The following is a 229,444-nucleotide window of genomic DNA, read 5'->3' as shown; positions in this document are numbered from 1 at the left end:
TGTCGAGCAGCTGGCCTCATGGACAAGGAGAGTCGACGAGCCCGCGACCGCTGCAGCGCTGTATACCACTCTCGTGGACGCCCACACCACCATCAACGGACCCGATCATCGCGATACTCTCACCGCTCGGCATGACGAGGCCCACTGGGCGGGGAAGGCAGGGGATCCGGTCAGGGCCGCAACGCTGTTCTGTTCGCTGGTCGCGGATCTAACGCGCTTGTACGGCGCCGATGACGTGCAGACCCTTCGAGCAAAAGCGAATTTGCCGCAATGGATTTCGTTGCTTCCCGATGTGGTGGTCTGGCTCGAACTGCTGGTGGCCGCCCATATGGTGGGTCGTCCGTCGCCGGACCCCGATCGACCGTGGCTCAGGGAATTGACGACGCGGTTTCCGATCGACTCGCTGCGGACTGCGGTCGATCGACAAATTCGGGCCGCGATCGATGCGCAATACCCGTATACCTCCGCGCGGTATCAGCCTACCGAGCTGGCCGATCACCTCATCGCGCGAGCGATGGGTTATCTCACCGGGCATGCGATTCGCTGCGATGGCAATGAGGTCGAGTGGCACACGCCGGACTATCTGCGCTACACCGAGGTCTTCTCGGGGTCGATCGCGGCGTTGAATCAGAATCCGGATCCAAGTGAGCGTTTCCTCAGCGCGACCGAGTGGCTCAATCTGACGACTACCTGGCCACTCATCGCCTTCAAGATCCAGAAGAACGATTAGCAGCCGCCGTGCGTGATGGTCAGGTGTCCCTGTGCTTCGCGCGCTCGGCGTCGCGGTAGCGGAGGTAGTCGGGGTTGACGCGGACAGCCAGTTGTTCGAGGGGGACCTCGGTGCCGTCCGCGCTGCGGAGTTCGGCGCGGACGGGTTCGCCCGTGGTGACGTCGACGCGATGCAGGGGTGCCGGGCCCGGCTGGAGGTAGGTGTCGCCCCACTGCCACAGGGCGACGACCGCCGGGAGCAGGTCGCGGCCCATCGGGGTGAGCACGTACTCGTTCCGGGTGCGCTTGCCTTCTTCCTGGTAGGGGCGCTTTTCCAGGAGCCCGGCCGCGGTGAGTTTGCGCAGCTGGCTCGCGGCGGCGGCGTCGGTGATGCCGACGCGGCGGGCGAAGCCGTCGAAGCGGGTGGTGCCGTAGTAGGCCTCGCGCAGGATGAGCACCGCCGAGCGGGTGCCGATCAGGTCCATGGCCCGCGCGATCGAACAGCCCTCGGTACCCCACTTGCTCAGATCGGCCAGTGGCCCTTCCATCACGGCTGCCATGACCGACATCATACCCATCTCTGACTTGAGGAGATGATAGTTAGGGCCTACTCTGACTATTGTTGGATAGAGCCAGCGTTGGCTCACCGTCGAAAGAGGACTCCCATGCGAGACGCGGTCATCGTCGAAGCGGTACGCACCCCCATCGGGCGGGGCAAGCCGAACGGCGCACTCCACGACGTCCATCCCGTCGACCTGCTCGCGCACAGCCTGCGCGCGGTGGTCGACCGCAGCGGCATCGACCCGGCCCTGATCGACGACGTCATCGGCGGCATCGTCACCCAGGTCGGGGAACAGGGTTCGAACATGACCCGGCGGGCCGCCCTCGCCGCCGGGTATCCCGAGTCGGTGGCGGCCACCACCGTCGACCGGCAGTGCGGCAGCAGTCAGCAGGCCATCCACTTCGCCGCCCAGGGCGTGATCGCGGGCGCGTACGACATCGTCGTGGCCGCCGGGGTGGAGTCCATGGGGCGGGTTCCCATGGGCGCCAATCTGATCGGGGCCACCGACCTGTCCGGCGTCGCCTTCGCCGAGCGCTACCCGGACGGGCTGGTGCCCCAGGGGATCAGCGCCGAACTGATCGCCGCGAAGTGGGGGCTGACCCGCACCCAGCTCGACGAGTTCACGCTCGGCAGCCACGAGAAGGCCGCCCGCGCGACCAAGGACGGACTCTTCGCCGCCGAGCTGGCGCCGCTGCACGGGCTCGACACCGACGAGGGCATCCGGGTCGGCTCCACCCTGGAGACCCTCGGCAAGCTGAAGCCCGCCTACTACGACCCGGCCATGGCGGCGCGCTTCCCGCAGATCGGCTGGGAGATCACGGCGGCCTCGGCCAGCCAGGTCAGCGACGGCAGCGCCGCGGTGCTGATCATGTCCGGCGAACGCGCCGCCGAGCTGGGCCTGCGCCCGCTGGCCCGGCTGCACAGCTTCGCCGTCGCGGGCGACGATCCGCTGCTCATGCTCACCGCCGTCATCCCCGCCACCGAGAAGGTGCTGCGCCGGTCCGGCCTGACCCTCGACGACATCGACCTGATCGAGATCAACGAGGCCTTCTCCCCGGTCGTCCTGGCCTGGGCCCAGGAAACCGGCGCCGACCCGAGCAGGGTGAATGTCAACGGCGGCGCCATCGCCCTGGGCCACCCCCTCGGCGCCTCCGGCGCCCGCCTCACCACCACCCTCGTCCACGCCCTGCACCAGCGCGGCGCCCGCTACGGCCTCCAGACGATGTGCGAAGCAGGCGGCCTCGCCAACGCCACCGTCATCGAACGCCTCTGAACCCCCGCCCGTGTCGGCGCGCCGGACGCCGACACGGGCACGGTTCAGCCCCAGCTGGCGACCTCACCACCGATGCAGAACGTGACGAGCATGAGGAGGGCACCGGCGAGGGGGACGTAGCCGACGCGATGGCCCTTGGCGATCCCGATCGCGATCCAGATCAGGGAACCGGCGACCGAAATGCCGGCACCGGCCCACGCGATGTAGACGCCGGGGGTCACCCAGCGGGTGTAGCAGCCGCCGTAGTACCCGCAGGTGTGGTTCGAGACCTCGAAGTAGGCGGCCAGCATCGCCACCGCTCCCGCGCACGGGACGAGTGCCACGAGCAGTGTCAGGGCGATGATCTGGTCGATTACGCGGCGGGCGGGAGCGGTCATGACTCCAGGATCGTGCGGAACGACGCGTGGCGACGCCGTGGAACTACTTAGAGTGAGGGGGCGGGACTACCCGGGTTCTACGATCGGGGCGTGGGCGCCGAGATGTTCGTTTATGCGATTCCGCTGCGTACGCGGTTTCGGGGGATCACTGTGCGGGAGGGGATGTTGGTTCGGGGGGAGTTGGGGTGGGGGGAGTTCTGTCCGTTTCCGGAGTATGGGGATCGGGAGGCGGTGGGGTGGTTGGCTACCGCGGTCGAGCAGGCGATGGTGGGGTGGCCCGCGCCGGTACGGGAGCGGGTGCCGGTGAATTGCACGGTGCCCGCCGTCGATGGGGAGCGGGCCGGGCGGATCGTGCGGGAGTCCGGGTGTGCGACAGCGAAAGTGAAGGTCGCTGATCATCCCGGGTCGTTGGCGGAGGATATGGCGCGGGTCGCCGCCGTGCGGGAGGCGATCGGGCCCGATGGGGCGATTCGGGTGGACGCCAACGCGGTGTGGGATGTGGATACCGCGGTGCGGCACATCGGTGAGATCGACCGGGCCGCTGGTGGATTGGAGTATGTCGAGCAGCCGTGCCGGACGGTCGAGGAATTGGCCGAGGTGCGGCGGCGGGTGGCGGTGCCGATCGCGGCGGACGAGTCGATCCGGCGGGCCGAGGATCCGCTGCGCGTCGCGGTGGCCGGGGCCGCCGATGTCGCCGTGCTGAAGTGCACTCCGCTGGGCGGCGTTCGGCGGGCGCTGGCCGTCGCCGACGCGGCGGGACTGCCGACGGTGGTGTCGTCGGCGCTGGAGACGAGCGTCGGGCTGGCCGCCCAGATCGCCCTGGCAGGCGCCCTGCCGCAGCTCGAGTTCGCCTGCGGGTTGGGGACCCTCGCCCTGTTCGAGGGCGACCTCGTGGCCGAATCGCTCCGGCCGGTGAACGGCTGGCTGACCGTCCCGACCACCGCACCCGAACCCGACCCGGCCCTGCTCGACAAGTACCGGCACCCCGACCCGGACCGCACGGCCTGGTGGCTGGACCGGTACGCACGCGTCAGCGCACTGCTCGACGCACCCGAAGCCGAGTAGTCGACTACCCGCGACCCACCCGCCCGTCGGCGGCAGGCTCGAAGAGTGATCACCCTGCACGCGGCACCGTGGAGGCGAGCGGTGCACGACGACGATCGAGGGACCGAGCTGCGCGCCCGGCTGTGGAACGACCCGGCGCCCGGCCGGGAGCCCGACGACCGCGCCTATGACAGCGCCGTGCTCGAGCAATACCGGCTCTACGTGGAGATGGCCGACCGCGTGAGCGCGCGGCGCGGGCTGGCGAACTCGTTCTTCCTGACGCTCAATACCGGCATCTTCACGCTGGTCACCGTGTTCGGGAAGTCACCGCCCCCGGATACCGCGAGGTGGCTGGTGATCCCGTTGATCGCGGTGCTCGGGCAGTGTTTCGCCTGGTTCTACCTGGTGCGCAGCTACCGCTTGCTGAACGGCGCGAAATATCAGGTGGTGGGGGCGCTGGAGGAACGGTTGCCCGCGTCGCCGTTCTGGAAGGGCGAGTGGTGGGCGCTCGGCGAGGGGCGTGATCGGGCGCGGTATTGGCCGCTGTCGCATATCGAGCAGTGGGTGCCGGTGCTGTTCGGGGTGGCGTACGTCTCGGGGTTCCTCGCCGTCGCCTTCCACTGAATGGTTGTGCACAACTTAATTGTGGGCTACATTGTTGACATGACCGACGGACTCACCCTCGACGAGCAGCTCTGCTTCCCGCTGTACGCCGCTTCGCGGGCGATGACGGCGGTCTACCGGCCGAAGCTGGAACGGCTCGGGCTCACCTATCCGCAGTATCTGGTGATGCTCGCGCTCTGGGAGCGCGACGGGCGCAGCGTCGGCGAGCTCGGCAAGACGCTCGAACTGGACTCGGGAACGTTGTCTCCGCTGCTCAAGCGGCTGGAGGCGACCGGGTTCGTCGAGCGCAGGCGGGCGGCCGACGACGAACGTCGCGTCGACATCGTGCTCACCGACCACGGCCGGAACCTGCGCGCCGAGGCGTGCCGGATACCGGTCGAGATGGCCCAGATCGCGGGACTGTCCACCGACGAGGTCACCGCACTGCGCGGACTACTCCGCAAACTCACCGACACCCTCACAGAGAAATGAGAGCTCCCATGCAGGTCCTCTACACCGCCGAAGCCCTGGCCAGCGGCGAAGGCCGCACCGGCACCGCGCGCACCACCGACGGCAAGCTCGACGTCGTGCTCGCCCCGCCGAAGGAGATGGGCGGCGACGGCGCGGGCACCAACCCCGAGCAGCTGTTCGCGGCCGGTTACGCCGCGTGCTTCCACTCGGCGCTGCGCCTGGTCGGCAAGAAGGCGGGGGCGAACATCGCCGATTCCGCTGTCGGCGCGCAGGTCTCGATCGGCCCGAACGACAACGGTGGTTTCGGGCTGGCCGTCACGCTCGAGATCACGCTGCCGCACCTGTCCCGCGAGGAGGCGCAGGCGCTGGCCGAGCAGGCCCACCAGGTCTGCCCGTACTCCAACGCGACGCGCGGCAATATCGAGGTCGACCTGCGGATCGCCGAGGACTGATCGACTCTCCCGAATCCCGTCGGCGCTGTGGCACCGGCGGGATTCGCCGTGTCTGCGCCGCAACCCGCCCACCGCGCGGCCACGTAGTCGGCGGCCGTGCGGCAGGCGGCCTATAGACGGACCGGCGGTCGCGAAACGCAACGGCGGCGAGCCAGATCTCAGCCGAAGCGAACCCCACAGCCCGCGAACGTCGCGCGGACCAGCAAGGCCGCCTCGGGACCGATGACACCCTCGACCAATTCGGCGTAGCGAGTGCAGAATTCGGGGCCGTGCGGCGCCTCCCCCTCGACGGGCGCGAGATGGTGCGCGAGCTCGTGCAGCACCACCAGCTCCCGCAGGGCCCACGCCGTCGCGCCCGTGTGCAACGGCACGGCCAGCACCGCGTGGGCGGGTTCGTAGTGGGCGGCCGACGCGCCCGCCCGCGCGCGGACCCGGACCGGCACCCCAGCCCTGTCCCACTGCGCGCGCACCCAATTCAGCGCCAGCACCTTGTCCGCGTACGACTGCACCGACTCCACGGACGCGAAGCGGCGCTCGACCGGCAGCGTGAGCTGCGACCCGTAGACCTCGACCGTGCGGTGCCCGAACTCCTGCGCGCGATCGAACACACCCCGGACCAGCTGCTCGGCGTCGTAGACCTTGGCCCGCTGGGCATCCCGGCGACGACCGGGATCAGGCGATGCCACTGCGCGCTCCGGACGACGTCCTGTCCATGCCTGCGGGCGACTCGGAGACGAGCGAGCCGACCAGCCGCGCTGTCATCGGCCGAGTTTCGCCCGGGCGGCGGGCAGTTCCGGTGCGGTGCCCAGTCTCGCCGCGCGCCCGGCCCGATCACCGGCGCGGCGAGCGGCGACGGAATGCCCGGTGGACGTCTGCGGTCCGCGCCAGGTGCCGCGCGCCTCCGAGGTGGCCGTATAGAAGTCGGTGAGGGCTACTTCCTTGTCGCGCAGGGCCAGCGCGGTGCCGGTCGACGCGGCCGGGGCCTGCTCGGCGACGACCTCGGCCTGCACCTCGGCCAGGCGGGCGCCGACGCGGGCGGCGAAGGCCATCTGGAAGTTCAGCCGCGCGGTGACGCCGGCCACCGGCGCCTCCACCTTGCGGCGGACGGTGCGCCCGAAGCGCTTCTCGGCGACGATCTTGATCACCGTCGCCTCCCGGTACGCGCCGGACTTGATGTAGTGATCGGACGCGCGCACCATCTGGATCAGCAGGCTCGCGTACAGCGCCTCGCAGGTGTCGATATCGGCCGCGAAGCCGTAGGCGTAGACCTGCGCGGAGCTGCGGGCGACATCACAGCGCACATCGTTGGCGGCGGCGATCGCGACGAACAGCTGGACGTAGGTGCGCAGTCCTTTTCGCCCCGGTTCGCCGATCGGGATGATCCGCTGCACCGGCGCGGACCTGCGCTCCCGGTCGGCGACGTGCGATCGCGCCACCGCCAGGTCGATCGAGGATTTCGTGGCCAGCCGCTGGGCCGCGGCCAGGAACGCCTCGGCCTCGTGTTCGTTGTCGGTGGCCTCGGCCTTGCGCAGCAAACCCCCGATGCGCGAGAGCATCCGGTCGGGCGTCGACGGCGATGGACTGGTCACCCCGTCGAGGGTAGGGCACCCCACCGACTGTGATCCGTTCGCGAACTGACCGGAAAGTATGTGATTGGACAGGACGATCGGACGTGACACCCACCCACCATGTATGTTGACCCGTGCACCGCACGGGTGTGCTGCTGCTCACGTCTCGACCCTGGAGTGTCTGCGATGGCCTTGAAGTTTGTCCCCAGAGCGACGATGGCTGCTGCCTCGATTGCGTTGCTTACCGCATCGTTCGCCAGTGCCTGCTCGAGTGACAACGGCGGCAACGCGCTCGACCAGAACCTGACCGGCCGCGGCCCGATCACCTACGTCGAGGGTAAGGACACCACCGAGACCGGTGTGGTCAAGCAGCTCATCGACCGCTGGAACGCCGCGCACCCGAACGAGCAGGTGACGTTCAAGGAGCAGTCGGCCGACGCCAACCAGCAGCACGACGACCTCGCCGAGCACTTCCGCGCCAAGCAGGACGGCTACGACGTCGTCGCCCTCGATGTCCCGTGGACCGCGGAATTCGCCGCGAAGGGCTGGATCCAGCCGCTCAAGGACACCTTCGCCATCGACACCGCGCCGCTGCTCGCGCCGACCGTCGCCAGCGCCACCTACAACGGCACCCTGTACGCGGCCCCGCGCAACACCAACGGCGGCCTGCTGTACTACCGCAAGGACCTGGTGCCCAACGCGCCGCGGACCTGGAGCGAGATGCTCGGCCAGTGCCAGGTGGCCCGCGACAACAACATCGGCTGCTACGCCGGTCAGCTCGCCCCCTACGAGGGCCTGACCGTGAACACCTCCGAGGTCATCAACGCCTTCGGCGGCAGCTTCGTCGGCGCCGACGGCAAGACCCCCACCGTGAACAGCCCGGAGTCGAAGGCGGGCCTGAAGGTCCTCGTCGACGCCTACAAGAGCGGTGACATCCCCAAGGAAGCCATCACCTTCAAGGAGGGCGAGAGCGCCAGCGCGTTCGAGTCCGGCAAGCTGCTGTTCCTGCGCAACTGGCCGTACCTGTACGCCCAGGCCAACGCCGACACCTCCTCGGTGAAGGACAAGTTCGGCGTGGCCCCGCTGCCGGGCAACACCGGCGTCGGCGCGTCCACCCTCGGTGGCTACAACGCCGCGATCAGCGCGTTCTCCAAGAACAAGGCCACCGCGGCCGATTTCGTGCGCTACCTGATCAGCGAAGAGGCCCAGCAGATCATCGCCTCGGGCGCGCTGCCGTCCGTGCGCGCCTCGCTCTACGACGACCCGGCCCTGATCGCGAAGATGCCGTACCTGCCCGCGCTGAAGGAATCCATCGCCAGCGCCGTGCCGCGCCCGGTCACCCCGTTCTATCCCGCGGTGTCGAAGGCCATCCAGGACAACGCCTATGCTGCCCTGAACGGCACGAAGTCCGTCGACGACGCTGTCGCCGGCATGCAAAAGGGCATCGAGACCGCCGGTTCGTAGCGGAGCGCGCAGCGGACCCGACCAGACCGTAGGAGAGTAGAAACGGTGTCGGATCCTTCGGGAGCCAAGCAGCGCGGGCTAGCGCTGGAACTGCGACAATCCGGCAAGGCGTGGCTGTTCGTCACGCCCGTGCTCGTCGCGCTGGCCGTGGTCATCGGGTATCCGGTGGTCCAGGCGATCATCATGTCCTTCCAGAAGGACTCCGGGATCGACCCGGCCACCGGCATGTTCGTCGAGGGCGGCGGCGCCGGGCTGAGCAACTACACGCACTGGCTGCTGCAGCAGTGCAACACGCTCAGCGGCACCGTCGCCTGCCCGACCGGCACGCTCGGCTCCCAGTTCTGGTCGGCGGTCGGGGTCACCCTGTTCTTCACGGTGGTGACCGTGACGCTGGAAGCGGTGCTCGGCCTCGGCATGGCCATCGTGATGGGCAAGACCTTCCGTGGCCGGGCCCTGCTGCGTGCCGCCGTGCTGATCCCGTGGGCCATCCCCACCGCCGTCACCGCGCGGCTGTGGGAGTTCATGTTCCAGTACGACGGCGTGGTGAACCGGGTGCTCGGCACCCACATCCTGTGGACCTCCGACGTCTGGGCCGCACGGTTCGCGGTCATCATCGCCGACGTGTGGAAGACGACCCCGTTCATGGCGTTGCTGATTCTGGCGGGCCTGCAGGTCATTCCGGCCGACGTGTACGAGGCCGCCAAGGTCGACGGCGCGTCGGCGTGGCAGCGGTTCGTGCACATCACGCTGCCGCTGCTCAAGCCCGCGCTGCTGGTCGCGGTGCTGTTCCGCACCATGGACGCGCTGCGCATGTACGACCTGCCCGCGATCATGACGCTGGGCAACCCCGCGACGAACACCCTGTCGATCCTGGTGGTCGAGCAGGTGCGCCAAGGTCCCAACAGCGCCGCCGCGCTCTCGACGATCACCTTCCTGCTCGTCTTCGCTATCGCGTTCGTGCTGGTGAAGGTGCTGGGCGCCAACGCCGTTCGCACGCAGGAAGAACAGCGGAAGGCGAACTGATGAGCATCTCGATGACGAAAGAGGCGCCCGTCGAGCGCGCGGAAGCGCCCGTGCAGCCGGTGTCGTGGCGCCAGCGGATCGGCACCGTGCGGATGTACCTCGGTGTGCTGATCGTGCTGGTGTGGGGCCTCGGCCCGTTCTACTGGATGACGGTCGTCGCGTTCCGCGATCAGGCCTACACCTTCGACAGCACCCCGTGGCCGACCCACGTGACGCTGGACAACTTCCGCAACGCCTTCGACACCAGTCGCGGCAACAACTTCGGGCAGGCGCTGCTCAACAGCGTGATCATCGGCGCCGCCACCACCGCGGTGGCGCTGCTGCTCGGCGTGCTGGCCGCGTACGCGCTGGCCCGGATGGCGTTCGCGGGCAAGTACCTGGTCTCCGGGCTGATCCTGTCGGCCTCGATGTTCCCGGCCGTCGTGCTGGTGACGCCGCTGTTCCAGCTGTTCACGGATCTGGGCTGGATCGGCCACTACCAGGCGATGATCATCCCGAACATCTCCTTCGTGCTGCCGATGACGGTGTACATCCTGGCGTCGTTCTTCGCCGAACTGCCCTGGGAGCTCGAGGAAGCCGCGCGGATCGACGGCGCCACCAAGTTCCAGGCGTTCCGGCTGATCATGCTGCCGCTGGCGGCGCCCGCGGTGTTCACCACCGCGATCCTGGCGTTCATCGCCTCGATCAACGAGTACCTGCTGGCCCGGCTGCTGTCGGGCGAGAAGACCCGGCCGGTGACGGTGGCGATCGCCCAGTTCTCCGGCAACGATCCGCTGGTGCAGCCGTACGCGGCGATCATGGCGGCGGGCGTGATCGTCACGGTGCCGCTGGTGATCATGGTCCTGGTGTTCCAGCGCCGGATCATCTCCGGTCTGACCGCCGGTGGTGTGAAGAGCTGATCGTGCGGGGCGGCGCGTTCGCCGCCCCCACGCGCTCCTCCCTGGTTCCACGACACCCGGCGGGTAGAGTCTTCCGAGTCGATGGCACGTCGGTACAGGTGGGTTCTTCCCCTCGCTCCGGAAGGAGATGGTCGTGGCCTCCGAGGGCGGGCGCAGGCGTTCCGGATCGGACGCGCCGTACACCTCGATCGCCGGTTTCAAGGACCCGCTCGGCCGGGACCAGCCACCGCGCAAGGGCTCGGCGCGCCGCGCCCAGGCCGCCCGGCTGGCCGCCGACGGTGACGGCGAGGAACCCCGCGCCCCACGCACCAGGGGCCAGAAGATCCGGCGGTTGCTGCTGGCGCTGTTCGTGATCTTCGTCTGTGTGCCGGCGCTGCTGTTCTTCGCGATCTACTGGAGCTCGGAGATCCCCGAGCCCGCCGAGGTCGCGGTCGAACAGCCGGCCACCGTGCTGGCCGCCGACGGCACCACCGTGCTGACGAAATTCATCCCGCCGCGCGGCAATCGGATCCCGATCCCGCTCACCGACGTGCCGATGCCGGTGCGCGATGCCGTGCTCGCCGCCGAGGACCGCAATTTCTACACCAACCCCGGCTACTCGACGAGCGGGTTCCTGCGCGCGGCCCGCGACAATCTGCTCGGCCACGACAACGCGGGCGGCGGCTCGACGATCACCCAGCAGTACGTGAAGAACGCCTTCCTCACCTCCGAGCGCACCGTCACCCGCAAGATGCGCGAGCTGATCATCGCGGCGAAGATGTCGCGGCAGTGGAGCAAGGACGAGATCCTCGCGGCCTATCTGAACACCATCTACTACGGGCGCGGGGCGTACGGCATCGCCGCGGCGGCGAAGGCCTACTTCGACAAGCCGGTGCCCGAACTGACGCCGGCCGAGGGCGCCGTGCTCGCCGCGGTGATCCGCTCGCCCTCGGTACTCGACCCGGAGACCCACCTCGACCAGCTGAAGGCGCGCTGGCAGTACGTGCTCGACGGCATGGTGGAGATGAAGGTGCTCGCGCCGGGCGAGCGCGACGCGACCGTGTTCCCCGCGATCATCCCGCTGCCCGACCTCCCGGCCGAGCCGGTGCCGCTCGGGCCGGAGGGCCACATCCGCACCCAGGTGCTGCGGGAGCTGCGCGCCGCCGGCCTGACCGACGCCGACATCAACACCGGCGCCTTGCAGATCACCACCACCATCGACCCGGTGGCCCAGGCGGGCGCGGTCGACACCGTGCGCCAGCGGCTGGAGTGGCAGCCACCGGAGCTGCGCGCCGCCGTCGTCTCGATCGACCCGCGCAGTGGGGCCGTGCGCGCCTACTACGGCGGTGAGGCCGGCACCGGCTTCGACTTCGCCCAGGCGCCGTTGCAGACCGGGTCGTCGTTCAAGGTGTTCGCGCTCGTCGCCGCGCAGCGCCAGGGCATCCCGCCGACCAGGGCGATCGACAGCTCCCCCGTCGTCGACCGCGGCACCACCATCACCAACGCCGACGGCGACTCCTGCGGCCGCTGCACGCTCACCGAGGCGCTCAAGCGCTCGCTGAACACCAGCTTCTACCGGCTCACGATGACGATGGCCGACGGCCCGCGCTCGATCGCCGAGGCCGCCCATCTGGCGGGCATTCCCGAGCACATCCCCGGACTCGACGTCGAAACCCTCACCGAGGCAGGCGAAGCGCCGCTCAACGGAATCGTGCTCGGGCAGTATCTGGTGCGCCCCTTGGACATGGCCTCGGCGTACGCGACGCTGGCCGCGTCGGGCGTCTATCACCAGCCGTACTTCGTGCAGCGCGTCGTCACCGGTGACGGCCGGGTGCTGATCGATCGTGGCCCGCCGGAAACCAGGGTGGGCGCACAACTTCCGGAACCGGAGCAGCGGATCACGGCGGGTATCGCCGACATCACCACCCAGGCGATGACCCCGATCGCCAACTACTCCAACGGGCACGGGCTGGCCGAGGGCAGACCGTCGGCGGCCAAGACCGGCACCACCCAGCTGGGCGAGACCAAGGACAACAAGGACGCCTGGATGATCGGCTACACGCCGTCGCTGTCGACGGCGGTGTGGGTGGGCACCGAACAGCCACAGCCGCTGCGCGGCGGGCGCGGTGGCGCGATCTGGGGATCCGGCCTGCCGTCCGACATCTGGAAGCAGGTGATGGACACCGCGCTGGCGGGCACGCCGGTCGAGCAGTTCCCCACACCGGCGATGACCGGTGGCGGCGGGCTGATCCCGGGACCGGCGCCCGCGCCCGGCGACAGCAATCCCTACGACATTCTCAACCCGCCCACCAACGCACCGCGCAGCCCGGCACCGGATCTCATCACCCCGCCGTCGACGACGCCACGCAACCCCACGCCGGAGCTCGGCCCCTCACCGTCGACCACACCGCGCAATCCGGCGCCGGTGATCATCATCCCGCCCGCGCCACGCCCGGCCACGCCCGGCGAATTGTTCCCCGGACTGGGTGGTGACGGCGGTCGATAGATCACGGATTGGCCACCCGGACCACACACCCCGGCGGACATGGCAACATCGTTGGCCAGAGCGCGAACCAGCCCGACCAGTCGGCACCGCCGGTTTGCCGCGACGCGACAGCGCGTCGAACGATCCCGGCGCCAAACCTGTCATATCGATGCGGGAAGATATGCGCTCGAGCGACGACGAGACTAGACATAGGGGCTACGCAGGTGGATTTCAATGTCGTTGACCGTCCCGAGACGCTGATCGCGGGCACGGTGCTCCGCAGTCCGGCGCTCGCCGTGGAGGGGCCACGCCGCGCCAAGGTGGTGGAGGCGTGGCAGCACCTGCTGGCGAGACCGCAGTTACCGGGACCGATCGCGACGGGGTACGTCGATTTCGCGGCGGAGATCAATTCCTACCTGACCCACATCGTCGGCTACGAGTGCAAGACCCTCGCCGATCTCCAGGTCGGTGACGTGCTCGCCCGCATCCCGGCGGGCCGCTACGCCCGTTTCGTCGCCACCGGCGACAACCGCGGCGACACCATCGTCGCGCTGTGGCGCCAGATCTGGGACGCCGAGGCCGCCGGTGAATTCGAGCGCGCCTACGCGGGCGACTACGAGCAGTATCCGGACGAGCGCACGGTCGAGATCTACGTCTCGCTGATCGCGGAGCAGGGGGGCGAATAGCCATGGCTGTCGATTTCGAGATCGTCACCCTCGAGGACGGGCTGATCGCGGGCCTCACCGTGCCGCTGGCCGGTCGCGAGGTGACCGCGCGCGACCTGGACCTGGTGAACTTCACCTGGGACCGGTACCTATCCAGGGAGAAGACGGTGCCGCGCGCCGCGGCCTACATCGGCCAGAACGACCACGCGGTCGCCGTGCTCGGCTACGAGGTCGCCGAGCTCGACGACATCGACGAAGGCGACGTGCTGACCCGCATTCCCGCGGGCCGCTACGCGAAGTTCGTCGTCTCCGACAAGCCCTACGACCTGCTGCGCACCGCGTGGGCCCAGGTCATCAAGGCGGAGAACGCGGGCACCATCACCCGCTCGCACACCGCCGAACTGGAGCGCTACACCGGCCCGACGAGCGTCGAGGTCTACGTCTCGCTCGACTGAGCGGGCACCACGAACACAAAGGCCGGGCCACACGGAATCCCGTGTGGCCCGGCCTTGTCGGTTCGCCCGAACTACTCGGCGCCGATGATGAACGCCTCGAGCTGGGTGCGCGCGACGTCGTCGGCGATCTGCTCCGGCGGGGACTTCATCAGGTAGGCCGAGGCCGGGATGACCGGTCCGCCGATGCCGCGGTCCTTGGCGATCTTGGCGGCGCGCACGGCGTCGATGATGATGCCCGCCGAGTTCGGCGAGTCCCACACCTCGAGCTTGTACTCCAGGTTCAGCGGCACGTCACCGAAGGCGCGACCCTCGAGGCGGACGTAGGCCCACTTGCGGTCGTCGAGCCACTCCACGTAGTCCGAGGGACCGATGTGGACGTTGCGGTCGTGCACCTTGCCCGAGAGCGGGCCGTTGAGGTTGGAGGTGACGGCCTGGGTCTTGGAGACCTTCTTCGACTCCAGCCGCTCGCGCTCGAGCATGTTCTTGAAGTCCATGTTGCCGCCGACGTTGAGCTGGTAGGTGCGGTCGAGCACCACGCCGCGGTCCTCGAACAGCTTGGCCATCACGCGGTGGGTGATGGTCGCGCCGACCTGGGACTTGATGTCGTCGCCGACGATCGGGACACCGGCGTCGATGAACTTCTGCGCCCACTCCGGGTCGGAGGCGATGAAGACCGGCAGCGCGTTGACGAAGGCGACGCCCGCGTCGATGGCGCACTGGGCGTAGAACTTGTCGGCCTCTTCCGAGCCGACGGGCAGGTAGGAGACCAGGACGTCGACCTCGGCGTCCTTCAGAGCCTTGACCACGTCGACCGCGGGAGCCTCGGACTCCTCGATGGTCAGCGCGTAGTACTTGCCGATGCCGTCGAGGGTCGGGCCACGCTGGACGTTCACGCCGGTGGGCGGCACGTCGGAGATCTTGATCGTGTTGTTCTCGCTGGCGAAGATCGCCTCGGCCAGGTCGAACCCGACCTTCTTGGCGTCGACGTCGAACGCGGCGACGAACTTCACGTCCTTGACGTGATAGGGACCGAACTTGACGTGCATGAGGCCGGGAACGCTGGCGTTCTCGTCGGCATCCTTGTAGTACTGCACGCCCTGCACCAGCGACGATGCGCAGTTGCCCACACCGACGATCGCGACGCGAACCTCGCCGGACCCAACCTTGTTGACATCACTCATGGCCGCTCTTTCCCTCTTTCTGTGGTGCCGCCTTCGTCGATTGCTCCGCCGCAATCAACTCGTTGAGCCAGCGCACTTCGCGCTCGCTTGATTCCAATCCGAGCTGGTGGAGCTGGCGGGTGTAGCGATCCAGCGAGCCGCTGGCCTTCTTGATCGCTTCCCGCAGTCCCTCTCGGCGCTCCTCGACCTGGCGTCGCCTGCCCTCCAGGATCCGCATCCTCGCCTCGGCGGGGGTGCGGCTGAAGAAGGCCAGGTGAACGCCGAAGCCGTCATCGGTGTAGTTCTGCGGACCGGTGTCGGCGAGGAGTTCGTTGAAACGTTCCCGCCCGACCGGCGTCAGCCGGTAGACGCGGCGCGCACGGCGCGCGGTCGCGCCCTCCGGAATCTCCTCGGCGATCAACCCGTCGGTCTGCATCCTGCGCAGCGTCGGGTAGAGCGAACCGTAGGAGAAGGCCCGGAACGCTCCGAGCAGGCCCGTCAGCCGCTTGCGCAGCTCGTAACCGTGCATGGGCGCGTCCAGGAGAAGGCCGAGAATCGCCAATTCGAGCACTGCCGACCTCACTCCCTGACTATGTCGGCCTGACAGACCGAGCGGACCTAACCGATGGATGCGACTACCAACTATATCGGAGCGATATAACAAGACATAGGGCAATGACGCACATCACTGCGTCATCGCTGGTGAGAGGGCCTGGTCAGGGGCTAGACGGGGTACACGGCGATGGGCTCACCGTTGAGCCGGATCTTCAGATAGCCGCTCTGTTCGGCCTCGTTCTTGACGTAGATGCTGATCTCCGGCTCGGCGTCCTTGCCGCCGCCGGGCGGGTACCGGACGAGCACGTGCGAGACCCAGCCGTTGGGGACCCCGGCGGTCTGCGAGGCACCGGATATCAGCCGGGCGTAGCGGGCGATGTCGACGCCCGCCAGGTCGAACGACTTGGTGTCGGGCGGGCGGCTGCCCTGCGAACCCCACGCCTTGAAGTCACCGCGGTATTGCAGCTCGTCCTGCTTGCCCGGCCGCCCGGAATCCCGCTCGACCAGGGCGTATTCCGGGTACAGCGTCAGTTCGTCGGCCACGGTGCTGCCGTATTCGGAACGGTAGGCGGCGAGGAAGTGCGCGAAACCGTTGCCGGTGGTGAGGTCGGGCAGCGGGTCGCCGAAGACGGCGTCGCCCGTGGCACGGACGACCAGGCCTGCGCCCGCGCCGAGCAGCGCGGCCAGGACGACCGCGCCGGCCGGGATCCACCAGCGCCGGGGTGCGCGCGGGACGCCGCGGGCGACGGGGCGCTGCGCCAGGTTGCCCGGGATCTGCAGGTCGTCGACGAGGCGATCGAGGGCGCCGAAGGTCTCGGCCCGCATGGCGGTCGCGGTGCGCTTGTCGTGTTCGGTGGCGGTCAGCTGACCGTCGGCCAGGGCGGCGTCGAGCAGGGCGCACACGTCGGCGCGGTCGGCGTCGCGGGCGCGCAGGTTCTTCGCCGGGGACGGGGTCTTCATCGCTCGGTCATCCTTTGTACGGGTAGGTCTTCAGCACTTCGCCCGACAGCGCGAGGACGAAATGCCCCGACTGGCCGACCTCGTTGCGCACGAAGATCGTGATCCCCGGCCGCCCCACCGAGCTGTCGTCGGCGATCCGGAAGTGGGTGACCGCGCCGTTGGGCACCTGGACGGTGGCGGCCGCGTTCGTCAGCGCGGCCCCGAGGGCCTCCGCGTTCACCTGCGCGAGATCGATGTCGATCTTCTCGCGCTGACGGGTGCTGATCTGCGCGTTCGACCGGCCGAAGCCGCCACGGTAGGACCAGTCGGCGGTCCAGTCGGCATTGCCGGCCTCGCGCCGGACGGCCGAGGCGTGCTCGTCGTGCAGGACGGCCTCGTCGACGAGGGTGTCGCCGAACTTCACCCGGTAGTCGTCGCGGAACTGGACGAAACCGATGAGCGTGGTGAGCCGCGGGGTGGGGATCACCAGGGGTGGCGCGGCGTTGTAGTTGATCGCGGCGGCCGCGACCACGGCGGGTGGCGGGTCCTCGCCGCGCACCGTCCAGGCGAAACAGCCGATTCCGACCACCGCGACCGCCGCGATGGTGGCGATTCGGAAGGTGTTGCGCGCCTTCGGCTTCACCGGCGCCACCGGCCGCTGCTGCAATTCGGCAACCAGGGTGGACAGATCACCGAGAGTGCGCGCTTCCGAGGCCAGTTCGGTGAACGCGGTGTGTTCGTCGGCGTCGAGCTGGCCGTCGGCGCGCGCCGCGTCCAGCGCCGCGGTCGTGCGGGCCCGGTCGGCGTCGCGGGCCCTGGTCCGCGCCGGGTACTCGCCGGAGTGTCTGCGGCCGAAACGCTTCCTTTCGACGGCCGCCGTACCACCGAAAACCGCAGGTGACTGCAGGTCCGCGGTCAGTCTTTCCAGCTCGCCCAGGGTCCGCGCCGTCCCGGCGCGAGCCGTGCGGTCGTGGTACTCGTCGGCACCCAGCTGGCCCTCGGCATAGGCCGCGTCAAGCACGGTCGACACCTGCGCGCGATCGATATCACGCGCCCTCGTCACGGAATCGGCGGCGCCGCGCGCCCGCCCGGAATCAGCCATCGCTCTGGCTCGCCTCACCTGCGTAAATACCCGGGCCGACCCCGGTATCGGGAGTTTACGACGAGAGCGCGGATGCAGCGGTGCCACCGGCACCGCAAATCAATCCCGGCTACTCTGGTGATCGTGCGAATTCAGCGGCAGGTAGTCGACTATGCGCTCCGGCGCAGGTCGCTGCTCGCTGACGTCTACGCGGGCCGGGTCGGTGTCGCCGAGGTGTGCGACGCGAATCCGTACCTGCTCCGGGCCGCCAAGTTCCACGGCCGGGGTAGCGAGGTGACCTGCCCGATCTGCCGGAAAGAGCAGCTGACCTTGGTGTCGTGGGTGTACGGGGACGGACTCGGCCAGGCGGCCGGCTCCGCGCGGACGCCCGAGGAGCTGATCCGGATGGCAGAGTCGAGCGAGGAGTTCTCGGTGCATGTCGTCGAGGTGTGCCGCTCGTGCAGCTGGAACCACCTGGTGCAGTCGTATGTGCTCGGTTCGGCGCCCGCGCCGGCCCGGCGACGGACGAGTTCGCGAGCGGGGCGGCGTTCTGCGGCCGAGTGACGGGGCTGCCGGGCACCGCTCGAGGCGCCACAGTTCGGGGTGCAAGGTATCCGCGCCGGTTCTCCGGCGCGGATGTCGTGTGCCGGTTGAACCTTACGAGTTATGGAGATCTGGTCAGTGAGTTCGCCCTACGAGTCCTCCCCCTTCGGCGATGATCCGCACGGCGGCCGTCCGGCTCGGGGTTCACAGCCGGGTCTCCCTCCCCAGCCGGGTAACCGGCAGGGCCCGCCGCCGCGCCGGCCGATGCCGCCCGCCGGGCCGGGCCCCCAGAACGGACGCGGTCCCGCGCCCGGTGGGCGTGGTCCGCAGGGCGGACCGCCGCCGAACCGGCAGGCGCCGCCGCCGGGCGGCATGCCGCCGCGTCGTCCCGGGCCGCCGCAGCAGCGCCCCGGTGGCCCGCAGGGCGGATCGAACCAGGGCAGGCCGCCGCAGGGCAGGCCCGCGCAGCCGGGTCGCCCCGCCGGGCCGCCCGCGGCCGGCGCCACCCAGAAGCTTCCGCGTCCCGGACACGACGAGTCGACCACGCGGGCGAGTCATCCCGACGGCGGCAGGCCCGTCCGTGACGACCTGAACCGGGGCCCCCGCACGGGTGCCTCGGCCGCGACCGCGCGCCCCGGCGCCGGTCGCCGTCCCGGTGGGCCGACCACCGGCGAACGCCGCGCCACCGGCGCAGGCGGCACCCCACCGCCGAGTGGGCCACGCAACCGCCGCGATGGTGGCGGGGGCGACGACGGCTCCGGTAAGGGTGGTTCGGTGAGGAAAATGCCGTGGCGGGCCATTCGCCGGACCATGTACGTGCTGATGGCGCTCGCCATCGTCGTACCGAGCGCGGTGTTCCTCGTCGCCTACACCACGGTTTCGGTACCCAAGCCGGGCGATCTGGAAACCAATCAGGTCGCGATGATCTACGCCAACGACGGTTCCACCGAGATCAGCAAGGTGGTCCCGCCGCAGGGCAACCGCACCGAGGTCTCGATCGATCAGATCCCGCCGCACGTGCGCAATGCCGTGATCGCGGCCGAGGACCGCGACTTCTACACCAACCCCGGCTTCTCGGTGTCGGGCTTCGCCCGCGCCGCCCGCGACAACATCCTCGGCAAGGAAAGCGCCGGTGGTGGCTCCACCATCACCCAGCAGTACGTGAAGAACGCGCTGGTCGGTGACGAGCGGTCGATGACCCGAAAGATGCACGAGCTGGTCATCTCGGCCAAGATGGCCCGCCAGTGGAGCAAGGAAGACATCCTCGCCGCCTACCTGAACACCATCTACTTCGGTCGTGGCGCGTACGGCATCGACGCGGCGGCCAAGTCCTACTTCGGCAAGCCGGTGCAGGAGCTGACCGTGGCCGAGGGCGCCGTGCTGGCCGCGACCATCCAGCTACCCTCGCTGCTCGACCCGGAGAAGAACCCCGAGGGCGCCAAGACCCGCTGGAACTACGTGCTCGACGGCATGGTCAGCGGCAACAACCTGAACGCGACCGAGCGGGCCTCGATGCAGTACCCGCAGGTGGTCACGCTGGCCTCGCTCAACGAAGGCGACCAGGACGAGGGTCCGGGCGGCCTGGTGAAGAACCAGGTGCTCAAGGAGCTGTCCGCAGCGGGCATCAGCGAGCAGCAGCTCAACACCGAGGGCCTGCAGATCACCACCACGATCGACCCCAAGGCGCAGGCGGCCGCGGTCAACGCCGCGCAGTCCAAGCTGCAGGGCGAGCCGGAGAACCTGCGGACCGCGGTGGTCTCGGTCGACCCGCGCACCGGCGCGGTGCGCGCCTACTACGGCGGTGAGGACGGCCAGGGCTTCGACTTCGCCAACGCCGGCCTGCCGACGGGCTCCTCGTTCAAGGTGATCGGCCTGGCCGCGAACCTCGAGCTGGGCATCCCGCTCTCGCAGCTGTACGACAGCTCGCCGATCACCGTCAACGGCATCCAGATCGGCAATGTCGAGGGCGAGTCCTGCGGCATGTGCACCATCGCCGAGGCGCTCAAGCGGTCGCTGAACACCAGCTTCTACCGTATGCAGCTGGACATGCAGAACGGCCCGCAGAAGGTCGCCGACATGGGTCACAAGCTCGGTATCCCCGAGGAGCTGCCCGGTATCGGCAAGACCCTGACCGAGCCCAACGGCGCAGGCCCGAACAACGGCATCATCCTCGGCCAGTACCAGTCGCGGCCGCTGGACATGGCGTCGGCCTACGCCACGCTGGCGGCCTCGGGCATGTACCACGCCCCGCACTTCGTGCAGCGGGTCGTGACCGCCGACGGTCAGGTGCTGCTCGATCGCGGCGAGCCCGCCGGTGAGCAGCGGGTGAGCGCGGCGGTGGCCGACAACGTCACCGCGGCGATGAAGCCGATCGCGGCGTACTCGCGCAACCACAACCTGGCGGGCGGCCGCGAGTCGGCCTCCAAGACCGGTACCCACCAGCTCGGCGACACCGGCAACAACCGCGACGCCTGGATGGTCGGGTACACCCCGTCGCTGTCGACCGCGGTCTGGGTCGGCACCGAGCAGGGCGATCCGCTGCGCAACTACGGCGGCGGCAGCATCTACGGTTCCGGTCTGCCGTCGGACATCTGGAAGGCGACGATGGACGGCGCGCTGTCCGGCACGCCGAACGAGTCGTTCCCCAAGCCCGCCCCGATCAAGGGCCAGGCGGGCGTGCCGGAATGGTCGGCGCCCTACACCGCCCCGTCGACCACCGCGCCGACGCTCGCCCCGCCGGTGATCGTGCCCTCGCAGGTCGAGATCCTGCCCGGCATCCGGATTCCGGTGCCCGGCGTGCAGCAGCCCGCCGGTCAGCAGCCCTCGCAGCAGACCCCGGAGACGACCACCGGCCCGCTGCCGGGTCAGCCGACCGCGCCGGCGGACGGCTCCCCGCCGACCAACAGCAACGGCAACGGCAACGGCAACAGCACCCGGCCGGGCGCCGGCGCGAACGGCACCGAGGGCGGCGGAGGCACCACGCCGACCAGATCCCGGTAGCCTCGGATGTCGTGACCGATCAGCAACTCGCGGACCAGCCGGCGTCGAGTGGTACCCGGCCGGGCCGCGAAGTGCAGTACGTCGCGCCCGCCCAGCTGGCCCCCGATCTGCGCTCGATCGACGCGCGAGACCGGCCCAGCCGCAACGATTCGCTGACCGCGCAGCTGTCGACCGTGATCGGCGGCCCGGTCGGCGATCACGCGCTGATCGGCCGGGTGCGGTTCTGGACGCCGCTGCGGGTGATGTTCGCCTTCACCGTGGTGTTCCTCGCCCTCGGCTGGACGGCGAAGGCGGGCTGCATCCAGCAGACCTCCGACGGCGCGGGCGGGCTGATGCTCGACTGGAACAACGGCCGTCAGTACGTGGCCATGTGCTACTCGGACACGGTGCCGCTCTACGGCGCCGAACGGCTCAACGAGGGCGCGTTCCCGTACAAGAAGTCCTGGACCGAGTCCACCCCCGACGGCGGCACCGAGACCAGATACATGGAGTATCCGGTGCTTTCGGGCCTGTACCAGTACGTGGCGATGCAGCTCGGCAATGTCTGGGACCACCTGCCGCTGCCGGGCGCGCTGTCGGTGGTGGTGTATTTCAACGTCGTCGCGCTCGGGCTGTCGGTGGGCTGGCTGATCACCGTGTGGGCGTCGTCGCGACTAGCCGGGCGGCGGGTCTGGGACGCGGCGCTGATCGCGGTGTCGCCGTTGGTGATCGTGCACGCGTTCACCAACTTCGACGCGCTGGCAACGGCTTTCGCGGCCACCGGCCTGCTGGCCTGGGCGCGGCGCAAGCCGGTCCTGGCCGGCGTGCTGCTCGGTCTCGGCGGCGCCGCGAAACTGTATCCGCTGCTGCTGCTCGGCCCGATCCTGGTGCTGTGCCTGCGCGCCGACCCGATGCAGCGCCAGCCCGCCGCCCGCGCGGGTCTGCGCCTGCGCGACGTCGACAGCATCGACAGCGCCCGCACCTGGATCCGGGAGACCCCGGCCAGGACCCATCTGTTCGCGCTGCGCCCGGTCGGCGCGGCCGTGCTGGCCATCCTCGCCGCGGCCGGGACCTGGATCGCGGTGAACCTGCCGATCGCCGTGCTGTACCCGGACGGCTGGCGAGAGTTCTTCCGGCTCAACACCACCCGGCACGCCGACCCGGACTCGATCTACAACGTGATCACCTCGTTCACCGGCTGGGGCGGGTTCGACGGTGAGCTCGCGCACGGCGAACCGCCGACGGTGCTCAACACCGTCTCGCTGCTGCTGTTCCTGCTCGCCTGCGCGGGCATCGCCTATCTGGCGCTCACGGCGGCCCGCCGTCCGCGCGTGGCCCAGCTGTGCTTCCTGGTCGTCGCCGCCTTCCTGCTGACGAACAAGGTGTGGAGCCCGCAGTACTCGCTGTGGCTGGTCCCGCTGGCCGTGCTCGCGCTGCCGCATCGGCGCATCCTGCTGGCCTGGATGACGATCGACGCGCTCGTCTGGGTGCCCCGGATGTACTACTACCTCGGCGAGGACGCCAAGGGCCTGCCCGAGCAGTGGTTCACCGGCACCGTGGTGCTGCGCGATCTCGCCGTCCTCGGCCTGTGCGCGCTGGTCGTGCACGAGATCCTGCGCCCGCAGGACGACCTGGTGCGCCGCGACTTCGTCGACGATCCGGCGGGCGGCGTGCTGGACCGTGCCCCCGACCCGCTGCTGCCGTGGCTGCCGGAGTTCCTGCGCCCCCGGCAGGCGTGCACCAGTTCGCGGCCCGCCGCGATGGTCGAGTGACCGGCTACATCCGCAGGTAGCGCGCCTGGAGTTCGGGTTCGGCCGGGAGCATGTCCAGGTCGAGTTCCCAGGCGTTGCCGGTCCACGGATCGAACAGCGGGGTACCCGGCACCGTGGGCAGGTGCCTGCACGATTGCGAGAGCAGCGTGAGCGGCCCGTCGCCGAAGTCGCCGGAACCGCTGCCGACGATCACCAGCGACAGCCCGATCAGGTCGCCGCGCACCATCAGCTGGCCGAGGCGCACCACGTCGGCGGCCTGATAGCCGTGCGGGAAGTCGGCCGCGACGAGAATCCGGTGCTCGGCGGGCGGCACGGCTTGGCCACTGTTGTACGCGATCTCGGCGAGCTCGGCCGCGTGCGCGAGTTCACCGAGGCGCGCCGGGATGTCGGCGTGATCGCCGATCACCGGTCCGGCGAGCAGCGGCGCGAGCGGCGCGGCGAGGCCGCGCAGACCGCCGGTGAGGTCGATCAGGTCGACCCGGGTCGGCTTGTCCGGCTGCGCCGCGACCAGCCGGGCCACCAGGGCACCGACCACGCGGGACGCGGCGGCGCTGGATTCGGTGTCGACCCACAGCGGCCGATTCAGCGGCACCGGAACGCAATACGGCACGCGCAGCGCGCCGCGATCGAGGGCATACAGCTCGCCGAGCCGGATGCCGTCGCTGCGTACGGCTTTCGTGGTCCAGGCCGGGGCCAGCCAGGACGCCAGCGCGGCGGGCATCACCGCGTCGGCCTCGGCGATCTCGCGACCGAGCTGGTCGCTGTCGCGCCGATGGTTACCGTCGGCGACCCCGACCAGCTCGTCGTGGCGGCGCTGCGCGGCGGTGCGCGCGGCGTCGGCGGCCGGGGTGTTGCGGGTGGCCGGGTTCGACACCGCGTCGGACAGTTCCTGATCCAGCCGGTTCGCGGCGTAGTCGCGAGCGGAGAGCAGGGCGGCCGCCGAGCGGGCCGCGTCCTCGAAGATCATCCACATCCGCTGCAGGCCGTGGTCGACCTCCAGCGGCACCCCGGGCGAGGCGGGGGCGGCGGGCCGCTCGACCGTCTCGGTCGGCGCGGTCGCGCGCGGGGTCACCGGGGCGGGCACGCCGTGCGCGGGCAGCAGCTGCGCCGCCCCGCCGTCGTACCCCTGACCCAGTGCGCGCAGCTTCCAGCCGCCACCGCGCCGGTACACCTCGAGGCAGATCAGCGCGCTCTCCCCCGCGGTCGGCGCGATCACGAATTCGGCGGTGGGCGAACCGTTCTCGGCCAGCGTCGCGGTGACGCCGCCGAGCACGTGCCCGGCGGTGACGTAGAGCAGCACGGCGTTCGCGTCCGACCTGACCTGCGTCAGCGCCAGGTCCACCGCGCCACCGGTGAAGGTGACGCCGGGAGCCTCGGGCCGCGACGCGCACACGTGATCGTGCTCGTCGCGCACCCGCAGGTTCTCGTCCACCACCAGCGCGCCGAGTTCGACGGTGCCGGTGGTCTGCGCGGTGAAGCGCACGGTGCCGGCGGACAGCGCGATGTTCTGCCCCGCCTTCAGGTGAATCAATATTTCACTCTCTGCCGAGGAACCGGCCGAGCTGCGGCACGGCTTCGCCGGGATGCTTGGCCTGGAAGCCCTCACCCAGCGCTTGCATCTTCCAGTCGGCGCCGACCCGGTACACCTTGGCCATCGCCATCGCCGTGAACGGCATGCCGCCCGCGAGGGTGTAGCGGGCGAGCTCGCCGTTGTTGGCGCCGTCGATCAAGCGGCAGAACGCGTTCTGCACCTGCTCGAAGGTGTGCCCCTTGTACGAGGTGACGATGAACAGCAGCGTGGAGATGTGCGCGGGAATCCTGGTGAGGTCGACCAGGATCATCTCGTCGTCGCCCTCGCCCTCACCGGTCAGGTTGTCACCCTGGTGGCGCACCGAGCCGTCCTTGGACGACAGCTGGCCGTAGTAGGCGACGTCGACGAGGTTGTTGTCGGCGAACAGGCAGACCGAGGCGTCGAGGTCGATGTCGACCGTGCGGTTGCCGAACATGCCGCGGGTGCGCACCGGGTCCCAGCCGAGGCCCATCTTGACGAAGGTGAGCGCGGCGCCGCCCTCCTTGCGGAGCGTGACGCGCTGTCCCTTCTGCAGGCTGACCGGGCGATCCTTGCTCAGGCTGACCTCACCGGCCGGCTGCTGCGGTGGCGCGGCCTGCGCCGGCGGCGGGTAGCCGGGGCCCGGGCCGGGCGGCGGCGGGTAGCCCGCGCCGGGCGGCTGCTGCGCCGGGCCGGGCGGCGGCGGGTAGCCACCACCGGGCGGCGCGTAGGCGGGGGCCTGCTGCGGCGGGTAGCTCGGCGCGGCCTGCGCCGGGTAGGCGGGCGGCGGCGGAGCTTGCTGCGGCGCGGCCTGCTGCGGCGGCGGAGCCTGCTGCGGCGCGGCGGCGGGCGCGGGCGAATCGTCCACCTGCACACCGTGATCGGTGACCAGCGCGGCGAAGCCACCGGCGTAGCCCTGGCCGACCGCACGGACCTTCCAGCTGCCTTGACGGCGGTACAGCTCCAGCGCGATCACGATCGACTCGGCGGCGAGCCCGTCGATCCGGTACTCGAACAGCTGGTTACCGGCGGCGTCGGAGACGATCGCGGTGGGCGGCGCGAACCGGCCGAAGTTGCTGTTCGCGTCGTCGAGGGTGATGACCGCGCGGATCTGGTCGATGTCGGCGGGCACCGCGGGCAGCGAAACCGCAAGGGAGGCCGCCTGACCCGCCGGTCCGGGGCGCAGGTCGACACCGGGCCCGCTCGGCTGGTTGTAGAAGACGAAGTCGGCATCCGTGCGGACCTTGCCCTGCTCGGTCACGAGCAGCGCGGACAGATCGGCCGGTGCCGTGAGCTGGAGCGAGATCACCACGTCACTGACGGCCAGTGGACCGTTCTGGCCCTTGGCGAGTGTTGCAGACAAGTTCGACCCTTCGCTTGTCGGTGCGGTCGTCTGCCACTCTACGAGAAAGCGGCGACGAGCGTCCGCGCTCCGCAGCCACGGCGCGTGCCCGATCGATCGGTTAGGGTGTCCACGCAGTACGTATCGGGCATTCCACCCGCCTGTTCAGAGGGGACCCCAGGGCCGTCATGGCGCAGCTGTTCGAACAATCGAAGAAGGTGATCGAGGCCCACCTCGCGGGGACCAGCATCCGCGCGATCTCCGGCTCGATGGTCGCCTACGAAGGCAATGTGCAGTTCAAATCGGCCGGGTTCGGCGGGGGCGAGGGCGTGCTGTCCGGCCTCAAGCGCCGCGCCACCGGCGAGAAGCTGTCCCTGATGGAATGCACCGGCAACGGCCGCGTCTTCTTCGCGGTGAACGGCCAGAACGTCACCGTGGTCGACCTGAACAACGACACGCTGCAGGTCGAGTCGCAGCAGTTGCTCGCCTTCGCGGGCAATCTGCGCACCGACGTGCGCTTCGCCGGCGTCGGCGGGATGTCGGCGGGCAGCGGCCTGTTCACCACCACCGTCAGCGGGCAGGGCCAGGTGGCGCTGCTGTCGGCGGGCGGCCCGCTCATCCATCTCGAGGTCTCGCCGCAGTACCCGCTGATCGTGGACCCGGACGCGTTCGTCGCGGCCCGCGGCAACCTCAACCAGTCCTTCGTCACCGATGTCTCCTGGCGCACCATGGTCGGCCAGGACGCGGGCGAGGCCTTCTCGCTGCGGTGGGACGGCCAGGGTGTCGTGCTGATCCAGCCGGCGGAACGGTAGGCAACGGCGATGTTCGAGAAGATCAACGGCAAGGTCGTCAAGGTCGACGTCGGCCAGGCGGGCGGCGTCGTCGCCCGGACCGGCGCGATGCTGTTCTACCAGGGCCAGGTCGCGTTCGCGCCGCACCAGATCCCCGGCGCAGGTCCCGGTATGGGCGGCGGCGGCCTGATGCGGATGGCGGGCGCCATGATGGCGGGCGAGCACGAGCGCACCATGCTCGCGCGCGGAAACGGCACCGTCCATTACGGATTCGCCGGGCTCGAGGTGCACGTGGTGCAGATGCAGCAGGGCGCGGTGCTGCGGGTCGAGGCGTCGCGCCTGCTGGCCAACACCGCGGGGCTGCAGTCCTCGGTGGTCTCGGTGGCCAGTTCCGGCGGTAGCGGCGGCGGAGGCGGTGGCGGCCTCATGGGCGCGCTGCGTGGCGCCGCGGCGGGTGTCGTCACCGGCCAGGGCATGTTCACCACCCAGCTCAGCGGCCAGGGCGCCGCGGTACTGCTGGCGCACGGCGGATTCCTGGAACTGCAAGTGGGCGGGCCGAATCCGGTCATCGTCGACCCGCAGGCCTTCGTCGCGGCGTACGGCAATGTGCAGACCGAGCTGAAGTCGGCGATGAGCTGGCGCGACGCGGTCGGCCGTGGCGCGGGCGAGGCGATGCAATTGCATTGCCACGGACAGGGTGTCGTATTCGTGCAGGCCTCCGAAGAGAAGTTGTGAGCCGATGAGCCAGATCCATTCCCCGATGACTCTCGGTGCCAGCGACAACATTCCGGGCAACAGCTACGCCTACTGCATCGACCTGACCGGCCCGTGGTTCATGCGCAAGGGCGCGATGATCGCCTACTACGGCCAGATCCAGTTCCAGATGCTCACCCATGGCCTGCAGGGCAACATGATGCACATGGTGAGCAGCCAGTTCTCCGCGCCGCTGTTCGCCGGTGACTACGTGGTGGCCGAGGGCCACGGCAAGCTGATCATCGGCGACCGCGGCTACGACATCAATTCCTATGACCTCGAGGACGGCAACCTCACCATCCGGGGCGCCAACCTGCTCGCCTTCGAGCCGGGCCTGGCGCTCAAGCAGTCGATCGTGCCCGGGTTCCTCACCCTGATCGGCACCGGCAAGTTCCTGGCCTCCTCCAACGGCCCGGTGATGTTCGCCGAGCCGCCGCTGCGGGTCGACCCGGAGGCGCTGGTCGGCTGGGCCGACTGCCCCTCCCCCAGCCACCACTTCGACCAGGGCTGGATCGGCAGCTTCCTGGCGGCGGGCGCGGCCAGGATGGGCGCGAACTCGGGCGAGGAGCGCCAGTTCGACTTCACCGGCGCCGGCACCGTGCTGATCCAGTCGTCGGAGAAGGTGATGAGCGACCAGGCCCTGGTCCGGACGATCGAGGGCCAGCTCCAGAGCGGCATCACCGTCGGCGGATTGCAGCGCATCCAGGGCGTGATCGCCCAGCAGCTGCAGGGCCAGCAGCAGCACTACTGAGTCCACCCCCGCAATTCTGAAACGAGAACGCGCCAAAACCTGACGGCGGGTCCCACCCGGCCGCTACGGTGGGCACCGCCGAGAGAACGGGTCGGCACGAGCTCGATCAGAGGAGTGGGCGCAGTGCAGCGTCGCAGCATCCGACGGATCGTGGCGGCGGCACTGTGCGCCGTCACCGCGTCGATCATCACCGGCATCCCGGCGACGGCGGCGCCCGCCACCGCACCCGGCGTCGACATCGACGCGGTGACCGCGCCCAACGGTTCCTTCATCGAGAAGATGGAGGTCACCGACGCCCGGCACCTGCGCCTGTACGTGCACTCCGCGGCGATGGACAAGACCTTCCCGGTCGACATCCAGCGCCCGGCCGACACCTCCGTCCCCAAGCCCGCGCTGTACCTGCTCAACGGCGCGGGCGGCGGCGTCGACCGCGCCTCCTGGCAGCTGCGCACCGACGCGCTGAGCTTCCTGGCCGACAAGGACGTCAACGTCGTCCAGATCATCGGCGGCGCGTGGACGTTCTACACCGACTGGATCAACCCCGATCCCGTGCTCGGCGTGAACAAGTGGCAGACCTACATCGCCGAGGAACTGCCGCCGCTGATCGACGCGGCGCTGGGCACCAATGGCGTCAATGCCATCGCGGGCCTGTCGATGTCGGGCATTCCCGTGCTGAACCTGGCGATCGCCAAGCCCGGCCTGTTCCGCAGCGCCGCGGTGTACAGCGGGCTCACCCAGGTCAGCGACCCGGCGGGCCAGCAGGCGGTGAAACTGACCGTCGAGCTGTACGGCGGCGGCGACGCCGAGAACATGTGGGGCCCGGTCGGCGGACCGCTGTGGGTGGCCAACGACCCGCTGGTGAACGCCGAGAAGCTGCGCGGCACCCATCTTTTCGTCTCCACCGGCACCGGCATCCCCGGCATCCACGATCAGCCGGGCGGCCCGTTCCGGATGGAGAAGCCCGCCGACACCCCCAAGACGGTCGCGCTCGGCGCGCTGATCGAGGGCGCGATCTTCGTGTCCTCGCACAACCTGCAGTCGCGGCTGGATCAGCTGGGCATCCCCGGCACCTTCGTCTACCGCGATACCGGGACCCACTCGTGGGGCTACTGGCAGGACGATCTCAAGACCTCCTGGCCGGTGCTGGCGAAGGGCCTGTTCCCCGAGTCCTAGCGTCGACGAGACCCGGGTGCCGCTGCGGCACCCGGGTTTTCGCGTCTCAGACCGGGTCGGCGGCGAGCGCCGAGCGTTCGAGCGCGGCGTGGAACCACTCCAGGATCTCCACCCCGGCGAGAATTCCCGCGGTCGTGGTCACCGTGAGGTTCGACGCCGTGAAGTCCAGCTCCTCCAGTTCGCCGTGCCGTGGCCGGATCGCGGCGTCGGCCGCGGCCAGCATCGGCGCGTCCAGCGCACCGTCGCCCGCGGTGAACAGCGTCGCGCCCGTGCTCACCGCACCGGCGTCGGTCAGCCTGCGACGAACCTCGGCGACGGCCAGACTCTTGCAGACCGCGTCCGGCATCGTGTAGATCTTGCGGCCCTGCTGCGAGGCCGACCAGCCGCGCGCGCGGCACCAGGCGTCCCATTCGGCGAGGAAGCCGGTGGGCACCGCCTCGGGGCGAACCACCAGGTAGCAGAACAGCTCGTCGGCCTCCCGGTACTTGGTGACCCAGGAATCGTCGATGCGGGAACACCATTCGGCGCCGATCTCGGCGAGGGTGGCACCGGACGCGCGCACCTTGTCGTCGATCCCGGCGCGCCAGGTCGGGTCGGGCAGGCCGTCGACCAGGATGTTGCCGCCGTTGCTGGTGATGGCGTAGCGCCACGGCGCGCCCGGCAGATCGATCCGCTGGAACTGCTCGATCGTGCGGGTCGTCGTCGGGATCACCGGGGCGCGGCCGGCCAGTTCGGACAGCAGGGTCACGGCGGTGGTGGTCATGTACGACAGCGGTTCGCCCTCGTAGTACTCCACACACAGCTTCGCCACCGCGTCGGCGCCGCCGAACCCGTTGCGCGAGTAGATCATCGTGCGATCGAGGTCAGTGGCGAACAACGCGTCGGCGGTCACTGATCGAGCTCCTTGATCAGGCCCATGCAGCTGTAGGCCAGGTCGGGGACCACCTCCACCGGGACATTGCGCGCGGCCGCGAGCAGGCGGATGTGGGCGTGCTCGGGAGCATCCGCTTCGCGAACCAGCACCCGCCACGGTACCCGGCGCAGCAGCACCCGGGTCGTCTCGCCGACCCCCGGCTTCACGAAATTCACTGTCGCGACACCGTATTCGGCCCGCACCCGCTCCACCGAGGCCCAGCCCGACCAGTCGGGGGTGCGGTCGGAGGCCTGGATCGCGGCGACCGCGGCGGGCACCTGATCGCGCACGGCGCCGAAGGCGGCCGTCACCGCGTCGAGCAGCTGGTTCGAGACATCGACGTCGGCGAGTTCGCGATAGAACTTCGCGCCGTGGAACTCGCCGGGGCCGATCAGGGTGTCGTTGAGGACGGTGCGCGAGACCAGGCCGGACACCGTGGAATTCAGGCACGCGGAGGCGATCAGGAAATCGTCGCGAGTGCCGTAGGTGCGCACCGAGTTGCCCGGATCGGCGAGCACGACCAGCTCGTCGTCGAACCGGGCGCCGCCGGCGGCGTGATAGGCGTCGAGCGCCTCGGTGAGCTCCTTGGTGATGGCGCCCTTGCCGGTCCAGCCGTCGACGAACACGATCGAGGCCGGATCATGGTGCCGGGCCAGATAATCCAGCGCCACCGCGTCGATGCCGCGATCACGCACGATCGACACCGCGTAGTGCGGCACGGTCAGACTCGGCCTGCCGACACCACTGGCCAGCCACCGCCGCATGAGCACACCGACCGGCGTACCCGCTCTGGCCAGCGACACCAGCACGATGTCCTCGCCGCGCTCGGCGACGACCAGCTCGGCCACCGTCGCCACCGCGAGCGCCAGCCGCTCCGCGCTCTCGGCCAGCACCCGGTCGAACAGCTCCCGATACTCGGCGTCGGGCTGGTATTCGACGGGCAGCGATTCCGCGTAGTGGGCGACACCCGCCTGGATTCGCCGTTCGCGCTCGGCGACATCGGCTTCCAGGTCGGCGCCGGACAGATCCTTGATCAGCCACGACACCTCGTCGGCGGCGTAGGAGCCGAAGTCGGGGCCGTGCAGCGGTCGCGGGAGGGCATGCTGCTCTGATCTGCCGTCCGCCGACGCGGGCTCCGCGGACGCCCTGACGGTGTGCAGCGCTCGCGGGTCGGCGCCGGGCAGCACCGCGATCAGCACATCGGCGCCCGACGCGGTGAGCACGTCGACCAAACCGTCGGGGGCGACGAGCTGGTCGGTGTCGGCGGGTGGATCGATGACGACCAGCAGCACCGGCGCCGCGTCGCTGTCTCGCCACTGCGCGTTGTACAGGTAGCGCTGAGCGGTCGCGTCGGGCTCGGGCGCGTGGAACCGGAAGCCACGTCGCAGCGGGTAGCCGGGCTCGTCGAGCACGTAGGCCGGTGAGCGCGTGGTGGTCTGGAAGCGGGTGGGGGTACCCGCGTCCGCCAGCTCGGCGGCCAGCCGCAGCGGCAGGTACATCAGTTCCTCGTGGCCGAGCACGATCACCGGACGACCGGCGAACTCGGCGTCGAGGCGCGCACGCACCTGCTCGGTGGCCGCCGTCAGCGCGACGTCGAACGCGGCGACATCGGAGTTCAGGATGCCGTGCCGTCCACCTTCGGGAACATCGGCGGGCCAGGACAATTCGATCCGGCCCGACGAACCACGGTGGGCCGCACGCGGATTGAGCTGCGGTTCCGGCAGCGCGGTGACGGTCTCGATCAGGCCGTCCGGCAGTTCGGTGCGGCCCGCCACCAGGCACACGGTGTCGATGCGGGCGCCGAGTTCGGCGGCGAACGCCTCGAACTTGGCGCGGTCGTCGGCGGTGCGCATGTCGACCAGCGAGGCGAGCACGTAGTGCGAGCGCGGCGCGAACGCGTGCAGGGCGCGCACGGCGTCGATGGCGGTGTCGCCGGTGGAGATCTCGTCGTCGACCAGCACCAGCGGCAGGTCGTTGACGAAGATGTCGGCGGGCGCGGGCTGGAGCAGGTGCGAGGTGGCGTGCGAATGCCCCTCCTCGAACCCGGTCAGCGTGGTGGCCCGCTCGACCTCGCGGCGGGTGGAATGCAGGTAGCAGCCCGCGCCGATCCGCGCCGCCACGCAGTGGCCGAGACCCGTCGCGGTCTCGGCGAAGCCGAGCACGACGGGTTCGCGGTCGCCGAGCACCGCGCGCACGAGGTCACCGAGCCGGTTGCCCGCGCCGATCACCACGCGCGGGTCGGTGGGCAGATGCTTGCCGAGCACGGTCGACACCAGCAGGTGCGCCCGGCGCGGATTACGGCGCAGGCCCGGCTGGACCAGCGCGGCGATCGAGAGTTCGCCCGGCAGCGCGTCCTCGGCCGCCGACGCGGCGAACGACTCGCCGTGCCGCAGTTCGATGCCGAGATTCGCGGTCGCCCACGGTGTTTCGAGATCGAGGCCGAACGTGCTCATTCGGCGATCATCGCTGTCAGCAAATCCACGAAGGACACTCCCTTGTTCGCGACCCCGAACGCGCGAGCCCGGACCAGCGTCTGGCGGGCCCAACTGCGGTGCGGGCGCATCTCGTTCATCTTGTTGCGGTACTCCGAGGCCGCGACGCCGCCGACGTCGGCCTCCATGATGTGCAGCGCGTCGGCGTACTCCTCGTGCGTCACCACCGACAGCGCGTGCACCGCCGCCACGTGCGACGGGTGGATCACCGTCTTGCCCTGGATGCCGTTGGCGCGGTCCAGGGTGATCTCGCGCAGCAGGCCGTCCAGATCGCGGCTGACCAGGTACTGCCGGAACGGCACCGCGTCGGACTCCTCGAACGGCGCGGTCCGCAGCAGCGGCCGGAACATCCGCTCGTGATCGGCGAAGTACTCCCACACCGGTCCGGTGATGATGAAACCGGTCCCGTCGGCGCGACCCAGGTAGTTCACGATGTCGGCGATCACGTCGGCGACCACGCGCACGTCGTAGATCGTGAGATCGCGGTCGCGGCGGATGCCGAAGGTCGAGCACATGTCGGTGGCGCCGATGCGCACCGCGAGCAGCTGGTCGCGGTGTTCGGCGAGCAGCTCGGCGATCCGCGAGAGCTGCTCGTCGCGGGTCTGGCGGTGCACCAGGTTCGCCGATTCGAGCACCGGCATGCCGTAGATCGGGCGGTCCAGGGTGCGCCGGGCGTCGTCGAGGGCGGCCAGGTAGGCGGGCCCGGTGACGGCGTCGAATTTGGGGAAGACGAACCCGGTGAGCACCTCGGCGCCCGGCCCGAGCGCGCCGACCAGCTCGGTGACGGTCTGCGGATCACGCACCCGGACGAACAGCATCGGGTTCGGTTCCTCGCTGCGCGCGAGCAGATCCAGCGTCGCCACCGCGTGCTGCTTGGCGGCCTCCACCTGGTGGTCGGCGACGGCGTCCTCGAGGTCGATCACCATCGAGCAGACGCCGCGCGCCGCCCGTCTGCTGATCGTGGCGGCCAGATCGGGGCGGGTGGCGGGCACATACAGCGTCGCGCCGAGCGCGGTCGCCAGTAGATCCCGGTCGTCGGTGCCGACGATCGGCTCCGGTTCGACCAGGAAGAGTTCGCGGGACCTGGGCCCGCACAACTGCCGAAAATGGCGCAGCGGAACCTGCTTACGCAGGCAAATCTCCGGCGCGACGGCGTACCCCGCGGTCATTCCCCCCACCTCATTTTCCGGGCCATCTCATGTTCTGGGTTCCTACGTGCTGTCGGTTCGTGCGGTTTTTCTCATGCGGTCGACCACGCCGGCGATGAACGCCGCGACGGTATCCAGTTCGGACACGTACGCCCAATAGTCTGGATGACGACCCGTCAGTCCGGAAATGATGCGGTCGAGACGTTCGGCCTGCGCGTCGAGGACCGAGCCCCACTCGCCGACCAGTCCACGGTCGACCGCGAGCATCTGCGCGTCCCGCAGCCGGAATCGTACGGTGCGGACGTGCGCATCGGGGTCGGCACGCACCTCGCGCAACAGTTCGAGGCGCCGGGTGACGGCGTCGACCAACTGCTCGGCCTCGGCGAGATGCTGGCGCGCGGTGGCGGTCAATTCAAGGGCGGTCTCCGGGTCGTGATCGGCAGCCGCGACACGCGCGCCCACCAGCGCCGTGTCCGCGGCGTCGATGCCGCGCCGGCTTTCCCGCTCATTGTTGGTCAAGTCCGCCGAACTCGCAGCGTTGAACTCCCGCAGCAGGGCCGAGTAAGCCGGGCCGAGCGCGTCGGCCCGGTTGCGGACGGCGGCCAGCCTGGTCGTCACCGAGGCGATCGCGTTCGCCGCGGCCGACGCGCGAGAAGGGGCTTGCGCCAACGCATCCGACAGCTCCGCCGTCGCCTGCTGCACCTCCGCCGCGACCGTGCGCGCGGCCGCCACCGCCGCCAGCGGATCGGTTGTCGACGCTGTGATCAGAGCCTCATTCAGTCGCCTTACACCGGCCTCGATCGAGGGGTACGCGGCGTAGCCCGAGGACGCCGCCGACGCGAGCACGGTCTCGGCCTCGCCGCGTACCTGCGCCAGCAGCTGGGGCACCGCCGAGCGCACCCGGGCCGCCTCGGCCAGCTCCGCGCTGCGGGCGTGATAGAACTCGTCGACCCCGCGCGCGGCCTCGTTGAGCTGGCGGACCAGCGCGTCGGCCCTTGCCGGGCCGTCGGCGACCGGCGTCCCGGCGGCCTCGGCGGCGTCGAGTTCGTCGGTGAAGCTCAGGTACGCGCCCGCCGCGGCGTAGCACCGCGCACGCACCGGGTCCCAGAGCGCGCCGACCCGGCGGTCCGGGAAGACCTGATCGCTGGCCACCACACCCGCCTCCGCCGCCGTCTGCCGTCGATCCATGTCGAGGAAGGCGGCCGACGCCGCGGCGCGCGCCCCACTGATCCACTCATGGTCCGCCCCCGATCTGAACCAGCCGCGTCTGCGAGGTGTCACCGGCACATCCCCTTTCCGAACCGCGCGGCGACCCGCCCACGCACTGCCCCGATGGTAGGAGATTCCCCGCGTTCACCAGGGCTCCAGCTCGTTCCTACGCAAGATCCGCGAAACCTATTACTGTCGTAGCCGTACCCGGCGATTCGGACATGCTGGGAAACGACACACCGGACTAACCGAAGGGATTCCCGCATGGGTGTCAGTCTGTCCAAGGGCGGCAATGTCTCGCTGACCAAAGAGGCCCCGAACCTGACCGCGGTCGCGGTCGGCCTCGGCTGGGACGTGCGCACCACCACCGGCACCGACTTCGACCTCGACGCCAGCGCGATCGCGACCGGCGCCGACAAGAAGGTCGTCTCCGACAAGCACTTCGTGTTCTTCAACAACCTGAAGTCCCCCGAGGGTGCCATCGAGCACGCCGGCGACAACACCACCGGTGAGGGCGAGGGCGACGACGAGGTCATCAACGTCGACCTGGCCAACACCCCGCCGACCATCGAGAGCATCTTCTTCCCCGTCTCGATCTACGACGCGGAGACCCGCTCGCAGTCGTTCGGCCAGGTGCGCAACGCCTACATCCGCGTCGTCGACCGGGCCAACGGCAACGAGCTCGCCCGCTACGACCTGTCCGAGGACGCCTCCACCGAGACCGCTATGGTCTTCGGCGAGCTGTACCGCAACGGCGCCGAATGGAAGTTCCGCGCCATCGGACAGGGCTACGCCTCCGGCCTGGCCGGTATCGCCCGCGACTACGGCGTCAACGTCTAGTCATCGTCGCGAACAGGGGGCTCGTCTGATGGGCCCCCTGTCCGTGTGACACAGAAAGGTCCCTCCGCGTGATTACGCGCATCTTCGGTATGTCGGTCGTCATCACGGTCCTCTCGCTGGTCGTCGCCTTCCTCTACGGTGGCCCGACCGCGCTGGCCCTGTGTGCGATCCTCGGTATTCTCGAGGTCTCGCTGTCGTTCGACAACGCCGTCATCAACGCCACCGTCCTGGAACGGATGAGCGAGTTCTGGCAGCGGATCTTCCTGACCGTCGGCGTCATCATCGCCGTGTTCGGCATGCGACTGGTGTTCCCGCTGGCCATCGTGTGGATCACCGCCGGGCTCGGTCCGATCGAGGCGTTCGATCTGGCCCTCAACCCGCCGCCGGACGACGCCGCCTACTTCCCCGACGGCAGCCCCAGTTACGAAACCCTGCTGACCGACGCGCACCCGCAGATCGCGGCGTTCGGCGGCATGTTCCTCGCGCTGCTGTTCCTGAACTTCATCTTCGAAGAGCGTGAGATCACCTGGCTGAGCTGGCTGGAGCGCCCGCTGGCCAAGGCGGGCAAGCTCGACATGCTCTCGGTGGTCGTCGCGGGCACCGGCCTGATCCTGACCGCCGAGTTCCTGGCCAAGGACGAGGATCGCTCGACCGTGCTGGTCGCGGGCCTGCTCGGCATGATCGTCTACATCGCGGTCGACGGCCTCGGCTCGATGTTCCACACCGAGGACCTGGACAGCTCCGGCCCGTCGACCCTGGTCAAGGCCACGGGCAAGGCCGCGTTCTTCATGTTCCTCTACCTCGAGGTCCTCGACGCGTCGTTCTCCTTCGACGGCGTGATCGGCGCGTTCGCCATCACCTCCGACCCGATCATCATCGCGCTCGGCCTCGGCTTCATCGGCGCCATGTTCGTCCGGTCGATCACGGTGTACCTGGTCCGCCAGGGCACCCTGTCGGAGTACGTGTACCTCGAGCACGGCGCCCACTGGGCGATCGGCGCGCTGGCCGCGATCCTGCTCGTCTCCATCGGCATCCACGTCGACGAGCTCATCACCGGCCTGATCGGTGTCGCCTTCATCGGCGCCGCGTTCATCTCGTCCATCATGCGCAACCGCAAGAACGAGCCCGACGCGATCGACGAGTCGAAGGAAACCGCCCCGGTCAGCTGATCGAGCAGCGGCAGTACCGAAGCGACAGCGGCGGCGGATCCCGGATCGGGACCGCCGCCGCTGTCGTCGGCTCAGGCGACCGGTTGCAGTTCGCGTGCGGCGGTGGCGGTTTCGACGGGCGCCGGGGTGCGGCGGCCGCGCAAGGCCGCGCGCAGGAACAGGAAGAACAGGGCGATGAGCAGGGCGGTGCGGAGCCAGACACCGAACTGGACGATGCCCTCCATCAGGTCGACGCCCTCGCCCTCGCCGAGCGCGGCGAAGTAGCGGAAGACGCCGATGCCGACCGCCGCGTCGGCGACGAGGTAGGCCGCGACCAGTGACCACGGGACCTCGAGCAGGACCAGGAACGGAATTATCCACAGGGTGTACTGGGGTGAGTGGACCTTGTGGAAAAGCATGAATCCGCACAGCATCGCGCCGCTCACGCCGACCCACGGGAACGGCGAGGTGGGTGTCCAGCGGCGCACGCCGAGCCACATCGCCAGCCCGAAGGACGCCAGGATCAGCGCCGGTGAGGCGACGGCGACCATGTCGTGCCACGTGGTGGTCGTCTCGGCGTCGCGGCCGAAGATCAGCGGGTGGCCCCAGTACCAGATCGAATTGGTGGTGATGTCGGCCTGGCGCAGCTGCTGGAAGGTGATCGAGGCGCGCCACCCGTCGACCCCGGCCACCATGAACGGCAGATTCACTGCCGCCACCGTGCCCATCGCCGCCAGCAGCGTCTGCGCGGCGCCCGCCACATCGAGCTCACGCAACCTGCGCGGGCCGCGCGGCGCGCCCTCGGTGAGCACGTACATCGCCAGCGGGAGCACGAAGATGCCCGGATAGAGCTTGAGGCAGAAGCCCAGCCCGAGCAGCACCGCGGCGATGATCCCGCGGGTGCGCACCGACAAGCCGGTCAGCATGGTCATCACGTAGACCGCGGCGACCGCCGTGCACACCACCGGCAGTTCCCAGTTGTGGAAGGCGTAGAGCACCAGCGGCGGCCCGATCGCCCACAGCAGCGCGGCCGGGCCTGCCAGCCGGGCCAGCATCCAGGCCGTGAGCAGGGCGAACGGGGTGAGCAGCAGCGCCGAGTGCCAGAGGAAATCGGCGTCGTTGGCGACCCCGATCGCGCCGGCCCACATGAGCACGCCGCTGAGCACCGGGTACTCCACCGCGCCGCCGGTGAGCGCGCCGTCCTCGGTGATCCCGCCGTCCACGTACGGGAAGACGTGGTTGTCGATCTCCCGGCCGAGCCAGAGGAACTGGATATCCGAATAGCAGACATCCGAATCCTTGCGGACATCGAATATCAGGCTGCGACCGGATTCATCGATCGCGCCGCCCGCGCACCGCGCCTTGTTGGCATAGGCCAGCGCGAGGGTGAGCCCGCACAGCAGCACGACGAGAAATGTCAGCGCCGTGGCCCGCGCCGCGCCGCGTGCTGCGCGCTGCTGCGAGTCGGCGGCTGTGGTCATGGCGACCACAGTATGCGGCGACACGCCGATCACCGGTGCACACCCGCGACGAAGATCGATTTCGCTGCTCAGGGCCCGCTCATGTAGCCTTACCGGGTTGCTGACGCAACGAACCCTCCTGCCATGGAAAGTCCATGGCCGTTTCCTAGTCCACAGGAGGTGATTGGTCCGTGCGTCATTATGAAGTGATGGTCATCCTCGACCCCAGCCTGGACGAGCGCATCGTCGGGCAGTCCCTGGATAACCTGCTCAACGTCGTCAAGACCGAGGGCGGCAAGGTCGACAAGGTCGACATCTGGGGCCGTCGTCGGCTCGCCTACGAGATCGCCAAGCAGGCCGAGGGCATCTACGCGGTCGTCGAACTGACCGCGACCCCGGCCACCGTGAGCGAACTCGATCGCCAGCTGGGCCTGAACGAGACGGTGCTGCGCACCAAGGTTCTGCGCAACGACAAGTAGTCCGCAGAGCAAACTCTCGTTTTCGTCGGTGCCTGTCTTTAGGCTCTAGCGCGACAGCGAGACGCGGACTGCACCCCGAGCAGGAGGAACCCCCATGGCAGGCGACACGGTCATCACCGTCATCGGAAACTTGACGGCAGACCCTGAGCTTCGTTTCACGCCCGCGGGCGCAGCGGTGGCGAATTTCACCGTCGCTTCGACTCCCCGCGTGTTCGATCGCAATTCGAACGAATGGAAAGACGGCGAGGCCCTGTTCCTGCGCTGCAACATCTGGCGTGAAGCAGCGGAGAACGTCGCCGAGAGCCTGACCCGAGGCGCTCGCGTGATCGTGAGCGGACGGCTCAAGCAGCGCTCCTACGAAACCCGCGAGGGTGAGAAGCGCACGGTCGTCGAACTCGAGGTCGACGAGGTCGGCCCCTCGCTGCGCTACGCGACGGCCAAGGTCTCCAAGGCCGGTCGCGGCGGCGGAGGCGGTGGCTTCGGTGGCGGTTCCGGCAATGCCGGTGGTGGTGCAAGCGCAGGCGGCTACAACGCCAACAACGGCGGCGGACAGTCGGGCGGCGGAAACGCCGGCAACGACGATCCGTGGGGTAGCGCGCCCGCGGCCGGCTCCTTCGGGGGCGGCGGCCGCATGGATGACGAACCGCCGTTCTGAGGAACGGCACTCATAGTACGGAGAGAAGACCATGCCTAAAGCGCCCGCGCGCGAAAAGGTGCTGAAGAAGAAGGCTTGCACTTTCTGCAAGGAGAGCAAGTCCGGAATCGTCAATATCGATTACAAGGACACCACGCTGCTGCGTAAGTACGTCAGCGATCGCGGCAAGATCCGCGCCCGCCGCGTCACCGGCAACTGCGTCCAGCACCAGCGTGATATCGCTGTCGCCGTCAAGAACTCGCGTGAGGTGGCCCTGCTGCCTTACGTGTCGACCGCTCGCTGAGAAAGGGAGTCAGACAGATGAAGCTCATCCTCACCGCTGATGTCGACAACCTCGGTGCCCCGGGCGATCTCGTCGAGGTCAAGGACGGCTACGGCCGCAACTACCTGCTGCCCCGCGGCCTGGCCATCGTGGCCACCCGTGGCGCCCAGAAGCAGGTCGAGGGCATCCGCCGGGCGCAGGACGCCCGCAAGGTGCGCGACCTCGATCACGCCAACGAGCTGAAGCAGGCCATCGAGGGCCTCGAAGCGGTCTCGCTGGCCGTGAAGACCGCCGACAGCGGCAAGCTGTTCGGTTCGGTCACCACCGCCGATGTCGCCGCCGCCATCAAGGCCGCCGGTGGCCCCGTGGTGGACAAGCGCAGCATCGAGCTGCCGAAGTCGCACATCAAGGCGACCGGCAAGCACGGCATCGTGGTGCACCTGCACCCCGATGTGGCTGCCAAGTTCAACCTCGAGGTTGCCGCGAACTGAGTTCGCTGAGAACCACCCCCGTGTTCGACACGGGGGTGGTTTCTCGTTGCCTTTTTACGGCCGGTTTCGCGATAACTGACCGATAGCCGAAGATCGCTCCTGTGCAGGTCACCGGAGGCGGCCGACGGTCGGCAATCCGCTGACCTCCCGTTATTCGGCCTGTGGATGGTTGCGGAAACCGACCGGCAGATTTGTGACTCCAGTCATAGCCTGCACCATCGCTGTTTACCCAACACGCCCGGCCGTTCACCTTGACCGACACGCCGGAACTTCTTTCATCCACAGGTGGAGGGTTGGGTAAAACGGGGCCTAGCAGGGCGTTCCACCGCACTGACCTGGGTTTTCCCCACGTTTTCCACAGGAGCTGCACAACACTGGGTGAACTACCCCCAAGTTATCCACAGTTGTGTGCACATATCGGGTTGGCGACGCCCGGAAACGTCGCTTAGGTTCGTCGCATCGCCCTGCGCGCGGCCCCGGGAATCACGCAGGCAACCGATTGCTGACATCCGTGTCGGTGCCCGGGAGTACAACGAGTTCATCGATGTGAAACCCCCGGTTCTGCGGGCAGAGAGGACGGTCGATTCTGGTGACTACCACCGGTGACCGCGCGCATACGGACTTCCCGCCCGAGCCCCCCGGCGAGGACTTCGGCCGCCAGCCCCCGCACGACATGGCCGCGGAGCAGTCCGTCCTCGGCGGCATGCTGCTGAGCAAGGACGCCATCGCCGACGTGGTCGAGGTGCTGCGCCCCGGCGACTTCTACCGCCCCGCCCACCAGGCCGTCTACGACACCATCCTCGACCTGTACGGCCGCGGCGAACCCGCCGACCCCGTCACCGTCGCGGCCGGTCTCGACCGCCGCGGCGAGCTCAAGCGCATCGGCGGCCCGCCGTACCTGGTCACCCTGACCCAGACCGTGCCCACCGCGGCCAATGCCGGCTACTACGCCGAGATCGTCGCCGAGAAGGCCATCCTGCGCCGCCTCGTCGAAGCGGGCACCCGCATCGTCCAGTTCGGCTACGCCGGCGCCGACGGCCAGGACGTCGCCGAGGTCGTCGACCGCGCCCAGGCCGAGATCTACGAGGTCACCGAGCGCCGCACCACCGAGGACTTCACCCCGCTGGAAGAACTCCTCCAGCCCACCATGGACGAGATCGACTCCATCGCCTCCCGCGGCGGCATCTCCCTCGGCGTCCCCACCGGCTTCACCGAACTCGACGAACTCACCAACGGCCTCCACGCCGGCCAGATGATCATCGTCGCGGCCCGCCCCGGTGTCGGTAAGGCACTGGCGCTGGACACCCCGCTGCCGACACCGACCGGGTGGACGACGATGGGCGAGGTCCGCGTCGGTGACGAACTGCTCGACGCCGACGGTCACCCCACGCGGGTGGTCGCGGCTACCGAGGTCATGACCGACCGGCCCTGCTACGAAATCGAATTCTCCGACGGGACAGTGCTCGTCGCCGACGAGCAGCACCAGTGGCTCACCGACACCCGGGAATCCCGGCGTTCCGCGCAGGAAGCGGCAGCGGGCCGACCGCGGCGCCATCCGGTCACCCCCGGGGTTCGCACCACCGCCGACATCGCGAACACGCTGCGCTGCACGACCGCGGACCGGCGACTCAACCACTCCGTCACCAACACCCGGCCGCTACAGCTGCCGACAAGGGACCTGCTGGTCCCGCCGTACACCCTCGGCGCCTGGCTCGGCGACGGCACCTCCGCAGCCGCGCAGCTCACCTGCTTCGACCCGGAGATCGTCGCGCGGATCGAGGGCGAAGGCATCGTCGCGACGCCCTCGCCGTCCGCACCCGGCCGCTACCAGCTGACGCTGCCCGCCCCCGAACCGGTGCTGGGCGACAAGCACATCCCGAGCGAATACCTGCGCGCTTCCGAAGCGCAGCGCCGGGCGCTGCTGGCCGGGCTGCTCGACACCGACGGGACCGTCACGCACGGCGGGTCCGTGCAGTTCGCCGTCACCGACGAACGTCTGTTCCGTGACGTCGAGGAACTCGTCGTCGGCCTCGGTTACCGCTGCGGAGTCACCACCAGGCGGGTGCGCGGGCGATCCGAACAGTCCTCGACCTGCTACACCCTCACCTTCGCCACCGACGACGAGGTCTTCGGCCTGTACCGCAAGGCGCTGCTGCACAAGGAGCGTCGCGCCTCACACAGCACCGCCCGGTCCGATGCGCGGTACATCGTGGACGTACGCCGCGTCGAATCCGTCCCGGTGCGCTGCGTCGAGGTCGACAACGCCGATCACCTGTATCTGGCGGGCCGCTCGATGGTGCCGACCCACAACTCCACGCTCGGCATGGATTTCATGCGGAGTTGCTCGATCAAGCATGGGATGGCGAGTGTCATCTTCTCGCTCGAGATGAGCCGGACCGAGATCGTCATGCGTCTGTTGTCGGCGGAGGCGAAGATCAAGCTCGGTGATATGCGGTCGGGGCGGATGAGTGACGACGACTGGACCAAGCTGGCTCGGCGGATGAGCGAGATCAGTGAGGCGCCGTTGTTCGTCGACGATTCGCCGAACCTGACCATGATGGAGATCCGGGCCAAGGCGCGACGGCTCAAGCAGCGGCACGATCTGAAACTCGTGGTGGTGGACTACCTCCAGCTGATGAGCTCGGGCAAGAAGGTCGAATCGCGACAGCAGGAAGTCTCGGAATTCTCGCGACACCTCAAGCTGCTGGCCAAGGAACTCGAAGTTCCGGTGATCGCGATCTCGCAGCTGAACCGTGGTCCGGAACAGCGAACCGACAAGCGCCCCATGGTGTCCGACCTCCGCGAGTCCGGCTCGCTCGAGCAGGACGCCGACATGGTCATCCTGCTGCACCGCCCCGACGCCTTCGAACGCGACGACCCCCGCGGCGGCGAGGCCGACCTCATCGTCGGCAAGCACCGTAACGGCCCCACCGCCACCATCACCGTCGCCCACCAGCTGCACCTGAGCCGCTTCGTCGACATGGCCAGGGGCTGACCCGGGCCCAGATCGTGGCCCGCCCGACGAGCTACGTCACCGTGAAGTCGGCCATCATCGCCATGTCCTCGTGTTCGAGATTGTGGCAGTGCAGCATGAACGGGCCGGGGTAGTCGGTGAAGCGGACCGCGACTTCGACGGCTTCGGCTGGGCGGACGTCGACAGTGTCTTTCCAGCCTCTGTCGAAGGGTCCGGGTGGGCGGTTGTTCCGGGAGACGACCTGGAACGGGTCGAGGTGGACGTGTACCGGGTGGTGGAAATCGGTGATGAAGCGCCAGATTTCAACGGCGCCCAGGCGTGGTTGCGCCAAGGCACGGCCAGGCTGGTAGGGCGCGCCGTTGATCGACCATCCGGCCGGGCCCAACTGGAACAGGAAGGTGCGTTCGGCGACGGCAGCAGCCGGATCCAGTCGCTCCAAGGGGGCGAGCTGATCGGGGACGGTGGTGTCATCGCGGCGCAGTGAGCCGGTGACGTCGAAGCGCATGATGTCGGCAGCCGGGCCGGTGTCGAGGATGTTGCGTAATCGGACCGATGTGCCGGGCGAGTACGCGCTGAAGTCGATGATCACGTCGAATCGTTCAGCGGGGGGAGATGTCGATGTGGCTGTGGCGGATCGACCGGTCGAGCAAGCCTCCGAGGCGAACGAGCCGTCGACAGCGAAGGAGCGGTCGCTGATGAGCAGGGGGATGTCACGGTCACCGCGCGGTAGCGGCAGGGCGTCTTCGATGTCGTCGCCGATCAAGTGGAATCCGGCCAGGCCACGCCAGACCGCCGGCCCGGTGAAGCTGTGCCGGTGGTCGTGATACCAGAGCGATGCGGCGCGTTGACGGTTCGGATACAGGTAGGTGCGTTCGCCGTAGGCGGGCGCGGCCGTCGTGCCGGTGGTGCCGTGGCCGTGGCTCCGCTGGGGTGTGGTGGTCGTGCCGATAGGGAGGATCAGGTCCATCGGGTAGCCGTCGCTGTCGGCGGGTGTGTGCCCGCCGTGCAGGTGCACCACCGTCGGGTGGGGCAGTTCGTTGCGGTGGCGCACCGAGGTCGCCCGTCCGGATCTCGCCCGGATGGTCGGTCCGGGGAAGGTTCCGTGGTAGGTCCACGCTTCGGTGCGCAGGCTCGGCAGGATGTCGAGCTGCGCTGTGCGCTGGATGATTTCGTAGTGGTCGGTGGTTGCATCGGAGTAGACGGGAGCCAGCTATGGTCAATCCCACCGCGAGCGGAATGTGTATCGCCAGCACACGTTCCGCGCCGAGCGGGATCAGCGCCCCCGCGATCGATAACTGAACGACCGCGGCCCGGGCGGGCCACGCGGGGGCACCGCCCTTGCGCCACAGCAGCACCGCGCACCCGAGCTGAACTCCGAACACCAGTGTCACCAGGGTGCCGTTGCGGCTGTGCGTGGCCAAGGCCTCGAAGTGTCCGGCCAGGAAGCCGCCGGCCAGGGCGGCTTGGGCGAAGACCAGCACCGCCGCAGTCGTCACGATTGCCCGGAACAGCGGTAGCGGCCACCGGGGGACATTGCTGATGCGGGTACGCATCGGAGCTCCTGTCAGGGATGGAAGGAAGGATTCGTCCGATGCTCAGTTGGCGACGGAGATGACCTGGCCGATCGAGGCCGGATTGCCTGCGGCGTCGAGCATCGCCGTGGCGAGATTCGCCCTGCCGATCTGGAAGCCACCCAGGACATTGCGGTCCACCGCGCTGCGATAGCGGCCCTTGCCCTGCCCGTCGGTCAGCCGGCCGGCGCGCACGACGGTCCAATCCAGGCTCGAATTGCGCAGGTGCAGTTCGGCTTCGGCCATGTCGGCAAGCGCGCCTCGCAGCAGCGGGCGCAGGATCAGCGGTTTGACGACGAAGCGGGTGAACGAGTCGTCGCCGGGCCCAGGGGCCATGGCGCTGTTGCTGACCATCACCAGTCGGCCGCGGGCGCCCAGTGCGGCGATCACCGCGCGGATGCTGTCGGCGCAGACGCTGGTCGGCGCACGCATCTCACGACCGCCGATAGCCGTAAGGACGACATCGCGGCCTGCCACAGCGTCGCGAAGGTCGCCGGCGTTCATCGGATCAGCGGTGACGAGGTCGACTCGGTCACGAAGGTCGCCGGGCATTTTCGCGGGGTCGCGAACAACGGCCGTCACGTCATGACCGGCCGCCAGTGCCTGGTGGACGATCTCGGTGCCTGTGCCGCCGTTCGCGCCGAGCACGGTGATCTTCATGGGTTTCTCCTCGCTAGGGGTTAGTGAATATTCACTAACCTCTATGATGGTGAGCGTTCACTAACCTGTCAAGAGGAGAGCTTTGATGAGTGCGCGGGAACGGATCCTCGACGCGGCCGCGGAAGCCATGCGGACGCGAGGTGTGGCCGGAACCACCACCAAGGAGATCGCCAGGGTGGCCGGGTGTTCAGAACCTTTGATCTACAAGTACTTTCGCGACAAGGACGAGCTGCTCAAGTTCGTGCTGAGCGAGCGCATGCCGGCCTTCTCCGGTGCGCCGACCCCGGGCGCGGCAACGGTGGAAGCCAACCTGATCGACGTCGTGCACGGCGGCCTGCGGTTCTATCAGCGAGGCTTCCCGATGATGGCCTCGATCGCGTCGCAGCCCACACTCATGGCCGCCACCCGTGACGGCATGCGCAAGTACGACGCCGGTCCCCATGCTGTCGTCGAGAACTTGGCGAAGTACCTGCGCGCCGAGCAGGGTCTGGGGCGGGTCGCGGCCGACGCGGATCCCGACGCCGTGGCCGCGCTCCTGATGGGCGCCTGCTTCCAGCAGGGATTCCTGCGCTACGTCGCCGACGACCCCGAAGCTCCCCAGTCCGCCGCCGAGGCCCTGGTGCGCCCGCTGCTCGCGCACTTGGATCCGACTCCGAGCTGAGCGCAGGCCGTCACGGCCGGGCAGATCGTGTGCTCCCGGCGGTTAGCGTGGCGGTATGGAATCCGCTTCGGGGGTGCACGAGGTCTGTGATCGGTATGTCGCGGAGTACGCGGCTGCCGATCCGGTGCAGGCGACGCTGTTCGGGATCGCCGGGTACGCGGATCGGCTGACCGACTATTCGCCCGCGGGGCATCGGCTGCGGGCGGAGGTCGCCCGGAAGGCGTTGGGCGACATGGCCGCGATCGACCCCGGCTCCGACAGCGAACGGGTGGCCAAGGCGGTGTTCTGTGAACGCCTGGGGAGCGAACTCGAGGTGCAGGATGCGGGGCTGCGGGCGGCCTCGCTCAATGTGATCGCCAGTCCGGCGCAGGACATCCGGATGGTGTTCGATCTGATGGCCACCGAGACAGCCGCGGAGTGGGCGGTGATCGCCGCGCGGATGGGACAGGTGCCCGACGCTCTTCGCGGAGTGCGGGCTTCGCTGGTGGCGGCGGCCGAGGACGGCCGGATCTCCGCGCGGCGGCAGCTCGACAAGACCGCCGAGCAGGCCGAAACCTGGGCGGGCCGCCGCGGTGACCTCGGCTTCTTCACCGGCTTGATCGCCCCCGCTCGCGAGGTGGCCGGTGCGCCGGTCGATGAGCTGGAACAGTCTGCGCGCGCGGCCGATTCGGCCTATGGCGAGTTCGCCGACTTCCTGCGGAACGAGCTGGCACCGCGGGCGCCTGTCGCGGACGCGGTGGGCGAGCGGACGTATCGGCTGTGGTCACGGTATTTCACCGGCGCCGATATCGATCCGCGGGAAGCCTATGACTGGGGATGGCGCGAGTTCTCCGAGATCGAAGCCGACATGCGCGCTGTCGCCGCTCGGATCGCGCCGGGGAAGACGCCGGCCGAAACGGCGGCGGTGCTCGATGCCGATCCGAAGTACTGGATACACGGTGCCGCCGCGTTCGAAGCGTGGTTACAGCGCACCGCCGACGCGGCGCTGACGGCATTGCGCGGCACGCATTTCGACATTCCCGCGGCGGCGGGCCCGCTGGAGTGCAGGATCGCGCCGCCGGGCGGGGGCGTCGGCGCGTATTACCTCGGGCCGAGTGAGGATCTGCGGCGGCCGGGGCGCATGTGGTGGTCGCTCGAGGCGGGCAAGGAGCAGTTCAGCACCTGGCGGGAGGTCAGCGTCGTCTATCACGAGGGGGTGCCGGGGCATCATCTGCACGCGATCACCGTGCTCACGGCGGACGGGCTGAACAGATATCAGCGCATATTGTCGTTCGTCGACGGGCACAGCGAGGGGTGGGCGCTATACGCCGAGCGGCTCATGCGCGAACTCGGCTATCTGAGCGATGACGGTGACCTGTTCGGGATGCTGACCGAACAATTGCTCCGTGCCGCACGGGTGATCGTGGATATCGGCATGCATCTGGAGTTGACGATTCCCGCGGGCACCGGATTCCACGAGGGCGAACGGTGGACCCCCGAGCTCGGTCTGGAGTTTCTGCTGACCCGCGCGCTGACCGAACCGGCCAGGGCACGTTTCGAGATCGACCGCTATCTGGGCTGGCCGGGTCAGGCGCCGGCGTACAAATTGGGTGAGCGCGGATGGCTCGCCGCTCGCGAGGAGGCGCGGAGCCGTGCCGGAGAATCGTTCTCGCTGAAAGAATTCCACACCCGCGCGTTACGCATGGGCGGCATGGGGATGGATACGCTGCGCGCGCAGCTCGCCGCGAGCGAAGGCTGACGATCACCGGCCGGACAGTCCGATCGCTACTATCCAGTGGGAGGATCGGCCGGTTGCCGATGACGGAAATCAGGGTGGGGATGAAAACGCTGTTCAGCCCGGTCGTGCCGGTGTATTGGATCGTGTCGGCGCTGGCCGCCGCGCTGTACTTCTCCGGCGTGCTCCGGGTCGCGATGATGCTCGCGCGGTGGGCGGACGAGTCCGTCGCGGTGGTGTTCGGGTTCCTGGGCGGGATGCTGTTCGCGCTCCTCACGTGGCCGCTGGTCCTCGCGATCGTCTGGCAGGCGCGGCGGGCGTATTTGCGCAGGACGGCCGCTTCGGTGATCGCGACGGTGACCGATTCCGGTCACCGGGTGACGCGCGCCAACAACAATCCGTTCGCCACTCATCGCGTGCATATCGAGGCGACGTTCACCCACCCGGAAACAGGGGCCGAACACCGGCTGCGAAAGCGGTTCGCGATGAACGAGTTCCGGCGCTCGACCGCGAAAGAGATGGTGCGGCGGTACGCCGTCGGTGCTGAGATACCGGTGCTGGTGCGCGGGCGCGCGGCCGGATTCGATGTGCCGCAGCGGCCGCAGTGGGTCGACCTCTGGTGATACCGCCCGGGGCGCTTATTCGTTCGCGCGGCGCGTGAGTTCGGCCCGCATCTGCAGGAATCGGAACAGGCCGGGCCTGCCGATGACGGCCTCGTAGCGGTCGACGACCTCGTGCACGAAAGCGGGGACGTCGGCGGCGGGGAGGCGGGCGGTCCAGTCCGCGAAACCGACGGTGCACCAGCGGGTGAAGGCGTCGCGGGAGCCGAAGTCCCATTCCCGGTCGGTGACGGATCGCGCGGTGACGTCGAGGTCGGCGCTCGCCGCGATCGCGGGGAGCGCGTCGGGGTCGATGTGCACGTAGGGGCGCGGGAAATCGGCGAAGGCCGCCGACCACCGCGCGTCGGCGGTGACCGCCATAGCGACGGACTCGACGCTCGGGCGTCGGCCTGCGCAGACGTACTGCACCAGGACGCGTCCGGCGGGGGCGAGCGCGGCGGCGATGTGACGGTAGGCGGTCTCCTGGTCGACCACCCAGTGCAGGGCGTTGAACGAGACGACGAGGTCGAATTCGTGGTCGAAGGCCATGGTCGTGACGTCGCCGACCTGGAAATCGACGTTCGTGAGCTGGTCGTCGGCGGTGCGGGCGACCTCGATCATCCGTGGCGACGGGTCGACGCCGAGGACGGAACCTTCGGGAACCCGGGTCGCGATCAGGCGCGACACGTAGCCGTCGCCGCACCCGACGTCGAGCACGCGCTCGGCCCCCGCGACCGTGACGGACTCGACCGCTGCCGTCGCCATCGTCCGCTGGAGCGCGCTGATGTGGGCGTAGCCGGCGCCGTCCCAGTCGGCCATCGGCTACGACCCGCCCTGCGCTGGCGCGTCCTGCTTGACCGGTGGGGCGTCGTCGGGCGCGAGGTACGCGCCGATCTTGCGGAACAGCGCGTCACCGCCGTTGGCGTAGCCGCCGGTGGCGCTGAACGCCTCGGGCAGGAAGGTGACGGCGACCGCGATCGCGATCTTCTCCGACGGCAGGTAGGCGTTGACCGCGGCGCCGCCGTAGAACAGCGGGTTCTGGAAGGACCAGTCGCCGGTGAGCCAGAGGCCGAGGCCGTAGGTCTGGAAATCGTCGAGCGGGCGGCAGTTGACGCAGCCGGGAACCGCCGTGGTCTTGCCGCGCAGGTCGGTGGTCGTCATCGCCCGGTAGGACTCGTCGGAGAGCAGTTCGCCGCTGCCGATGGCGACGGCGCTGCGTTCGAGGTCGTGGATATCGCTGGTCTGGATGGCGCCGTGGCTGATCGTCCACGACGGATTCCAGTAGGTCGACTCCTCGTAGAAGGGGATATCGGCAGGCAACGAGAAGTACTCGCGGCGCTCCGAGGTGAACGTGTGCAGGACCGGCTCGGGGATATAGGGGGTCAGGTTCGGCACGGTGTTCTTCAGGTCGAGCGGGCCGAGTACTTTCTCCTGCAACGCATCCGCGAGCGACTTACCGGTGACCTTCTCCAGCGCCAATCCGAGCAGGACGTAGTTGGTGTGCGCGTAGGCCCAGTTGGTTCCCGGTTCGAACCACAGGGGGTCGTCGATCGCGAGCGCGAGCTGGTCCTGGGTGGTCCACGCCTTGTAGGGATCCGCGTAGGCGATCTCGGCGAATTTCTCGTTTCCGAGCACGAAATCGTGATAGCCCGAAGTCATCTGGGCCAGCTGTCGCAGATTCACGCGGTCGGCGTTGGGAATATCGGGCAGGTATTTCGAGAGTTTGTCGTCGAGGCTCAGTTTTCCCTCGTCGGCCAGGATCAGCAGGAGCGTCGACACATAGGAGATCGCGACGGCGCCGTTGCGGAAATGCATGTCGGTGGTGGCGGGCACGCCGGTCATCGACTCGCCCCTGGCCGCGGTGACGATCTCCTTGCCGTCGATCGTCACCCGGACGATCACCGACTTGAGGTGCGCTTGCGCCATGTAGTCGTCGACGATCTTCATGATGGCATCGGCTTTGGCCGGGTCATCGCTGGAGAATGTCGGGCGGGCGGTCGCGGTCGAATCCGGCGCGGTGTCGTTCGACGAACACGCGGCCAGCAGACCCAGCGTGCAGACGAACACCAGAACATTCCGAGAAACCGACATTGGTCACCTTCCTGAGTACCTGGAAAATTTGCTTGTTCTGGTGTCCTCCGAAATGTGGTGCGAGCGAACAGCCAATTCTATGGCGACCGCGGCGCCGCGGCGAGACCCCGCGCGGCGCGGTATCAGCGGGCGCGTCAGCCGGGTGTCAGGTCGGTGTCAGGTCGGCTCGCGACAGTTGTCGCAATCAACGAGCACGAACCGAGAGGGTGATCCCGAATGACCGCACGACACACGAACCCCACCGCCTGGACCGGCATGGTGGCCGTCGACGACACGGAGCTGGCCGTCACCGATACCGGCGGCGACGGGATCGCGGTGCTGTACCTGAACGGGCAGTTCGCCACCCAGGGCTACTGGCGCAAGACCATCGCCGAGCTGGGCCCCGGGTTCCGGCACATCACCTTCGACGAGCGGGCGCGTGGCAAGAAGTCGAAGCTGTCCGCCGACTACTCCTTCGAGGCCGCCGTGCGCGATGTCGACGCGGTGCTGGCGGCCAGGGGTGTGGAGCGGGCGCTGGTGGTCGGCTGGTCCTACGGCGCCGTCGTCGGCGCGCACTGGGCCGAGCGGAACCCGGAGCGGGCCATCGGCGCGGTGCTGGTCGACGGCGCCTTCCCGTACGACTGGCTCGACGACGCCATGGAGGAGCGGATCCGCACGCTGTTCAAGCGGTTGAGCTGGTTCATGCCGCTGATGCGCCCGACCGGCCTGGCCCCGCGGATGACGGCGGCGCAGCAGGCCGAGAGCAATATCGAGCTCGGCAAGCTGTCGCGGACCAGCGAACTGGGTCCGGTGCTGGACGCGATCACCGTGCCGGTGCGCTACGTGGTGGCCTCGGGCACCTCGTTCGGCAGCAAGCGCGACGAGCAGGAGAAGATCCGCAGCGGACTCGACGCGGCGACCACCCGCAATCCGAACATCCGGATCGGCGCGAAGGTGCCGAGCAACCACGGTGCCATCCTGCGCAAGGACTTCCGGGCCATCGCGGACTCGGTGCGCGAGGTCGCGGAACTGGACGGGTGACAAGGACGGGATGCGGTGATCTAGTCACGGGTATGACCGCACTACTGCACCAACGGTTCGGCGAGCTCCGCGACACTCTGCCGCATCTGCGGCTCGGCACCGGACCGACCCCGTTGCGCCCGCTGCCCGAACTCGCCGTCGGCCGAGCCCAGCTGTGGCTCGCGGACGACGGCGAGTTCGGCGACGGCGGCTGGGGCGGGAACAAGATCCGCAAGCTCGAATGGCTGCTCCCCGATGCCCGCAGGCGGGGGCGGCGCACGATCCTCACCGTCGGCGGGCTCGGGACGAACTGGGGCCTGGCGACCGCGCTGTACGCCAGGGAGCACGGACTGCGCACCGCGCTGGCGCTGGTCGATCAGCCGATCGACGACCATGTGCGCGCCCAGCTGGCGCGGCTCGAACGCAGCGGGGCCACCCTGCATTTCACCCACACCAAGGCGCGCACGATCGCCGCGGTGCCGTACCTGCTGGCACGGCACTCGTCGGGCGGCAAGCTGCCGTATCTGTTGCCCGCGGGTGGGTCGTCGACGGTCGGGGTGCTCGGCTATGTCGAGGCGGCGCTGGAACTCGCCGATCAGGTGGCCGCGGGGGTGGTGCCGGAGCCGACGCACATCGTCACCGCGATCGGTTCGGGCGGGACCGCCGCCGGGTTGCTGCTCGGACTCGAGCTGGCGGGGTTGTCGACGCGGGTGGTCGGCGTTGTCGTCAACGATCAGCTCCGGCTCGACGCGAAAACCCTGCTGCGCTCGGCCCGCCGGACCGCGGCGCTGCTGCGGGCGCGCGGTGCGCGGCTGCCGGAGCTGACGCTGTCGGCCGACCGCTTGATCCTCGTCGAGGACCAGCTCGGCGCCGGCTACGGCCACCCCACCGCGCAGGGCGCGCGGGCCGAGGCGCTGGCCGCCGAGGCCGGGTTGCACCTCGAACCCGTCTATACCGCGAAGGCGATGGCGGCGACGCTCGCGCTCGATGCCGACGGCGCGCTCGGGGACGGCGTCGTGGTGTTCCTCAATACCAACGGTCCTCGCTGAGACGGCTCGAGTGAACGGCTCCTACCAGCACGAAGTCCGGGAGCCGGGCCGGATGCCCCGGAATCGGGGGCACCTTATTCCTGTTCGCGGCAGTAACGATCTTCCGAGGTGGGACGACAAAGGTCGTGACAAACGGCCCGTCGGGGGGCCTGCCCACCTGTAGGTCATTCGAACGGGATCACACCATGAATCTGCGCGAGTTCCTTGCGAAACATCGCATCGCTTCGGCTGTCGCCGCACCGGCGGCGCTGGGTGTCGCGGCCATCGTCGCCGCGTCGTTCGCGGTGACGTCGCAGCCCGAGTCCCCCTCCTACCAGCTGACCACCTCGGTGACCGAGTGCCGCGAGATGGTGACCATCTCGGTGGCGGGCCGCAACGACACCCCCGTCGAGGGGACGACGGCGATGCTGCTCGACGCGAACGGCAACCCGCTGCCCGCGGCGCTGTCGGGCGATCACAGCAGCGTGTGGGTCGACCCGGTGGTGAACGCCCCGCGCGACGACCTCGCCGAGGGCCAGTACGCGGCCATCTACATCGCCTACCCGGCGGACATGCGGACCTACGAGGACGCGGTCAACCAGGGCGTGGCCAACACCCAGCAGGTGATGCGCGAGATCTCCGCCGCCTGCCCGGACACCAAGTTCTCCATCGTCGGCTACAGCGAGGGCGCCGACGTGGTGCGCCGCGTCGCCGAGGGCATCGGCAACGACAACCCCGCCGACGGCTACTCGGTCGTCGACCCCGACGACGTGCTCGGCGTGGTGATGTTCGCCGACGCCGGTCGCAAGGCCGGGGAAGGCCCGTTCATCGGCGCCGAGGACCCCTTCGCCAACCCGGACGGCTTCGACCAGAAGTACCAGAACGGCACCAAGCCGGTCTCGGGCCAGGGCGTGACCACCGGCGGCGGCTTCGGCGCGCTGAACGGCAAGATCGCCTCCTTCTGCTCCGAGGGCGACCTCACCTGCGCGGCGCCGGAGAACATCTCCCTGCTCCAGCTGGCCGCCAATGTCGGGCGGCAGATCAACGTCGACGACCTGCAGCGCGACGGCCTGACCCCGGCCACCGGCCAGGACATGGCCTTCACCCTCGGCCGGATCGCGATGGCCGCCTTCTCCGACATCGCCGCCAACCCGAACTGGATGGCCAGCGACGAGACTTTTCTCGATGTGCTGCTGAAGGTGTCGGACCCGGACTACAAGCCGGGTGAGACGAAGGCACCGGCCAAGGCCGACACCATCGCGGCCGAGCAGGTCTCGCCGCTGGCGTACCTGCCGCAGAAGGTGTTCAACGAGATCGTCGGGCTGATCGTGACGAACCAGAACACCATCCCGGTGGCGATGAGCGACCCGTACCAGCTGACGCTCGGCCCGAACGGCACCGGTCATCACTTCGACTACTGGCGTGACTCCGACGCCGCCAACGGCAAGCCGATGACCTCGGCCGAGTACGCCGCGGCGTGGCTGACCCACCTGGCCAAGCAGGCGCAGGCGGGCGAGACGGTGAACACCAAGTCGGCGCCGACCGATGCCGACGTGACCGCCGCGCTGGCCGCACCGACCAAGCCGGCCACGACCACCACCACGGCGGCGGCGGCGAGCACAACGACGTCGAAGTCGGCGACCAGCACCGCCAAGACGACGACGCCGACCACCACCTCGTCGACCGGGACGACGACCACGCCGAGCACCACGACGCCGTCGACCACCGCGCCGTCCACCACGACGCAGGCCCCGGAACCGGTGACCAACCAGGCCGAGGCCCCCGCGCCGAAGGCCACCACCACCACGGCGCCCGCGCCGACCACGACGGTGGCACCGACCACGACCGTCGCGCCGACGAGCACCACGACCACCACGGCGCCGGCGAACTGATCTGACCGGACGATCCCCGGTGGGCAGCGTTTTCGTTGCCCACCGGGGATTTTCGTGTCAGGAGGTGGGTTCGGCGACCGGTTCGGGGAGCGCGTCGCGCACCCGCGCGGTCCGCCGGGTGCCGATGATCGATCCGATGACGACCAGCGGGAATCCGATCGCCATGCCGATCGTCAGCGGTTCGCCCAGCGCCGCGACGCCGAGCACGATGGCGACGGCCGGATTGATGTAGGTGATGACGGTGGCGCGTGCCGGGCCGACCTCGGCGATGAGCGCGAAGAAGACGAGAAACGCGGTGGCCGTGCAGATCACGGCCAGGCCGAGAATCGACCAGGCGGCGTCGGCGGGGATGTGGGCGGGCCAGGACGCGGCCGTGAACGGGGTGTAGACGAGGGCGGCGAGCAGCAGCGACGCGGTGACCACGCCGAGCGCGGGCAGGTCGGCGAGGGTGCGGTCGTAGATGATCGGGCCGATCGCGTAGCCGACCGTGGTCACCGCGACGGCGGTCAGCGCCATCGGGTCGGTCAGGTCGAGGTCGAGGCCGACCAGCGCGGCGACGCCGGCGAAGCCGATGAGCAGGCCGACGGTGCGGCGGCCGTCGAAGCGGTCGTGGCCGAGCAGGGTCACGATGACGATCGCGATCAGCGGCACCGCCGCGACGAGCAGGCCGACGGTGGAGCTGTGCAGGGTCTGCTCGGCGTAACCGAGCAGTACCCACGGGCCGACGATCTCGATCGCGGTGTAGGCCAGCAGCATTCGCCAGCGAGCGAGCACGCCGCGGAAGGCCTTGGTGTACAGGGCGATCGGCAGCAGGAGCAGGCCGCCGATCGCGGTGCGCCCGAAGGCGACGACCACCGGGTCGACGCTCTCGACCGCGATCCGGATCATCGCGTAGGGCACGCCCCAGATCACGCCGAGCGCCAGGAACAGCACCCATCCGCGCTTACTCACCGATCACCACCGTTTCGTTCCGCGGCGAGGTCCACTCTCGCCCGGGTCATCCTATGATTTGGCACGGTGGTCGGCCGAGTGGCCGGAGTGACATATTTCGTCAACATCCGGCCACCGCGACTAGACCGCGACGGACTCCCGGACCGCGGGCGCCGCGGTGCGCGGGCCGCGGGTGGCCGCGATCAGCACGACCAGCCCGGTGGCGGCGAACCCGGCACCGACCCACAGCGGCGAGACCCAGCCGAAGCCCGCGCCGATCGCCAGCCCCGACAGCCAGACGCCGAGGAAGTTGCCGACATTGAACGCGGCGATGTTCGCCGAGGACGCGAGCGTCGGCGCGGCGGCCGCGTGGTCGAGCACGCGCATCTGCAGGCCGGGCGTCGCGCCGAAGCCGAAGAAGCCCATGGCGGGCAGCAGCAGGAGCGCGGCGAGCTTGTGGTCGGCGAGCAGCGCGAAGGCGACCAGCGCGAGGCCGAGGGCCAGGGTGAGCGCGAGCAGGGTGCGGGTCAGCGCGCGGTCGGCCCAGCGGCCGCCGAACAGATTGCCGAAGAACAAGCCGACACCGAAGAGCACCAGCAGCCACGGGACGACGCCGTCGGAGAACCCGGTGACCCGCGTGAGCAGCGGCTCGATGTACATGAACGCCCCGAACATGCCGCCGAAGACGAGCACGGTCATCGCCAGCGAGTACCAGACCTGACCGTTGCGGAACACCGCCAGCTCGGCCCGCAGATCCGGCCGCGCGCTCGCCGCGGGCGCGTCCGGGACCAGCGCGGTGATGCCGGCCAGCGCGACCAGCCCGACGACGGTGATCACCGCGAAGGTGGCCCGCCAGCCCCACTGCTGACCGATGAACGTGCCGAGCGGAACGCCGAGCACATTGGCGATGGTGAGCCCGCCGAACATGATCGAGATGGCGCCCGCCTTCTTCGCCGGCGCCACCAGTGAGGCCGCCAGCACCGCGCCGATACCGAAGAACGCGCCGTGCGCGAGCGCGGCGAGCACCCGTCCGCCGAGCAGCGCCGCGTAGCCGGGCGCCAGCGCCGAGGCGGCGTTGCCGACCGTGAACAGCACCATGAGCAGCTGCAATGCCCGCTTGGGCTGCCACCGGCTGACCACCGGGGTGAGCGCGAGCGCGCCGACGACGACGGCCAGCGCGTAACCGGAGATGAGGTAGCCGGCGGTCGGCACGGAGACTGCCATGTCGTCGGCCACCGCCGAGAGCAGACCGGCGATGACGAACTCGGTGAGTCCGATGCCGAAGCCCCCGAGCGCGAGGGCGATGAGACCGAGTGGCATGTGAGCGCTTCCTTCCGTTCTACGCCGATATCACGCGTATGCAACTAACTCTAGGCGACGATAGTTGCACACGCGCTCTATTGCAACCGCCAGCTATACTCGGCCCATGGGTATTGCGGATGACGCCGTCGAGGTGCGGGCGACCGGCTGGCGCACCCTGGCCGCACTGCACGGGCACATCGAGAGCGCGCTGGAGCGCGAGCTGGTGCGCGAGCACGAGCTGTCGGTCGTCGAATACACAGTCCTCGACGCGCTGGCCCGCCAGGACGGCTGGCACATGCGCATCTCGCAGCTGGCCCGCGCGGCGGCGCTGTCGGCCAGCGCGACGACCCGGCTGGTGAACCGGCTGGAGGATCGCGGCTTCCTGGTCCGGGTGCTGTGCGCGGACGACCGGCGCGGCATCTACACCGAGCTCACCGAAACCGGAAGGGCCGCCTACGAAAAGGCCCGCCCGACGCACGATCGGGTACTGGAACAAGCACTTTCGGACGCCGAGCAGATCCCCGAACTGGCGCCGCTCGTCGGCTTCCTGCACCGGGTTCCGGCACCCCGCTGACCGCGACACTCCGTACGACATCGCCAGGCAACGCGCCGATCATGGTGACTGTGCGGTGCCTCGGTGCAATGATCGGCGGGTGACTCAGTGGCTCCCACTCCTCGGTTCGCTCGTCGTCGCCGCCGCAGTTCTGGTCGGTGTCATCGCCAACAACCGCACCCACCGCGAGGGCATCGCGGCGGCCGACGAGCGCGGCAGGCAGGCACTCGACGCCGCGCAGCGCAATGTCGAGCTGTCGAACATGGTGGGTGACCAGCGCGATCACGAGGCGTGGCGCCGGGAGGCGGTGCTCGCCGCGGTCGCCGCCATCCTCGAGACCTCGGCCTCGGTGCGCGCCGATCTGACCAGCTGCGGGGAGTGGGACCTCGTCACCGCGGAGGAGATCGACGGCGTCGGCGCCCAGATCCACAAGGTGATCTGGGACCGCCCGACCGCCATGCTGACCCGGCTGCGGGTCGTGGCGCACCGCCGGATCCCGAACAAGTGCGAAGACCTGCTGCGCACCCTGACCGCCGCCCAGCACATCACCATGCAGCGGCTGAAGCTGCACATCGATGTGGAGGCCACGGTCGAGGAGCTGGAGGAGATGGCCTCGCTGTGGCAGAAGGCCATGCGGCACGCGGCCGAGCAGGAGCGGGCGCTGGTGGAGACGACCAGGGTCGAGCTCGGCATCGACATCGCCACCACGAAAGGCCCTGCGGTCGCGCCCGTTCCGGCGCCCGAGCCGCAGGTGGCCGAGCCGGTCGCGGAGCCCGTCGCCGAGGCGGCCGCCGAGCCGGTCGTCGAAACCCCCGTCGAGGAAGCGCCTTTCGAGCAGCCGGTCGAGGAGCACACCGCCGTGCTGCGCCTGGCCGACGCCGTCGAGCCCCCGGCCGAAGCCCGCCAGGCCGAGCCGGCGAAGGTCTGACCCGAACCCGGAAACACCGCCTGATCTGCGCGACCGTCCAGTTCGCTGGGTGGAGCGCACAACCGTGTCGGACGTGCGGCGGTGTCGCCGTTCACCTGACGCCGGCGGGATGGGGCAGGTAACTTGGGAGGCGGCACGTGATGCGTCACAGTGCCGACCCGACAGCGTGGTCGATCGTCTACAGACTTGCACCGAACCACTCTCGTCAGGGGGCGATCTGTTATGGAGTTCATCGCGCCGTTGGATGCGCTGTTCCTGCTCGCGGAATCCCGTGAGCACCCGATGCATGTGGGCTCACTGCAATTGTTCGAGCCGCCCGAGGACGCGGGGCCGGACTATCTGCGCGAGTTCCGCGAAATCTTGCTCGCCGACAAGACCTTTCGGCCGACCTTCCGCAAGCGCCCCGCCACCTGGCTCGGCGCACCGCAGCTGGCCTGGACCCAGGACGACGACGTCGACCTGGACTTCCACCTCCAGCGCAGCGCGCTCCCCGCGCCGGGCCGGATCGAGCATTTGCTCGACCACGCCTCGACCCTGCACAGCGCCCTGCTCGACCGGCACCGCCCGATGTGGGAGATGCATTTCGTCGAGGGCCTGGCCGACGGCCGGTTCGCGCTCTACTCGAAGATGCACCACTCGCTGATCGACGGCGTCTCCGCGCAGCGATTACTGCGGCGCACGCTCACCACCGATCCCTTCGCGACCGAGATCAAGACGCCGTGGAACCTGCCGCGTAAGCAGCGAAACGCCGCGCCGCGCGAACAGCGCTCCCGGCTGGGCGGACTGCTCGGCGGCCTCGGCTCGGCGGGTTCCTCGACCGCGGCGCTGATGAAGGCGACCCGCACCGGACTGCTCCAGCAGCAGTTGACACTGCCGTTCGAGGCGCCGCGCACGCTGTTCAACGTGCCGATCGGCGGCGCCCGCAAATGCGTGGTGCGCACCTGGTCGATGGACCGGGTCAAGCAGGTGAAGAAGGCGACCGGCACCACCGTCAACGATGTGGTGCTGGCGATGTCGGCCGGCGCGCTGCGCGCCTACCTGCTCGAGCGCGACGCCCTGCCGGACAAGCCGATGATCGCGATGGTGCCGATGTCGCTGCGCGACGAGGACGACACCGACACCCAGGGCGTGAAGATCGCGGCACTGCTGTGCAACCTGGGTACCGATGTCGCCGATCCGCTGGAGCGGCTGCGGGTGGTGAGCGAGTCGACCCGGCGCAACAAGGAGGTCTACCGCTCGCTGACGCCCGCCCAGACACTCGCGGTCGCCGGGGTGATGCTGAGCCCGATGGCGGCGATGCTGCTGCCCGGCTTCGCCTCGATGGCGACGCCGCCGTTCAATATCGTCATCTCGAATGTGCCGGGCGCGCGGGAGCCGCTGTATTGGAACGGCGCGCGGCTGGACGCGAGTTATCCGCTGTCCATCCCGCTGGACGGCCAGGCCGTGAACATCACCCTCACCTCGAATGGCGACAATCTCGATTTCGGTTTGGTCGGCTGCCGCCGCACCCTGCCCGACCTGCATCGACTGCTCGATCACCTGGAGGATTCGCTGACCGAACTGGAGGCCGCGGCGGCCTGAAAATTGGCCCTTATCGAGCAAAATAGAACGTGTTACAGTTCGGTATGCGTACCGAATTCTGCGAACAGCTCGGCATCGAGTTCCCCATCTTCGCCTTCACGCACTGCCGCGATGTCGTGGCAGCGGTGAGCAACGCGGGCGGACTCGGCGTGCTCGGCGCCGTCGGCTTCACCGCCGAACAGCTCGAAGTGGAGCTGGCCTGGCTCGACGAGCACGTCAACGGCATCTACGGCGTCGACCTGGTGATCCCGTCGAAGTACGAGGGCAAGGGCGTGGAAGGCCTGACCCCCGAACAGCTGGAAAAGCAGCTGGCGCAGATGGTTCCGCAGGGCCATCGCGACTTCGCGCAGAAGATCCTGGCCGACCACGGCGTGCCGGCGCTGCCCGACGGTGAGCACCACAACGAGCTGCTCGGCTGGACCGCGACCACCGCGGGCCCGCAGGTGGACGTGATCCTGAACCACCCGAAGGCGAAGCTGGTCGCGAACGCGCTCGGCACCCCGCCCGAGGACGTCGTCAAGCGCATCCAGGACTCCGGCCGGGTGATCGGCGCGCTCTGCGGTTCGGTCAAGCACGCGATGAACCACAAGGCGGCCGGGCTGGACTTCGTGGTCTGCCAGGGCACCGAGGGCGGCGGCCACTGCGGTGAGGTGTCCTCGCTGGTGCTGTGGCCGCAGGTGATCGAGGCGATCGGCGACACCCCGGTGCTGGCCGCCGGCGGCATCGGCAACGGCGCGCAGGTCGCGGCGGCGCTGGCGATGGGCGCGGCGGGCGCGTGGACCGGCTCGCTGTGGCTGACCGTCGAGGAGGCCAATGTGCCGCCCGCGCAGATGGACACCTACCTCGAGGCCACCAGCCACGACACCATCCGCTCGCGCTCCTGGACCGGCAAGCCCTGCCGCATGCTGCGCAACGACTGGACCGACGCGTGGGAGGACACCGAGAACCCCGACCCGCTGCCGATGCCGCTGCAGATGATGGTCGCCCTCGACGGCGTGAAGCGCGGCCACCGCTACCCCGAAGCGGCCAAGGATGTGAACTTCAACCCGGTCGGCCAGGTCGTCGGCATGATGAACAAGGTCGAGCGCAGCGCCGACGTGGTCAACCGTCTGGTCGAGGAGTACGTCACCGCCTACGACCGGCTGACCAAGCTCAACGGCTGAGCACCGGGGCTCGGGTAACCTTTCAGCTACCGGCTACCCGGCCCCGAAGAGCACGACCCCGCACGCCCCGACCTCGCGGAGGGGCAGGCCGACGCAGTCGGCCGTCGCGGCCGTCCCGCCGGTCAGGCGCCGTTGCCTGACCGGCGGGACACCAGGGGCCGCGACTCGAGCGCGCCAGCGCTCCGAAACACTGCGGGCGGTGACATGGCTTCGGACGGCAAGGGTTCCTCCTGGACGGCGACGCGGCGCAGGGTCGCCCGCGCCATCGCCAGGGTCAGGGCCGACTACGCGGCGGGCGCGCCGTCACCACCGCATCCGGACGAGCCACCGGTGCCCGCCGAGCTGCTGAGTCTGCTGTGCCGCATCGGCGTCGCGCTCGTCGGCGCCAGCGAGACCTCGGCGCGGGTGCAGGAGATCCTCGACAAGCTGTCCAGGCGCTACGGCACCGACAACATCCACTTCATGGTGCTGCCCACCGCGGTGTTCGTGCGGGTGCGCACCGCGGAGGGATCCGCGATCGACATGCTCGACGCCTCGGTCGGCACGCTGCCGCTGGACCAGATCGCCGGGCTCTACCGGCTCATCGACCACATCGAGGCGGACGCGCCGCCGCCACGGGACGCGGCGAGGGAACTCGACGCGATCCTGTCGGCGAAACCGGGCAGCCCACCGTGGCTGATCCTGCTCGGCCAGGTGGTACTGACCGTCGGGCTGGGGATGATGCTCAATCCGGCGGCCAGGGCGCTGGTCGGGTACGTGGTGCTCGGGCTGGTCGTCGGCGCGCTGACCCAGCTCGCCGACAAGGTCCGGCTGCTGTCACTGGCCCTGCCGGTGATCGCGGCGGCGCTGGTCGCGGTGCTGGCGTTCGGCTTCCCCGGCACGCTCTCGGGTGGGCAGCCCACCCAGTTGGTGATTCCGGCGATCGCCACGCTGCTGCCCGGCGCGATGCTTACCAACGGCACCATCGAGCTGGCGACCGGGTCGATGGTCGCGGGCGCGAGCCGGGTGGTCTACGGCATCAACATGCTGTTCCTGCTGGCCTTCGGGCTCTACGTGGGCATCAGTGTGCTCGGACCGCTGTCGAATCCGGCGGTCAGCCAGGCCCAGCTGGGCTGGTGGGCGCCCCTGATCGGGGTGCTGCTGATCGGCTTCGGGCACTCGTGGCGCTCGAGCGCGCCGCAGAACTCGGTGGGCTGGCTGCTGCTCGTCCTCTATGTCACCTACCTGGCCCAGTTCGTCGGCAAGACGCTGTCGGGGCCGCTCACGGGCGCCTTCCTCGGCGGCCTGATGGCGGTGCCCGCCGCCTATCTGATCCAGGGGCGCAAGCACGCGCCGCCGCGGCAGGTGGCGTTCCTGCCCGCGTTCTGGATGCTGGTGCCCGGCGGCATCAGCCTGACCGGGGTGTCCGAGGTCGTCATGCACACCACCGGCACCACCGCCGCGAGCGGACTCGAGGTGGTGGTGTCGGCACTGCTGTCGGTGATGTCGATCGCGCTCGGGGTGATGGTCGGCTCGGGTCTGTCCTCGACGCGCACCCCGAATGTGGGCCCGATCATCGATTCGATGCTGCCACAGGGCCGGCACCTGCCCTGGCAGCATCAGGCCGAGGCCGCCGAGCGTTCCGACCCAGACAGCTGAGGCAATTCGGTCAGGCGGTGGCGGCCGTGGCGTCGGCCGGTGTCGCGCCGACGAGTTCGTCGAAGCGGGCGATGACCTTCTCGTGGTAGAGCGCGAACAGGTCCTCGAACAGGGCCAGTTGCGCCTCGGTCGGGTCCGAGTCGGCGTCCCACACCGCGAGCAGCGCGCGCCAGACGAGCACGTGCAGATCGGCGGCGACGGCGAAGTAGGCGGCGACCGCCTCGGGCACCTCGACGACCATGTCGGCGACCGAGTTCAGCACGGCGCGTTGCATGCTCATCCCGAGCACGCCGAGCACCCTGCGCACCAGCGCGATCTCGGCGGTGATGATCCGGACGTGGTCGGGCACGCTCTGCCGGGCCATCGCCTCGAGCTCGTCGACGGCCGCGGCCAGCTCGGCGGAATCGAGGACCTTCTCGGCGGCGGTGTAGCCGAGCAACGCCTCGAGCACGATGCCGCGCTCCACCTCGACGATGTCGGTGAACATCTCCGCGGCCACAGCGGGCGCGGTGACGGAGAACCGGAACAGATGCCGGTAGACATCCATGCCGCCCTCCTCTCGGACATCGCGGATGGTGAAGCCCTTGCCGCGGCGAGCCTCGACGAAGCCGTAGGACTCGAGCCGGCCCAGGGTGAGTTGCGCGGTGGCCCGGTTCATCCCGAACTCGTCGGCGACCTGGCGGACCGACGGCATCAGATCGCCGGGCCGGTACTCACCGGTCGCGACCCGGCGCGCCAATTCGTCGGCGACGTCGGCGACCACCGTCCGGGATCCCATCGAAACAACACCTCTCGGTCATCATCCGGCTACGTCCCAGACAGTTTATGCGCTCGAACCGCACCCCGCACGTACCAGCGGCGGCTGTGGGGCGGTTCACGTCCGACGGCCGATCGCCCATTGGAACCGACCGTACGGCCTGATCGGCAAGCCACCGGCAACACCAGGAATTCCCGGTAGCGCGCGGGCACGGCGGGGAAAACACGAGGCGCCGCTCCCCCGCGTGGATCAGACAGCATTGCGCGCCACCATGATTGAATACGCCAGCAACTGGGGAGTTAAACATCTACTGGAGGTTGGCGTGAAACCCACTCGGCTCGCGACCACCGCCGCCGCCGGACTCGTCGTGCTCGCGGGCCTGTCCGGTTGTAGCGACAACAACGACGACCACGCCGCACCCGCGACGAGCACGACGATGACGACGGCCGCACCCACCACCACCCACGCGGACCCCACCGGCACCTCGATCGCGCCGCCGCCATCACCGAGCCCGACACCGTCGCCCTCCCCGGAACCACCCCCGGTCACCACCACCAGCGATGTCGCGCCCACGCCATCGCCGCTGCCCGTGGACGTGGACTGCGGCCCGGTCACCGACGCGGGTGGACACAGCCGCACCGTCATCGCGGTCGGCAACGCGGCGGGACGGCCCGGCTGCACCGTGGCGATCAACGTCGCCACCAGCTACGTCACCACGATCAGCCCGTCGGATTCGGTCGTGGTCGACGGGTGGCAGTGCAATGCCCAGCCCGACGCCGCCACCCCGTCGGTGTGCACCAAGGACGGACTGGTGATCGCCCTGCGCGCGGACTGATCGCTCAGATCATCTGCTTCTCGCCCATCCAGCGCATGATCGGCCAGCCGAGGGCGACGGGAATCCAGCAGGTCAGCACGCGGTAGAGCAGTACGGCGGGCACCGCGATCTCGGCGGGAACGCCGAAGGCGGCCAGACCACCGATCAACGCCGCCTCGACCGCGCCGACGCCACCCGGTGTCGGCGCGGCCGAGGCCAGCGTGCCACCGATCATGGTGACGATGGTGACCGCGACGAAATCGGTTCCGCCACCGAAGGCCTCGACGCTGACCCACAGCGCCAGCGCCTGTCCGAGGGTGATCGCGCCGCAGCCGCCGACGATCATCGAGAACCGGACGGGATTGCGGGCCAGGTCGACGAGCTCGCCGAGGACTTCCTTGAGCTGCGGGCGCACCGACTGATTCACCCAGCGGCGCAGCGTCGGCACGAACATGAACGCGCCGATCAGGCCGACCCCGACGCCGGCGGCCAGGTACAGCACGGTCGCGTCCGGCACGATGTGCGCGAGGTTGGTCGACGTGCCCGCCACCACGCTGAAGACGACGAGCAGCACGAGATGGGTGATGACCTGCACCGATTGCTGTAGCGCCACCGCGGCGGTCGCCCGCATGGTCGTCATCCCGGCCTGCTGCAGGAAGCGCACGCTCAGCGCCAGCCCGCCGACGCCCGCGGGCGTGGTGGTCGCGACGAAGGTGTTGGCCAGCTGTTCCAGGAACAGGTCGCGGAACCGCACGACCCAGTCCGCGCAGGCGCCGAGCGCCACGGCCGCGCCGACATAGGTGAGCGCCGAGATCACCAGGCCGAGCAGCGCCCACCACCAGTTCAGCGTGCGCAGCTGGCTGAAGAAGGTCGGCACCTGGCTGAAGAACGGATACGCCACGTAGACCAGGGCCACCAGCAGCACCAGCTGGATGATCTGGTTGCGGGTGAAGCGGGTGAGCTGTTCGGGGCGGATCCGATCGTGGCCAGTCTGCTCGCGGATCTCCTCGCGCGCGGTCGCCATGACCTTGGTCCACTGTGGTACCGACTTGCGGATGCCGGTCGGCATGGCCGATTTGGTGAGGCGCCGGGCCGCGGTGATCACCGTGGCCTCACCGAGCACCTCGATCGCCGCCGACACCGCCTCGTGCTTGCCGTAGAGCGAGGTCGTCGCGACCAGCAGCTGGGCGATGTCGGTCTGGCGCTGCGCGTCGGCCGCGCCGAACTCGGCGAAGGCGAAACCGCCGAACAGGGTGTCGCCCTGGTGGACTCGCACATTGTCGGGTTGCAGATCACCGAGGCTGATCTGGTTCTCGTGCAGGCGCAGCAGCGAACGCCACACCCCGGGCAGCACCTGCGCGGACAACTTCCGGATCGGGGTGCCGTGCGGGACGGTGTGCGCGTACAGCATCCAGCCACGGTCCAGGCCGGCGACGGCGACCTGGTGACAGTCGGCCATGCCGACGTCACCGATGGCGATGCCCATCAGCGCCCGGTGCTCCACCGCCCGATGCATCGAACCGTGCAGCGGGGCGGTCTCGCTGGAACGGAAGGTGATCCAGCGCCACAGCTGTCTGATCGCGCCGAAGCTGCGCTGATCGCGGCCGTACATCTCGACGACGATCTCGGACTCCGGCCCGTCGACCTCGGTCCCCAGCAGCAGCGGACCGCGCCCGGCGGGCCGGTCGACCCGGAAGGCCCGCACGGTATAGCCGCGCCGGGCCAGCACCCGCACCGCCGCTTCCAGCGGCACCTCCAGCGCAGGGGTGCCGACCAGCCAGACGATCACCGCGCCGACCAGCCAGCCGACCACCAGGCCGAGCATGGCCCGCGCGGGCACCACCGAGCTGACGACCAGGTGGATGGGCGCGAACATCAACAGCAGGAACCACATCCACCGCCGCGGCCGCGGCGGCAACCACGGGCTGGAGACGGTGAGCATGGCCGCGAGCATCGCGATCCAGCGCGGGTCGTCGAGGAACTGCGAGAGGAAGGTGTCGAAGCGATCCGGCACCGGCATATGCCATTTCGGCGTGGAGATGCCGGACCCGGTGATCGAGAGCGCGAGGACCGCGAACATCCCGGCCGCGGCATAGCCCGCCAGCAGCTTCCACTGCCTGCGCAACACCAGTTCGATCAGGATCGCGAACGGCAGCGCGAGGATGAGCATGCCGTAGACCAGGTACACCAGGGTGGACTGATCCGGGCTGAGGAAGTCGACGATTCTGGACACCGAACGTTCCAGCGCCAACCACTCCGGCCGGGTGATCAGCGAGCCCGCGATCACCACACCGACCCCGAGCGCGGCCAGCACGACCCGGATGATGTCGCTGGTACGTCGGATCAGCGGCTGCAGGAGACTTCCCGTGACCGGGATCTCCCGACCGTCGACTCGCATGAGCCGCACGATACACACCGACACGCCGTCGACCCGCCGTGACATCGGCCCAATTCCCGGTCACCGTACACCGGGTGAAGCCCGTCACAGACCGTCACATCGCCGCGGCCCGATTCGTCCAGGAAGCAGGGAAACACTCACTCCGCCGGAAGGAACTCCCATGCAGGTTCTGCTCGCAGGCGCCACGGGCGCCATCGGTCGTCCGCTGATCCGCGCGCTGACCGCGAACGGGCACCAGGTCTCGGCCATCGTGCGCAGTCCCGGCGCCCATCCGCTGGTGCGCGAACTCGGCGCCGAGCCGGTCACCGCCGACGTGCTCGATCGCGACGGGCTGTTGCGCGCGCTCGACGGGACCGCGGCCGACGCCGTGATCCACGAGGCGACCGCGCTGCGCGATGCAAAGGTGCAGCGCCGGATTCCCGCCGACGACCCGACCGGTCTGCTGCGCACCGCAGGCACGGCCAATCTGCTCGCCGCGGCCGAGCTGGTCGGCGCCGGCCGCTTCGTCACCCAGTCGCTGATCCTCGGCTACGGCTACCTCGATCACGGTGACCGGCCGCTGACCGAGAGCGATCCGTTCGGGGTGTGCACCGGCGGTGTCGCCGACGAGGTGGTGCGCGCGACCGTCGCTGGCGAGCAGCAGGTGCTCGAGACGCCGGGCGTGGACGGCATCGCGTTGCGGTACGGGTTGTTCTACGGGCCCGGCGCGTTCAGCGACCTGTTCGCCGACATGATGCGCAAGCACACGCCGGTCGGGCCGCTCGGGTCCGGCGGCGTCAACAGCTGGATCCACGTCGAGGACGCCGCCGCCGCGACCGTCGCCGCGCTCGAACGCGGCACCCCGGGCCGGGCCTACAACCTGGCCGACGACACCCCGATCACCTGGCGCGAATTCCTCACCGAGGTCGCCCGCAGCCACGGCACGCCCCGCCCGATCCGGCTGCCCGCGTGGCTGATCCGGCTGGCCGTGCCCTATATCGGGGCGCTGATGACGGAGACGTCGATGCGGATCTCGAGCGCGCTGGCCCACGAGGAACTGGGCTGGCGGCCGCGCTACCCGAGCGTGGCCGCCGGCCTGGCCGCGCGCTGAGGCTCAGCGCGGCGCGCGGGCGGTGACGGCGGCGCGATCGTGGCCGGGGATCAGCTCGATGTCTTCGGGCAGCGCGTGCAGGCGGTGCAGGGTCTCGAAGGCGGCGTCGCGATCGTCGTCGAGCAGGTCGCCCGGCAGCGGGGCCTTCTCCCGCAGCAGCTCGACCTGCAGGGTGCTCCACACCGCGTCGCCCGCCAGCAGCACCCGCGACCCGTCGTCGACGGCGAGCAGCACGCCGATGCTGCCCGGCGTGTGCCCGGCCAGGTCGACCAGCACGACCGAGCCGTCGCCGAACAGGTCGTGGCTGCGGGTGAAGGTGAGCACCGGCGGTCCGTCGAGCTCGTAGAGGTCGAAGACGCGACCGCGCAGCGGACCCCTGGCGACCCCGAGCGGGGCCTGCGATCCACCCATCGCCCACTGGTATTCGACGCCGGGCACCCGGATCGGCACCCAGCCGGGCAGCTCGTAGAGCCCGGCGACGTGGTCCCAGTGCAGGTGCGTCGGCAGCACGAAATCGATGTCGGCGCCGGTCAGCTCGTGCGCGGCGAGCACCTCGCTCAGGCCGCGGACCGGCTGATCGGGCGCGACCAGCAGCGGGACGGGGAACGGCAGCTCGGGCAGCACCCGCTCGTGCACGCCGGCGCAGATCGCCGGATCGACCAGGAAGGTGGCCGACGGGTGCCGCACCAGGAAGGTCGACATGGTCAGCGGCGTCGACCGCAGCGTCCGCGCGCCCTCCGCGACGATCGCTGTGGGCGCGGACATCTCGGCCTGGACGAGCGCGGTGAGGGCGACGGTCGCGCGCGCCTTCGGCAGCGGCGCCGACTCGAGCGCGGCCAGGAACGCGTGGTCGGCGGCACGCGGCCACAGCAGCCGCGGCACCGTCGCGACGACAGCGACACAGCAGGCGAGAAGCGTCGATAACATCGTCCTGCGCTCACCCATAGTTGCCACCGTAGGCGATCGCCCACAACCCGACCACCGCGTACTTTTCGGGGCCGGGCGCCCGGATACCGATCGCGCAAACAAACGACAACATCCAGCGACTCTCCCGCTAACCGGGCACCAGCGGCGGATGATGATTCGATGGCAGACCAAATCATCCAGGTGCAGTGGAAGGCCACCCCGGAGGAACACGACTACCCGGCCGCCGCCGACTATCTCGAGCTGCTCGGCGACGCGACGGTGGTCGAGGCGATCGTCGCCGATCTCCGCAGCGCGCCGGTGGTCGTGAAGAAGGCGAAGGACATCCTGCGCGCCTCCCAACTCGAGGCCCTCACCCCGGACAACCCGCACGTGCGCAAGGACCTGCTCAAGATCAACGAGGGCAAGAAGCTCTCGCCGATCCTGCTGGTCCGCGGTGACTGCCGCAAGAACGTGCCGATGCTGATCGCCGACGGGTACCACCGGGTCTGCGCGCTCTACTTCGCCGACGAGAACGCCGAGATCCCCGCCAAGATCGCCGCGATGCCGTGACCTTCGCGACCCTGGCGCTGATCGTCGCGCTCGGGGTGATCGGGCCACTGCTCGCGCTGCCGAAGCGGCTGCATCTGCCGGTCATCCTCGGTGAACTGCTGGCCGGGATCATCTTCGGTACGACGGGTTTGCAGATCCTGGACGCGAGCGATCCGATCTTCATGTTCCTGGCCGACATGGGATTCGCGCTGGTGATGTTCGCGGCGGGCACGCACGTGCCGGTGCGCGACCCCGCCGTGCGCGGCGCGCTCGGCGCCGGCGTGGTGCGGGCGGTGCTGGTCGGCGTCGTCGCCGCGGTCGCGGGCTGGGCCATGGCGCAGGCGTTCGGCATCGGCCACGCCGCGATCTACGCGGTGCTGATGGCGTCGTCCTCGGCGGCGATGGCCTTGCCGATCATCGACTCGCTGAAGCTGAGCGGGCCACCGGTCCTCGCCCTCACCGCGCAGGTCGCCATCGCCGACACCGCCTGCATCGTCGCGTTGCCCCTGGTGATCGATCCGGACAACGCGCTGCGGGCCGCGATCGGTGCGGTGGTCGTCGCCGCCTGCGCCGGCGTGATGTTCCTGATCCTGCGGTATCTGGAGAAGACCGGTGCGCGGCGGCAGGTGCACGAGGTGTCCGAGGAGCGCAAGTTCACCCTCGAACTGCGGGTGAGCCTGGTGCTGGTCTTCCTGCTGTGCGGCGTGGCCAGCACGATGCACGTCTCGATCATGCTCGGTGGCTTCGCGGCCGGGCTGGCGGTGGCCGGGATCGGCGAGCCACGGCGAGTGGCCAAGCAGGTGTTCGCGATCAGCGACGGGCTGCTGGCACCGCTGTTCTTCGTCTGGCTCGGGGCGCGGCTGGATCTGCGCGAGCTGGGTGCGCATCCGGAGCTGATCCTGCTCGGGATCGCGCTCGGCGTCGGCGCGGTCGTGGTGCACTGGACGGCGCGCCTGGTCGGTCAGCCGCTGGCCTACGGCACGCTGGCGGCGGCGCAGATCGGGGTACCGGTCGCCGCGGTGACGGTGGGCAGCCAGCTGGGCGTGCTGGTGCCCGGCGAGGGGTCGGCGATCATGCTGGCCACCCTGTGCACGATCGGCCTCGCGACGATCGCGGCGAGCAGACTGGCGGCGAAGGCACCGCGTAGCGCTGAGTCAGAGTCGCGCTAGTCGGTACGGCCCATCAGTCGATCCGTTTCGCGGCGTTCGCGTTTCGTCGGCCTGCCCGCGCCGCGCTCGCGCTGCGGGATCGAGGCGAGGACTTCCTTCGGCGGTGGCGGCGGGCTGCGGTCGATCATGCACTGCGCGGCGATCGGTGGTCCGACGCGCTTGTGGATGATCCGCTCGACCACCACGATGCGCTCGAGTCCGGCGTGCCGGATCCGCACCTCGTCGCCGAGCTTCACCTGCTGCGCGGGCTTGACGGTGACGCCGTTGATCCGCACGTGTCCGGCGCGGCAGGCTTCCGCCGCGGCCGAGCGCGTTTTGAACAATCGAACCGCCCAGGTCCAGGAGTCCACACGGGCCTGGGTGGTGGAACGTTGTTCTGCGGGGGTCACCCCTTAGACGATACGGCGAGCCGTGACGACGTCGTCGGCGCTGAGGTGGGTGTAGGACACCGGGGTGCCCGACTGCACCGCGTTCAGCAGCTGACCGTTGCCCGCGTAGATGCCGACGTGGCCGCCACCGTTGGTGATGACGATGTCACCGGCCTGCAGGTTGTCGAAGGACACCGGCGCGCCGACGTGCGACTGCTCGAAGCTGGTACGCGGCAGCTCGATACCGGCCTGGCGGTACGCCCACTGCACGAGGCCGGAGCAGTCGAAGCTCGACGGGCCCGCGGCACCCCAGCTGTAGACCGCGCCGAGCTTGGTCCGCGCGGCGTCGAGCGCGACGTTGCCCGCCGACTGCTGCTGCTGGAAGGGGTTGTCGAAGGTGACGCTCGGCAGCTGCGGGGCGGCCTGGCCCTGCGGCGCGACCATCGCCTGAAGCTGCTTCTCCACCTGCTGCGCGGGCTGCTCGAGCTCCGGCGGCAGATCGAAGTTACCGAGGCCGGGAATGTTGATCGTGGCGGCCTGCGAGATCGCGGGCATCGCACCGGTCGTGGCGGCCACCGCACCCATGACGAGGGCACCCTTGACGGAATTCGGCAGACGAGAATCCCGCTGCAAGCTGTGTTTACCCACCGAGACGAGTCTCCCTCTTGCTGCTCCACCACCGGTCGTCGGAATCGCTTGGCGACGACAACTATTCGGCGGTGACTCAATGGCGCCGTTTCTCTGACGAAGCGACAGACTCCACTAAGTCACGAGAAGATTACGGCCTGTGATGGAAGCTGTCCAGCGAAGCACGCAAGTTGTTTTCCCGCATCCGCGAAAGCCCTGAACAAGAGCCTTCTGCCGGCGTGTCGCCACGGGTCACGAGTCGTTACACCCGCGCGCCGATCGTTATCAGCGGTGTCCGTCGCGGCGTCCGAGCGCCCGTTCCAGCTCGGCGACGCGGGTGCGCGCGTCCGCCAGATCGACCTCCAGCCTGCCGACGGCGATCAGCAGCGGACCCAGCGCCATGGCCGACATCGTCTGCAGGTCGTCGGCACCCGGCTCGGAGACGGCGGCGCGCAGGAACACCCGGATCGACTCGGTCAGGTGCGCGTCCGGTGGCAGCCGCAGCGCGTCGAGGTAGGCGGCCGTCGACGTCACCATCGGCTCACCGTGCGCGTTCCGCTGGGGTTCCTCGGCCATGCCGCTCCGTTCGCTGTCGACTCGATGTCTCCGGTTCGCTAGCAGTATCTAGGACACAGCCCAGAGTTACCGAGATTCCCCTGCCGATCCGCGCTACGGTTGTCCGGCATGGACCCCGTGCGCAATCCCTACGCTCCCGGCGCCGGCCAACGTCCACCCGAATTGGCCGGGCGCGACAAGCAACTCGCCGCCTTCGACATCGTGCTCGAGCGGGTGGCCAGGGGCAGGCCGGAGCGCAGCGTGATGCTCACCGGACTGCGCGGGGTCGGAAAGACCGTGCTGCTCAACCAGCTTCGTTCGGCGGCGATCTCGCGCGGCTGGGGCACCGGCAAGATCGAGGCGCGGCCGGACCAGGATCTGCGCAGGCCGCTGTCCTCGGCGCTGCACATGGCGGTGCGCGCGATCGCGATGGCGCATCGCAATCCCGAACACGTCGACGACTTCCTCGGCATCCTCAAGGCCTTCGCCCTGCGCGCCACCGCCGACAAGGGCATGCGCGAACGCTGGCAGCCCGGCATCGACGTGCCCGCGGTGACCGGCCGCGCCGATTCGGGCGATATCGAGATCGACCTGATCGAGCTGTTCAAGGAGGCGGCGGCGCTGGCCGCCGACATCGGCGTCGGGATCGGCATCTTCATCGACGAGATGCAGGATCTCGGCCCGGCCGACGTGTCGGCGATCTGCGGCGCCTGCCACGAGCTGAGCCAGGACGGCGCGCCGCTGATCGTCGTCGGCGCCGGGCTGCCGCATCTGCCCGCGGTGCTGTCGGCCTCCAAGAGCTATTCGGAGCGACTGTTCAGTTATCACCGCATCGACCGGCTCGACCGGCAGGCGGCCGACCTCGCGCTGATCGCCCCGGCCGAGCGCGAAGAGGTGAAGTTCACCGAGGACGCGCTCGACTCGCTCTACCAGAAGGCCGACGGCTACCCGTATTTCGTGCAGGCCTACGGCAAGGCGGCGTGGGACCAGGCACCGGACAGCCCGATCACCGCCGAGGACGTCGAGGTGGCCGCGCCCGCCGCCGAGGAGGAACTGGCGGTCGGGTTCTTCGGCTCCCGGTACGAACGCGCGACACCCGCCGAGCGCGAGTACATGCGCGCGATGGCCGACCTGGCCGGCGACGACGGCCCGGTCGCCACCTCGGCGGTCGCCGCCGAGCTCGGCCGCAAGCCCGCCTCGGTCTCCCCCGCGCGCGACGGCCTGATCAAGAAGGGCCTGATCTACTCGGCCGAGCGCGGCACGATCGGGTTCACGGTCCCGCACTTCGGCCGGTATCTCCGGAGCGTATAGCTCTCTGCCGCTTTCTAGCAGTTTCGACAGAAAGCCGAAGACAACCCTGTCGACGATGATCTACGGATTTCTAGCCTGAGGACTAGATACCCGAAGAATCTCCTGCATAACGGCGAGTGGTCGCCCGGATTCGGTTGCGCATCGGCTGGATAACGCCAGGATTGGCGGGCTAACGGGCCGGAAATCAGAGTCGAAACACTCAGTACGCGGCCCACCTCCCCGGCGGGCCGCGGCCAGCGCTCCAGAACCGCGGGAGGCCGCTATGTCGAAGTCGTTCGCCACCACCGATCTCGTCGGCCGGCGCGCCACCGTCGTCACCGACGACGGTGTGCCGATCGCGGTCCGCACCTTCGGAGCCGCCGACGCTGCGCTGACCGTCGTCTTCGTCCACGGCCACTGCCTGCACACCGAGTCCTGGGCGTTCCTGCGCGAGCACCTGCTCCGGCACTGGGACGCCGAGACCAGGATGGTCTTCTACGACCACCGCGGCCACGGCGAATCCGGCCACGCCGACCACGCGACCTACACCATCGATCAGCTGGCCACCGACCTCGACGCGGTGCTACGGGCGATCGCGCCGAACGGCCCGGTGGTGCTGGTCGGGCACTCGATGGGCGCGATGGTGCTGCTGGCCTACGCCCGGCTGTTCCCCGCGGCGATCGGCACCAGGGTCGCCGGGATCGGGCTGATCGCGGGCGCGGCGGGCGGGATCACCGAGGTCGGTCTCGGCCGGCTGCTCAACCGGCACGCCGTAGCCTCCCTCCAGCACGCGGTGCTGCGCGCGCCCCGGGTGATGCAGGCCTCGAAGCGCTTCTCGCGCTGGATCTTCGGGCCGCTGATCCGTGAGGCGGCCACCGGAACGCGCCGGGTGAATCCCCGGGTCGCCGCGGTCGCGACCGCGATCCTGAACGAGACGCCGCTGCTGACGATGTCGGGGTTCCTCAGCTCGCTGCTGACCTTCGACGAGGCGCGCACCCTGGCCCGGCTGGGCGACCTGCCCGCGCTGGTGCTGGCCGGCTCGGCCGATCTGATGGTGCCGTTCACCCACTCGGTGGTGCTGGCCTCGCAACTGGCGGGCGCCGAGCTGGTGCGGATCGAGGGGGCGGGACACAGCGTCATCCTCGAGCGCGCCGAGGAGGTCGCCGGGTCGATCGCGGCGCTCGTCGAACGCGCCGCCGCGGGGGTCCGCAAGCACTACGCGGTCGCGGGCTGAGACCCGGAGTTACCGGACGGCAATCGTGCGATCCGGGCCAACTTCGGGCGCAAACCGAAAAGCTCGGTTATTGTGGTGGAGATCACGTTGTGTGGTGAGTCACACGGCTCGGTGCAGTGCGGCCCGGGAGTTCACGGGCGTGCCAGGTGATCCGACGAGTCGGTATGCCCGCCATATACACAGGAGGTAACGATGACACGCAGCGATATCGCGGAACTGCGCTACGCGGTCGGCCAACTCCGGCAATCGATCGGCGCACTGCGCTCCAACTACGGCGACGCGGCCACCGTGCGCCGGCTGGAGAACGACCTGGAGCGGCTCGTCATCGATGCCGAGGAGTTCGAGCAGGCGCCACCGCCGGAGCTCGCCGTCCCACGCAGGTCCGAACCGATCTACGTACCGGACAGCAAGTCCGACGAGGCCGCCTGGATGGGCGCTCAGGACGAGGGCCTGGGTTTCCACTCCCGGCCGAGAACCAAGTAAACAGTCAGACCTGTTCACCGGCGCGGCGGTCCTGCCACCCAGGGTCGCCGCGCCGACCCCTGTCAGGCGCGATGCCTGCCGAACCGGCGCCCGGGACGCACGCCGTGGAACCTGGCCCCGCGCGGGGTCTCCGTCGGCTCGTCGGAATCGGCCGATTCGAACAGCGCCGCGATGCCGTGGTCGTGGCCGAGCGCGATGGCCTCCAGGCCGTAGCGGCCGCCGGTGCGGCCCAGCTCGTGCAGCATCGTCGTCATGATCCGCAGGCCGGTGGCGCCGACCGGGTGCCCGAGGGCGATATCGGAGCCGTTCACATTCAGCCGGTCGTGCGGATCGATCTCCCATTCGGTGGCCAGGGCGAGCACCTCCACCGCGTAGCCCTCGTTGATCTCGAGCAGGTCGACCTCGTCGAGCGAGCAGCCGGTGCGGGCCAGCAGCTTCGCCACCGCGGGCGCCGCGCCGAGCGCCGGGCCCTCGCTGTCGCAGCCCGCGGCGGCCCAGCCCGCCAGGAACGCCATCGGGATCAGGCCGAGGTCGGCCAGCCGGTCCTCGGCGACGACCAGGCAGGCCGACGCGCCGAGCCGGTGTGTACTCATATTGCCCACGGTGACGACGCCGTCGGCGAGCAGCGGCCGCAGCCCCGCCAGCGTGTGCGTCGACAGGTCGTCGCGAACGCCCTCGTCCCGGCGGATCTGATGCTCGAGCGACCCCGCGGCGACGCCGACCGGCACCACCTCGGCGCCGAACGCGCCCTGCCGCCAGGCCCGCGCCGCCTTCCGGTGACTCGCCACGGCGAACTCGTCGGCGGCATTGCGGTCGATGCCGTAGTAGTGCGCGAGCCGCTCGGCGTTGTGCAGGCCCTCCCGGCCACCCGGCAGCCCGGCCTGCGCGGGCGCGCACTCGACGCCACCGGCCACCACCACATCGGCCGCGCCGGTCTGCACCATCATCGCCGCGGTGATCACCGCCTGTAAGCCGCTGCCACCGTGCCGGTCGGTGAGGAAACCGGGCACCGCGAACGGCAGCCCGGCACCGCGCGCGGCCAGCGCGCCGATCGCGGGCACGTCGGAGAGACCGCCGTCGACACAGGCCATCGCGACGTCCTCGATGCGTAGCGGGTCGATCCCCGACCGCTCGATCACGGCCGAGAGGACCGTGGTCGCCAACCACTCGGCGGGCATCCCGGACAGCGCACCGCCCTCCACGCCACTCGGCGTGCGGACGGGCGCCACGATCGCGGCTCTTCTCATCGTCACAGGGCACCACAGGTTTGTTGCACGGGCGTGACCGGCTGTCACGGGAGTTATTGCTGTGACAGAGATCACCGGAGGGTGAAACGGTCGGTTGAGTGAGACCCGGCTCGAGCGGCGAGAACACAGGCGTATGGTGCTCCACATCACAATCCATCGCGGTGGGGAATGATCAACCGCCGCACGGCCTAGATCAGCGAGGCATCCACCGTGAGTGCCGCACCGACCACCAGCCCGTCGTCCGGGACGGGCGTGTTCAGCAAGACGAGGGCCCGCATCGCCGCGCGGACCCTGCGCACCGACCGCTGGTGGCTGCCACCACTGCTCACCGCGATCGGGCTCGGCGCCTTCATCGTCTACGCGACGATCAGATCCTTTGTGCGCACGGCCTATTGGGTGCCGCAGTACCACTATCTGACGCCGTTCTACTCCCCCTGCCTGAGCGACTCCTGCGTTCCCGGCTCGAGCCACTTCGGCACCCCGTTCGGCGAGCTGCCGATGTGGATCCCGCTCGGCTTCGTGGTGCTGCCGTTCCTGCTCGGCTTCCGGCTGACCTGCTACTACTACCGCAAGGCCTACTACCGGTCGGTGTGGTTCTCCCCGCCCGCCTGCGCCGTCGCCGAACCGCACGCGCGCTACACCGGCGAGTCGCGGCTGCCGCTGATCATCCAGAACTCGCACCGCTACTTCTTCTATGTGGCGCTGGTGGTCTCGCTGATCAACACCTACGACGCGATCACCGCGTTCCACGGGGAGACCGGCGGTTTCGGCTTCGGCCTCGGCAATATCGTGCTGCTGGTCAACGTGATCCTGCTGTGGGCCTACACGCTGTCGTGCCACTCGTGCAGGCACATCGCGGGCGGCAGGCTCAAGCACTTCTCCGCCCATCCGGTGCGGTACTGGTTCTGGACCCAGGTCTCCAAGCTCAACACCCGCCACATGGCGCTGGCCTGGACCACCCTCGGCACCCTCGTGCTCACCGACTTCTACGTGATGCTGGTTGCCAGCCAGACCATTTCGGACCTGCGGTTCGTCAACTGAATCGCGTCGACTCCAGGAGCTAGTTCGAATGTCAGATGTGGAACGGCACGACTACGACGTCGTGGTGATCGGGGCGGGCGGCGCCGGGCTGCGCGCGGTGATCGAGGCCCGCGAACAAGGGCTCTCGGTGGCGGTGGTGTGCAAGTCGCTGTTCGGCAAGGCGCACACCGTGATGGCCGAGGGCGGCTGCGCGGCCTCGATGGGCAACGCCAACGAGAAGGACAGCTGGCAGACCCATTTCAAGGACACCATGCGCGGTGGCAAGTTCCTCAACAACTGGCGGATGGCCGAACTGCACGCGCAGGAGGCCCCCGACCGGGTGTGGGAGCTGGAAACCTATGGCGCGCTGTTCGATCGGACGCCGGACGGGCGGATCAGCCAGCGCAACTTCGGCGGCCACACCTACCCCCGGCTGGCCCATGTCGGCGACCGCACCGGCCTGGAACTCATCCGCACCATGCAGCAGAAGATCGTCTCGCTGCAGCAGGAGGACTTCGCGGCCACCGGTGACTACGAGGCCAGGATCAAGGTCTTCGCCGAGTGCACCATCACCGAGCTGCTCACCGACGGCGGACGCATCGCGGGCGCCTTCGGCTACTGGCGCGAGTCGGGCGGCTTCGTCCTGTTCACCGCGCCCGCGATCGTGCTGGCCACCGGCGGTATCGGCAAGTCCTACAAGGTGACCTCGAATTCCTGGGAGTACACCGGCGACGGCCACGCACTGGCGCTGCGCTCGGGCGCGACGCTGATCAACATGGAGTTCCTGCAATTCCACCCCACCGGCATGGTCTGGCCGCCGAGCGTGAAGGGCATCCTCGTCACCGAGGGTGTGCGCGGCGACGGCGGCGTCCTGAAGAACTCCGACGGCAAGCGCTTCATGTTCGACTACATCCCACCGGTGTTCAAGGGCCAGTACGCCGAGACCGAGGCCGAGGCCGATCAGTGGTTGCGCGACAACGACTCCGCGCGCCGCACCCCCGACCTGCTCCCCCGCGACGAGGTCGCCAGGGCGATCAACGAGGAGGTCAAGGCGGGACGCGGCACCGAGCACGGCGGCGTGTACCTCGATATCGCTTCCCGGATGTCCGCCGACGAGATCGTGCGCAGGCTGCCCTCGATGCACCACCAGTTCAAGGAACTGGCCGATGTCGACATCACCGCCGAGCCGATGGAAGTCGGCCCGACCTGCCACTACGTGATGGGCGGTATCGAGGTCGACCCCGATACCGGCGCCGCGGTGGTGCCCGGATTGTTCGCCGCCGGTGAGTGTTCCGGCGGCATGCACGGCTCGAACCGGCTCGGCGGCAACTCGCTGTCGGATCTGCTGGTGTTCGGCCGCCGGGCCGGACTCGGCGCGTCGGCCTACGTCCAGCAGCTCACCGACCGGCCCGCACCCGCCGAGACCGATATCGAGGCGGCGGCGAAAACCGCTCTCGCGCCGTTCGATCCGCCCGCCTCGGGCACGGGCGAGAACCCGTACACCCTGCACAGCGAGTTGCAGCAGACGATGAACGACCTGGTCGGCATCATCCGCAAGGAACACGAGGTGCGCGAGGCGATCGAGAAGCTGGCGCAGCTGCGGGCCAGGTACGCCCAGGTGACCGTCGAGGGGAAACGGCCGTTCAACCCCGGCTGGCATCTGGCGCTCGACCTCGCCAACATGCTGCTGGTCAGCGAATGTGTCGCCGAGGCCGCGCTGCTGCGCACCGAGAGCCGCGGCGGCCACACCCGTGACGACCACCCCGGCATGAATCCGGACTGGCGCAACAAGCTGCTGGTCTGCGCGGTCGACCCGGCCACGCGGGACCGGCAGGTCCCGGCGGTCACCGTCACTCCCGCCGATCAGACACCGATGCGCGATGACCTGCTCGCCCTGTTCGAGCTGAGCGAACTCGAGAAGTACTACACCGAGCAGGAATTGGCCGAACATCCGGCGGCCGGCTCGACCGAGGGAAAGGCGTAGCGATGGGGTACGACGCCCGGTTCCGGGTCTGGCGCGGTGATCTCGACGGCGGTGGCCTGGAGGACTACACGGTGCTGGTGAACGAGGGCGAGGTGGTGCTCGACATCATCCATCGCCTGCAGGCCACCCAGGCACCCGACCTCGCGGTTCGCTGGAATTGCAAAGCGGGCAAATGCGGTTCGTGTTCGGCGGAGGTGAACGGCCGACCGCGGTTGCTGTGCATGACGCGGATGTCGACTTTCACCCAGGACGAGGTGATCACGGTGACGCCGATGCGCACCTTCCCGATCATCAAGGATCTCGTCACCGACGTCTCGTTCAACTACGAGAAGGCCAGGGAGATCCCGTCTTTCACGCCACCGGCGGACCTGAAGCCCGGCGATTACCGGATGAAACAGGTCGATGTGGAGCGCTCGCAGGAGTTCCGCAAGTGCATCGAGTGTTTCCTGTGCCAGAACACCTGTCACGTGGTCCGCGATCACGAGGACAACAAACCGGCCTTCGCCGGCCCGCGCTATCTGATGCGCATCACCGAACTGGAGATGCACCCGCTCGACACCGCCGATCGCCGTGAAATGGCACAGGAGGAAGCGGGTCTGAGCTATTGCAATATCACCAAATGCTGCACCGAAGTGTGCCCGGAACACATCAAGATCACCGACAACGCGCTCATTCCGTTGAAAGAGCGCGTCGTCGATCGCAAATACGACCCGATTGTCTGGCTCGGCAACAAACTGTTCCGCCGGTAGGCGGTGACGCCGCGGGGTACGTGCTCTGCGTACCCCGCGCGTCACTGTCTACAGCACGGCGACAGTCCCCATCGCGACCAGTCCGACCAGTAATCCGATGAACAGCGCCGAGAGAAACGAGCCGGTGAGCACATAGATCCCGATCGCCGATACCGCGAACAGCAGTATCACGATCAGGCGCTCGACCCCGTCCTCAGGCGCCAGCCTCCGGTACCGGGGCGGCATTTTCTTCAACCCTCGGTCCATATACCTGGGCTACCCGCCGCGTCTTGATCCAAACGTGATCAAGGGCGATCGAACTCGCCGTCGTGCACGCCCGCGGTGAACGCGGTCCACTCGCTCGGGGTGAAGATCAGCACCGGACCGTCGGGATTCTTGCCGTCGCGCAGCGCCACGTACCCGTCGGGCAGCATGGCGACCTCGACGCTGCTGCCCTCCCCCGCCGTCCCGGCGCGCAGCCAGGTCGCGCCGGTGGTGTCGATGGTGCGCTTGCTGTTCACCGCGCGCCCAGAGCGCAGGCGAACGCGCCGTTGTCGATGCCCTGGGTGAAGGCGTCCCAGCTCGGGCCGTCGAAGACCAGCGCGGGTCCCGCCGGGTTCTTGCTGTCGCGCACGCCGACGCGTCCGCCGAACAGGAACGCCACTTCGACGCAGTCCTTGCCCGCGCCGCTGCGCGTGCTCTTGAACCAGTGTGCGTCGACGAGATCGAAACTCATGCCACATACTCCTTCGCGACCTGCCGCAGCAGGTGTCTACTCGGTTGAATATCCAGCGCATGACGCTGGAGGCACTCGTGAGCCCGGTCGTACCTTCTGACATCCGCGCGTCGTTCCAGGTAGAGATCGCCGGTGAAGCCTTCGGCGTACACCACCGGTGGTTCGACCGGTTGCCCCTTGCTGTCGGTGCCGAACTCGAGAACCGTGAAAGGTCCGGTGGAGACTCCGAGTGGAACACCGGCGGCAAACGGCAGGATACGCAGTGTCACATTGCTTCGGGTGCTCGCGTCGGCAAGATGTCGCAACTGCGCAGCCATCACCTTTGCATCACCGACGATGCGATGCAATACCGATTCGTGCAGAACCACATCGATCTCGGCGGGCGAATGCTTGCGGGTGATCAATGCCTGCCGTTGCAGCCGTAACGCGACCCGGCGATCGAGCTCGTCGACCGAATCCTTGGGATAGCCCAGTTGATTCAGCGCACGCGCGTAGTCGGCCGTCTGGAGCAGACCGAGGACCAATTCGGACTGATAAGCCCGCAGCCGATGCGCCGACGCCTCCAAACCCACATAGACATCGAAGTTTTCGGGAATCAGATCGCCGTAGGCGTGCCACCAGCTCTTGACGGCCGCCTGCTGCGCGAGGCCGGTCAGGCCCTCGGCGAGATCGTCCGGGATGCCGTAGATCCGGCACAGCTCGTGGATGTCGATCGTCCGGATCCGGTCGGCCTGGCCCTTTTCCAGGCGCTGCAACGTACTGGCGCCCCATTCCATCAACTTGGCGGCCTCGGCGATGGTCAGACCCGCCTGGGTCCGCCAGTCGCGCAGATAGCGGCCGAGCTGACGGCGCGGCAGCGTCGAGGAGACTCCTGCCGCCGGTCCACCCGCTCCGGTCGATGCGTTCGCTGCCACAGCCCCACTCCTTCTGTGCTCGCAACCCGCCACAGCCCACAGCCCCGCCTATGGCGGTGGATTTCGTCCACTATGGGGAATCCTGCACTCCCCGTTGGATGCCGTGCTGGGAATTCGCCGCTAAATATCGGGATCGGCGCGTACCGGCCGTTAGCCGAACGGTTGCGTGCTCTCCTGGAGACATGCAATTGAGCGATGTGAACATGCATATTGCCGCTGCACTACTCGGTTGCGGCACCGATCCGGGCCCGATGGACGCCGAACAAGCCCATGCCGCAATGCAATTGCACCTCGACTGCACGGTCGACGAGTGCCGGGTCCGCCGCAGGGCGCGCACCACCCTCGTCGACGCCGGGCACTGCGTGCTCGACCAGCGCGCGATCCGCTAGCGGTGCCGGTGGTCGGTGATCGGCGTGCGCGGCCCGAACTTCGGTTTGTGCGCCTGCCCGCTCAGTGCGAGCAGGCGCACCGCGCGGTAGCGATGCGGCCGTAGCGGTTCCAGGTACTCGATCATCGCGTCGTCGTCGATCGGCCTGCCGAGCAGGCTCCAGCCGACCGTCGCGGCGAGGTGGTAGTCCCCGACCGAGAGCGCGTCGGCGTCGCCGAAGGCGCGCTGCGCGGTCTCGGCAACCGTCCAGACACCGATGCCGGGCAGGCTGCGCAGCCGTCGCGCGGCCTCGGCGGGCGACAGCTGCGCGGTGCGCTCGATCGAGTCGGCCACCCTGGCCGCGCGCACGATGGTCTGCGCCCGCTGCGGGCCGACATTGGCCCGGTGGTACTTCCACGACGGGATGCGCCGCCAGGTCTCGGCGTCGGGGGCGACCATCAGCCCCGCCGGCGCCGGCCCCGGCGCCGCGGTGCCGAACTCACGGACCAGGCTGCGCCAGGCCGCGAACGAGGACTTGGTGTGCACCTTCTGCTCGAGGATCGCGGGCACGAGCGATTCGAACACCAGCCCGGTCCGCAGCATCCGCAGGCCGGGCACCACGCGATGGGCTTCGACCAGCTTGGGGTGCTCGGGCGCGAAGTCGGCCAGGTCTTCCTCGAGGCACAGCATGCGGTCCAGCCCGGCCAGGAACTCCGCCGCGCCGGGGCCCCAGGCGCGCGCGTGCGCGCCGTCGCGGCCGTCCTGGACGAGTCGATAGGTGACCACCCCGGTCGGCATCCGGGAGGCGTGCCAGTGCGCGCCCGCGGCGTCGACGTGGTGGCACGGATCGCCGCCACCGCGCCGCAGCGGCACGACGGTGAGCCCGACGTCGAACGGTCGGCTCGACCGGACGGTCCTGGACAGCCCGGCCGTCGTCAGGCCGGGGTCGAGGGTCTGATCGCGCACCAGACCATTGTGCGCGACTGCTATCGCGACGATGCCCATTCGTAATATTCGCCACGTTCACTGCGATGTAGGGCATGTTGGCAAACAGCCAGGCATCCTTTCGATGCAGGAGGTACCCCGATGATCACCAACGCACTCAACTGGCTGCTGGCGGCGTGGGGCAGCGGATCGGCGGGCAGCTCGGGGTACCACATCGCGCCAGGCACCTTGCCCGGCGGTAGCTGAGGGGCGGGCGCCGGTCAGCCGCCGAGCAGGAACGTCGCCAGGGGCACTCCCCGGACGTTCGCCAGCTGCGCCGCCTGCGTCCGGCAGGAGAAGCCGTCCGCCAGGAACGTCGTCCCGTCCGGGGCGGCGCGCAGGGCTGGGAGCAGGGCGCCCTCGGCGACCGCGACCGACACCTCGTAGTGCCCCTGCTGCATGCCGAAGTTGCCGGCCAGCCCGCAGCACCCGGCCAGCTCCTCGACGCTGACGTCCATCGCGGCCAGCAGCTCGCGCTCCGCCGCGAACCCGCCGACGGCGTGCTGATGACAATGCGGCTGCACCACGACCCGCTCCCCCGTACGTCGTGGCGGCCGCCATCCCGGCTGGTCGACGAGGAACTCGGCCAGCGTCCGAACCGCGCCGGCGACCTGCGCCGCCCGCGGATCCTCGGCCAGCAGTTCCGGCAGGTCGGACCGCAGGGCGGCGGTACACGACGGTTCGAGCCCGACGACGAGTCCACCCGCGGCCACGTGGCCGGCCAGCGCCGCCACGGTGGCCCGCAGCCGAGCGCGCGCGCCGTCGAGCTGCCCGGTGGTGATCCACGTCAATCCACAGCAGACCCGAGCCGTGGGGATGCGAACCCGATAACCGAGCCCTTCGAGCAGCACCGTCGCGGCGATCGCGTTCGCCGGAGCGAAGGTGTCGGTGAAGGAATCCACCCACAGCAGCACCGTGCGCTCGCTCCCCGCCGCCGGCCCGGTCGACGGCGCGGGCCCGGTGGCGGCGGGTGTCAGTGCGTCGCTCGTGGTCGCGGGGGTGTCGGCCCGGGAGTGCGAAAGTAGGTGGTGGTGGCGGGTGCGCGAGAGGGCGGTGACCGCGGGTTCGGTGCGGTGGTTGCCGCCGATGTCCTGCCAGATACGGCGGAATGGGGTCGGCGCGAGGACCGGTGCTTCGCGACGGGGATCGATGCCGACCGCGCGCATGGTGGTGCGGCGGAGCAGGGGGCGGGCGGCGAGGGTGTTGGCCAGACGTGGGAAGCGTTGGGCGACAAGGAGCCAGCGGGGGAGCTGGCCGAGGATGTAGTGGTCGAGGGGACGGAAACGGCCTCGGTAGCGGCGGTACAGGGTCTCGGATTTGTAGGTGGCCATGTCGACGCCTGCCGGGCAGTCCGATCCACAGGCCTTGCAGGACAGGCAGAGATCCAAGGATTCCTCGACTGCCGGTGCGCGCCAGTCGAGTTCACCGCGGACGACTTCTTGGAGGACGCGGGCGCGACCCCGGGTGCTGTCCTTCTCGTCGGCGGTCGCCGCGTACGACGGGCACATGAAGCCGCCGGAGACGCGAGTGTCCGCCCGGCACTTGCCGATTCCTACACATCTGTGCACAGCTGTGGACAGATCGCCGGAGTCGTCGGCGAGCGCGAAGCCACCCGCCGAGGCCAGCGGCCGGAGACCGGCGACGCGCAGGTCGGCGTCCACCGGCGCCGGGGCGACCAGCACGCCGGGGTTGAGCACGTCGTCGGGATCGAACAGCGCTTTGAAGCCGGCGAAGGCGGCACGGGCGGCGGGGGAGTACATCACCGCGAGGAGTTCGGATCTGGCGCGGCCGTCGCCGTGTTCGCCCGACAGCGATCCACCGTGGCGCACCACGAGTTCGGCGGCGTCGAACAGGAAGGACCGGAAGCGCCGCGGCGCGTCGGTGATCGGGAAATCGAGGCGGACGTGGATGCAGCCGTCGCCGATATGGCCGTACAGCAGCCCATCGACCTCGTATTCCGCAGTGAGCAAGGCGAATTCGCGCAGATAGTTTCCGAGCCGGGCGGGCGGAACGGCGGCATCCTCCCAGCCGGGCCAGGCCGGTCGGCCGTCCGGCGTGCGCCCCGCCAGACCGGCGCCGTCGGCACGGATGCGCCAGAGTGCCGCCGCCACCGCCGGATCGGTGACGATGCGATGGTCGTCGGCGTTCGCTTCCCGGCACAGCCGCTCGGCCAGCGCGAACGCCTCCGCCGCGCTCGCCCCCGCCGTCTCGACGAACAGCCACCCGCGCCCGCGTGGCAACTCGGGCACGGTGCCCCGATGGGCGCGGACCCGGTCGACCAGACCGGCATCGATGCCTTCCACCGCGATCGGCCCGCAGCCGGTGACGGCGGCGACATCGTCTGCCGCCGTGGCGATATCGGGGTAGCCGAGCACCGTCAGCACAGTGGCGGCGGGCAGCGGGGTGAGGTCGATCTCGGCATCGAGCAGTAGTCCACAGGTGCCCTCGGTGCCGACGAGTGCTTTCGCGATCGACGAACCGCGTTCCGGTAGCAGGTGTTCGAGTCCGTAGCCGGACGACTGCCGATCGAATCGGCCCAGCTCGGTGCGCAGCACGGCGAGGTTGGTCGTGGTGAACCCGGCCAGGCCCGGGACGACGCCGAGGTCGTTTTCGAGCACCCGCTCGACACCCGTCCCGTCGACGACCCGCAGCGACCGCACCCGATCGGAGGTGCGCCCCCAGGCCAGTGCGTGCGGTCCACACGCGTTGTTGCCGATCATCCCGCCCAGCGTGCAGCGGTCCTGGGTGGACGGGTCGGGCCCGAACCGCAGCCCGTCGGGCCGCAGTCGTCGCTGCAGGTCGGACAGCACGACCCCCGGCTGGACCAGGGCCGTGCGCGCCTCGGGATCGACCGCGAGCACGGCCCGCATATGCCTGCTGAAGTCGAGCACGATCCCGCGACCCACGGCATTGCCCGCCACCGAGGTGCCCGCCCCACGGGCGGTCACCGGCAGCCCGTGCTCGCGGGCGAAGACAACGGTCGCGGCGACGTCGGCGTCGTGGCGGGGGAACGCCACCAGCGTCGGCCGGACCCGGTAGTTGGAGGCGTCGGAGGCGTACTCGGCCCGGCGGCGGACCGACGCGTCGACCGCGCCGTCGACCCGGCCGCGCAGGGCATCGGCCAGCAGCTCCGCACTCCGGTCGTCGTCCACCCGACCAGCCTAATCAGCACCGGCGCACGGCTGAGCGAAGCCGGAGGGCCGCCCCGTCCGGCCCACTTTCGCTGTCGGCGGAACGGGCGGCCCCAGGAAAGTATTTGCAGTCAACCTTTGTTGAGGTTTTAGTGTCGGTGGGCAGGAGTTCGATGGGTGGGGAGCGAAGAGGAGTACGGCAGTGAGTATCGAATCGGTGGCCTACAGCCAGATGTACCGGCGGATGAACGCGCCAGAGGAGGAGCGGCCGTTCAGCCTGTCCACCGCGCGGCGCATTCTGCGTTTCGCCGAGGCGCACTGGCGCCGGATCTCGGCGTTCCTGCTGCTCAGCATCGTGGCCGCGGTACTCGGCGTGGCGACGCCGGTGCTCGCCGGTCGCGTCGTCAACGACATCGTCGGCGGCTCGGCGCCGCGCACGGTGGTCCTGCTCGCCCTCGTCATCGCGGGCTTGGCGGTGCTCGACGCCGGGCTCGGCATCGTCATCCGGTGGCTGTCCGCCCGGATCGGCGAGGGCCTGATCCTGGACCTGCGCACCGCCGTGTTCGACCACGTGCAGAAGATGCCGGTCGCGTTCTTCACCCGCACCAGGACCGGCGCGCTGGTGAGCAGGCTCAACAGCGATGTGATCGGCGCGCAGCGCGCGTTCAGCGACACCCTGTCGGGCGTGGTCACCAACCTGGTGACGCTGGCGCTCACGCTGGCGGTCATGCTCAGCATCTCCTGGCAGATCACCCTGCTCGCGCTCGTGCTGCTGCCCGTGTTCGTGATCCCGGCACGCCGGGCCGGTAACCGCCTGGCCGCCATGCAGCGCGAGGCCGCCCAGCTCAACGCCGCCATGAGCACCCAGATGACCGAGCGCTTCTCCGCGCCGGGCGCCACCCTGGTGAAGCTGTTCGGCAGGCCGAAGCAGGAGTCCGCGGAGTTCGCCGTGCGCGCCACCCGGGTCCGTGACATCGGCGTGCGCACCGCCATGCTGCAGACCACCTTCGTCACCTCGCTCACCCTGGTCTCCGCGCTGGCCTTGGCCCTGGTCTACGGCCTCGGCGGCTGGTACGCGCTGCAGGGCAGCCTCGACGCCGGTTCGGTCGTCGCCCTGTCGCTGCTGCTGACCCGCCTCTACACCCCGCTCACCGCGCTGGCCAGCGCGCGCTTGGAGATCATGTCGGCGCTGGTGAGCTTCGAGCGCGTCTTCGAGGTGCTGGACCTGAAGCCGCTGATCGAGGACGCGCCCGGCGCGGCCCCGGTCGCGGACGGTCCGGTCGCGGTGGAGCTGGACGGGGTGAACTTCGGCTACCCCTCGGCCGACAAGGTGTCGCTGGCCTCGCTGGAGGACGTGGCGACCCTGGACACCAGGGGCGGGGTGGAGGTGCTGCACGAGGTGTCGCTGCGCGCCGAGCCCGGTCAGCTGATCGCCCTGGTCGGCTCCTCGGGTGCGGGCAAATCGACCATCGCCCAGCTGGTTTCGCGCCTCTACGACGTCGACTCCGGCGCGGTCCGGCTCAACGGCACCGACGTGCGGGAGCTGACCACCGAGTCGATCCAGCGCACGGTCGGCCTGGTCACCCAGGACGGTCACCTGTTCCACGACACGATCCGGGCGAACCTGCTGCTGGCGCGGCCGGAGGCCACCGAGGACGAACTGTGGGACGCGCTGCGCCGGGCCCGGCTCGGCGAGCTGGTCGACTCGCTCACCGACGGCCTCGACACCGTCGTCGGCGAGCGCGGCTACCGGCTCTCCGGCGGTGAACGGCAGCGCCTGACCATCGCGCGGCTGCTGCTCAAGCAGCCCCGCGTGGTGATCCTCGACGAGGCCACCGCCTCGCTGGACTCCACCTCCGAAGCGGCGGTGCAGGAAGCGCTCACCGAGGCGCTGCAGGGCCGGACCGCCCTGGTGATCGCGCACCGGCTCTCCACGATCCGCTCCGCCGACCAGATCGTGGTGCTCGAACAGGGCCGGATCGTCGAGCGCGGAACGCACGCCGACCTGCTCAACGCCGACGGCCGCTACGCAGAGCTCTACCGGACTCAGTTCGCCGAGGACCCGGTCGCCGTCACCACCGCGGCCTGACCAGCGCGCCCGCCGGCCCCGCCCTCAGGCGGGGTCGGCGTGCCGCAGCGCGGTGACGATGGCCAGCGTCGGCGACCGGCCCGCCTCGGTGTGGCTGAGCATCGCGTACTCGGCCAGCCGTTCGTCACCGGAGGAGATCGCCTCGATGAGATGGCGATGCTCGTCGCGCTGCTCCTCGGTGTCGCGGTCGGCGGTGAGGAAGAACAGCCAGGCCATCCTGGCCAGGATGGTGCGCATCAGCTGGGTGAGCAGACTGTTGCCGGACAGTTCGACGATCGCGCCGTGCAGTTTCGCGTTGGTCTCGGCGATCCGCAGCGGATCACGGGAGTCGGTGGCCACCTGGGCTTCTCGCAGCGCGGCCCGCAGCGGGGCGCTGTCGTGCCCCTGCCGGATGCGGGCGGCCGCGAGCCGGGCGCCGAGCGGTTCCAGCCCGATCCGCACGTCGAACAGTTCCTCGACGGCCGCGCGATCCCAGGAGCGGACGACCGCGCTGCGCCGGGGGAGCGCGCTGACGATGCCGTCGAATTCGAGCAGCGCCAGCGCCTCACGCACCGGCAGCCGCGACGTGCCGAGCATGGCGGCGACGCGGGCCTCCGGTAACTTCTCGCCTTCCCGGTATACCCCGGTGATGATGTTGCGCCGAAGTTCGTCGTAGATCCGCCGGGTCTGGGAGGTGTCGTCGACGGCTTCCGCCGGGCGACGTTGGTCTCGGGCCACGGAGTAAGTCTACGAATATATCTTTGGTCGACCGTTGTTTCGTCTGGTCACACACCGGTTCAGGCCATTCCGCTGCCGGATCCGCGCGCGGGCAATGGCCGAAAAACACCTACTGACCACGAAATATATATCTTTTCGACCAGCCCCATCATTCACCGGACCGAAACGTGCGGAACACGAGCGGGATACACCCGAATCCAATTCTGTATACCGATTAATCATCGGCCACAGAGAGGATGCGAGTTGGCCGTCTATCTCCTCCGCCGCTTCGCGCAGGCGGTGATCACCGTTTTCGCCGTCATCTCGCTGGCGTTCCTGCTCGGCAGGCTGACCGGAAGTCCCGCCGCGTCGCTGCTGCCCGAGACCGCGAGCGAGGCCGACATCGCGGCGCTGAACCACGAACTCGGCTTCGACAAGCCGCCGCTGACCCAGTTCCTCGACTACCTCACCGGCATCCTGTCCGGCGATTTCGGCGACTCCTACCAGCAGACCGGCACCTCGTCGATGTCGCTGGTCCTGCAGCGCCTGCCCGCCTCCCTGCAATTGGGTGTCGCCGGCTTCGCGATCGGCCTTGCGCTGGCCTTCGCCGTCGTGCTCGCCGTTCATCTCAGTGGTCGCTGGTCGCTGCGCGGGGTCGCGCTCGGGATCGGCGCGGCCCGGCTCGCGGTGCCGGACTTCCTGTTCGGCTTGCTGCTGGTCCTGGTGTTCTCGGTGACGCTGGGCTGGTTGCCGTCGCTGGCGGGTGCCGATCCGCTGGCGATCGTGATGCCGGCGGTGACCATCGCGACGGCGCAGTTCGTCGTCTACTCGCGGCTGCTGGACAACTCCCTGGTGTCGGAGAGCGCGCAGGACTACGTGCGCACCGCCTACGCGCGCGGTGAGCGCCGGTCGTCGGTGCTGCTGCGCGATGTGCTGCCCAACGCGCTGTTGCCGGTGCTCACCATCTCGGGAATCACGTTGGGCACCTTGCTCGGCGGCCTGGTCATCGTCGAAAACGTCTTCGCCTGGCCGGGTTTGGGTCAGCTCATGCTCGACGCGGTGTTCAACCGGGACTTCCCGGTGGTCCAGTCCGGGCTGGTGGTGATCGCGACGATCTTCGTGCTCGTCAACTTCGGCATCGACGTCCTCTACGGCGTCATCGATCCGAGGGCGAGGGTCCGGTGAGCCGCCCCCGCAACCTCGCCACGCTCGCCGGCGCCACGATGATCCTGGCCGTCGTCCTGTTCTCCCTGCTCTACCCACTGTTCCCCGGCTACGACCCGTACGCGCAGCAACTCGCGTCGGCGTTCGTGCGGCCGTTCACCGACGGGCGCTACCCGCTCGGCACCGATTCGCTCGGCCGCGATCTGGCGAGCAGGCTGGCGCTGGCCGGGCGGATCACGCTCGGGCTGGTCCTGGTGATCGTGGTGGTCAACGCGCTGATCGGGATGGCGATCGGCACGGTGTCGGGCTACTTCCGCGGCGTCACCGACAACGTGCTGATGGGCGTCGCCGACGTGCAGCTCGCGGTGCCGATGACGCTGGTGATCATGGCCGTGTCGGCCATTCGCGGCCCGAGTACCGCGCTGATGGCCACGATCCTCGGCGTCACCTTCTGGGTCGGCTACGCCAGGGTGGCGCGGTCGGTGGCGCTCGGGCTGTCCGGCCGGGACTTCGTGATCGCGCCCAAGCTGCTCGGCGCGCGGTCGGGCTGGGTGATGCGCAAGCACGTCCTCGGGCATGTCACCGCGCCGGTGCTGATCCTGGCCACCGCCGACCTCGGGAACGTGCTGATCATGATCTCGTCGTTCGACTATCTCGGCCTCGGCGTGCAACCGCCGACGCCGAGTTGGGGCCTGATGATCACCGACGGGCAGAAGTACCTGCGCCAGGCCCCGTATCTGACGATCGTGCCCGCCATCGCCCTGCTGCTCGTGATCGGCGGAACCCTGCTGGCCAGCAGGCGATTCACCGACGAGGGGCAGGGGCTGCGCCGGGTCAGGCGGGCTCCGCGCGGCCGTCGCGGCGCTCTCGCGAAGGAGGTTTCGGCATGAGCGCGCTGTTGGAGATCACCGATCTCACCGTGGGCTACGCGACGGCAACGGGGGAGCGGGTCGTGCTCGTCGATTCGGTGAGCCTGACCCTGGCCGAGGGCGAAGTGCTGTGTCTCGTCGGCGAATCCGGGTCCGGCAAGTCGGTGACCATGCTCGCCGTGCTCGGCCTGCTGCCCGCACCGCTGGAGATCTTCGGCGGCAGTGTGCGTTTCCGCGGCGCCGAGCTCGTCGGCGCCGACGACGAGACACTGCGGCGGCTGCGCGGCGCCGAGCTCGGCATGGTCTTCCAGGACCCGATGACCACGCTCAATCCGGTCCGCCGGGTCGGCACCCAGATCGGTCGCGCGCTCGCGGTCCACCAGCGGCTCGACGCGACGGCGCGCAAGCGGCGGGTCGTCGAACTGCTCGCCGCCGTGGGCATTCCGCAGCCGGCCGAGCGGGCGAAGGCCTACCCGCACCAGTGGTCGGGTGGCATGCGGCAGCGCGCGGTGATCGCCATGGCCATGGCCAACGATCCGGCGGTGCTCATCGCCGACGAGCCGACGACCGCCCTCGATGTGACCATCCAGGCCCAGCTCATGGAGGTGCTGGCGCAGGCCCGTGCCCGCAGCGGCGCGGCGATGGTGCTGATCACGCATGATCTCGGGCTGGTCGCCCAGTACGCCGATCGGGTGGCGATCATGTACGCGGGCCGGGTCGTCGAGTCCGGCACCGTCTGGCAGATCTTCGACGACGCCACCCACCCGTACACCCGGGGACTGCAACGCAGTCTGCTCGGGCAGTCGGGCAGCGCCCGTGCCTATGCCATTCCCGGCTCGCCGCCGTCGCCGACGCGACGTCCGGCCGGATGCGGCTTCGCCCCGCGCTGCGCATTCGCCGGGAAGACCGGCGAATGCGACACCACGGCACCGGTTCTCGTGCCGCTGGCCACCGGCCGCGCGGTGGCCTGTCCGCCCGCGGTCGAGTCCGTATCGATCGAACAGGACCTCTCCGCATGACGACGATCGACGAGCCCGAGGACGTCATCCGCGTCGACGGGCTGGAGGTGAGCTTCACCAGCAGGCGCGGCCTCCTCGGCAAGCGCAGGCTCCGCGCCCTCGACGGCGTGAGTTTCGCGGTGCGCCGCGGCGAGACCTTCGGCCTGGTCGGCGAATCCGGCGGCGGCAAGTCGACGCTGGTCCGCACGCTCTTCGGCATCAACACCCCGAGCGCGGGCTCCATCCGCATCCTCGGCCACGACCTGGCGACCCTGCGCCCGCAGGCCAGGCGCGCGCTGCGCAACCGGGTGCAGCTGGTGTTCCAGGACCCGTACTCCTCCCTCGATCCCCGGATGACCGCGCACGACATCGTCGCCGAGCCGCTGCGCATCGCGGGCGGGTACCGCGAGGAGCGCGTGGTGGAACTGCTCGATCAGGTGGGCTTGGGCCGGGACGCGCTGGCGCGCAAGCCCGCCGAGTTCTCCGGCGGGCAGCGGCAGCGGCTCGGCATCGCCAGGGCGCTCGCCCCGGGACCGGAGGTGCTCGTCCTCGACGAACCCGTCTCCGCGCTGGACGCCTCGGTGCAGGCCCAGGTGATCAATCTGCTGCAGGACCTGCAGGAACAGCTCGGCCTGTCGTATCTGTTCATCGCCCACGATCTTTCGGTGGTGCGCCACCTGTCCGATCGGATCGCGGTGATGCACCTGGGCAAGCTCGTCGAGATCGGCCCGACCGAGGACGTGTTCACCGGCCCGGGGCACCCGTACACGCGGGCCCTGATCGCCTCGGCCCCCGTGCCCGATCCGCACCAGCGCCGCCGCGACACCGCGACGCTGGTGCGCGGCGAACTCCCCGATGCCGCGAACCCACCGAGCGGCTGCACCTTCCGCACCCGCTGCCCTCTGGCCACGCCCGAATGCGCCTCGCACGTACCGCGACTCGAACCACAGGGTCGCACCGACCATGTCGTGGCCTGCCTGCGCCCGCTGGCACGCCCGTCGAAAGGAAAACGATGAAACCGATCACCCGCGGCATGGCGACGGGGCTCGCCGTCCTCGCGTTCACCACCTTCACCCTCAGCGCCTGCGCACCGGCGGGCACCGACACCGCGTCGGCGAAGACGCTGGTCGTCGGCGCGGTGACCGAACCGACGGACGTCCCCGATCCGATCAGCGACGGCTCGCTGGCCGGCTACAACTACTACTTCGCGACCTTCGACCAGCTCGCCCGGTTCGACAGCGAAGGGGTGATCGGCCCGAAGCTCGCTACCAAGTGGGAGCACAACGCCGACTTCACCCAGTGGACCTTCACGATCCGCGACGACGTGAAGTTCCACAACGGCGAACCGCTGAAGGCCTCCGATGTCGCGTTCACCTACAACAAGATCAAGGCCACCCCGACCGGCGATCCGGCCACCTACATGGAGATGTTCACCTCCGCCGCCGTCGGTCCCGGCAACACCGTGGTGTTCAGTCTCAATGCCCCGTTCTCCGCGTGGCCGACGATCACCACCGGCGTCTCGATCGTGCCCGAATCCGTCTACACCGCGCTGGGTTCCGCCGGGTTCGCGGCCGCACCGGTCGGTTCCGGCCCGTTCGTCTTCGATCACTACACGCGCGGCGTCGAATACGCCGTCAAGCGCAATCCGGACTACTGGGGCGAGAAGGCCGCGCTCGAGGCGGTGACCTTCAAGACGGTGGCCGACGCCGACGCCCGGCTCAACGGCGTGCAGTCCGGCAGCCTCGACATCGCGCTGATCGCGCCGAACCAGGTGTCGGCCGTCGACGGTGCCAAGAGCGTGCACATCGAATCCCGGGTCTCCAACGGCGTCACCTTCCTCGGTATGAACGCCACGGCGGGTCCGCTGGCCGACCAGCGGGTCCGCGAGGCGATCGCGCTGTCGATCGACCGCGAGGGCATCGTGAAGACCCTGCTGGCGGGCCGCGCGACGGTCGACAACCAGCTGGTCGCCGAGAACGTCGGCGGGTTCGACCCGAAATACCCGGCGCCGGTGCGTGATACCGCCAAGGCCAAGCAGCTGCTGGCGGCGGCGGGCTACCACGGCACGCCGATCCCGTTCCAGTACGCGACGAACGGGCGCATCCCGCTGAGTTCGGAGATCGCCCAGGCGATCCAGGCCAACCTGGCCGAGGTCGGCATCACCATCACCCTGCAGGGCACCGATCAGAGCAGCCTGTCGCAGATGATCTACACCAAGAAGTCCGCCACCGGGATCTATCTCAACACCTACGCGCCATCCACCATGGACGGTGACGCGCCCATCGCCTCGATGTTCGGCGGGCAGTGGAACGACTACGCGATGCTGCCGGAGACCCAGGCACTGGTCGCCAAGACCAGGACCGTGGCCGGGCAGGCCAGAATCGACGTGTACCGCGAGCTGTTCACCCTCAACGACACGAAGGCGCTGCTGATCGGCCTGTACACACCCGACGCCAGCTATGCCGTCGATCCGGCGCTGCGGTGGAAGCCGAGGGCGGACGGGATGATCACCGTCGACGCCGCGACCTTCGGAAAGGACTGAGTCCATGGGAGATTCGCTGCTGCTCACCGACGTGCGCCCGTGGGGCGGCGACCCGGTGGACGTGCTCGTCGAGGACGGGGTGGTCGCCGCGGTGGCCGCCACCGGAACGACGACGACAGCGGCGGAGCGGGTCGACGGCGCGGGCAGGCTCGTCCTGCCCGCCCTGTCCGATGTGCATCTGCACCTGGATTCCAGCCGCCTCGGTTTGCCGTTCCGCGCGCAGACCGGGGCGCCGGGCCGCTGGGGCCGGATCATGAACGACCGCGAGCACTGGCGTCGCGCGGAGCGCTCGGTGACCGATCGGGCCTCGTTCACCCTCGCCGTCGCGGTCGCCAACGGCGCCACCAGGATTCGCAGTCACGCGCAGGTCGACGCGGATACCGGGCTCGCGAAGCTCGAGGGCGAACTGGCGGCGCGGGAACGCTACGCCGCGGTCTGCGATGTGGAGATCGTGGCGTTCCCGCAGGTCGGCATCCTGCTCGAACCCGGTGTCGTCGACCTCATGGACGCGGCGCTGTCGGCCGGGGCCGATCTGGTCGGCGGGATGGACCCGTGCGAACTCGACCGCGATCCGGTGCGCCATCTCGACGCGGTGTTCGGGCTGGCCGAGAAGCATCAGGCCGGAATCGATATCCATCTGCACGAGGCGGGCGAGCTCGGGCTGTTCACGCTGTCGCTGATCAGCGAGCGGGTGCGGGCGCTCGGGATGACCGGCCGGGTGACGATCTCGCACGCGCGCTGCCTGGCCAGTGGCCTGCCCGGGGTGCCCGCCGCGATCGAGCGGCTGGCGGAGCTCGATATCGCGCTGACGCACGCGGCGGGCGCGCAGGGCTGGGCGTTGCCCCTGCTCGAGCTGGCCGCCGCCGGGGTGCGGGTCGGTGTCGGGATGGACGGCCAGCGGGACTATTGGTCGCCCTACGGCAACGGCGACATGCTCGACCGCGCTTGGCAACTCGCCTTCGTCAACGGGTACGGCTCGGACCAGCACGTGGAACACGCGCTGGCCGTGGCGACCTGGGGTGGGGCGAGCGTGATCGATCGAAGTCTGCGCCCGCTCGATCTGCGCGACCCGCATCCCGGTTTCGCGGTCGGTGATCCGGCGGAGTTCTTCCTGGTCGACGCGGTGAGTCCGACCGCCGCCGTGATGGACCGGCCCGCCGCGCGGACCGTCATCCACCGGGGCGCCGTGGTTTCCGTCGATACCGCGATCGAGGGTTTCGAGATTCCGGGGCGTTTCGGCAGGGAGGGGAGCTGATGACACGGCGCAGCATTCGAGCGCGGCACGTACTCGCGTATTCGCCGATCGACGCCGATGCCGCGGGGAAGTCCGAAGGGCACGTGCTGCTCACCGATGCCGAAGTGGTGGTCGAGGATTCGCGCATCGTGGCCGTGGGGCCGCGCGGCGCGGAACCGGCCGACGAGGTGATCGAACTCGGGGACGCGCTGGTGCTGCCCGGTCTCATCGATCTCGACGCGCTCGCCGATATCGACCACACGATTCTGGACTCGTGGCAGTCCCGCGAGCTGGGCCTCGGCCTGCAATGGTCACGTGACTACGCCACGCATCGACGGCGGGCCGTGTTCGATGCCGAGGAGCGGGCGTTCATCCGCGAATACAGCTTCGTCCAATTGCTGCTGCACGGAGTCACGACGGCGATGCCCATCGCCTCGGAGGTGCACAGCGACTGGGCCGAGACCTTCGACGACGCCGTCGCGATGGCGGAGGCGGCGCAGCGGCTCGGCCTGCGGGTGTACCTGGGGCCCGCGTATCGCTCCGGGGTCAATGTCGTCGACGCGGACGGCACCCGCTCCATCTACTGGAACGAGCGACTCGGCCGCGACGGATTCGACGGTGCGGCACGTTTTCTCGACTGGGCGGCCGTGCGCGGATCCGATCTCGTGCACGGCACGCTGCTCCCGTGCCGGATCGAGACGCTGACCGAGGACCTGATGCGGCGCACAGCCGAACTCGCGTCGGCGACCGGCGTCCTGGTCCGCCTGCACGCGCTCCAAGGGTTGCTCGAGCGCGAGTTCATCGTGGCGCGTTTCGCCGCACCACCGCTGGACGTGCTGGCGCTGACCGGACTGCTCGGGCCGAATCTGCTGATCCCGCACGGTATCTACTTGGACGCGCACCCTCGGGTCGACGCGGACACCGACGACGATCTGGCCACGCTGGCCGCGTCGGGAGCCGCGATCGTGCACTGTCCGCTCACCTCGGCCCGGCACGCCTCGGCCCTGGACACCTTCGACCGGTACCGCGCGGCGGGCGTGCGGATCGCCCTCGGCACCGACTCGTTCCCGCCGGATCTGGTGCGCGGCATCGACCTCGGCGTCACCATCGCCAAACTGCTCACCCACCGGCTCGACGGCGCGACCTACGCCGACTACCTGACCGCGGCCACCCTCGGCGGCGCGGACGCGCTCCGGCGCCCCGACCTCGGCAGGCTCGCGGTCGGGGCGACCGCCGACCTGGTCGGCTTCCGGCTCGACGACCCGCGCGACGGCGTGCTCGACGACCCGATCCGCACCCTGTGCATGAACAGCACCGGGCGCGCGGCGGACTTCGCCATGGTGGCCGGGCGGATCACCCTGCGGGACGGGGTGATTCCCGGTATCGATCTGCCCGCGATGACCCGCCGCGCGCAGGGGCTGTTCGACCGGATGCGCTCGGCCTACGCCGAGCGCGACTACCTACGGAGACCAGCCGACGAGCTGTTCCCCGCGTCGTTCCCGGCGAAGTAGGCCGCGCGCGGCAGGCGTCGCTCAGAACTCGCCCGCGACGCCGATCACCGAGCGACCGGAGTGGGTGCCGTCCTTGATCGACTGCAGCACCGCGCCGACCTCGGTGATCGGGGCGAACGACTCGATCGTCGAGAGATGCTGGGGACGCAGTTCTTTGCCGAGCGCGGTCCACAGCGCGCGCCGCTTCTCGATGGGCAGGAAGACCGAGTCGATGCCGATCAGGCTGACCCCGCGCAGGATGAACGGCAGCACGGTGGCGGGCAGTTCGGCGCCGCCGGTGAGGCCGCTGGCCGCGACGGCGCCGCCGTAGCCGATGGAGCTCAGGACGTGCGCCAGCGAAGCGCCGCCGACACTGTCCACCGCCGAAGCCCACTGCGCCTTGTTGAGCGGGCGCGGCTTGGCGTCCGGGTCGAGCGGGAGGCGGCCGATGACCTCGTTGGCGCCGAGCTCGGCGAGCAGGTCGCCCGCGTCGGTCTTGCCGGTGGAGGCGATGATCTCGAAGCCGAGGCCGGACAGGATGTCGATGGCGACGGTGCCGACACCGCCGGTCGCGCCGGTGACCAGGACCGCGCCGTCGTCGGGGGTCAGGCCGTTGTCGAGCAGGGCCTGCACGCTCATCGCCGCGGTGAAGCCCGCGGTGCCGATGGTGGCGGCGTCGCGGGTGTCCAGGCCGTCCAGGCGCACCACCCACTCGGCGGGCACCCGCGCGTACTCGGCGAAGCCACCGTTGCGGGAGACGCCGATCTCGTAGCCGTGCGCGATCACCTGGTCACCCGGGGCGAAATCGTCGGTCTCGGACGCGACCACCTCGCCGGTGAGGTCGATGCCGGGCACGATCGGATAGTTGCGCACCACGCCGCCGCGCGGGGTGATCGCCAGCAGATCCTTGTAGTTGGCGCTCGAGTAATGGACCTTGATCGTCACCTCGCCTTCGCCGAGGAAATCCTCCCCGACCTGCTCACGAGCGAGCACGATCCCACCGTCGGATTCACGGGCCACCATCGCGGAGTAATCCATGAGTTCGAGCATACGATCAACCGTCCGGCTCGGGCGGCAGGAGTTCCAGCCGGACGCCCAGCAGGCGGACGGGGCGGTCGAGGTCGAAGCGGTCGATGATGGCCAGGGCGGTGTCGACGATGGTGGCGATGTCGGAGGTCGGCTGGGGGAGTTTCCGCTGCTTGCTGCGGGTGTAGAAGGTCTTGGTGCGGACGGTGACCGCGACGCGGGTGCTGATGCGGTGGTGCTCGATCATTTCCTCGGCGACCTCGGTGGCCAGGCGGGCCACTTCGCGGCGGATCTCGTCGGGGTCGGTGAGATCGTGCGGGAAGGTCTCGGACTTGCTGCGGCCCACCGGGATGCGCGGGGTGGTCGAGAGCTCGGTGTCGCCCTTGCCGTGTCCGAGGACCCACAGGTAGGGGCCGGTGTTCGGGCCGAACTCGGCGGCCAGGCGCTGCCGGTCGGCGGCCATCAGGTCGGCGACGGTGACGATGCCGAGGTCGGCCATGCGCTTGGCGATCCGGGCGCCGACGCCCCACAGCGCGTCGGTGGGGCGGTGGCCCATCAGCTCGGCCCAGTTCGCGGCGGTCAGCTCGAACACCCCGGCCGCGGCGCCCGGATCGTGCTCGGGCTCGGCGGAGGTCTTGCCGGTCGACTTGGCGAACCCGGTGGCCAGTTTCGCGGTGAGCTTGTTGTCGCCGATGCCGACCGAGCAGGTCAGGCCGAGCGCGGTGATCGCGCGCCGGATCTCGGCGGCCAAGCGCCACGGATCGTCGTCGGTGGCGACGAAGGCCTCGTCCATGCCCCAGATCTCGACGGCGCCTGCGACCCGGCCCAGGGTCGCCATGATCTCGTCGGAGGCCACCTCGTAGGCGGCCATGTCGACCGGCAGGAAGACACCCTCCGGACACTTGCGCTGCGCCATCTTCAACGGCATGCCGGCGCGCACGCCGAAGGCCCTGGCCGGATAGGACGCGCAGGTGACGACCTTGCGCGGCTGCGCGGGATCGCCTTCGCCACCGACGATGACCGGCTGTCCGCGCAGCTCGGGGCGACGCCGGAATTCCACCGCCGCCTGGAACTGGTCGAGATCGACATGCAGCAGCCACTGGGGCACGGTTGAAGTATTACCGCACGGTACCGACAAAACGGCGCAACCTCCGCACCCGGCGGTGCGGCACTGGCGTACTCGTCACTCACCTTCGGATGGCAATATCCGTAGCGCGCCAACCGATGTCACGACCGAGCTCGAAGAACGGAACACCCGATGCCGACCGAAGCCACCACCCTCGACCTCGACCTGGCCCGCCAGGTACTCGCCGCGCAACCGTTCGCCCGACTCGTCGGCACCGAACTCACGGAATTCGGGGACGGCGCGGCCACACTGGTGATCGAGATCCAGCCCGAGCACGGGCAGCAGTTCGGTTTCGTGCACGGTGGCGTGCTGGCCTACGCGGCCGACAACGCGCTCACCTTCGCCGCGGGCACCGTCCTCGGCCCCAACGTGCTGACCGGCGGCTTCACCATCACCTACCTGCGACCCGCCCTGGGCGAGCGGCTGCGGGTGCACGCCACCGTGCTCGGCGCCACCCGCCGCCAGGCGGTCACCCACTGCGACGTCTACGCCGAGACCGAGGGCGAGGAGCCGATCCTGTGCGCGGTCGCGCAGGGCACGACGCGGCGGGTCGAGAAGGACCTCGAGCGGGTCGCCGAGGCGGGCGCCGACGAGGACACCGAGTTCGACGACGAGGACGAGTTCGACGAGGACGACCAGGACAGCTACGACACCGACCAGCTCGCGATCGTCACCGCGGTGCCCGAGGAAGCGCCCGCGCTGCCGCCGACGGTCAGCCGATAGCGATTCCGGACAGCGAACGGGCCGTGCACACGATGGTGTGCACGGCCCGTTCGGTTCGATGGGTCAGGCGCTGACGGCGAAGCTGCCGTCGGCGGCCGGCTCGGCGACCGGCTCGATGGCGTAGGCCAGGATCTCGGCCACGTCGGCGACGGGACGGACGTCCAGGGCGGCCAGCACCTCGGCCGGGACCTCGTCGAGGTCCGGTTCGTTGCGGGCCGGGATGAAGACGGTCTTCAGTCCGGCGCGCTGGGCGGCGAGCAGCTTCTGCTTCACGCCGCCGATCGGCAGCACGCGGCCGTTCAGCGTGACCTCGCCGGTCATGCCGACATCACCGCGCACCTGACGGCCCAGCGCCAGCGACACCAGGGCGGTCACCATGGTGACACCCGCCGACGGTCCGTCCTTGGGCACCGCACCCGCCGGGAAGTGGATGTGGATGTTGCGGTCGAGGACCTTCGGCTCGATGCCGATCTCCGCCAGGTGCGAGCGCACGTAGGTCAGCGCGATCTGCGCCGATTCCTTCATGACGTCGCCCAGCTGGCCGGTCAGGGTCAGGGCGCGCTCGCCCTCGGCGGCGTTGGCCTCGATGTAGAGCACATCGCCACCGGCACCGGTGACCGCCAGACCCGTCGCCACGCCGGGGACGGCGGTGCGTTCCACCGAGTCCGGGGTGAAGCGGGGACGGCCGAGGTAGTCGGTCAGGTTGTCGACGTCGACCACGAGACTCGTCGGCCGACCGGCCGGCTGTGGGCCGGACTCGATGTCGATGACGTTGTCGTAACCGAGCCCGGGGTCGTACCCGAGCACGGCGCCCGCACCGAGCGAACCGTTGTCGACCAGCGTCCGCTCGTCCGGGCGACCGGCCTCGCCCGCGACCAGGCGGGTCGCCGCCTTGCGCAAGGCTTTCGCCACCAGTCGCTCCATCTGGCGCACGCCCGCCTCGCGGGTGTAGTTCGCCGCGATCTCGCGCAGCGCCGCGTCGGTGATCGAGACCTCCTCGGCGGTCAGCGCGTTGCGTTCCAGCTGCCGGGGCACCAGGAAGTCGCGGGCGATGGCCACCTTGTCGGCCTCGGTGTAGCCGTCGACGGTGATGAGCTCCATCCGGTCCAGCAGCGGGCCGGGGATGGTGTCCATGACATTGGCCGTCGCGATGAACAGCACGTTCGACAGGTCGAGGTCCAGGTCCAGGTAGTGATCGCGGAAGGTGTGGTTCTGCGCGGGGTCGAGGACCTCGAGCAGCGCCGCCGCCGGGTCACCGCGGAAGTCGGAGCCGACCTTGTCGATCTCGTCCAGCAGCACGACGGGATTCATCGACCCCGCCTCCTTCACCGCGCGCACGATCCGGCCGGGCAGCGCGCCCACGTAGGTGCGCCGGTGGCCCCGGATCTCGGCCTCGTCGCGCACGCCGCCCAGGGCGACGCGAACGAACTTGCGGCCCAGCGCCTTCGCGACCGACTCACCCAGCGAGGTCTTGCCGACACCGGGCGGACCGACCAGCACGAGCACCGCGCCCGAGCCGCGTCCACCGACGACCTCGAGGCCACGGGCGGCCCGGCGCGAACGCACCGCCAGGTACTCGACCATGCGGTCCTTCACCTCGTCCAGGCCGTGGTGATCGGCGTCGAGCACGGCACGGGCGGCCGAGACGTCGGTGCTGTCCTCGGTCTTCACCGTCCACGGCAGGTCGAGCACGGTGTCGAGCCAGGTGCGGATCCAGCCCGATTCCGGGCTCTGGTCGCTGGCCCGCTCCAGCCTGCCGACCTCGCGCAGCGCCTCGGCGCGCACGTTCTCGGGCAGGTCGGCGTTCTCCACGCGGGCGCGGTAGTCGTCGGCGCCGTCGGGTTCGTCCTCGCCGAGTTCCTTGCGGATGGCGTTGAGCTGCTGGCGCAGCAGGAACTCGCGCTGGCTCTTCTCCATGCCCTCGCGGACGTCCTCGGAGATCTTGTCGGTGACCTCCACCTCGGCGATGTGCTCGGTGATCCACTCGATCTGCTTGGTCAGCCGGGTGACGACATCCGGGGTCTCGAGCAGTTCCCGTTTCTGCTCGTTGGACAGGTACGGCGCGTAGCCCGCCGTGTCGGCGATGGCGTCGGGGTTGTCGAGCTGGTTGACGATGTCGATGATCTGCCACGCCTCCCGACGCTGCAGCACCGCGACGACCAGCTTCTTGTATTCGGCGGCCAGCTCGGTGGTCCGCTCGTCGGGCGCCACCTCCTCGACCGGTTCGGCCTCCACCCACAGGGCGGCGCCGGGCCCGGTCACGCCGTGCCCGATCCGCGCCCTGCGCTCGGCCTTCAATACGGCGGCGGGAGCGCCACCGCGCATGCGCCCGACCTGCTCGATCGAGGCGACGACGCCGTAGGAGGCGTACCCTTCGTCCAGCCGGGGCGCGACGAGCACGGCGCCGGTCTTCCCGGCCTGCGCGGCGTCGATGGCGGCCTGCGCGGATTCGTCCAATTCGATGGGCACGACCATGCCCGGCAGCACGATCGGATCGGTCAGGAACAGCACCGGCAGGTTCTGAGCTGTAGTCATGTCGACCCTTCCAAAGTTGAGCTTTGCTGACTCAACCCAGTCGGGTACCCGTTTGTTCCGGCCCGTGCCCCGGTTCACTGACGGCGAACATTCGACCGTCCCGACCAGGGCTTGTCCGGACTCCGCCCGGTGTGACAGCATCAGCGCCATGACTGATCGAATCGAGTCCCCCCGCGCCTGATGCGCGACGTGACCGGGACGGAATTGCCCGGATCGCCGACCTCCCTGTTCGACCACGCGATGCGCCTGCATCGAGAATCACCCGACGCGCCGCTGGAGCGGAGCGGAGATCCCTACCCCGATGAGTCATGGCACGGGCGCGGGGACACACCACGCCGCCCGAAAGATCGACGGACCGTAGGTCTCGACCTCGCGGCCCTGCTCGACGCGCATTTCGCCGATCCCGCCAGCACGCCCGCCGACCTGGCCGACGCGTGTCATCAGGTGCACGTCCCGCTGTTTCGGACCGAGCATGTGGTCGCCGCGGCCCGGCGGGTGGAGATCGAGCGGGTCCGCCGGACCGGCCGGTGGCTCGTCCGGCGGGGCACCGATCGCTGTGCGGTGACGATTGGACTGGCACTGCTCGAAACCGCGCCCGAGGGCGGCGACATCCCGCTGTTGCAGACGATCGGGCTGCTGTCGGAGGGTTTCGGTCCGCTCGTGGTGGACACGATGGCGCGTTGCCGGGGCGCATTGTCCGGACTGCTGTGGCTCGGTGACCGCGTCGAAGGTTGGGGCCGCGTCACTGTCGTCGAAAAGCTGTGCGCCGCTTACGGTGTGCACGCCCGGGATTGGCTGTTGCGGCGATCATGCAACGGGGAGTACCACAACCAGTACTTCGCGGCCGAGGTCGCGATTGCGGCCGACCTCGCCAGCGTGATCACCGGCGACGACCCCGATCTCGACCTCGTCCACCACACCGGTGTCCTGCTGTCCGCGATGACCGACTGCGCGGGAATGGGTCTCACGCTCGACGAGTATCCGGCGGCGCCGAACGTCCTGGCGGCGCACTCGAAACATGTGGCGCGCCTGGCACCGACAACCCATCGCTACGGGAATCTTGCGAACCTCGCCGACTACCTCCTGCGGCCGTCGACACGGGAGTGGCGGGGCAGGGAGCAGGCAATCGACCGGTACCTCACTTTGCTGAACCAGCCGGAATGGGAAGCGACTGCGCGAACCGGTTTGGCGCGGGGCGATTTCCGGGTGCTGTGGCTGCGGCAGGCGGTCGGCGCGCGGCTCGACCTCGCCCCCTTCACGTCATGACGGCGCCGGTTTCGCTGTTCGACCACGCGATGCGCTTGCATCGCGAGTCGCCGGAAGCGCCGCTGCCGCAGGAGGGGTATCCCTTTCCCGACGATCCGTGGCACGGCTTCGGCGCCGCCCCTTCGCATTCCGGGCACCGGCGAGCCGAGGGCATGGCGCTGGCCGCGCTCCTCGACGCGCATTTCGGTGACCCCGCACGGTCACCGGTCGACCTGGCCGCGGACTGCCACCGCGTGCACGTCCCGCCGTACCGGAACGAGCACGTGGTGGCCGCGGCGCTGCGCGTCGACGCCGAGCGGGTGCGGGCGACCGGGCGCTGGCTGGTGCGCCGGGGAACGGATCGGTGCGCGGTGCGGATCGGGCTGGCGCTGCTCGGCACGGTGCCCGACGACACCGATATTCCGCTGTTGCGGACGATCGGATTGCTGTCGGATGCCTTCTCACGCTTGGTCGTCGACGCGTTGGCGCGGTGCCGGGACGGGACCGCCGCGCTGCTGTGGCTCGGCCCACGGGTCGACGAGTGGGGGCGGGAGATCGTGGTCGAGAAGCTGTGCGAGCACCGAGGTTCGACCGTCCGGGACTGGTTGTTGCGTAATTCGTGCCGGGGCAGTTATCTCGACGGGTATGTCGCGGGGAAGGTCGCGATCGCGGCCGACCTCGCCACCGCGATCACCGCCGACGACCCCGATCTCGACCTCGTCCACCACACCACCGTGCTGCTGTCGGCGATGACCTACTGCGCGGGAGCGGGTCTCACGCTCGACGAGTATCCGGCGGCGGCGCGGGTGCTCGACGCGCACTCGAGACAGGTAGCGCGCTTGGAGCCGTCGACCGACCGCTACCGGCACGTGGGCACCCTGGCCGACTACGTGCGGCGCGCGGAGCCCACCGGGTGGGCGCGGATGAGCGAACGCTATCTGGACCTGCTGAACCGGCCGGACTGGGCCGCGTACGCGCCGTGAAACGACGTCGTGAAACAACGAAGCCTCCCCGGAGTGATCCGGGGAGGCCGCGCTGTGCAGGGGAACCGAGCTAGAGGTTCGTGGTACGGATCTGTTCGGTGGGCGGGTCGTAGGTGCGACGACCGGTGGAACCGCCCGAGCTCAGGACGCCGAGGACGGCGCCGGCGATGAGCAGGATCGCGCCCAGGATGCCCAGGATGATCGGCAGGGTCTTGCCGAACAGGTCGAGCTTGTCGAGGCTCTCCTGGGTGACGGCCATCTGCGCCTCGATGGTGTCCTCTTCGAAAACGAGGTGCGCCTTCAGCGCGGTGACGTCGACCTGGTTGGCGCTGCGGCCGTAGAACAGGTGCAGCTGCTCGCCACCCTTGATGACGGCGCCGGTCCGCGGCTCCACCCACACCTCGCGGACGTTGGTGTAGAAGCGGAGCATGGTCACCTCACCCTCGCCCTCGAGGCCCCACTTGGCCGCGGGCAGGGTCAGCTTGCTGGTCGCGGTCGGCGCGACGTCGTGCAGGCTGGTGACCGGGATGGACTGCCGGAACAGGTAGACCGGCATCCCGTTGATCTCCGTCTCCTCGACGAAGTCGATCGGGAAGGTGGCGCGGGCGTTGAGGTCGAAGTACGGGTACGACTTCTTCTCGGTGCCGATCGGGAAGCGGTACTGCAGGCCCTGGCGGTTGGTGGGATCGGCCACCGACGCACCGGACTTGTCGACGTTGACCGCGATCGAACCGTTGGGCGAGGTCGACACCGGCTCGCCGGTGAAGCGGTCGATGGTCACCCGGTCGACCTTCGCGTCGAGCACGCCGGCGTCGCCGTCGCGGTCGTCGCGGCGCAGGGTCTGGCCGGCCTGGACGGTCATCTCTTCGGCGCCGGACGGCTCCTGGACCGTGAGGAAGCGCTGCGAGGAGACGGGGACGTTGTCCACCTTGGCCGCGCCGTCGGGCGAGACCAGGGACTTCGAGTCGAGCACCATGCTGGGTTCACCCGGCACGCTCTTGGCGATCGTGGTGACCTCGAGGTCCAGCGGGGTCTTGGCGACCTTGTCCACGGTGTAGGTGGGGATCATGACAGCGGCGGCGAGCAGCAGCGCGCCGAGTCCGACGAGAATGCAGGCGATGAGCCTGCGCCCGTTGCTCATCGGCTGCCGTACTGCACGTTGCCCAGCACCGAGGAGCCGGGATCAGCGGTGGTCTCGGGAGCGGGGATCGAATTCTGTTGCGCGCCCGCGGTGATGCCGAGCACGGCAATCACCCCGAGGATCGCGCCGGCCAGGCCACTGACCAGGCCGGGGACGGCAAACTTCATTGAACGAAACTCCAATACGTGGCGTCGGCTCAGGCGACGGAGAAGAACCCGAGGGTCGGGGCGAACGAGCAGGTCCGGTCACCGTCGGCGGTGGTCGTGGTGAGCGAACCGGTGATCACCGCGGCGACCCGCCCCGCGCCGGTGTCGGCGATGGCGGACAGGGTGGCGGGCCCGTCCGGGTTGATCCCGGCCGCGGTGGTGAGCGGCTGGGTGCCCGTCCGCCGGTTGTCCAGGTTGATCCACTGCACCGTCATCGGCGGGTTCTGCACGACGGTCGGCGTCTTGGTACCCAGCGCGGTGAAGACGAAACCGGTCTGGCCCGCGGTGGGCCCCGGCGGCGGCAGCTCGGCCGGGCCGGGTACGGCCAGCGCGGTGCCGACGGAATCGGAGGTCGGGCCGATGCAGCCCTTACCGATGGTCGGGTAGAGGAACTGGGCGATCCGCGGGCCGTCGGACGGCGGGAGCTCGGGGCCGCCACCGCCGCTGCCGTCGAGGAAGGTGATGACCTTCTCGAGGGTCGCCTTGACCTGCGCGGGAATGCCGGGCGTCGCCAGCAGCACGCGGGCCTGAGCCAAGATCGCGGCCTGCGCGCCATCGGCGATGGGGGCGGGCGCGGAGATGGCGCTTACGATCGACGGTGCCAGCGCGGCCAGCGTCTCGGAGGGAACGTTCTCCGCGATCGCCGGGACGCTCGGCTGAGCCGCAGGCCGCGGGGCAGCCATGGTCGACGCCGGTGCGGCGAGTGAGGCACTCACCGCTAGTACGAGAGCGGACAATGCGGTCCGCGAGCCTCGGGTGCGCAGCACTGGTCAGCCGTCCTTCTTTGTGGGGATTGGTTGAAGCAGCCCGGAAAGGTAAGTGTGATCCCGGGTTTCAGATACATTGGAGAGGTGACTACAGCGGACAGACGGTATGGGGGTCGTACAGTCGTCGCGCGTAAAGCCGAACGGCGCCAGCGGTTCCTGGAAGCAGCGACGCGAATCTTCGCCGAACGCGGGTACCCGACGTGCTCGCTCGCCGAGGTGTGCGCGGCGGCGGGCCTGTCCAAGCGGCAGTTCTACGAGGAGTTCGAGACCCGCGAGGACGTGCTCATCGCCGCCTACGACCGCATCCAGGACGACGCCGCGGCCGCGGTCGTCCAGGCGGTGGTCGCGCACACCGAACCGGAACCCGCGCTGCGGGCAGGCCTGGGGGCGTACCTGGAATCGCTCGGCTCCGACCCGTACCGCGCGCAGGTGGCGCTGATCGAGGTCGTCGGGGTCAGCGATCGGATGGAGAACCATCGTCGCGCGCGCAGGCATGCCTGGTCGGCGCTGATCGAGACGGCGCTGGCGGCCAAGGGGGTGCGGCTGCGCGGCGACGCGGAGCTCACCACCGGCCTGCTCACCGGCGCGGTCAACGGCGTGGCCCACGAATGGCTGCTGCGCGAGTCGCGGCCACCGGTCGGCGAACTGGTCGACCTGCTGACCGCCGCCGCGCTCACGCTGGTCGACTGGGGCTGATTTCGGCGCAACCGTCGGGAGGGTGGCAACATCGCGCACTTGCCGCTCGCTCAACACACTCCCTCTCCGGACATTGTGAGACCGGACGGCTTCACAGTGTGGGACGAGAGTCTGGCATAGTAGTGACCCAGATAGCAACGGCTGGAAAGTTGAGATCGGCATCACCAGGGGTGATGTATTGGTCGAAAGTCCAGACAAGCTCGTGGTGGTAGTGAACCACCACCGGCCGCGTACGGTGTCCGCTTCGCCGTTTCGCTCCCGTTTCCACATGGTCGGCAAATGACCGGCAATCGCCATCGCGGGTGGTCAGGACTTCCGCAGGAACCCGGTGATGGTGCCACCGAGCAACCCTGGCGTGCGGTAGGTGAGGGTGCCGTTCGAGCCCATGGTGACCGTCGAGGTCGCGCCGTCGTCCACACAGCCACTCGCGCTCTTGCCGGTGAGTTTCGCCTTCAGGACGAGGCCGTCGGTGGTGGCCTCGACCAGGGTTTCCGAGCGCTCGCAGCGCTCGCCGGAGAGCACGCCGGTATTCGACGCGGTCGCGACCTTCTGCCCGACCTTGCCGTCGTCGATGGTGAGGGTGATGTCGAACTGCACCGGCCCGTCGACGGCCCGCCCCTGCCAGGTCCCCACGAACGCGGCGGGGACCTTCGCCACCGGCGCCCCGGTGGCGGGCGGGAGCTCGGAGCCCTGGTTGCTGGTGGAGATCGACGTCGAGTTCGCCGCGCTATTGCCGTCCGATCGGTCGCGCAGCTGGACGCCGATCAGGAACGCGCCCCCGGCGACCGCCAGCGCGACGACCACCGCCGCGGCCACCAGTGTGTTGCGCCCGCGGCGCGCGGGCGGGCGCAACGCCTGCCCGGGCGCGGAAATACCGCCGGTGATGTCACCGGCGGGCCGATGGACAGTCGCGTACCCGGCCTGCGTCGGCCCGCCGGCAAAGGACGTGTGCCCGCCGAAGCTCGCACCAGTGCCGGACAGCGGTATCTGCGTGTTGAACCCCGACCCGGACCCGGGCAGCTGCGTTTGTCCGCCGAAGCTCGCGGCCATGCCAGGCGACGACGCCGGGCCGCCGAAGCTCGCCGCGGCACCCGGCCGCGGGGTCTGCCCACCGGAGCCTGCGGTGCCGGGGAATGATGCCTGGCCGCCGGTGTTCGACCAGGTCGGGTGGAGCGCTGCGCTGGGTCCGACAGGTGGGTCGGCCGGGCCGGAGTCGAGGTCGAGCAGGGTGACCGCGCGCCTGCTGACGTCTTCGAGCACGGCGGGCGGGAGCCAGCCGGTGCGCTCGGGCAGGCCGATGGCGGCGAGCTCGGCGAGGACCTGCTGCGGGGTGGGGCGGGCGGCGGGGTCCTTGGCGACGCAGGCGGCGACCAGGGGACGCAGGCGCGCGGGCACGCCCTCGAGGCGCGGTTCCTCGTAGACGATGCGCCACAGCATCTGCACGATCTCGGCGGTGCCGAACGGGCCGTGGCCGGAGGCGGCGAAGGTCAGCACGCCGCCGAGCGCGAACACATCGCAGGCGGGGCCGAGCGGTTCACCGGTGACCTGCTCCGGGCACATGAAACCCGGTGAGCCGATGACCTTTCCGGTGGTGGTGAGCGCGGTGTCCTCGACGGCGCGCGCGATCCCGAAGTCGACCACCTTGGGCCCGTCGACGGCGAGCAGCACATTCGACGGCTTCAGATCGCGATGCACGATGCCGACGCCGTGAATGGCCACCAGCGCCTCGGCCAGCCCGTGCCCGAGCGCGAGCAACGACGGTTCGGTGAAAGGCCCGAACCGCGACACCGCGTCCGAGAGCGCGAGTCCGGCGACGTAACCGGTCGCCAGCCACGGCGGATCGGCGTCGACATCGGCGTCGAGGACCGGCGCGGTGCAGGCACCGCCGACCCGCCGCGCGGCGGCCACCTCCCGGCGGAACCTGGCCCGGAATTCGGGGTCGCCCAGCAGATCCGGCCGGATCACCTTCACCGCGACGGTGCGTCCGCCCGCGTTGCGGCCCAGGTACACCTTGCCCATGCCGCCGGCGCCGAGGACGCCGAGCAGCCGGTACGCCCCGATCTGGCGTGGATCGTCGCTGCCGAGCGGTTGCATCGCGTGGAGTCCTTCGAATCAGCCGAGTCCGGAGCGGGTTTCGGTCAGCAGTGTGGTGAGCGCACCGTATGCCGGGTGGGTGTCGTCGAGTTCGGCGACCGCGCCCGCGAGGACCTTCTCGGCCTCGGCGGGCCGGTCGAGGCCGAGCAGGATTCTGGCCTGGTCGTAATCGGCCCGCACCGCGCGATCGATGACGTCGATAGCGCGGAACCCGGCGGCGGCGGCTTCGGCGCGAGGAAGGGCATCGGGAAAACGATAGGCGGCGAGCAGGATTCGGGCAGCATTGTGGTCCAGCCGGGCCCGGTGCCAGGTGAGCAGATCGGCGTCGGGACCGGTGGCGGCGAGCGCCGCCAGCGCGGCGTCGGCGACCTCGACGGCCGCGACCGCGCCCGCCGAATCACCGGACCAGTGCAGGGACAGCGCGGCGCTGTAGCGGCAGTAGGCGACCCGGATCGGATCGTCGACCCGCGCCGCCACCTCGGCGGCGAGGCGGTAGCGTTCGGCGGCCTCGGCATCGCGGTCGAGCGCGTCGAGCAGGTCGGCGGTCTCGGCCAGGACATACGCCTCGTCACCGAGATCCTCGACAGACCGGTCGAATTCGATGATCGCGTCGTACACGGTGAGCGCCTGATCGGGCTCGCCGAGCGAGCGGTGCAGACCGGCCAGCAGATAGCGGCAGCCACGGGCCGCGCCGCCCGCGCCCGCGTCGTCGAGCGCGATGATCGCCGCTTCCGCCTGCTCGGCGGCATCGAGCAGCTGCCCGGTGGCCCGGTAGGCGATGGCCAGATCCCATTGCGCGTACGGCAGCTGCGGCAGACCGGCGGGTGCGCCGACCGCGATGGCGGCAAGCAGCTCGCCGACGGCCTCGGCGGGACGCTCGAGGAGCAGCAGGAGATCGCCGCGGCGGGCGAACAGGGCCGTCCGGAAGCCGACGCGGGTGTCCGCGTCGAGCAGCGGCAGCGCCTCGTCGGTCGCGGCCAGCGCGGCGGCGAAATCACCGGCGGCCCGATGGATTCCGGCCAGGTAGTACAGCGTGGTCGCGGCCCGGAACGGCAGGTTCGCCCGGCGGTAGGCCGAGATCGCCGTCCGTGCCGCGACATCGGCATCGTCGATCCGGGAGTTGTTCTCGGACAGGAAGAGCCGCTGCTTGGCGGCATCGCCGATCAGCTCGTCGTCACCCGAGGCGGCGGCCTCGGCGTCGGCACGGTCGAGCAGTTCGGGGAGTTCGGCGGCGGCATCGTCGGGCAGCAGGCCACGGTCGTACAGGTCGAGCAGACCGCCGGACAGCCGCAGCACGGCGTTGCCCCGGACCGCAGGATCGGCCGACGCGCCCAGGTGCGCGAGCGACGCGCGCAGCAGCGGTGTCGCTTCGGCGGGATCACCGTGCCTGCACAGGTGCACGCCGAGCCTGCCGAGACCGATCTGGCGGTGATCCTCGTCGCCGGCGGCGGTGTAGTGCTCGATCGCCCGGCGCAGCAGGGATTCGGTCGCGAGACAATCGTCGCCACGGGCGGACTCGCGCGCGAGCACAGCCGCGCGCCTGCCCGCCAGCAGGGGATCGGTGGGCTCGGCGTCCTCGGTCAGGCGCTGGACCAACGCCGTCACCTCGGTGGTGGCGTCGCGCTGGAGGCCCGATTCGGCCCGTTCGATCAGCTCGGCGGTGGTCAGCGCGGGGAGTTCGATCGGGGCGGGTACCTGCTCGACCGGCACCCGGTGCACCGCGGCGGCCGACAGCGGCAGCTGGTCGACGATCGGCGTGCTCGCCAGCACCGTGTGCACCAGCTCGGTCTGGTGGGTGGTGCCGTTGCGCCGATCGAATCGCGCCGCGATCGCCAGCGCCTCGGCGGTCAGTTCCGCGCCCAGGGCGCGCGCGGTCGATTCGGCCGCGGGGCGATCGAGATGCGCGGGCCGCCGGACGACGGTGTCGCCGTGGCCCGCGTCCTCGACGGTGCGCAGCAGCAGCGCGGCCGCGGCGGCGAAGTCCATGGCGGCGGACGGATTCGGCGACCGGTCGAGCCAGCCGAGATGCCGGTCGAGCAGTTCCAGGCCGCGGGCCTGGTTGCCGGACAGCGCGCAGAACTCGAGGTGCGTGGCGATGGCGCTCACGTCCTGGGGTTTGGTGCGCAGCACCCGGTAGGACCTGCGGTGCGCGTCGCGCGCTGCGTCGAGCTGGCCGGTGCGCAGGTAGGGCAGCAGCAGGGCGGTGAGGATCAGCTGGGGCTGCTCGTCGCAGTTCAGCTCGCCGCGCAGGACCGGGGCGGCCAGTTCGACCGCCTCGGTGTCCCGACCCCGGCTCGCCAGCCAGGTGACCTTGCCGGTCGGGTCGCATCCGGCGCAGTCGGAGTTCTCGTCGCGCGGTGTGGTGCACCATCTTTCGTACCAGTTCTCGGCCTCGGTCAGGTCGCCGAGATGCTTGGCCACATAGTGCCGGTAGGCGTACACCGCCTGCGGGCTCTGGCCCTCCACCCGGTAGCGCTGCTCCATCTGGTCGAGCGCGGCCAGCGCCCGATCCTTGGGCACCTCGGGGAAATTCGTCATCGCGCGCACCGCGAACTTGAAATCCCAGCGCAGCGATCCCGCCACCCAGTCGCCGTAGGCGCCGGGTTCCCGGTCGTAGTCGGCCAGGCAGCGGGCGAACGGGACGAACAGCTTGGCCGGGCTCATGCCCTGGGCGTAGGCGGCGATCAACCGCATCCGGGTGTTGAACGCGATGTCGGTGTGCCCGCCCGCTTCGGCGTGTCGCAGGACCTGTTCCAGCAGTGCGTCTTTGGCGTCGCCGTAGGGCATGTGACCGGCCTGGGCGAGCAGCCGCCACAGGTCGTCGGCGGTCTCGGACATCAGAGCTCTCCCTGCGGATCGTGCACTGCCCAGTCGAGCAGCCCGACGAACGACTTGTTCAGCAGCGCGGTGTCCACCGGCCGCATCGGATGCTGGCCCTGGAGCAGCGCCTGGCTGTAAAGCGCCTCGACCGCCATGGTCACCAACCGGGTGTCGGCGAGCCCGGCGATGCGGCGCACCAGCGGATTACGGTGATTGAGCACCAGCTGCGGCCGGTCGCCGTCCTGACCGGAATCGAAGGCGCCGAGCACATCGGCCCACAGTTCGTCGGCGACCTGGCGGGTGGCCCGCAGTTCGGCGCGATGCTGGGTGTCGCGGTCGAGCAGGTACAGCGCCGACAGCGACGGCGGATCGAACGTGCGCAGCGCGACCTCGCAGTCGAGCCGGTCGAGCACGCGCTGGGCGGTCGTCAGGAAGGGCCGCAGCGCGAGTTCGGTGGCCGGGTCGACCAGGTCGAAGTGGGTCGCCAGGGCGGCGGTGTCCAGGCGGGTCACCTGGATCTCGGGATCGAGCGCGGGCAGGCGCTCCAGGATCTCGGTGATGTAGGTGTAGCCGCCGTTCACCAGGCCGAGGCCCTGCGCGGCCGCCACCGCGCCGAGCTGGCGGAACTCCTCCACCGACGGCGTGTAGCGCATACCGCCGAACCGGCGGCGGAACTCCGCGAGCGGGATCTGCCCGGCGTTGGTCTCCACCGGCAGCCAGCGGTCGACCAGCCGGAGCATGTCGTCGTCGTGCAGGGCCAGCGCCTTCACGCCCAGGTCGTGGACGCGCAGGAAGCGGGCGAGCGCGGCCGGGTCGGCGGTGGACAGCTCCACCAGCCAGTCCCTGATCTGCCCGCCGAGCGACTCCCTGGTGGATTCGAGCAGGTCGTCCTCGTACAGCGCTTCCCGGCTCGCGGTCGGCCGCAGCTCGGTGGTGTCGACGACGCAGCGCACGAAGAACGCCCAGTCGGGCAGCAGCCCGGTGACGCTCTCCGCCAGCAGCATCCGCTTGAGATACACCCGGTGCCCCGCCTTGGCCGCCGGGTTGACCGGCTGCGGGAGCACGAACGCCACCCCGGTGACACCGGATTCGGCACAGCTGAGATCGAACGTGGCGAACGGCGTGAAGCCGAAGGTGTCCTCGGCGTAGGCGGCGAGCGCGGCCTTGCGGTCGTCGGGAGTGGGGTGGTTCGCCCGCCACGGCACCTCGGGCTCGGTGACCGAGCGCCCGTCGACGGTGACCTCGAACGGCAGCAGACTGCCGAACAGGGCGGCCAGCTCGGTGACGGTGGCGCCGGTGAGCCACTGCTCGGCGCCACGCCGGGGCGTCAGGATCACCGTGGTGCCCGGTTCCTCGCGTTCCCGCGAGGCGGGCTCGACCCGGTAGCGGCCGTCGGCGAAGCCGGTCCAGCGCACCGTCGGCCCGCCGCGCGCGGAGCGGGTGAGCACGGTGACCTCGTCGGCGACCAGGAAGCACGAGAGCAAGCCGATGCCGAACTGGCCGAGGAACTCGTGCCTGGCGAAGCCGAGATCGTCGCGTTTGCCGCTGCGGCCGATGGTGGCCAGGAAGGTGTGCACCTCGGCCTCGGTGAGCCCGATCCCGGTGTCGTGGATCCTGATGCTGCCGTCGCCGGTCCGGTCGGCGGTCTCGATCCGCACGCTGAGCTGCGCCGACGGGTCCAGCGTCCGGCGCGCGGTGCTCGCGTCGACGGCGTTCTGCATCAGCTCCCGCACGTACACCCGCGGGCTGCCGTACAGGTGGTGACTGAGCAGGTCGACCACACCACGCAAATCGACCTGGAATACCTGTTCCACCACCGGTCCCCTCCGAGCACGAGCACTACTTGCCCGGCCACTGTAACCGCAACTTCGCACCGCGCACCGACCACGATGTCAGGGGCGTGACCTGCGTCAGCGGGGGTCGCGGGCGAGTTCGGTGCGGTTGGTGACACCCAGTTTGGCGAGGATGTTGCGGACGTGGGTTTCCACGGTGCGCTCGGAAAGAACCAAACGCGTGGCGATTTCGCGGTTCGTCAGCCCCGCCACCGCGAGATCGCGGACTTCCCGCTCGCGCGGCGTGAGGGGATCGGCGGACCGGGTGGCGGCGGCGATCCTGGTCAGCAGGGCGTCGGCGGCGGCCAGGCGGTACGGCATGCCGAGCCTGCGGAATCCGGCGGCCGCCCGCTCCGCTTCGGCGCGCGCGGCCGCGAAGTCGGCGCGGGCGAGCAGGGTGCGGGCCAGGCCGAGATGGCCGAGCGCGACGAAGGGACGCGCGCCGATCCTGGCGTCCATCGCCAGACCGCGCCGGTACAGCTCGACGGCGGCGTCCAGGTGCCCGGCCACGCGGGCGTTGTCGGCGCGGACCCGAGCCAGCGAGCTGACGCAGATCAGCGCGCCGGTGCCGTCGGCGCAGTAGTGCCGCTCCTGCCCGGCCAGGGCGCGGTAGACCCGGTCGGCGGTCTCGGCGTCGTCGAGGAGTTCGGCCACCAGGCCGACGCAGAACACGGTGCCCGCCCAGCGCGCGCCGACCTCGAGGGTGTCGGGGAGCTCGCGGAACGGCGCGAACAGGGCAGTGGCCTCGTCGAGGTCACCGGCGAGCGCGTGCATCAGCGGCGCGAAGAGCTGGGCGATCGGGATCTTCGGGGCGAAGGACAGCGACTCGACCGCGGCGGTCAGCTCGGCGCGGTCGATGTGGCCGACGATCACCGCGTACATCCCGCGGAACGCGTGATGCAGCCCGGCCAGCGAGAAATCGCCGATGGCCAGCGCCAGTTCATAGGCGGCACTGTCGAATTCGAGGGCGGCGGCGAGGTCGCCGACGAGGACGGCGCGGGTGGCGCGCAGGCGCAGCAGGTGCCACCGGGCGATCGGCAGCCGACGGCGTTCGACCAGCAGCGCGATGTGGTCGAGGGCGCTGTCGAAGGCGGTGAGGTCGCCGCGTTGCAGGCTCGCGTCGGCGGTCCACACGTGTCCCCAGAGCTGGGCGAGCGGCTGTTCGGCGTCGACCGCGATCTCGATCGCCCTGGCGGCCAGGGTGGTTCGCTCGTCGAGGTAGTCGGGTGCGGCCAGGGACAGGTGACGGGCGTGGATGGCGTCGAGCGCGACATCGGGGTCGGTGGAGTGGGCGGCGGCGCGCATGGCCTGCTCGGACAGCGTCCTTGCCGCCGCGCCCGCGCCGCGATCGGCGGCCGAGAGGGCGTGCCTGGCCAGGATCCGGGCGATCAGGTCATCGTGGGTGCCTGGCTCGAGCTGTCGTAAGGCGGTGGCGCACAGCTGGTCCAGCTGCGTCATCACCGTGGGCGTGGTGACGCCATGGACGACGAGCGCGGCCTCGGCGAGCAGGTCGGGGCGGGCGGCCCGCTCGGCGACGGCGGCGGCCTGGACGCAGTGTTCGAGGCTGTCGGCGATCCGGCCCGCGGCGAACTCGTCCCCGGCGAGGTCGAGCAGCAGCTCGGCGCGGTCGGCCTCGGCGGCGGTGGCGCCCGCCGCGTCGATCGCCCACTGCCCGAACCGGATCGCCTCCGCGTAGGCCGCGGCGGACCGTGCCGAGCGGGCTGCGCGCCGCGACCAGCGCAGGCCCTCCGGTGATTCGGCGCCTGCCGCCGCCTCGCGCCACTGCGTCGCGATCGCCCCGGCGACGACGGCGTCGGGGCCGCCACGCGCCGTCAGCGCTTCCGCCGCCACGCGGTGCAGGGCGGACCGGCGCGAGGGTGTGAGGTCGGCGTACACCGCGTCCCTGATCAGGGCGTGGGTGAAACCGGTCGTGCCGTCGTCGAAACGGCGGACGATGCCCGCCGCGGTCGCGGCGTCGATGGCCGCAGGCACCCGCGGGCATACCTGTGCCAAGAGGTCGGCGTCGATGCGTTCACCGAATACGGCGGCGGCACTGAGCACGTCGACGGTGTCCGGCGCGAGCCGGTCGAGCTGCGACAGCACCAAACGGCGCACCGCGGGTACGGACAGCACGTCGCCGTTGTCGGACTCGGCGGCACCGGATTCCAGGACGAGCCGGACCAGCAGTGGATTGCCGTCGGTGCGATCGCGCACCCGCGCGGCGAGGTCGGCGGACAGGCCGCGCTGTTCGAGCCAGTAGCGCACCTCCGGCTCGGAAAGCCCCGGTACCGACAGTGATCGGGTATTCGGCAGCCGCAGCCACTCGGACTGGTGCCCGAGCAGAGTCGGACCCGCCGGTTCGCGCGCCGTGCCGACGATGAGCAGCTCGGCGCGCGCCGTCTCGCCGGCGACGTGGGTGAGCAGCGCCAGCGACGTCGGGTCGGCCCAGTGCAGATCCTCGAGGACGAGCAGCAGGCCGGTGCCCGCCGCCGCCGCGGTGAGCACGTCGACGACCTCGGTGCACATCCGGAAGCGCTGCGCGGCCGCACCGCCACCGGGTTCGCTGACCGTATCGAGGGCGGCGGCGAGTTCGGGCAGGTCGCGGGCGGCCCGGCGCCACGGCCACAGCGGCGGCATCCCGGCGTCGTCGAGCGCGTTGCCGCGCGCCACCCGCAGCCCCGACTCCGCGGCCAGCTCGACGGCGCGTTCCGCCAGCCACGACTTGCCGATCCCGGCCGCACCACCGACCAGCACGAACCGGCCCGCCCCCGAGGCGGCGGCCAGCACCGCCGCACGCAGCCGCGCGATCTCCTGATGCCGTCCGACGGCCGGAGTCTGCATCGCACCAGTATCGCGCCTACGGCGAAGTTCAGTACCGCGGATACGTACCGGCACTGATCCGGACGCGCCCGCGCGCGGCGATTCTTGAATCACCGAATTCCCCAGGTCAGGAGCTGAAAATCATGTACGCACACCTTGTCTGGTTCGACCGGCCGCGCACGGCGGGCGAACTGGCGGCCGCCGACTTCGCCGCCGCGCACCGCATCCGGCCCGCCCTGGCCACCGTGCCGGGCCTGCTCGAGTACTACGAACTGCGCCGCGCCGACGGCTCCGGCGTGGTGATCGGCATCGGCGAGTCCGAGGAAGCCCTGCACGCGGTGCGCGCGGCCATCCTCGCCACCGAACTGCTGCCGGACGAAGACCCGGCGCTGCTGCCCGGACCCGACCGGGTGGAGATCTACCCGGTGCTGCGGCACCACGACACCGCCGCCATCTACGCCGCGAGGGCGACGTCATGAACTGGATCATGCTGGGCGAGCGCGAGCGCACGGACTGGGTCGCCGCGCCGCAACGGTGCACCGCGCGGTTCCGGGTCGGCCACTTCGGGCGGCGGACCGTGCACGGGACGATGCCGGTGCTGGCAGGCAGGCTGACGGTCGGCCCCGCCGGGCAGCCCGAGACGGTCAGCGGGGTCGTCGACCTCGCCGCGATCGACACCGGCAACGCCCGGCGCGATCGCGATCTGCGCAAGCCGGGGCTGCTGGATCTGGACCGGCACCCGCGGATGAGCTTCGTCGCCGACGACATCACCGGCACCGACGGGGAGTGGCGCGTCGCGGGCGTGGCCACCGTCCGCGGCCGGGACATCCCGCTGGTCTTCACCGTCACCCGGTTCGACCTGACCGCCGACACGGTGGCCGTCAGCGCGGAAGCCGTGCTCGACCGCAGGGCGATCGGGGTGAAAGCACCGGAATTCCTGATCGGGCGCTGGGTGACGATCGAGGTTCACGTCGTGCTGCGGCCGGGGTAGATACCGCCATCCGCCGTTGACACCCCGTCGCGACCGGTCAGAATGTGATTGCCTTATCCTCACGTTCTTCACGTTCTTCGCGCGTCAGCACTAGGGGGCTCCACGATGACCACACTGGCCTCCGGACTCTTCATCGATTGGGAAGAGCTGACGGGGCAGTCGAAATTCGTGGTCGATCTGATCAGTTTCCCGATCTTCAGCGCGCTGGCGGGCTGGCTCACCAACTGGACCGGTGTGCTCATGCTGTTCTGGCCGGTGCAGTTCAAGGGCTTCCGGGTGCCCATGCTGCATGTGCTGTATCCCTATCTGCCGCGCCGGGTCCAGGTGCTGCCGACCTTCTCCGGAGACGGGCGCAGGCTCGGCTTCCAGGGCTTCATCCCGGCGCGGGCCGAGAAGATGGCCAGCATCTGCGTCGACAAGGCGCTGATGCGGATCGGCAGCCCGCGCGACTTCATCCACGAACTCGACCTCGACGGCATCGGCGACTACCTGGCCGAACGCGCGCGCGACCAGGTACAGCCGATCGTCGACGAGATCATGTACCGGGAGAACCCCGACCTGTGGCGTTCGCTGCCGCGGCCGGTCAAGCAGGCCGTCTACCAGCGGGTCGACCGCCAGCTGCCCGCGCTGGGCCGGCGCGCGTTCGCGAGCCTGGGCGACAACATCGACCAGCTGCTCGACGTCAAGAACTTCGTCATCCGGTACCTGGAGAAGAACCCGACCATCCTCAAGGACCTGACCACCACCATCGCGGCGCCGGAGCTGAAGTTCATGGCCAGGATCGGCCTGCTCGGCGCGCCGTTCGGCCTGATCCTGGCGCTGTACCTGCACGTGCACGCGCAGATCCCGTACTGGGGGCTGGTGCCCTCGTGGGTGATCGTGCTGCTGGCCTCGGCCGCGATCGGCGTGACCGTGAACGTCATCGCGATCAAGATGGTGTTCGAGCCCGGCGATCCGCAGCCGCGCTACAAGTACCTGTGGCGCCAGGCGCTGCTGGCCAAGCGGCAGCCGCAGGCCGCGACCGATCTGGCGCACATCCTGGCCTACCAGGTGCTGACCGTGGAGAACCTGTCCAACGAACTGCTCGAGGGCCCGAACGGCGACAAGACCCGGCAGCTGATCGAGCGGGTGGTGGCCGAGGAGATCCACCAGCAGCTGGGCCCGACCGCGTTCATGGTGCGGGCGGCGATCGGCAAGAAGGGCTACGACAACCTGGCGATCTCGGGCGCGGGCGCCGGTCTGAGCCTGGCGCCGGAGATGGTCGACGACGAGAAGTTCGTGCTCGAGCAGGCCAAGAAGATCGACGCCTTCGCCGATCGCAAGCTGCAGAAACTGACGCCGGGCGAGTTCATGGAGATGTTCTACGCGGCGGTCGAGCAGGACGCGTGGCTGCTGTATCTGCACGGCGGCGTGCTCGGTCTGGCCGTCGGCGGTATGCACCTGCTGACCTTCGGCTGGTAGCCGCGCCGCAAGAACAAGCACGCGTGCTTGCATTTTTCTGAGGGCGCTGAGATTCTTGGTGGCGAGGCGCACCCGTACCGGGTCGCGCCACGATCGGCAAGGGAACAGATGGCTGACCTCGCAGCGCTCCTCGACGACTTCGCCGCCGAATGCGCGGATCTGGAAAACCTGGTCGCACCGCTGACCTCCGCGCAGTGGCAGACCGCCACCCCCTCACCCGGCTGGGACATCACCACCCAGATCGCCCACCTGACCTGGACCGACGAAGTCTCCAAGCTGGCCGCCACCGACGGTGACACCTTCGCGAAGCTGCTGGCCGAGGCCGCGCCCAAGATGTTCACCTTCGTCGACGAGGCCGCCGAAGAGGTCGCGCAGACCCCGCCCGCCGAGCTGCTGGCGCGCTGGCGCTCGGGCCGCGCGGCCCTGATCGCCGCGCTGGCCGCCGTGCCCGCGGACACCAAGCTGCCCTGGTTCGGCCCGCCGATGAGCCCGGCGTCGATGATCTCCGCGCGGATCATGGAGACCTGGGCGCACGGCCAGGACGTCGCCGACGCGCTCGGCGTCGAGCGCACGCCCACCGCCCGGCTGCGCACCGTCGCCCACATCAGCGTCCGCACCCGCAACTACGCCTACACCGTGCACGGGGAATCCGGTCCCGCCGAGGAATTCCGGGTGGAGCTGACCGCGCCCGACGGCAGCCTGTGGACCTGGGGTCCCGAGGACGCGAAGCAGCGCGTCACCGGTCCGGCCGTCGACTTCTGCCTGGTCGCGACCCAGCGCAGGCACCGCGAAGACACCGCTCTGGTCACCGAGGGCCCCGACGCCGAACACTGGCTCGGCATCGCCCAGGCCTTCGCCGGTCCGCCCGGAGCGGGCCGCGAAGCAGGCCAGTTCGCCTGACCACACGTTTCGAACAGGCGAGCGTCAGTCTCTGAGCGCCATTCGTGCCGACTGCCCCGGACTTCGTTGGCCGGGGGCTGACCTCCGTGGCAGTCGTGAACGACGCTCGCCTGCTTCGGAGGGGTACCCCGCCTCGCGGTGTGAGAAACAACCGCGACCCCCGGGCACCCCGCTGACCCGCACTGATAGGTCAGTTGTCCAGATGTGGTCCTGATCTCACCGGCGCCGGTGCTAACAACAGCTAGCACCGGCGTACCGTGGAAATCAGCGCGTGGCTTTCAACGATGCGGGCCCCGTTCCCTCGGGTTCACCCACAGGTACAGGAAGGACCGCATCGTGACCGCTCACCGACCCGCTCAGATCGCGCGTCTGTCCGCCACCGTCATCGCCGGCGCCGCCAGCCTCTGCCTCACCGTCGCCGCGGGCGCCTACATCGTCAACCACATGCCCGAACTCGCGCCGCCGCGCGCCGACGACACCGCGGCCCCCGCCGTGCCGCCGGGCTCGGGCCACCACCGCCCCGTCTTCGCCGAGGACTCCGCGCCGCGCGCGAGCAGCGATCTCGTCGAGCTCGCGATGTCGACCGAGCGCACGGTGCCCGCCGTGACCAGGACCCCGGTGACCGCACAGCAGTCGGGTGTCGGCGCGACCCCCGACAGCTCGGCGCTGGCCGGACGGCTCAAGATCGGCACCACCTACGTCGGGGCGCAGGTCGCGCCGGCGCGTACCGACACCATCGCCTTCACGGTGGACACCAACCTGGTGACGATCGCGTCGAAATACCTTGGCCTCACCGCCGACCCCGCCGGGGTGACCGCGCTGCGGACCGAACTCGACACCCGCCGCGGTGAACTGGTCTTCGTGCTCTCCGATCCCGGCCTCGGCAGCCACACGCTGCGCGTGGAACGGGTGCAGAAGCCGGGCACCGAGCCCGCGCCGGTCGAGTCGGCGGAGGCCGGCGACGAGACCGCCGCACCGACCACACCTGCCGACGAGGCGCCGACTACCGTCGGCGTGTGAGTTCTGGCGGCACCGGGCGCGGTGCGTACGACTTCTGCGTGCTCGGCGGCGGCATCGTCGGCGTGGCGACCGCGCATCGGCTGCTGACCACCCACCCCGGCGCGAGTCTGGTGCTGGTGGACAAGGAGTCGAGCCTCGGCGCGCATCAGACCGGGCACAACAGCGGTGTCATCCACTCCGGAATCTATTACCCACCCGACAGTTTGAAGGCCCGGCTGTGCCGCGCGGGCGCGCGGTGGACCAAGGAGTTCGCCGCCGCCAACGACATTCCGTTCGAGGTCTGCGGAAAGCTGCTGGTGGCCACCGATTCCGCCGAGCACGCGCGGATGCTCGACCTCTACGAGCGCTCCGTCGCCAACGGCGTCGAGGTGGAAGCGATCGACGCGGCCGAGCTGGTGCGCCGCGAGCCGAGGATCACCGGCGTCGGCGCGCTGTTCGTGCCCGCCACCGGCATCATCGACTACGCGAAGGTGACGGCCGCGCTCGCCGATCAGGTGGTGGCCATGGGCGGGCGGATCGCGCTCGACACCGTCGTCGAGGCGATCAGCGAAACCGATTCCGCCGTCACGATTTCCGGCCCGGCCGCGACGTTCACCGCGCGCACGCTGGTGGTCTGCGCCGGCTTGCAGGCCGACCGGATGGCGCGGATGGCGGGCATCCGCACCGACTTCCGCATCGTCCCGTTCCGCGGCGAGTACTACCGGCTGCCCGCCGAGCGCGCCGAGCTGGTGCGCACGCTGATCTACCCGGTGCCCGATCCCGCGCTGCCGTTCCTCGGCGTCCACCTGAGCCCGACCATCGACGGCGAGCTGACGGTCGGGCCGAACGCGGTACTCGGGCTGGCCAGGGAGGGCTATCCCAAGGGCAGCGTGAACGTGCGGGACGCGGTCGACGTGCTGCGCTTCCCCGGCGTGCACCGGGTCGCCCGCACCCACCTGCGGACCGGGGCGCGCGAGCTGCGCAATTCGGTGTTCAAGCGGGGCTACCTCGCCGAATGCCGTCGATACTGCCCGGAACTCACGACCGCGGATCTGCTGCCGCATCGCGCGGGCATCCGCGCGCAGGCCGTGCTGCGCGACGGCACCCTGGTGCACGACTTCCTGATCGAGCGGACCCCGCGCTCGATCCACGTGCTCAACGCACCCTCACCTGCGGCGACGTCGGCGATGCCGATCGCGGAGTACCTCGTCGACCAGCTCTGAGCGGCAATCCGGCAAATAAAGAGGACATTTGTAGTAATTTTGAGCCCATCCGTGATCAGGGAGGGCCGATGGGCCACATCAGGTATGCGTGTGACGTCGGCGCACCCGTCGACGCCGCCTTCGCCTACGCCGCGAACTTCCGCTTCGTCCCGGACTGGATGTCGGGTGTCACCGGCATCGAGCCCGACGGCGAACCCGACCAGGGCCTCGGCGCCGCCTTCGTGCTGAAAGTCCGGCTGTTCGGGGTGATTCCGCTGCGCTCGACCTGCGAGATCACCGAATATCGGCGCAACGCGGTGATCGGGTATACCCTGCGTGGGCGGGTATACGGAACCGTGACACTACGGTTCGATCCGCTCGGCTACGAACGGTCGGTGCTGACCTCCGAAGCCGACTATCCACCACCACGCGGTGTGTTCGGCCGCCTGTGCCACGGCCTCGTCGACGCGGTCGCGAGATCGGCACTGCGCCGCACGGAGTCGCGGTTGCGAAGGGAGATAGAGGCATTCCACGGTACCGATCTTGTCGGCCGCATCGCCTAGGGTGGCGGTCATGATCATCGTGAGCACCGACGGGTCCTGCCTGCGCAATCCCGGTGGTGCCATCGGCTGGGCCTGGGTGAACCACCAGGGCCCGGCGGACAGCGGGGGAGCGGCGACCGGCACCAATCAGATCGCCGAGCTCCGCGCCGTACTGGAAGCCATCCTCGCCCACCCCGGCGCCGAGCCGATGCTCATCGAGAGCGATTCGCTCTACGCCATCAAATGCGCCTCCGAGTGGATCACCGGCTGGCGGCGCAACGGCTGGCGCACCTCCACCGGTGGCGCGGTGAAGAACGTCGAGATCATCAAGCAGATCGATCGGGCCATCACGACCCGCGAGGGCCCGGTGCGTTTCCGCTGGGTCCGCGGGCACGTCGGTAACTATTTCAACGAACAGGCCGACACTCTGGCAGGCGCGGCCGCCCGCGAGGCCGCCGCCCGCCCGGCGCAAGTCGCCGAACCCACCAGACCGCGGACCACGGGGAAGCCGGTCGAGCCGGCGGCGCCGTCCGGGACACTCACCCTGTTCTGAGGCGCCGACGCGACCGGAGTTGGTCCGCACGAAAACGCCTCCGGCGGCAGAGTCGCTCTGCCGCCGGAGGCGTTTGCGATTACTCGTCGATCAGTTGCCCGGCGTCGGCGCGGGCGCCTGCGGGGTCGGCACGGTCTGACCGGGGGCGGCGCCGCCGGGGACCTGGCTGCCGTTCTTGAGCAGCGGCGAATCCAGCTTGCTGACCAGCCACTTGCCGTCGTCGGACTTCTCGAGGGTCATCTCGATGGCGAACATCATCCGGTCCGGTTCGGTCTGGGTGAAGTTGGTCCGGTACTGGGTCATGGTGACCATGGCCTTGACATCCTCGGTGCTGCCCGAGATGTAGGCGCACTGCACGTCCTCGCCGCGGGACTTCACCTGGGCCTGGACCATCGCGCCCTTGAGCGCCTCGCTGGCGTCGCTGAATTCCTTCAGGTAGTCGCCGGTGGCCCCCGCCTTCATCGAGGCGATGTAGCCGTCGAGGTCCTTGGAGTAGTCGTAATTGGCGAGGATGTTGCCGTAGTCGCAGGCCGCCTTCGTCGACTCCGCGATGGCGTCGAGCTTGTCGCCCTTGTCGCTGCTCTGCAGGAAGAACACCACGGCCGCGGTGGCCGCGCCGAGAGCGACCACACCGGCCACACCGGCGGCGATCCAACCCGTCGAGCTCGATTTCCCGGCCGACGCGGGCGCCGGCGCCTGCGCTTCGGGCACGGTCGCCGCCTTCACCGTGGGGGCGTCCGTTTCGGGGGTGGCCGCGGCGCCCTTGACGGTCGCGTCGGCCTTGGCCAGATCGGGTTTGTCCGCCGCGGCAGCTTCCTTCTTGCTCTCGGCGTCGTCGCTGGTCATCGAATCAATCCTGCTCTTTCCCGGCACACATATCGCACCGATATCCTTCGTGGGCCCGTGAGCCGGACCACACGCTCTCCCCAGCGAGTATGCCCGGTCCGGTCCGCGCGGGACCGGGCCGGGCATCAACTCTCAGTTCACCGGGATGGGTGTCCGCTCGTTGGGATCGACACCAGGGGGCATCTGCGCGCCGTTGTTGGGCACGTTCGGACGCGGCGCGTTGGCCGAACCGCGGATCTGCTGATCGGCGGGCGGGTTCACGCAGTAGTTCCACTTCGGGATCGACCCGTCCTGGACTTCCTCGTTGCGGCGGTACTCGGTGGCGTAGTAGCACGTCGGCCGCGGCCAGATGTCGATGACGGTGTGGAACTCGCCGTCGTGGGCGGGCACCGCGATCGACTCCAGACCCAGCGCCAGCGACGGGAACAGCAGTCGCAGCGCGGGCTGACGCAGCTGCGCCGCCCTGGTGATGGCGACGAAGTTGGCCGCCAGACCGGTGATCGGATCGGCCGTCTTGTCCAGCACCGCGCCGAGCGCCTCGAACTGCGCGGGAGCGTTGTCCAGCACGCTCTGCAGTTCGGCGTTGGCGTTGTTGAACTGGGTCAGCAGCGCGCCCGAGTTGCTGGTCAGGGTCTGCAGATCCGGCTGCGCGTGCGAGGTGGTCTCGGCGATCACTCGCAGGTTCGCGATGAGGTTCACCGTCTGCGGCAGCAGGTTGTCCAGACCCGCCACCACCAGGCTGACGCCGTTGATCAGGCCACGCAGCTGATCCGGGCCTGCACCGAGCGCGGTGTCGAGCTCGGACAGGATCGTCTTGAACTGCTGCGGGTTGACCTGGGCGATCAGCGCGCTGGTGTCGTCGAGCACCGCCCACACCGGGGTGGGGGTCTTGATCTGCTCGGGGTTGTACTTGATCACCGCGCCGTCGCCGAGGAACGGGCCGACATCGCTCTTCGGACGGAAGTCGATGTACTGCTCGCCCGCCGCCGACAGGGCCGCCACCTGGATCATGGTGTCGACCGGGATCTTGTAGCTCTTGTCGATCTGCGCCTTGGCGGCGATCGACTGTCCCTGGTCGATCAGCTCGACCGAGGTGACCTTGCCGATCCGGTGCCCGCGCAGGGTCACGTCGTTGCCCGGCTGCAGACCACCCGACCGGTCCAGGTTGACCGTCACCGCGTACTCCGAGCGCAGCGGGTTCACCCGCATGACGTTGACCAGCAGGTAGGTGGCACCGACGATCAGCACCACGACCAGCGCGGCGTTGGCCAGCAGGATCTTGTTACCGAAGAACTTCTTCGCCTTGCTCATCGGTGGCCTCCCACTCGGCCCTGAACGATCTGCAGCACCTGGATGAAGGAGCCGACGAAGTCGTTCACGTCCTTCAGATCGGGGAACTTGCTGTTGGCCGGATCGGTGAGCAACCCGATGTCGAGGTTGGTCAGCGTCGCGTACGGCGCCAGCGACTTGCCCTGGAACGTGGCGTTCGCGCCGGGCCGGATCGCGTGCAGCTGATCCAGCACGTACCCGAAGTTGTCGCCGGAGGCCGCCAGCGCGGTCATCAGGTTGTCCAGGTTGGTGAGCAGCTCGGAGAGCTGATCGCCGGTGGTGTTGGAGTAGTCGCCGAGCGCGGCGCTGGCCGTGGCGACCTTGGTGAGCAGGTCACCGATCGCCTTGTTGTTCTCGGCGATGGCGCCGATGGCCTGCGGCAGGGTGTCGGCCACCTGACCCAGCTGGGTCTTGTTGTTCTCGATGGTGTTGGCGAGGGTGTTGAACTCGGTCAGCACCGTGTCGACCTTGGCGCTGTTGTTGTTCAGTTCGCCGATGACACCGGTCATCTCGGTGATCAGGTGCGACAGGTTGCCGCCCTGCCCGTTGAGGATCGAGCCGAGTTCGGTGCCGAGCCGGCTGAGGCTGGCCACGCCACCGCCGTTGAACAGCATCGACACCGAGATCAGCAGCTCTTCCACGGTGGCGCCCGCGGAGGTGTACTCGCGGGTGAGTGTGGCGCCGTCCTGCAGCGGCGGGCCCGTGGGGGCGCCGTTCTTCGGCTTGGACAGCGCGATGAAGACGTCACCGAGCGGAGTCGCCTGACGCAGCTCGGCCGTGCTGCCCTGGGGCAGCACGATGTCCTTGCTGATCTGCATGTCGATCTTGGCTTGGAAGTTCTTGGTGGAGATGCCGGAGACCACCCCGACATCGGAACCACCGATCTTCACCTTCGCCTGATCGGGCAGGTTCAGCGCGTTGTCGAACTCCGCGTGGATCGTGTAGGTGTCGCCTTCGGCGCCCGGCTTGGGCAGCGGCAGATCCTCCACGGTGAATCCACACCCGGAGGTGATCGCCACGGTGGCCGTCGCGGCCGCGGCGACCAGCGCGCGGCGGGCTTTCATCGTCATACGTAGGGTCATTTCGTCAGTCCGAGCAGTGCGGCGGTGAGCCCGTAGTCCGGGCCGAAGTCCTGCATGTTCCCGGAGCGGCAGCCATCGGACTTCATCTGGACCCGCTCGCAGAAGACGCTGACGATCTCGCCCGAGAGGGCGGTACCGATCAGGCCGTGCAGGCGGACGAAGCGGCCTTCCTTGTTCATCGCGCCGTCGATGTTCTGCATCAGCAGCGGCACGATGTCGACGATCTCGACCATCGCGCCCGAGTTGGCGCGCAGCTGGTTGGTGACGTTGGTCAGACCGGTCAGCGAGGTCGACAGTTCGTCGGCGTGCTCGCCGAACATCGTGGAGGTGTTGGCCAGGAACGCGTTCAGCTGATCCAGGGTGGCTTGCAGGCCGGGGGCCTGTTCGGCCAGCAGGCCCGACATGGCGGTGACCCGGTTGCTGAAGTCGCGTACCGACTGGTCGTTGTCGGCCAGCATCGTCGTCAGCTCGTTGAGCTTGATGATGATGTTGGAGATGGCGTCCTTGTTGTCGACACCGATCTTCAGCGCGCTCGACAGGGCGTCGAGGGTTTCGCGGATCTTCTGGCCGTTGCCGTTGAGGACCGGGTAGAGCACGCGACCCGAGAGCGGGCCGAGCCCTTCCTGACCGGGCTCGGGCTTGAGCGAGGCGGAGAACTGGTCGATGGTCTTGATCATCGTGTCCAGCTCGACCGGGGTCCTGGTGCGCGCCTTGGGCAGGTGCTCACCGGACTTCATCGACTCACCACCGGTGAAGGGCGGGGTGATCTCGATGTGGCGGTCGGTCACGATCGAGGGGGAGATGATCGCTGCGATCGCTTCCTTGGGGATCTTCACCCCGCCGTCGATGGTCATGTGGACCTCGACGTAGGTGCCCTTGGGAATGATCTTGTCGACCTTGCCGACCGCCAGGCCCAGGACCATGACGTCGTTGCCCTCGTACATGCCCGCGATGTTCTCGAAGTCGGCCGTGATCTTGGTCGACATGCCGAGCGCGTCGTTCACCTGATTGGGCAGCAGCGAGCAGCTGCCCAGGGTCAAGGCGGTGGCGCCGATCATGAGCGATCGGGCCAGCGTCTTGCCGCCGCGGAATCTCGAGGTCAGTTTCATCCTGCGCACCCCTGAATCACCTGAACGAAGCACAGCCAGTTGTCGGGGAACAGCCACGGCAGCGAGACGTCGCCGTAGTTGCCGTTGCCGAGCGCGTTGTTGAAGTAGCGCGCGGTCGGCTGCCCGATCTGCAGCAGCCGGTCGAGGTTGTCCTTGTTCTTCTGCAGACCCTCGGCCATGGTGTTGAGCTGACCGATGGTGCCGCCGAACTGGTTACCGTTCTCGGCGCCGATCTCCTCCAGCTGACGAGTCAGCGTGGCGATGTTGTCGAGCAACTGGCGCAGCAGGTTCTGCCGCTCCATCACCCGGTTGGCGATGGCCTCGCCCTGGGTGATGACCAGCAGGATCGAGTTGCGGTTGTCGGCCAGCAGCTGGGTGACCCGGTTCAGGTCCTTCAGCAGGCTGTCGACCTCGCTCTTGCGCCGGTCGACGACCTTGGCCAGGGCGCCGACGCTGTCGATCGCCTGGGCGACGAGCTGCGGCGAGTCACCGAGCTGGCTGTTGATCGTGTTGAGCGACGCGGCCAGCTTCTTGGTGTCGAGTTCCTCGAACTTGGGCGTGCCGACCTGCACGACATCGGCGATGTTGTACGGCACGTCGGTGTTGGAGCGCGGGATGGTCTTGTTCTTCAGACCCGATCCGTCGCCCGGCTGCAGGTCGACGTAGCGCGCGCCGAGCAGCGTGGCCATCTTGATCGCGGCGTGCGCGTCGGGGCCGAACTTCAGCGACTTGTCGACATCGAGGGTGATCACCACGTGATCGCCCTCGATCTTCGCGCCGGTGACCGTGCCGACCTGCACACCCGAGACCGCGACCTTGTCGCCGGTCTTGATGCCGGCGGCCTGCACGAACTCCGCTTCGATCGACTGCCTGCCGATCCCGATGAACTGGTAGACCGTCGAACCGACCAGCAGCAGCACGATGACCAGCGAGCCGATCACACCGAGCCAGAAGTTGCGGTTGCCCAGGAAGGTCTTCTTGAGCTTGCTCATCTGCAGACCTCCGAGTGGGCGGTGCCACCGATCTGGCTGAACAGACCGCGCGGGAAGAGCACCCCGTAGAGCGAGACGTCGAGGCTGCACAGGTAGGCGTTGGCGTGCGTGCCCTCGGAGGTCATCCGGCCCAGGTCGGCGAGCATCGACGGCATGTCGATCGCGGCCTGGTCGAGCTTGGCGCCGTTGGCCAGCAGCAGGTTCAGCGCCGCGGTGGTCGAGTTCTGCGCCGCCGACAGCTTCGGCTGGATCTTGCCGACCATGCCGACCAGCGAGGTCGTCGCGTCGGCCAGGGTGGCCGTGGACGCCTGCAGCGACTGACCCTGTTCGTAGAGCCCGCCGATCAGCGCCCGGGTCTGGGTCACCAGGGTCTCCAATTCATCCCCTCGCTTGGCCAACCCGGCCATCACGCCGGACAGGTTGGTGATCACGTCGGAGAGAATCGCGTCCCGACGCTGGAAATCCGTGGCCAGCTGCGCGGCCTGGACGATGAAGGACGACAGCGAGACACCGTCCCCCTGCAGCGCCTGGATCAGCGTCTCCGACATGGCGTTGACCTCGGCCGGCTCCAGCGCCTGGAACAGCGGCTGGAAACCGTTGAGCAACGCGGAGATGTCGAACGAGGGCTCGGTGCGGTCGATCGGGATGACCGAACCGCTCTTCAGCTCCTGCGGGCTCGGCGCCGAGCCCGGGGTCAGCGCGACGTAGCGCTGGCCGATCAGGTTCTGGTAGCGGACAAGGGCTTTGGTGTCGTCGAAGACCGTCTGGTCGCTCTGCACGATGAACGACACCTTGGCGTCGTTCTTGCCGTCGAGCTCGATCTTCTCGACCTTGCCGACGCGCACGCCCGCCATGCGGACGTCGTCGCCGGGGCGCAGGCCCAGGACATCGGTGAAGATCGCGGTGTACTTGCGGGTGTCTCCGTCGACCGTGCGGGCGAGCGTATTCCACACGACCACGATGACCAGCATGGAAACGATCGCGAAGATACTGAACCCGATCAGTGGCTTGCGGATGCTCATGCGCCACCCCCGTTTTCGGACACTTGCAGGGTTCCGCCCTTCAGAATCGGACCGAGCAGCAGGAATTCGGATGCCGTCGGCTTACGCCCCAGCAGTTGAGTCATCGCCGCTTCGCCCTGGTAGGAGATCGGCTTGGCGGCCGGGGCCACCGCGGGCTGCGGTGCGTCGGCCGGGGCAGCGGGACCGGCGGCGGGCGCGGGGGCGCCACCGCCGAGCAGACCCGGCAGGCCCGGGATCTGGATCGACGGCACCAGGCCCTCGAGCGGCGTCCCGGCGAACGGCTTGACCTCGGTGCCGTTGGCGGTCTGCATCGGCGCGAGGCCCGGCGTGGTGAGGCCGGGGATGGCGGGCATGCCGGGGATCGCGACCAGCGGCGGCAGGCCGGCGGCCGACGCGAGCGCCTTCGGGCGCACGCTCTCCGGCATCGGCGGCAGGCTGACCGTGGCGGGCGCGGTGAAGCAGCTCGGGCCGAGCAGTTCGCCGTAGCGCGGGCAGTCGGCGACGGTGTTCGGCTTGTACGGGGTGAACGTCAGGCCCGCGTTCCAGACCATCTGCTTGGACGGGCCACCGTGCATGGTGGTGTTCAGCGCCGCCAGCGACGGGCCGAAGACCTCGAAGGTCTTGGTGATCGAGCTCGGATCGGCGGCCAGCGCGCCCAGGGTCGCGTTCATCCCGACGGTGACCTCCTTGCCGACATCGGGGTTGGTCGCGAACAGGTCGTTCACCTGGTCGGTGGTGGCGCTCGCACCGGCCAGCAGCGCGATCAGCTGATCCCGCTTGGTGGCGATGGTGTTGGCGGTCTGCACCGAGCTGCCGAGCACGTCGAGCAGTTCCGGCGCCGACTGGTTGAGCGCGTGCGCCGAGGCCGCGAAGTTGTCGAGCATGCCGCCCAGGTTCGGGCCGGCGTCGGCGACGGTGGTGAGCCAGTGGTCGAGGCGCTGGATGGTGGAGCCGGGGACCCGGCCGCTGCCGTCGAGCGCCTGGGTCAGGGTGCCGAGCACCCGGCCCAGCTGCACCGGGTCGACCTCGTCGAGGATGTCGCGCACCGTGGTGAGCGTGTCCTGCAGCGCGATCGTGCCCTGGCTGGTGTCCTCGGGGATCTGCGAACCCTCGTGCAGGTACTGATCGGACGCGCCGTTGAAGACCAGCTCGACCGAGGTGACGGCGAACAGGTTGCTCGGCACGACGCGAGCGGTGACGTTGGACGGGATGTCGCCGGCGAACTCGGGCTTGAGCTCGATGTTCACCTTCTGGGTGGCGCCCTTGTCGGTGATCTCGACGTCCTTGACGGCGCCGACGAGCACGCCGCGGAACTTCACGTCGGCGTCCGAGGGGAGGCCGTCACCGGTGGTCGTCAGGTTGGCGGCCACGTTGACCTTGGGCACGAAGTAGCCCTGGTACCTCGCCATCAGGAACCCGAGGATCACCGCGAAGACGATGACGCCACAGGTACCGGCGATGTACAGCTGTTTCATCGTGGGACCGCGCCCACTGGGATCGATGATCATCGCGCGCCTACCCCGAGATCCGGATTCCGGGGTTGACGCCCCAGATCGCCAAAGTCATGAACAGGTCGGCGAACACGACCAGGATGATGCACATCTTGATCGCGCGGCCGGCCGCGACGCCGACGCCCTCGGGACCACCCGAGGCGAAGAAGCCGTAGTAGCACTGGATGAACGTCGTGATCATGACGAACACGACCGCCTTGAGCAGCGAGTACAGCACGTCGGTCGGTACCAGGAATTGGTAGAAGTAGTGCGAGTAGGTACCGGCCGCGGTGCCACCTATCAGCTGGACCGTGATCGAGCAGGAGACGTAGGCCATCACCAGGCCGATGCAGTACAGCGGCACGATCGCGATGACCGCGGCCATCATCCGGGTGCTGACCAGATAGGGCAGCGGCCGGATGGCGATCGAGTCGAGCGCGTCGATCTCCTCGGAGATGCGCATGGCGCCGAGCTGGGCGGTGAATCGACAGCCCGCCTGCGCCGCGAACGCCAGCGCCGCCAGCAGCGGGCCGAGCTCGCGGGTGGTGGCGAAGGCCGAGATGGCACCGGTGATCGGGCTCAGGCCGAGCAGGTTCAGCGAGGTGTGACCCTGGATGGCGACCGTCATGCCGCCGAAGGCGCTGATGATCAGAATGACGCCGATGGTGCCACCACCGACGACGATGTTGCCGTTACCCCAGGTGACGTCGGAGAGCAGCCGCCAGACTTCCTTCGGGTACTGCTTGAAGGCCAGCGGAATCGAGCCGACGGAACGCAGGAAGAAGAAGACCTGGTGACCGAGCCGCGCGAGCAGGTCGACGGGCGCCTTGCCGACCGCCTTGAGCTGGCGCAGCGGCCGCAGCAGCGGGGGTACATACGTTGATGACATGGCTCAGACCACCTGTGGGGGGAAGACTGCGGCGTAGATCTGGGTGATCGCCACGTTGACACCGAGCAGCATCACCATGGAGCTGACCACCGCCGAGTTCACCGCGTTGGCGACGCCACCGGGGCCGCCGCGGGCGTTCAGGCCGGAGTCGCAGGCGATGATCGCGGCGATGATGCCGAAGATCACCGACTTGAGCAGCGCCACCGCGAGGTCGCGGGTGACCGCGAACGAGGCGAAGGTGCTCATGTAGGAGCCGGGGGTACCCGCCTGGGCGAAGATGTTGAACATGTAGCCGGTGATGAAGCCGACGAAGACGACGAAGCCGCAGAGCAGGAAGCTGACGATCATCGCGGCGCCGAGCCGGGGGGCGACCAGCCTGCGCAGCGGATCGACGCCCATCACCTTCATGGCGTCGATCTCTTCACGGATGGTGCGCGAGCCGAGGTCGGCGCAGACCGCCGAACCGACCGCGCCGGCGATCATGATCGAGGTGACCAGTGGCGCGCCCTGCTGGATGATGCCGAGGCCGTTCGCCGCGCCGATGAACGAGGTCGCGCCGACCTGACCGGCGACCGCGCCGACCTGGATGGAGACGATCACCGCGATCGGGATGGCGACGAGCAGGGTGGGCGCCGCGGCCACGTTGGCCATGAAGGCGCATTGCCGGACGAACTCGTCGAAGGGGAAGCGGCGACGGAAGATCGCGACGATCAACTCCGTGATCGCTTCGAAACCCATCGTGATCTGTCGACCGAAGGTCTCGAGTGACTTCTTCGGATGGTCGTCCCAAAGGCCCTTGGTCCGGTCGACAGCTTCGCTGACTCGTGAACGGGCGGGTGGACTCTCGGTCGACTGCACTGCTTTTACCCCTCTCGACGCCAGGTCATCAACACCCCGACGACTTGTTTGCTTGACGCACCTTACTACGGAGTAGCGCAGAACACACCACCGACATGTGAGCGCCGTCATAGACAGAGGTCACCGTCACGAACAGCTATGAGTCCTGCCATGTCGGACCATACAGCCCACAATTGTGGCGGTATCGACGATTGCGTCGGATGTCGTTTTCCGCGCGGATTCCCAGCACTGGCGGCTGCGCCGAATAAATATTGCGGAAAACTGTCATTCATAACGAACCCCCCGACCGAATACTCCGGCAGATCACAGACCGATGGCATAACTGGACAATTGATCATTCCATTGATAGATATTCGCTATCGCGCAGAAGTGCCCGGCGGGCGGGGCGCGCCCGGGACGGAATACAGGCACGATAGGCAGAGCGAATTGATATCGTGCGGGCTTCCGACGTCTGGAGGGACATGTTCACCACACTCGCCAAGGTGGCCAACGCCGCCTTCGCCGTCGCCCTCGGTGCAGCACTGCTCGGCACCGGCGCGGGCGCTTCGCAGGCTCAACCCGGCCCACCGGTGATCGGCGGCGGCTCCGGAATCGTCATCGACAGCATGTTCGAGTGCACCGTCACCACGGTCGGCTACGACGGTGCGGGCAGACTCGTCGGACTGACCGCGGGCCACTGCGGCGACGCGGGCGCGAGCGTCACAGCCGAGGTGGACCGTGGCTACGGCGAGATCGGCCGGTTCGCCTACAGCAACTCCGATCTCGACTACGCGATCATCGAGTTCACGCCGGGGCGGATCATCCCGGTCAACCGGATCGGCAACGTCACCATCACCGGCATCGGCGGGCCGGCCCAGTTCCCGACGATCGTCTGCAAGGAAGGCCGGACCACCGGCAACACCTGCGGCATCACCTGGGGTGACGTCTTCCAGACCAATACCGAGACCTGGGCCCAGATGTGTGTGATCGAAGGCGATTCCGGTGCGCCGGTGGTCGTCGGCTCGACCCTGGTGGGCATGGTGAACGCCTACCTGGCCGTGGCCTGCTTCGGCCCCGAGGTCGGCACGAACATGAGCGCGATCATGAACGACGTCAACGGCCGCGGCGGCGTCGGCGCGGGATTCCATCCCATCTAGCCCGCCGTTCGGATCGCCGGAAGCTCTGCGGGTCGCGTGGATTCACCTCCACGCGGCCCGCTTCATTTCTGTCCGAGGGGCGCCAGCGCCGGACCGTCGGCGCCCGCGCAGTGCGGCAGGCAATCGACCCGGTCGGGTTCCGGCGCGCGCCGCGGGACCCGCAGCAGCACCCCGGCCACGACCGCCCCGACCAGCAGCAGCGCCGCGCACCAGCGCATCGCGGTGTCGAAGCCGGCGGCGAAGGCGACCGGATCGTCGAAGGCGCCGGCCAGGCCCGCCAGCCCGGGCAGCGCGGCGACGGCCAGCAGCTGCGCCGTCCTGGCGACGGCGTTGTTGACCCCGGAGGCGATGCCCGCGTCGGCGGTCGGCACCGCGGCCAGCACCGCGCCGGTCAGCGGCGCGACCATGATCGAGAGCCCGAGCCCGAAGACCAGCACGCCGGGCAGGACATCGGTGAGATAGTTCGCGTCGGCCCCGACCCGTTGCAGCGCGAAGACCCCGCCCGCGGCCAGCAGCGGACCCGCGGTCATCGGGATCCGCGGCCCGTGCCGTTGCGCCCAGCGCCCGGCGGGGGCCGACAGCACCAGCATCAGCACCGTCACCGGCAGACTCGCCGCGCCCGAGGCCATCGGCGAATACCCGGAGACCAGTTGCAGCTGTAGGACCAGCAGGAAGAAGACGCCGCCCAGCGCGGCGTAGACGAAGAACGTCACCAGATTCGCGACGGTGAACACGCGCGAGCCGAACAGCGAGGGCGGGACCAGCGGATTCGGGCTGCGCAGCTCGACGACCACGAACAGCGCCAGCGCGACCAGCCCGACCCCGATCAGCACCGGAAGCGCCTCGATCAGCCCGAGCGTGAGCGCCCCGAGCGCGATGGCGACGATCACCGCGCCCGGCACGTCGATCCGCGACGGCGCGTCCGGATCCCGGCTCTCCGGCACGAACCGGATCGCCACCACCGCCACGACCAGCGCCAGCGGCACATTGAGCAGGAAGATCGCGCGCCAGCCGACCAGATCGATGAGCCCGCCGCCGAGCAGCGGCCCGAACGCGCCCGCCACGCCGCCGAAACCGGACCACAGGCCGATCGCGCTGCCCTGATCCTCGTGATCGATCGACGCCGAGATCAGCGCGAGGCTGCCCGGGGTGAGCAGCGCGCCCGCCAGGCCCTGCAGCAATCGGGCCACGACCAGCAGCTCGATATTCATCGCGACCGCGCACAGCAGCGAGGTGACCGCGAATCCGGCCACCCCCCAGACGAACACGCGCTTGCGGCCGAGCCGGTCGCCCAGCGACCCGCCGAGCAGGATGAACGAGGCCAGGGTGAGCGTGTAGCCGTTGACCGTCCACTGCAGACCCGCGACATCGGTGTGCAGCGACTCGCCGATGCGCGGCAGCGCGACCGCGACCACGGTGGCGTCCAGCGACGCCATCGAGGAGCCCAGGATGGTGGCGAGCAGGATCCACCGCCCCGTGGCCGAATTCAGCCGAACCGTCTGGGTCGGGGGCACCTCACCAAACTAGCGCCTCGCGCCGGTCTTTCGCCGGGCTACAGGCTCTGGACGCAGACCACGACTTTGCGCTCGGGGTACTTGAAGCCCGAATCGGCGACGTCGGGGCAGTCGTCGACGCTGTCGGTGCCGGTCTTGATCGTGATGACCTTGACCGCCTCGGACCCGGACTCGGTGCACTCGATGCGCTTGGGCTCGTCGCCGCCGACATCCATGCAGCCGCCGACGACCCAGTCGATATCCAGGCACAGCGCGCCGGTCTCGATGCCGTTGAGGGTCTCGGCGTAGAAGTTGTCGCGGTCGCTGACGCAGCCGGTGCTGTTCTTGGCCTTGCCGATGACCTTGTAGTTCGACGACCGGCTGCCGCACGACGCCTTGGCGATGGTGGCGTCGTTGACGGTGCCACCGAGCGCGACGCAATCGCCGACATTGGCCTGGAAGTCGGTGTTGCCGCCCCGGGTCGAGGTCTGCGCGGGTTTGCTCGTGGTCGGCTTGCCCGAGGGTTTGGTGGTGGGTCCGGCGCTGCTGGTCGCCGGGACGACATCGATCGCGGGCTGCGCGTGGCCGTCGATGGTGCCACCGCATCCACTCGCGACGAAGGCGGTCACCGTGATGGCGACCGCGCCGACGAGCCGGCCGATGGACAGGTCTGCAAACACCTACTGTGAATACACCACCGGAGCCACCGGCGTCGACTCCATCCCGATGGTCGGGGTGCTGGGTTACCCTTGGGATTCCGGCCCCCCGGCCGTACCTGCATCAGGAGGTGAACCCGATGGTGGCAGCAACGGCGGGAGATTTCGGCCCCCTGACCCGGCCCGGCGGCACGCCGATCGCGGCGCCGCGCCAAATGCTGGTCGATCCCCGGTTCATCCGGCTGGCCGACCATTTCTTCGGACTCTTCCCGCAGCCCAGCCGTGGCGGCGGCGCGCTGGCCATCTATCTGGACGGCAGGCCGGTCGTCGACATCTGGGCGGGCTGGGCGGCCAAGGATCAGCGCTGGAACGGCGAGAACGTCGCGCTCACCTTCTCCACCGGCAAGGGCGTCGCGGCCACGGTCGTGCACCGGCTGGCCGAGCGCGGCCTGATCGACTACGAGGCGCCGGTCGCGCGCTACTGGCCGGAGTTCGCCGCGCACGGCAAGCGCGACATCACCGTCCGCGACGTGCTCTCGCACCGCGCGGGACTGCACCGCGTGCGCGGGCTGGTGCCGGGCCGCGAGGGCATCCTCGACTACGACAAGGTGGTCACCGCGCTCGCGGAGAGCCCGGCCGACCCGCGCCGCATCCGCACCTCGGGCTATCACGCGATCACCTTCGGCTGGCTGGTCGCCGAGATCGTGCAGCGGGTGACCGGCGAGCCGTTCACCACGGTGCTGGAGCGAGAAGTGGCGCAGCCGTTGGGAACCGACGAATTCTGGTTCCAGGTGCCCGCCGCGCAGCGGTATCGGATCGCCAAGATCTTCCCGCACCTGGCACCGCCGGGGATCCGCTGGAACACCGCGTCCTCGGTGCTGTCGTGGGTGCGGCCCGCGCGCGGACTCGCCGAGGCCGGCATGCCGGAGAGCTTCGACGAACTGGTGCGCGACCCCCGGGTGCACGACGCGGTGATGCCGGGCTGGAACGGCGTCTTCTCGGCCAGGGCGCTGGCCAGGCTGTACGGGGCCCTCGCCAACGGCGGTGTGGTGTACGCCGGCGACGCCGAGCACCGGCCCGCGCGTGGCGACGCGGCGGTGCGGTTCCTGCGTCCCGAGACGATCGAGGCCGCGAACGTGACCCAGCAGACCGACAGCCGCGATTACGTCCTCGGCCTGCCGCTGCGCTTCACCCTCGGCTATCACCGGCCGGTGCTGATGACCAAGCAGCAACCGCGACAGGCGTTCGGCCACTACGGAATCGGCGGCTCCGGTGCCTACGCCGACCCCGATCTGCGGATGTCGATCGCGTTCGTCACCAACCGGCTCGGCAACTCCTTCACCGCGCTCGGTGACGCGCGGCTGGCGAAGCTGTCGGCGATCGCCCAGGGCACGGTGCGCCGCCTGCGCGCCGAGCAGACCTAGGTGCCGGTTCGAACCGGCCGCGGGCGCGCGCCGTAGTAACGGGCATGACAGCGCTGAGCCCGGCACCCGCGACCCCTCGCTGGTCGGTGCTGCACGGCGTGGCGGCGGGCCGCGATTTCGAGGGCTACCTGCGACGACGCGCGGCACACAGCGATCCGTTCGCGGTCGGCTTCCCCGGCTTCCCGCCGGTGCTGTTCACCGGAACGGCCGAGGGCGCGCGCGAACTGTTCCGCGCGCCCGCCGCGCTGCTGACCCCGCCGCGGCCCAATCCGATCGAACCGATGGTCGGCGCCGCCTCGCTGATCCTCAGCTCCGGCGCGCGGCATCGCACCGATCGCGCGCTGCTGGCGCCCGCCCTGCACGGTCCGCGGGTGCGCGCGCTGGCCGGGGTGATCCGGGACGCGACGCTGCGCGAGATCGAGCACGGTTGCGGCACAGCGGGTTCCTGGCAGGTGGGCAGCCGGATCGACGCGCTCGACGCGGCACGGTCCATCACGCTGCGGGTCATCCTGGCGGCCGTGTACGGACCCGAGGTCGATCGTGCGCCCGAATACGCCGGTGCCGTCACCGATTTCCTCGCCGCCTTCACCACGCCGCTGCTCGTCGCGCCCGTATTACGCCGTGGCGTAGGCGGATTCGGTCCATGGGAGCGTTTCGTCGCCGCCCGCGCCCGGCTCGACCGGCTGATCCTGACCGATATCGCCCACCGTCGGCGCACCGGTCCCGGCTCGGGCGACCTGCTCGATCTGCTCCTGGCCACCCGCTACGACGACGGCAGCGCCCTCACCGACACCGAGCTGTGCGAGCAGCTGCGGACGCTGCTCGTGGCCGGTCACGAGACGACGGCCACCACCCTGACCTGGGCGCTCTATCACCTGCACCGCGAGCCGGGTCTGCTCGACCGGCTCACCACCGAACTGGCGACGGCCGGTGACGACCCCGCCGATCTCGCCACGCTGCCACTGCTCGGCGCGGTCTGCCAGGAGACGTTGCGCCTGCATCCGGCGGTCCCCATCGTGCTGCGCACGCTGACCGGACCGCTGCGCTGGCGCGGGGTCGACGTGACGGCCGGACAGACGATCGGCCTCGCCGTCGGCGTCCTGCACAGCGACCCGTCGACCTGGCCCGCGCCCCGACTGTTCCACCCCGACCGTTTCCTCGACCGCAAGTTCTCGCCGTTCGAGTACGCCCCGTTCGGCGGCGGACATCGCCGCTGCATCGGCGCCACGCTGGCCGAATACGAGCTCCGCATCGTGCTGGCAACCCTGTTGACCACGGTCGGCTTGGCCCTTGACCCCGCGCTGGCCCTGGGCGCCCGCCCCCGGACCGTGCCCCGGAATCTGGCCACCGCGCCGGATCGGCCGATCCGGTTCACCCGCGAACGGTAGTGAACCAGCTCATATCCCGTCACAGCGATGCCTCCTGCCTCGTCCAAGGTGTGTCCACCGCAATCGACGAGGAGTCGAGTCATGCAGTACAGCACCGTTTTCCCCCGGATCGCGCTGGTCGTCGCGGTCCTGTTCGGCACCATCGGCGTGGTCGCCGGGCCCGCGGCCGCCGCGCCGGAGGCACGGTTTCCGGGCGAGCTCGCGTCGAACTACGTGGAGACCGACCTGGCGAAGTTCCACTACGTCCGCGCGGGGTCGGGTACCCCGGTCGTGCTGATCGCGGGCGGTGGCCTGTGGGGCTACTCCTGGCGCGACGTGCTGCCCGCGCTGGCGGCCGAGCACACCGTCTACGCGGTGGATCTGCCCAGCCAGGGCTACACCGAAGCGCGCCGCCCAGACTTCGCCTACGACCTGCCCGCGATGTCGGCGGCGATCGCGAGTTTCCTCGACGCCGTCGGCCTCGACCGGGCCACCCTGGTCGGGCATTCGTGGGGTGGCGCCTGGAGCATGTACTTCGCCCAGGAGCACCCGGATCGGGTGGCGCGGCTGGTCCTGCTCGACGCACCGGGGCTGGATGCCGAGAAGGCACCGGTCACGCCGCTGTTCACGACACCGCTGCTCGGTGAGCTCGCCACCGAGCTCACCACGCGGTCGTTCTACGCCGAGAACATCCGCGCCACCTTCGCCCATCCGCGGCTGGTCACCGACGAGATCGTCGACGCGTACTACCTCCCGTTCGCGCGACCGGCGAACCGGGCCGGGTTCCTGGCGCTGTGGCGCAACCTCGACTACCGCGTCACCGATGCCGGGCTGCACCGGATCACCGCACCGACCCTGGTGCTGTGGGGTGGCGCCGACACCTGGCTCCCCGCCACCCAGGCCGGGGCGCTCGCCGCGCGGATCCCGGACGCGACCGCGCACGTCCTGCCCGGCTGCGGGCACGCCCTGCACGAGGATTGCCCGGCGCTGGCCGTGCCGCTGCTGAGCGACTTCCTGCGGTAGCGGCCCGCGATTCTCATATCAAAATCAAAAGTGGCCGAAATTAGATTTTGAGACAGCGGTAGACGGTCGCCCTGGATACCCCGAATCTGGTGGCGATCTCCGGCACCGCCAGCCCGTCCGCGTGCAGGGCCTTCGCCTGCTCGACGAGGTCGGCGGAGAGCTTGGCGGGGCGGCCACCGTTCCGGCCGCGGGCGGGTCCGCGCGGCCGGTCGGCGGCGGGCCCGCCAAGCAGCGCACGGGCGCCGTCGAGGATCAGCGGACGCAGCGTCGCCGCGGGCAGATCGCGGAACAGCAGGACCGGATCGGCGAGTCCCGCGACCGCCTGCGACGCGCGGACCCGCTCCTCGATATCGGCCGTAGGGCCCGCGACCAGCTCGTTGGCCAGCGCGATGGCGGTCCGGAACCGATCGGCGATCGGGGCCTGGACCAGCAGGGTCATGTCCTTGACGAGCATGGTCAGGGTGTGGCGGTGGCGCAGATGCACGTCCACGTAGCCCTCGATGGCCCGCCACCGCACGCGCTCGGGGTCGCCGCAGGTCTCGGCCGCGGCCAGCACCGCTTCCAGTTCGTCCAGCAGCGGCACCGTCAGCTGCCGCAGGATCGCGTCCTTGGCGTCGAAGTGGTAGTAGAGCGCGGCCTTGGTGATCCCGACCTCGTCGGCGATGGCCTGCATGGAGGTGGCCCGGTAGCCGCGCGCCGAGAACAGCGCGCCCGCCGCGTCCAGAATTCGCTGCGATGTCGTCAAAGTTACTTACCTATGGTCAGTAGACGGGGTAGATTGCCAACCACGGGTCAGTCTATTGCCACGGGGATGGTCACCATGGGAACCGAAATATCGTTCGACGTCGACGGCACCCGGTGCGCGGGTCGCCTCCATCTGCCCGCCGGCACGGACCGGGTCGCCTGCGTGGTGCTGTGCCACGGCTTCAGCGGCACCATGGACCGGCTGTTCGACTACGCCGAACGCTTCGCCGCCGCGGGGTTCGCGGCGCTGGTCTTCGACTATCGCGGTTTCGGCGCCAGTGCGGGCGAGCCGCGCCAGGTCCCCACCATCGACGGGCAGCTCGACGACCTGCGCGGCGCCGTCGCTTTCGCCCGCGCACACGCCCGCGTCGACCCCGATCGCGTTGCGCTGTGGGGTAATTCGCTCGGCGGCGCGCACGCGGTGACGGTGGCCGCCGGTGATCCACGGATCGCGGCGGTGGTCGCCCAGATCCCGTTCAACGGATTCCCGAAGAAGGTCGAGGGCAGATCCACCGCCGAGACCCTGCGGCTCCTCACGGCGATCGTCAGCGACGCCCTGCGCGGCGTGCTCGGCCTGCGACCGCACTACATCCCGATGGTCGGCGCGCCCGGCACGGTCGCCGTCACCACGACCGACGAGGCCGAACAGCACATCCACACGCTCACCGGCGGCGAGGACACGCTGTGGCGAAACAGCATCGCGCCCAGAGCCCTGCTGACGATGCTGACCCGCTATCGCCCGGCCGAGTCCGCGGCGCTCGTGCGCTGCCCCCTGCTGGTCTGCGCCGCCGCCGACGACCAGGAGACTCCACCGGACACCAGCCGCGCGCTGGCCGACCGCGCGCCCCTGGGTGAGCTGCGGGTCTACCCGGGCACCCATTTCAGCTTCTACACCGACCCGCTGCTCCGGGATCGGGTCGTCGGCGAGCAGATCGAGTTCCTGCGTTCCGCGGTCACGCAGCCCACCCGGAACTCCGGGGTGTGAGCGCCGATCCGACGCGAGCCAGTTCACAAGTGACCAGTGATTTCGATCACTCGGGGTTTGGGGCTCACAACCATGTGTTTCACCCGTCGCCGACATCACCGTCGCCGACTCGCCGCCGTGAGCGCGGCGTTTGACGAAAGCCGGTGTATAACAGCGCGTTATGTGACCTGGGACACAGAGTTGCCGGTCCGTTATCGCCGGGAAACGCGGCTGGCACGTTGTCACCCTGGGCGGGTAGGAATGGACGGTCAGGGTCGGGGCGTCGTTACCCCGTGGAGACCCGTTGCGGACTCCGCGTCAATCACGAAGATCTCGCGCCGCCGCAGGCGGAACGAGAGATGGAATGGACGAGAAACCTATGCACTACGAGGCAAATATGCAGCAATCGCGCTGGCTGCGCCGGGGCCTGCTGCTGTCGGCGGCAGTCGCGGCGGCGGGCGCTTTGATCGTCATGCCCGCGCAGGCCCAGCCGACCCTCCCGGGCTCCGGTTCCAGCCAGCCCGCGGTGAACGAGCCGGCGCCGCAGGCGCCGTTCGCCCCGCCGAACATCAACATCGCCGACGGCGAGACCGTCGGCGTCGCGCAGCCGATCATCATCAGCTTCAAGGAGCCGGTCGCCGACCGCGCCGCCGCCGAGAAGGCCATCAAGGTCACCTCGAGCCAGGCCGCGCCCGGCCACTTCTACTGGACCGGCGACAAGCAGGTGCGCTGGAAGCCGAACGAGTTCTGGCCAGCCAACACCGACGTCACCGTCGTGGCAGGCGGCACCACCAGCTCGTTCCGCATCGGTGACGCCTTCATCGCCAGCGTCGACGACAACACCAAGATGATCACCGTGACGGTGAACGGTGAGGTCGTCAAGGAGATGCCGACCTCGCTGGGCAAGAAGGGCTACGAGACCCCGAACGGCACCTACATCGTGGGCGAGCGGTTCGAGAAGATGACGATGGACTCGTCGACCTACGGCGTGCCGGTCACCGATCCCGAGGGCTACAAGCTCGAGGTGGAGTACGCGACCCGCATCTCCAACAGCGGCATCTTCGTGCACGCCGCGCCGTGGTCGGTCGGCCAGCAGGGCTACTCCAACGCCAGCCACGGCTGCCTGAACGTGAGCACCGAGAACGCCAAGTGGTTCCTGGAGAACTCGCGCCGGGGCGACGCCGTCGTCGTCACCAACACCCAGGGCGGCACCCTGAGTTCCGGTGACGGACTGGGCGACTGGAACTGATTCGCTGAACAAAAGCCGAACAATACGATCAATCGCGGTCGTGTTGTTCGGCTTTTTGCTGTACTCGCCCTTGTGCGCCCGATGTTCAGAGCTACGGCGGCCAGGGTTAACCGGCAGTTCGCCATGCGCCGTAAAACTGCCGCGGTGCGAAGCAGTCCAGAGCGGGTCCTCCCCGCGCCACGAGGCCGCGGGCTGAAAAGCCGCCCGTGGCAGGACTATGCGCTGTTCCTGGTCCTGGTCGTGCCGAACCTGGTGCTGCTGACGCTGTTCGTTTACCGGCCGCTGGCCGACAACATCCGGCTGTCGTTCACCGACTGGAACATCGCGGATCCTGTTGCCACTCCGATCGGTTTCGACAACTACGTCGAGTGGTGGGGGCGCGAGGACTCCTGGAAGGTCGTCTCCAACACGGTGATCTTCACCGTCGCCGCGGTCGTCGTGAGTATGGCGCTGGGACTGGCGCTGGCCCTGTTGCTCGACCGAAAACTGTTCGGACGCAATGTGGTTCGCTCGGCTATTTTCGCGCCGTTCGTTATCTCGGGCGCGGCGATCGGCGTGGCTTTCCAATTCATCTTCGATCCGAGTTTCGGTCTGGTACAAGATGTTCTGCACCGCGTCGGCGTCGACCGTGTTCCGGATTTCTATCAGGACCCACACTGGGCCCTGTTCATGGTGACGATCACTTACATCTGGAAGAACCTCGGCTATACCTTCGTCATCTATCTGGCCGCCCTGCAAGGCGTGCGCGCGGAGTTGATGGAAGCCGCCGAAATGGACGGCACGAGCCGCTGGACGACTTTCACCAAAGTGCTTCTGCCCCAGCTCCGTCCGACGACTTTCTTCCTGTCGATCACCGTGCTGCTCAACTCGCTGCAAGTCTTCGACATCATCAATGTGATGACCCGCGGCGGCCCGCTCGGTAACGGCACGACGACCATGGTCTTCCAGGTGTACGAGGAGTCGTTCCGCAATTTCCGGGCCGGCTACGGCGCCACCGTCGCGACCATCATGTTCGTGGTGCTGCTGGTGGTCACGCTGATCCAGGTGCGCGTGATGGATCGAGGCGAACGGTGAAACACGGAGGACCGCAGACACTCTCGTACCGCCGCCGGGAACGCGCCGTCACCGTGCTCGGTTACGCCGCGATGGTGTGCGTGCTCATCCTGGTCGGCGTCCCGCTGTTCTGGATCCTGATCACCTCGTTGAAGGACCGCGCCGACATCTACACCCAGCCCGCGGTGTACTGGCCGCACAGCTGGCACCCGGAGAACTACGGCGAGGCCACCACGACCGTGCCGTTCTGGACCTTCCTGCGCAACTCGCTGATCGTCACCGGCGTGGTGTCGGCGGTGAAGTTCGCGCTCGGCGTGTTCAGCGCGTACGGCCTGGTGTTCCTGCGCTTTCCCGGCAAGAACATCGTGTTCCTGGTGATCATCGCGGCACTGATGGTGCCCAACCAGATCACCGTCATCTCCAACTACGCGCTGATCGCGCAACTGGGCTGGCGCAACACCTTCCAGGGCATCATCATCCCGCTCTGCGGCGTCGCCTTCGGCACCTTCCTGATGCGCAACCACTTCCTGTCGCTGCCCGGTGAGGTCATCGAGGCGGCGCGGATGGACGGTGCGAACTGGTGGCGGCTGCTGACCAGGGTGGTGCTGCCGATGTCGGGACCGACCATGGTGGCGTTCGCGGTGGTCACGCTGGTCAACGAGTGGAACGAATACCTCTGGCCGTTCCTGATGGCCGATTCCGCCGAGGTCGCCACGCTGCCGGTGGGGCTGACCCTGCTGCAGAACACCGAGAACCCGTCGGTCACCAACTGGGGGCCGGTGATGGCGGGCACCGTGCTGACGATGCTGCCGATCCTCATCGTGTTCCTCGCCCTGCAACGTCACATGATCAAAGGCCTCACCTCCGGTGCGGTCAAGGGTTGATTCTCGAACAGGAGATCCACGTGTCCAGTCAACGATTCCCGGCGCTTAGCCGCCGCGGCTTCCTCGGCCTCACCGGCGCGGCCGCCGCGGGTCTGGCGCTCACCGCCTGCGCGGGCACCGGCGGCGGATCCGGTGACGGCGGCGACGCCAAGACCATCACCTTCTGGTCCAACCACCCCGGCACCTCCAAGGAGCTGGAGCTGGAGCTGATCAACCGGTTCCAGGCCAAGTACCCGGATCTCACGGTCAACCTGGTCGACGCGGGCAAGAACTACGAGGAGGTAGCGCAGAAGTTCAACGCCGCGCTCACCGGTGGTGACCTGCCCGACGTGGTCGTGCTCTCCGATGTCTGGTGGTTCAATTACGCGCTGACCAAGGCGATCGAGCCGCTGGACAGCCACTTCGGCGCCGCCGGGGTGCAGCTGAGCGACTACGTCGACTCGCTCGCCGCCGACTACCTGTTCGACGGCAAGCACTACGCGCTGCCGTATGCCCGCTCGACGCCGCTGTTCTATTACAACAAGGACGTGTGGGCGAAGGCCGGTCTGCCCGACCGCGGCCCGAACTCCTGGCAGGAGTTCGACGAGTGGGGCCCCAAGCTCCAGTCGGTCGTCGGCGCCGACAAGTTCGCGCACGCCTGGGGCGACGCCAAGAACTACCTCGGCTGGACCTTCCAGGGCCCGAACTGGACCTTCGGCGGCGCGTACTCCGATCAGTGGAAGCTGAAGTTCACCGATCCGGGCTCCATCGCCGCGGCCACCTACCTGCGCGAGTCGATCAATGTGAAGAAGTACGCGGCGATCCGCCCGCAGATCGCGGTCGACTTCGGCACCGGCGTCGCCGCTTCGACGATCGCTTCGACCGGTGATCTCAAGGGCATCAAGAAGAACGCCGACGGCAAGTTCGAGTTCGGTACCGCTTTCCTGCCGCACCCGAATGGTCCCGGCGTCACCACCGGCGGCGCCGGTCTGGCCATTCCGTCGCGGATCTCGGACGCGCGCAAGGCCAACGCCCTCAAGTTCATCGAGTTCATCACCAACGCGGCCAACACCGCGTACTTCACCCAGAACACCGGGTACATGCCGGTGCGCAAGTCGGCGGTGACCGACCCGTCCGAGGTCGACTTCCTGGCGAAGAACCCGAACTCCAAGGTCGCCATCGACCAGCTCTCGGTGGCCAAGTCGCAGGACTACGCCCGCGTGTTCGTGCCCGGCGCCGACCAGATCATCGGCACCGGCTACGAGCAGATCGGTCTGCAGAACGCCGATCCCGCGACCGTTCTCGCGAAGGTCGCCGCCGACGTGCAGGCGATCATCGACCGGCAGATCACGCCCAAGCTGCCGAAGTAGTCATCCCCGCGGGCCGGTGGTCGTGGCGACCACCGGCCCGCCTCGTTCGCAGGAGAATTCGCCATGGCGACAGTGCAGTTCGACGGTGTCACGCACCGCTATCCCGGTGCCGACACCCCCGCGGTCGACGCACTCGATCTCGACATCGCCGACGGCGAGTTCCTGGTGCTGGTCGGGCCGTCGGGCTGCGGCAAGTCGACCAGCCTGCGCATGCTGGCCGGCCTGGAATCGGTCGAGGAGGGGACCATCCGGATCGGCGACCGCGATGTCACCGGGCTGCCGCCGCGCGCCCGCGACGTGGCGATGGTGTTCCAGAGCTACGCGCTGTACCCGAACATGACCGTCGCCGAGAACATGGGCTTCGCGCTGCGCAACGCGGGAATGAGCAAGGCCGACACCCTCGTTCGGGTCAGGGAGGCCGCCGCCATGCTCGAGCTGGAGGCGCTGCTCGACCGCAAGCCGGCCAAGCTGTCCGGTGGTCAGCGGCAGCGCGTCGCCATGGGCCGCGCGATCGTGCGCCGCCCGCAGGTGTTCTGCATGGACGAGCCGCTGTCCAACCTCGACGCCAAGCTGCGGGTGAGCACCCGCTCCCAGATCGCCGCGCTGCAACAGCGGCTCGGCACCACCACGGTCTACGTCACCCACGACCAGGTCGAGGCGATGACCATGGGCCACCGCGTCGCGGTGCTGCGCGACGGCACCCTCCAGCAGATCGCCTCGCCGCGGCAGCTCTACGACGACCCGGTGAACACCTTCGTCGCCGGGTTCATCGGCTCGCCGGGCATGAACCTGCTCGAAGCGCCGGTCGTCGACGGTGCCGCCGTCCTCGACGGGCTGCGAATCCCGGTGCCGCGCGGTGTGTCCGGTGCCCGGGTGATCCTCGGCATCCGGCCCGAGTCCTGGGCGGTCACCACCGATCCCGAGGGCATCACCGTCGTCGCCGAACTGCTCGAGGAACTCGGCGCCGAATCCTTCGTCTACACCCACGGCGCTGGCACCGACTGGTCCACCCGCTCCGGCAAGATCGTCGTGCGCGTCGACCGCCGCTTCCGGACGACTCTCGGTGACACCCTGCACCTGCGGCCGAAACTCGACGAGGTGTTCTTCTTCGACGCGGCGACCGAAAACCGGGTGCGCTGAGGTCGACCGCTACGACAGACCGGCCGTGGTGCGGCGGCCGATCGCCGCGTCGAGGGCGCCGAGTTCGGCGAAGACGTCGGTGGCGGCCCAGACGCGGTTGCGTTTGGAATCGGAGACGACCTCGAGAATGCCGGCGTCGACGAGTCGTTCGATGGCCCGGTAGGTGGCCGAATCGGTGGTCGCGGTGAGCTTGTTCGCGACCGCGATCGTCAGGATCGGGTGCTCGAGCAGGTTCGCGAGCAGGGCCTCGTCGGCGGAGCCGCCGCGCGGGCGGGCGCGGTCGCGCCAGCGCTGGGGGAGCGCGGCCAGGGCGCGGGCGGAGTCGATGGCGGCCTCGCTGGCGTACACCGCCGCGAGCGCCAGGTACACGACGAACTCGTCGGCGGCGCCACCCCGGTAGGCATCCAGCTGCGCGAAGTAGCGCGAGGAGTCGGCGAGCATGACCGAGGAGAAGGGCACCGTCACCCGATCGGTCAGCCCGCGCCTGCGCAGAATCGCGCTCACCAGCGCGCGGCCGATCCGGCCGTTGCCGCTGACGAACGGGTGGATCGAGACGAACTGCGCGTGCGCGATCGCGGCCTGCACGAGGATCGGCAGGTCACCGCGCGCGACGAAGGCGAGCAGGTCGGCCACCAATTCGGGCACCAGTTCCGGTGGCGGGGGGACATACAGCGCGTGCAGCGGGGTGTAGTCGCTCCCGCCGATCCAGGTCTGCGCCGTGCGGAAGCGGCCCGCCTTCTCCCACTCCGGGGCGATCAGCACGCGGTGGGCGCTGAGCAGGTTCGCCTCGGTGATCCGGCCGGTGGCCCCCGCGTCGACCAGGCCGGCCAGGCTGCGCACCGCACTCACCTGTGCCTCCGCCTCGGGCCGGGTCGCCGCGCCACCGAAGGCTTTGCCGAACGCTCGCCAGCCGGCGTCGACGTGCTCGATCCGCGACGACGCGACCGCCTCGGCGCGCAGCAGGAATTCGCGCAGCGACGTCGAATACTGGCCCTGGCCCGCTTCGAGATGGGTCACCGCGATCAGCGCGGCCTCACTGGCCGATGTCGTTCGCCGGGAATCGAAGTCGAGATCGGCGATGCGCGGCGGGATGGATACCGCCACCGACTCGGGCGCGGGGCCGGCTCGCGATCCGTCGCGCGCCGTCCAGGGACGCTGCTCGACATGATGAGCAGGCCAATTCATGAGCTATTACTGTACTTTCACTATCCAGAACGCGACTACTTCAGTGACTATCCGCGTTTGCGGTTGCCGACGCCACCAATGAGATGGCTACTCGCTGTTGGCATGTCAAGGCTGGATGGGTGTCGTGCGGGCGCGGGCGACCGCCTCGGCGATGCCGCCGCGGAAGGGGAGGCCGTGACCGGGCAGGACCAGCTCGGCCGGGACGGACTCGAGGGTGGTGAGCGCGGCCAGCGTGGCGGGGGTGGAGTGGTTGAAGAAGCTCGGAAGTAGCTGCGGACCCACCGTTTTCGAGGTCGGATGCGCGGTGACGAGGGTGTCGCCGGTCGCGATGGCACCCGCCGCCGGGAGGTGGAAGGCCGAGTGGCCCGAGGTGTGCCCAGGACAGGCGATCGGGACCGGGTTGCCCGGAAAGTCCAGCGCCCCCTCGGCGGGGAAGGGCTGGATGTGCGCGACGGTGTTCTTGCGCAAGCCGCCCGCGGCGGTGATCCGCGCGGCCCACCCGATCGTGGCGCGATCGTTGAGCCGCTTGATCACATCCAGCGGAGTGGCCGACTCATGACACTCCCCCCGCGCATGCCGCACCTCGACGGCACTGGTGTACGCGGGAATCCCGTACCGCCGGTGCAGATGATTCAGCGCCCCGACATGATCGAGATGAGCGTGCGTGAGCAGCACCGCCACGATGTCCTCCGGCCGATGCCCGAGCTTCCGCACCACCCGCTCGATCACCCCGGCATCCCCCAGCCAGCCGGCATCGATCAGCGTGAGGTCCCGCCCGTCCCGCAGCAGCACCATATTCACATCGGTGCCCCGAATGGTGAACACCTCGTCACCAACTTGCTGGTAGCGCACTGTATCTCCGTCGTCTCGGCTCCGCGATCAGACTATCCGGCCACCCACCAGCGCACCGAGATCGACGGTCAGGGGGAACGGGGTGGTCACCGCGACCGACCCCGTCGCCCGCGGGGTGATCCGGTATTCGCCGTCGTCCAGGGTGTACACCGTCAGCCCCACCGCGGCGGGGTCGAGGATATCGATGACCCAGTAGTGGCCGATCGCGTTCGCCGCGTACTCACCCGCCTTGATGGCGTAGTCGCGCACCGCCGACTCCCCGGAGGTCGCGATCTCGATCGCCACCACGATCTGGTCGGCACGGACTCGCTGCTGCTCGCCCACCTCGACACTCGCGACAACCACATCCGGAACCCGACGGGGCGAGCGCCCGACCAGTTCGGCCTCCAGCTCGGCGAACGCTTCCAGCCCCGCGGGCAGCTGACTGTCGAGCTGGCCGAGCAGACGCTTGATGGCGCGGCTGTGCGGAGCCGCCGGACGCGCGTTCACGAGCAGGAAACCATCCTCGATCTCGTAGCGATGAGTCGTATCGATCGGCAGCGCGTCGAACTCCGCGGCCGTGATCGGCCGCCCGCCCGCTGTCGACGCCGTCTCCACCATCGTCTTCACCTCGTCTCCTCAGCCGCGATGCGTCGAGAGCCCCATCATCGCACCTGGTGGGCGGACCGGGCCGCTACCAGATCGTCACGCGTTCGGCGGGGGACAGGTAGAGGGTGTCGGTGGGGGTGACGTCGAAGGCTTCGTAGAAGCTGTCGATGTTGCGGACGACGGCGTTGCAGCGGAACTCCGGTGGGGAGTGGGGGTCGACGGCGAGGCGGCGGATGGCTTCCTCGGGGCGGGCCTTGGTGCGCCAGACCTGGGCCCAGCCGTAGAAGACGCGCTGCAGGCCGGTGAGGCCGTCGATGATCGGGGGTTCGGTGCCGTCGAGGGAGATCTTGTAGGCGGCCAGGGCGATCGACAGGCCGCCGAGGTCGCCGATGTTCTCGCCGATGGTGAACTCGCCGTTGACCTTGTGCTCGTCGGCCAGGTCGGCCGGGGAGAGCACGCTGTACTGGTCGATCAGCGCCTTGGTGCGCTTGCCGAACTCGGCGCGGTCGGCGTCGGTCCACCAGTCCTTCATGTTGCCGTCGCCGTCGTACTTGGCGCCCTGATCGTCGAAACCGTGGCCGATCTCGTGGCCGATCACCGCGCCGATACCGCCGTAGTTGGCGGCGTCGTCGGCGTTCATGTCGAAGAACGGCGGCTGCAGGATCGCGGCCGGGAAGACGATCTCGTTCATGCCGGGGTTGTAGTAGGCGTTGACCGTCTGCGGGGTCATGAACCACTCGCCGCGGTCCACCTCACCGCCCAGTTTGCCCAGATCACGGTCGTGATCGGCGGCATAGCCGCGACGGTAGTTGCCGACCAGGTCGGCCGGGTCGACCTCGACCGCGGAGTAGTCGCGCCAGGCATCGGGGTAGCCGATCTTGGGGGTGAACTTCTCCAGCTTGGTGAGCGCGGCGGCGCGGGTGTCCTGGCCCATCCACTCCAGGTCGGTGATGTTGCGGCGGTAGGCCTCCTGCAGGTTGGCCACCAGCTCGACCATCCGGGCCTTGGCCTGCGGCGGGAAGTGCTCGGCCACATACAGTTTGCCGACGGCCTCGCCCAGCAGCTCCTGCACCAGCGAGACACCGCGCTTCCAGCGCTCGCGGTTCTCCTGCGCGCCGGTGAGGGTGCGGCCGTAGAAGTCGAAGTTCTCCGCGACGATCTCGTCGGTCAGGTAGGGCGCCCTGGCGCGCAGCACCTGCGCGACGGCCCAGTCCCGCCAATCCGCCTGCGGCACCGCGGCCCACGCCTGCGCGAAGGCCCGGACGTAGTCGGGCTGACGCACCACGAGTTCGGCGAACAGCTCGGTGCCGCTCCGGCCGAGACCGGACGCGACGGCGTCCACCCAGGCGGCCCAGTCGAATTCGGGGTTCGCGGCGGCCAGGTCGGCGAAAGTGGTGAGGTTGTAGCTCTTCTCGGCATCGCGGCGGCGCACCACGTCCCAGTGGCCGGCGGCCAGGGTGCGTTCCAGCTCGAACACGCGGCGGGCCGCGTCGGCCGGATCGGCGGGGACCAGGCCGGCCAGCGCCGGATCGGCGGCGGCGATGGTGAACATCTTCGCGAGATGGGCCTGGTAGGCGGCGCGGATCTCGGCGAATTCGTCGGAGCGGTAGTACGACTCGTCCGGCAGGCCGATACCCGACTGGGTGGCGTGCACCAGGTAGCGGGTGGAGTCCTTGTCGTCGGTGTCGACGTAGTAGCCGAGCGCGCCGCGCACACCGGTGCGCTGCAGGCGGCCGAGCAGCGCGGCGAACGCGCTCGGTCCGTCGACCTCGGCGATCTCGCGCAGTTCGGCGGCGATCGGGGTGAGACCGGCCGCGGTCACGGCGTCGGTGTCCATGAAGCTGGAGTACAGGTCACCGATCTTGCGGGCGTCGGCGTCGTCGGACGCGTTCGCCGCGCTGTCCTGGATGATCGCCTGCACGTCGAGCTCGGCCTGGTCGTACAACGTCCGGAAGGCGCCGTCCACCGCGCGGTCGGCCGGGATCTCGTACCCGGCCAGCCACTGCCCGTTGACGTGCGCGAACAAGTCGTCCTGGACCCGCACCTCCTGGTCGCGGAAGGACAGATCGATACCGGAGGGACTGATCGGATCGGAAGTCACGCGCTCCAGTATGCCGACAACCGCCGACGCGTGCGGCGGCCTCGGACGAGGCCGGGCCGCGCACCGGCGCCTGCTTCAGGCGCAGACGAACTCGTCGTCGCGGACACCGGCCACGAAGGCCTGCCATTCACCGGCGGTGAAACGGAGCAGGACGTCGTCGTGGCGGAGGGTGGCCGAGCCGTCGGGGGCGACCTGGGCGACCAGGTCGGGGTGGCGGCGGGTGCTGAGCAGGCAGTGCAGGAACGCGGTCCACAGGGCGGTCTCGACGGTGATGATCGGCTCGTCGAGGCCGGCGTTGTACGGATCGCGACGGAATTTGCTGTCGCGTATCTGGACGATGTCGCCGTCGAATCGGACCTCGACACACTGGTTACCGTTGTTGGAGCGTGACGAAGTGAACCAGCCGTGATCGGCCGGGCGGCGACGAGCGGTGGTGGACATACCCCGAATCTTACACGCTGGCATAGTCCCTGATCAGGGCGAGAGATTCGGCGCGGGAAAGGGATTGCTCCCTGGCGCGCACGTAGGCGAAGCCCAGATCGCGCACCTGCTCGGCATCGTCGACCGGGCCACCGAAGACGGCACTCTCGGCCCACGCGAAGGTAGGTAGCTGATCGCTTGCGAAGTCGATCAGATGGAAGCTGGAACCACCGAGCACCGCCCCTTCGGGAGCGCTGAACGGGATCACGCGCACGTCGACGGTGTCCAGTTCACGCATCAGCTCCACCAGGTGCCGCAACTGCCCCCGCAGCACCTCGGCGCCGCCGGTCTGCTGACGCAGCGTCGCCTCGCCGAGAACCGCGGTGAGCTCGAGCGGCTCCGGCCCGCGCAGCCGCTGCTGGCGGCGCAACCGGATCGCGACCAACTGGTCCACCTGGACCGGCCGGATCATCACATCGGCGCTGATCAGGGCACGGGCATAGGCCTCGGTCTGTAACAGGCCGGGCACGAGCAGGCTGTCGTAGCTGCGGATGCTCTGCGCGCCCGCCTCCATGCCGTAGAGGCGTTGCAGTTCGGGACCGATCAGCGCCGAGGCCGTGGTCCACCAGCCGCGCTGCTTGCTGGTCTCGAGCAGCGCGAGCAGTTCGGCGCGTTCGTCGGCGGTGACATCGAGGACGTCGAGGACCGGTTCGATGGTGGTCCGGGTGAGGACCCGCCTGCCCTTCTCCACATGCGACCAGTTGGCCGGGGTGAAACCGACGCGACGGGCGAACCCGGCCGAGTCGAAGCCGCGCTGCTCACGCAGTTCGCGCAGGCGCAGCACCAGTTCCCAGCGCGCGGCGGTCGGCGAAACGGGGGACATGTCCGAATATGCTACGCCGACAGACACGCCAGCTACTGACTATTGTCAGCGTGGTTGTGCGGGATTACGCTGTGTAGAACGGCAATTTTCCCTTAGGTCCTGCCGTTATGAAAAAGTTTCCCGCTCCACCCGTTCGTGATGAAACGCTCCCATCCAGTCGAGCGAATCCACAGCTACATCGAGTCAGCGTCGACAGAGACGAGGTCGTGATGAGCACGTCGCGCACAGATGACAAAGGCGGGTATACCGCGGCCGAGGAGTACTCGGCCACCCAGGATGCGCTGGCGCGCTGCCGTCACTACCGCAAGCACAACGGGCTCTACGGTGTGGTCGACTCGACGCTGGGCCGGATCATGCTCGAGATCGGGGCGGTCGGGGCGGTGGTCATGCCGTCGACGCTGGGGGAGCGGGTACGCGGGCTGCTGATCGGCCGCGGACAGCGCTGCGGGCCGATCATCGCCCATCCCCGCTCCGGCCGCTGGACCTTCCTGACCGGCCCCACCGACAATTCCTATCTGGACACCGTGCTGTTCGCCGACCTGTTCCGGGTGTGCGCCTCGGTGGCCTTACCCGGCAGCGAGATCGTGCTGCCCTCGCCGGCCGACGAACGCAGCGGCTACCGCACCTGGATGCAGGAACCCGACGGCGACTACCGGCCCGACTTCGCCCAGATCGTCGCCGCCACCCGCACGAACGCCAGGTCGGCGGCGCTGCTGCGGGAGCCCGGCTCGGCCTGAGCCCTACTGCCCGCCCAGGCGCGCGTGCATCTCCCAGATCAGGACCTCGGCGTCGCCGTGCGGTCGCACCAGCTGCCCGCCGGAACGGGTCAGCCGGACCGCGTCGCCCTGCGCCAGCGTGCCGACACCTTCCAGCTCGACTTCGCCGCGCGCCACGAAGACATGCAGGTAGGGTGCATCGGGCAGGGTGACACCCGGACTGTCCGCCGAGAGCCGCGCGACGTGCATGGCCGCGTGCGAGGAATTGATCGCGATGGCGGTGCGATCGCGGTAGCGGGGTAGCCCGGAGGCGACCGTCACCAAGCCGCCGCCCGCGAGCTCGTCGTCGATCTCGAGCTGCTGATAGCCCGGATCGACCCCTGGCTCGTCGGGCACCACCCACATCTGCACGAAATGCACCGGTTCGTCGTGCGCGGGCAGCGCGCCGTCGAGGCGCCACGAGTCGTTCTTCTCCGAGTGCAGGATCCCCGTGCCCGCGCTCATCCGCTGGGCCAGGCCCGGGTAGATGATGCCGTTGTGGCCCAGCGAATCCTGGTGCACCAGGCTGCCGCCGAGCACCCAGGTGACGATCTCCATGTCCCGGTGCGGATGGGTGTCGAAGCCCTCGCCGGGCAGCACCACGTCCTCGTTGTTCACCAGCAGCAGCCCGTGATGGGTGTTGTCGGGGTCGTAATGCTCGCCGAAGGAGAACGAGTGTTTGGAATCGAGCCATGAGATCCGGGTCTTCATCCGGTCACCACCGCGGTGCAGTTCGATCCGCGGTGTCGTCGATGTGGACATACGTTCCTCCTGCTCGCACCCGTACCGCCGCCTCAATTCTGGCACCACTATTCTCACGAGGTGTCGACTCATCGCCTTGACGGCTCGAATCCGGCGGATGAGTCACCGGCCTCGCTGCGACATCTGCTGCGCGAGAGCCGCGGTGTCTTCCGGCGGAATCCGCAGATGCCGCGCCTGGCGCTGCTGCGGCTCGCGGCCCAATTCGGTGACGGGATGTTCCAGGCCGCGCTCTCGGGCGCGATCCTGTTCAACCCCGAGCGCGAGACCGATCCGCTGGCGATCGCCGCCGGTTTCGCGGTGCTGCTGCTGCCGTACTCGCTGCTCGGGCCTTACGCGGGCGCGCTACTCGATCGCTGGGACCGGCGCAATGTCCTGCTGACCGCCAGCATCGCGCGGGCGGTGCTGATCGGGTTGGCCGCGATCGGGTTGTTCGCCGGGATCGGCGAGACACCGCTGCTGCTGCTCGCGCTGGCGACCGTCGGGATCAGCCGATTCGTGCTGGCCGGGGTGTCGGCGGCGCTGCCGCGGGTGCTCGAACAACGCTGGCTGGTGCCGATGAACTCGGTGCTCGCGACGGTCGCCTCGGTCTGTGCCGGGGTCGGCGCCGCCGCGTCGGTGGCGGTGATCGCGCTGCTCGGCGCCGGCGATGCCGCGTCGGCGGTCGCGGTGGCGCTGAGCGGGATCGGTTCGGTCGTCGGCGCGGTGCTCGCGGCCGGCTTCCGGCGCGGTGTGCTCGGGCCGGAGAGTGGTTCGGCGAGTTCGGAGAGCACGGTGCACGCGATCGCCACCGGTCTGCGCACCGGCGCGGCCGCGGTCTGGCACGCGACGCAGGTGACGACGGCGATGATCGGCATCGGCGCGCACCGCATCGTGTTCGGCATGAACACCCTGATCATGGTGCTGGTCCTGCGCCAGCCCGCGGGCGACGACGAGATGAGCGGTGGACTGGTCGGATTCGGCGTCGCGATCGGCTTCGCGGCGGCGGGCATGCTGCTGGCCGCGATCCTCGCGCCGGTGCTGATCCCACGGCTGGGCAGGCCGCGCACGGTGCTGCTCGGCCTGGTGACCGCGGTCGTCGTGCAGCTGACGCTGGTCACCCCGATCGCGCTGGCGACCGGCGCGGCCGTCGACAACGCGCACCGCCTGCTGCTGGCCGGCGCCTTCGGGCTCGGCCTTGCCGGTCAGACGATCAAGCTGACCGGCGACGCGAGCATGCAGATCGACATCGACGACGATCAGCGCGGCCAGGTATTCGCCCTGCAGGACACCGTCTTCAACATCACCTTCGTGCTCGCGATCGCGGTGACCGCGCTGGTGATCCCGGCCGACGGCCGCTCGATCGGCGTGGTGCTCGCCGGCGCGGCCGTCTACGCCCTCGGGATCCTGGCGATCGCGCTCAATTCTCGTCGAGCCAGGGCGGCCGGCTGAGCGCGGCCGGTTCCTGGGCCAGCACCGCGCGATGGTCGACCGCGAACAGCGGGATATCCGGCAGCGGGTCCACCGCGGGCGCGGCGGGCACCGCGTTCACCACCGTGTCCGCGCGTTCGACCCAGGGCAGTGGTTCCTGCTCGGCGCTCTCGGGCGCGCCGGTGACCTGATGCGACCAGGTGCCGTCGCGGGCCGGGTCGGTGAAGAAGTTGTCGAGGACGCCGTCGTCGTCCAGGTCCAGGGCGGCGACATCGGCGACGCCGTCGCGATCGGAGTCCCACAGGGCGTCGTCGGTGCTGGTGTCACCGTCGAAGTCGAGCCATAGCGCGTCGGCGACGCCGGTGTCGGCCAGGGCCAGCTCGGCCTGCCCCGACCAGTGGTGCACGATGCCGTCGCCGGTTCCGAAGACGTACTCGATGTCGTTCACATAGGGATTGGACGCGCCGAGACCCCGATCGGTTCCGGTAAATTCGGAACTACATCGGTGGTATTTGTTTGTTCGTTCGGATACCCATTCGAGGGAGCACATGCGCACAACGCTGGTACCGCACGGTTCGACCGCACTCGGCGCCTTGCTGGCCGTCGTGCTCGCCGCCCCCGCGCTCGCGACTCCCTTCCCGTGGACACCGCCACCCGTGAACATCTGTGGCGAAACGGGATTCGACCCGCTCAACCGGCTGCCCGACCCCGCCGCGCCACCACCGCCGATCATCGCGCCCAGCATCGACATCCCGGTCATCGTGCCGGAGCTGACGCCGGTCCCGCTGCCCGATCCGCCGCACGACAACACCCGCGTCGCGCAGGCGCCGCTGCCGTCGGACCCGTGCCGCAACCCGTGCCCTGAGGTCAGGGACACGCCCGAACCCGACGACGGGATCGACGAGTCCGGCGACGCGTCAACGGGTTCGGGGTCGGGGTCGGGCTCCGGGTCGGCGATCTCGCTGCCGCGCATCCGGATCAAGCCCGAGATCGAGCCCATCCCGATCCCGGTGCCGGGTGGTGAGGGCGAGCCGGCGCAGGAACCGCCCGCACCCGTGGTGCGACCGGTCGAACCGGGACCGGCGCAGCCCGCGGTCGCGGCGCCCACGGTGGAATCGGTGCGCCTGGTCGAGCAGGTGACCGGGCACGGGTCGAACAATCGGACCGACATGCGCTGGCAGGTCGACGGCACCGACCTCGGCCTGTTCTGGGAGACCGAACCGGGCAGGGTGGCCATGGTGTTCGGCGACACCTTCGGCGAGGGCTGGACCTACGGCGGCGCGGGCGCCGACAGCGCGGACTGGCGTTCCAATGTGCTCGCCTACAGCACCGACCGGAACCTCGACGACGGCCTGGTCATCGATTCGATGGTGCAGGACAGCCCCTGTCATGCCGCCGAACTGCTCGGCAGCCGCAAGATCAGGAACTGGGAGACCACCACCATCCCCACCTCGGGGTTCGCCATCGGGCAGCGCCAGTTCCTGAGCTACATGTCGGTCAATCACTGGTCGCGGGTGCCGGGCATGTGGCTGACGAACTACGGCGGCCTGGCGTATTCCGACGACGGCGGGCAGACCTGGACCAAGGATCAGCACGCCCGCTGGGAGAACATGTTCGGCGTCGGCCGGTTCCAGGTGGCCGCGATGGTGCCGCACGGCGACTACGTCTACATGTTCGGCACGCCCAACGGGCGGATCGGCGTGATCGGCCTGGCCAGGGTGCGCAAGGACGACGTCCTCAACAAGACGGCCTATCAGTACTGGGTGGACGGCAATTGGGCGCCCGCCGCGGAGAATTCGGCGACACCGCTGGTGATGGGCATGGCCAGCGAACTGTCGGTGCGGTTCGACGCGGAGAGCGGGCAGTGGCAGATGGTCTACCTGGACCCGGCCGCGAACCAGATCGTGCTGCGCACCGCGGCGCACCCGCAGGGACGGTGGACCTCGACGGTGCCGCTGGTCTCCACCGCGGACTATCCCAAGGCCTACGGCGGGTTCATCCATCCCTGGTCGACCGCGCGTGACCTGTACTTCACGATGTCGGCGTGGGACAGCTACAACGTGTACCTGATGCACGCCCGGCTGAATCCGCCGCGCTGATCAGCGCGCGGGCACGAACCGTAGTCGCTCGCCGGGTCTGGCCTGGGCCACCCGGTCCACATCCGCGTCGAGCACCACGGCGATGACCGGATACCCACCGGTGATCGGGTGATCGGCGAGGAAGACGACCGGCTGACCACTCGGCGGCACCTGGACCGAGCCGAGCGCGACGCCTTCCGCGGGTAACTCGCGGGTGATCGAGCGGACCAGCGGCGGGCCGTCGGCGCGATCCAGGCGCGCGCCGATGCGATCGGTATCGGTGGAGACCACCCACGAACCGTGGAACAGCTCGCCGGGATCGGCGAACCAGTCCGCGCGCGGGCCGGGCAGCGCCCGCACGGTCAGGACCTCGGGTGGCACCGGCACGGGCGCGAACTCGACGGTCGGCAGGGTGCGCGGGGGCGGGCCGATCGGGAGTTGCGTGCCGACCCGCAGCGGCTCTGGGCCGATGCCGGACATGGTGTCGCGGCTGCGCGACCCGAGCACCTTGGGCACGTCGATGCCGCCGCGCACGGCCACATAGCTGCGCAGGCCGGACAGGGCCAGACCGAGCCGCAGCACCTGGCCCTCCGCCAGTTCGAGCACGCTGGCGTGCCCGACCGGCGTGCCGTCGACGGTCGCCGGGGCGACGGCGCCGGTGACCGCGACGGTGAGGTGGACGTCGGCGCGCAGGGCCAGGCCACCGAGCAGCACCTCGATGGCGGCCAGATCCTCCGGATTGCCGACCAGTCGGTTCGCCAGGCGCAGCGAGGCCCGGTCGGCCGCCCCCGCCTGACCCACCCCGGAGTCGAACCAGCCGGGTCGCCCCAGGTCCTGGACCGTCGCGAGCGGCCCCACCCGCTCGATGAAGATCAGCATGCGATCACTCCCCGATTCGCTGTCGAGGCGGCGCATCGTTGAGCAGCCCTGGTAGTTATTCCGCGGTCGCCGTGTCGACGAACCGTACCGCCGTCCCCGCCCGCACCAGCGCGGGCGGATCGCGCTCGACCACCCACATCCGCAGATCGGTACTGCCGATCAACTGCCAGCCACCCGGCGTGCCCCGCGGATACACCGCCGAGTAGCCGCCCGCCAAGGCGACGGCGCCGGGCGGGATCGCGGTGCGGGCCTGGGCCCGGCGTGGCACCGACAGCCTGCCGTCGGGCGAGGTCAGGTAGCCGAAGCCGGGCGCGAAACCGACGAACGCGCAGCGCCAGACGGTTCCGGTGTGAGCCGCGATCACCTCGGGCACCGACAGCCCGAGCAGATCGGCGACCTCGGGCAGATCGGCGCCGTCGTAGCGCACCGGAATGTCCACCACGTCGTCGGGAATCTCGCTGTCCGGCACTGTTCCACGGGAAACATCGGGCGAATCCGGCTGCGGCGGTTCCTGATCCAGCCGGTCGAGCAGGGCGACCAGCTCACGCCGCACCTGGACGCCGTAGCTCACCGAATGCATCGTCACCAGCACGGTTTCCGCGGCGGGCAGCACATCCTGGACACCCGCGATGGCGTGCACGCGCAGGGCGGAGGCGAGGCGCTGCACCGGGCGTGGATCGTCGAGGGTGATGAGCATCGCGCGATCGCCCGCGGGGCGGATGCGCGCGTTCCAGTCGCCAGCCGAGTCCCTCGTTGCCTCGTCCATCCTGCCTCCCACCCTCAGCCGAACGGCTCCACCGGTATGCCGGCGTCGTCGAGCGCCCGTCGAATCCGGCGGGCCATCTCCACGGCGGCGGGGGAATCGCCGTGCACGCACACACTCGCCACGGACACGGCGACCGTACCGGGACCGTCTACGGTACGCGCGGTGCCCGACAGCGCAAGAGAAACCGCCTGCGCCACGGCATCATCGGGCGGCAGCACCGCACCGGCAACTCCGCGCGGCGCCAGCGTGCCCGTCGCGGTATAGGCGCGATCGGCGAAACCCTCACCGACGAACCGCACGCCCACCCGGTCGGCGGCCCGTGCCAGCTCGGTGCCCGCCGGGCCGAGCAGGGCCAGCCCGGCGTCGGCCTCGGCCACCGCCGCCAGCACCGCGTCGGCGAGCAACCGGTCCCGGGCCGCCGCGTGATACAGCGCGCCGTGCGGCTTGACGTAGCGCACCCGGTCACCGGCCGCGCGGGCGAAGGCCGCCAGCGCGCCGATCTGGTACAGGACCTCGTCGCGCAGGTCGGCCGGGGCGATCGCGATGTCACGGCGGCCGAAGCCGACCAGGTCGCGATAGCCGACGTGCGCGCCGATCCGCACGCCCTTGGCGACCGCGAGTTCGCAGGTCCGCCGCATGATCGACGGGTCGCCCGCGTGGAAACCGCAGGCGATGTTGGCGCTGGTGACGATGTCGAGCATCGCGGCGTCGTCGCCCATCCGCCAGGGGCCGAAGCCCTCGCCCAGGTCACTGTTCAGGTCCAGCGGCATGTGCTGCCCTCCGGTCTCCGCGTGTCACTCCCAGGTGGGTGCTTCGGACGGCGTCCGCACCCCGGTGATTCGAGCATGAACGACTCCGTTCCAGCGATCGTCACCGGGGCGACGTTTCCGCACCGCCCATTGTGACGCCGCCCCAACACGCCGCGGACCATGGCCGCCGCGCCCGCGGCCAAGTACGCTCGGACCATCATGGCCACGTATTTCGATCCGAAGTCCTGGTCACTGTCGGGCGCTGTCGACATCGGCAAACGCCTCCTCGACCCGTCCTGGATCGATCAGTGGCTCGGCTTCACCACCTCCTGGGCCGACCCCGTCGCCGATCTGGGCTCGGGCACCGTGACCGCGCTCATGCCCGACGTGCTGATGACCGTGCTCAGCGAGGGCATCCTCAGCCGATTCGGCGGCCAGGAAGTCAGCGCCACCCTGCTCGGGCACGACCTCACCGCCACCCTGGACGTGTTCAAGGTGCGCAGGCGCGGCGCCCATTTCCAGAGCAAGACGGTGCTGTCGAACCTGGTCTGGGACTCGCATCCGTTCGACACGGTCACCGTCATCGCGCACGGCGTCCGGCTGATTCCCGGTGTGCCGACCAAGATCCGGGTCCAGCAGCTCGACATCGAGGGCACCATCGACCTCGCCGCCCTGGTCGAGTGGGTGGACGCGCAGAACCTCGACTGGCGGCTGCACCTGGACGAACGCGCCCGCATCGTCGCCACCCACCGCACCCGCAAGATGCGCGCGCTGGTCGACGCGCAGGTCTACGACAACCTGCTCACCATCGACATCCGCAAGGCCAGCTGGCACGGCATCCGGCTGCCGAAGCGCGCGGTGCCCGCGCCTGCGCTGCTGCTCGACGACCTGCCCAACCGGGCGAGCATCTCCTACGCGCACCGGCGCGGCGACAAGGTGCGCTTCCGGATCGAACTGCCCGAGACCACCGGTTCGTTCGACCTGGCGCAGATCCGCGCCGCCATCGTCGCCGGGACGACGCTGATCGTCTTCTGATCAGGCGTTCTCGGCGGCCCACCACTCGAGCAGCGCGGCCTCGGCTTCCTCGCGGGTCATCGGGCCCCGGTCCAGCCGCAGGTCCTTGAGGTACTTCCACGCCTTGCCGACCTGCGGGCCCGGCGGCAGGCCGAGCAGCTCCATGATCGAGTTGCCGTCCAGATCGGGTCGCACCCGCGCCAGATCCTCCTGCTCCCTGAGCGTGGCGATGCGGTCCTCGAGCTCGTCGTAGGTGGCGCGCAGGGCCGCGGCGCGGCGCTTGTTGCGGGTGGTGCAGTCGGCGCGGACCAGCTTGTGCAGGCGCTCGAGCAGATCGTCGGCGTCGGTGACGTAGCGGCGCACGGCCGAGTCGGTCCACTGCCCCTTGCCGTACCCGTGGAAGCGCAGGTGCAGGAACACCAGGCGCGCAACCTCTTCGGTGAACGCCTTCGGATACTTCAAGGCGCGCATGCGCTTGCGCACCATCTTCGCGCCGACCACCTCGTGGTGGTGGAAGCTCACGCCGCCGCCGGGCTCGTTGCGCTTGGTGTCGGGCTTGCCGATGTCGTGCAGCAGCGCGGCCCAGCGCAGCACCAGGTCGGGATCGCCCTCCTCCTGGTCGATCGCCTGCGAGAGCACGGTCAGCGAGTGCTGGTAGACGTCCTTGTGCTGGTGGTGCTCGTCGATCTCGAGTTTCATCGCGGGCACCTCGGGCAGCACCCGCTGCGCCAGGCCGGTGTCGCACATGAGGTTGATGCCGTCGATCGGGTGCGCGGCGCCGATCAGCTTGTCGAGCTCGGTGCGCACCCGCTCCGCGGTGATCCGGTCGATCTGCTCGGCCATCTCCACGATCGCGGCGCGCACCCGCGGGGCCACGTCGAAGCCGAGCTGGGCGACGAAACGCGCGGCGCGCAGCATCCGCAGCGGATCGTCGTCGAACGAATCCTGCGGCGCGGCAGGGGTATCGAGCACGCCGTCGAGCAGGGCGTCGAGACCGCCGAGCGGATCGACGAATTCGAGCGAGCCGTCGGCGGCGATCTTCACCGCCATCGCGTTGACCGTGAAATCGCGGCGGACCAGGTCGCCCTCGAGCGAGTCACCGAAGGTGACCTCGGGATTGCGCGAGACCCGGTCGTAGGTGTCGGCGCGGAAGGTGGTGATCTCGAGCTGCTGATCGTCCTTGGCCGCGCTCACGGTGCCGAAGGCGAGGCCGCCGGTGTCCCACAGATGATCGGCCCAGCCGCGCATCAGCTCCTGGACGACCTCGGGCCTGGCGTCGGTGGTGAAGTCCAGATCGTTGCCGAGCCGCCCGAGCACCGCGTCCCGGACCGAGCCGCCCACCAGATAGAGGGAGTGCCCGCGCTCGGCGAACATCTCGCCCAGCGGCGTCAGCACATCCGATAGCTGCCCCAGTGTCACCGCCGCCGCGGCCAGCAGCCGCGCGCGCCGATCGGCCACAGCATCAGGGACAACGTTGGGGGAAACCACGAAAAGCCAGCCTACTGGGCCGCCCACCCCGGTATCCAGGAGGTATCCGCGCATGGCCCCGCCTCCGGCGAGAATTCTGCGGGTTGCGCTCGACCTATAAGCTGGCGAGGTGTCTCCTCCGGCCGATCGCGCGAACAGTCGACGCCGCCAGCCGCGGCGGCGCGGTTCGGCGAGCAATGCCGGCAAGCCCAGGATGCGCACGGTGCGCGAGACCTCCGCGGGTGGCCTGGTCGTCGACGGGCTCGACGGCCCGCGTGAGCAGCGCTCCGCCGCGCTGATCGGGCGTACCGATCGCCGGGGCAGGCTGCTGTGGTCGCTGCCCAAAGGGCATATCGAAGCGGGCGAGACCTCCGAGCAGACCGCCATCCGCGAGGTCGCCGAGGAGACCGGGATCAACGGCGAAGTGGTCGCCGAACTGGGCAGTATCGATTACTGGTTCGTGACCGAGGGCAGACGGGTACACAAGACCGTGCACCATTTCCTGCTGCGCTCGCTCGGCGGTGAACTGTCCGACGCCGACGTGGAAGTCACCCAGGTTGCGTGGGTTCCGTTGAGCGAGTTGGATTCCCGATTGGCCTACGCCGACGAACGCCGGCTGGCCGAAGTGGCGAATCGAATGATCGACCGGATGGAGACCGGCAAGCGATGACGGGTGGACTGTTCCGGCTGATCACGGCGGTCCTGACCATCTTGGGTTCGGTGACGCTTCTGCCTTCGGTCGCGCACGCGCAGCCGAACGGGTCGGGCACGAGCACACCGAAGTTCCTCAAGCTGACGCTGGACGCCGTCGCGCCGGGCACGGTCACGACGAGCAGCGATCCGATGCTGACGGTGTCGGGCACGGTCACCAATATCGGCGACCGCGTTGTCGACGACGTGAGCGTGCGGATCCAGCGGGCCGCGCCGGTGCAGTCCCCGAGCGGGCTGCGCAGTTCGCTGCGGCTCGATCAGGTGAACTACGAGGTCACCGGGCCGTTCCAGGACGTCGCCGAGCGGTTGAGTCCCGGTCAGCGCAAGCAGTTCTCGGTGCGCATCGCGTTGCGCGCTGGCGGTGAGGGCGCCTCGCTGGGGCTGACCGATCCCGGGGTGTATCCGCTGCTGCTCAATGTCAACGGGGAACCCGCCTACGGCACCCAGGCCCGGCTCGACGACGCCCGCTTCCTGCTGCCCGTGCTCGGCCTGCCCGGCGCGGGCGGCGACGCCACCGGTGCGGCGAGCGAGCCGGTGCCACCACCCGCGGACGCGTCGCCGGTGGCCACCACGCTGATCTGGCCGCTGGCCGACCGGCCGCGCATGGTCGCGGGCAAACCGGGCTCGGTCAACGGGCAGCCGGAGCTGCTCGACGACGAGCTGGCCGTCTCCGTCGGCAAGGGCGGACGGCTCGAGCAGCTGGTCGCGGCGCTGGAATCGGTCGCGCCCGGTCCCGGCCGGGAGCGCGGCATCGCGGGCTCGGTGTGCATCGCCATCGACCCGGACCTGGTCTCCACCGTGCAGACGATGACGCACGGCTACCGCGTGCTGGCCAGCCCGTCCGATCCGGGCGGCGCGACCAGGGAGGGCACCGGCGCGGCGAGCGCGCAGGCCTGGCTCGACCGGTTGCGCGCGCTGGCCGGGTCGATGTGCACGGTGGCCTTGCCGTTCGCGCAGGTCGACGTGTCGGCGCTCGCCGCCGTCGACGACCCCGGCCTGTCCGCGCGCGCCCTCACCGCGCCCGCCGACGTGGTCGACGCGATCCTGGGCACCCGTTCGCTGCGCGGGGTCAGCCTGCCCGACTCCGGCAGCATCGACGACCCGGCCGGGCAGCTGCTGCGCGGCCACGGCTATGGAACGGCGGTGCTGGCGAGCACGGCGGTGTCGTCCGACGGCGCGGCGAGCGCTACCGAGAACGCGCTGACCTCGGCGCCGGTGACGTTGGAGCCGGGGGTGGTCGTCGGCGGGGAGCAGGCGGCGCCGGATGTCGTGCGGGTGCCGACCGTGAGCGTGGAACCGCCCGCCGGCGCGCCCGCGGGCACCGATCCCGCGCTGCGCGTCACCACCTTCGACATCTGGTCGGCGACCGCGCTGGCCGCCGTCGGCTCGAATCCGCCGACGCCGTCGTTCACCCCGTCGAAGGTGCGCTTCGACGTCACCAACGACTCGCGCGCCGCCCGGTTGCAGGACGCGCTCGGCGCGATCGCGTGGTCGGCGCTGAACCCGTCACCGGAGCGGCCGCGCTCGCAGCTGCTGATGCCGCCGCAGCAGTGGGGCGCCAACCGGGAAGAGGGCATCGCGCTGCTCAAGCAGGTCGAACTGCTGACCCGCAACAATCTCGCGAGCCCGCGCGGCTTCGCCGAGCTGGTCGCCCAGGCGCCCGATCCGCACCCGTACGCGCTGGAATACCTGCCGCGCGCGGCCCAGGACGCGGCGCCGGAGCGGTTCGTGCCGCCGGTCCACGCCCAGGGCGCCCGGATCACCGAGCTGATGCGCGCGCTGGTCGAGCTGCCGGAATCCGAGCTCACCCCGCACGCCTTCCTGACCCCCGCCCGCGAGGACCTGCTGCGCGCGCTCAGCCTGTCCGACCGCAGGGCCGACGACGACACACTGGCCGATCTGCACGCCCAGCGCCGCATCGATCAGGTCACCAAGGAACTCGACACGATGTTCTCCTCGGTGTCGGTGCTGCCGCCGGGTGGGGTGTACACGCTGGCGTCGGAGCAGAGCCCGTTGCTGCTGGTCGCCCGCAACGAACTGCCGGTCGCCATCCGGGTGCAGTTCCGGATCGAGGCGCCCGCCGAGACGAACATCACCGATATCGGCGAACAGCTGCTTCCGCCATCGGGTACCCGGTCGTTCCAGATTCCGACCGAGGTGAGCGACAGCCGTAAGCTGGTGATTCCGATCTCCCTTACCACGCCGGACGGTGTAGCGCTAGGGGAGCCGACGTCGGTCTCGGTACGCTCGAACGCCTACGGGCAGGCCTTGGCCATAATTACGGCATGTGCCGGAATATTGCTGTTGCTGTTGGCCGGGCGCCGGCTCCTGCGCCGGTTCCGCGGGCAGCCCGATCCCGCCGACGAGGGGTTCGAACGGCAGTGAACGCCCGCGCCTGAGACGCGGGCGGGGGAACATGGCAGACAAGGACGAGAGTGGCACGGGTGAGCGAAACGCTCACCGGACCGGCGGGATTCGCGGGTTGCGCCGGGTACAGGAGGCATGATGGGCGACGATGATTCCGCTCATCGGCACGACAACGACGATCGCCGCGACGGACCGGAACGCCCGGCCCCGGTCGCGCCGTGGGAGCGTGGCATGACGGGCGGGGAACACGAGGGGAACGTCGCCGCGCCGCGTCCCGGGGCGCCGGAAGGACGGCCGTATCGGCCCGCCGATCCCGGCTTCGAACCGCGTCAGCCCGGATATCGTCCCGCCGACCAGCCGCCACCCGGATTTCGGCCCGTGCCCACCGATCGGCCGGGTGATCGTGCGCCTGATCCGTCGCGCGCGGCCTATGGCGATCGGCCGGACGGTCCGTCCGGCGAGGGTGTTCCCCGGGTTCAGCTGCCCGGACAGCCCGGTGAGTTCCCGCAGCAGCGTCCCGGACCGGGCGGTCGTCCGGGTGGTCCGCCGCAGCGCCCCGGGCCGCCCGCGGGTCGGTCCGGTGAGTTCCCGCAGCAGCAGCGACCCGGTCCACCGCCGCATCCGGCGGCCGGGCAGTCGGGGGAGTTCCCGCGGCAACAACGCCCAGGTCAGGCACATCCGGCGGCCGGGCAGCCTGGTGACCCGCTGCAGCAACGGCCGGGTCAGGCGCCGCGCCCCGGGCGCTCGGGAGACTTCCCGCCCGCGCACCCCGGTGCCGACGAGTTCCGGGGACAGCGACCGCTACCCGGCTCGGGTGGTTTGCCGGCTGAGCCCCGCGCGGGCCACCCCGGCGAGTTCCGGCCGCAGCGACCCGGACCGAGTTCGGGAGAGTTCCCGCAGCAGCGCCCCGGTCAACCGCCGCGTCCCGTAGGAGGTCAGTCGGGCGAGTTCCCCCGGCAGCAGCGACCCGGCCAGGCCCCGCGCCCGGGAGCCGGTGCCGACGAGTTCCCGCCACAGCGACCTGGCCAGGGCCCTCGCCCACAGGCGGGTGCCGACGAGTTCCCGCCACAGCGACTCGGCCAGGGTTCGCGCCCAGCGGCCGGCGCCGACCAGTTCCCGCAGCAGCGTCCGGGCCAACCGCCGCGGCCCGTAGCCGGACCCGGCGGGCAGTCGGGCGAGTTCCCCCGGCAGCAGCGGCCGGGCCAGGCTCCGCGGCCCGAGGCTGGTGCCGACGAGTTCCCACCGCAGCGGCCCGGCCAGGGTTCGCGCCCGGGGGCTGGTGCCGACGACTTCTCCGCGCAGCAACGACCAGGTCGTCCGCAGCGCCCCGGTGAACTCCCGGCTGAGCCGCGTTCGGGTCGCCCCGGCGTGCGATCCGATGACCTCCGGCCGCAGCGGCCCGGGCAGGGGCCGGGCTCGGGGGAGTTCCCGCAGCAGCGGCCCGCACCGCACGGGTCGGCGTCCGGGGCGATTCCGCGCCAGGCGCGTCCCGATCTCGACGCGGGCGCACGTCCCCAGCGGCCGCAGGAAGGTTCGGTGGCGCCCGGTTCGGGTGGGCGCTCCGGTGTCCCGCGCGGGTCGCAGTCCGGGGCGATTCCGCGGCAGGGCAGGCCCGAACAGCCGGGCGGAGACGCCGGGCGACGCAACGCACCGCAACGCCCCTCCTATCCGGGCATGCCGGGCACCCCGGTCGGCGCGCAGGCCGACGCCGATCGCCGTGGTCGGCGCACGGCCGTCGTCGACGACGCGTCCGCCGCCAAGACCCAGCGGATCGCACGCCCCGCGCGGGTGTCGACCGAGAAGCAGGCGACCCCGCAGAGCGCCAACGCGAAACTGCTCAAGGACTCCGGCTCGATCGCGATCGCGACGCTGGTCAGCCGCGTCACCGGCTTCGCCAAGCAGCTGCTGCTGCTGACGGTGCTCGGCCCGGCCATCGCCAGTGCGTTCATCTCGGCGAACCTGATCCCGAACATGGTGGCCGAGCTGGTCCTCGGCGCCGTGCTGACCGCCATCGTCGTGCCGACTCTGGTCCGCGCCGAACACGAGGACGCCGACAACGGCGCCGCGTTCGTCCGCAGACTGGTGACCGCCGCCTTCGCGGTGCTGTTCGCCGCGACCGTGCTGACCCTGGCCGCGACCCCGATCCTGGCCAGCCACGTGCTGGTGGCCAGCGACGGCAAGGTGAACACCCACCTCACCACCGCGCTGACCTACCTGCTGGCGCCGGCGATCCTCTTCTACGGCATGTCCGCCCTGTTCACCGCGATCCTCAACACGCGCCAAGCGTTCAAACCGGGCGCGTGGGCGCCGGTGCTCAACAATGTCGTCGTGCTGGCCGTGCTGGCCGTCTACGCGTTGACCCCCGGCGAGATCACCCTCGATCCGGTGCGGATGAGCGACCCGAAACTGCTGGTCCTCGGCATCGGCATCACGGTCGGTGTGGCCACCCAGGCGCTGAGCCTGCTGCCCGCGATCCGCAGGCACGGCATCAATCTGCGGCCGCTGTGGGGTGTCGACGCGCGCCTCAAGCAGTTCGGCAAGATGGGCGCCGCGATCATCCTGTACGTGCTGATCAGCCAGATCGGCCTGGTCGTCGCGAACAACATCGCGTCCTCGGCCGACGAGGCCGGTCCCGCGATCTTCGCCAACGCGTGGGCACTGCTCCAGCTGCCGTACGGCGTGCTCGGTGTCACCCTGCTCACCGCGATCATGCCGAGGCTCAGCCGCAACGCCGCCGCCGACGACACCCCCGCCGTGGTCGACGACCTGTCCGTGGCCACCCGCCTCACGATGATCGCGCTGATCCCCGTGGTCACCTTCCTGACCCTCGCCGGTCCGGAGATCGGCCAGGCGCTCTACGGCTACGCTCGCTTCTCCGGCGACGCCGAACGCCTCGGCAGCGCGGTGAGCTGGTCGGCGTTCTCGCTGATCCCGTACTCCCTGGTGCTGATCCATCTGCGCGTGTTCTACGCGCGCGAGCAGGCGTGGACGCCCACCTGGATCATCCTCGGCATCACCACGATCAAGATCCTGTTCTCGGCGCTGGCCCCGGTGCTGGCCCGCGACAGCGACGACGTGGTGATCATCCTCGGCGTCGCGACCGGCCTCGGTTTCACCGCCGGCGCGATCATCGGCGGCCTGCTGCTGCACCGCAGCCTCGGTGACCTGCGGATGGCCAATGTCGGCCGCACGGTGACCCGGGTGCTGCTCGCGTCCGTGGCCGGTGGCGCGGTGATGCTGATCGTCGACACGGTGACCGGCCTGGACCGGGTCTCCGGCGGCGCGGGCTCGCTGCTGCGCGTCGTCATCGACTCGGTGGTCATGTTCTCGGTCGCCTTCGGCCTCATGCGCCTGGCCGGCATCCCCGAGGTCGTGGCGATCACCGTGGCCGTCTCGCGCAAGCTGGGCATCACCCCGCCCGCGCCGGATCTCGGCCTGGACGAGACCCCCGCCGAGGACATCTACGCGACCACGATCCTGCGCAGGCCCGACACCTACGCGTTCCCGTCGTATGGGCCGTCGATGGACACCCAGACGATGGTGCTACCGGTGATCCGGCCCGGCGCTGTTGACATCACCGGTCAGGCACAGTTCCCGTACGCTGTTCGGCATACCGACATGGGTGGCGATGACGCCAGCACGCGGAAGATTCCGCGAGATCAGGCCGAAGGAGGACCGAGGGTGAGCGATGACGCGGTGGGCGGCGTCCCGGCCGCTGATTCTGCGGCGCGCGCAGCAGGAGGAATGTCCACCGATGTCGATCCTGCCGCGTCCGGCGCGACAGGATCCGAGCAGGCCGACACGCCCGACGAGGCCGAATCGCCGCATAACAGCTCGGCAGAGGACCGGGGACCGGCGGACGACGCGCGCGCGATGCCGCCGCACGATCCGACGCACGACACCGGCATGTTGCCGATCCCGCCGCAGGTCCCGCCTGCCGCGGCGGCGAACCGCGCCCAGCGTGGCCCCAAGCTGATCCCCGGCGCGTCCGTCGCCGGCGGCCGCTACCGTCTGCTCGCCGGTCACGGCGGCGCGCGTGGCCTGAAGTTCTGGCAGGCGCTCGACATCAAGCTCGACCGCGAGGTGGCGCTGACCTTCGTCGACGCCGACCAGAAGTCGGGGGAGAACTCCGGGCACGACGGCCCGCAGGCGATCCTGTCGCGCACGCTGCGCCTGGGCCGGATCAACTCGCCCGGCCTGGCCAGGGTCCTGGACGTGGTCCGCGGCAGCTCCGGCGGCATCGTCGTGGCCGAGTGGACGCCCGGTCGCTCGCTGCGCGAGATGGCCGAGACCGTGCCGTCGCCGATCGGCGCGGCCAGGGCCATCAGGGCACTCGCCTCGGCGGCCGAACTGGCCCATCGTGGCGGCGGCTCGCTGTCGATCGATCATCCGGACCGGATCCGGATCAGCGCCTCCGGTGACGCCGTCCTGGCGTTCCCCGGCACCCTCGGCGATTCCGACGCCCAGGGCGACGTGCGTGGCCTCGGCGCCATGCTCTACGCCCTGATCACCGCGCGCTGGCCCATCCGGGTCGGCGGCGTCACCGGGACCGCGGCCACCATCGGCGGCCTGCACCTGGCCGACTTCGGCCCCGACGGCACCCCCGTCGAACCGCGGCAGATCCGGCCGGAGGTCCCGTTCGAGATCTCGGCCGTCGCGGTCCGTTCGCTGGAGTCGAACAAGGGCGTGCGCACCGCGGCGACGGTGCAGCACGTGCTCGAGCAGGCCTCGGTCGTCGACCAGAAGACCGATTTCATCCCGGTCCTGCGGCTGGGTCAGCGGGCGGTCGCGGGCGGACCCGATTCGCTCGCCGACCCGGAGCTGCTCGCCGCCGAGCGGGAACGCTCACAGCGGATGATGTGGATCATGGTCGGCCTCGGCGTCCTCGCGGCGCTGGTCGTCGGCATTCTCATCTGGTGGATGGTCAGCATCTTCGCGCCCGGCGCGTCGGACAAGCCGCTGGACGAGCAGATCAACATCGGGCTCACGTCGAGTGTCGCGCCGCCGAGCGCGGCCCCGCCCGCCGGGCAGACCCCGGCCGCGCCGCCGACCAGCGTGCCGGTGCCCGTCACCGGTGCCGCGGTGTTCTCCCCGGAGGGCACCCCGGACGGCGCGGCGTCGGCGGGCGCGGTGCTCGACCAGAACCCGGCGACGGTCTGGCGCACCGACCAGTACTTCCAGCAGTTCCCCGCCCTCAAGAAGGGCGTGGGCCTGCTGGCCACCCTGCCGACGCCGGCCAAGCTCACCAACGTCTCGATCACCTCGCCCAGCGCGGGCAGCACCGTCGAGATCCGCACCTCGCCGACCGAGACCCCGACGCTCGACCAGACCCAGCTGATCGGCTCGGCCAAGCTGGTCGACGGGGTCACCGACATCGCCGTGCAGACCGACCAGGCCGCTCGTTTCGTGCTCGTATGGATCACCGGACTCGCGAATTCGGGCGGTCAGTTCCAGACCGCGATCGCCGACGTCCGTTTCGACGCCGCGCCCTAGCCGACGCCGAACTCCGCCCACCGCTATCGACGCAGGTGGCCGCCGTCTTCCGCGCGTAGATCGGTCGTTCATCGAACTGCGGTCCGGTTGGTGCGCAATTGTTATCGACGATATGATCGGGCCGCGCTCTCCGCAGGGAGCTACCCAGGATTTGTCGACGTCGATCCTGGACGCCGCAGTAGTCAGGTGATGGATCGGCCTCGTTCGCCGACGTGAAGTCGCCGAATGAGCGCTGTCCAAGGGGTCAGGTGTCGCCGGAAGTCAACGAGCAGGTACGCGGGGGGAGAACGCGGCAGGTCGCCGCACACCGCGATCGCTCGTTCGTGCTGGAGAACGGCAGCGACAAGGAACTGCTGGCCGCCCATGTCCGTGGCGAGCCGCACGCCTTCGCCGAGCTGCTGCGCAGGCACAAGGACCATCTGTGGCAGACCGCGCTGCGCACCTCCTACAGCCGCGAGGACGCCGCCGATTCGCTCCAGGACGCGCTGCTGTCCGCGCATCGCACCGCGAGCTCGTTCCGGGCCGAGGCCGAGGTACGCAGCTGGCTGCACGCCATCGTCGTCAACGCCTGTCTGGACCGGATCCGCCGCAACAAGACCCGCCGCGCGATCTCCATCACACCCGAGACCATGCCCGAGGCGATCGAGCCGCGCGACGAGTTCGCCGAGTACGAACTGTCGACCGTCGTCGGCGAGGCGCTGTTCACACTGCCGGAGGATCAGCGGCTCGCCCTGGTCATGGTCGAAATGGAAGGCCGCAGCGTGGCCGAAACCGCCGCCGCGCTCGGCGTGGCGGAGGGCACTATCAAGAGCCGATGCTCCCGAGCGCGCGTACGTTTGCAAGAACGTTTGGAATTTTTCCGGGATCCGGGGAACCGGATCTAGCCCGGATGCGTCATTAACAGTGACGAACAAGTCAGCGATGTAAATCCTGCGATCCGATATCGACAGAACAGGGGAGGTGCGAGGGTGTCTCGATCCGTGCCGCAGCCTCCGTTCCCGTCGGAACTGCTGGCCGATCTGCATGGCGACAACCTCGCGGCCGAACTGCGCGAGCAACTCCTGCCACAGGTCAGCGCCGACCCAGACGCGCTGCACTACCTGAACCAGCTCGACGAGGTGAACACGCACCTCCGCGCACTCGGCGCCGACGACCGGATCATGCACCGCATGCCCGACGACATCGCCGACCGCATGTTCCGATTCGTCGCCGATCTGGACGCCGACACGGGCGACGGACCGACAGACCGCTTGACAACAATTTCCCCGCCGGACGGACCGACCGATCGGCTGACGACCATCCCGCAGGCCCAGCCGGACGGCCCCACCGACCGGCTGTCGACGATGTCGATCCCGCTGCCCCCGCCGCGGCCACCCGTCGACGCGCCGGTCTCCCTGGCGCGGTACCGATCCCGGCGCCGCGCGGGCTGGCTCGCCGCGGCGGCCGCCTCCGTCGCCGTCATCGCGGGTGTCGGCGCGGTCGTCACCACGATCGACACCACCGACGGCACCCCGACCGCGGCACCGTTCACCGAACCGGACACCACGGGTGACGAGCTCACCACCGCCGCGGCGCTCAGCGCGCTCGGCAAGCGCGAGGTGACCGGCCCGCTGGCCGACGAGGCGGCGCTGGCCCGCTGTGTCCAGGCAAACGGCGTCGACCGCACGGTGCTCGGTGCGTCGAGCATCACCTTCCGCGGTACCGACGCGGTGCTCGTGCTCGTCATCGGGCCCAAGCCGCCGACCATCACCGCGCTGGTCGTCGGCGCGGGCTGCACCACCGGGGCGCCCGAACAGCTAGCCCTGCGCGATATCGGCTGACACGGTGCTTCCCGGGCAGTCCCGCAACCCCGGGAACAACACCGTTTAGGCTGTTGTTGACCGACACGTCCCCAGCTTGTCTTTTCGGAAGGGCCCCATGAGCACGCCAGTTCGCGACCTGATCATCGTCGGCTCAGGACCCGCCGGTTACACGGCAGCCGTCTACGCCGCCCGCGCGGAACTGCAGCCGCTGGTCTTCGAAGGCACCCAGTTCGGTGGCGCCCTGATGACCACCACCGAGGTCGAGAACTTCCCCGGCTTCCGCGAGGGCATCATGGGCCCCGACCTGATGGAGCAGATGCGTGAGCAGGCCAAGCGTTTCGGCGCCGACCTGCGCACCGAGGACGTCGACGCGATCGACCTGTCCGGCCCCATCAAGAAGGTGACCGTCGGCGACGAGACCTTCGAGGCCTACGCCATCATCCTCGCGATGGGCTCGGCCGCCCGCTACCTGAACGTGCCGGGTGAGCAGGACCTGCTCGGCCGCGGTGTGAGCGCCTGCGCCACCTGCGACGGCTTCTTCTTCAAGGGCCAGGACATCGTGGTGGTCGGCGGTGGCGACTCGGCCATGGAGGAAGCGACCTTCCTCACCAAGTTCGCGGCCAGCGTCACCGTGGTGCACCGGCGCGAGGAGTTCCGCGCCTCGCGGATCATGCTCGAGCGCGCGAAGGCCAACGAGAAGATCAAGTTCCGGCTCAACGCCGAAGTGGTGAAGGTCAACGGCGAGACGAGCGTCACCAGCCTGACCCTGCGCGACACCCGCACCGGCGAGGAGTCCGAGCTCGCCGCGACCGGCCTGTTCGTCGCCATCGGCCACGACCCGCGCAGCGAACTGGTCAAGGGCCAGGTCGCGCTCGACGGCGAGGGCTACGTGCAGGTCACCGATCCGGGTACCGCCACCGACGTGGCAGGCGTGTTCGCCGCGGGCGACCTGGTCGACCACACCTACCGCCAGGCGATCACCGCCGCTGGCACCGGCTGCCGCGCCGCGATCGACGCCGAGCGCTGGCTCGCCGAGCAGGGTGACATCACCGCCAACACCCTCGAGAACGCCGACGGCCCGGCAGCGGTGTCCACCAACTGATTTCGAGCACTTCGAGTTCCACCCCAGCAAGGAGTACAGCCATGGCCGAGAGCGCCAACACCATCACCGTCACCGACCAGTCCTTCGCCGATGACGTTCTGCTCAGCGAGAAGCCGGTGCTGGTCGACTTCTGGGCCGACTGGTGCGGTCCGTGCAAGATGGTCGCCCCCGTGCTGGAGGAGATCGCAGGCACCCACGCCGACAAGCTGACCATCGCCAAGCTCGACACCGAGGCCAACCCCGGCGCGGCGCGCGATTACCAGATCCTGTCCCTCCCGACGATGATCCTGTTCCAGGGCGGCAAGCCGGTGAAGCAGATCGTCGGCGCCAAGGGCAAGGCGGCGCTGCTGCGCGAACTCGACGGTCTCATCTGACCAGCGGTCTGATAAAGCACCTCCTACCGGCCGACGCGCCGTAGGATGCCTGGACCCGGGATTCCCGTAATACGGCCCGGGTCTGAGACAATCGAGGCGACGCTCCGGCCGAAGGAAAGGGCTCTCAAGCATGCACCGACTTCGTCACGGCGATTCAGGACCAGCCGTAGCAGAGGTTCGGAGCACCCTCGCAAGCCTGGGCTTCCTGCATCCCCAGCACGGCGATTACTGGAAGGACACCGACGCGGAGTTCGACCGGCCGCTGGACTCGGCGGTGCGCGCGTTCCAGCAGCAACGCGGTCTGCTCGTCGACGGTGTGGTCGGTCCGGCCACCTACCGCGCGCTGAAGGAAGCCTCCTACCGCCTGGGTGCCCGCACACTGATCTACCAGCTGTCCGCGCCGCTCTACGGTGACGATGTCGCGACCCTGCAGCGCAAGCTGCAGGACCTCGGCTTCTACGTGCACCGGGTCGACGGCTACTTCGGCCCGCACACCCACGACGGTCTCAGCGCCTTCCAGCGCGAGATCGGCCTGTCCGCCGACGGCATCTGCGGTCCCGACACACTGCGTTCGCTGGATCTGCTCGGCGCGCGCGTCACCGGTGGCAACCCGCATCGCATCGCCGAGGAAGAGGTCGTGCACCGGGCGGGTCCGCAGCTCACCGGCAAGCGCATCGTCATCGATCCCGGGTTCGGCGGCGCCGACAAGGGTTTCGCGGTGCCGACCGAGTTCGGTGACGTCTTCGAGTCGGAGATCCTCTGGGATCTGGCCTCGCGGCTCGAGGGCCGGATGGCCGCCACCGGCATGGAGACGTTCCTGTCCCGGCCGTGGGGCGCCAACCCCACCGATGTCGAACGGGCCGACACCTCCAACGCCTTCGACGCCGACCTGATGATCTCGCTGCGCTGCGCCACCAGCGACAACCCGTCCGCGAAGGGCGTGGCCGGCTTCTACTTCGGCAACTCGCACGGCTCGGTCTCGATGATCGGCCAGGTGCTGGCCGGCTTCATCCAGCGCGAGGTCGTCGCCCGCACCTCGGTGCAGGACTGCCGGACCCATCAGCGCACCTGGGACCTGCTGCGGCTCACCAAGATGCCGACCGTGCAGGTCGACCTCGGCTACCTCACCAACGAGTACGACGCCTCGGTGCTCACCAACCCGCGCATGCGTGACGTGATCGCCGAAGCCATCCTCATCTCGGTGAAGCGGCTGTACCTGCTCGGCCAGGACGACCAGCCCACCGGCACCTACACCTTCGCCGAGCTGCTCGCCGAAGAGCTGGCCGCCGCGGACGCGGGCAACGTGCCAGCCCCGCGCGTCTGACAGACCCCCGAAACGACCAACGGCCCTGCGGTTTCCGCAGGGCCGTTGTCGTCTGTCCGCCTCAGAGCACGCCGACGCGGGTGGGCGGCACCATCGACGCCGCCGCGAGAAGCTGGTCCAGGGCGCGCTCGACGTCTTCCTTCCAGCCGTGGTCGGAGTCGAGCTCCAGCCGCAGGCGGGGGAAACGATGATGCGGCGCCACCACCTCGAAACCGACGTCGGCCAGGAAATCGGCGTCGATCATGCAGGTTTCGGGGGTGCACTGGGTCGCCGCCGCCGGATCGCGCAGCGGTGCCGCGATCCGTTCCATCAGCCGCATGGACGAGCCGAGCCCACGGTCGGCCAGCGAACTGGTCGATGGCCCGTTGCGAATGCCGAACGCCTCGATCGCGCGCACGCCACGGCGCACCAGATCGGCCACCACGCCCTGAATCAGCCGGTGGGCTACATCGGCCTCCTCGTAGGGGAATTCGGCCTGCAGCGTGGTCAGCAGGACCGCGTCCGGGCTCACGGGGGAGGTGGGGAACAGGGTCGACCGGGGGACCGCACTCGGGGGCGAGTACAGCGCGCAGCCGGCGATGTTGTTGTCGACATGCGCCAGCTGACCGCACGAGCCCCACTCGAGCATCACGGTCGAGAGCCAGGCCTCCTTCTCGAAGACCGGATCGCTGAAAGCATGGGAGTCGGCAGCGACGGCTGGATCGAGCTCCCAGAACACACACCGCCGGGTGTGCGCGGGTAACTGATCGAGGTTGTCGAGAGTCAATGCTGCGACGCTGGTCGACACCGCTCTGCTCAGCCTCCAGCTCTCGGATTCATCCACGCTCACGCCACATCACTATCCACAGTAATGCCGCCTCTTTCAATTATGTAGAAAGAATGGGAGTGCCCCGTCACAGTGACGTTTCAGGACCGATTTGCTGCTCCATCAGCGCCACAATGCGCTCGAGGTCTTCGACGGAACCGAACTCGACAACGATCTTGCCTTTACGCTTTCCGAGGCTGACCGTGACCCGGGTGTCGTAGGAGCCCGACAGCCGCTCGGCCACTTCTTGCAGGCCCGGCATGTGGATCGGCTTACGCTTCGGCGCCGGGGGAGCGACCTCCGAAGGGTTGCGGTTCGCCAGCGTCACCGCTTCCTCGGTGGCCCGGACCGACAATCCCTCGGCGACGATCCGCGCCGCCAACACTTCCTGCGCGTCGGCTCCGGCATCCAAGCCGAGCAGCGCCCTGGCATGTCCGGCCGAGAGCACCCCGGCCGCCACCCGACGCTGCACGGGGATCGGCAGCTTCAGCAGTCGGATCATATTCGTCACCACCGGCCGCGAACGACCGATTCGCGAGGCCAATTCCTCGTGGGTGACATCGAATTCCTCGAGCAGCTGCTGATAGGCGGCCGCCTCTTCGAGCGGGTTCAGCTGCACGCGGTGGATGTTCTCCAGCAGCGCGTCGCGGAGCATCGAGCCGTCGGCGGTGTCGCGGATGATCGCCGGGATCGTCGTGAGGCCGGCTTCCTGGCACGCGCGCCACCGGCGCTCGCCCATGACCAACTGGAACTTGTCGATGCCCGGTTCGAGCCGCCGCACCACGATCGGCTGCATCAGCCCGAATTCGCGGATGGAGTGCACCAGCTCCGCCAGCGCCTCCTCCTCGAAGACCTGACGCGGCTGCTTGGGGTTCGGCTCGATCTGCTCGGCGGGCACCTCGCGGTAGACCGCGCCGCCGGGGGAGGCGAGCTCTTCCTCCTCCGGTTCGGGTTCGGCATCCGGGACGCGATGCAGGAACGCCTCGGCCGGCTGCGGGCCGATCGGATTGATCCCGATCACGCTCGCCGCGGCACTACTGAGACCCGGCGCCGTCGCCGCCGGACCCGTCGGGATCAGTGCGGCCAAGCCGCGCCCGAGACCGCCCTTTTTCGCCTGACTCATCGGCTACCGATCCCTTCCTCGTTCCAACACACCACTACGACGCGTCCTGGCGCAGTTGGGCGCGGGCGGCGAGCTCGCGCCCCGCGTCCAGGTAGCTCATCGCACCGCGGGAGCCTGGATCATAATCGAGCACGGTCATTCCGTAGCCCGGCGCCTCCGAGACCTTCACGCTGCGCGGGATCATCGACTTGAGGACGACGTCGCCGAAGTGGTTGCGCACTTCCTCGGCCACCTGGTCGGCCAGCTTGGTGCGGCCGTCGTACATCGTCAGCAGCACGGTCGAGACGTGGAGTTCCGGGTTGAGGTGCGCCTGCACCAGCCCGATATTGCGGAGCAGCTGACCGACGCCCTCCAGTGCGTAGTACTCGCACTGAATCGGGATCAGCACTTCCTTGGCCGCCACGAGCGCGTTCACCGTGAGCAGGCCGAGGGAGGGCGGGCAGTCGATCAGGACATAGTCGATGTCGTATCCGGCGAGAGCAGCCTCGTGGATGGCGGTCTTCAATCGTCCCTCGCGCGCGACCATCGAGACGAGTTCGATCTCGGCGCCGGCGAGGTCGATCGTCGCCGGGATGCACAGCAGCCGCTCGCCGTGCGGGCTCTGCTGAATCGCGTCCTTGACCGACACCTCGCCGATGAGCAGTTCGTAGCTCGACGGCACCCCGGAGTGATGCGCGACGCCCAGCGCCGTACTCGCATTGCCCTGCGGATCGAGATCGACGACGAGAACCGTCATGCCCTGGTGCGCTAGCGCCGCAGCGAGATTGACCGTCGTCGTGGTCTTACCCACGCCGCCCTTCTGGTTCGCGATGGTGATGATCCGTTGCTCGCGGGGTTTCGGCACAGTGACCTTTCCTGGATGCAGAATCTGGCTGGCGCGTTGCGCTTCCGCCGCGATCGGGGTCTCGGCCGGGGAGATGTGCCCGAAAGGAGTGTTCCCGAACGTCTCCGCGTCGAAGTTGCTGGAATCCAGCATCCCCGGGACCCGCGACGCTGTTTCCCGTGAAACATTCGCCGGACCGCTCGACATAGACAGCTCCTAACCCGAGAAACTTCAGATCACGTTCTCCCGACCGAGCGTCGGCGCCGTGTCATCACAAACAAGATCGGCGGCGTCCGGCCACTGCCACGGTGGCTCCCGGCGCGCACGCCCGACTGTGAACAGCTTGCCAGCACTGCGACAGATAGGAAAGCTGAATCGCGGCACGCCGAGAAGGACACACCCAAGTTCGCGCAAATCGGTTTCCGGATCGATGTTTCACGGGAAACACGGGGGAGTGGTGGGCCGAAATCGGATGGCCGATCAGCCCTTCCAGCCCGCCACGCGACCCTGGGCGCGCCCGTCCGAACCGTCCGCGCGGTGATCACCACCGGGTACAGGTCCGCGGCTCGGCACCGACTTTCCCCCCTCTCCGCGGCACCGCCTTTCCCCCTCTCCGCGGCACCGACTTTCCCCTCTCCGCGGCGGCGGGATTCCTCGCTCCCACGGCACCGACTTTCCCCGCTCCCGCACCATCAACTTTCCCCGCTCCCGCAGCGGCGGGATTCCCCACTCCCGAGTCAGCGGCGTGGCACGACGCCCAGCCGGTGTGCGAGCACCTCACCGCAGCCCCTCGGCGCTGGCCGCCGTGAGGCACTTGCTAGCCGGCGCAGAGAGATCGGCACGATAGCGCCGCCGGTTGTGGCTGATCTCCCGGCACCTGACCGAGCCGCATCGCAGCACGAGATCACGCGGAGCGGCCTCGTCACGTACCACGTCGAGACGCTCGAATATCCGGCCACCGCACTGGAACCGACGACGGTCCCCGCCGCCAAACTTCGAGCCGCATCCACGCCGTGCCCCGTGGGCAAGGTCGGCGACGCTCTGCGCAGCGCTGGCATCCGCGTCCGAAATACGTCGACGCCACCGGACAACCAGAACAGGCCAAGTCCTGAAACCTCGATGCGGTCTTCCGAATACCGAACGATCCGCCCGCCTTCAGACAGGCCGCGCACGGTGACCACCCTCGCAGACCGAACCGACACCGTCACCGCTCGCGGACCCGACCACCACGGCGAGACTCATTGCGAGACGGCCGTGCTGGATGATCCCAGCCACGTCCTCGGAACCGACCGCCGGATGTCACCACGAGACGTCCTCGACCGCCTCGTCCGCCACCGAGCGGAAACCCGTTCAGCGACGGCCGGTCCAGACCTTCCTCCCGGCCCCGGTCCCGTGCACTCTCCTCCGCCACCACCGCGGCACTGCTCGACGGCAGAGTGGCGAGCCAGCCGTCCATGCCGCAGTGGCGAACCAACCGTTCGCACCGGAGCGGCGAGCCAGCCGCCCACGGCGAAGCGGCAAGCCAGCCACCCGTTCACGCCAGAGCGCAAGCCACCCGTTCACGCCAGAGCGCCGAGCCTGCCGTTCACGCCAGAGCGGCGAGCCTGCCGTTCACGCCAGAGCGGCGAGCCTGCCGTTCACGCCAGAGCGGCGAGCCTGCCGTTCACGCCAGAGCGGCGAGCCTGCCGTCCACGCCAGAGCGGCGAGCCTGCCGTCCACGCCGGAACGGCGAGTCAGCCGTCCACGCCGGAACGGCAAGTCAGCCGCCCACGCCGGAACGCCGAGCCTGTCACAGTGGCGAAGCGGCGAGCCTCCCGTTCGCGGCTGAGCGACGAGTCAGCCATCCCCGCCAGAGCATCGAGCCACCCGCCCACGGCGAAGCGGCAAGCCAGCCGCCCACGCCAGAGCGCCGGGCCTGTCGCCGCGCCGGAACGCCGAGCCACCCGTTCACGCCAGAGCGCGAACCACCCGTTCAGGCCAGAGCGCGAACCACCCGTCCACGCCGGAACGCCGAACCACCCGTCCACGCCGGAACGCCGAACCAGCCGCCCGCGCCGGAACGCCGAGCCAGCCGCCCGCGCCAGATCGGCGAGCCACCCGTCCACGCCGGAGCACCAAGCCAGCGGCCCACGGTGAAGCGGTGAGCCAACTGTCCGTGCCAGAGCGGCGAGCCGCGCGCCGTCACCACCTGACTGGTCGACCGGCTGACCGCACTGCTGGGGACTGCGCCCACCTACTGCTCGACTCCTCGATCAACTACAGTCCGCGTGGCCGACCGCGAGTCGTGCGGTCCGTCGGCGGCGATCGTCCGCGGCGACTTCCAGGGCGACCATTGCCGGGCGGCGGGGGAGTAGATCACCGTCCTCGACCTTGCCGACGCGCATCATGGTCACCCCACGATCGACGGCCGCCTCATGAACTTCCCCTCGGCTGATCTCGCCCGTCGCTCACGGACCGCACGGATCGGCTCGCCGCCCTCGGCTTCGCGACGTTCTTCACGGGCGCCGCGTGATCGACGGACTCCCGCGATCTTGCAGTCGGCCGATCGCACCCCGTCTGCTCCGGAAACGGGAGGATCGATGAGCGACCGCACCCGACCGCTAGGCCGAGAGACGATTCACCATCCGATCCCGAGCATCGATTACCGCCGCACCCCGCTGTGCCGAGCCGTCCACCCCACCGAGCCGAGCCGCGCACGCCGCCGGGCCCCGCTGCGCCGAGCTGTCCGCCCCGCTGCGCCGAGCCGTCTGCGGCGCCGCGCCATTGCCAACATCGAGCCGTCCGCGTCGCCACGCCACACCCAGCTGCGCTGAGCCGTCCGTGCCGGCGCGTCATTGCCACCACTCAGCCGACCGCGTCGCCGAACTACGCCCACCTGTACCAAGAAGCCTTGAGCGCGATTTGTCGCGTGAACGGATCTATCACTGAGACGATCCGGCCGAAGTAGTCCGATGGATGACTACCCGGGCCGACCGGCTCGCCGAGCTGGCCGAGATGCCATGACGGTCCGCCGAAGGCCTAGGCTCGAACGCCAGAATCACGCACCGCCGCGTTCCACGTGAAACAGTTCAGCGGGGGCGGTTTGCGGCATGCCGTCGCAACCATCGAATTTCGACCCGATTCGACCCTAGGCAACGACCCTCAGCCATTTTCGTCACGTTACGAAACGTGAATTACCGCTTCCGCGACTTTTTCTCCGCACCCGCGACTTTTCGCCCACCCCGACGGGTCGGGCGCTCGGCGCGGGGGAGCAGTTCGGCACTGATCACCAGAGTCGGCACCTCCACGATGCCGGCGCCGCATCCGACCACCCGGAGATCGGTGGCACCGTCGCGGATCAGTTCGGCACCGTCACGCTCGAGTTCCTCGGCAGCGCTCGTGCCCTTGAGCGCGAGCATCCGACCGTGGTCGCGGAGGAGGGGGAGGGACCAGTGCGCGAGCTTCGCGAGCGGCGCGACCGCGCGTGAGGTGACGACGTCCGCGCCGCCGGCTTCCTTGATGACGCCGGACTGCTCGGCGCGTCCACGAACCACGGTGACGTTCTGGAGCCCGACCTCTTCGGTGAACTCACCCAGAAACACGGTGCGCCGAAGCAGCGGCTCGACGAGGGTGATGCGGAGGTCCGGCCGGGCGATGGCCAAGGGGATGCCGGGGAGTCCGGCGCCGCTGCCGACATCGACGACCGACGCGCCCTCTTCGATCAGCTCGCCGACCACGGCGCAGTTGAGGATGTGGCGCTCCCAGAGGCGGGGGACTTCGCGCGGGCCGATGAGGCCGCGCTCCACGCCGGCGGTGGCCAGTGCCGCGCAGTAGCGGCGGGCGAGGTCCAGGCGGTCGCCGAACACCCGCGCGGCAGCGGCGGGCGGTTCCAGCTCGGCGGACAGCGCACCCAGTTCGAGTTCCACGTGAAACATCCTTCCGAGTGGTGGTCGATCGCAATAGGGCATGAATAAGGCCCCCGGTCCGAGACCGGAGGCCCTATCACACCAAACGTGGTCGCGGCGGAATCAGCCTACTCGGGCACTACCACCACATGACGATTCGGCTCGACACCTTCGCTCTCGCTCGCCACGCCGTCGATATCGGCGACGGCGTCGTGGACGATCTTGCGCTCGAACGGGGTCATCGCCGACAGCGCCTCGGGCTTGCCCGACTCGAGCACCCGCTTCGCCGCGGCGACACCGAGCTCGCTCAGATCGGTGCGACGCTGCGCGCGCCAGCCGGCCACATCGAGCATCAGGCGGCTGCGGACGCCGGTCGCCTGCTGCACCGCCAGGCGGGTCAGCTCCTGCAGCGCGTCGAGAACTTCGCCGTTGCGTCCGACGAGCTTGGTCAGATCGCGGCCACCATCGATGCTCACGACGGCGCGGTCACCCTCGACATCGAGGTCGATATCGCCGTCGAAATCGAGCACGTCCAGCAGCTGCTCGAGGTAGTCGCCCGCGATCTCGCCCTCTTCGATCAACGCTTCTTCGGCGTCGTTCACGACGTCAACAGTCGTCGCCACAGTGGCGTCCCCTCCGTCGGTCTCGGTCTCAACAGTCATTGGATTCCTCTATCCGATCGCCACTCAGCGCTTACGCTTCTGGTTCGCGCGGCCGCGGTTACCCGGCCGCTTCTGGCCGCCCGGCCTGCGCTGGCCGCCACCCTGCTTGGCGGTCTGCTTGGCGGTGCCGTTGGTCGAGGCGGTGCCGTTGGTCGACGACTCGTCGGCGGCGGCGTCCTGCGGACGCTTGCGGACGTCGACCGGCTTGGCGCCGGGCTTCGGTGCGTTCTGCGCCCGCTGCTCCAGCTTCTTCGCCTTCTTCTCTTCCTCTTCCTTCTCCATGCGGCCGAACACCAGGTGCTGCTGACCGTAGGTCCAGATGTTGTTCGCCACCCAGTAGATCAGGATGCCGATCATCAGGAAGGGGCCACCGACGAGCACGCCGAGCGGGAAGACCCACAGCGACAGCTTGTTCATGATGGCGGCCTGCGGGTTCGCGGCGGCTTCCGGCGTCTGGCGCTCGACGGAGGCGCGGGCGTTGAAGTGCGTCGCCAGACCGGCGATCACCATCAGCGGGATCGCGACGAGGGCGATGGTGAGCTTGGTCGGGGTACCGCCCCACTCGGCGAAGGCTTCCAGCTCGCTCTGCGGCATCGTGATGAACGACGCGATCGGCGCACCGAAGATGCGGGCGCTCAGGAACGACTGGACGTCGGCCGCGGAGAAGATGTAGTTCGGGGTGTGCGCGTTGTCGTACGCGGACATCCCCAGCTGACCGAAGCCGTGGCCGGTGCGGTTGAACGAACGGAGCACGTGGAAGAGACCGAGGAACACGGGCACCTGCACGAGCACCGGCAGACAGCCCATCAGCGGGTTGAAGCCGTGTTCCTTCTGCAGCTTCTGCATCTCCCGCGCCATGGTCTCGCGGTCGTTCTTGTACTTCTTCTGCAGCTCCTTGATCTGGGGCTGCAGCTCCTGCATCTGCTTGGTGGTGCGCACCTGCTTCACGAACGGCTTGTAGAGCACGAGCCGCAGCGTGAAGACCAGGAAGACGATGGCGAGGCTCCAGGCGAGCCCGCTGTCGGCTCCGAACACGAAGCCGAAGGCTTTGTGCCAGAACCACAGAATCGCGGATACCGGCCAATAGATGATGTCGAGCACGGCTCTAGGTACTCCCGTCGTTCGTATCGCCGATCAGCGCGGGCGATGACTTTGTGCAGGCATTCGACCCGCGCTCTGGCACGGGATCCCACCCTCCAGGGTGCCAGGGCGCGCATTTCGCGAGGCGCACGACCGTCAGTGCCGATCCGACGAACAGCCCGCGCGTGCGCAGGGCGGTCACCGCGTATTCACTGCAGGTGGGAGTGAACCGGCAGATCGGCATCCGGGTGGGGGAGACATAGGTCCGGTACAGCTCGATCAGGAAGATCAGCGTGTTCGCGGGTAGCCGGGTGAGGGTCCTCATCGCCGCTCACCGGCCGGGGTGCGACCGAGCGCGGGCTCCGGTGCACTACGCAAACCGAGCTTGCGTAGTCCGGTGCGCAGCTGGCGCAGCAACTCGGCGGAGTCGGCGGTGGCCGCACCGGGCAGCGCCCGGATCACGACATCGGTACCGGCCGGCAGTTCGTCGACGATCTGGCCGCACATATGACGCAGGCGGCGGGCCACCCGGTGGCGAACCACCGCGTTACCCACCGCCTTGCTCACAATCAGCCCGAACCGCGGACCGCCTACCCGGATCAGGGAATCGACGTCGGCGACATCGTCGTACGTGTGCGTGAACGCGTGTACGACGAGATCTCGCCTCCCGATTCGCTGACCGCGGCGCACCGTGCGGGAGAATTCGGCACGGTGGTGCAACCGATACGGCTCAGGCAACACCCGAGCGTCCGACTACGCGCGATCAGGCAGTCAGTTCGGCACGGCCCTTACGGCGACGCGCCGAAACGATGGCGCGACCCGCACGGGTGCGCATCCGGAGGCGGAAGCCGTGCACGCGCGCCCGACGACGGTTGTTCGGCTGGAACGTCCGCTTGCCCTTGGCCACGGTCAACACTCCTCGAGTTGGTGGGCACCGTTCGGCGCCCGAAGTCTGTTCAATGATTCGGATGTCTGCGCAGCGGACCGCGGTCTACACGCAGAAAGCCTTGGCGATCGACGTGCAGCACACAGCCGCCACCGCGCCAAGGGGTGACTGTACGAGGGTACTGATACCGCTACGCAGGGTCAAACTCGGCCCCCAAAGCACGTGCGCCAGGCACGATGTCCAGATTACCGGACCCCGGCGCGGCACCTCGAGCTGGGCCGACCTGGGGCGACACGCCCGGGGAGCACTGACGCATCGGCCGACTTTTCGTGAGTTCGTCCACACCTCTGGCCTTCTGCGGCGGCTACCGCTAACCTCTGTAGCCGGGGGATTGCTGAAGAACCGCAGGTCCAGCCCCATTCACTGCCACACGCTGGCAGATTCCCTCTATCCCCAGGTTTGTCCACATCTGTGGATAATTGTGTGGAAAGACGGCCGGAGTGGCATATTCGTAGGGCCGACGGTGCCCGCGCCGCAGTCCGGATTCTGGGACCGCACGGCGTTCGAACCGGCTTCGGTTGTACGCAGGATCACTGGATTCCACCTGTTCACAGGTGGTTACCTGCGTGCGCCCGGCCGTGGGCCCCAACAAACCGGTCCGGGGAGGACGCTGTATGGACGACGAGCAGAATGTGCTGGCCACAGTATGGCCAGAGGTGGTTGCCGAGCTCACCACCGGCTCGGCCGACGGCGCCATCCCCGCGGTCAGTCGCGCGCAGCAGGCCTGGCTGAAGCTGGTCAAACCGCTCACCGTCGCCCAAGGCTTCGCGTTGCTGTCGGTTCCGTCCTCGCTGGCGCAGGAGGCGATCGAGCGTGATCTGCGCGAGCCGATCCTGCGCTCGCTGGGTCGCCGGCTCGGTCCGCAGGTCGAGGGATTGGGTGTGCGCATCGCCGCGCCGAGCCCGGCCGCGGGGGAGCGGGCGGGCAGCTCGCCCCGGCACGCCAGGATGACCAGCCGACCGGAGCGCCCGCGCGAGCAGGTGCGCCCGCCGACCGGCTACCCCGGCCCCGATTTCAGTGTTCCCGACTACGCCGCGCGTGGTGAGTACGGCCGCCCCCGCTACGGCGCGGGCGAGTACCCCGCGGGCAACGGCGAGTACGGCGGCGACTATCCGGGCGGGCAGGAGTATCCGCCCACCGGGGAGTACGGCAACAGCTACGGCGGCCGCGAGTACCCCGCGCAGCCGGGTGAGTACGGCGGCGAGCGCCCCGATTACGCCGGTCATCGCGAGTATCAGGCCGAGCCGGAGTACCGGCAGCCCGAACCGGAGTACTCCGCGCAGCCGGACTACCAGCAGCAGCCCGAGTACCCGCAGCAGGCGGACTACGCGCCGACACCGGAGTACGGCCAGGCCCCGGAGTTCCAGCCCGAGCGCCCCGAGTTCCCCGGCACCGATTTCGAACCGACCGCGGTCTATCGGGTGCCCGACTTCGCCAACGGCGAGTTCGGCGGACGCGGGGAGTTTCCCGGCGGCCGTCCCGAGCAGCGGCAGGCCGAGTCCGCGCCGCCCGCGCGGCGGGAGCAGTCCGGTCCGACCCGGCGTGAGCACATCCCGCCGGGCCAGGAGTCGCTGTTCACCCCGGACCCGCCGCCGCAGCGCGCGCCGAGCCGGAGCCGTGGTCCGCAGCCGGAGGAGCCGATCGCCGCGCGGGCCGAGGAAGCCCCCGCCGAGGTCGCGCCGGAACCGCTGCGCCCGGGGACGCCCGGTGCCGAGCCCGCCGACGACGAGCCGGTGGTCGACGCCCGCAACAACTGGCCGACCTACTTCAACAAGTCGCCCGAGGCCCCGCCGCAGGCGTCGTCCTCGGCGAGCCTGAACGCCAAGTACACGTTCGAGACGTTCGTCATCGGCGCGTCGAACCGGTTCGCGCACGCCGCCGCGGTCGCCATCGCGGAAGCGCCGGCGCGGGCCTACAACCCGCTGTTCGTGTGGGGTGCCTCGGGTCTGGGCAAGACGCATCTGCTGCACGCGGCCGGGCACTACGCGCAACGGCTGTTCCCCGGCATGCGGGTGAAGTACGTCTCCACCGAGGAGTTCACCAACGACTTCATCAACAGCCTGCGCGACGACCGCAAGGTCGCGTTCAAGCGGCGCTACCGCGAGACCGACATCCTGCTGGTCGACGACATCCAGTTCATCGAGGGCAAGGAAGGCATCCAGGAGGAGTTCTTCCACACCTTCAACACCCTGCACAACGCGAACAAGCAGATCGTCGTCTCCTCCGACCGCCCGCCCAAGCAGCTGGCGACGCTGGAGGAGCGGCTGCGGACCCGCTTCGAGTGGGGCCTGATCACCGACGTGCAGCCGCCCGAACTGGAGACCCGCATCGCGATCCTCCGCAAGAAGGCGCGGATGGACCGGCTCGATGTGCCGCACGACGTACTCGAGCTGATCGCCAGCCGGGTGGAGCGCAACATCCGTGAGCTCGAGGGCGCGCTGATCCGGGTGACGGCCTTCGCCTCGCTCAACGGCCAGCCGCTGGATCTCTCGCTGGCCGAGGTCGTGCTGCGCGATCTCATGCCCGACACCGCGGCGCTGGAGATCAACGCGGCGACGATCATGGCCGTCACCGCTGAGTACTTCAATACGACGCTGGAGGAACTGACCGGGCCCGGCAAGGCAAGGCCGCTCGCGCAGGCCCGCCAGATCGCGATGTACCTGTGCCGCGAGCTCACCGATCTGTCGCTGCCCAAGATCGGGCAGGCGTTCGGTCGCGACCACACGACGGTGATGTACGCGGAGAAGAAAGTGCGCAAGGAGATGACCGAGCGCCGCCGCGTCTACGACCAGGTGCAAGAACTCACAGCCCGGATCAAACAGCGCTCGCGCTGATTTCATCCACACCCTCGAACACCGCCCTGACCTGGGGCGGTGTTCTTTTTTGCCCTGTGGATTCCTCGAGGAATCCCTGTGGAGTCCTCGAGGAATCCTCGAGTAGTGCACCGGTTGGCGCACAGGGGCTGGGGAGCGAGCTGGGGGTGTTCACTCACAGGAAGTTGTCCACATCGTCCACAGCCGGATTCACTCACACCTCCACGGTCCCTCCGACCTGCGACGTCGGCGGATCGGCCCTGTGGATTCCTCGAGGAATCCGTGTGGAGTCCTCGAGGAATCCACCTGGTTGCCACCACCCTGCCCCCGCGTGTGAACAACAGGGTGAATCCGGTGGAACAACTCGAGGACTACTCGAGGATGGAAATGGGACAACTTCGGGAGTCCACAGACGCCCTCGGTTCATCCTCGAGACACCCCACGGCCATCCCCATCCCGACGTGCGCTCTGACCTGCGGATTCGGTCGAAGTCCACAGATTCCACAGTGCCTACTACTACTTCAGTTCTCTTTCTTGAAGAGATCTCTTCAAAACAGGGTGTGTGGAAAGTCGGTCGGGGAGGCTCGGCTCGGTCGGTGCTCCACTCACAAGCGGCAAGGAGGAGAGGGGACGGGTAGGGAGGGCGCGATCGGCTGGGAGGGTCGATGCGGACTTCCCGCGATGCCCGGGTACCGTTTGGTTGTCGGCTTGTTGTGCGAGACTCAGTGCGCGGCCGACGCAGCACCTCAACTCCGCTGAACACCCCGCACACGGATTCGAAACTCGGAGAGGACAAATCGGGCGATGGAGCTTGCGAGCATGAAGTTTCGGGTCGCCCGAGAGGATTTCGCCGAGTCGGTGGCCTGGGTGGCGCGCAGCCTCCCCTCCCGTCCTCCCGTGCCTGTTCTCGGCGGTGTGCTGCTGGTCGCCGACGAGAACGGCCTGACCGTCTCCGGCTTCGACTACGAGGTCTCCGCGCAGATGCGGGTGGCCGCCGAGGTCGCCGGTCCCGGCCAGGTGCTGGTCTCCGGCCGGCTGCTCGCCGACATCACCAAGGCTCTGTCCAACAAGCCGGTCGATGTCTCCGTCGACGGCACGCGCGTGCTCATCGCCTGCGGTAGTGCCAAGTTCTCCCTGCCGACCATGCCGGTCGAGGACTATCCCCAGCTGCCCGAGGTACCGCAGCAGACCGGTGAGCTCGGTGTGGATGTGTTCGCCGAGGCGGTCGGCCAGGTCGCCGTCGCCGCGGGCCGCGACGACACGCTCCCCATGCTCACCGGCATCCGGGTCGAGATCGAGGGCAACGACGTGGTGCTGGCCGCCACCGACCGCTTCCGCCTGGCCGTGCGCCACCTGCAGTGGCAGCCCACCCGCCCCGACATCGAGACCGCCGTGCTCATCCCGGCGCGCACGCTGTCCGAGGCAGCCAAGACCCTCGGCGCCACCGACGCGCCCGTGCAGCTCTCGCTGGGCACCGGCGGCGGGGCCGACGGCCTGCTCGGCATCGTCAACGCGGGCAGGCGCACCACCACCCGCCTGCTCGACGCGGAATTCCCCAAGTTCCGCCAGTTGCTCCCCAAGGAGCACACCTCCATCGCCACGCTGCCCGTCGCGGCGCTGTCCGAGGCGATCAAGCGCGTCGCCCTGGTGGCCGAGCGCGGTGCCCAGGTGCGGCTGGAGTTCTCCACCGACGGCGTGCTGCTGTCGGCGGGTGGGGACGACGCGGGCCGCGCCGAGGAATGGCTGGAGGCCGACTTCCGTGGTGAGCCGCTGACCATCGCCTTCAACCCCGGCTACCTGACCGAAGGTCTGTCGGCGCTGCACGCGGACCGGGTCACCTTCGGTTTCACCACCCCGAGCCGTCCCGCCGTGCTGCTGCCCGCCTCCGACGAGGAGCCCAAGGTGCTCGAGTCCGGTGCGTTCGCGGCGCTGGAGAGCCAGTACATCTACCTGCTGATGCCGGTCCGGCTGCCCGGCTGAGCCGGCCCGCCCGCGTAACCCGGCATGTTCATTCGTGCGCTGTCGGTCCGTGATTTCCGGTCGTGGGAACACGCCGAGCTCGAGTTGTCCCCAGGGCGCACGGTGCTGCTGGGGGCGAACGGCAATGGCAAGACCAACCTGCTCGAGGCGATCGGTTACCTGGCGACGCTGGGCTCGCATCGGGTCTCCGCCGACGCCCCGCTGATACGGATGGGGGCCACGCAGGCGCGGATCGGGGCGACCGTGGTCAATACCGGCCGCGAACTGCGCGTCGATGTTGAGCTCAAGCAGGGCAGCGCCAACCGGGCCCAGATCAACCGGTCGCCGGTGCGCCGGTCCAGGGAGATCCTCGGGATCCTGCAGACCGTGCTGTTCGCGCCGGAGGACCTGTCGCTGGTGCGCGGTGACCCGGGGGAGCGCAGACGGTTCCTCGACGAGTTGTGCACAGCCCGCCTGCCCAGGCTGGCCGGCGTGCGCGCGGACTACGACAAGGTGCTGCGCCAGCGCTCGGCCCTGTTGAAAACCGCTGGGCGCCATGTGCGTTCCCGCGCCGACCTGAGCACCCTCGACGTGTGGGACGGACATCTGGCCGAACACGCGTCGGTGCTGCTGGCCCAGCGATTGCGCCTGGTCCACGACCTGTATCCGTATCTGGCGCAGGCCTATCGGTCGATCGCGCCCGAATCACGTCCCGCGGCAATCGCTTACCGATCGGGTTACCTGCCGCCCGAATTGCTCGACCCGGCCAGGGAGCCGGGGGCCGACGATGTGGCCCAGCTGCACGAGATCGTGCTGCGCGAGCTCGCCGCCGCCAGGACCCGTGAGCTCGAACGCGGTGTGTGCCTGGTCGGCCCGCATCGTGACGACCTGGATCTGCTGCTCGGCAGCGCGCCGGCCAAGGGCTTCGCCAGTCACGGCGAGTCCTGGTCGTTCGCGCTGGCGCTGCGGCTGGCCTCGTTCGAACTGCTGCGCAGCGCGGGCACCGAGCCGGTGCTGCTGCTCGACGACGTGTTCGCCGAACTGGATCGGCGCAGGCGGACCGCGCTGGCCGAGGTGGCCGCCGGCGCGGAGCAGGTGCTCATCACCGCCGCGGTGGCCGAGGACGTGCCGTCCGAGCTGGCCGCCGAACCACTGCGGGTGCAAACGACCGGCGAAGCCGACCGGCGCACCTCGCGGATCGTCACCGAGGTGGCCGAACAATCCGAAGATATGCACAGATAGCGATAGTTATCAACAGCATCCTGTGGAAAACCGGCAACATGCTGGACATATGCCGGATCGCCCCGGGCGGTGCTGTCGGTGCCGCGGCGTAGACTCGGTCCGCACTCGGCCAGCATCGACACCGGAAGGCGGAACCGAGGTGAGCGAAGAGCCCGAACCGGAGCTGCGCGGGATCGACCTGGCCCGGCGCGCACTGGAGGAGGCCAGGGCCGCGGCCAAGGCCAGCGGTAAGTCGGTCGGCCAGGGCCGGGCGTCCCCGGTCCGCAAGCTGCGCGCGGGCGGCCGCAGGCGCACCGGCTGGTCCGGGGCTGGTCCCGATCCGCGTGATCCCCAGCTGTTGTCGGCGCTGACCGGCTCGATCGCGAAGAGTCGTGGCTGGTCGGGCAAGGTGGCCGAGGGCATGGTGTTCGGTCGCTGGCCGAGCGTGGTCGGCGAGGACATCGCCGCGCACGCCACCCCGGTGACGCTGGAGGGCGGTGTGCTCAAGATCGCCGCCGAGTCCACCGCGTGGGCCACCCAGCTGCGCATGCTGCAGGGCCAGATCCTGGCCAAGATCAATGCCGCCGTCGGGCAGGGCGTGGTCACCTCGTTGCGGATCACCGGTCCCGCGGCGCCGAGCTGGCGCAAGGGCGAACGGCACATCAAAGGTCGCGGTCCGCGCGACACCTACGGATAGCCGAGCGGTGACCGGGGTGAGTTGCCTTGCGGCGGCGCCGCTCCCAGGCCCGGAGTTTTGTACATGTGGACAAAACCTGTGGATAACTCCGGACGGCCGCGAAGCCGGGCGATCGCGTTTCACGTGGAACCACCGAACGCAAGTCTCACGCCAGTTCTGCCGGGCGGAAATCTCCGGGAGGCGGAATCTTGTCACCGTAGACCGATTTCTTGCATTCACGGCGGCGTCAGGGGTGTCGTAGGTGCACTGTAAGTTGGGCTTACCAGTAGGATGGTGACGTAACCAGCGGCGAACCCTCGACGCGTGCTGTGCAGTCCGCGTGCTGCCCGATCGCTGCGACAGGGATCAGCAAGTAAGGAGAGCTACCGAGAAGTGGCTGCCAACGACTCCAACGCATCGGGCAACAAGCAGGGCTACGGTGCCTCCTCCATCACAGTCCTCGAAGGCCTCGAAGCGGTGCGCAAGCGCCCTGGCATGTACATCGGTTCCACCGGTGAGCGCGGCCTCCACCACCTCATCTGGGAGGTTGTGGACAACTCGGTCGACGAGGCGATGGCCGGCTACGCGACCCGGGTCGACGTGACCCTGCTGGAGGACGGCGGCGTCGAGGTCATCGACGACGGCCGCGGCATCCCCACCGCCATGCACGCGCAGGGCATTCCGACCGTCGAGGTCGTCATGACGCAGCTACACGCGGGCGGCAAGTTCGACTCCGACTCCTACGCCGTCTCCGGCGGTCTGCACGGTGTCGGCATCTCGGTGGTCAACGCGCTGTCGAGCAAGCTGGAAGCCGAGATCGACACCGACGGCTACCACTGGGCGCAGACCTACAAGGACGCGAAGCCGGGCAAGCTGATCCAGGGCGAGCCGACCAAGCGCACCGGTACGACGATCCGCTTCTGGGCCGACCCGGAGATCTTCGAGACCACCACCTACAACTTCGAGACGGTCGCGCGCCGCCTGCAGGAGATGGCCTTCCTGAACAAGGGCCTGACCATCACGCTGACCGATCAGCGGGTCAGCGAGTCCGACGTCATCGACGAGGTCGTCAGCGATACCGCCGAGGCGCCCAAGCATGCCGAGGAAGGCGCCGACAAGCCGGTCGAGCACAAGGTCAAGACCCGGACCTACCACTACCCGGGCGGCCTGGTGGACTTCGTCCGCCACATCAACCGCACCAAGCAGGCCATCCACAACTCCGTGGTCGGCTTCACCGGCAAGGGCACCGGCCACGAGCTCGAGGTCGCGATGCAGTGGAACTCGGGCTACTCCGAGTCGGTCCACACCTTCGCCAACACGATCAACACCCACGAGGGCGGCACCCACGAAGAGGGCTTCCGCGCGGCGCTGACCACGGTGGTCAACAAGTACGCCAAGGAGAAGAAGCTCCTCAAGGAGAAGGACGGCAACCTCACCGGTGACGACATCCGCGAGGGCCTGGCCGCCATCGTGAGCGTCAAGGTCGGCGAGCCGCAGTTCGAGGGCCAGACCAAGACCAAGCTGGGCAACACCGAGGTCAAGTCGTTCGTGCAGCGTGCCTGCAACGAGCACCTGACGCACTGGTTCGAGGCCAACCCGGCCGACGCGAAGACCATCGTGCAGAAGGCGGTGTCCTCGGCGCAGGCCCGCGTGGCCGCGCGCAAGGCGCGTGAGCTGGTGCGCCGCAAGTCCGCCACCGACCTGGGCGGCCTGCCCGGCAAGCTGGCCGACTGCCGCTCCAAGGATCCGAGCAAGTGCGAGATCTACATCGTCGAGGGTGACTCCGCCGGCGGCTCGGCCAAGTCCGGCCGCGACTCGATGTACCAGGCGATCCTGCCGCTGCGCGGCAAGATCATCAACGTCGAGAAGGCCCGCATCGACCGCGTCCTCAAGAACAACGAGGTCCAGTCGATCATCACCGCGTTCGGCACCGGCATCCACGACGAGTTCGACATCGCGAAGCTGCGCTACAACAAGATCATCCTGATGGCCGACGCCGACGTCGACGGCCAGCACATCGCGACCCTGCTGCTCACGCTGCTGTTCCGGTTCATGCGCCCGCTGGTCGAGCACGGTCACGTGTTCCTGGCCCAGCCGCCGCTGTACAAGCTCAAGTGGATGCGCACCGAGCCGGAGTTCGCGTACTCCGACCGCGAGCGCGACGCGCTGCTCGAGGCCGGTCTGGCCGCGGGCAAGAAGATCAACAAGGACGACGGCGTCCAGCGCTACAAGGGTCTGGGCGAGATGAACGCCAAGGAGCTGTGGGAAACCACCATGGATCCGTCGGTGCGGGTGCTTCGTCAGGTGACGCTCGACGACGCGGCCGCGGCCGACGAGCTGTTCTCCGTGCTCATGGGCGAAGACGTGGAGGCACGTCGCAGCTTCATCACCCGCAATGCCAAGGACGTCCGCTTCCTGGACGTGTAACCGGTGCTGCGCCGTAAGCGCGCGCCCGTGAAGCATGTCAGGCCCTCGAAGGAGATTTGATGACTGAGACCACGCTGCCGCCCTCCGGTGGTGCGGGCGACCGGATCGAACCGGTCGACATCCAGAACGAGATGCAGAGCAGCTACATCGATTACGCGATGAGCGTGATCGTGGGCCGCGCGCTGCCCGATGTGCGCGACGGCCTCAAGCCGGTGCACCGGCGCGTGCTCTACGCGATGTACGACAACGGCTACCGTCCCGATCGCGGCTACGTGAAGTCGGCCCGTCCGGTCGCCGAGACCATGGGTAACTACCACCCGCACGGTGACGCGTCGATCTACGACACCCTCGTGCGCATGGCGCAGCCCTGGTCGCTGCGCTACCCGCTGGTCGACGGCCAGGGCAACTTCGGTTCCCGCGGCAACGACGGCGCGGCCGCCATGCGCTACACCGAGTGCCGCCTGACGCCGCTCGCGATGGAGATGCTGCGCGACATCGACAGCGAGACCGTCGATTTCGTCCCCAACTACGACGGTCGCTCGCAGGAGCCGACCGTGCTGCCCGCGCGCGTGCCCGCCCTGCTGATGAACGGCAGCAACGGCATCGCGGTCGGCATGGCGACCAACATCCCGCCGCACAACCTCAACGAGCTGGCCGAGGCCATCTACTGGGCGCTGGAGAACTACGACGCCGACGAGGAGACCACCCTCGCCGCGTGCATGGAACGGGTCAAGGGCCCGGACTTCCCGACCTCCGGCCTGATCGTCGGCGGCCAGGGCATCCACGACGCCTACACCACCGGCCGCGGTTCGATCCGCATGCGCGGTGTGGTGGAGATCGAGGAGGGCAGCCGCGGGCAGACCCAGATCGTCATCACCGAGCTGCCGTACCAGGTCAACACCGACAACTTCATCAACTCGATCGCCGAGCAGGTCAAGGACGGCAAGATCGCGGGTATCTCCGATATCCACGACGAGTCCTCCGACCGCGTCGGCATGCGCATCGTGGTGACGGTCAAGCGCGACGCGGTCGCCAAGGTCGTGCTGAACAACCTGTACAAGCACACCCAGCTGCAGACCAGCTTCGGCGCGAACATGCTCTCGATCGTCGACGGCGTGCCGCGCACGCTGCGCCTGGATCAGATGATCCGGTACTACGTCGATCATCAGTTGGAAGTCATCGTCCGGCGCACCCGCTACCTGCTGCGCAAGGCCGAGGAACGGGCCCACATCCTGCGCGGCCTGGTCAAGGCGCTCGACCTGCTCGACGAGGTCATCGCGCTGATCCGCCGCTCGGCCAACACCGACACCGCGCGCACCGGCCTGATGCAGCTGCTCGAGATCGACGACATCCAGGCCACCGCGATCCTGGACATGCAGCTGCGCCGCCTGTCCGCCCTGGAGCGGCAGCGGATCATCGACGATCTGGCCAAGATCGAGCTCGAGATCGCCGACTACAAGGACATCCTGGAGAAGCCGGAGCGGCAGCGCGCGATCGTGCGCGACGAGCTGGCCGAGATCGTCGAGAAGTACGGCGACGACCGCCGGACCAGGATCATCGCCAACGACGGTGACGTCGCCGACGAGGATCTGATCGCCCGCGAGGACGTGGTCGTCACGATCACCGAGACCGGCTACGCCAAGCGCACCAAGACCGACCTGTACCGCTCGCAGAAGCGCGGCGGCAAGGGCGTGCAGGGCGCAGGCCTCAAGCAGGACGACATCGTCAAGCACTTCTTCGTGTCGTCCACCCACGACTGGCTGCTGTTCTTCACCAACAAGGGCCGGGTCTACCGGGCCAAGGCCTACGAGCTGCCCGAGGCCAACCGGACCGCGCGTGGTCAGCACGTGGCGAACCTGCTGGCGTTCCAGCCGGACGAGAAGATCGCCCAGATCATCCAGCTCAAGACCTACGAGGACGCGCCGTACCTGGTGCTGGCGACTCGCGCGGGCCTGGTGAAGAAGTCCAAACTCACCGATTTCGACTCCAACCGGTCCGGCGGCATCGTCGCGGTGAATCTGCGCGACGACGACGAGCTGGTCGGCGCCGTGCTGTGCTCGGCCGACGACGACCTGCTGCTGGTCTCGGCGCACGGCCAGTCGATCCGGTTCTCCGCCACCGACGAGGCGCTGCGTCCGATGGGCCGCGCCACCTCCGGTGTGCAGGGCATGCGTTTCAACGCCGACGACGAATTGCTCTCGCTCAATGTGGTCCGCGAGGAGACCTACCTTTTGGTGGCGACCGCGGGTGGGTATGCGAAACGTACGGCGATCGAGGAGTACACCGCGCAGGGTCGTGGCGGAAAAGGCGTATTGACAATTCAGTACGACCCGAAACGTGGCAGCCTGGTCGGTGCGCTCATCGTCGACGACGAGGACGAGTTGTACGCGATCACTTCCAGTGGTGGCGTCATCCGCACCGCAGCCAAGCAAGTTCGGAAAGCTGGACGCCAGACCAAGGGCGTGCGATTGATGAACCTCGCGGATGGCGATACCTTGCTAGCGATCGCGCGCAACGCCGACGAGCCCGATCCCGATCAGCTCACCGGCGACGCGGCTTCGGAGCAATAACCCAAACAGCGGCGGCAACGAACGGATCTGAGGATTCCATTGACCACACCGAATCAGTCGAACGACGATCGGAACCAGACCAACGGCGTCACCGAGCGGATTGCCTCGTCTCCGATCCAGCCGCGGCCGATCCCACGCCAGGGCGGTCCGGCCGAAGGTGCGGCAGCGCCGGAATCCGGTGCCGCCGGGGGCGAATCGTTCGACCAGTCGACCGTGCGGATGGGGAACGAACCGACCCCGCCCGCCGGCAACGGGAAGGGCAAGTCGCCCTACCAGGACGGGTGGGCGCAGCTGCCGCAGCGCGAGCCGCAGTCGAACCTGTACCGGCCCGGTGAGGCGCCGAGCCAGGGGCGTCCGTCGTCCCCGAGCGCGGCGGCGGCCTCGACCGGTGGCCTGAAGGGCAGCGGCGCGTCCAACGCCCGCACCACCGCCGACCTGGCGGCCAAGGCAGCCCGCAAGGAAGCGGCGATGGTGAAGTCCGTCGGCATCGACGGGCCGACCCGCAGCATCGCCCGCCCCGAGCTGGTCAAGGACATGCCGGACCTGTCCGAGGTGCGGCATCCGACGCCGGACGGTCAGGTCGCGCCCGCGGCGCCGCCCGGTCTGCCGATGGCGCACATCCCGCCGCAGCCGGGGCCGAGTGCCAGGGCCGCCGCGGCGTCCGTCGGCGCGGTCTCGCCCGCCGTGCCGGTGGCCATCGCGGCCGCCGCGTCGGGTGAGCCGCTACGCGCGACGGTGCAGATCCGCCGGATCGATCCGTGGTCGACGCTGAAGATCACCCTGGTGATCAGCGTGGCGCTGTTCTTCGTGTGGATGCTGGCGGTCGGCCTGCTCTACATCGTGCTGGCCGGCATGGGCGTGTGGGACAACCTGGACAACTCGCTGGGCGAGATGCTGAACCAGGAGGGCAGCTCGTCGAGCCTGATCGACGCGGGCACGGTCTTCGGCTACGCGGGCGTCATCGGCCTGATCAACGTGGTGCTGTTCACCGCGCTGGCGACGGTCGGTGTCTTCATCTACAACCAGTGCTGCGATCTGGTCGGCGGCATCCAGGTGACCCTGGCTGATCCGGACTAGAAACGGCTCTGTCACGACGGCCGGTCAGCCCCACGAAAAGGGGCCTGACCGGCCGTTTTGGTTATCCCCGGCCGGGTAGGGTAACCTCGTTCCTCGTTGCGGTTCACTGCTCCGGCAGGGGGTCGAAACGAGTTCGGGCCTATAGCTCAGGCGGTTAGAGCGCTTCGCTGATAACGAAGAGGTCGGAGGTTCAAGTCCTCCTAGGCCCACTCCCGAACATCACAGTAGGGTGGGAATCATGAAGATTGTCCTCACGGTCGGTGTTGTGATCGCGGTTCTCATCGGTATCACCAAATTCCGCAAGCGCGATGACGCTGACCTCTGGCACGAGGTCACCACCCGCTGATTCGGGTTGCCAACTGGTTTCAGCAAGCCAGCCAGGGGCCTTAGCTCAATTGGCAGAGCACTGCCTTTGCAAGGCAGGGGTTAGGGGTTCGATTCCCCTAGGCTCCACTTCTGTGAATTCCTCGGTTTTCGATTTTCTGCTCAGCGCGGCTCCCGTCGAGTCGGTGCCGACCGATATCGCCGCGATCGCGGCGCAGCATCGCGCCCGCGGCGCCGGCTTCCCCCGTTCGATCGACCGCGCCGTTGTCGCCGGATTCGACAGTGCCGGAACAGGTACCGCGTTTCTCGGCGGATATCAGGAAGCACTCGGCGCGCTGGTGCCCACGCTCGACGCCACCGGCCTGACCTCCATGTGCGCGACCGAGGCGAACGGGGCCAAGCCGTCGCAGCTGACGACCACGGTGACCGCCGACGGCGCCGTCACCGGCACCAAGTCCTTCGCCACGCTCGGCGAATTCGCCACCCGCTTCCTCGTGATCGCCAAGGCGGGCGAGCAGGCCGACGGTCGCGCCGCGTTGCGGGCGGTGCTGGTGCCCGCCGGTCCCGGCGTGGTGGTGACGCCGCTGCCCGCGCTGCCGTTCGCCCCGGAGATTCCGCACGCCACCGTCACTTTCGACGCAGCGCCCGGTGCATTGCTGCCCGGTGACGGCTACGCCGATTTCCTCAAGCCGTTCCGCACCGTCGAAGACCTGCATGTGGTCGCCGCTGTGCTCGGACAGCTCGTTCGGGTGTCCCGGCAAGCCCACTGGCCCGCCGAGGCCGTAGAACAGCTGCTGGCCCTGTTTGCGGCGGTGCGTGGTGTGAGTACCGAGGATCCGGGCTCGGTGGGCGTACACATCGCGCTGGGCGGCGTCTTCGAGCGGCTGACGCGCCTGCGCGCCGAGCTCGCGCCGCTCTGGGATTCGGTGGACCCGGAGATCCGGAGCCGCTGGGAGCGCGACGAGCCGTTGCTCGGGGTGGCGGGCAAGGTCAGGGCGCTGCGGCTGGCGACGGCCTGGCGCGCGGTGACCGCGGACTGAGCGTCAGCGGGTGAACTTCCCGAGGCCGTTCTCGTCGAAGTAGTCGAGGGTGAGCGTCCCGTTGTCGAAGATCGCCGAGGAGACGCTGCCGGGCGGTGCGTTCTCGCCGCTCAGCTCGAAGGCGAAGGTGTCGCCGTCCCAGTGCCGCAGCGGGTATCGCACCTGCGCCGGACCCATCGTCAGGACCAGGCCACCGTCGGCCTCGGAGATCGTCGCCGGACCCCAGTACTCGTTGGCGTAGCTGCCCACGTAGGTCGGCAGCGGCTGGGCGGGCGCGGGATTCGCGGGCGGGGTCTTGCCGACGAGGTCGCCGACGGGATCGTTGATCGGGGCGATCGCGGCCTGGTAGATGGACCGCCAGTCCTCGCGGATCTCGCCGAACTGGACGAGGTCGCCGAACTCGGCGGTCAGTGCCTCCGGCACGCCGATCGGCGCGGCGTTGGTGAGTGCCACGATCGCGACGTCGGCGGACGGGATCGCCAGGAAGTTGGTGGCGGCGCCGAGCGCGAACGCCCCGGAGTGGCTGTAGGCGGTGCGGCCCGCGGAACTGGTCGAGGAGTTGAATCCGTAGCCGTAGAAGCCGGCTCGCGACTGGGGTGCCGAGGCGGGGGAGGAGATCACCTGCGGGGTGATCGCGGGCAGCAGCGCGTCCTCGGGGGCGATGGTCGTCCCGTTCGCGGTGCCGTGGCCGAGCATCATCGCCAGCCAGCGCGCCATGTCGTTCACCGAGGAGCTGACTCCGCCCGCGGGGGACTGCGGGTCGGGATCGCGGACGAACTTCGCGACCCACTGGCCGTCGACGTTCACGTGGGTGACCGCGCGGTTCGGCCTGGCCTCGTAGTCGGCGAAGCGGGAACTGGTGGACGACATGCCGAGGGGGCCGTACACGGTGTCGGCGCAGAGCCGGTCCCACGGCACGCCCGCCGCGGCGGCGACCGCCTCGGCGCCGGCGGTCAGCCCGAAGTTGGTGTAGTGGTAGGTGATCCGGAACGGATCGAGGGGTTCGAGCCGGAGCTTGTCCAGGATGGCGGCCTGGTCGTAGCCGAGGTCCTCGAGCCGGTCGCCCGCGTGGTCGGGCAGGCCGCTGCGGTGCGCGAACAGATCGCCGATGGTGAGCTGGGCGGTGGTGGCCGGATCGGCCAGCGCGAACGAGGGCAGCTTCGAGACCACCGGCGTCGTCCATTCGACCGTGCCCTTGCCGACCTGGTGGGCGACCACGGAGGCCGACACCGATTTCGACACCGAGGCGAGCTGGAAGACGGTGTCGGCGTCGATCTCCTCCTGGCCGCCCGCCTGTTTCACGCCGAAGCCCTTGGCATAGACGGTCTTCCCGCCGTGCACGACGGCGACGGCCATGCCGGGGATGTGGCTGCTGTCCATCAGCGAGGTGGCCAGGTCGTCGAGTTTCGCGACGGCCTTGTCGACCGCGTCGTCGGGGAGCGCGACGGCGGCGACCTGATTCGGCGGGAGCTGTTCGGTGCTGGTCGCGGTGGTGTTCTCGTCGTCGGCGGCACTGCTGCAACCGACCACGACAGCCATCGACACGACGAGCGCGGTGATCGCACCTTTGCCGGGCACCATCCGCTGACGATAGCCCCGGTTGCGGGGTGATCGCGGGAACGTGGCTGGACTGTGACGGTTTCGCGGACCGGGAGTACTCACCGGTAGCCGGAGCTGCGCCTTGCCGGAAAATGGGGAGCGGGCCTCGGCGAAGGGGGGGAGTTAGCCGAGGCCCGCGTAGGGTCGGCCCGGGGGGGAGGGGCCGACGTGAACGATCCTACGCGATGCGAGCCGAATTCGTGTACGCGCAACGAACCAGTTTCCGAGATTTTTCGGCGTTCTGGGCCTGGACCGTGCGCGGAGGCGGGTGTAGTGAACGGCGAATCTGTGGGTAGGTCACCCGACGGTTGTCTTACTTCGGTCGGAATGTGCTGGTGCACAACGAATTACGCGAAAAATTCGCTGAACATGTTCTTGTCGGTCCGCCATCGATGCCCCGGAGATCAGGGGCTTGTGATCCGGGAGGCCGTAGGAAATTCCGTCCGATTCGCCGCGTGTCGCCGCAAATCGGCATGTCGAACAAGTCTGTACATCGGGTTGGCGGCCACTCGGAAAATGCGGGTGCGACTTGTCGGTGGGTCCCGCAATACTGGGGCAACAGCGTTGAACTACGACTTCAGGAGAATCATGCCCGACGCAATCGTCGCCGAGGGTCTGGTCAAACGGTACGGGCAGCTCACCGCCCTGGACGGGCTCGATCTGTCCGTTCCGGAAGGTACCGTCACCGCACTTCTCGGCCCCAACGGCGCGGGAAAGACCACGACTGTCCGCGTTCTCACCACCTTGCTGATCCCCGACGAGGGCCGTGCCACGGTCGCCGGGATCGACGTGCTCAACAATCCACAGGCTCTGCGCTCCCGGATCGGCACCTCCGGGCAGTACGCGGCGGTCGACGAATACCTCACCGGCTTCGAGAACCTCGAGATGGTCGGCAGGCTCTACCACCTGGGCGTGCAGCGCAGTAAGGAACGCGCGCGCGAACTGCTCGAGCGCTTCCGGCTCACCGACGCGGCCGACCGCCCGGTGAAGGGCTACTCCGGCGGCATGCGCAGGCGCCTCGACCTCGCCGGCGCGCTGGTGGCGAATCCGCCGGTGCTGTTCCTGGACGAACCGACCACCGGGCTCGACCCGCGGGCCCGGCTCGACCTGTGGGATGTCATCGAGGAACTCGTCGCGGGCGGCACCACCCTGCTGCTCACCACCCAGTACATGGAGGAGGCCGACCGGCTGGCCGACTCGATCGCCGTCATCGACCACGGCCGGGTCATCGCCCGCGGCACCGCCGACGAGCTCAAGGCGCTTGTCGGTGGCGACCGGATCGAGCTCACCGTCGCCTCGCCCGACCAGCTGGCCCCGGCGCAGCAGGTGCTCGCCGGGCTGGCCGACGGCGAGATCCATCTCGAACCCGGTCTGCGCCGGATCACCGTCCCCGTGGCCGACGGGTCCCAGGACCTGGTCACCGCGATCGGCCGGCTCACCGAGCACAAGGTGCAGATCAACGATGTCGCGCTGCGGCGGCCCTCGCTCGACGACGTCTTCCTCACCCTCACCGGGCACGAGGCGGAGGAACTCGTCAACGGCGACGCCGGGAAACAGACCGTCGGCGCCGAGGAAGGACACAACCGATGAGCATCACGCTCGACAAGGCCGAGGTGCAGGGCCCCACCTTCGGTGAACGGCTCTCGATGGTGGTCAGCGACAGCATGACCATCGCCAAGCGCAATGTCATCAAGATCAAGCGCGTGCCCGACGTACTGATCTTCACGACGCTGTCGCCGATCATGTTCGTGCTGCTGTTCGCCTATGTCTTCGGTTCGGCGATCCAGATCGAGGGCGTGGAGGGCGGCTATCGCGAATTCCTGATCGCGGGCATCTTCGCGCAGACCGTCGTCTTCGGTGCCACGTTCACCGGCGCCGGTCTGGCCGAGGACATGCAGAAGGGCATCATCGACCGGTTCCGCTCACTGCCGATGGCGCCGTCCGCGGTGCTGGTCGGCCGGACGATCAGCGACGTGGTGATCAATATCGTGAGCTTGGTCGTCATGTCGCTGACCGGCCTGGTCGTCGGCTGGCGGATCCGCGGGTCGTTCCTCGACGCGGTCCTGGCCTATGTGCTGATGCTGCTGTTCGCCTACGCGCTGTCCTGGATGATGGCGGTCGTCGGACTGCTCGTGCGCGCGCCGGAGGTGTTCAACAACGCCAGCTTCATGGTGATCTTCCCGCTGACGTTCCTGTCGAACGCGTTCGTGCCGCTGGACGGCATGCCCGGCCCGCTGAAGGTGTTCGCCGAATGGAACCCGGTCTCGGCGCTGACCCAGGCCGTGCGCGACCTGTTCGGCAACACCAACCCGCTGGCCCCGCCGTCGGACGCCTGGCCGATGCAGAACCCGGTGATCACGACGCTGATCTGGATCGTCGTGATCCTGGTCGTCTTCGTGCCGCTGGCTCAGGTGCAGTACAAGAAGTCCGTGAGCCGCTGACGATTCAGTGCGCGCCGGTCTCCGCTCCGGGGGCCGGCGCGGCGCCGTTGCGGGAGTAGCCCAGGCGCGGCGGCTCGGCGGCGGGCTCGGGAAGTTGCGGTCGCTTGCTGCGGGCGAGGAGGGCCAGGGCCGCCGCCCCGGCGATCCCGATGGAAGCGATGATCGGGTTACGAAGCTTCATGCGACCACTGTGGCACAGCTTCCCGGCTTCCCGCCGCCCCCGTGGCACCATAACTGCCGTGACCTCACCCAACCAGACGGCCGTGGCGACTCTGCACACCAACCACGGCGATATCAAGATCGCGCTCTTCGGCAACCACGCGCCCAAGACGGTGCGCAACTTCGTCGGTCTCGCCGACGGCAGCGCGCCCTACACCACCGCGAACGCCGGTGGCACGGACGCGGGCCCGTTCTACGACGGCGCGATCTTCCACCGGGTGATCCCGGGGTTCATGATCCAGGGTGGCGATCCGACCGGCACCGGTCGCGGTGGGCCCGGCTACGAGTTCGGTGACGAGTTCCATCCCGAGTTGCGCTTCACCCGCGGGTATCTGCTGGCGATGGCCAACGGGGGCCCGGCGACCAACGGTTCGCAGTTCTTCATCACGGTCGGCGCGCAGCCGCATCTCAATCGCAAGCACACGATCTTCGGCGAGGTGGTCGATCCCGATTCGCGCAAGGTCGTCGACGCGATCGCGTCGGTGAAGACCGATCGCAACGATCGCCCGGCCGAGCCGGTCGTCATCTCCTCGGTGACCATCGCCTGACAGCTGTGCACAACAGAACTCCCCGTCGCGCCGGAGCGCGACGGGGAGTTCGTTGCTTCACGTGAAACGTCGCGCTCAGTCGCTGACCGAGGCGAAGCCGTTGACGACCAGGACGTCGTAGACGTCGTGGGGATTGGTGCCCAGATCCCAGCGGCCGAAGATCAGCAGCCGCTCCGAGCCCTCGTGCTGGACGTCGATCTCGAGCATCGCCGATTTCCGGCCGAGCCGTCGGTAGGAGACCATCCGGATCCGATCGATCCGGTCCAGCGGGTAGGTCTTGGGGCCGGTCAGCGTGCCGACGATCAGGCGCGGGGCCGGACCGCCGACCATGGTCAGCCGGGGGCGCTGCCGGACACCGAGCGCCGCCATGGCCAGGACCGCGACCGCGGCCAGGCCGACCAGCAGTCTGCTCGGTCCGTCCTTGGCCAGCACCGCGGCGACGACCAGGATCAGGCCGCCGCCGGACACGGCGAGCAGACCGGCGGTGGGAGTTGTCCACGACGTGCTGTCGGCGGAATCCACAGCGTTCACGCGGCGTCGTCCCCCGTTGCTCCTCGAGTTGTCCACAGCTTCATCCACAGGTGTGCATGAATAACACCGGTGTAATCCGGTGCGCCGCGCTCGGTCAGCGCCATCGCATGGTCATGATCAGGCCGATGACCATCAGGCCGAACCCGATCAGGAAGTTCCAGGCGTTGAGATCGTTCATCCAGCCGATGTGCTCGGCGGCCAGGTAATACACCAGCAGCCACACGAGCCCGGCCAGCATGAAGCCAAGCATGATCGCGACGTACCAAGCCGGCGACGGGCCCGCCTTGACCTTCACCGGGGTGCGGCTGGCAGGGCTCGGGGTGTAGTCGGCCTTCTTACGGACCTTGGACTTGGGCATGACGTCCTCGAATTCGGGATACAGGTAACTCCTAGGCTATCCCACCAGGTAATGGATGCGACGACCTACGGGGTCGCCACGTACCCTCGACGCATGCGTGTATTGGTCGTCGACAACTACGACAGCTTCGTGTTCAACCTGGTGCAGTACCTCGGCCAGCTTGGTGCCGAGGCCGTGGTCTGGCGCAACGACGACCAGCGCCTGGCCGACCTGGACACCCTGCTCACCCGGGGCGACGTGGGCGGCACCTTCGACGGCGTGCTCGTCAGCCCCGGCCCCGGCAGCCCCGACCGCGCCGGCGCCAGCATTCCGCTGGTCCACGCGGCCGCCGAGCACCGCATGCCGTTGCTCGGCGTGTGTCTCGGGCACCAGGCGATCGGCGAGGCGTTCGGCGGAACGGTCGACCGCGCGCCCGAACTGCTGCACGGCAAGACCAGCGAGGTCTTCCACATCGGCGCGGGCGTGCTGGCCGGGCTGCCCGACCCGTTCACCGCCACCAGGTACCACTCGCTGACCGTGCTCCCGGAGACCATGCCGGCGGAGCTGGAGGTCGTCGGGCACACCGAGAGCGGCATCGTGATGGCCATGCGTCACCGCACCCTGCCCATCCACGGCGTGCAGTTCCACCCCGAGTCGGTGCTCACCCAGGGCGGCCACCGGATGCTGGCCAACTGGCTCGAGGTGTGCGGGCAGCGCCCCGCCGAGGCCCTGGTGTCGGCGCTCGAAGCGGAAGTCGCCGCGCTGGCGATCTCGTAACGCCATGACACCGGGGAGTGACACCGCGCGGCCGTACGTGCTGCTGTCGGTGGCCGCGAGCCTGGACGGCTACATCGACGACGCGAGCGCGCAGCGGCTGCTGCTGTCCAACAGCGCCGACTTCGACCGGGTCGACCAGATCCGCGCCGAATCCGACGCGATCCTGATCGGCGCGCGGACGCTGCGGACCGACAACCCCCGGCTGCTGGTCAACAGCGCGGTGCGCCGAGCCGACCGGGTGACGGCGGGCAAGCCCGAATACCCGGTGAAGATCACCGTCACCGCGTCCGGTGAGCTCGATCCCGAGCTGCGCTTCTGGCACACCGGCGGCGACAAGCTCGTCTACACCACCGACACCGGCGCGGCCCGGCTCGGCGACCGGCTCGCCGGGCTGGCCGACGTCGTCGCGCTCGGCCGGGAACTCGCGCTGGCCGCCCTCCTCGACGACCTGGGCGCCCGCGGGATCGGCCGGTTGATGGTCGAGGGCGGCACCGGGATGCACACCGGCTTCCTCGCGGCCGATCTGGCCGACGAGATCCGGCTCGCGATCGCGCCGATCCTGGTCGGCGACCCGGCCGCCCCGCGCTTCGTCGGCCCGGCCCAGTTCCCCGGCGGTGCACAGCGACGGCTCCGGCTGGCGGGTGTGGAACAACTTGGGGATGTCGCTGTGCTGAAGTACCTGGTCAGCCCCGGTGGCGCACCGCTCCGCTAACCGGCCCTGTGGTCGAAATCATGTTCGCGACCTGGGGAAATTCCGCTGTCCACAGCTTGTCCGGCGAATCACTGCACACCTGAACATGACCGAATCCACATCGTGCGACAGTTGTGGATAACTCCCGACCGGCAGGGGAATCCGATGACCGCAGGCAGTGCCGAGAGCACCGACCACCGATTCATGCACAGGGCGATCGAACTCGCCAGGAACTGCCCACCCAGCCCGACGGCCTATTCGGTGGGCGCGGTGATCGTCGCCGACGGTGTGGAGATCTCGACCGGCTACTCCAGGGAGACCGACGAGAAGGTGCACGCCGAGGAGTCGGCGCTGAACAAGCTCGACCCGGACGACCCGCGACTGACCAGGGCCACGATCTACAGCACACTCGAACCGTGCTCGACCCGCGCCACCGCGAGCAGGCCGCCGTGCACCGACCGCATCCTGGCCGCCGGCATCCCGACCGTCGTCATCGCCTGGCGTGAGCCGAGCCTGTTCGTCGCCGCGTGCGAGGGTGTGGACAAACTCCGCAGGCACGGCGTGCGGGTGGTGGAGCTGACCGACCTGGCCGCCGAGGCCATGTCGATGAACTCCCATCTCGATCTGAGCTGAGGCTCAGGGCCGCCCGTAGATGGCGGTCACGAACTCGCCGAGCTGATTGTCGTCGAGGTGCCGGGCCAGATCGGCCTCGCTGATCATGCCGACCAGCCGCTTGTTGTCGATCACCGGCATCCGCTTGACCCGATGGCCTTCCATCTGGTCGAGCACGTCCTCCACGTCGGCGTCCGCGCTGACCCACCGCGGGGTCGACTCGCACAGCTCGGCCGCGGTCGTGGTTTCGGGGGACAGGCCGAGCGCGATGCACTTCACGACGATGTCGCGATCGGTGATGATGCCGCACATGCGCTCGTCGTCGTCGGCGACGACGAGCGATCCGACACCGAGATCGGCCATCGCCGTCGCCGCGGTCGCCACGGTGTCACCGCGGGTGATCCACTGCGCGCCGGGCTTCATGATGTCCCTGGCCGTGGTCATAGGGGCTACCTCCTCGTTCAGCGGTGCTGGGTGGGATGAAGCAGCCTCATTCTGCGCCCGCCGCGTCGCGGCAGGTGGGTTCTCCACGCAATCGAGACCTCGCGATCTCAGCGCGGTAGCGGCGAAGCACCCACCTGCAGCACGACGTTGCCGGTGATGGTCACCGAGGAACCCGCGGCCGGACTTTGGCCGACGATCTTGCCGGAGGCACTGCCGTCCAGCGTGATCACCGTGGTCTGGCTGAGCTGACCGGTCCAGCCGAGCGCGCGCAGCTGTTCCTGCGCCTGCGTCGGGGTGAGTCCGGTCAGGTCGGGGACGGTGATCCGGTCACCGGCCGAGACCTGCACGGTGATGGTCGAGCCCTTCTCGGCGTTGCTACCACCGGTCGGGTTGGTGGAGAGCACCTGTCCCTTCGGCGCGCTCGACTTCACTTCCTGGATGTCGACCTTGAAACCGGCGCTGTCGACCAGGTTCGGCTGGGCGATCGAGATGTCCTGGCCGACCACGGTCGGCACCCGGACCTGCTCGGGGCCCGAGCCGATGGTGATCACGATCGGCTGATCGATGTCGACCCGGACGCCCGCGCTCGGTTCCTGCGCGATCACCTTGTCGGTCTCGGCGGTGCTCGACGCCTTGCGCGGCGGGTTCGGGCTCAGGGTCAGCCCGATCGAGTTCAGCTTCTGCTCGGCCTCGGCCTGGGTCAGCCCGGACAGCCGCGGCACCTGCACCTGGGTGGGTCCGGTCGACACCTGCATGGTGACGGTGCTGCCCTCGTCGATCCGCGATCCGCCGAGCGGCTGGGTCGCGATGACATTGCCGACGGCGACCTTGCCGTCCGCCTTCTGCTGGGTGGCGACGTGGAACCCGGCCTGCTGCAACGCGGTCTGGGCCTGCTGCGACGACTGACCCGACACATCGGGGACAGCCACCTGGTCGGCCTTGCTGCCCGGGCCGACCAGCACCCAGAACAATCCGAAGGCCACCGCGAGCGCGGCGGCGACGCCGAGCGCGATCAGTCCGGTGCGGTTGCGGCCCTCGGCGGGCGGCGCGATCGCGGCCTGCTCGGAGGTGTCGTCGCGGCGGTCACGGAACGACCGCGGGGCGGGCTCGTCCTCGTAATCCATGATGGTGGTGCGATCTTCGTCGTTCATCACCATCGGCGCGCTCGGCTTCTGCCCGCCGAGCACCCGGATCAGGTCGGCGCGCATCTCCGCGGCCGTCTGGTACCGGTTGGCCGGGTTCTTGGCCATCGCCTTGAGGATCACCGAGTCGAGTTCGCGCGGCACGCCGGGATTCACCGACGACGGCAGCGGCGGATCCTCCTTGACGTGCTGGTACGCGACCGCGACCGGCGAGTCGCCGGTGAACGGCGGCTGCCCGGTGAGGATCTCGAACAGCACGCAGCCGACCGAGTACACGTCCGAGCGGGCGTCGACGGTCTCGCCGCGCGCCTGCTCCGGCGAGAGGTACTGCGCGGTGCCGATCACCGCGGCGGTCTGGGTCATCGGGTTGGAGCTGTCGGCGATCGCGCGCGCGATGCCGAAGTCCATCACCTTCACCGCGCCCGCGCGGTTGATCATGATGTTGGCGGGCTTCATGTCGCGGTGCACGATGCCGGCCTTGTGGCTGAAATCGAGCGCGGCGCACACGTCGGCCACGACTTCCATCGCCTTGCGCGGCGCCAGCGGACCCTTGCCGCGGACGATGTCGCGCAGGGTGTCGCCCTCGACGTACTCCATGACGATGTAGGGCAGCGGGCCGCCGTCGACGGTGGCCTCGCCGGTGTCGTACACCGCGACGATGGCCGGGTGATTCAGCGCGGCCGCGTTCTGCGCTTCCCGCTTGAACCGCAGGTAGAACGTGGGATCGCGGGCCAGATCGGCCCGCAGCACCTTGATCGCGACGTCACGCGAGAGGCGCACGTCGCGAGCCTTGTGCACCTCCGACATGCCGCCGAACCCGATGATCTCGCCCAGCTCGTACCGCGAGGAGAGATTCTTCGGGGTCGTCATGGTTGTCCTTGTGGCGGAGTGTTGTCGACGGTGATGTTCGGGCCGAGCGCGTTCGGGGCGTCCGGGAAGGGCAGGTCGAGCGTGGGCAGCCGGGGCCTGCCGTTGACCGTCGTCGTCCCGCCGGCCGGCGTGGTGGTGGTGGTCGGCTTGGTGGTCTTGGTCGTCGTCGGCGGCTTGGTGGTCGTCGTCGGCGGCTGCGTCGTGGTGGTCGGCGGTTCCGTCGTTGTCGTCGGCGCCTCGGTGGTGGTCGTCGGGCGCGGCGCTTCCGTCGTCGTCGGCGGGGCCTCGGTGGGCGGCACGATCGGCGGCGGGAACGACTTGGTGGTCACCGGCGGGGGCAGCGGTTTGGTCGTCTGCGTCGTGGTGGTCGTGGTGCCGGAGTCGCGATTCGGCTCACCGCCGAACAGCACCCAGAGCACGACGCCGCCGAGCAGCAGCGCGCCGACACCGAGGGCGATCAGCCACTTCTGGTTGTTCTTGGCATTGCTGCTGCCCGCGATCGCCGCGGGCGCGGCGGCCTGCGTCGCCGGGCCGGTGTAGCCGCCGCCGGGGGTGATCGGCTGCGGGGCCTGGTTGCCGAAGCGCATGGTCGCGCCGTCGTACTCGGCGCCCGCGGCGGCCGGGATCACCATGGTCGGGCCGGGCGGCAGCACCCTGGTCGCGCCGGTCATCGGGGGCGCGGCACCGGCGGGTGGCGGCGGCATGTGTCCCGCGCGCACCGCGGCGACGGCATCGGCGAACTCGCCACCGCTGCTGTAGCGCTGGGTCGGGTCCTTGGCCATCGTGATGGCGATCAGCTCGTGCACGTTCGCGGGCAGATCGGCGGGCATCGGCGGCGGCGCGTCGCGGACGTGCTTCATCGCGACGGTGATGGCGCCGTCACCGGTGAACGGGCGCACGCCGGCGAGGGCCTCGTAGCCGACGATGCCGAGCGAGTAGACGTCGCTGGCCGCGGTGGCGTCCTCGCCGACGGCCTGCTCGGGCGCGATGTACTGGGCGGTGCCCATCACCATGCCGGTCTTGGTCACCGGCGAGGCGTCGACCGCCTTGGCGATGCCGAAGTCGGTGATCTTCACCTGGCCGGTGGGCGTGACCAGGATGTTGCCCGGCTTCACGTCGCGGTGCACCACGCCCGCGGCGTGCGCCACCTCGAGCGCGCGACCGGTCTGCTCGAGCATGTCCAGGCCCTGGACGACCGAGAGCCTGCCCATCCGGTTCAGCACCGCGTTGAGCGGTTCGCCCTGCACGAGCTCCATCACCAGGTACGCGGTCTCGCCCCCGGAGGGGTCGGTGGTCTCGCCGTAGTCGTAGATGCCTGCGATGCCCGGGTGGTTCAGCTGGGCGGTGGTGCGCGCCTCGGTCCGGAACCGCTGACGGAAGGTCGGGTCGGCGGAAAACTCGGTCTTGAGGACCTTGACCGCCACCCGGCGGTCGAGCCGGGTGTCCATCGCTTCCCACACCTGACCCATGCCACCCGTGGCGATGAGCCGTTGCAGGCGGTATCGGTCGGCAATCATGGCGCCGTTGTTCAGCATCGGGGCCCCCGTGTTGTCACTCGCACACTCATTTCGTTCAGCCCCCTGCCAGACCCGCGTCCAGCACCGACCTGGCGATCGGTGCCGCCACCGAGCCACCGGTGGCCTGGAGCGCCCGGTCGCCGCCGTTCTCGACGATCACCGCGATGGCGATCTTCGGGTTCTGGGCGGGCGCGAAGGCCATATACCAGGCGTGTGGCGGGGTGTTACGGGGATTGCTGCCGTGTTCGGCCGTTCCGGTCTTGGACGCGATCTGGTACGGCGACCGGCCACCGCCCGCGGTATTGGCCTCCGAGGCGACCATCAGATTCGTCAGGGTCGACGCTACCTGGGGACTCACCGCTTGTCCGACCGAGACGGGCTTGGTCTTGCTGAGCTCCGACAGGTCCGGCGCCTGGGTCTGATCGACCAGGTACGGCTGCATCCTGGTGCCGCCGTTGGCGATCGTCGCCGCGACCACCGCGATGTCGAGCGGGGTGACCGCGACATCGCGCTGACCGATGCTGGACTGCCCGAGCGCCGCGTTGTCCGGGATCGGGCCGACGGTCGACTCCGCCACCGGGATCGGCACCCCGCGATGCGGGCCGATGCCGAACGCGGCGGCCTCGTCCTTGAGCGCGCTCGCGCCGACCTTCACGCCGAGCTCGACGAACGCGGTGTTGCAGGAGCGGCGGAACGCGTCGTAGAGGCTCGCGGTCGGCCCGTCACCACAGGTGCTGCCGCCGTAGTTCTCCAGCGTGGTGCTGGTGCCGGGCAGGGTGATGTTGGGCGCCGCGGTGAACTGGTCGTCGGGACCGGCGACGCCGTTGGACAGCGCGGCCGCGGTGACGATGGTCTTGAAGGTCGAGCCGGGCGGGTAGGTCTGCGAGACGGCGCGATTGAGCATCGGCTGGCTCGGATCGGTGCTGAGCCGCTCCCACGCCGCCCGGCCCGCGGCGCCGTCGTGGCCCGACAGCTCGTTGGGGTCGTAGCTGGGGGTCGAGACCATCGTGAGGATCTTGCCGGTGCTCGGCTCGATCGCGACCACCGCGCCGGTGTAGCCCTTCGAGGTCATCTGGTCGTAGGCGACCTGCTGCATCATCGGGTTGAGCGTGGTGAGCACGTTGCCGCCGCGCGGATCGCGCCCGGCGAACATGTCGATGAGCCTGCGGCCGAACAGGCTCGAGTCGTTGCCCGACAGCAGCGGGTCCTCGGCCAGCTCGAGTCCGGTCTTGCCGTACTGCATCGAGTAGAAGCCGGTGACCGGCGCGTACGCGGGCGGGGTGCTCGGATACTGGCGCAGGTACTTGTACCGGTCGTCGGTGGCGACCGAGCTCGCGAGCACGGTGCCGCCCGCGGAGATCTGCCCGCGCTGGCGCGAGTACTCGTCGAGCAGCACGCGCGAGTTGCGCGGATCGCTGCGCAGATCGTCGGCCTTGACCACCTGGAGGTAGGTGGCGTTCACGAGCAGCGCGACCACCATCACCATCACGGCGACGGCGACGCGACGTAGTGGAGTGTTCATTCGCTCGCCCTGCCTTCCGACCTGCGGAACATCTCGGTCGGCGCCTCGGCGATCGGCGCCGGGCCGCGCTTGCGCACCGGTGCGGGCGCGCGGGCGGCATCGGAGATCTTGATCAGCAGCCCGAGCAACGCGTAGTTCGCCAGCAGCGACGAACCGCCGTAGGAGATGAACGGCGTGGTCAGGCCGGTCAGCGGGATCAGCTTGGTGACACCGCCGACGACGACGAAGATCTGGATCGCGATCGTGAACGAGAGCCCGGCCGCGAGCAGCTTGCCGAAGCTGTCGCGCACGGCCAGCGCGGTCCGCAGCCCGCGCACGATGAAGATCAGGAACAGCATCAGCACCGCGGTGAGCCCGATCAGGCCGAGCTCCTCACCGATCGTGGTGACGATGAAGTCGGTCTTGGCGAAGGGCACCTGGTTGGGGCGGCCGCTGCCGAGCCCGGTGCCGGCCAGCCCGCCGGTCGCGAAACCGAACAGCGACTGCGAGATCTGGTAGCCGGTGTTGTGGTAGTCGTCGAACGGGTGCAGCCAGGTGTCGACGCGCACCCGCACGTGCCCGAAGAGCTGGTAGGCGAAGACGAAGCCGAGCACGAGCAGGCCGCCGCCGATGATCAGCCAGCCCACCCGCTCGGTGGCGATGTAGATCATCACCAGCACGGTGCCGAAGATGAGCAGCGAGGTGCCCAGGTCCTTCTCCAGGACGAGCACGCCGATGCAGACGATCCAGACGATCAGGACCGGGCCCATATCGCGCGGGCGCGGGAACTCCATGCCGAGGAAGTGCTTGCCCGCCGCGGTGAACAGATCGCGCTTGGCCACCAGGACGCCGGCGAAGAACACGATCAGCAGGATCTTCGCGAACTCGCCCGGCTGCACGCTGAATCCGGGCAGCCGGATCCAGATCTTGGCGCCGTTGACTTCGGAGAACCGGCTGGGCAGCAGTGCCGGAATCGCCAGCGCGAGCAGGCCGACCAGGCCTAGGGTGTAGGTGTAGCGCGCGAGCGTGCGGTAGTCCCGCAAGACGATGAGCAGGGTGATGAACACCACGATGCCCAGGCCGGTCCACATGATCTGCTGGTTGGCATCGGGGGAGGGAATGGGGCTCGAGTCGTACGCGGCCTTCTGCGCGTCCGCGAGGTCGAGCCGGTGGATCAGCACCAGCCCCAAACCGTTGAGCAGCGCCACGATCGGTAGCAGCAGTGGGTCGGCGAACGGCGCGAACCGCCGCACGGCCAGATGCGCGATACCGAACAGCGCGAGAAAAGCCAGTCCGTACTTGGCGATGTCCCAGGTGATCGACTGTTCCTGGCTCGCCTCGACGATGAACAACGACACCGTCGTGATCCCCGCCGCCCCCGCCAGCAGCAGCAACTCCTGGTTGCGTCGCGTCGACGGGGGTGGTGCTGGCGCGAATCCGCCAGGGGGGCTGGGGAAAGCCCCAGCCGACGGCGGTGCCGGAGCGGACATCAGTCCGTCACCCGGCAGTTCTCCCCTGAGATCTGCGGAGTTGTCGGGGGCACGGTCGTCGTGGTCGGGGCAGGCGTGGTGGTGGTCGGCGCCGCGGGCTGATCGGGGCCGGGTGTCGGCGCGCCACCGGGGGTCACCGGCGGCTGCTCGGTGGGCAGCACGCCGGGCTGGGGCACCGATTCCTTCTTCGGGCAGGGCGGCAGCAGTTCCTTCTGCAGCAGCTTCATGCTGTCGCGCGCCTTGTCCAGCGAATCCGGCGGCAGGCCCTTCTGGACCTGATCGCGGCCGGTCTGCTTGAGATCGCTGACCATCAGCTTCTTGCAGCCGGCCGGCGCGGACTCGCCGGCCTCGACCAGCGTCAGCTCGCCCTTGCTGTTGACGCAGCCGGTGAGCTCCACATCGTGGATCGAGTAGCCGAGGATCGAACCGGGCAGGCCGCGCATCACGACCACCTGATCGTTGTCGGCGCCCACGTAGTAGTTGCTGCGAATCATCTTGTAGCCGACCACGAGTCCGACGGCGACCGCGGCGATCAGCGCCAGCGAGAGCAGCAGCCAGCGCAGCTTGTGCGACTTCGGCTCCGGCGGCGGGGGCGCGGCGGCGGCCCGGCGCGGCTGGGCGCGCGGCGGGCGCATCGCGGCGGCCCGGCCCGCGGCGGTGTTCGGCGGCGGGGTGTCTTCCTCCTCCTCGGTGGAGGCGGCGCCCGCGACGATCGGGTGGCTCTGGCCGTAGTCGAGATCGATCACGTCGGCCACGACGACGGTGACGTTGTCGGGACCACCACTGCGCAACGCCAATTCGATGAGCCGGTCGGCGCACTCGTCGGTATTGCCCTCGCGCATGGTGTTGCCGATGGTCTCGTCGCTCACGACGTCCGAAAGTCCGTCGGAGCACAGCAGATACCGGTCACCGGCGCGGGCTTCGCGCATGATCAGCGTCGGCTCGATCTCGTTGCCGGTGAGGGCGCGCATGATCAGCGAACGCTGCGGGTGGGTGTGCGCCTGCTCGGCGGTGATCCGGCCCTCGTCGACCAGCGACTGCACGAACGTGTCGTCGCGGGTGATCTGGGCGAGTTCCCCCTCGCGCAACAGGTACGCGCGCGAGTCGCCGATGTGCACCATGCCGAGCTTGCCGCCCGCGAACAGGATGGCGGTGAGCGTGGTGCCCATGCCGTCGAGTTCGGGTTCGGCCTCGACGTGGTCGGCGATGGCCGCGTTGCCGGAACGCGTTGCGCGATCGAGCTTGCCGAGGATGTCCTGGCCCGGCTCGTCGTCGTCTAGATGCGCCAGCGCGGCGATCATCAACTGGGAGGCGACTTCACCGGCGGCGTGGCCACCCATGCCGTCGGCGAGGGCCAGCAGGCGTGCGCCCGCGTAGACCGAATCCTCGTTGTTGCCCCGGACGAGTCCGCGGTCGCTTCGCGCGGTGTAGCGCAGAACAAGTGTCACGATCGCAGCTCGATCACAGTTTTGCCGACCCGGACAGGAGTACCGAGCGGAACACGGACGGCGGTGGTGACTTTCGCGCGGTCGAGATAAGTGCCGTTGGTGGAGCCGAGGTCCTCCACGTACCAGTCGTCACCACGCTGAGAGAGTCGCGCGTGCCTGGTCGAGGCGTAGTCGTCGGTGAGTACCAGCGTCGAATCGTCGGCACGGCCGATGAGGACCGGCTGCGTGCCGAGCGTGATTCGAGTGCCGGCGAGTGAACCATGAGTCACCACTAGATACTTGGCGCCCTTCTGGCCTCGGCTGAAGGAAGGCAGCCCGATGGACCCGCGCGCACCGCGTGCGGGTCTCGGCTGAATCCGGATGCCGGATGCCGCGTAGATATCGCTGCGCAAGGTCCGCAGAACGGCCCAGACGAACAACCAGAGCAGCAGCAGGAACCCCGCGCGGGTCAATTGCAGGATCAATCCCTGCACGGCGTTCCACCTCCTGTTCGCCCGGGTACGTCGGTACGGCAGGTGCGGGGCGAACCACCCCCACCAGCGTGCTGGCTTGCGGGCCCCGAGGTCGGGGCCGTGCGTGTGATGGCAGCATCATAGGGCCGACGGCGTCGACTCGTGACCTGCACCGCGCAGCTTACGGGATCAGACGATCCGGATCAGGATCTCCGAATGTCCGGCCCGGATGACGTCGCCGTCGGCGAGCTGCCAATCCTGGACGGGCGAGCCGTTGACCAGGGTTCCGTTGGTGGAACCCAGATCCGAGAGCATCGCGGTCTGACCGTCCCAGCGCACCTCGATGTGGCGGCGCGACACACCGGTGTCGGGCAGCCGGAAGTGCGCGTCCTGGCCGCGGCCGATGATGTTGCTGCCCTCACGGAGCTGGTACGTGCGGCCGCTGCCGTCGTCGAGCTGGAGGGTGGCCGAGTAGCTGGACTGCGCGGCGCCGTAACCGGCACCGGCGGCGGGCGCCTGGCCGTAGCCCTGCGGCTGGGCGCCGTAGCCACCCTGCTGGCCGTAGCCCTGCTGCTCTTCCTGGCCGTAACCGCCCTGCTGGCCGTAGCCCTGCTGCGGCTCGGCGTAGCCCTGCTGGCCGTAACCCTGGTCGGCGTAACCGTTCTGGCCGTAGCCGCCCTGCTGGTCGTACCCGGGCTCGGCGTACCCCTGCTGGCCGTACCCAGCCTGCTGGCCGTAGCCGCCTTGCTGGTCGTAGCCCTGCTGGCCGTAGCCGCCCTGCTGGTCGTAACCGGGCTCGGCGTACCCCTGCTGCCCGTAGCCACCCTGCTGGCTGTAGGCCTGCTGGCCGTACCCGCCCTGCTGGTCGTAGCCCTGCTCGCCGTATCCGGGCTGGGCGCCGCCGTAGCCGCCCTGCTGGCCGTAGCCACCCTGACCGCCCGCGTTGTCGTACCCGTTCTGGTACTCGCCACCCTGCTGGCCGTACGCGGCGTCGCCGTAGCCCGGCTGGGCGCCGTAGCCGCCCTGCTGGCCGTACTCGTCGGGGTAGGCACCGCCGGGAGCCGCACCTCGGCCGGCGGGCGGCGGCGCGTACCCGCGATTGCGTGGATCGGACTCCGCGGGCTCTCGGCTCGGCTCGTAGCCTGAGTTGTGCGTCATGGGGCCAGCTCCTGGTTGCGGGTGTGCGGGTCGTTGTGGCGGTTCGGGGCGAGGTGGGGCGGTCCCGCGACCGGCGTCGGGGTCGACGCGGCCGCTCGCTCTGAACATTCCGGTGTGCAGCGTAGGTGATGCCTCGAACGCCACGTGTACTTCGCCGTAGGTCTGCCAGCCCTGCTCGCGGATGTAATCCTGCAGATGTTTGGCGAACGCCTTGGTCGTGAGGTCGTGATCGGCGTCGAGTTTTCCGTGATCGGATTCGTTGATCGTGATCACGTAACTGTTCGGGGCGAGCTTGTGCCCACCGCCCAGATCCTGGATCTGATCTGCGGCTTCGCGCTGCAGCGCGGCCTCCACCTCCTGGGGAACGACGCTGCCGCCGAACGCCCTCGCGAACACATCACCGACGGCGCCCTGCAGGCGACGCTCGAATCTCGACACGATGCCCATCACAGCCCTCCCTTCGGTGCGCGTGTCCGACCAGGTCGACACGCTGGTTACGGCGTGTCCGGACCCGACCACGTTCCTTGCATGATATCCACGATCCTCCAACCCTGTAACTCCCGGCGAACCGCCCCGGTTCCCGAGCCGAATCCGGTCGCATCACCGCAGGTCAGAGGGTCGATTTTATTTTCAGCGGCGAGGCATGTTAGATTTTTCCAGTCGCTCGGGCGAGTGGCGGAATGGCAGACGCGCTGGCTTCAGGTGCCAGTGTCCGTAAGGACGTGGGGGTTCAAGTCCCCCTTCGCCCACCAGACTAGAGGCTCGATCCATCCGGATCGGGCCTCTCGTCGTTTTCGGGGGTGTTCGTCAGCGGCGGACGAGGCGGAGGAGGGCTTCGCGCAGGGGTGGGGACGGGGTGGTGGTGGCCAGTTCCTGGAGGGCGGTTTCGGCGATGGCGGCGACCAGGAGGGTGGCGATGGGGGTGGGGTCGTCCCAGCCCATGGCGGTGAGGTCGGCGGTGACGAGGGCGGCGGCGGTGGCGTTGCGGGTGGCGACCTCGGGGGCCAGGCCCGCGTCGGTGCGGGCCTGGACGAGCAGACCCTTGGTGGCCGGGTCGGCCAGGCAGCCGTCGAGGTAGGCGGTGATGCCCGCGGTGAGGCGGGGCTCGCCGGGTGGGAGGTCGGCGATGGCGGTGGTGACCAGGTCGTCGAGGTGGTCGTGGAAGGCGCGGTGCAGGGCGACGAAGTAGGCCTCACGGCTGGGCCAGTGCTGATAGAAACTGCCCTTGGCCATGTTCGCCCTCGCGGCGATCGCGTTGACCGACAGTTTGGTCAGGTCCTCGGTGGACAGCAGGCTGCGGCCCGCCGCCAGCAGCGCGCGACGTCCCGGCTCGGCCGATCTCATGACCCCACTCCAGCACAGGCGGTCAGGAAGTCCCGCACCGTGTCGAGGAAGAGTGCGGGGGCCTCGGCGAACGGTTCGTGCCGGGTGGCGAGCACCGATACCGCGGCGTGCGGCAGGGCGACGGCGACGCCGCGGCGGTTCAGCAGCCACGGATTCGTCGGATCGTTGCGTCCCCACACCACCTGAACCGGTACACCGGCCAGCAGTAGCCCCGTCGAGGGCAGATCGAATCGCGGATCGTCGAAACTGCGCCAGAGACTGCGATATACGGCCAGCCGCACCGGATCTCCGGGCACTGCCACCGCCCGATCGAAGATGGCCCGCACCCCGCCGCGATCGAGCGGACCCAGATACATCCGCGCGTTCGGCACGACATACCGGCCCGCCACCGCGCGGCTCGCGACGAGATGGAAGTAGCCCCTGGTGACGACGTTCAGCGGGGCGAACCCGGCCGGTTGCACGAGCACGAGCCCGCGCACGAGGTCCGGCGCGCGCTCGGCCAGCCGCACCGCGGCGTATCCGCCCGCGCTGTTGCCGATCACCGTGAGCGCGCCGAAGCCGCGCGCGGACAGCGCCTCGGCGACGAGCACGCTCACCTCGGCCAGCGCGCCGATGGTGATGAGCTCCGGATCCCGCACGGTCGACGCGCCAGAGCCGGGCCAGTCGACTGCCGCGATCGCCCAGTCGGGTGCCAGCGCGGGCACGATCTCGTCGAAGTCGCGGTGATCACCGGGATTCGCGTGCAGCAGGAGCAATCCCGGCGCCGCCCCGGGCGACCGGCCGCGCAGATGCACCGCGATGTCGCCGAACGGAGTGGGAACGGTCAGTGTCTCGGCAGGCCCCATGGACCGACGGTAGCCATGACCGACCGGTCGGTCAAGCCTTCGGACGGCCGCGATCGCCGGTCACCGGGCGGCGGGGAATCAGCCCTTGCGGGCGATCAGCAGATGATGCGGAATCGGCGGGTTCGGCAGCGTCCGCTGCTCGACCGTCAGGCCGGCGCCGGACAGCGCCGCGACCACCTCGGCGACGGGCCGCAGGGTGAATCCATAAGGCGTGAACGGCATCTTGGCCATCGCGTCGGGATCGCCGATGCCGACCACCGCCGCGCCGCCCGGTCGCAGGACGCGGGCCAGCTCGGCACAGGCGGCGGGCAGATCGTCGAGGAAGTAGAGGGTATTGACAGTGATCGCCGCGTCCAGGCTCGCGTCGGGCAGCGGCAGCGCGGTGAGGGTGCCCTCGGCGAGGACGAGCCTGGGGTCCGCGGCGGAGCGGGCGCGGGCGAGCATGTCCGCCGAGGGTTCGATGCCGTGCACCACGCCATCGGGGCCGACCCGGTCGAGCAGCAGCGTCAGCCCGACACCGCCGCCGAAGCCGATATCGGCGACCGTGGCGCCCCGGTCCGCGCCCGTCGCGGTGACCGCCTCGGCGATGGCGCGCCGGTTTCCCCGATTGAGAACGAAAGCGACGCCCTTGCCGAGCATTCCGTGCGGATTACCGAGCTGATCGGCGATGGTCGTGAGCAGACGATCCTTGACCCCGGGCATGCGGCTCATCGTAGGCGGGCGGGGTGACAACGCGGCGATGTCGGCTGACTGACCACCGCCGACGGCCCTGGTGAGGCGAAGATCACACTGCCCCGAGCGGGCGGTATCCGGGGGTGTTCGTCGGCTGATTTCGTGGTGTTCGGCGCCCGGTTCGCAACCGGTCATTTGTCCAAATTACGGCCTCGTGACAGGTGCTACCGCTCGATTGCTAGGTGCTGATCTTGTTTGCAGCCCTGTAAACAAACTTGAAGTCTCTTTTAATGCGATTCGCGTCAGGCAACCGAAATTCTGTTGCCGTATCCGCAGGTGATCGGCTATGCGGGCGGGTTTGCATGATCATCGGCAACCGCCGGGAATATTCACTCCGTGCGGTGGCATCGGGTGGGTGACTCGTTGTCGAAGGTTTGCCGCAGGTGAATTCTCAGTGTGCGTTGGGGTCGCTGTGAGGTGGCGCCGGAAGTTAGCTGAGACTGTGAAAATCGGTGCCTTCACAGATGTTTGCTGGTTCGCAATCAGTACGCCCGACCTGCGCGTTGGGGGTTGCATGGGCATAACGATTGTGTACAGTTGACGGTAACGCTGGCCGCAGCTCGAGCCCGACTCGCTGCGGCCAGCGGAACTCAAATGGGGGAGTTCGACACCATCTCGTAACCTCGCGTAGCTGCCGATTGTCCGGCGCCGTTTCAGCGGGGTGTGCTCAGAGTTGCCTGCCGTTCAAATGCACGTGCAGATGCGAGTTCAGGCCCGGTCCAGCGACTTTGCGGTCGGTGTCAGCCAGCGATCGGCCGGATCGGGCAGGGCGGCGGGCGTCGCGGCCGCGGCGTCCTGCTCGTCGGCCACCCGGCGCCCGATCCCGAACACGTAGAACAGGAACGCCGCCTCAGCCGCGAACCCGAAGGCGATCCGCACCGGCGCGGGCAGCGGACTCGGGGTCACGAAGCCCTCCAGCAGACCGCACACCAGCAGCACCGCCACCAGGCCGAGCGCGACCGTCGCGGTCGCCTTGCCCTGCCTGGCCATCGCGGCCGCGCGGCTGCGGCGGCCGGGGTCGACCAGCGTCCAGCCCAGCTTCAGCCCGACACCACCGGCGATGAACAGCGCCGTCAGCTCCAGCGTGCCGTGCGGGAGGATGAAGCCGAAGAACGATTCGAGCCGGCCAGCGTCGGACATCAATCCACCGGTTATCCCCAGATTCAGCGCGTTCATGAACAGGGCGTACACAGCGGGCAGGATCAGCACGCCGGTGAACAACGCGATCGCCGACACCAGCGAGTTGTGGGTCCACACCTGGGCGGCGAAGGCGTCGTTGGGGTGCTCGGTGTAGTAGGTCTCGAACGTTCCCCCAGGTCCGGTGACGATATCGATGTCGCCCTCGGGTATCCCCAAGGCCTTGCGGGCCGCCGCGGAGTTGTCCACAAGCACCGCGATCACCCCGGCGACGGCGAGGAAGATCGCGGTCACCCCCACCCACCACGGCCACGCGCGATACACAGCCGCGGGAAAGTGCCGGGTGAAGAACCGGCCGACCTCGCGCCACGGCTGCGACCGGGCCGCCAGCACCCGCCCCCTGGCCCGCGCGAGCAGCGCGCTGAGCCCGGCGACCAGGTCGGGATCGGCCGGCCTGCCCTGGATCTTCGCAAGCTGTTGCGAAGCCGCCCGGTACAACCGGACGAGTTCGTCGGCCTCCGCGCCGGACAGCTTGCGCTGGCGGACCAGCTGATCCAGCCGATGCCACGACCGTTGATGCGCCCAGCTGTAGGCATCGGTGTCCATATCGGGAATGCTAGCCACATGGCGGAATTCACCACCGGCGAAGCGGTCGCGCTCGAGCTCCCGATCGCGCGCATCCCCAGCCGTGCGGGCGCTTTTCTGCTCGACCTGATCATCCAGCTCACCCTCGCCTTCGTGCTCGCCTACGGCGGGGTGATGGTGCTGATCGCGGCCGACGCCGACTCGGCCTGGTACGACGTCACCTTCGTGGTCACCCTCGTGACGGTGCTGATGGTCTACCCGGTGTGCAGCGAGACGATCTCGCGCGGGCGCTCCATCGGCAAGCTGGCGTTCGGCCTGCGCGTGGTGCGCGCCGACGCCGGGCCGATCGATTTCCGGCACGCGCTGACCCGCGGGCTGGCCGGGGCGATTGTGGATTTCTGGATGCTCGGCGCGTTCGGCGCGGTCGCGGTGATCTGCTCACTGTGCTCGCGCGACGCCAGGCGGGTGGGCGACGTGCTCGCCGGAACGGTGGTTGTGCACACCCGCCAGAACCTGCCGATGCCCGCGCTCGCCGTCGCGCCGCCGTGGTTGAGCGGCTGGGCGGCGCAACTCGACCCGAGCGGCCTGTCCGACGAGCTGGCCGGTGCGGTCCGCCAGTATCTGACCAGGTTGCGCACGCTCACCCCGGCCGCACAGCACCACCTGGGCACCCAGCTGGTGACGGCGGTCTGCGCCGCCGTGCGGCGCCCGGTGCCGACGGGATACCCGCCGTACCACGTCCTCGGCGCGGTTCTGGCTCGGCGACAGCAGGTTTCGCGCGGCTGAGCCTGCCCTGTGCACAACGTGTTGGTCGATCGGTGGATGGGCTGTGAGTACCGGTGGACAACTCGGTTGTCCACAACTCACAGGGAGCCGGACTGCTTCAGCTCCAGGTACTCGTCGGCGAGCGCTTCCGGCAGCTGATCGGGCGCGGCGGCGACCACCGCGACCCCGCGCCTGCGCAGCGATTCCTGCACGAGCGCCCGCTCGGCCAGCACGGTTTCGGCGGCCGCCGCGGTGTAGACGGCGTCCGCCGTGGAGCGATCACGGGCGGCGGCGGCGATATCCGGGTCGGTGACCGAGACGATCAGGACCCGGTGCCGCTTGGTGAGGGTGGGCAACGCGGGCAGCAGGTGCTCGGTGACCGTCGGACCGTCCAGGCTGGTGAACCACACGATGAGTGCCCGCCTGCGGACCCGGGCGATGACCGTCCGCACCAGGCCGGTGGTGTCGGTATCCACAAGCCGCGGTGTCACTCCGGCGAGGGTGTGCATAAGTTTCAGCGGCAGCTGATGCCCGCCCGCGCCGGTCACCTCGGCCCGCACCGTCCGGTCGTAGGCGAGCAGGTCGACGGTGTCGCCCGCGGCCGCGGCCAGCCCACCGAGCAGCAGCGCGGCCTCGATCGAGGAATCCAGGCGCGTGCCGTCGCCGACGCGGCCCGCACTGGCCCGGCCGGTGTCGAGCACCATCAGCACGTGCCGATTGCGTTCGGGCCGCCAGGTGCGCACGAGGACGTCGGTGGCGCGGGCGGTGGCGCGCCAGTCGATGCTGCGCACATCGTCGCCGGCCACGTACTCGCGGAAGGAGTCGAACTCGGTGCCCTGCCCCCGGGTGTTCGCGACATTGCGGCCCTCGAGATGGTGCAGCCGCTTCACCTTCGACCGCAGCAGCCGCTCGCTGCGGAACGGCGGCAGCGCGCGCACCCTGGCCGGTACCTCGACGCGCGACTGCCTGCCCGCCAGCCCGAGCGGACCGAGCAGCCGCACCGTGACGGGACCGGCCACCCGATCACCGCGATAGGTGGGGGTGAGCCCGGTGCGCAGCCGGATGCGGGTGCGCGGCGCGAGGTCGAGCCGGTGGGTGCGGTACTCGGCCCGCGCGCTGTCGGGCCAGGCGTCCCACAGCATCCCGCGCACGGTGGCCGTGCCGGTATTGGTGACGACGAGTTCCACCTCGGTGGCCCGGCCGAGCCGCACCACCGTCAGCGGATCGCGGGTGAGGGTGAGCGTGTCGGCCCGCGCGGTGAGGGCGATGTCGAACACGGCGAGCGCGAGCAGCGCCGCGCTCGCGCCGACGACGCCGACCCACGACGGGATCAGGAACATCACCAGCGCGCCCGCGATCGCCGCGAGCAGTGCGAACCGGCCTGTGACGACCACGCCGCTACACCGGAACCGGCACCGAGACCAGCAACGACGAGAGCACGCCCTCGGTGCTCACCCCGTCCAGCTCGGCCTCGGGCCGCAACTGCAGCCGGTGCCGCAGCACCGCGACCGCCACGGTCTTCACGTCGTCGGGCGTCACGTAGCCGCGTCCGTTCAGCCAGGCCAGTGCCCGCGCCGCCGCCAGCAGCGCGGTCGCGCCACGGGTGGAGGCGCCGTGCGCGACGGCGGGGGAGCTGCGCGTGGCGCGGCACAGGTCGACGATGTAGGCCAGCACCTCGGGACTCACCGTCACCTGCGCGATCGCCGCGCGCGCGGCCGCGATGTGCTCGGGACCGGCCACCGGACGCAGCCCGGCGGCGCCGAGATCACGCGGATCGAAGCCGCTCGCGTGCCGCTGCAGGATGCGGAACTCGTCGTCGCGGTCGGGCAGCCGGATGTCGACCTTGAACAGGAACCGGTCGAGCTGGGCCTCGGGCAGCGGGTAGGTGCCCTCCTGCTCGATCGGGTTCTGGGTCGCGACGACGACGAACGGATCCGGCAGCGGTCGCGGCTGCCCGTCCACCGAGACCTGGCGCTCCTCCATCGATTCCAGCAGCGAGGACTGGGTCTTCGGCGGGGTGCGGTTGATCTCGTCGGCCAGCAGCAGGTTGGTGAACACCGGGCCCTGCCGGAAGGTGAACTCGGCCGAATGCGGGTCGTAGATCTGCGAACCGGTGACATCGCCCGGCATCAGATCGGGCGTGAACTGCACCCGGGCATGGTCGAGCGCCAGCGAGGTGGCCAGCGCCCGCACCAGCAGCGTCTTCGCCACGCCCGGCACGCCTTCCAGCAGCACGTGGCCGCGGCACAGCAGCGCGAGCACCAGGTACAGCACGGCCTGGTCGTTGCCGACCACGGCCTTGCCGATCTCGGTGCGCAGGGCGGCCAGCGCCGCACCGGCCTCGGCCGCGCTCGGCGATTTCTGCAGAACAGTGTTGTCGGTCATCGGTTGTCCGGCGCGGATACCCGCTCGTCAAGGCCGGGAGGTAGCGCCATCCCCCTTTCTTCACATACGTGCACAGTATTGTGTGAGCAATGGCGAAGGTGGTGAAGCGGGCGTACAAGTTCCGCTGCTACCCTTCGCCCGAGCAGGCCGCGGAGCTGTCGCGCACGTTCGGATGCGTTCGTCTGGTGTGGAACAAGGCACTCGATGCCCGGCAGCGGCGCTATGCCACGGAGTCGAAGTCCACAACGTACGTGCAGGCTTCCGCCGAGTTGACCGGGTGGAAGAAATCCGCGGATCTCGCGTTCCTCAACGAGGTGTCGTCGGTGCCGTTGCAGCAGACGTTGCGGCATCAGCAGGCCGCCTTCGCGGCGTTCTTCGCCAAGCGGGCCCGTTACCCTCGCTTCAAGTCGCGCAAGCGCTCGCGAGCGTCGGCTGAGTTCACCCGGTCCGGGTTCCGGTGGCGCGATGGGCGACTCACGCTGGCGAAGATGACCGAGCCACTCGACATTCGCTGGTCGCGGCCGCTGCCCGAGGCTGCGGTGCCGTCGACGGTGACGGTGTCCCGCGACAGTGCCGACCGGTGGTTCGTGTCGATCCTCGTCGAGGAAACGATCGCTCCGCTGCCGTCCACGCCGAACACTATCGGTGTGGACGTCGGGCTCAGCTCGCTGGCCGCGCTCTCGACCGGGGAGAAGATCGCCAATCCGCGCTACGAGCGCGTCGACCGACGCAAGCTGGCCAAGGCACAACGCGACTTGGCCCGCAAAGTACTGGGGTCGAGCAATCGGGAGAAGGCTCGGCGGAAGGTGGCCCGCATCCACGCGCGGATCTCCGATCGGCGTACCGATTTCCTGCACAAACTGTCCACGAGGCTGATTCGCGAGAACCAAGCGGTCGCCATCGAGGACTTGACGGTGCGCAATATGGTCGCCAACCACACGCTCGCCCGAGCGATCTCGGATGCGAGCTGGCGGCAATTGCGCACCATGCTCGAGTACAAGGCCGACTGGTACGGCCGCGAGGTGCTGGTGGTGGATCGCTGGTATCCGTCGACCCGGGTGTGTTCGCACTGCGGTGCGCTGGGCGACAAGCTGTCGCTGAACGTTCGGGCGTGGACGTGCCGCCGTTGCGGTGTGGTCCATGACCGGGATGTGAACGCGGCTCGAAACATCCTCGCTGCCGGGCTGGCAGAGAGGTGAAACGCCTGTGGAGTCGGTGTAAGTCCGCAAGGGAGTTCTCCTTTCCGGCAGCTGATGGTGAAGCAGGAATGCTCGTCTGTCAGGACGGGGAGATGTCAACCGAGCTCCGTCTCGATCCATTCGAGGTGTGCGGCAACGTAATACAGGGTCGTCTCGTCCGGCACCGGGCCGAACAGGACGGTGCCGATCTGCTGGGCGGGCACGCCGAGGCGGGCCGCCGTGGTGCCGACGAGCTGGTCGTCGGTCAGGTCACGGGCGCCGAGGCGGGGGCGGATCCGGCGCAGCGTCGCGGTGCGCAGGGTCCCGGCCACGTGCTCGACATCGCCGGAGCGACGGTACAGGCCTGCCTGGCCCGCGAGCAGTTCGTTCGCGGCGACCTCGACCGGGCGCGGTTCGCCGACGAGCGCGCCGCGCCTGCGTCCGCGCCACCACAGCAGCACGCCGAAGGCGATCAGCAGCTGCAAGCCGCCGAAGGCCAGCCAGGCGGGCAGGCTGGTGAAGATCGAGTCCTTGCCGGCGCCGAAGTCGGGGTCGTAGTCCGGATCATCGGGCGGATCGGGTGGTTCCGGCAGGTCGGGGATCTCGGGTGGCGGCGGTGCGTCGGGCGCGCCGCACGATTGCAGCGTCGCGTACAGCAGCAGGCTCAGCGCCAGCACGGCGGCGAGCGTCGCCCAGAACTTGGGACTGCGCAGTAGCGCGGGCAGCGGCGGCAGCTGCCTGCGGCGCTTGGGTGCGCGCTCGACGACCTCGAGTTCGACCGGTTCGGCGACCGGCGGGGGCGCGGACTGGGAGTACCGGTCGGCGTATTCGAGCCTGCGGTACTCGTCCTCGGTGGCGGTGCGGCCGCCGTAGACGACCTCGTCGAAACTGCGCGCCGCCGGGTGCAATTCGGTGGACTGCTCCAGCGGGAGCGCGGTGGTCGCGTCGTCGGCGGTCTCCTGCGCGGTGCGCGAGCGCCGGACCGGCAGCGTGCCGCCCTGTTCGAGGGCGCGCAGGACGGCGCGGAAGCGTTCCCGCAGCGCGCTGTCGTAGTCACGGCGATGCGCGGCCTGCTCGGCGGCGGCGCGATGCTCGGCGGCGGCGCCGAGACGTGGCGGCGCCGGCGCGCCGTGCGGTGGCACCAGGGACTGCTCCGGCGGCGGGGCGCCGTGGTCGGGAAAGGGCTTGCCGGTCACCGGGTCTCACCTGGAATCCGGATGTCCATCCCCTCCCGCGCGCACCGCCGGTCGATGTAGCAGACGGCCCGGCTGGTCGCCTCGACGATCTCGCCGACCGTCACCACCAGCAGCAGACCGCCGACCAGCAGCGTGATGAAGGCCCAGCGATGCGTGCCGGAGAAGTCGGACAGATAGAACGGCACCCCGAACGCGGGCACCGCGAGGACGGCGAAGATGACCCGCTGGGTGAGCCACAGGCCGGCCACCGTCCAATCCGCGCCCTGCACCAGCTCTTTCGACCGGGCGATCGCCGCGCCGAACCCGGCGTGCTCGCCGACGATCACCGGCTCGGTGACGAACCTGCGCGCCCGCACCTGTGACAACCAGAGCAGTGCCAGCGGATAGGTGATGATCAGCAGACTGCCGACCAGCAGCACACCGATGCCGGTGAGCGAGAACATGATCTGCGCGAGCACCAGCGGACCGGCGCGCCGCGCGGCCGCCCGCACCCCGGCGAGCGCGCCGTAGCGCACCCCGCCGAAATCGGCGAGCGCGATCGCGACCGTCGCGCCGCGCAGCACCAGGCGCGACAGCCAGATGAACGCCGCCGAACCGAGGATCGCGGCCCACGCCGTGCCCGCGTCGGAGCCGTCGGTCAGATGCGAGACCAGGCCGGTCACCCCGAGTACACCGAGCACGGCCAGCACGAGCACGCTCCCACCGAGCGCCGCCAGGGCCCGGATATGGGCCTGGATCAGGGCGAACGGCTCGTCGAGCAGTTCGCGGAAACGCAGGGGCCGGATCGGTACCGTCGGCGGAGAGTGCGGCGCCGGCGTGGACGCCGGTGCCGGATCGGTTCCCGCCCCGACGGCGCCGACCGCTTCGACGGCGGGACGCACGTCGGCGAGTCTAGCTGGGTTGTTGGAGCGCTGGCGCGCTCGAGTCGCGGCCCCTCCTGTCCCGCCGATCAGGCACCGTTGCTTGCTCCTTCGTCGCCTACGCAACGGCGCCTGATCGG

206 protein-coding genes, 3 tRNA genes and 1 pseudogene (1 of these 210 cut by a window edge) are annotated in these 229,444 nt (G+C 69.3%); 110 read left to right on the top strand and 100 right to left on the bottom strand.

The genetic code is table 11. From position 1 onward, the window contains the following. Positions 1–730 carry the final stretch of an SAV_2336 N-terminal domain-related protein gene (locus ACFVW6_RS01050; RefSeq protein WP_387790399.1) on the top strand. The gene continues 3,920 nt to the left of window position 1, outside the view, so 730 of the gene's 4,650 nt are visible here — the last part of the coding sequence; its start codon lies off the left edge, out of view; its stop codon occupies positions 728–730. A gap of 19 nt (positions 731–749) precedes the next feature. Here the strand turns inward: ACFVW6_RS01050 and ACFVW6_RS01045 are convergent, their stop codons facing one another. Beyond that, on the bottom strand, positions 750–1,280 hold the full coding sequence (locus ACFVW6_RS01045; protein WP_378824287.1) for a winged helix-turn-helix transcriptional regulator: 531 nt from the start codon (positions 1,278–1,280) through the stop codon (positions 750–752). A 93-nt stretch (positions 1,281–1,373) separates the two neighbouring features. Between ACFVW6_RS01045 and ACFVW6_RS01040 the strand changes: the two genes are divergently transcribed. Next, positions 1,374–2,543: a thiolase family protein gene (locus ACFVW6_RS01040; protein ID WP_378824288.1), complete on the top strand. Its 1,170-nt coding sequence runs from the start codon at positions 1,374–1,376 to the stop codon at positions 2,541–2,543. 44 nt (positions 2,544–2,587) lie between these two features. On the opposite strand, the gene ACFVW6_RS01035 is transcribed toward ACFVW6_RS01040, so the two are convergent. Continuing rightward, positions 2,588–2,920, bottom strand: coding sequence for a hypothetical protein (locus ACFVW6_RS01035; RefSeq protein ID WP_378824289.1), 333 nt, complete (start codon positions 2,918–2,920; stop codon positions 2,588–2,590). A 102-nt stretch (positions 2,921–3,022) separates the two neighbouring features. Between ACFVW6_RS01035 and ACFVW6_RS01030 the strand changes: the two genes are divergently transcribed. The 4 genes from ACFVW6_RS01030 to ACFVW6_RS01015 all read left to right on the top strand — a co-directional run bounded on the left by ACFVW6_RS01030 (position 3,023) and on the right by ACFVW6_RS01015 (position 5,490). After that, a complete protein-coding gene (locus ACFVW6_RS01030) occupies positions 3,023–3,985 on the top strand; it encodes an o-succinylbenzoate synthase (RefSeq protein ID WP_378825633.1) in 963 nt (320 codons plus the stop codon). 81 nt (positions 3,986–4,066) lie between these two features. Beyond that, a complete protein-coding gene (locus tag ACFVW6_RS01025; RefSeq protein WP_378824290.1) occupies positions 4,067–4,588 on the top strand; it encodes a hypothetical protein in 522 nt (173 codons plus the stop codon). Positions 4,589–4,627: 39 nt separating this feature from the next. After that, positions 4,628–5,059 carry a MarR family transcriptional regulator gene (locus tag ACFVW6_RS01020; protein ID WP_355275105.1) on the top strand — a complete coding sequence of 144 codons (432 nt, stop codon included), beginning with the start codon at positions 4,628–4,630 and terminating at the stop codon, positions 5,057–5,059. Between the two features lie 8 nt (positions 5,060–5,067). Continuing rightward, positions 5,068–5,490, top strand: a complete 423-nt coding sequence (locus ACFVW6_RS01015) for an organic hydroperoxide resistance protein (protein ID WP_378824291.1) — start codon at positions 5,068–5,070, stop codon at positions 5,488–5,490. Positions 5,491–5,648: 158 nt separating this feature from the next. Here ACFVW6_RS01015 and ACFVW6_RS01010 read toward each other — a convergent pair whose 3' ends face one another. Further along, the gene (locus ACFVW6_RS01010) at positions 5,649–6,176 is read right to left on the bottom strand and encodes a TIGR04338 family metallohydrolase (RefSeq protein WP_378824292.1); all 528 of its coding nucleotides are present in this window, start codon (positions 6,174–6,176) and stop codon (positions 5,649–5,651) included. Between the two features lie 72 nt (positions 6,177–6,248). Continuing rightward, the gene (locus ACFVW6_RS01005) at positions 6,249–7,046 is read right to left on the bottom strand and encodes a DUF2786 domain-containing protein (RefSeq protein ID WP_378825636.1); all 798 of its coding nucleotides are present in this window, start codon (positions 7,044–7,046) and stop codon (positions 6,249–6,251) included. A gap of 198 nt (positions 7,047–7,244) precedes the next feature. Between ACFVW6_RS01005 and ACFVW6_RS01000 the strand changes: the two genes are divergently transcribed. From ACFVW6_RS01000 to ACFVW6_RS00975, 6 genes are all read left to right on the top strand, one after another. Further along, the gene (locus ACFVW6_RS01000; RefSeq protein WP_355275109.1) at positions 7,245–8,522 is read left to right on the top strand and encodes an ABC transporter substrate-binding protein; all 1,278 of its coding nucleotides are present in this window, start codon (positions 7,245–7,247) and stop codon (positions 8,520–8,522) included. 45 nt (positions 8,523–8,567) lie between these two features. Continuing rightward, entirely contained in the window at positions 8,568–9,545 is a 978-nt protein-coding gene (locus ACFVW6_RS00995) for a carbohydrate ABC transporter permease (RefSeq protein WP_378824293.1), read from the top strand. Positions 9,546–9,556: 11 nt separating this feature from the next. Then, positions 9,557–10,444, top strand: coding sequence for a carbohydrate ABC transporter permease (locus ACFVW6_RS00990; RefSeq protein WP_378825638.1), 888 nt, complete (start codon positions 9,557–9,559; stop codon positions 10,442–10,444). Positions 10,445–10,571: 127 nt separating this feature from the next. Continuing rightward, entirely contained in the window at positions 10,572–12,929 is a 2,358-nt protein-coding gene (locus ACFVW6_RS00985) for a transglycosylase domain-containing protein (protein WP_378824294.1), read from the top strand. Positions 12,930–13,132: 203 nt separating this feature from the next. Next, positions 13,133–13,594 (top strand): GyrI-like domain-containing protein, encoded by a 462-nt coding sequence (locus tag ACFVW6_RS00980; protein ID WP_378824295.1) that lies wholly within the window; start codon positions 13,133–13,135, stop codon positions 13,592–13,594. A 2-nt stretch (positions 13,595–13,596) separates the two neighbouring features. Next, positions 13,597–14,028 (top strand): GyrI-like domain-containing protein, encoded by a 432-nt coding sequence (locus tag ACFVW6_RS00975; RefSeq protein ID WP_365009123.1) that lies wholly within the window; start codon positions 13,597–13,599, stop codon positions 14,026–14,028. 71 nt (positions 14,029–14,099) lie between these two features. On the opposite strand, the gene ACFVW6_RS00970 is transcribed toward ACFVW6_RS00975, so the two are convergent. The 4 genes from ACFVW6_RS00970 to ACFVW6_RS00955 form a co-directional block, all read right to left on the bottom strand. Further along, positions 14,100–15,209, bottom strand: coding sequence for an inositol-3-phosphate synthase (locus tag ACFVW6_RS00970; protein WP_378824297.1), 1,110 nt, complete (start codon positions 15,207–15,209; stop codon positions 14,100–14,102). Continuing rightward, on the bottom strand, positions 15,202–15,759 hold the full coding sequence (locus ACFVW6_RS00965) for a PadR family transcriptional regulator (RefSeq protein ID WP_110037815.1): 558 nt from the start codon (positions 15,757–15,759) through the stop codon (positions 15,202–15,204). The genes ACFVW6_RS00970 and ACFVW6_RS00965 overlap by 8 nt, the downstream gene beginning before the upstream one ends. A 152-nt stretch (positions 15,760–15,911) precedes the next feature. Further along, positions 15,912–16,703 (bottom strand): DUF1707 domain-containing protein, encoded by a 792-nt coding sequence (locus ACFVW6_RS00960; protein WP_378824299.1) that lies wholly within the window; start codon positions 16,701–16,703, stop codon positions 15,912–15,914. Between the two features lie 7 nt (positions 16,704–16,710). Continuing rightward, positions 16,711–17,784, bottom strand: a complete 1,074-nt coding sequence (locus ACFVW6_RS00955; RefSeq protein ID WP_378824301.1) for a DUF1707 domain-containing protein — start codon at positions 17,782–17,784, stop codon at positions 16,711–16,713. A 123-nt stretch (positions 17,785–17,907) separates the two neighbouring features. Here ACFVW6_RS00955 and ACFVW6_RS00950 point away from each other — a divergent pair, with 123 nt between their 5' ends. From ACFVW6_RS00950 to ACFVW6_RS00940, 3 genes are all read left to right on the top strand, one after another. Beyond that, positions 17,908–18,327, top strand: a complete 420-nt coding sequence (locus ACFVW6_RS00950) for a DUF5318 domain-containing protein (RefSeq protein ID WP_218718591.1) — start codon at positions 17,908–17,910, stop codon at positions 18,325–18,327. Between the two features lie 762 nt (positions 18,328–19,089). Then, entirely contained in the window at positions 19,090–21,306 is a 2,217-nt protein-coding gene (locus ACFVW6_RS00945) for a transglycosylase domain-containing protein (protein ID WP_378825640.1), read from the top strand. Positions 21,307–21,377: 71 nt separating this feature from the next. Beyond that, positions 21,378–23,057 (top strand): glycosyltransferase 87 family protein, encoded by a 1,680-nt coding sequence (locus tag ACFVW6_RS00940; protein ID WP_357344141.1) that lies wholly within the window; start codon positions 21,378–21,380, stop codon positions 23,055–23,057. Positions 23,058–23,061: 4 nt separating this feature from the next. Here ACFVW6_RS00940 and ACFVW6_RS00935 read toward each other — a convergent pair whose 3' ends face one another. Together ACFVW6_RS00935 and ACFVW6_RS00930 are read right to left on the bottom strand one after the other, a co-directional pair. Further along, positions 23,062–24,588 carry a TerD family protein gene (locus ACFVW6_RS00935; RefSeq protein ID WP_378824304.1) on the bottom strand — a complete coding sequence of 509 codons (1,527 nt, stop codon included), beginning with the start codon at positions 24,586–24,588 and terminating at the stop codon, positions 23,062–23,064. 4 nt (positions 24,589–24,592) lie between these two features. Next, complete coding sequence (locus tag ACFVW6_RS00930) at positions 24,593–25,969, bottom strand: TerD family protein (protein WP_378824308.1); 1,377 nt, start codon at positions 25,967–25,969, stop codon at positions 24,593–24,595. 167 nt (positions 25,970–26,136) lie between these two features. Between ACFVW6_RS00930 and ACFVW6_RS00925 the strand changes: the two genes are divergently transcribed. From ACFVW6_RS00925 to ACFVW6_RS00910, 4 genes are all read left to right on the top strand, one after another. After that, entirely contained in the window at positions 26,137–26,760 is a 624-nt protein-coding gene (locus ACFVW6_RS00925) for an AIM24 family protein (RefSeq protein ID WP_355275125.1), read from the top strand. Between the two features lie 9 nt (positions 26,761–26,769). Continuing rightward, positions 26,770–27,474: an AIM24 family protein gene (locus ACFVW6_RS00920; RefSeq protein WP_355275127.1), complete on the top strand. Its 705-nt coding sequence runs from the start codon at positions 26,770–26,772 to the stop codon at positions 27,472–27,474. A 4-nt stretch (positions 27,475–27,478) separates the two neighbouring features. Beyond that, complete coding sequence (locus ACFVW6_RS00915; RefSeq protein WP_355275129.1) at positions 27,479–28,243, top strand: AIM24 family protein; 765 nt, start codon at positions 27,479–27,481, stop codon at positions 28,241–28,243. 123 nt (positions 28,244–28,366) lie between these two features. Further along, complete coding sequence (locus tag ACFVW6_RS00910; protein WP_355275131.1) at positions 28,367–29,416, top strand: alpha/beta hydrolase family protein; 1,050 nt, start codon at positions 28,367–28,369, stop codon at positions 29,414–29,416. A 46-nt stretch (positions 29,417–29,462) separates the two neighbouring features. Here ACFVW6_RS00910 and ACFVW6_RS00905 read toward each other — a convergent pair whose 3' ends face one another. The 4 genes from ACFVW6_RS00905 to ACFVW6_RS00890 are packed head-to-tail and all read right to left on the bottom strand — an operon-like array spanning position 29,463 to position 35,250. Further along, positions 29,463–30,266 (bottom strand): HAD family hydrolase, encoded by an 804-nt coding sequence (locus ACFVW6_RS00905; protein WP_378825644.1) that lies wholly within the window; start codon positions 30,264–30,266, stop codon positions 29,463–29,465. 38 nt (positions 30,267–30,304) lie between these two features. After that, positions 30,305–32,782, bottom strand: a complete 2,478-nt coding sequence (locus ACFVW6_RS00900; protein WP_378824313.1) for a phosphoribosyltransferase — start codon at positions 32,780–32,782, stop codon at positions 30,305–30,307. Next, positions 32,779–33,990 carry an HpcH/HpaI aldolase/citrate lyase family protein gene (locus tag ACFVW6_RS00895; RefSeq protein ID WP_378824316.1) on the bottom strand — a complete coding sequence of 404 codons (1,212 nt, stop codon included), beginning with the start codon at positions 33,988–33,990 and terminating at the stop codon, positions 32,779–32,781. Before ACFVW6_RS00895 ends, ACFVW6_RS00900 begins: the two co-directional genes overlap by 4 nt. A 42-nt stretch (positions 33,991–34,032) precedes the next feature. Further along, positions 34,033–35,250 carry a hypothetical protein gene (locus ACFVW6_RS00890; protein ID WP_378824319.1) on the bottom strand — a complete coding sequence of 406 codons (1,218 nt, stop codon included), beginning with the start codon at positions 35,248–35,250 and terminating at the stop codon, positions 34,033–34,035. A gap of 192 nt (positions 35,251–35,442) precedes the next feature. Between ACFVW6_RS00890 and ACFVW6_RS00885 the strand changes: the two genes are divergently transcribed. Further along, positions 35,443–36,018 carry a TerD family protein gene (locus tag ACFVW6_RS00885; protein WP_355275138.1) on the top strand — a complete coding sequence of 192 codons (576 nt, stop codon included), beginning with the start codon at positions 35,443–35,445 and terminating at the stop codon, positions 36,016–36,018. A gap of 68 nt (positions 36,019–36,086) precedes the next feature. Then, on the top strand, positions 36,087–37,187 hold the full coding sequence (locus ACFVW6_RS00880) for a DUF475 domain-containing protein (RefSeq protein ID WP_378824322.1): 1,101 nt from the start codon (positions 36,087–36,089) through the stop codon (positions 37,185–37,187). 71 nt (positions 37,188–37,258) lie between these two features. Here ACFVW6_RS00880 and ACFVW6_RS00875 read toward each other — a convergent pair whose 3' ends face one another. Further along, positions 37,259–38,647: a glycosyltransferase family 87 protein gene (locus ACFVW6_RS00875; RefSeq protein WP_378824325.1), complete on the bottom strand. Its 1,389-nt coding sequence runs from the start codon at positions 38,645–38,647 to the stop codon at positions 37,259–37,261. 170 nt (positions 38,648–38,817) lie between these two features. Between ACFVW6_RS00875 and rpsF the strand changes: the two genes are divergently transcribed. The 5 genes from rpsF to dnaB all read left to right on the top strand — a co-directional run bounded on the left by rpsF (position 38,818) and on the right by dnaB (position 43,508). Then, a complete protein-coding gene (gene rpsF / locus ACFVW6_RS00870) occupies positions 38,818–39,105 on the top strand; it encodes a 30S ribosomal protein S6 (RefSeq protein WP_022565973.1) in 288 nt (95 codons plus the stop codon). Between the two features lie 94 nt (positions 39,106–39,199). Then, positions 39,200–39,760, top strand: coding sequence for a single-stranded DNA-binding protein (locus tag ACFVW6_RS00865; protein ID WP_218718404.1), 561 nt, complete (start codon positions 39,200–39,202; stop codon positions 39,758–39,760). A 31-nt stretch (positions 39,761–39,791) separates the two neighbouring features. Next, a complete protein-coding gene (rpsR, locus tag ACFVW6_RS00860) occupies positions 39,792–40,043 on the top strand; it encodes a 30S ribosomal protein S18 (RefSeq protein WP_019050001.1) in 252 nt (83 codons plus the stop codon). A gap of 17 nt (positions 40,044–40,060) precedes the next feature. Continuing rightward, a complete protein-coding gene (rplI, locus tag ACFVW6_RS00855) occupies positions 40,061–40,513 on the top strand; it encodes a 50S ribosomal protein L9 (protein ID WP_355275146.1) in 453 nt (150 codons plus the stop codon). 673 nt (positions 40,514–41,186) lie between these two features. Then, complete coding sequence (gene dnaB, locus ACFVW6_RS00850) at positions 41,187–43,508, top strand: replicative DNA helicase (RefSeq protein WP_378825646.1); 2,322 nt, start codon at positions 41,187–41,189, stop codon at positions 43,506–43,508. A 31-nt stretch (positions 43,509–43,539) separates the two neighbouring features. On the opposite strand, the gene ACFVW6_RS00845 is transcribed toward dnaB, so the two are convergent. After that, positions 43,540–44,616, bottom strand: a complete 1,077-nt coding sequence (locus tag ACFVW6_RS00845) for a multicopper oxidase family protein (RefSeq protein WP_387790896.1) — start codon at positions 44,614–44,616, stop codon at positions 43,540–43,542. A gap of 466 nt (positions 44,617–45,082) precedes the next feature. Continuing rightward, the gene (locus ACFVW6_RS00840) at positions 45,083–45,718 is read right to left on the bottom strand and encodes an NAD(P)-dependent oxidoreductase (protein ID WP_378824329.1); all 636 of its coding nucleotides are present in this window, start codon (positions 45,716–45,718) and stop codon (positions 45,083–45,085) included. 85 nt (positions 45,719–45,803) lie between these two features. On the opposite strand from ACFVW6_RS00840, the gene ACFVW6_RS00835 reads away from it, so the two are divergent. Genes ACFVW6_RS00835 through ACFVW6_RS00825 form a run of 3 tightly spaced genes read left to right on the top strand, consistent with a single transcriptional unit; the run spans position 45,804 to position 48,716 of the window. After that, a complete protein-coding gene (locus tag ACFVW6_RS00835) occupies positions 45,804–46,379 on the top strand; it encodes a TetR/AcrR family transcriptional regulator (RefSeq protein WP_378824332.1) in 576 nt (191 codons plus the stop codon). A 55-nt stretch (positions 46,380–46,434) separates the two neighbouring features. Continuing rightward, the gene (locus ACFVW6_RS00830; RefSeq protein ID WP_387790379.1) at positions 46,435–48,117 is read left to right on the top strand and encodes a DUF885 domain-containing protein; all 1,683 of its coding nucleotides are present in this window, start codon (positions 46,435–46,437) and stop codon (positions 48,115–48,117) included. 59 nt (positions 48,118–48,176) lie between these two features. Continuing rightward, entirely contained in the window at positions 48,177–48,716 is a 540-nt protein-coding gene (locus tag ACFVW6_RS00825; RefSeq protein WP_378824338.1) for a hypothetical protein, read from the top strand. 15 nt (positions 48,717–48,731) lie between these two features. On the opposite strand, the gene ACFVW6_RS00820 is transcribed toward ACFVW6_RS00825, so the two are convergent. Together ACFVW6_RS00820 and ACFVW6_RS00815 are read right to left on the bottom strand one after the other, a co-directional pair. Then, positions 48,732–49,511, bottom strand: coding sequence for a class I SAM-dependent methyltransferase (locus ACFVW6_RS00820; RefSeq protein WP_378824340.1), 780 nt, complete (start codon positions 49,509–49,511; stop codon positions 48,732–48,734). Positions 49,512–49,514: 3 nt separating this feature from the next. Further along, positions 49,515–50,783, bottom strand: a complete 1,269-nt coding sequence (locus tag ACFVW6_RS00815) for a serine hydrolase domain-containing protein (RefSeq protein ID WP_378824342.1) — start codon at positions 50,781–50,783, stop codon at positions 49,515–49,517. 216 nt (positions 50,784–50,999) lie between these two features. Between ACFVW6_RS00815 and ACFVW6_RS00810 the strand changes: the two genes are divergently transcribed. The 3 genes from ACFVW6_RS00810 (at position 51,000) to ACFVW6_RS00800 (ending at position 54,702) form a co-directional block, all read left to right on the top strand. Then, positions 51,000–51,803 carry an alpha/beta fold hydrolase gene (locus tag ACFVW6_RS00810; protein WP_378824346.1) on the top strand — a complete coding sequence of 268 codons (804 nt, stop codon included), beginning with the start codon at positions 51,000–51,002 and terminating at the stop codon, positions 51,801–51,803. Positions 51,804–51,835: 32 nt separating this feature from the next. Beyond that, positions 51,836–52,831, top strand: coding sequence for a 1-aminocyclopropane-1-carboxylate deaminase/D-cysteine desulfhydrase (locus ACFVW6_RS00805; RefSeq protein WP_378824348.1), 996 nt, complete (start codon positions 51,836–51,838; stop codon positions 52,829–52,831). Positions 52,832–53,016: 185 nt separating this feature from the next. Beyond that, a complete protein-coding gene (locus tag ACFVW6_RS00800; protein ID WP_378824351.1) occupies positions 53,017–54,702 on the top strand; it encodes a cutinase family protein in 1,686 nt (561 codons plus the stop codon). Positions 54,703–54,759: 57 nt separating this feature from the next. On the opposite strand, the gene ACFVW6_RS00795 is transcribed toward ACFVW6_RS00800, so the two are convergent. Both ACFVW6_RS00795 and ACFVW6_RS00790 read right to left on the bottom strand, forming a co-directional pair. Next, the gene (locus ACFVW6_RS00795; protein ID WP_378824353.1) at positions 54,760–55,653 is read right to left on the bottom strand and encodes a DMT family transporter; all 894 of its coding nucleotides are present in this window, start codon (positions 55,651–55,653) and stop codon (positions 54,760–54,762) included. A gap of 120 nt (positions 55,654–55,773) precedes the next feature. Then, on the bottom strand, positions 55,774–56,952 hold the full coding sequence (locus ACFVW6_RS00790; protein WP_355275166.1) for an MFS transporter: 1,179 nt from the start codon (positions 56,950–56,952) through the stop codon (positions 55,774–55,776). A 106-nt stretch (positions 56,953–57,058) separates the two neighbouring features. Between ACFVW6_RS00790 and ACFVW6_RS00785 the strand changes: the two genes are divergently transcribed. The 5 genes from ACFVW6_RS00785 (at position 57,059) to ACFVW6_RS00765 (ending at position 62,797) form a co-directional block, all read left to right on the top strand. Then, complete coding sequence (locus tag ACFVW6_RS00785; RefSeq protein ID WP_357341991.1) at positions 57,059–57,508, top strand: MarR family transcriptional regulator; 450 nt, start codon at positions 57,059–57,061, stop codon at positions 57,506–57,508. 79 nt (positions 57,509–57,587) lie between these two features. Then, the gene (locus ACFVW6_RS00780; protein WP_378824358.1) at positions 57,588–58,415 is read left to right on the top strand and encodes a hypothetical protein; all 828 of its coding nucleotides are present in this window, start codon (positions 57,588–57,590) and stop codon (positions 58,413–58,415) included. A gap of 222 nt (positions 58,416–58,637) precedes the next feature. Further along, the gene (locus ACFVW6_RS00775) at positions 58,638–59,996 is read left to right on the top strand and encodes a wax ester/triacylglycerol synthase family O-acyltransferase (RefSeq protein WP_378824360.1); all 1,359 of its coding nucleotides are present in this window, start codon (positions 58,638–58,640) and stop codon (positions 59,994–59,996) included. 44 nt (positions 59,997–60,040) lie between these two features. Then, a complete protein-coding gene (locus tag ACFVW6_RS00770; protein WP_355275173.1) occupies positions 60,041–61,159 on the top strand; it encodes a nitronate monooxygenase family protein in 1,119 nt (372 codons plus the stop codon). Positions 61,160–61,363: 204 nt separating this feature from the next. Continuing rightward, positions 61,364–62,797, top strand: a complete 1,434-nt coding sequence (locus tag ACFVW6_RS00765) for a threonine/serine exporter ThrE family protein (RefSeq protein ID WP_378824363.1) — start codon at positions 61,364–61,366, stop codon at positions 62,795–62,797. 10 nt (positions 62,798–62,807) lie between these two features. Here ACFVW6_RS00765 and ACFVW6_RS00760 read toward each other — a convergent pair whose 3' ends face one another. Continuing rightward, positions 62,808–63,575, bottom strand: coding sequence for a GntR family transcriptional regulator (locus tag ACFVW6_RS00760; protein WP_378824365.1), 768 nt, complete (start codon positions 63,573–63,575; stop codon positions 62,808–62,810). Between the two features lie 301 nt (positions 63,576–63,876). On the opposite strand from ACFVW6_RS00760, the gene ACFVW6_RS00755 reads away from it, so the two are divergent. After that, positions 63,877–64,389, top strand: coding sequence for a hypothetical protein (locus ACFVW6_RS00755; protein WP_378824368.1), 513 nt, complete (start codon positions 63,877–63,879; stop codon positions 64,387–64,389). A 4-nt stretch (positions 64,390–64,393) separates the two neighbouring features. On the opposite strand, the gene ACFVW6_RS00750 is transcribed toward ACFVW6_RS00755, so the two are convergent. After that, complete coding sequence (locus ACFVW6_RS00750) at positions 64,394–66,766, bottom strand: lysylphosphatidylglycerol synthase domain-containing protein (RefSeq protein ID WP_378824371.1); 2,373 nt, start codon at positions 66,764–66,766, stop codon at positions 64,394–64,396. A 160-nt stretch (positions 66,767–66,926) separates the two neighbouring features. Between ACFVW6_RS00750 and ACFVW6_RS00745 the strand changes: the two genes are divergently transcribed. After that, complete coding sequence (locus tag ACFVW6_RS00745) at positions 66,927–67,856, top strand: NAD-dependent epimerase/dehydratase family protein (protein WP_378824374.1); 930 nt, start codon at positions 66,927–66,929, stop codon at positions 67,854–67,856. Positions 67,857–67,859: 3 nt separating this feature from the next. Here ACFVW6_RS00745 and ACFVW6_RS00740 read toward each other — a convergent pair whose 3' ends face one another. Then, positions 67,860–68,801 carry an MBL fold metallo-hydrolase gene (locus ACFVW6_RS00740; protein ID WP_378824376.1) on the bottom strand — a complete coding sequence of 314 codons (942 nt, stop codon included), beginning with the start codon at positions 68,799–68,801 and terminating at the stop codon, positions 67,860–67,862. A 141-nt stretch (positions 68,802–68,942) separates the two neighbouring features. Here ACFVW6_RS00740 and ACFVW6_RS00735 point away from each other — a divergent pair, with 141 nt between their 5' ends. Both ACFVW6_RS00735 and ACFVW6_RS00730 read left to right on the top strand, forming a co-directional pair. Continuing rightward, entirely contained in the window at positions 68,943–69,332 is a 390-nt protein-coding gene (locus tag ACFVW6_RS00735; RefSeq protein ID WP_218718383.1) for a hypothetical protein, read from the top strand. Further along, on the top strand, positions 69,329–70,480 hold the full coding sequence (locus ACFVW6_RS00730) for a cation:proton antiporter (RefSeq protein ID WP_378824379.1): 1,152 nt from the start codon (positions 69,329–69,331) through the stop codon (positions 70,478–70,480). The genes ACFVW6_RS00735 and ACFVW6_RS00730 overlap by 4 nt, the downstream gene beginning before the upstream one ends. Here the strand turns inward: ACFVW6_RS00730 and ACFVW6_RS00725 are convergent. The 3 genes from ACFVW6_RS00725 to ACFVW6_RS00715 form a co-directional block, all read right to left on the bottom strand. Then, on the bottom strand, positions 70,477–70,869 hold the full coding sequence (locus ACFVW6_RS00725; RefSeq protein ID WP_355275185.1) for an RNA-binding S4 domain-containing protein: 393 nt from the start codon (positions 70,867–70,869) through the stop codon (positions 70,477–70,479). The two genes, ACFVW6_RS00730 and ACFVW6_RS00725, sit on opposite strands and share 4 nt — an antisense overlap. Before the next feature lie 3 nt (positions 70,870–70,872). Beyond that, positions 70,873–71,433 carry a C40 family peptidase gene (locus ACFVW6_RS00720; protein ID WP_355275443.1) on the bottom strand — a complete coding sequence of 187 codons (561 nt, stop codon included), beginning with the start codon at positions 71,431–71,433 and terminating at the stop codon, positions 70,873–70,875. A 327-nt stretch (positions 71,434–71,760) separates the two neighbouring features. Further along, a complete protein-coding gene (locus ACFVW6_RS00715; protein WP_355275186.1) occupies positions 71,761–72,051 on the bottom strand; it encodes a hypothetical protein in 291 nt (96 codons plus the stop codon). Positions 72,052–72,159: 108 nt separating this feature from the next. On the opposite strand from ACFVW6_RS00715, the gene ACFVW6_RS00710 reads away from it, so the two are divergent. The 3 genes from ACFVW6_RS00710 (at position 72,160) to ACFVW6_RS00700 (ending at position 75,037) form a co-directional block, all read left to right on the top strand. Further along, positions 72,160–73,341, top strand: a complete 1,182-nt coding sequence (locus ACFVW6_RS00710; protein WP_357341975.1) for an AAA family ATPase — start codon at positions 72,160–72,162, stop codon at positions 73,339–73,341. Positions 73,342–73,603: 262 nt separating this feature from the next. After that, positions 73,604–74,554: an alpha/beta hydrolase gene (locus ACFVW6_RS00705; protein WP_357341973.1), complete on the top strand. Its 951-nt coding sequence runs from the start codon at positions 73,604–73,606 to the stop codon at positions 74,552–74,554. Positions 74,555–74,746: 192 nt separating this feature from the next. Next, on the top strand, positions 74,747–75,037 hold the full coding sequence (locus ACFVW6_RS00700; RefSeq protein ID WP_071930967.1) for a hypothetical protein: 291 nt from the start codon (positions 74,747–74,749) through the stop codon (positions 75,035–75,037). Positions 75,038–75,099: 62 nt separating this feature from the next. Here the strand turns inward: ACFVW6_RS00700 and ACFVW6_RS00695 are convergent, their stop codons facing one another. Next, entirely contained in the window at positions 75,100–76,284 is a 1,185-nt protein-coding gene (locus ACFVW6_RS00695) for an acetyl-CoA acetyltransferase (RefSeq protein WP_355275191.1), read from the bottom strand. A gap of 210 nt (positions 76,285–76,494) precedes the next feature. On the opposite strand from ACFVW6_RS00695, the gene ACFVW6_RS00690 reads away from it, so the two are divergent. The 3 genes from ACFVW6_RS00690 to ACFVW6_RS00680 are packed head-to-tail and all read left to right on the top strand — an operon-like array spanning position 76,495 to position 80,037. Then, positions 76,495–77,325 (top strand): hypothetical protein, encoded by an 831-nt coding sequence (locus ACFVW6_RS00690; RefSeq protein ID WP_355275193.1) that lies wholly within the window; start codon positions 76,495–76,497, stop codon positions 77,323–77,325. A 28-nt stretch (positions 77,326–77,353) separates the two neighbouring features. Further along, positions 77,354–79,288 (top strand): fumarate reductase/succinate dehydrogenase flavoprotein subunit, encoded by a 1,935-nt coding sequence (locus tag ACFVW6_RS00685; RefSeq protein ID WP_365009201.1) that lies wholly within the window; start codon positions 77,354–77,356, stop codon positions 79,286–79,288. Positions 79,289–79,290: 2 nt separating this feature from the next. Further along, on the top strand, positions 79,291–80,037 hold the full coding sequence (locus ACFVW6_RS00680; protein ID WP_357341967.1) for a succinate dehydrogenase/fumarate reductase iron-sulfur subunit: 747 nt from the start codon (positions 79,291–79,293) through the stop codon (positions 80,035–80,037). 48 nt (positions 80,038–80,085) lie between these two features. On the opposite strand, the gene ACFVW6_RS00675 is transcribed toward ACFVW6_RS00680, so the two are convergent. From ACFVW6_RS00675 to ACFVW6_RS00660, 4 genes are read right to left on the bottom strand one after another with little or no spacing between them, the layout of a single operon-like run. Further along, entirely contained in the window at positions 80,086–80,271 is a 186-nt protein-coding gene (locus ACFVW6_RS00675) for a hypothetical protein (RefSeq protein WP_378825733.1), read from the bottom strand. 50 nt (positions 80,272–80,321) lie between these two features. Next, positions 80,322–80,537 (bottom strand): DUF397 domain-containing protein, encoded by a 216-nt coding sequence (locus ACFVW6_RS00670; RefSeq protein WP_218718372.1) that lies wholly within the window; start codon positions 80,535–80,537, stop codon positions 80,322–80,324. Then, positions 80,534–80,752: a DUF397 domain-containing protein gene (locus tag ACFVW6_RS00665; RefSeq protein WP_218718371.1), complete on the bottom strand. Its 219-nt coding sequence runs from the start codon at positions 80,750–80,752 to the stop codon at positions 80,534–80,536. Before ACFVW6_RS00665 ends, ACFVW6_RS00670 begins: the two co-directional genes overlap by 4 nt. After that, complete coding sequence (locus ACFVW6_RS00660; protein ID WP_355275202.1) at positions 80,749–81,666, bottom strand: helix-turn-helix transcriptional regulator; 918 nt, start codon at positions 81,664–81,666, stop codon at positions 80,749–80,751. Before ACFVW6_RS00660 ends, ACFVW6_RS00665 begins: the two co-directional genes overlap by 4 nt. A gap of 203 nt (positions 81,667–81,869) precedes the next feature. On the opposite strand from ACFVW6_RS00660, the gene ACFVW6_RS00655 reads away from it, so the two are divergent. Further along, the gene (locus tag ACFVW6_RS00655; protein WP_316573056.1) at positions 81,870–82,055 is read left to right on the top strand and encodes a hypothetical protein; all 186 of its coding nucleotides are present in this window, start codon (positions 81,870–81,872) and stop codon (positions 82,053–82,055) included. Here the strand turns inward: ACFVW6_RS00655 and ACFVW6_RS00650 are convergent. Together ACFVW6_RS00650 and ACFVW6_RS00645 are read right to left on the bottom strand one after the other, a co-directional pair. Continuing rightward, positions 82,052–82,999 (bottom strand): DNA-3-methyladenine glycosylase family protein, encoded by a 948-nt coding sequence (locus ACFVW6_RS00650; RefSeq protein WP_378824387.1) that lies wholly within the window; start codon positions 82,997–82,999, stop codon positions 82,052–82,054. The two genes, ACFVW6_RS00655 and ACFVW6_RS00650, sit on opposite strands and share 4 nt — an antisense overlap. Positions 83,000–83,238: 239 nt before the next feature. Continuing rightward, a complete protein-coding gene (locus tag ACFVW6_RS00645; protein ID WP_378824389.1) occupies positions 83,239–86,169 on the bottom strand; it encodes an FAD-binding and (Fe-S)-binding domain-containing protein in 2,931 nt (976 codons plus the stop codon). Positions 86,170–86,350: 181 nt separating this feature from the next. On the opposite strand from ACFVW6_RS00645, the gene ACFVW6_RS00640 reads away from it, so the two are divergent. Further along, positions 86,351–88,237 (top strand): ABC transporter ATP-binding protein, encoded by a 1,887-nt coding sequence (locus ACFVW6_RS00640; protein WP_378824392.1) that lies wholly within the window; start codon positions 86,351–86,353, stop codon positions 88,235–88,237. A gap of 24 nt (positions 88,238–88,261) precedes the next feature. Here ACFVW6_RS00640 and ACFVW6_RS00635 read toward each other — a convergent pair whose 3' ends face one another. Then, a complete protein-coding gene (locus ACFVW6_RS00635) occupies positions 88,262–88,954 on the bottom strand; it encodes a GntR family transcriptional regulator (RefSeq protein ID WP_355275209.1) in 693 nt (230 codons plus the stop codon). A gap of 243 nt (positions 88,955–89,197) precedes the next feature. On the opposite strand from ACFVW6_RS00635, the gene ACFVW6_RS00630 reads away from it, so the two are divergent. Genes ACFVW6_RS00630 through ACFVW6_RS00600 form a run of 7 tightly spaced genes read left to right on the top strand, consistent with a single transcriptional unit; the run spans position 89,198 to position 97,251 of the window. After that, a complete protein-coding gene (locus ACFVW6_RS00630; RefSeq protein WP_355275211.1) occupies positions 89,198–90,118 on the top strand; it encodes an ABC transporter permease in 921 nt (306 codons plus the stop codon). Then, complete coding sequence (locus ACFVW6_RS00625; protein ID WP_378824397.1) at positions 90,115–90,987, top strand: ABC transporter permease; 873 nt, start codon at positions 90,115–90,117, stop codon at positions 90,985–90,987. Before ACFVW6_RS00630 ends, ACFVW6_RS00625 begins: the two co-directional genes overlap by 4 nt. Beyond that, positions 90,984–91,985: an ABC transporter ATP-binding protein gene (locus ACFVW6_RS00620; RefSeq protein WP_378824400.1), complete on the top strand. Its 1,002-nt coding sequence runs from the start codon at positions 90,984–90,986 to the stop codon at positions 91,983–91,985. Before ACFVW6_RS00625 ends, ACFVW6_RS00620 begins: the two co-directional genes overlap by 4 nt. Further along, positions 91,982–92,980 (top strand): ABC transporter ATP-binding protein, encoded by a 999-nt coding sequence (locus ACFVW6_RS00615; protein WP_378824402.1) that lies wholly within the window; start codon positions 91,982–91,984, stop codon positions 92,978–92,980. Before ACFVW6_RS00620 ends, ACFVW6_RS00615 begins: the two co-directional genes overlap by 4 nt. Further along, on the top strand, positions 92,977–94,506 hold the full coding sequence (locus tag ACFVW6_RS00610; protein ID WP_378824405.1) for an ABC transporter substrate-binding protein: 1,530 nt from the start codon (positions 92,977–92,979) through the stop codon (positions 94,504–94,506). Before ACFVW6_RS00615 ends, ACFVW6_RS00610 begins: the two co-directional genes overlap by 4 nt. Before the next feature lie 4 nt (positions 94,507–94,510). Then, a complete protein-coding gene (locus tag ACFVW6_RS00605) occupies positions 94,511–95,761 on the top strand; it encodes an amidohydrolase family protein (RefSeq protein ID WP_378824408.1) in 1,251 nt (416 codons plus the stop codon). Further along, complete coding sequence (locus ACFVW6_RS00600) at positions 95,761–97,251, top strand: chlorohydrolase family protein (RefSeq protein WP_378824410.1); 1,491 nt, start codon at positions 95,761–95,763, stop codon at positions 97,249–97,251. The genes ACFVW6_RS00605 and ACFVW6_RS00600 overlap by 1 nt, the downstream gene beginning before the upstream one ends. Positions 97,252–97,272: 21 nt before the next feature. On the opposite strand, the gene ACFVW6_RS00595 is transcribed toward ACFVW6_RS00600, so the two are convergent. Both ACFVW6_RS00595 and ACFVW6_RS00590 read right to left on the bottom strand, forming a co-directional pair. Next, positions 97,273–98,268: an acryloyl-CoA reductase gene (locus ACFVW6_RS00595; RefSeq protein ID WP_355275224.1), complete on the bottom strand. Its 996-nt coding sequence runs from the start codon at positions 98,266–98,268 to the stop codon at positions 97,273–97,275. Positions 98,269–98,284: 16 nt separating this feature from the next. Next, entirely contained in the window at positions 98,285–99,364 is a 1,080-nt protein-coding gene (locus ACFVW6_RS00590) for a DNA polymerase IV (RefSeq protein WP_378824413.1), read from the bottom strand. Between the two features lie 150 nt (positions 99,365–99,514). On the opposite strand from ACFVW6_RS00590, the pseudogene ACFVW6_RS00585 reads away from it, so the two are divergent. After that, positions 99,515–99,922 (top strand): annotated as a pseudogene (locus ACFVW6_RS00585) (PaaI family thioesterase); the annotation flags it as partial. Positions 99,923–100,168: 246 nt separating this feature from the next. Here the strand turns inward: ACFVW6_RS00585 and lon are convergent. After that, the gene (gene lon / locus ACFVW6_RS00580; protein ID WP_378824416.1) at positions 100,169–102,640 is read right to left on the bottom strand and encodes an endopeptidase La; all 2,472 of its coding nucleotides are present in this window, start codon (positions 102,638–102,640) and stop codon (positions 100,169–100,171) included. A gap of 180 nt (positions 102,641–102,820) precedes the next feature. On the opposite strand from lon, the gene ACFVW6_RS00575 reads away from it, so the two are divergent. Together ACFVW6_RS00575 and ACFVW6_RS00570 are read left to right on the top strand one after the other, a co-directional pair. Beyond that, a complete protein-coding gene (locus ACFVW6_RS00575; RefSeq protein WP_378824418.1) occupies positions 102,821–103,906 on the top strand; it encodes a hypothetical protein in 1,086 nt (361 codons plus the stop codon). Then, entirely contained in the window at positions 103,903–104,868 is a 966-nt protein-coding gene (locus tag ACFVW6_RS00570; protein WP_378824420.1) for a hypothetical protein, read from the top strand. The genes ACFVW6_RS00575 and ACFVW6_RS00570 overlap by 4 nt, the downstream gene beginning before the upstream one ends. 70 nt (positions 104,869–104,938) lie before the next feature. Here ACFVW6_RS00570 and ACFVW6_RS00565 read toward each other — a convergent pair whose 3' ends face one another. Genes ACFVW6_RS00565 through ACFVW6_RS00555 form a run of 3 tightly spaced genes read right to left on the bottom strand, consistent with a single transcriptional unit; the run spans position 104,939 to position 106,982 of the window. Then, positions 104,939–106,009, bottom strand: coding sequence for a DUF3068 domain-containing protein (locus tag ACFVW6_RS00565; RefSeq protein WP_378824423.1), 1,071 nt, complete (start codon positions 106,007–106,009; stop codon positions 104,939–104,941). Next, a complete protein-coding gene (locus tag ACFVW6_RS00560) occupies positions 106,006–106,176 on the bottom strand; it encodes a DUF2613 domain-containing protein (RefSeq protein WP_218718357.1) in 171 nt (56 codons plus the stop codon). The genes ACFVW6_RS00565 and ACFVW6_RS00560 overlap by 4 nt, the downstream gene beginning before the upstream one ends. Before the next feature lie 29 nt (positions 106,177–106,205). Further along, positions 106,206–106,982 carry a hypothetical protein gene (locus tag ACFVW6_RS00555; RefSeq protein ID WP_378824426.1) on the bottom strand — a complete coding sequence of 259 codons (777 nt, stop codon included), beginning with the start codon at positions 106,980–106,982 and terminating at the stop codon, positions 106,206–106,208. Between the two features lie 84 nt (positions 106,983–107,066). On the opposite strand from ACFVW6_RS00555, the gene ACFVW6_RS00550 reads away from it, so the two are divergent. Continuing rightward, positions 107,067–107,678 carry a TetR/AcrR family transcriptional regulator gene (locus tag ACFVW6_RS00550; RefSeq protein ID WP_355275237.1) on the top strand — a complete coding sequence of 204 codons (612 nt, stop codon included), beginning with the start codon at positions 107,067–107,069 and terminating at the stop codon, positions 107,676–107,678. A gap of 306 nt (positions 107,679–107,984) precedes the next feature. On the opposite strand, the gene ACFVW6_RS00545 is transcribed toward ACFVW6_RS00550, so the two are convergent. From ACFVW6_RS00545 to ACFVW6_RS00530, 4 genes are all read right to left on the bottom strand, one after another. Continuing rightward, positions 107,985–109,772 carry a protein kinase gene (locus ACFVW6_RS00545; RefSeq protein WP_378824429.1) on the bottom strand — a complete coding sequence of 596 codons (1,788 nt, stop codon included), beginning with the start codon at positions 109,770–109,772 and terminating at the stop codon, positions 107,985–107,987. A gap of 18 nt (positions 109,773–109,790) precedes the next feature. After that, complete coding sequence (locus ACFVW6_RS00540; RefSeq protein WP_378824431.1) at positions 109,791–112,610, bottom strand: hypothetical protein; 2,820 nt, start codon at positions 112,608–112,610, stop codon at positions 109,791–109,793. Next, a complete protein-coding gene (locus ACFVW6_RS00535; RefSeq protein WP_378824433.1) occupies positions 112,610–114,409 on the bottom strand; it encodes an HSP90 family protein in 1,800 nt (599 codons plus the stop codon). Before ACFVW6_RS00535 ends, ACFVW6_RS00540 begins: the two co-directional genes overlap by 1 nt. A gap of 93 nt (positions 114,410–114,502) precedes the next feature. Beyond that, positions 114,503–117,265 carry an ATP-binding protein gene (locus ACFVW6_RS00530; RefSeq protein WP_378824437.1) on the bottom strand — a complete coding sequence of 921 codons (2,763 nt, stop codon included), beginning with the start codon at positions 117,263–117,265 and terminating at the stop codon, positions 114,503–114,505. A gap of 122 nt (positions 117,266–117,387) precedes the next feature. Between ACFVW6_RS00530 and ACFVW6_RS00525 the strand changes: the two genes are divergently transcribed. The 8 genes from ACFVW6_RS00525 (at position 117,388) to ACFVW6_RS00490 (ending at position 123,892) form a co-directional block, all read left to right on the top strand. After that, on the top strand, positions 117,388–117,723 hold the full coding sequence (locus ACFVW6_RS00525; protein ID WP_378824440.1) for a hypothetical protein: 336 nt from the start codon (positions 117,388–117,390) through the stop codon (positions 117,721–117,723). After that, positions 117,720–118,235 carry a YceI family protein gene (locus ACFVW6_RS00520; protein ID WP_355275248.1) on the top strand — a complete coding sequence of 172 codons (516 nt, stop codon included), beginning with the start codon at positions 117,720–117,722 and terminating at the stop codon, positions 118,233–118,235. Before ACFVW6_RS00525 ends, ACFVW6_RS00520 begins: the two co-directional genes overlap by 4 nt. A gap of 105 nt (positions 118,236–118,340) precedes the next feature. Further along, a complete protein-coding gene (locus ACFVW6_RS00515) occupies positions 118,341–119,696 on the top strand; it encodes a hypothetical protein (RefSeq protein WP_378824443.1) in 1,356 nt (451 codons plus the stop codon). A gap of 108 nt (positions 119,697–119,804) precedes the next feature. Next, complete coding sequence (locus tag ACFVW6_RS00510; protein WP_378824446.1) at positions 119,805–120,596, top strand: TIGR03084 family metal-binding protein; 792 nt, start codon at positions 119,805–119,807, stop codon at positions 120,594–120,596. A 336-nt stretch (positions 120,597–120,932) separates the two neighbouring features. Further along, complete coding sequence (locus tag ACFVW6_RS00505) at positions 120,933–121,616, top strand: hypothetical protein (RefSeq protein ID WP_378824448.1); 684 nt, start codon at positions 120,933–120,935, stop codon at positions 121,614–121,616. Next, positions 121,613–122,818 (top strand): L-2-hydroxyglutarate oxidase, encoded by a 1,206-nt coding sequence (lhgO, locus tag ACFVW6_RS00500; protein WP_357341922.1) that lies wholly within the window; start codon positions 121,613–121,615, stop codon positions 122,816–122,818. Before ACFVW6_RS00505 ends, lhgO begins: the two co-directional genes overlap by 4 nt. A gap of 68 nt (positions 122,819–122,886) precedes the next feature. Beyond that, positions 122,887–123,360: an SRPBCC family protein gene (locus ACFVW6_RS00495; protein ID WP_355275258.1), complete on the top strand. Its 474-nt coding sequence runs from the start codon at positions 122,887–122,889 to the stop codon at positions 123,358–123,360. Between the two features lie 10 nt (positions 123,361–123,370). Next, a complete protein-coding gene (locus ACFVW6_RS00490; protein ID WP_355275260.1) occupies positions 123,371–123,892 on the top strand; it encodes a ribonuclease H in 522 nt (173 codons plus the stop codon). Positions 123,893–123,982: 90 nt separating this feature from the next. On the opposite strand, the gene ACFVW6_RS00485 is transcribed toward ACFVW6_RS00490, so the two are convergent. The 9 genes from ACFVW6_RS00485 to ACFVW6_RS00445 all read right to left on the bottom strand — a co-directional run bounded on the left by ACFVW6_RS00485 (position 123,983) and on the right by ACFVW6_RS00445 (position 133,509). Continuing rightward, positions 123,983–124,738: a hypothetical protein gene (locus tag ACFVW6_RS00485; protein WP_355275262.1), complete on the bottom strand. Its 756-nt coding sequence runs from the start codon at positions 124,736–124,738 to the stop codon at positions 123,983–123,985. A 132-nt stretch (positions 124,739–124,870) separates the two neighbouring features. Further along, the gene (locus ACFVW6_RS00480; RefSeq protein ID WP_355275263.1) at positions 124,871–126,049 is read right to left on the bottom strand and encodes an MlaD family protein; all 1,179 of its coding nucleotides are present in this window, start codon (positions 126,047–126,049) and stop codon (positions 124,871–124,873) included. Then, the gene (locus ACFVW6_RS00475; RefSeq protein ID WP_378824457.1) at positions 126,046–127,137 is read right to left on the bottom strand and encodes an MCE family protein; all 1,092 of its coding nucleotides are present in this window, start codon (positions 127,135–127,137) and stop codon (positions 126,046–126,048) included. The genes ACFVW6_RS00480 and ACFVW6_RS00475 overlap by 4 nt, the downstream gene beginning before the upstream one ends. An 8-nt stretch (positions 127,138–127,145) precedes the next feature. Next, positions 127,146–128,258 carry an MCE family protein gene (locus tag ACFVW6_RS00470; RefSeq protein ID WP_378824460.1) on the bottom strand — a complete coding sequence of 371 codons (1,113 nt, stop codon included), beginning with the start codon at positions 128,256–128,258 and terminating at the stop codon, positions 127,146–127,148. Continuing rightward, on the bottom strand, positions 128,255–129,250 hold the full coding sequence (locus ACFVW6_RS00465; protein WP_365009262.1) for an MCE family protein: 996 nt from the start codon (positions 129,248–129,250) through the stop codon (positions 128,255–128,257). The genes ACFVW6_RS00470 and ACFVW6_RS00465 overlap by 4 nt, the downstream gene beginning before the upstream one ends. Beyond that, entirely contained in the window at positions 129,247–130,272 is a 1,026-nt protein-coding gene (locus ACFVW6_RS00460) for an MCE family protein (RefSeq protein ID WP_378824462.1), read from the bottom strand. Before ACFVW6_RS00460 ends, ACFVW6_RS00465 begins: the two co-directional genes overlap by 4 nt. Continuing rightward, positions 130,269–131,747 carry an MlaD family protein gene (locus ACFVW6_RS00455; protein WP_378824464.1) on the bottom strand — a complete coding sequence of 493 codons (1,479 nt, stop codon included), beginning with the start codon at positions 131,745–131,747 and terminating at the stop codon, positions 130,269–130,271. The genes ACFVW6_RS00460 and ACFVW6_RS00455 overlap by 4 nt, the downstream gene beginning before the upstream one ends. Before the next feature lie 40 nt (positions 131,748–131,787). Continuing rightward, positions 131,788–132,651: an ABC transporter permease gene (locus ACFVW6_RS00450; protein WP_218722236.1), complete on the bottom strand. Its 864-nt coding sequence runs from the start codon at positions 132,649–132,651 to the stop codon at positions 131,788–131,790. A gap of 3 nt (positions 132,652–132,654) precedes the next feature. Further along, the gene (locus tag ACFVW6_RS00445; protein WP_355275277.1) at positions 132,655–133,509 is read right to left on the bottom strand and encodes an ABC transporter permease; all 855 of its coding nucleotides are present in this window, start codon (positions 133,507–133,509) and stop codon (positions 132,655–132,657) included. Positions 133,510–133,970: 461 nt separating this feature from the next. Between ACFVW6_RS00445 and ACFVW6_RS00440 the strand changes: the two genes are divergently transcribed. Next, positions 133,971–134,645: a serine protease gene (locus tag ACFVW6_RS00440; protein WP_378824468.1), complete on the top strand. Its 675-nt coding sequence runs from the start codon at positions 133,971–133,973 to the stop codon at positions 134,643–134,645. Between the two features lie 62 nt (positions 134,646–134,707). Here ACFVW6_RS00440 and ACFVW6_RS00435 read toward each other — a convergent pair whose 3' ends face one another. Next, on the bottom strand, positions 134,708–136,159 hold the full coding sequence (locus tag ACFVW6_RS00435) for an MFS transporter (protein WP_378824471.1): 1,452 nt from the start codon (positions 136,157–136,159) through the stop codon (positions 134,708–134,710). A 38-nt stretch (positions 136,160–136,197) separates the two neighbouring features. Beyond that, positions 136,198–136,818, bottom strand: coding sequence for a hypothetical protein (locus ACFVW6_RS00430; protein ID WP_355275283.1), 621 nt, complete (start codon positions 136,816–136,818; stop codon positions 136,198–136,200). Between the two features lie 191 nt (positions 136,819–137,009). Here ACFVW6_RS00430 and ACFVW6_RS00425 point away from each other — a divergent pair, with 191 nt between their 5' ends. The 3 genes from ACFVW6_RS00425 (at position 137,010) to ACFVW6_RS00415 (ending at position 140,608) form a co-directional block, all read left to right on the top strand. Further along, positions 137,010–138,218, top strand: a complete 1,209-nt coding sequence (locus ACFVW6_RS00425; protein WP_378825650.1) for a serine hydrolase domain-containing protein — start codon at positions 137,010–137,012, stop codon at positions 138,216–138,218. A gap of 44 nt (positions 138,219–138,262) precedes the next feature. Beyond that, entirely contained in the window at positions 138,263–139,606 is a 1,344-nt protein-coding gene (locus ACFVW6_RS00420) for a cytochrome P450 (RefSeq protein ID WP_378824474.1), read from the top strand. An 81-nt stretch (positions 139,607–139,687) separates the two neighbouring features. Next, complete coding sequence (locus ACFVW6_RS00415; RefSeq protein ID WP_378824477.1) at positions 139,688–140,608, top strand: alpha/beta fold hydrolase; 921 nt, start codon at positions 139,688–139,690, stop codon at positions 140,606–140,608. 40 nt (positions 140,609–140,648) lie between these two features. Here ACFVW6_RS00415 and ACFVW6_RS00410 read toward each other — a convergent pair whose 3' ends face one another. Further along, positions 140,649–141,353 carry a TetR family transcriptional regulator gene (locus ACFVW6_RS00410; protein ID WP_378824479.1) on the bottom strand — a complete coding sequence of 235 codons (705 nt, stop codon included), beginning with the start codon at positions 141,351–141,353 and terminating at the stop codon, positions 140,649–140,651. A 75-nt stretch (positions 141,354–141,428) separates the two neighbouring features. Here ACFVW6_RS00410 and ACFVW6_RS00405 point away from each other — a divergent pair, with 75 nt between their 5' ends. The 6 genes from ACFVW6_RS00405 (at position 141,429) to ACFVW6_RS00380 (ending at position 147,991) form a co-directional block, all read left to right on the top strand. After that, positions 141,429–142,337: an alpha/beta hydrolase gene (locus ACFVW6_RS00405; protein ID WP_378824481.1), complete on the top strand. Its 909-nt coding sequence runs from the start codon at positions 141,429–141,431 to the stop codon at positions 142,335–142,337. Between the two features lie 343 nt (positions 142,338–142,680). Then, entirely contained in the window at positions 142,681–143,565 is an 885-nt protein-coding gene (locus tag ACFVW6_RS00400) for a L,D-transpeptidase (RefSeq protein ID WP_378824483.1), read from the top strand. A 123-nt stretch (positions 143,566–143,688) separates the two neighbouring features. Beyond that, positions 143,689–144,639 (top strand): carbohydrate ABC transporter permease, encoded by a 951-nt coding sequence (locus ACFVW6_RS00395; RefSeq protein WP_378825653.1) that lies wholly within the window; start codon positions 143,689–143,691, stop codon positions 144,637–144,639. A 71-nt stretch (positions 144,640–144,710) separates the two neighbouring features. Beyond that, on the top strand, positions 144,711–145,502 hold the full coding sequence (locus tag ACFVW6_RS00390; protein ID WP_355275449.1) for a carbohydrate ABC transporter permease: 792 nt from the start codon (positions 144,711–144,713) through the stop codon (positions 145,500–145,502). Between the two features lie 20 nt (positions 145,503–145,522). Then, complete coding sequence (locus ACFVW6_RS00385; RefSeq protein ID WP_378824485.1) at positions 145,523–146,851, top strand: ABC transporter substrate-binding protein; 1,329 nt, start codon at positions 145,523–145,525, stop codon at positions 146,849–146,851. A gap of 63 nt (positions 146,852–146,914) precedes the next feature. Further along, positions 146,915–147,991, top strand: a complete 1,077-nt coding sequence (locus ACFVW6_RS00380) for an ABC transporter ATP-binding protein (RefSeq protein ID WP_378824487.1) — start codon at positions 146,915–146,917, stop codon at positions 147,989–147,991. A 9-nt stretch (positions 147,992–148,000) separates the two neighbouring features. On the opposite strand, the gene ACFVW6_RS00375 is transcribed toward ACFVW6_RS00380, so the two are convergent. The 6 genes from ACFVW6_RS00375 to ACFVW6_RS00350 all read right to left on the bottom strand — a co-directional run bounded on the left by ACFVW6_RS00375 (position 148,001) and on the right by ACFVW6_RS00350 (position 154,020). After that, complete coding sequence (locus ACFVW6_RS00375; protein WP_378824489.1) at positions 148,001–149,176, bottom strand: Fic family protein; 1,176 nt, start codon at positions 149,174–149,176, stop codon at positions 148,001–148,003. A gap of 105 nt (positions 149,177–149,281) precedes the next feature. After that, positions 149,282–150,001: an MBL fold metallo-hydrolase gene (locus ACFVW6_RS00370; RefSeq protein ID WP_378824492.1), complete on the bottom strand. Its 720-nt coding sequence runs from the start codon at positions 149,999–150,001 to the stop codon at positions 149,282–149,284. Between the two features lie 54 nt (positions 150,002–150,055). Next, entirely contained in the window at positions 150,056–150,628 is a 573-nt protein-coding gene (locus ACFVW6_RS00365) for a Uma2 family endonuclease (RefSeq protein WP_378825655.1), read from the bottom strand. 73 nt (positions 150,629–150,701) lie between these two features. Next, the gene (locus ACFVW6_RS00360; protein WP_378824494.1) at positions 150,702–152,717 is read right to left on the bottom strand and encodes a M13 family metallopeptidase; all 2,016 of its coding nucleotides are present in this window, start codon (positions 152,715–152,717) and stop codon (positions 150,702–150,704) included. A gap of 75 nt (positions 152,718–152,792) precedes the next feature. Next, a complete protein-coding gene (locus ACFVW6_RS00355) occupies positions 152,793–153,158 on the bottom strand; it encodes a DUF397 domain-containing protein (RefSeq protein ID WP_378824496.1) in 366 nt (121 codons plus the stop codon). Between the two features lie 10 nt (positions 153,159–153,168). Continuing rightward, complete coding sequence (locus ACFVW6_RS00350) at positions 153,169–154,020, bottom strand: helix-turn-helix transcriptional regulator (protein ID WP_357341895.1); 852 nt, start codon at positions 154,018–154,020, stop codon at positions 153,169–153,171. Between the two features lie 209 nt (positions 154,021–154,229). Here ACFVW6_RS00350 and ACFVW6_RS00345 point away from each other — a divergent pair, with 209 nt between their 5' ends. Beyond that, positions 154,230–154,757, top strand: coding sequence for a hypothetical protein (locus ACFVW6_RS00345; RefSeq protein WP_218722251.1), 528 nt, complete (start codon positions 154,230–154,232; stop codon positions 154,755–154,757). A gap of 3 nt (positions 154,758–154,760) precedes the next feature. Here ACFVW6_RS00345 and ACFVW6_RS00340 read toward each other — a convergent pair whose 3' ends face one another. Further along, complete coding sequence (locus ACFVW6_RS00340) at positions 154,761–155,537, bottom strand: pirin family protein (protein WP_355275302.1); 777 nt, start codon at positions 155,535–155,537, stop codon at positions 154,761–154,763. Between the two features lie 165 nt (positions 155,538–155,702). Here ACFVW6_RS00340 and ACFVW6_RS00335 point away from each other — a divergent pair, with 165 nt between their 5' ends. Further along, complete coding sequence (locus ACFVW6_RS00335; protein ID WP_378825657.1) at positions 155,703–156,965, top strand: MFS transporter; 1,263 nt, start codon at positions 155,703–155,705, stop codon at positions 156,963–156,965. Here the strand turns inward: ACFVW6_RS00335 and ACFVW6_RS00330 are convergent. Further along, positions 156,934–157,392, bottom strand: coding sequence for a hypothetical protein (locus ACFVW6_RS00330; RefSeq protein ID WP_378824500.1), 459 nt, complete (start codon positions 157,390–157,392; stop codon positions 156,934–156,936). The two genes, ACFVW6_RS00335 and ACFVW6_RS00330, sit on opposite strands and share 32 nt — an antisense overlap. Positions 157,393–157,492: 100 nt before the next feature. Here ACFVW6_RS00330 and ACFVW6_RS00325 point away from each other — a divergent pair, with 100 nt between their 5' ends. Next, positions 157,493–159,043: a DUF4185 domain-containing protein gene (locus tag ACFVW6_RS00325; protein ID WP_378824503.1), complete on the top strand. Its 1,551-nt coding sequence runs from the start codon at positions 157,493–157,495 to the stop codon at positions 159,041–159,043. Here the strand turns inward: ACFVW6_RS00325 and ACFVW6_RS00320 are convergent, their stop codons facing one another. The 3 genes from ACFVW6_RS00320 to ACFVW6_RS00310 are packed head-to-tail and all read right to left on the bottom strand — an operon-like array spanning position 159,044 to position 161,437. Then, positions 159,044–159,901, bottom strand: coding sequence for a biotin-dependent carboxyltransferase family protein (locus ACFVW6_RS00320; RefSeq protein ID WP_357341888.1), 858 nt, complete (start codon positions 159,899–159,901; stop codon positions 159,044–159,046). 55 nt (positions 159,902–159,956) lie between these two features. After that, entirely contained in the window at positions 159,957–160,667 is a 711-nt protein-coding gene (locus tag ACFVW6_RS00315) for an allophanate hydrolase subunit 1 (protein ID WP_378824506.1), read from the bottom strand. A 14-nt stretch (positions 160,668–160,681) separates the two neighbouring features. Then, positions 160,682–161,437: a 5-oxoprolinase subunit PxpA gene (locus ACFVW6_RS00310; protein WP_355275311.1), complete on the bottom strand. Its 756-nt coding sequence runs from the start codon at positions 161,435–161,437 to the stop codon at positions 160,682–160,684. A gap of 159 nt (positions 161,438–161,596) precedes the next feature. On the opposite strand from ACFVW6_RS00310, the gene ACFVW6_RS00305 reads away from it, so the two are divergent. Then, positions 161,597–162,451 (top strand): hypothetical protein, encoded by an 855-nt coding sequence (locus ACFVW6_RS00305; RefSeq protein WP_355275313.1) that lies wholly within the window; start codon positions 161,597–161,599, stop codon positions 162,449–162,451. Here ACFVW6_RS00305 and ACFVW6_RS00300 read toward each other — a convergent pair whose 3' ends face one another. Continuing rightward, a complete protein-coding gene (locus ACFVW6_RS00300) occupies positions 162,452–163,888 on the bottom strand; it encodes a CCA tRNA nucleotidyltransferase (RefSeq protein WP_378824508.1) in 1,437 nt (478 codons plus the stop codon). A 223-nt stretch (positions 163,889–164,111) separates the two neighbouring features. On the opposite strand from ACFVW6_RS00300, the gene ACFVW6_RS00295 reads away from it, so the two are divergent. Then, positions 164,112–164,567, top strand: coding sequence for an NUDIX hydrolase (locus ACFVW6_RS00295; protein ID WP_280346635.1), 456 nt, complete (start codon positions 164,112–164,114; stop codon positions 164,565–164,567). After that, positions 164,564–166,993 (top strand): DUF6049 family protein, encoded by a 2,430-nt coding sequence (locus ACFVW6_RS00290; protein WP_378824510.1) that lies wholly within the window; start codon positions 164,564–164,566, stop codon positions 166,991–166,993. Before ACFVW6_RS00295 ends, ACFVW6_RS00290 begins: the two co-directional genes overlap by 4 nt. A gap of 72 nt (positions 166,994–167,065) precedes the next feature. Here ACFVW6_RS00290 and ACFVW6_RS00285 read toward each other — a convergent pair whose 3' ends face one another. Both ACFVW6_RS00285 and ACFVW6_RS00280 read right to left on the bottom strand, forming a co-directional pair. Next, positions 167,066–167,743 carry a hypothetical protein gene (locus ACFVW6_RS00285; protein WP_378824512.1) on the bottom strand — a complete coding sequence of 226 codons (678 nt, stop codon included), beginning with the start codon at positions 167,741–167,743 and terminating at the stop codon, positions 167,066–167,068. Positions 167,744–167,776: 33 nt separating this feature from the next. Continuing rightward, entirely contained in the window at positions 167,777–168,280 is a 504-nt protein-coding gene (locus ACFVW6_RS00280; RefSeq protein WP_378824515.1) for a hypothetical protein, read from the bottom strand. A 369-nt stretch (positions 168,281–168,649) separates the two neighbouring features. Between ACFVW6_RS00280 and ACFVW6_RS00275 the strand changes: the two genes are divergently transcribed. The 6 genes from ACFVW6_RS00275 to ACFVW6_RS00250 all read left to right on the top strand — a co-directional run bounded on the left by ACFVW6_RS00275 (position 168,650) and on the right by ACFVW6_RS00250 (position 177,070). Beyond that, positions 168,650–172,468, top strand: coding sequence for a murein biosynthesis integral membrane protein MurJ (locus ACFVW6_RS00275; protein ID WP_378825660.1), 3,819 nt, complete (start codon positions 168,650–168,652; stop codon positions 172,466–172,468). Positions 172,469–172,791: 323 nt separating this feature from the next. Beyond that, positions 172,792–173,352: an RNA polymerase sigma factor SigM gene (gene sigM, locus ACFVW6_RS00270; protein ID WP_355275454.1), complete on the top strand. Its 561-nt coding sequence runs from the start codon at positions 172,792–172,794 to the stop codon at positions 173,350–173,352. A 96-nt stretch (positions 173,353–173,448) separates the two neighbouring features. Continuing rightward, complete coding sequence (locus ACFVW6_RS00265) at positions 173,449–174,288, top strand: hypothetical protein (RefSeq protein WP_378824518.1); 840 nt, start codon at positions 173,449–173,451, stop codon at positions 174,286–174,288. Between the two features lie 97 nt (positions 174,289–174,385). Further along, positions 174,386–175,372: a thioredoxin-disulfide reductase gene (gene trxB, locus ACFVW6_RS00260; RefSeq protein ID WP_355275326.1), complete on the top strand. Its 987-nt coding sequence runs from the start codon at positions 174,386–174,388 to the stop codon at positions 175,370–175,372. 41 nt (positions 175,373–175,413) lie between these two features. Next, on the top strand, positions 175,414–175,746 hold the full coding sequence (gene trxA / locus ACFVW6_RS00255) for a thioredoxin (RefSeq protein ID WP_019050115.1): 333 nt from the start codon (positions 175,414–175,416) through the stop codon (positions 175,744–175,746). Positions 175,747–175,876: 130 nt separating this feature from the next. Beyond that, complete coding sequence (locus ACFVW6_RS00250; protein WP_355275328.1) at positions 175,877–177,070, top strand: N-acetylmuramoyl-L-alanine amidase; 1,194 nt, start codon at positions 175,877–175,879, stop codon at positions 177,068–177,070. A 61-nt stretch (positions 177,071–177,131) separates the two neighbouring features. On the opposite strand, the gene ACFVW6_RS00245 is transcribed toward ACFVW6_RS00250, so the two are convergent. The 9 genes from ACFVW6_RS00245 to rpmH form a co-directional block, all read right to left on the bottom strand. Continuing rightward, complete coding sequence (locus ACFVW6_RS00245) at positions 177,132–177,857, bottom strand: GNAT family N-acetyltransferase (RefSeq protein WP_378825663.1); 726 nt, start codon at positions 177,855–177,857, stop codon at positions 177,132–177,134. Positions 177,858–177,963: 106 nt separating this feature from the next. Next, entirely contained in the window at positions 177,964–178,998 is a 1,035-nt protein-coding gene (locus tag ACFVW6_RS00240; RefSeq protein ID WP_378824521.1) for a ParB/RepB/Spo0J family partition protein, read from the bottom strand. Between the two features lie 34 nt (positions 178,999–179,032). Further along, a complete protein-coding gene (locus ACFVW6_RS00235; protein WP_378824523.1) occupies positions 179,033–179,974 on the bottom strand; it encodes a ParA family protein in 942 nt (313 codons plus the stop codon). Between the two features lie 3,020 nt (positions 179,975–182,994). Next, the gene (gene rsmG, locus ACFVW6_RS00230) at positions 182,995–183,735 is read right to left on the bottom strand and encodes a 16S rRNA (guanine(527)-N(7))-methyltransferase RsmG (protein ID WP_378824525.1); all 741 of its coding nucleotides are present in this window, start codon (positions 183,733–183,735) and stop codon (positions 182,995–182,997) included. A gap of 98 nt (positions 183,736–183,833) precedes the next feature. Next, positions 183,834–184,367 (bottom strand): protein jag, encoded by a 534-nt coding sequence (locus tag ACFVW6_RS00225; RefSeq protein ID WP_218722267.1) that lies wholly within the window; start codon positions 184,365–184,367, stop codon positions 183,834–183,836. 24 nt (positions 184,368–184,391) lie between these two features. Continuing rightward, entirely contained in the window at positions 184,392–185,468 is a 1,077-nt protein-coding gene (yidC, locus tag ACFVW6_RS00220) for a membrane protein insertase YidC (RefSeq protein ID WP_355275337.1), read from the bottom strand. A 4-nt stretch (positions 185,469–185,472) separates the two neighbouring features. Further along, entirely contained in the window at positions 185,473–185,772 is a 300-nt protein-coding gene (gene yidD / locus ACFVW6_RS00215; RefSeq protein ID WP_355275339.1) for a membrane protein insertion efficiency factor YidD, read from the bottom strand. Further along, complete coding sequence (gene rnpA, locus ACFVW6_RS00210; RefSeq protein ID WP_378824529.1) at positions 185,769–186,188, bottom strand: ribonuclease P protein component; 420 nt, start codon at positions 186,186–186,188, stop codon at positions 185,769–185,771. Before rnpA ends, yidD begins: the two co-directional genes overlap by 4 nt. A 22-nt stretch (positions 186,189–186,210) precedes the next feature. After that, positions 186,211–186,354 (bottom strand): 50S ribosomal protein L34, encoded by a 144-nt coding sequence (rpmH, locus tag ACFVW6_RS00205; RefSeq protein WP_005516618.1) that lies wholly within the window; start codon positions 186,352–186,354, stop codon positions 186,211–186,213. Between the two features lie 653 nt (positions 186,355–187,007). On the opposite strand from rpmH, the gene dnaA reads away from it, so the two are divergent. The 11 genes from dnaA (at position 187,008) to ACFVW6_RS00150 (ending at position 200,500) form a co-directional block, all read left to right on the top strand. Then, positions 187,008–189,227, top strand: a complete 2,220-nt coding sequence (gene dnaA, locus ACFVW6_RS00200; protein ID WP_355275343.1) for a chromosomal replication initiator protein DnaA — start codon at positions 187,008–187,010, stop codon at positions 189,225–189,227. Positions 189,228–190,010: 783 nt separating this feature from the next. Continuing rightward, a complete protein-coding gene (gene dnaN / locus ACFVW6_RS00195; RefSeq protein ID WP_355275345.1) occupies positions 190,011–191,186 on the top strand; it encodes a DNA polymerase III subunit beta in 1,176 nt (391 codons plus the stop codon). Positions 191,187–191,210: 24 nt separating this feature from the next. Further along, positions 191,211–192,407 carry a DNA replication/repair protein RecF gene (gene recF / locus ACFVW6_RS00190; protein WP_378824534.1) on the top strand — a complete coding sequence of 399 codons (1,197 nt, stop codon included), beginning with the start codon at positions 191,211–191,213 and terminating at the stop codon, positions 192,405–192,407. Positions 192,408–192,546: 139 nt separating this feature from the next. Then, on the top strand, positions 192,547–193,083 hold the full coding sequence (locus ACFVW6_RS00185; RefSeq protein WP_355275348.1) for a DUF721 family protein: 537 nt from the start codon (positions 192,547–192,549) through the stop codon (positions 193,081–193,083). Between the two features lie 372 nt (positions 193,084–193,455). Next, positions 193,456–195,489 carry a DNA topoisomerase (ATP-hydrolyzing) subunit B gene (gyrB, locus tag ACFVW6_RS00180; protein ID WP_365009340.1) on the top strand — a complete coding sequence of 678 codons (2,034 nt, stop codon included), beginning with the start codon at positions 193,456–193,458 and terminating at the stop codon, positions 195,487–195,489. A gap of 59 nt (positions 195,490–195,548) precedes the next feature. After that, positions 195,549–198,059, top strand: coding sequence for a DNA gyrase subunit A (gene gyrA, locus ACFVW6_RS00175; protein ID WP_378824537.1), 2,511 nt, complete (start codon positions 195,549–195,551; stop codon positions 198,057–198,059). A gap of 39 nt (positions 198,060–198,098) precedes the next feature. Further along, positions 198,099–199,136, top strand: coding sequence for a DUF3566 domain-containing protein (locus ACFVW6_RS00170; protein ID WP_378824539.1), 1,038 nt, complete (start codon positions 198,099–198,101; stop codon positions 199,134–199,136). Between the two features lie 135 nt (positions 199,137–199,271). Further along, positions 199,272–199,345, top strand: a tRNA-Ile gene (locus tag ACFVW6_RS00165). Positions 199,346–199,374: 29 nt separating this feature from the next. Next, positions 199,375–199,482 carry a DLW-39 family protein gene (locus tag ACFVW6_RS00160; RefSeq protein WP_355275356.1) on the top strand — a complete coding sequence of 36 codons (108 nt, stop codon included), beginning with the start codon at positions 199,375–199,377 and terminating at the stop codon, positions 199,480–199,482. Between the two features lie 34 nt (positions 199,483–199,516). Beyond that, a tRNA-Ala gene (locus ACFVW6_RS00155) sits at positions 199,517–199,589 on the top strand. Between the two features lie 5 nt (positions 199,590–199,594). Continuing rightward, positions 199,595–200,500 (top strand): acyl-CoA dehydrogenase, encoded by a 906-nt coding sequence (locus tag ACFVW6_RS00150; RefSeq protein WP_378824542.1) that lies wholly within the window; start codon positions 199,595–199,597, stop codon positions 200,498–200,500. A gap of 3 nt (positions 200,501–200,503) precedes the next feature. Here ACFVW6_RS00150 and ACFVW6_RS00145 read toward each other — a convergent pair whose 3' ends face one another. Then, on the bottom strand, positions 200,504–202,081 hold the full coding sequence (locus tag ACFVW6_RS00145) for a serine hydrolase (RefSeq protein ID WP_378824544.1): 1,578 nt from the start codon (positions 202,079–202,081) through the stop codon (positions 200,504–200,506). Positions 202,082–202,687: 606 nt separating this feature from the next. Here ACFVW6_RS00145 and ACFVW6_RS00140 point away from each other — a divergent pair. Then, the gene (locus ACFVW6_RS00140; RefSeq protein ID WP_355275362.1) at positions 202,688–203,689 is read left to right on the top strand and encodes an ATP-binding cassette domain-containing protein; all 1,002 of its coding nucleotides are present in this window, start codon (positions 202,688–202,690) and stop codon (positions 203,687–203,689) included. Between the two features lie 56 nt (positions 203,690–203,745). Then, entirely contained in the window at positions 203,746–204,540 is a 795-nt protein-coding gene (locus tag ACFVW6_RS00135) for an ABC transporter permease (protein WP_355275456.1), read from the top strand. Between the two features lie 4 nt (positions 204,541–204,544). Here ACFVW6_RS00135 and ACFVW6_RS00130 read toward each other — a convergent pair whose 3' ends face one another. Next, positions 204,545–204,721, bottom strand: coding sequence for a hypothetical protein (locus ACFVW6_RS00130; protein ID WP_355275364.1), 177 nt, complete (start codon positions 204,719–204,721; stop codon positions 204,545–204,547). A gap of 58 nt (positions 204,722–204,779) precedes the next feature. On the opposite strand from ACFVW6_RS00130, the gene ACFVW6_RS00125 reads away from it, so the two are divergent. Next, entirely contained in the window at positions 204,780–205,307 is a 528-nt protein-coding gene (locus ACFVW6_RS00125; RefSeq protein WP_378824547.1) for a peptidylprolyl isomerase, read from the top strand. Positions 205,308–205,382: 75 nt separating this feature from the next. Here the strand turns inward: ACFVW6_RS00125 and ACFVW6_RS00120 are convergent, their stop codons facing one another. Both ACFVW6_RS00120 and crgA read right to left on the bottom strand, forming a co-directional pair. Beyond that, complete coding sequence (locus ACFVW6_RS00120) at positions 205,383–205,829, bottom strand: PH domain-containing protein (RefSeq protein ID WP_378825666.1); 447 nt, start codon at positions 205,827–205,829, stop codon at positions 205,383–205,385. A gap of 103 nt (positions 205,830–205,932) precedes the next feature. Next, positions 205,933–206,196, bottom strand: coding sequence for a cell division protein CrgA (crgA, locus tag ACFVW6_RS00115; RefSeq protein WP_218715976.1), 264 nt, complete (start codon positions 206,194–206,196; stop codon positions 205,933–205,935). A gap of 93 nt (positions 206,197–206,289) precedes the next feature. On the opposite strand from crgA, the gene ACFVW6_RS00110 reads away from it, so the two are divergent. The 3 genes from ACFVW6_RS00110 (at position 206,290) to ACFVW6_RS00100 (ending at position 208,276) form a co-directional block, all read left to right on the top strand. Continuing rightward, entirely contained in the window at positions 206,290–206,952 is a 663-nt protein-coding gene (locus tag ACFVW6_RS00110) for an aminodeoxychorismate/anthranilate synthase component II (protein ID WP_378824549.1), read from the top strand. 4 nt (positions 206,953–206,956) lie between these two features. Continuing rightward, positions 206,957–207,664, top strand: a complete 708-nt coding sequence (locus tag ACFVW6_RS00105; RefSeq protein ID WP_378824551.1) for a RibD family protein — start codon at positions 206,957–206,959, stop codon at positions 207,662–207,664. Between the two features lie 144 nt (positions 207,665–207,808). Continuing rightward, on the top strand, positions 207,809–208,276 hold the full coding sequence (locus tag ACFVW6_RS00100) for a deaminase (protein WP_378824554.1): 468 nt from the start codon (positions 207,809–207,811) through the stop codon (positions 208,274–208,276). A 3-nt stretch (positions 208,277–208,279) separates the two neighbouring features. Here the strand turns inward: ACFVW6_RS00100 and ACFVW6_RS00095 are convergent, their stop codons facing one another. From ACFVW6_RS00095 to ACFVW6_RS00060, 8 genes are all read right to left on the bottom strand, one after another. Further along, positions 208,280–208,699 carry a CBS domain-containing protein gene (locus tag ACFVW6_RS00095; protein ID WP_218715980.1) on the bottom strand — a complete coding sequence of 140 codons (420 nt, stop codon included), beginning with the start codon at positions 208,697–208,699 and terminating at the stop codon, positions 208,280–208,282. Positions 208,700–208,806: 107 nt separating this feature from the next. Then, on the bottom strand, positions 208,807–210,711 hold the full coding sequence (gene pknB / locus ACFVW6_RS00090) for a Stk1 family PASTA domain-containing Ser/Thr kinase (RefSeq protein ID WP_355275376.1): 1,905 nt from the start codon (positions 210,709–210,711) through the stop codon (positions 208,807–208,809). Beyond that, positions 210,708–212,246, bottom strand: a complete 1,539-nt coding sequence (locus ACFVW6_RS00085) for a protein kinase (protein WP_357341844.1) — start codon at positions 212,244–212,246, stop codon at positions 210,708–210,710. The genes pknB and ACFVW6_RS00085 overlap by 4 nt, the downstream gene beginning before the upstream one ends. Positions 212,247–212,283: 37 nt before the next feature. Next, positions 212,284–213,750 carry a penicillin-binding protein 2 gene (locus ACFVW6_RS00080; RefSeq protein ID WP_355275381.1) on the bottom strand — a complete coding sequence of 489 codons (1,467 nt, stop codon included), beginning with the start codon at positions 213,748–213,750 and terminating at the stop codon, positions 212,284–212,286. Beyond that, complete coding sequence (locus ACFVW6_RS00075) at positions 213,747–215,219, bottom strand: FtsW/RodA/SpoVE family cell cycle protein (protein WP_357341840.1); 1,473 nt, start codon at positions 215,217–215,219, stop codon at positions 213,747–213,749. Before ACFVW6_RS00075 ends, ACFVW6_RS00080 begins: the two co-directional genes overlap by 4 nt. Next, the gene (locus ACFVW6_RS00070; protein ID WP_365009368.1) at positions 215,219–216,667 is read right to left on the bottom strand and encodes a protein phosphatase 2C domain-containing protein; all 1,449 of its coding nucleotides are present in this window, start codon (positions 216,665–216,667) and stop codon (positions 215,219–215,221) included. Before ACFVW6_RS00070 ends, ACFVW6_RS00075 begins: the two co-directional genes overlap by 1 nt. After that, a complete protein-coding gene (locus ACFVW6_RS00065) occupies positions 216,664–217,140 on the bottom strand; it encodes an FHA domain-containing protein (protein ID WP_355275386.1) in 477 nt (158 codons plus the stop codon). Before ACFVW6_RS00065 ends, ACFVW6_RS00070 begins: the two co-directional genes overlap by 4 nt. 168 nt (positions 217,141–217,308) lie before the next feature. After that, positions 217,309–218,724: a DUF3662 and FHA domain-containing protein gene (locus ACFVW6_RS00060; RefSeq protein ID WP_378824560.1), complete on the bottom strand. Its 1,416-nt coding sequence runs from the start codon at positions 218,722–218,724 to the stop codon at positions 217,309–217,311. Between the two features lie 219 nt (positions 218,725–218,943). Between ACFVW6_RS00060 and ACFVW6_RS00055 the strand changes: the two genes are divergently transcribed. After that, positions 218,944–219,029 (top strand) — tRNA-Leu (locus ACFVW6_RS00055). A 55-nt stretch (positions 219,030–219,084) separates the two neighbouring features. Here the strand turns inward: ACFVW6_RS00055 and ACFVW6_RS00050 are convergent. The 4 genes from ACFVW6_RS00050 to ACFVW6_RS00035 form a co-directional block, all read right to left on the bottom strand. Then, positions 219,085–219,621: a TetR/AcrR family transcriptional regulator gene (locus tag ACFVW6_RS00050; protein ID WP_378824563.1), complete on the bottom strand. Its 537-nt coding sequence runs from the start codon at positions 219,619–219,621 to the stop codon at positions 219,085–219,087. Further along, on the bottom strand, positions 219,618–220,466 hold the full coding sequence (locus ACFVW6_RS00045) for an alpha/beta fold hydrolase (RefSeq protein WP_378824565.1): 849 nt from the start codon (positions 220,464–220,466) through the stop codon (positions 219,618–219,620). Before ACFVW6_RS00045 ends, ACFVW6_RS00050 begins: the two co-directional genes overlap by 4 nt. A 78-nt stretch (positions 220,467–220,544) precedes the next feature. Then, positions 220,545–221,177: a methyltransferase domain-containing protein gene (locus tag ACFVW6_RS00040; protein ID WP_378824567.1), complete on the bottom strand. Its 633-nt coding sequence runs from the start codon at positions 221,175–221,177 to the stop codon at positions 220,545–220,547. A gap of 729 nt (positions 221,178–221,906) precedes the next feature. After that, positions 221,907–222,941, bottom strand: coding sequence for a stage II sporulation protein M (locus ACFVW6_RS00035; RefSeq protein WP_378824569.1), 1,035 nt, complete (start codon positions 222,939–222,941; stop codon positions 221,907–221,909). An 18-nt stretch (positions 222,942–222,959) separates the two neighbouring features. Here ACFVW6_RS00035 and ACFVW6_RS00030 point away from each other — a divergent pair, with 18 nt between their 5' ends. Further along, positions 222,960–223,706: an RDD family protein gene (locus ACFVW6_RS00030; protein WP_378824571.1), complete on the top strand. Its 747-nt coding sequence runs from the start codon at positions 222,960–222,962 to the stop codon at positions 223,704–223,706. A 77-nt stretch (positions 223,707–223,783) separates the two neighbouring features. Here the strand turns inward: ACFVW6_RS00030 and ACFVW6_RS00025 are convergent, their stop codons facing one another. Further along, positions 223,784–225,079, bottom strand: a complete 1,296-nt coding sequence (locus ACFVW6_RS00025) for a DUF58 domain-containing protein (RefSeq protein WP_378824573.1) — start codon at positions 225,077–225,079, stop codon at positions 223,784–223,786. 4 nt (positions 225,080–225,083) lie between these two features. Continuing rightward, the gene (locus ACFVW6_RS00020) at positions 225,084–226,070 is read right to left on the bottom strand and encodes an AAA family ATPase (protein WP_365009380.1); all 987 of its coding nucleotides are present in this window, start codon (positions 226,068–226,070) and stop codon (positions 225,084–225,086) included. 89 nt (positions 226,071–226,159) lie between these two features. Between ACFVW6_RS00020 and ACFVW6_RS00015 the strand changes: the two genes are divergently transcribed. Continuing rightward, positions 226,160–227,269: an RNA-guided endonuclease InsQ/TnpB family protein gene (locus ACFVW6_RS00015; RefSeq protein WP_378824577.1), complete on the top strand. Its 1,110-nt coding sequence runs from the start codon at positions 226,160–226,162 to the stop codon at positions 227,267–227,269. Between the two features lie 95 nt (positions 227,270–227,364). Here ACFVW6_RS00015 and ACFVW6_RS00010 read toward each other — a convergent pair whose 3' ends face one another. Both ACFVW6_RS00010 and ACFVW6_RS00005 read right to left on the bottom strand, forming a co-directional pair. After that, a complete protein-coding gene (locus ACFVW6_RS00010) occupies positions 227,365–228,444 on the bottom strand; it encodes a DUF4129 domain-containing protein (protein WP_378824580.1) in 1,080 nt (359 codons plus the stop codon). Continuing rightward, positions 228,441–229,325, bottom strand: a complete 885-nt coding sequence (locus ACFVW6_RS00005; RefSeq protein ID WP_378824582.1) for a hypothetical protein — start codon at positions 229,323–229,325, stop codon at positions 228,441–228,443. Before ACFVW6_RS00005 ends, ACFVW6_RS00010 begins: the two co-directional genes overlap by 4 nt. Positions 229,326–229,444 lie beyond the last annotated feature (119 nt).

Source organism: Nocardia sp. NPDC058244, from assembly GCF_042882065.1.
Classification (GTDB): Bacteria; Actinomycetota; Actinomycetes; order Mycobacteriales; family Mycobacteriaceae; genus Nocardia.
Note: the sequence above shows the minus strand (reverse complement) of the source record. Positions and strands in the feature narration are given on the sequence as shown.

Bases quoted from the DNA above. Each gene is read 5' to 3' on its own strand.
- ACFVW6_RS01045 (WP_378824287.1), bottom strand. From the start codon at position 1,280: ATGATGTCGGTCATGGCAGCCGTGATGGAAGGGCCACTGGCCGATCTG.
- ACFVW6_RS01040 (WP_378824288.1), top strand. From the start codon at position 1,374: ATGCGAGACGCGGTCATCGTCGAAGCGGTACGCACCCCCATCGGGCGG.
- ACFVW6_RS01035 (WP_378824289.1), bottom strand. From the start codon at position 2,920: ATGACCGCTCCCGCCCGCCGCGTAATCGACCAGATCATCGCCCTGACA.
- ACFVW6_RS01030 (WP_378825633.1), top strand. From the start codon at position 3,023: ATGTTCGTTTATGCGATTCCGCTGCGTACGCGGTTTCGGGGGATCACT.
- ACFVW6_RS01020 (WP_355275105.1), top strand. From the start codon at position 4,628: ATGACCGACGGACTCACCCTCGACGAGCAGCTCTGCTTCCCGCTGTAC.
- ACFVW6_RS01015 (WP_378824291.1), top strand. From the start codon at position 5,068: ATGCAGGTCCTCTACACCGCCGAAGCCCTGGCCAGCGGCGAAGGCCGC.
- ACFVW6_RS01005 (WP_378825636.1), bottom strand. From the start codon at position 7,046: ATGCTCTCGCGCATCGGGGGTTTGCTGCGCAAGGCCGAGGCCACCGAC.
- ACFVW6_RS01000 (WP_355275109.1), top strand. From the start codon at position 7,245: ATGGCCTTGAAGTTTGTCCCCAGAGCGACGATGGCTGCTGCCTCGATT.
- ACFVW6_RS00990 (WP_378825638.1), top strand. From the start codon at position 9,557: ATGACGAAAGAGGCGCCCGTCGAGCGCGCGGAAGCGCCCGTGCAGCCG.
- ACFVW6_RS00985 (WP_378824294.1), top strand. From the start codon at position 10,572: ATGGTCGTGGCCTCCGAGGGCGGGCGCAGGCGTTCCGGATCGGACGCG.
- ACFVW6_RS00975 (WP_365009123.1), top strand. From the start codon at position 13,597: ATGGCTGTCGATTTCGAGATCGTCACCCTCGAGGACGGGCTGATCGCG.
- ACFVW6_RS00970 (WP_378824297.1), bottom strand. From the start codon at position 15,209: ATGAGTGATGTCAACAAGGTTGGGTCCGGCGAGGTTCGCGTCGCGATC.
- ACFVW6_RS00960 (WP_378824299.1), bottom strand. From the start codon at position 16,703: ATGAAGACCCCGTCCCCGGCGAAGAACCTGCGCGCCCGCGACGCCGAC.
- ACFVW6_RS00955 (WP_378824301.1), bottom strand. From the start codon at position 17,784: ATGGCTGATTCCGGGCGGGCGCGCGGCGCCGCCGATTCCGTGACGAGG.
- ACFVW6_RS00945 (WP_378825640.1), top strand. From the start codon at position 19,090: ATGCCGTGGCGGGCCATTCGCCGGACCATGTACGTGCTGATGGCGCTC.
- ACFVW6_RS00925 (WP_355275125.1), top strand. From the start codon at position 26,137: ATGGCGCAGCTGTTCGAACAATCGAAGAAGGTGATCGAGGCCCACCTC.
- ACFVW6_RS00920 (WP_355275127.1), top strand. From the start codon at position 26,770: ATGTTCGAGAAGATCAACGGCAAGGTCGTCAAGGTCGACGTCGGCCAG.
- ACFVW6_RS00915 (WP_355275129.1), top strand. From the start codon at position 27,479: ATGAGCCAGATCCATTCCCCGATGACTCTCGGTGCCAGCGACAACATT.
- ACFVW6_RS00905 (WP_378825644.1), bottom strand. From the start codon at position 30,266: ATGATCTACTCGCGCAACGGGTTCGGCGGCGCCGACGCGGTGGCGAAG.
- ACFVW6_RS00900 (WP_378824313.1), bottom strand. From the start codon at position 32,782: ATGAGCACGTTCGGCCTCGATCTCGAAACACCGTGGGCGACCGCGAAT.
- ACFVW6_RS00895 (WP_378824316.1), bottom strand. From the start codon at position 33,990: ATGACCGCGGGGTACGCCGTCGCGCCGGAGATTTGCCTGCGTAAGCAG.
- ACFVW6_RS00885 (WP_355275138.1), top strand. From the start codon at position 35,443: ATGGGTGTCAGTCTGTCCAAGGGCGGCAATGTCTCGCTGACCAAAGAG.
- ACFVW6_RS00875 (WP_378824325.1), bottom strand. From the start codon at position 38,647: ATGACCACAGCCGCCGACTCGCAGCAGCGCGCAGCACGCGGCGCGGCG.
- ACFVW6_RS00865 (WP_218718404.1), top strand. From the start codon at position 39,200: ATGGCAGGCGACACGGTCATCACCGTCATCGGAAACTTGACGGCAGAC.
- rpsR (WP_019050001.1), top strand. From the start codon at position 39,792: ATGCCTAAAGCGCCCGCGCGCGAAAAGGTGCTGAAGAAGAAGGCTTGC.
- rplI (WP_355275146.1), top strand. From the start codon at position 40,061: ATGAAGCTCATCCTCACCGCTGATGTCGACAACCTCGGTGCCCCGGGC.
- dnaB (WP_378825646.1), top strand. From the start codon at position 41,187: ATGGCCGCGGAGCAGTCCGTCCTCGGCGGCATGCTGCTGAGCAAGGAC.
- ACFVW6_RS00840 (WP_378824329.1), bottom strand. From the start codon at position 45,718: ATGAAGATCACCGTGCTCGGCGCGAACGGCGGCACAGGCACCGAGATC.
- ACFVW6_RS00835 (WP_378824332.1), top strand. From the start codon at position 45,804: ATGAGTGCGCGGGAACGGATCCTCGACGCGGCCGCGGAAGCCATGCGG.
- ACFVW6_RS00830 (WP_387790379.1), top strand. From the start codon at position 46,435: ATGGAATCCGCTTCGGGGGTGCACGAGGTCTGTGATCGGTATGTCGCG.
- ACFVW6_RS00825 (WP_378824338.1), top strand. From the start codon at position 48,177: ATGACGGAAATCAGGGTGGGGATGAAAACGCTGTTCAGCCCGGTCGTG.
- ACFVW6_RS00820 (WP_378824340.1), bottom strand. From the start codon at position 49,511: ATGGCCGACTGGGACGGCGCCGGCTACGCCCACATCAGCGCGCTCCAG.
- ACFVW6_RS00815 (WP_378824342.1), bottom strand. From the start codon at position 50,783: ATGTCGGTTTCTCGGAATGTTCTGGTGTTCGTCTGCACGCTGGGTCTG.
- ACFVW6_RS00810 (WP_378824346.1), top strand. From the start codon at position 51,000: ATGACCGCACGACACACGAACCCCACCGCCTGGACCGGCATGGTGGCC.
- ACFVW6_RS00805 (WP_378824348.1), top strand. From the start codon at position 51,836: ATGACCGCACTACTGCACCAACGGTTCGGCGAGCTCCGCGACACTCTG.
- ACFVW6_RS00800 (WP_378824351.1), top strand. From the start codon at position 53,017: ATGAATCTGCGCGAGTTCCTTGCGAAACATCGCATCGCTTCGGCTGTC.
- ACFVW6_RS00790 (WP_355275166.1), bottom strand. From the start codon at position 56,952: ATGCCACTCGGTCTCATCGCCCTCGCGCTCGGGGGCTTCGGCATCGGA.
- ACFVW6_RS00785 (WP_357341991.1), top strand. From the start codon at position 57,059: ATGGGTATTGCGGATGACGCCGTCGAGGTGCGGGCGACCGGCTGGCGC.
- ACFVW6_RS00775 (WP_378824360.1), top strand. From the start codon at position 58,638: ATGGAGTTCATCGCGCCGTTGGATGCGCTGTTCCTGCTCGCGGAATCC.
- ACFVW6_RS00770 (WP_355275173.1), top strand. From the start codon at position 60,041: ATGCGTACCGAATTCTGCGAACAGCTCGGCATCGAGTTCCCCATCTTC.
- ACFVW6_RS00765 (WP_378824363.1), top strand. From the start codon at position 61,364: ATGGCTTCGGACGGCAAGGGTTCCTCCTGGACGGCGACGCGGCGCAGG.
- ACFVW6_RS00760 (WP_378824365.1), bottom strand. From the start codon at position 63,575: ATGGGATCCCGGACGGTGGTCGCCGACGTCGCCGACGAATTGGCGCGC.
- ACFVW6_RS00750 (WP_378824371.1), bottom strand. From the start codon at position 66,766: ATGCGAGTCGACGGTCGGGAGATCCCGGTCACGGGAAGTCTCCTGCAG.
- ACFVW6_RS00745 (WP_378824374.1), top strand. From the start codon at position 66,927: ATGCAGGTTCTGCTCGCAGGCGCCACGGGCGCCATCGGTCGTCCGCTG.
- ACFVW6_RS00740 (WP_378824376.1), bottom strand. From the start codon at position 68,801: ATGGGTGAGCGCAGGACGATGTTATCGACGCTTCTCGCCTGCTGTGTC.
- ACFVW6_RS00735 (WP_218718383.1), top strand. From the start codon at position 68,943: ATGGCAGACCAAATCATCCAGGTGCAGTGGAAGGCCACCCCGGAGGAA.
- ACFVW6_RS00720 (WP_355275443.1), bottom strand. From the start codon at position 71,433: ATGGGTGCGGTGGCCGCCACGACCGGTGCGATGCCCGCGATCTCGCAG.
- ACFVW6_RS00715 (WP_355275186.1), bottom strand. From the start codon at position 72,051: ATGGCCGAGGAACCCCAGCGGAACGCGCACGGTGAGCCGATGGTGACG.
- ACFVW6_RS00710 (WP_357341975.1), top strand. From the start codon at position 72,160: ATGGACCCCGTGCGCAATCCCTACGCTCCCGGCGCCGGCCAACGTCCA.
- ACFVW6_RS00705 (WP_357341973.1), top strand. From the start codon at position 73,604: ATGTCGAAGTCGTTCGCCACCACCGATCTCGTCGGCCGGCGCGCCACC.
- ACFVW6_RS00700 (WP_071930967.1), top strand. From the start codon at position 74,747: ATGACACGCAGCGATATCGCGGAACTGCGCTACGCGGTCGGCCAACTC.
- ACFVW6_RS00695 (WP_355275191.1), bottom strand. From the start codon at position 76,284: ATGAGAAGAGCCGCGATCGTGGCGCCCGTCCGCACGCCGAGTGGCGTG.
- ACFVW6_RS00685 (WP_365009201.1), top strand. From the start codon at position 77,354: ATGTCAGATGTGGAACGGCACGACTACGACGTCGTGGTGATCGGGGCG.
- ACFVW6_RS00680 (WP_357341967.1), top strand. From the start codon at position 79,291: ATGGGGTACGACGCCCGGTTCCGGGTCTGGCGCGGTGATCTCGACGGC.
- ACFVW6_RS00665 (WP_218718371.1), bottom strand. From the start codon at position 80,752: ATGAGTTTCGATCTCGTCGACGCACACTGGTTCAAGAGCACGCGCAGC.
- ACFVW6_RS00655 (WP_316573056.1), top strand. From the start codon at position 81,870: ATGCATATTGCCGCTGCACTACTCGGTTGCGGCACCGATCCGGGCCCG.
- ACFVW6_RS00620 (WP_378824400.1), top strand. From the start codon at position 90,984: ATGAGCGCGCTGTTGGAGATCACCGATCTCACCGTGGGCTACGCGACG.
- ACFVW6_RS00615 (WP_378824402.1), top strand. From the start codon at position 91,982: ATGACGACGATCGACGAGCCCGAGGACGTCATCCGCGTCGACGGGCTG.
- ACFVW6_RS00610 (WP_378824405.1), top strand. From the start codon at position 92,977: ATGAAACCGATCACCCGCGGCATGGCGACGGGGCTCGCCGTCCTCGCG.
- ACFVW6_RS00605 (WP_378824408.1), top strand. From the start codon at position 94,511: ATGGGAGATTCGCTGCTGCTCACCGACGTGCGCCCGTGGGGCGGCGAC.
- ACFVW6_RS00600 (WP_378824410.1), top strand. From the start codon at position 95,761: ATGACACGGCGCAGCATTCGAGCGCGGCACGTACTCGCGTATTCGCCG.
- ACFVW6_RS00595 (WP_355275224.1), bottom strand. From the start codon at position 98,268: ATGGATTACTCCGCGATGGTGGCCCGTGAATCCGACGGTGGGATCGTG.
- lon (WP_378824416.1), bottom strand. From the start codon at position 102,640: ATGACTACAGCTCAGAACCTGCCGGTGCTGTTCCTGACCGATCCGATC.
- ACFVW6_RS00575 (WP_378824418.1), top strand. From the start codon at position 102,821: ATGCGCGACGTGACCGGGACGGAATTGCCCGGATCGCCGACCTCCCTG.
- ACFVW6_RS00570 (WP_378824420.1), top strand. From the start codon at position 103,903: ATGACGGCGCCGGTTTCGCTGTTCGACCACGCGATGCGCTTGCATCGC.
- ACFVW6_RS00565 (WP_378824423.1), bottom strand. From the start codon at position 106,009: ATGAGCAACGGGCGCAGGCTCATCGCCTGCATTCTCGTCGGACTCGGC.
- ACFVW6_RS00560 (WP_218718357.1), bottom strand. From the start codon at position 106,176: ATGAAGTTTGCCGTCCCCGGCCTGGTCAGTGGCCTGGCCGGCGCGATC.
- ACFVW6_RS00545 (WP_378824429.1), bottom strand. From the start codon at position 109,772: ATGCAACCGCTCGGCAGCGACGATCCACGCCAGATCGGGGCGTACCGG.
- ACFVW6_RS00540 (WP_378824431.1), bottom strand. From the start codon at position 112,610: ATGTCCGAGACCGCCGACGACCTGTGGCGGCTGCTCGCCCAGGCCGGT.
- ACFVW6_RS00530 (WP_378824437.1), bottom strand. From the start codon at position 117,265: ATGCAGACTCCGGCCGTCGGACGGCATCAGGAGATCGCGCGGCTGCGT.
- ACFVW6_RS00525 (WP_378824440.1), top strand. From the start codon at position 117,388: ATGTACGCACACCTTGTCTGGTTCGACCGGCCGCGCACGGCGGGCGAA.
- ACFVW6_RS00520 (WP_355275248.1), top strand. From the start codon at position 117,720: ATGAACTGGATCATGCTGGGCGAGCGCGAGCGCACGGACTGGGTCGCC.
- ACFVW6_RS00515 (WP_378824443.1), top strand. From the start codon at position 118,341: ATGACCACACTGGCCTCCGGACTCTTCATCGATTGGGAAGAGCTGACG.
- ACFVW6_RS00510 (WP_378824446.1), top strand. From the start codon at position 119,805: ATGGCTGACCTCGCAGCGCTCCTCGACGACTTCGCCGCCGAATGCGCG.
- ACFVW6_RS00495 (WP_355275258.1), top strand. From the start codon at position 122,887: ATGGGCCACATCAGGTATGCGTGTGACGTCGGCGCACCCGTCGACGCC.
- ACFVW6_RS00490 (WP_355275260.1), top strand. From the start codon at position 123,371: ATGATCATCGTGAGCACCGACGGGTCCTGCCTGCGCAATCCCGGTGGT.
- ACFVW6_RS00485 (WP_355275262.1), bottom strand. From the start codon at position 124,738: ATGACCAGCGACGACGCCGAGAGCAAGAAGGAAGCTGCCGCGGCGGAC.
- ACFVW6_RS00480 (WP_355275263.1), bottom strand. From the start codon at position 126,049: ATGAGCAAGGCGAAGAAGTTCTTCGGTAACAAGATCCTGCTGGCCAAC.
- ACFVW6_RS00475 (WP_378824457.1), bottom strand. From the start codon at position 127,137: ATGACGATGAAAGCCCGCCGCGCGCTGGTCGCCGCGGCCGCGACGGCC.
- ACFVW6_RS00470 (WP_378824460.1), bottom strand. From the start codon at position 128,258: ATGAAACTGACCTCGAGATTCCGCGGCGGCAAGACGCTGGCCCGATCG.
- ACFVW6_RS00465 (WP_365009262.1), bottom strand. From the start codon at position 129,250: ATGAGCAAGCTCAAGAAGACCTTCCTGGGCAACCGCAACTTCTGGCTC.
- ACFVW6_RS00460 (WP_378824462.1), bottom strand. From the start codon at position 130,272: ATGAGCATCCGCAAGCCACTGATCGGGTTCAGTATCTTCGCGATCGTT.
- ACFVW6_RS00455 (WP_378824464.1), bottom strand. From the start codon at position 131,747: ATGAAACAGCTGTACATCGCCGGTACCTGTGGCGTCATCGTCTTCGCG.
- ACFVW6_RS00450 (WP_218722236.1), bottom strand. From the start codon at position 132,651: ATGTCATCAACGTATGTACCCCCGCTGCTGCGGCCGCTGCGCCAGCTC.
- ACFVW6_RS00440 (WP_378824468.1), top strand. From the start codon at position 133,971: ATGTTCACCACACTCGCCAAGGTGGCCAACGCCGCCTTCGCCGTCGCC.
- ACFVW6_RS00425 (WP_378825650.1), top strand. From the start codon at position 137,010: ATGCTGGTCGATCCCCGGTTCATCCGGCTGGCCGACCATTTCTTCGGA.
- ACFVW6_RS00420 (WP_378824474.1), top strand. From the start codon at position 138,263: ATGACAGCGCTGAGCCCGGCACCCGCGACCCCTCGCTGGTCGGTGCTG.
- ACFVW6_RS00415 (WP_378824477.1), top strand. From the start codon at position 139,688: ATGCAGTACAGCACCGTTTTCCCCCGGATCGCGCTGGTCGTCGCGGTC.
- ACFVW6_RS00405 (WP_378824481.1), top strand. From the start codon at position 141,429: ATGGGAACCGAAATATCGTTCGACGTCGACGGCACCCGGTGCGCGGGT.
- ACFVW6_RS00400 (WP_378824483.1), top strand. From the start codon at position 142,681: ATGGACGAGAAACCTATGCACTACGAGGCAAATATGCAGCAATCGCGC.
- ACFVW6_RS00395 (WP_378825653.1), top strand. From the start codon at position 143,689: ATGCGCCGTAAAACTGCCGCGGTGCGAAGCAGTCCAGAGCGGGTCCTC.
- ACFVW6_RS00390 (WP_355275449.1), top strand. From the start codon at position 144,711: ATGGTGTGCGTGCTCATCCTGGTCGGCGTCCCGCTGTTCTGGATCCTG.
- ACFVW6_RS00380 (WP_378824487.1), top strand. From the start codon at position 146,915: ATGGCGACAGTGCAGTTCGACGGTGTCACGCACCGCTATCCCGGTGCC.
- ACFVW6_RS00375 (WP_378824489.1), bottom strand. From the start codon at position 149,176: ATGAATTGGCCTGCTCATCATGTCGAGCAGCGTCCCTGGACGGCGCGC.
- ACFVW6_RS00365 (WP_378825655.1), bottom strand. From the start codon at position 150,628: ATGGTGGAGACGGCGTCGACAGCGGGCGGGCGGCCGATCACGGCCGCG.
- ACFVW6_RS00355 (WP_378824496.1), bottom strand. From the start codon at position 153,158: ATGTCCACCACCGCTCGTCGCCGCCCGGCCGATCACGGCTGGTTCACT.
- ACFVW6_RS00350 (WP_357341895.1), bottom strand. From the start codon at position 154,020: ATGTCCCCCGTTTCGCCGACCGCCGCGCGCTGGGAACTGGTGCTGCGC.
- ACFVW6_RS00345 (WP_218722251.1), top strand. From the start codon at position 154,230: ATGAGCACGTCGCGCACAGATGACAAAGGCGGGTATACCGCGGCCGAG.
- ACFVW6_RS00340 (WP_355275302.1), bottom strand. From the start codon at position 155,537: ATGTCCACATCGACGACACCGCGGATCGAACTGCACCGCGGTGGTGAC.
- ACFVW6_RS00335 (WP_378825657.1), top strand. From the start codon at position 155,703: ATGCCGCGCCTGGCGCTGCTGCGGCTCGCGGCCCAATTCGGTGACGGG.
- ACFVW6_RS00325 (WP_378824503.1), top strand. From the start codon at position 157,493: ATGCGCACAACGCTGGTACCGCACGGTTCGACCGCACTCGGCGCCTTG.
- ACFVW6_RS00320 (WP_357341888.1), bottom strand. From the start codon at position 159,901: ATGCTGATCTTCATCGAGCGGGTGGGGCCGCTCGCGACGGTCCAGGAC.
- ACFVW6_RS00315 (WP_378824506.1), bottom strand. From the start codon at position 160,667: ATGGACGAGGCAACGAGGGACTCGGCTGGCGACTGGAACGCGCGCATC.
- ACFVW6_RS00310 (WP_355275311.1), bottom strand. From the start codon at position 161,437: ATGCCGCTGGACCTGAACAGTGACCTGGGCGAGGGCTTCGGCCCCTGG.
- ACFVW6_RS00305 (WP_355275313.1), top strand. From the start codon at position 161,597: ATGGCCGCCGCGCCCGCGGCCAAGTACGCTCGGACCATCATGGCCACG.
- ACFVW6_RS00295 (WP_280346635.1), top strand. From the start codon at position 164,112: ATGCGCACGGTGCGCGAGACCTCCGCGGGTGGCCTGGTCGTCGACGGG.
- ACFVW6_RS00290 (WP_378824510.1), top strand. From the start codon at position 164,564: ATGACGGGTGGACTGTTCCGGCTGATCACGGCGGTCCTGACCATCTTG.
- ACFVW6_RS00275 (WP_378825660.1), top strand. From the start codon at position 168,650: ATGCCGGGCACCCCGGTCGGCGCGCAGGCCGACGCCGATCGCCGTGGT.
- trxB (WP_355275326.1), top strand. From the start codon at position 174,386: ATGAGCACGCCAGTTCGCGACCTGATCATCGTCGGCTCAGGACCCGCC.
- trxA (WP_019050115.1), top strand. From the start codon at position 175,414: ATGGCCGAGAGCGCCAACACCATCACCGTCACCGACCAGTCCTTCGCC.
- ACFVW6_RS00250 (WP_355275328.1), top strand. From the start codon at position 175,877: ATGCACCGACTTCGTCACGGCGATTCAGGACCAGCCGTAGCAGAGGTT.
- ACFVW6_RS00240 (WP_378824521.1), bottom strand. From the start codon at position 178,998: ATGAGTCAGGCGAAAAAGGGCGGTCTCGGGCGCGGCTTGGCCGCACTG.
- ACFVW6_RS00235 (WP_378824523.1), bottom strand. From the start codon at position 179,974: ATGCTGGATTCCAGCAACTTCGACGCGGAGACGTTCGGGAACACTCCT.
- rsmG (WP_378824525.1), bottom strand. From the start codon at position 183,735: ATGTTTCACGTGGAACTCGAACTGGGTGCGCTGTCCGCCGAGCTGGAA.
- ACFVW6_RS00225 (WP_218722267.1), bottom strand. From the start codon at position 184,367: ATGACTGTTGAGACCGAGACCGACGGAGGGGACGCCACTGTGGCGACG.
- yidD (WP_355275339.1), bottom strand. From the start codon at position 185,772: ATGAGGACCCTCACCCGGCTACCCGCGAACACGCTGATCTTCCTGATC.
- dnaA (WP_355275343.1), top strand. From the start codon at position 187,008: ATGGACGACGAGCAGAATGTGCTGGCCACAGTATGGCCAGAGGTGGTT.
- dnaN (WP_355275345.1), top strand. From the start codon at position 190,011: ATGGAGCTTGCGAGCATGAAGTTTCGGGTCGCCCGAGAGGATTTCGCC.
- recF (WP_378824534.1), top strand. From the start codon at position 191,211: ATGTTCATTCGTGCGCTGTCGGTCCGTGATTTCCGGTCGTGGGAACAC.
- gyrA (WP_378824537.1), top strand. From the start codon at position 195,549: ATGACTGAGACCACGCTGCCGCCCTCCGGTGGTGCGGGCGACCGGATC.
- ACFVW6_RS00160 (WP_355275356.1), top strand. From the start codon at position 199,375: ATGAAGATTGTCCTCACGGTCGGTGTTGTGATCGCGGTTCTCATCGGT.
- ACFVW6_RS00145 (WP_378824544.1), bottom strand. From the start codon at position 202,081: ATGGTGCCCGGCAAAGGTGCGATCACCGCGCTCGTCGTGTCGATGGCT.
- ACFVW6_RS00140 (WP_355275362.1), top strand. From the start codon at position 202,688: ATGCCCGACGCAATCGTCGCCGAGGGTCTGGTCAAACGGTACGGGCAG.
- ACFVW6_RS00135 (WP_355275456.1), top strand. From the start codon at position 203,746: ATGGTGGTCAGCGACAGCATGACCATCGCCAAGCGCAATGTCATCAAG.
- ACFVW6_RS00130 (WP_355275364.1), bottom strand. From the start codon at position 204,721: ATGAAGCTTCGTAACCCGATCATCGCTTCCATCGGGATCGCCGGGGCG.
- crgA (WP_218715976.1), bottom strand. From the start codon at position 206,196: ATGCCCAAGTCCAAGGTCCGTAAGAAGGCCGACTACACCCCGAGCCCT.
- ACFVW6_RS00110 (WP_378824549.1), top strand. From the start codon at position 206,290: ATGCGTGTATTGGTCGTCGACAACTACGACAGCTTCGTGTTCAACCTG.
- ACFVW6_RS00105 (WP_378824551.1), top strand. From the start codon at position 206,957: ATGACACCGGGGAGTGACACCGCGCGGCCGTACGTGCTGCTGTCGGTG.
- ACFVW6_RS00100 (WP_378824554.1), top strand. From the start codon at position 207,809: ATGACCGCAGGCAGTGCCGAGAGCACCGACCACCGATTCATGCACAGG.
- ACFVW6_RS00095 (WP_218715980.1), bottom strand. From the start codon at position 208,699: ATGACCACGGCCAGGGACATCATGAAGCCCGGCGCGCAGTGGATCACC.
- pknB (WP_355275376.1), bottom strand. From the start codon at position 210,711: ATGACGACCCCGAAGAATCTCTCCTCGCGGTACGAGCTGGGCGAGATC.
- ACFVW6_RS00085 (WP_357341844.1), bottom strand. From the start codon at position 212,246: ATGCTGAACAACGGCGCCATGATTGCCGACCGATACCGCCTGCAACGG.
- ACFVW6_RS00080 (WP_355275381.1), bottom strand. From the start codon at position 213,750: ATGAACACTCCACTACGTCGCGTCGCCGTCGCCGTGATGGTGATGGTG.
- ACFVW6_RS00075 (WP_357341840.1), bottom strand. From the start codon at position 215,219: ATGTCCGCTCCGGCACCGCCGTCGGCTGGGGCTTTCCCCAGCCCCCCT.
- ACFVW6_RS00060 (WP_378824560.1), bottom strand. From the start codon at position 218,724: ATGGGCATCGTGTCGAGATTCGAGCGTCGCCTGCAGGGCGCCGTCGGT.
- ACFVW6_RS00050 (WP_378824563.1), bottom strand. From the start codon at position 219,621: ATGAGATCGGCCGAGCCGGGACGTCGCGCGCTGCTGGCGGCGGGCCGC.
- ACFVW6_RS00045 (WP_378824565.1), bottom strand. From the start codon at position 220,466: ATGGGGCCTGCCGAGACACTGACCGTTCCCACTCCGTTCGGCGACATC.
- ACFVW6_RS00040 (WP_378824567.1), bottom strand. From the start codon at position 221,177: ATGAGCCGCATGCCCGGGGTCAAGGATCGTCTGCTCACGACCATCGCC.
- ACFVW6_RS00035 (WP_378824569.1), bottom strand. From the start codon at position 222,941: ATGGACACCGATGCCTACAGCTGGGCGCATCAACGGTCGTGGCATCGG.
- ACFVW6_RS00030 (WP_378824571.1), top strand. From the start codon at position 222,960: ATGGCGGAATTCACCACCGGCGAAGCGGTCGCGCTCGAGCTCCCGATC.
- ACFVW6_RS00020 (WP_365009380.1), bottom strand. From the start codon at position 226,070: ATGACCGACAACACTGTTCTGCAGAAATCGCCGAGCGCGGCCGAGGCC.
- ACFVW6_RS00015 (WP_378824577.1), top strand. From the start codon at position 226,160: ATGGCGAAGGTGGTGAAGCGGGCGTACAAGTTCCGCTGCTACCCTTCG.